This window comes from Amycolatopsis sp. NPDC048633 (assembly GCF_040650695.1).
Taxonomy (GTDB): Bacteria; Actinomycetota; Actinomycetes; order Mycobacteriales; family Pseudonocardiaceae; genus Amycolatopsis.
Window position 1 is genome coordinate 1 of the sequence record NZ_JBEZHS010000019.1, and the last position, 166,742, is coordinate 166,742.

Genomic DNA, 166,742 nt, shown 5'->3' on the forward strand with positions numbered 1-166,742 from the left:
CGTAAGCGCCCCAATGTGGCCTTCGGTGCGTTCAACGCACCGAAGGGCCCCTTGGGTGCGTCAGACGCAACCAAGGCCACATTGGGGCGCTCGGTCAGTGCGGGTCCGTCTCGTCCAGGCGGCGTTCCAGGGCGTCCAGCCGGCCCGACCAGAAGCTGCGGTAGGGCGCGAGCCACGCGTCCACCTCGGCCAAAGGCTCCGGCCGCAGCGCGTAGCACCTCCGCTGGGCCGCCACCCGCACCGTCACGAGCCCGGCCTCCCGCAGGACCCGCAGGTGCTTCGACACCGCGGGCTGGCTGAGGGAAAGCTCGTCGACCAGCTCGCCGACCGAACGCTCGCCGTCGCGCAGCAGGTCCAGGATCGTGCGGCGGCGGGGCTCGGCCAGCACCTCGAAGGTCTGCATCACCCTGGAAATGTGCTCCGCGCGGCATATTCCTGTCAAGGCATGCGAGACCGGCCATTGGGCTCTTTGAACTAACACAGTCTGGTCTGAACCATTGACCTAATGGTCTAGTCCACTTACGGTGGTGTGGTCCCCACCACTCCGGCACCGTCGCCGTGAGTAATTCTCCGGAGGGAGAAGACATGTCCCGTTTCCGCAGGAAGAGCTTCTCGGCGCTGCTGACCGTCGCAGCTGCCGCGGGCCTGGTGGCGGGCGCCGCCGCGGCCCCGGCCGCCACCGCCGCGCCCGCGTCGGCCGAAGCCTCCGTCGGCAGGGTCGTCGGCTACTTCACCGAATGGGGGGTCTACGACCGCAACTACCACGTCAAGAACGTCGAGACGTCGGGCTCGGCGAGCAAGCTGACCCACATCAACTACGCCTTCGGCAACGTGACGAACGGCGGCTGCGCGATCGGCGACGCCTACGCCGACTACCAGAAGACCTACGACGCCGCGGGCAGCGTCGACGGCGTCGCCGACACCTGGGACCAGCCCCTCGCCGGCAACTTCAACCAGCTCAAGAAGCTCAAGGCCAAGCACCCCGGCCTCAAGGTGATCTGGTCGTTCGGCGGCTGGACCTGGTCGGGCGGCTTCACCCAGGCCGCGCAGAACCCCGCCGCCTTCGCCGACTCCTGCTACAACCTCGTCAACGACCCGCGCTGGGCCGGCGTCTTCGACGGCATCGACATCGACTGGGAGTACCCCAACGCGTGCGGCCTGAGCTGCGACAGCAGTGGCGCCGACGCGTACAAGAACCTGATGTCCGCGCTGCGCGCCAAGTTCGGCTCGCAGCTGGTCACCTCGGCGATCACCGCCGACGGCACCGACGGCGGCAAGATCGACGCGGCCGACTACGCGGGCGCCGCCCAGTACGTCGACTGGTACAACGTGATGACCTACGACTACTTCGGCGCGTTCGCCGCGCAGGGCCCGACCGCCCCGCACTCGCCGCTGACGTCCTACGACGGCATCCCGACGCCGGGCTTCTACTCCGACGCCGCGATCCAGAAGCTCAAGAGCAAGGGTGTCGCGTCGGGCAAGCTGCTGCTGGGCATCGGCTTCTACGGCCGCGGCTGGACCGGCGTCACGCAGGACACCCCCGGCGGCACCGCGACCGGCCCCGCGGCGGCCACGTACGAGCCGGGCATCGAGGACTACAAGGTCCTCAAGAACAGCTGCCCGTCGACCGGCACGATCGCCGGCACCGCGTACGCGAAGTGCGGCAGCAACTGGTGGAGCTACGACACCCCGTCGACCATCGGCGGCAAGATCGGCTACGCCCAGCAGCAGGGCCTCGGCGGCGCGATGGTCTGGGACCTCTCCGGTGACACCACCGACGGCGAGCTGATCACGGCCGTCGCCAGGTAAGGGCTCCTGGTGCGGCCGGTCGTGCGCGGAACGCCGGCCGCACCGGGTTTCGACAGCGGGGGCACCGGCGCGGAAACCGTCGGTGCCCCCGATTATCGTTCCGGCCGTGAAGTTCAGCGGATTCGGCGAGTACGCCGTCGACTTCTACGACGGCCTCGTGGAAGACAACTCGAAGCCCTACTGGGACGACCACGTCGAGACTTACAAGTCCGACGTCCGGGCCCCGATGGAGGCGCTGCTCGCCGAGCTGGCGCCGGAGTTCTCCGACGGCTTCGGTGACCCCAAGGTGTTCCGCCCCTACCGCGACGTCCGCTTCGCCAAGGACAAGACGCCGTACAAAACCCACTGCGGCGCGGTGATCGAACAGGGCCGCGGCGGCGGCGCCTACTACGTCGAGGTCGGGCCGGAGGGGCTGCGCGCCGGTGGCGGCTGCTTCCACCTGGCGTCCGACCAGATCGCCCGGTTCCGCAAGGCCGTCGACACCGAACTGCACGGCGAAGCGCTCGAGAAGATCCTCAAGAAGCTCGAGAAGGCCGGCTGGGAAGTCCGGGGTGACCGGCTCAAGTCCAAGCCCCGCGGGTTCGACGCCGACCACCCCCGGCTCGACCTGCTGCGCTACCGCTCGGTGTACGCGGTCCGCGTCTGGGAGCCCGACGACGTCCTGCACGAGCGGGGCGCCCTCGAACGGGTCCGGAAGGCCTGGCGGCAGCTGCGCGAGTTCAACGAATGGGCCCGTGACCGGGTCGGACCCAGTGAGCAGCCACGCCGCTGACCCCGCAGGTTTCTGAACAGTTTCTCTGAACTTTTCGGGATCGGTACAGACGAACGCGCCGACAGGGTCTACGCTATGCGAACGTGAGCCGACGCGCGAAGATCGTTTGTACCCTGGGCCCTGCCACCGCTACGCCGGAGAAGATGCGGGCCCTCGTCGACGCTGGCATGGACGTGGCCCGGATGAACTTCAGCCACGGCAGCCACGGCGACCACAAGCAGGTCTACGACCTGATCCGGGATGCCGCGGCCGCGAGTGGCCGGGCGGTCGGCATCCTCGCCGACCTGCAGGGCCCGAAGATCCGTCTCGGCACGTTCGCCGGCGGACCGGTCGAGTGGCAGAACGGCGACATCGTCCGGATCACGGTCGAAGACGTCGCCGGCACCCACGACCGGGTCTCGACGACCTACAAGGGCCTGGCCAAGGACGCCAAGCCCGGTGACCGCCTGCTGGTCGACGACGGCAAGGTCGGCCTGGTGGTCCAGAAGGTCGAAGGCCAGGACGTGGTGTGCGAGGTCACCGAGGGTGGCCCGGTCAGCAACAACAAGGGCGTCTCGCTGCCCGGCATGGACGTCTCCGTGCCGGCGATGTCCGAGAAGGACATCGAGGACCTCGAGTTCGCGCTCGAGCTGGGCGTCGACTTCATCGCCCTCTCGTTCGTCCGCTCGCCCGCCGACATCGACCTGGTCCACCAGGTGATGGACCGGGTCGGCAAGGGCCGGCTGCCGGTCGTCGCCAAGATCGAGAAGCCCGAGGCCGTCTACAACCTCGAGGCCATCGTGCTGGCCTTCGACGCGGTGATGGTCGCCCGTGGCGACCTGGGCGTCGAGCTGCCGCTGGAGCAGGTCCCCCTGGTCCAGAAGCGCGCCATCCAGATCTGCCGCGAGAACGCGAAGCCGGTCATCGTCGCGACGCAGATGCTCGAGTCGATGATCAACAACTCCCGGCCGACCCGCGCCGAGGCCTCCGACGTCGCGAACGCGGTGCTCGACGGCGCCGACGCGCTGATGCTGTCCGGCGAGACCTCGGTCGGCCGGTACGCGATCGAGGTCGTCCAGACGATGGGCCGGATCATCGAGGCGGTCGAGACCGACTCGCCGGTCGTCCCGCCGCTGACGCACGTCCCGCGCACCAAGCGCGGCGTGATCTCCTACGCCGCCCGCGACATCGGCGAGCGGCTGAACGCGAAGGCGCTGGTCGCCTTCACCCAGTCCGGGGACACCGTGCGCCGCCTGGCCCGGCTGCACACGCGGCTCCCGCTGCTGGCGTTCACGCCCGAGGAGTGCGTGCGCAGCCAGCTCTCGATGACCTGGGGCACCAACACCCAGATCGTGCCGCGCGTGGAGTCGACCGACCAGATGATCCAGCAGGTCGACCACTCGATGCTGGAGATGGGCAAGTACCAGAAGGGCGACCTGGTCGTCATCGTCGCCGGTTCGCCCCCGGGCACCGTGGGCTCGACGAACCTGATCCACGTGCACCGCCTCGGTGAAGACGACCACGCATAAGGGACGTCTTGCCCGCGGAACACATAGGGTCTGGCCATGACTGAAATGGCCAGGACGGCCGCCACCGAACTGGAGATCCCGGGTGGCGGCCAGCCGGTGCTGGACCGCCTGATCGCGCTGCTCGACCTGGAGAAGATCGAAGAGAACATCTTCCGCGGGGTCTCGCCCGCCCACTCGCCGGTGCGGGTGTTCGGCGGGCAGGTCGCCGGCCAGGCACTGGTCGCGGCCGGGCGCACGGTCCCCGAGGAACGCCGGGTCCACTCGCTGCACGCGTACTTCATCCGCGGCGGCGACCCCAGCGTCCCGATCATCTACGAGGTCGACCGCATCCGGGACGGCCGGTCCTTCACCACCCGCCGGGTCATCGCGATCCAGCACGGCAAGGCGATCTTCTCGCTCTCCGCGTCGTTCCAAAAGGACGAACCGGGCATCGAGCACGCCGAAGAGATGCCCGAGGGTGTGCCGGCGCCCGAGACGCTGCCGACGCTGATGGAACGCGCCGAGGGCTACGCGATCGGCGCGCACAGCCGGCCGCGGCCGATCGACGTGCGGTACGTCAACGAGCCGCCGTGGGTGACCCGCCGGACGGGGGAGCGGCCCGCGCGCAACCAGGTGTGGATGCGCGCCGACGGGAAGCTGCCCGACCAGCAGCTGCTCCACGTCTGCGTGCTGACCTACGCCTCGGACATGACCCTGCTGGACTCGGTGCTCGCGCGCCACGGCGTCTACTGGGACACCGACAAGGTGCTCGGCGCGAGCCTCGACCACGCGCTCTGGTTCCACCGGCCCTTCCGGGCCGACGAGTGGTTCCTCTACGACAGCGCGTCGCCGACCGCCTCCGGCGCGCGTGGCCTCGCCACGGGCCGGTTCTTCGGCGAGGACGGCACCCTCATCGCGACGGTCGTCCAGGAAGGGCTCCTGCGCGTTCTGTGACGCCTCCGGAAATCACCCTTATGGGCGACGAATGCACGGAATAATCGTTCTGCCAATAAGGCGCCGGAACGGGGGAAGAGGGCCGGGGTCGATCGGGGGACGGCCCCGGACCTCTTCTCCCGTTGATCACGCGGCGAGCCGCGGAATCATCGTCTACGCTGATCACAGGCCCTGAACGGGGCTGGGGGAGCAAGCCCGCAGTGCCCTTGTCACGTCCTGTCTCAGTGCAGGATGCGAGCATACAGAAGCATTCTGCAAATTGCAGAGACGACGCGGGTTCGGGTCCGGTAATCGGTGCCGTGCGATTACCCGGCCGCCCCTGTTAGATACTGGCAGCGAGCGAACGGCTACGACGCCGTCACATCCGGAGGTGCGCGATGGCAAGGGGACAGAGCCCCACGGTTCGCCGCCGGAGGCTCGCGGGAGAGCTGCGCCGGCTGCGCGAAGCCGCGGACCTCACGATCGACGAAGTGGGCGAGAAGCTCGAGTGCTCGGCCTCGAAGGTCAGCCGTATCGAGACCGGCCACGTCGGGGTCACCCCGCGTGACGCGCGGGACATGCTGGCCCTCTACGGCATCACCGGCGACGAGCAGGAAGCGCTCGTCCAGCTGGCCAGGGAGGCCCGCAAGCGCGGGTGGTGGCACGCCTACAACGAGGTCTTCACCGGCACGTTCGTCGGGCTCGAGGCCGACGCCAGCTCGCTGCGCGCGTTCCAGGCGCTGCTGGTGCCCGGGCTGCTGCAGACCGAGCGCTACGCCCGCGCGGTGATCCGGGCGCTGCGGCCGGACGCCGAAGACGCCGAGATCCGCCGCCGCGTCGCCGCCCGGATGGCGCGCCAGGAGCTGCTGTCCGACACGCCGCCGCCGGAGTACTGGGCGGTGATGGACGAAGCCGTGCTGCGCCGGGTCGTCGACGGCGCCGAGGTGATGGCCGAGCAGCTCTACCGCATGGTCACGCTCGCCGAGAAGCCGAACGTGACCATCCAGGTCGTGCCGTTCGGGGCCGGCGCGCACCCGGGCATGGAAGGCCCCTTCCTGATCATGGGCTTCCCCGAGCAGGCCGACCCGGACGTCGTCTACGTCGACGACAGCACGTCCAGCGGCCTCTACCTGGAGGAACCCACAGACGTCCGGCGCTACGGGCTGATGTTCGACCATCTGCGCGCGGCCGCACTGAAGCCGGACGACTCGGTGGAGCTGATCGCCGAGGCAGCCGGGCGGTTCGCCGAACAGGCTGCCGCACCGGCTCCGGTGCACCATCCGGAACCGAGGACACAGTAAGGGAGTTGGGGAGCATGGAGAACGAGTTTTCGGAGTCACTGTCCGGGTTGCGGTGGCGCAAGAGCAGCCACAGCGGCGGCGGCAACGACTGCGTCGAGGTCGCGTTCGTCGCCGGCGGTGCCGCGCTGCGCGACTCGAAGGACCCCGAGGGTGGTGCGTTCCGCCTGCCCACATCCGGTTGGCGGGGGCTGCTGGCCGCGGTGCGGCCGGGCGGCCCCGAGCACGACTGAGGCGGTTTCGAAGACCCCTTACCCCCGCCGAGCTGGGCTCGGCCGGGAGTAAGGGGTCTTTTCACGCCCAGGGCTGCGTGATCACCCGATGCCTGAGGTGTCCCCTCAGGACGAACCTGAGTGCTACCAACCGGAGAACTCGGGGACAAAGGGGAACACGATGCACAGCGATCTGATGCTCGACGCGGTCCGGGCCGAAGCGGCCTACCGGGCCGAGGAACTGCGGAAGGCCGGGCGCAGCGTCTGGGCCGCCCGCGCCCGCCGCGCCGTCCGCCACCTGCGGGCCGCGCGGACCGACGTCGACGTGCCGGCGCAGGAGCGCCGCGAGGCGTCGCGGGAGACCGCGGCCGTCGGCGAGACCGCCCGGTAGGGGCGGGTGATGGTGTCCAAGGCGATAAGTGTGCGGAACTTGTCGGTGGGGTGAGCAACAATGCTGATCGTGCCCCGACTCGGCTCCGGAATCCCGCTCGTCGCCCGTACCCACGAGATGCGGCGGCTCCGCGCCGCCTTCGCCCGGGCTGAACGGGGCGAAGCCGGCGCGGTGCTGCTCTCGGGGGACGCCGGGGTCGGCAAGACCCGGCTGCTGACCGCGCTGGGCGAGCACGTCGAGGCGTGCGGTGGGCTGCTGCTCACCGGCCGCTGCATCGACGTCCGCGAAGGCGGTCTTCCTTATCTTCCGTTCGCCGAAGCGCTCGCCCCGCTGGGCAGCTCGGCGGACCCGGCGGTGGCCGCCGCGGTGCGGCTCCGGCCCGCGCTCGGGCGGCTGCTGCCGCAGGGCCAGGGCGTCGAGGAGCCCCGGGCGGCCGAACACCCGCCGATGACCTCGAACGACCGGGAGACCATGGTGCGTCCCCGGCCCGAGCAGGATCTCGGTCAGCTGCAGTTGTTCGACGCGGTACTGGGGGTGCTGACCGAGATCGCGGAGTCGCGCCCGGTGGTGATCCTCCTGGAGGATCTCCACTGGGCCGACGCCTCGACCCGCAACCTGCTGTCCTTCCTGCTCAGCAGGCTGCGGGCGCAGCGGCTGCTGGTCGTGGGCAGCTACCGCGAAGAGGACGTGCACCGGCGCCACCCGCTGCGGAGCCTCCTGTCGGAGCTGGTCCGGCTCGCCACCGTCGAGCGCGTCGACCTGCACCCCTTCGGCGCCGCCGACGCCCGGAAGTTCGTCGAAGCGCTGGCCGACGAGCCGATGCCGGCGGACGTCGTGGCCGACATCGTCGCCCGGTCCGAGGGCAACCCGTTCTTCGCCGAGGAGCTGCTCGCCACCCAGACCGAGTGCAACGACCTGCCTGCCGGGCTCGCCGAGGTGCTGCTGTCCCGGCTCGAGCGGCTCTCGCCGGACACCCGCCGGGTGGCCCGGGTGATTTCGGTGGCGAACGAGCCGGTGATGCACGCCGCGCTCGCCGAGGTCTCCGGGGTGGGGGAGCTGGAGCTCGACGAGGCGCTGCGCGAAGCCGTCCAGCACCACGTCCTGGTGGTGCTTTCGGACGGCTCCTACACGTTCCGGCACGCGTTGCTGCAGGAAGCGGTGTACGGCGACCTGCTGCCGGGGGAGCGGTCGCGTACCCACGCGGCGTACGCCGCCCGGATCCAGGCGCGGCCGCAGGGCCGCGGGCACGACGCGAAGCTGGCCTACCACTCGATGCAGAGCAGCGACCTGATCACCGCGCTGCCGGCGTTGCTGCGCGCGATGGACGAGGCCGAGAAGCTCGGCGCGCCCGGGTCGGCGCTGCAGCACGTCGAGCAGGCGCTGTCCATCTGGGACGCCGTCCCGGAGGCGGACCGGCCCGAGGGGTTCGACGAGCTGCGGCTGCTGCACGAAGCGTCCTACTTCGCGGGCACGTCCGGCGAGCCCGAGCGGGCCGCGGCCTTCGCGCGGTCGGCCACGCAAGCCTTGAAACCGGACACGTCGGTCGACCGCGCGGCGAAGACGTGGCGGCGGCTGGCGGAGGCGCTGCTCGCCCTGGAGGGCACCCTCGAGGAGGCGACCGCGGCCATCGACCGGGCCTGGGACCTGGTCGAGGACGCCGAGCCGAGCGGCACGCGGGCCTGGGTCCTGGCCAGCCGGGCCGGGTTCCTGCGGATCCTCGACCAGCCCGAGGCGGCGCTGGACAGCGCGCGCGCCGCGGTCGCCGACGCGCAGGCGGTCGGGGCGGCGGGCGCGGAGGCGTCGGCGCTGACCACGCTGGGGACGCTGGCCGACTCCGCGGGCGACGCCGTCGAGGCGCGGGAGTGGCTGCGCAAGGCCCAGCGGAAGGCGCAGGACGCCGGGGCCCCGAACACCGAGATCCGCGCGACGTACTTCCTCGCCCTGAGCCATGACGACCAGGCCGAGTTCGCCGAAGCGCTCGACCAGGCCGGGCGCGGCGTCGCCCGGGCCGAGGAGGCCGGGCTGAGCTGGAGCGTCTACGGGCTGGAGCTGCGGGCGCGGCAGCTGATGCTGCGGTACCTGATGGGTGACTGGCCGGACGAGAGCGCCGGCCGCGCCGGGCGCGGGGTGTCCAGCGCGGTCGCCGCGCGGATCCTGGCCATCTGGTCGCTGTTCGTCGTCGCGCGCGGGCGCTTCGACGAAGCGGCGAAGCTCGTCACCGGGCTGCGGCAGCACTGGACGGCGGACATGCAGATCCCGCTGTCGGTCGGGGACGCGGGCATCCAGCTGGCGTACTGGCGGGGCGACCACGCCGAGGCGGTGCGCCGGGCCGAGGACCTGATCGGCTGGCTGGAGCGGATCGAACCCGGCCTGCTGGCCGGGATCCGGGTCGCGGCGGTCGGCGTGACCGCCGCGGCCGCGCAGGCCGCCGACGCCCGGGTCCGCGGCGACCAGGCCACGGCCGGCGCCGCGGTGGCGGCGGGCGAGCGGATGCTGGCCCACGGCCGGATGTGCTCCGTCGTCGGGCAGCCGCGGTCGGGGACGCTCGGGCCGGAAGGCCGGGCGTGGCTGGCCCGGCTGGAAGCGGCGGCGGCGTGCCTGACCGGCCGGGGTGACGCGGAAAAGTGGGCGGCCGCGGCGGAGGCGTTCGGCTACGGCGCCGTGTACGAGCAGGCGGTCTGCCGCTGGCACGAGGCCGAAGCGCTGCTGGCCGCGGACGCCGACGCGAAGCCGGCCCTCGAAGCGGCCCACGCGGTGGCCATGCGGCTCGGCGCGATCCCGCTGCGGGACGCCGTCCGCGACCTCGGGCACCGGGCCCGCGTCGAGCTGGCCGGGGTCGAGCCGGCGGCGCCGGCCCGCACGGTGGCCAGCCCGCTGACCGACCGCGAGCGCGACGTCCTCGAGCGCGTGGCGCTGGGCCGTACGAACCGCCAGGTCGGCGAAGAGCTGTACATCAGCGAGAAGACGGTCAGCGTCCACCTGTCCCGCGTGATGGCGAAACTCGGCGCGAGCCGCCGCGCGGAAGCGGTCGCGATCGCCTACGACCGCGGCCTCCTCACGGCCCCCACCGCCGAACACGCGTGACTGGATCCGCAACTCGCGTGATTGAAGCCGGAACTCACGTGATCAGAGCCGTGACGGCTTCGATCACGCGAGATCCGGCCCGGATCACGCGAGTTACGGGTTACGTCAGCGGGGGAGGCGGCGGAGGGCCTTGAGGCCCAGCGTCATGCCCTTCGACCACAGCGAACCCGGGACTCGCTTGGGCGGGCGGAGCGCCAGCCCGCGCTGCAGCGCGATCGACTGGGACTCCGTGTACTTCAGCAGGCCTTCGGCGCCGTTGCGGCGGCCGACGCCGGAGTCCTTCATGCCGCCCATCGGGACGCCGACGCTGCCGAACGTCGCCGCGTAGCCCTCGTTGACGTTGACCGTCCCGGCCTTGAGCCGCGCCGCGACCTCCCAGCCCGCGCGGCCGTTGCGCGACCAGACGCTGGCGTTGAGCCCGAACGGCGTGTCGTTGGCGCGGTCGATGGCCTCGGTGACGTCGGTGTAGCCGTAGATCGAGACGACCGGCCCGAACGTCTCCTCCGCGAACGGCACCATGTCCGGGGTGACGCCGGAAAGGACCGTCGGCTCGTAGAACAGTGGCCCGAGGTCGGGCCGGGCGCGGCCGCCGGTGAGCACCGAAGCGCCCTTCGCGCGGGCGTCCTCGACGTGCGCCGACACTGTCGCGAGCTGTTCCTCCGACGTCAGCGACCCCATCTGGGCGTGGTAGTCCAGCGCGCCGCCGAGCTTCACCGCCGCGGTCCGCGCGACGAACGCGCGGGTGAACTCCTCGCGGACGGACTCGTGGACGTAGATCCGCTCGACCGACACGCACAGCTGGCCCGCCGAGGAGAAGCACGCGGTCACCGCGCCCGTCGCGGCCTTCGCGATGTCGGCGTCGGGCAGCACGATCATCGGGTTCTTGCCGCCGAGCTCCAGCGAATACGACGTCAGCCGCTTCGCCACCTGCCCGGCCAGCTCCTTGCCGGTCGGCGTGGACCCGGTGAAGCACAGGTAGTCCGACTCCTCGACCAGCGCGGTGCCGATCTTCGAGCCGCGGCCGAGCACGATCTGCCAGGTCCCGGCCGGCAGCCCGGCCTCCTCGGCGAGCTCGTGCAGCCACAGCGCCGAAAGCGCGGTCTGGTTGTCCGGCTTCTGCACCACGGCGTTGCCGGCCGCGAGCGCCGGGAAGACGTCCATCGCGGTGAGCGCCAGGGGGTAGTTCCACGGCGAGATGACCCCGACGACGCCCTTGGGGTGCCGGAGCTCGCCGGCGCGGGTCAGCCCGGGGATGACGCCGGCGACGCGGCGCGGGGCGAGCAGCTTGACGGCGTGCTTGCCGTAGTAGGCCGCGACCAGTGCGGTCGCGCTGACCTCGTCGAACGCGTCGAGCCGCGCCTTGCCGGCCTCGATCTGGACCAGGTCGAGCACCTCGTCCTGGCGGGCGAGCACGAGGTCGTGCAGCCGGGTGAGGACGCGGGCGCGCTCGGCGGGGGAGTGCTCGGCCCAGGCCCGCTGGGCCGTGCGCGCGCCGGCGAACACCGCCCGGACGTCGCCGTCGGTGGCTTGCGGCAGCGTCGCGATCGGCTGCCCGCTGAAGGGGGCGTGCATGCGGATGGGCGCCGAGTCCGCGCCACCGGCCACGCGGGCGACGAGCTGGGCCGCCCGCGCCGAGCCGGGCGCCCCGGCGACGCCGCCGACGGTCGGCGGCAAGGGGGTGTCTTCGACGGCGTTCGCGGGGGTGGTGCTGGTCATGACGTCTCCGTTCCGCGGCGTCCGGAGTCCGCACGACGCCGCGCAGGGGTTACCGACGAGTACACCATACCGTCGGTACGTCAGTTGTCCAGTCGGATGTGAATAAGTTTCACGTCTTGGGTGGATTCAGCGGCGGGAGCTGGTAGTTCGGTTCGGTCGGGAACGGCGGTTCCTGCTGGCTGGGATGCGTCTGGGCCTGCGTCGCGCCGCCGTAGGGGTCGTCGAGCCGCGACGACAACGCGCCGGACTGGGCGGGGAACGGCTGCGACGGCGGGTCGGCAGGCGGCCCGACCTCACCGGACTGGGCCGGGAACGGCTGCGAAACCGGCCCACCTTGCGCCGGGAACGGCTGGGAAACCGGGCCACCCTGCGCCGGGAAGGGCTGGGACGGCGGGTACGGCTGCCCGCCCGGGTACGGCTGGGCACCCGGATAGGGCTGCGAGTACTGCTGCGGCGGCCCCGGGTACGGCCTCGACTGCTGCTGGTAGGGCTGGCCGTACGGCCCCGGCGGTGGCCCGGACGGGCCGGTGGCCGGCGCCCGCCGGGCGGCGAGCGCGGCCAGGACCAGCGTCACCACGCCGAGCGCGCCGCCGCCGAGCAGGATCCAGAACCCGAGGCCGGTCGAGTAGAGAGAGGTCAGGGAGAGGTCCTCGGACTCGTAGCTCAAGGTCGCCGAGACGTCCATGCCGAGCATCCACACCGCCGCGGCGACCCCCGCGCCGCCGGCCACCAGGGCCGTCCGGGCGCTCGAACGCACCCCGGTGCCCGCCGAGCGCCGCGCGCCCGCGAACGCCAGGCCGGCCCCGGCCAGCAGCACCAGCGCGCCTGCGGAGAGCGGGATCCCGTAGCGCGCGACGTGGGTGTTCTCGTAGAACTTCCTCGCCTCGTCGCCGGGTTCGACGTCGAACGTGCGCGTCCAGGCGCTGATCGTCTGGCTGCTCTCGGTCTTGCCGTCCGAGATCTGCTCGAACTTCGTCTGTGGCAGGAACGACCCGGCCAGCACGAGCACCGCGGCGACGGCGCCGACGATCCCGGCGATCAGCCGGAAGCGCGCGCCCAAGTCGGCCGGCGGCCGCCGCGGCGGTGCCGCGGGCGGGCCATAGGGGTTCTGGTACGGGGTGGCGGTCATCGAAGCTCCCCTCTTCCCGGGGATTGGACCACGAATCCGCCTGCGGGATAAGGGGCATTCCAGCCCTTGCGGGGCCCGGTTGGTCAGCTTGGCCCAGTGGTGGCGTCCTGGTAGAGCAGGACCGCGATCCGTTTCCACTCTTCGAGCAGCTGCCGCCGCCGGTGCGGGTCGCCGCCGAGCTCGGCGTCCAGAGCCAGCCCGCGGGTCAGGTTCACGGTGAGCCAGAACAGCATCTCCGCGCGTTCGGGCGGCAGCTCGCCGGCGACCTGGGTGACGTGCTCGAGCGTGGCGCGGCCGAGCGCGCGGTCGACCGGGCGGATGGCCGCGCGCAGCTCGGGGTCGGTGCGGGCGGCGACCCACAGCTCGGTGACGGCGGTCGACAGGGTGCCGGAGTAGCCGGTCCAGAGCAGGTCGATGGCCGCGGCGACGCCGGTGCCGCCGCTGGGCAGCTCGTCCAGCGACGCCGCGAGCTGGCGGCGCAGCTTCGTCGTCAGGTGCTCGACGGCGGCCGCCATCAGCTCGGCCTTCGCGGTGAAGTGGTGCTGCACCGCGCCCTTCGAGACGCCGGCGCGGGCGCAGATCTCCTGCACCGAGGTGCGCGCGTAGCCGACGTCCACGAGGCAGTCGATGGTGGCGTCGAGCAGCGCGGTGCGGGTCTGTTCGCGCCGCTGCGCCTGGGTCCGGTGTGCCGTCGAGGTCACTTCGGCCTCCTGCTTTACCTACAGGCCGGTACGGATGTACATTCCGAAGTGAACTTACATGCTGACCGTCATGTTTTCCAGCAGGAGGTCCCGTGCCGCTGAAACTCCCGAAGAGCTCCTGGAGCACGACCGAGCTCGACGACCTCCGCGAGCTGTCGCGGTCGTTCCTGCAGAAGGAGGCCGTCCCGCACCAGGAACGCTGGGCGGCGGAGAAGAAGGTCGACCGCGAGCTGTGGACCAAGGCGGGCGACGTCGGCCTGCTCTGCCTGTCCATCCCCGAGGAGTACGGCGGGGGCGGTGGCACCTTCGCCCACGAGGCCGTGCTCTACGAAGAGCAGGCCCGCTCGGGCGACAGCGCGTGGGGCGTGACCGTCCACAACGGAATCGTCGCGCATTACCTGAGCGCGTACGCCTCCGAAGAGAGGAAGCGCGAGTGGCTGCCGAAGATGGCCAGCGGCGAACTGGTCGGCGCGATCGCGATGACCGAGCCCGGCACCGGCTCGGACCTGCAGGGCATCAAGACCCGCGCGGTGCGCGACGGCGACCACTACGTCATCAACGGCGCGAAGACCTTCATCACCAACGGGTTGCACGCCGGCCTGGTCGTCGTCGCCTGCAAGACCGACCCGGACGCGGGCGCGCAGGGCGTCTCGCTGATCGTGGTCGAGACCGACACCCCGGGCTTCCGACGCGGCCGGGTGCTCGACAAGGTCGGGCTCAAGGGCCAGGACACCGCCGAGCTGTTCTTCGACGACGTCCGCGTGCCCGCCGCCAACCTGCTGGGCGACGCCGAGGGCCAGGGCTTCATCCAGCTGATGCTGCAGCTGCCCCAGGAACGGCTGATCATCGCCGTCACCGCAGTGGCCGGGCTGGAGGCGGCGGTCGACCTCACGCTGGAGTACACGAAGGAGCGCACGGCGTTCGGCCGGCCCATCTTCTCCTTCCAGAACACCAAGTTCACCCTCGCCGAGGCGGCCACGGAAGCCGCCGTGGCGCGGGCGTTCCTCGATCAGTGCATCGAACGGCACCTCAAGGGCGAGCTCGACGTCCAGGGCGCGGCGATGGCGAAGCTGTGGACCACCGAGCGCGTCAACAAGGTGGTCGACGACTGCGTGCAGCTCTTCGGCGGCTACGGCTACATGACCGAGTACCCGATCGCGCGCGCCTGGGCCGACGTCCGGATTTCGCGGATCTTCGGTGGTACCAGCGAGATCATGAAGGAAATCATCTCCCGCTCGCTCTGAAAGGACCCGATATGAAGGCAGGTCCGCTCAGCGGCCTGAAGGTGGTGGAGCTCGCGGGTCTGGCGCCCGGGCCCTTCGCCACGATGATCCTCGCCGACCTCGGCGCCGACGTCGTCCGCGTCGACCGCGCGACCCCGGGGGAGGACGTGATCGGTCTGCAGACCGACCCGCTCGCCCGCGGCCGCCGGTCGGTCGGCATCAACACCAAGACACCCGAGGGTGTCGAGCTGGTGCTGAAGCTGTGCGACACCGCCGACGTCCTCATCGAGGGCTTCCGCCCGGGTGTCGCCGAACGGATCGGGCTCGGCCCCGACGTCGTCCACGCTCGCAACCCGCGGCTGGTCTACGGCCGGATGACCGGCTGGGGCCAGGACGGCCCGCTCGCGTCGGCGGCCGGGCACGACATCAACTACATCGGCATCGCGGGCGCGCTCGAACCGATCGGGCGCGCGGGCGAGCGGCCGGTGCCGCCGCTGAACTTCGTCGGCGACTTCGGCGGCGGTGGGCTGCTACTGGCGATGGGCATCCTCGCGGCGCTGTACGAACGGAACACCTCGGGGCGCGGCCAGGTCGTCGACGCCTCGATGGTCGACGGCGCCGCGCTGCTCACCACGAGCCTGCACGGCATGGCCGCGGCCGGGCTCTGGGGCGGCGGCCGCGGGGACAACATGCTCGACGGCGGCGCCCCGTTCTACGACACCTACGAAACCGCGGACGGCAAGTACGTCGCCGTCGGCGCGATCGAGATGCGGTTCTGGGGCGACCTGGTCAAGGTCCTCGAGCTGGACCCGGCGGAGCTGCCGCTGCACATCGACAAGACGCAGTGGCCTCGCCTCCGCGAGATCCTCGCCGCGGCGATCGGCAAGTACACCCGCGACGATCTCGTCGCGCGCGCCGAAGGCACCGACGCCTGCCTGACCCCGGTGCTTGCGCCGGGCGAAGCCGCTTCGCACCCGCACAACGCGGCGCGCGGCACGTTCGTCGAGATCGGCGGCATGGTGCAGCCCGCACCGGCACCGCGGTTCGACCGCACCCCGCCGGAGACGCCGGAAGCCCCGCGCGCCAAGGGATCCGACACCGAAGCCGTGCTCGCCGAACTGGGCGTCACGGATCTCGGCGCCCTGCGTTCGGCGGGGGCGATCGCCTAGTTCTTCGCGAGGTCGGAGCGCACGACCGAGTAGACGACGTGGTCGCGCCACTCGCCGTCACGGAAGCCGTAGCCGCGAAGGACGCCTTCGCGCGTGAAGCCGGCCTTGTCGAGCGCGCGTTGCTCGGCGCGGTTGTCGACCTCGGTCGTCGCTTCGACCCGGTTGAGCTGGGTGTGGGCGAAGAGGTACTGGGCGAGCAGGCGCTGGGCTTCGGTGCCGTAGCCATGGCCGCGCGCTTCCGGCGCCAGGACGAGGCCCACGTTCCAGCAGTAGGACGTCGGCCCGGTGCGGCTGCGGTGCCAGGAGACGAGACCGAGGACGCGGCCGCCGAGCGTCGGCACGAGCATGCCGGTCTCGGTGGTGAGCATGCCGGTTTCCTGCCAGCGGCGGCGCAGGTAGCCGGGATCGTGCCAGCCGAACCACTGGTGCTCCCCGGCGGCGACGGGATCGTTGGTCAGCCGCTCCAGGAAGTCGAGATCGCCTTCGGCCACGGGCCGGAGCACGACTCTGGGAACAACGTCGTCCATCGGGCGACCCTATCGGCCGCCTGACCGGAACCGGGCCGGCCGCACGGGATCCACCCGGTCGAGGCATCCCCCGTGACCGAGCGGGCATCCCCCGTGATTGCGGAGTCGACACGCGTGACTGAAGGGTCGACACGGCCAAACCGGCAGGCCCGGCCGTGTCGACCCCGCAATCACACGAGTCGACCCTCCAGGCACGCGAGTCGACCCTCCAAACACGTGAGCCGACTGTCCAGGTACGCGAGTCGACTCTCCAAGCACGGGAGATGCCCCTCTGATCACGGGAGATGCCTCTCCAAGCACGCGTGATGCCTCTTCGGTCACGCGAAACGGCCGTGGCGGCCCTCGCCGCCGGTGAACCGGGCCGCGCCGTCGACCGCCTCCGCCGCCAGTACTCCCGCGTCCATCGCCGCCCGGAACTCCGTCGCGAGCGCGCCCTCTTCGGACTCGCCCCACTGCTCGAGCGCCGAGAGCCGGTCGCCCCGCAGGCACGCCTGCGGGAACGCCGCGAGCTGCCGCGCCAGCTCCTGGGCCGCGGTCACCGCTTCGCCCGCCGGTACGAGCCGGTTCGCCAGGCCGATCTCCACCGCTTCGGCGGCCTCGACCGGCCGCCCCGTCAGGATCAGGTCCATCGCCCGCGACTGGCCGATCAGCCGCGGCAGCCGGACCGTGCCGCCGTCGATCAGCGGCACTCCCCAGCGGCGGCAGAACACCCCGAACACCGCCGTGGCGTCCGCGACCCGCAGGTCGCACCACAGCGCCAGCTCCAGCCCGCCCGCGACGGCGTGCCCGTGCACCGCCGCGATCACCGGCTTCCCGAGCCGCATCCGGGTCGGGCCCATCGGGCCGTCCCCGTCCGGGTGAGTGCGGTTCATCCGGTCGGTGCCGATCGCCTTGAGATCCGCGCCCGCGCAGAACGCGCCACCCGATCCGGTGAGGACCGCGACGGCGGCGCCGGGGTCCGCGTCGAACTCGCGGAAGGCGCCGGCGAGCTCGGCCGCGGTCGGCCCGTCGACGGCGTTGCGGGCGGCCGGGCGGTCGATGGTGATCGTCGTCACTTCGCCGTCCCGCTCGACCTGCACGTTCCGGGTCATCGCCGCTCCTCGGGTTCGGTCAGGGACCGGTCAGGGGCCGGTCGGGGTGATCGAGGGTTGATCGGGGTGTCTTCGGGGCACGCCTTCCCTACAGTATTGGCGTGGCCACTCCCAGGACGGGGACGGCGAGCCCGGGAGGAAGCACATGTCGAGCGGCATGAAGAAAGTTCTCATCGTCGGTGTGGTCGCGCTCGTGCTCTTCCTCCTGATCACCCAGCCCACCGAGTCCGCCGACTTCGTGCACCGCGTCCTCGGCTGGCTCAAGGACGGCGCCGAAGCGATCGTGACGTTCTTCCGGTCGCTCTTCTCCTGACCACTGGAAACCCGCTGACCGGCACCGCATCGGGCGGCGCCGGCTGTCACCCTGTGTGTTAGCGGACGGTAAATCACTGAGTGTCACCAATCCCGGAATTCGGACCGAACGCTCGACCATCCGGGTGGATTGCGGTCGAAAACGCGCAGGTCGGCGAATTCGTGCCTGCCGGGGTCTGGCGAAGGAGACCACCCCGGCCCTACGGTGCTCACATTGCGTGATCGGGTGGTTCGCCATCCCCCCGGAGAACCCCGGTACGCAGGCAGTTTCCACTCAGCAAGGTGCAGGTTGGTGCGTGCGGCACCACCGCGTGGGACAGGTGTCAGGCCTGTCCGTCGGGGACCTACAAGGAGGCAGGGATGACCGGAGATCCCGGAGTGGACGCGCTGATCCGGCAATGGGCCGCGGAGCGCGAGCAGACCCCCGAGGAGCAGGAGGTCGACCGCATCGCATCCGCGTGGCTGGCCGACGCTCCGGCGCAGGCCCCGGGCATCCCCGGCCAGCGTGCCCGGACCGGGCAGTCGCGGTTCGTCCCGGTCGAGGCGGCCGATCCCGGCTACCTCGACGCCATGCGCCGCCGCCTCCCGGAGGTGCCCGAAGAGCTTCTCACGGCCGCCGCGGGCTGGTGGCAGATGGTCGGCGGCGTCGCCGAGGCCGAAGAGTGGTGGGACGCCGGACTCAGCCCGCTCGACCAGCGGGCCCTCGACTACCGGGCGGCCGGGCTCGCGCCGTCCGACCTGAGCCGCCGGCTCGGGCCGATGACCGTCCTGCAGCACCTCCGCCGCGGCAGCGCCCCGGCCTGGTGCGTCGCGCGCCTCGCGCGGCAGCAGAAGTCCGCCTGACGAGACGCTTTCCACTCGGCCGGGTGAACCGGTGTGGTGAGACGATCGGGACGACCCGCGTAACGCTAACCTGCGCGGGCTCGTTGACACTTCGTCGACATCCCGCTGGAGGACCGGAGTTTCGTGCGCACCAGGACCGGAAAGAACGAGGACGACCCCATCGACGCGAGCGTCGAGGAAGCCGCCCCCGCCGCACCGGCACCGGCGCCGCGCTCCGCGAGTGTCGCGGTGCTCACCCGGCTGATCGTGGTTCTCGCCGTGCTGGCCGTGGCCGGCGGCGGGATCTGGCTCGTCACCCGCGCCTCGACGCCGGAGGCGAGCCCGCTCACCACCGAAATCCCCGCCCTGCAGGTCAAGGCGGCCGACGTCCGCCCGGGGTCGGTCGCACCGGCCGGCGGCGCGGTCGCGGGCGGCGCCGAGCAGCAGACCTCTCCCCAGCAGGCCCGCAGTACCGGTCCGGCGACGCTGTCCCAGTGGGCTGGCCAGGTCGCCGCGGTGACCGGGGTCCCGGCGCGGGCGCTGTCGGCCTACGGCAACGCCGAGCTGGCGATCCGCGCCGACCAGCCCCAGTGCAAGATCTCGTGGGCGACGCTCGCCGGCATCGGCCGGATCGAGTCCAACCACGGCCAGTACGCCGGCGCGGTGCTCGGCGCGGACGGCCGCCCGTCCAAGCCGATCACCGGCGTCCCGCTCGACGGCTCCGCGGGCGTCCAGGCGATCGGTGACACGGATGGCGGCCGCTACGACGGCGACGCGGGGGTGGATCGCGCGGTCGGGCCGATGCAGTTCATCCCGAGCACGTGGCGCAAGTGGGCCTCGGACGGCAACGGCGACGGCCTCGGTGACCCCCAGCAGATCGACGACGCTGCTCTGGCGGCGGCGCGTTATCTGTGCGCGGGTGGGCGGGACATGGCGAGCCCGAGCGGGTGGTGGGCGGGGATCCTGTCCTACAACAACTCGACGGAGTACGCGCAGAAGGTCTTCGGCTTGGCCGACGGGTACGCCAAGGGTGCCCAGTCGGTGCGCAAGCAAGGCTGAGCCCACCGGCCGGTAAAGGACCACCGACCTGGGCTGAGAGCGACGCCACCCGGCACACAGTCGGCCGCCGGCCCTCAGCCGCCCAGTGCTAGCGTCGATCCCGTGCCAGCTTCCCCTCCGCCGGCGGCTTCCCCCTGGGGACGCCGGCTCGCGATCGTCGCGACCAGCCTGGTGAGCCTGCTGATCTGCTGCGGGCTCGCGTGGTGGCAGTGGGACCGTTTCACCTCGGCGAACGGCACCTTCCAGAACCTCGGCTACGTCCTGCAGTGGCCGCTCTTCGGGCTGTTCCCGGCCTTCATGTTCTGGCGCATCCGCCAGCTGAAGCACAAGGCCGAAGCCCAAGCCGAAGAGCCCGTGCGCGAACAGCCCGAGGTGCCCGCCCCCCGTCCCCGGCCGGACGTGAAGCCGGCGGACGAGGACGAGGAGCTGGCCGCGTACAACAGTTACCTGCGCGAGCTGAACGCCCGCGACCAGCAGGCCGCAGAGTGAGGCCGCAGAGTGAGGACGCCCCGATGACCACCAGCACCGAAGGTGCCGCCCAGACCGCGGTGCCGCTCACCGGCCCCCTGGTGCGGTTCCGCACCGCCGCCTACGTCACCGGCGTCGGCCTGCTCGGCCTCTGCTTCGTGATGGTGCTGCGGTACGGCTTCGACAACCCCACCCCGTCGGCGGTCTACTCGCCGATCCACGGCGTGCTGTACATGATCTACCTGGTGCTGACCATCGACCTGGCGATCAAGGCCCGCTGGTCGATCAAGGGCACCGTGCTCGTGCTACTGGCCGGCTGCGTCCCGTTCGTCTCGTTCCTCGTCGAGCGCCGGGTGACGCACCGGGTCAAGGCCGGGCAGAAGCTGTAGTCCGCCGGAACGTCAGCGCCACCAGGACCGTGCCCGCCGCGAACACCGCGGCCGTGGCGAACGCGGCGGTCATCCCGTCGACCGTGAGCTGAGCTCCCGACGTACCCGCAGTGCCCGCCGAGCGGGTCGCCGAGCCGAACACCGTGATCAGGATGCCCAGCCCGAGCGTGCTGCCGACCTGCTGCATCGTCTGCAGCACGCCGCCCGCCGCGCCCGCGTCCTCGGTGGGTACGGTCGCCATCACGATCACGTTGAGCGGCGCGAACGCGAGCCCGCCGCCGAGGCCCATCAGCAGCAGCGGCCCGAACAACGCCGGGAAGTACGCGCTGTCCGTAGTGAGCTGGGCGAGCCAGAGGACGCCGGAGACCATGAGCAGCGATCCGGTGACGGCCAATGGTTTCGGGCCGTAGCGGGGGAGCAGCCGCGGCACGAGCCGGCTCATCGTGAAGATCAGCGCCGCCATCGGCAGGAACGCGAAGCCGGTGGCCAGCGCGGCGAAGTGCCGGATGTCCTGCATGAACTGGGTGAGGAAGAAGAACATCGACATCATGGCCATCGGGCCGAGGAAGAAGTTGACGTAGGCCGCGCTGCGGTTGCGGTCGGCGAACAGCCGGAGCGGGACCAGCGGCATCGCGGTGCGGGCCTCGATCGCGACGAACGCGGTCAGCAGCGCCAGGCCGCCGGCGAGCGAGCCGAGCGTCACGGCGTTGCCCCAGCCGTCGGACGCCGCGTGGGTGAAGGCGAACACGAGCGAGCCGACGCCGAGGGTGCCGGTGACCGCGCCGGGCAGGTCGAGGTGCGCGGGCCGGCGCTCCGGCTCGGGCACGAACCGCGGCGCGAGCAGCACGATCGCCAGGCCGAACGGGACGTTGATGAACAGCGCCGCGCGCCACGAAATCCACTCGGTGAGCAGGCCGCCGACGATCAGGCCGATCGCGAACCCGCCGCTGGACATGGCGGAGAACAGCGCCAGCGCCCGGACGCGGGCCTTGGTCTCGGTGAACGTCGTCGTGACCAGGGCCAAGGTGCTCGGGCCGGCCATGGCGGCGCCGACGCCCTGCAGGACGCGGGCGGCGATGAGCAGCGTGGCCGAGCCGGCGAGGCCGCCGGCCAGCGACGCGAGGGTGAACAGGGCCGTGCCCGCGACGAACATCCGGCGCCGCCCGAACAGGTCGCCGGCGCGGCCGCCGAGCAGCAGGAGACCGCCGAAGACCAGGCTGTAGGCCGTCATCACCCAGGACAGGCCGGTGGCCGAAAACCCCAGGTCGGCCTGGATGCGCGGGAGCGCGACGTTCATCACCGTCGCGTCGAGGATGAGCATGAGCTGGCAGGTCAGGATGATCGCGAGGACCAGCCCGCTGCGGCGGGCCGGGGCAGGCTCGACCGCACGATGGATCGTTTGCTGGGACAAGAGATACTCCCCCAAGGAGTACGAAGGTAAGTGGAGAACTTCTCCGCTTGGGTGCGATCCGATAATATGGAGAGCGTCTCCGGATGCGCAAGTGAATTCGGAGAATCTCTCCGGTTACGTGGCGAGGAGGCCGGGATGCCGGACACGGGGCGTCCGATGCGCGCGGACGCGAAGCGCAACTACGAGCGCATCGTCGCGACGGCGAACGAGCTCTTCACCGCGCACGGCGCCGACGTGCCGCTCGACGACGTCGCCAAGAAGGCGGGCGTCGGAGCCGGCACGCTCTACCGGCACTTCCCGACCCGCGAGACGCTGTTCGAAGCGGTCTACCGCGACGAGATCGAGGTGCTCGCCGACCGCGCATACGTGCTGCACGAGGAGCTGCCGCCGTGGGAGGCGCTCGAGGCGTGGCTGACCGAGCAGGTCACCTGGGTCGTGGAGCGGCACAAGCTGGCCACGATCCTCAAGGAGTCGATCGACTCGGGCTCGGAAACCTTCCAGTACTGCCAGAAACGCCTGCGCGCGGCGACCGGGGTCCTGGTCGACACCGCGCGGGACGCGGGCCTGATCCGCCCGGACGTCGTGGGGGCCGACGTCCTGCGCCTGGGTCACGGAGCCGGCATGGCGGTGCGCAACTGCAGCCCGGAAGACGGCAGGCGCGTGCTGAACGTGATCCTGGACGGCCTGCGCGCGTGACGCAGGCCGTCCGAATGGGTCAGCTGCCGATCCCGGTGAGGGACCGGACCTCCATCTCCGCTTGCTTCTCCGGATCCGCCTTCGGCTTGCCCAGCAGGGTGCCGACGAACCCGCAGAGGAACGAGAACGGGATCGACACCAGGCCCGGGTTCTTCAGCGGGAACCAGGCGAAGTCGATGCTCTTGAAGATCGCGTCCGGGGCGCCCGAGACGACCGGCGAGAAGAGCACCAGCAGCAGGGACGCGGCCAGGCCGCCGTAGATGCCCCACAGCGTGCCGGTCGTGTTGAACCGCTTCCAGAACAGCGAGAACAGCAGCGTCGAGAGGTTCGCCGACGCCGCCACCGCGAACGCGAGCGCCACCAGGAACGCGATGTTCTGCCCGTTCGCCAGCACGCCGCCGACGATGGCCAGCGCCCCGACCACGATCGCGGTCAGCCGCGCCACCCGGACCTCGTCCGCCGGTTCCGCCTTGCCCTGCTTGAAGATGTTCGCGTAGACGTCGTGGGCGAAGGACGCCGACGCGGTGATCGTCAGCCCGGCCACCACCGCGAGGATCGTCGCGAACGCCACCGCGGCGATGATGCCCAGCAGCAGCGTCCCGCCGACGTGCAGGGCCAGCAGCGGCGCCGCCGAGTTCTCCCCGCCGGGCGCGGCCTTGATCTCGTCCGCGCCGACCAGCGCGGCCGCGCCGAAGCCGATCACCAGCGTGCACAGGTAGAACAGGAACATGCACGCCGTCGCCCACACCACCGAGCGGCGGGCCTCACGGGAGTTCGGCACCGTGTAGAAGCGCATCAGCACGTGCGGCAGCGCCGCCGCGCCGAGCACCAGCGCCAGGGCCAGTGACACGAAGTCGAGCTTGGTGGTGCCGTTCTTGCCGTACGAGCCGCCCGGCTCGAGGAGCTTGTCGCCGAGCGGGCTGTGCTCCGCGGCCGACGAGAGCAGGTTCGAGAACGAGAAGCCGAACTTGCCGAACAGGAACACCGTGAGCAGCGCGCCGCACAGCAGCAGGATGGTCGCCTTGATGATCTGCACCCACGTGGTGCCCTTCATCCCGCCGACCAGCACGTACAGCACCATGACCAGGCCGACGACGCCGATCACCAGCGCCTGCCCCAGCTTGGAGTGGACGTTCAGCAGCAGGGCCACCAGGCCACCGGCGCCGGCCATCTGCGCCAGCATGTAGAAGAAGGAGATCACCAGCGTCGACGTCGCCGCCGCCGCGCGGACCGGGCGCTGCTTCATCCGGAAGCTCAGGACGTCGCCCATCGTGAACCGGCCGGTGTTGCGCAGCAGTTCGGCGATCAGCAGCAGGTCGACCAGCCAGGCGACGAGGAAGCCGATCGAGTAGAGGAAGCCGTCGTAGCCGTGCATCGCGATGGCGCCGGCGATGCCGAGGAACGACGCGGCCGACAGGAAGTCGCCGGAGAGCGCGATGCCGTTCTGGCGCCCGGTGAACGCGCTGCCCGCGGCGTAGTAGTCGGCCGTCGAGGAGTTCCGGCTGCTGGCCCGGTAGACGACGTAGAGCGTGATCGCCACGAACAGGGCGAACACGGCGGTGTTGACGACCGGGTTGCTGGCCGGTGTCCCTCCGTCGGCGAGCGCGGTCATCGGCGGGTCCCTTCCGGCAGGCCCGCACGGGCCCGCAGTTCGGCCACGCGCGGGTCGACGTGGCGGCGCGCGTAGCGCAAGTAGAGCCAGGTGACCAGCGCGGTGCTGGCGAACTGGCCGACGCCGAGCAGCATGCCGACGTTGACCTGGCCGAACACCTTGGTGCTCATGAAGTCGTGCGCGTAGGCGGCCAGCAGCACGTAGGTCATGTACCAGGCGAAAAAGGCGAGGCTCATCGGAAAGACGAAGGCCCGGAACCGCCGCCGCAGCGAGACGAACTCGCGGCTGGCCTGGATCGCGGGGTAGTCGGGACCCGAGGGGGGAACGGGCCGGCGGGGCTGGGCGGGCGGGCGGTCCCCGGTGAACAGCGCCGGCATCCGGCCGGTCTCTTCCATGGGGTTGCCCGCCGCGGGGCGCGCGACGTCGTACATGTGGGTTGCCTCCGGCAGAGTGCCTCCGTGGCGGCGGGGCTCCGGGAGCCTGCGGACAGGGTGCCGGGCCGCCCTTGCGGACTGCGAGTCGACATCGTAACTAGGCCGTCCGGCGGACATCGAACGTGGCTGGTGGAGTAGTGCACGGGGAAGGTGAGGTATTCGATTTCTTGTCGAAAGTGTCGAATGTGCCTTCGCTACAAGATCACGAGCCGATCACCCGTAATGATGAAAAGAATTGTGACTAGACGTTGTCGCATCCGGCCCAGGCTGCGGCGAACGGGGGAACCCGGCGAAGGAAGGGTTCGGGCTGGTCACCGGGGGTAGCCGAAGTACTCTGTGTGGTCCCGGAGAGTGTCGCCCGGGTGCGGGCGTGGCGGTGAAGATCCACTGGTCAGCAGGCAGTCCCGAAAGGAATCACCAGGTCGGGGCATGGCAGCGCGAAACGCCACAACATCGGGGGCATCTTGAGACTTGACCCACTCGATGGGGGTACTGAGTGTAGATCGTCCGAGGTACTATGCTGCCCCGCATGGGCTAATCGGGCGACGGCCGGATGCCTGGGTGAGACGCATCCGGTAACCGGAATTCCCTCTTCGGGGGCATCGAGGTCGATTGTCGGGGGCCGTTCTCGGCCCGGAAAGCACTTTTCGCAGGTCAGCACCCGAGTGGGGAACAAAATTGACCGTCCGGGCGTCGGGGGTACGATTCTTTGGCCCAGCTGACCGCAGCGATCGATTGGCACCGATAAAGTTGATCTCGACGACCGTGCAGAACGCAAGTTGCGCCGTGCACGTGCACTGTCCCTTGCACGGGACGGCGGGACCATCGGGATGGTGCCTGCCCGGCGACGCGCGCGTGGCCGGCAGGGCGGCCGGGGACGAGCGAGGCCACCGGGGACGCGGCACGGCGCGGACGGCACGACCGTCCGGCGGCCCGCCGCGAGCCGGGACGCCGCGCCGCCGACGCGGATCCATGACGCCGGACAGGGAGTCACTCACGTGACCGTTGCAGGAGAAGGTCAGGTGCCCGTGGGGGAGCTGCTCGGCCGAGCGCCCCGGCGGTCCAAGGGCAAGGACGCGTGGCGCGCCCTCGTGCGCTGGCGCGACTGGAGCCTGCCCGTCAAGCTTTCGGCCGTCACCGTCGTCCCGATCGTCCTCGCGCTGGTGCTCGGCATCACGACGATCGCCGGCCAGGTCGGCCGCGCGGACGACTACCAGCGGCTCGACCGGCTCGTCACGCTCGGCGGCCAGACGCGGGCGCTCACCGCCGCGCTGCAGCAGGAGCGCACGGTCACCGCGGCGATGCTGACCGACGGCACCGTCGGCGGCACGCCGGAGCTGGCCGCGGCCCGCAAGGCCACCGACGCCGCGGTCGGCCCGTTCACCGCGGCGCAGGCCCGCGCGTCCGAAGTGGAGCCCGGCGTGGCCGGGGCCGCCGGCGCGGCCACCGCGCAGGTCAACAACCTCGGCTTCCTCCGCCGCCAGGTCGACGGCGGCCAGCTCGACCCGGCCCAGGCCGTCAACTCCTACTCCGGGACCACCGGTTCGCTGATCGGCCTCGACACCGCGGCCACCGCGGGCGCCGGCGACGGCACCCTCGGCGGCACGCCCGCCGGGCTGCACGAGCTGCTTGTCGCGGGCGAGCAGGTGTCGGTCAGCCAGGCGCTGGTGTCCTACGGCATCGCCCGGTCCGCGCTCTCGCCGAGCGAGCTGGCCACGCTGCGCGCCGCCGAGCTGCGGCTGGCCGACCGGCTCATCGACTTCCGCTCCGCGGCGGGCGACACGCTGCAGCGCGACTTCGCGGCGATCGCCGAGGGCACGCAGGCGCAGAGCCGGGCCCGGATGGTCGAGTCCGTGCTGAACGCGCCGGGCACCGCGGTGGACGACGCCTTCCGCACCCTGTCGGCGACCGACTGGGCCACCGCCTCCTCGGCGATGCGGAAGCAGATCGGCCAGGTCGCCGACCGGCTCGGCGCGGCGGCGTCGGCCACCTCGACCCAGCTGGTCGACGAGGCCAGCAGCGGCGCGGGCCTGCTCGCGGTCCTGCTCTTCGCGGCGATGGTGCTCGCGGTCGCGGTCGTCTTCCTCATCACCCGCCAGCTGCTGCGCTCGCTGAAAGCACTGCGGCGCAGCGCCCTCGACGTCGCCGAGACCGCGCTGCCCGAAGCGGTCCGCAACATCCAGGAGGGCCGCGCGCAGGGCACGGACGTCGTGCCGGTGCCGGTGCGGACCGAAGACGAGGTCGGCGAGGTCGCCCGGGCGTTCGACAAGGTGCACCACCAGGCACTGCGGCTGGCGACCGAGCAGGCCGCGATGCGCACCGGCTTCGGCAGCGTCTTCGTCAACCTGTCGCGGCGCAGCCAGAGCCTGGTGCAGCGGCAGCTGCAGCTGATCGAGCAGCTGGAGCGGGACGAGGAGGACGCCGACCAGCTGGCCACGCTGTTCCAGCTCGACCACCTCGCCACCCGGATGCGGCGCAACAACGAGAACCTGATGGTGCTCTCCGGCGCCGAGCCGGGCCGCCGGTCCGGCAAGCCGGTCGGCACCACCGACATGCTCCGCGCCGCGGTGTCGGAGATCGAGCAGTACCAGCGGGTCCAGGTCCAGGCGCCGCCCCCGGCGCGGATCGTCGGCTACGCCGCGAGCGACCTGATGCGCCTGGTCGCCGAGCTGCTGGACAACGCGACCGCGTTCTCCGCGCCGGAGACGTCGGTGACGGTGGCATCGCGGCTGGGCGACGACGGCTCGCTGAACGTCGACATCCTCGACAAGGGCATCGGCATGAACGAGGTCGAGGTCGCCGAGGCGAACACCCGGCTGACCGAAGCCGGGTCCGTCGACCTGGCGACGTCGCGCCGGATGGGCCTGTTCGTCGTCGGCCGGCTGGCCAGCCGGCACCGGATCGGGGTGTCGCTGCACGGCGGCAAGGACATCGTCGGCGTCCGCGCCACGGTCGTCGTCCCGCCCGAGCTGGTGATGCCGGTGACCGACGGCCCGCTGACCGGCCCGATCGGCGGGCCGCGGCCGCACCCGGTGGGCAACCCGCTGCCGCGCCGTCAGGTCAACGGCAACTCCCGGCCGCGGCCGCTGGTCCCGCAGCAGCCGCCGATGGGGGAGGAGCGCTGGCCGTCGGCGAGCGACCTCGCCGGGCTGTCGAACGGCCACGGACCGGCCGGCGTCCGGCCGCCGTCGGACCTGGAGATCTCCGGGACGGAGCTGTTCGCGCCGTTGCCGAAGGACGACCAGGCCCCGCCGCAGCACCCGACGCTGCCCGCGGTCCTGCCGGTGCCGGACCCGCCCCGATCCGGTGTCCTGCCGGCGGGCAAGGACCTGTTCTCCGCCAACGAGACGACGCTCAGCGACTGGTGGAACCAGGCGACCGCGAAGCCGGCGCCGGCGCCCACCCCGGCCCCGGCCGCGGCTCCGGACCTCTCGGAGACGACGCCGATCTTCGACGAGATGCTCTCAGCGTGGTTCCGCGAGGACAAGCCCGCCGAGAAGCCGGCCGCCGCCGCGGAAGAGCCGGCCGCCACGGAAGAAGCGGCTCCGGAGAAGCCGGCCGCCGAGCCGCGGGAAGCACGCAGCTGGGACTTCGCGAGCGACGAGAACTTCCGCACGGTCCAGGCCGTCACGAAGGTGGAGCCCACGGCGTTCACCGAGGCAGGGCTGCCCCGCCGCCGCCGCGGCGAGCAGCTCATGCCGGGCAGCGCGACCCCGATCCCGGCGGCCCCCGCGACCCCGGCCCCGGCCCGCCCCGACCTGCCGGTCCGCGACCCGGCGGACGTACGCGGGCGGTTGAGCAGCTTCCAGCAGGGTGTGACCCGCGGCCGCCAGCAGGCGCGCCGGGCAGCGGCGAACCCGCAGACGCCGGGTCAGCCGGGCGCGGCCCAGCAGGGGACCGGCGGGACGTCCGCCGGGCAGCCGGGGTCCGCGTTCCAGCCGAACACCCAGCGGCAGGCTCCTGAGCCGGATGCCTCGTCGCAGGCGCCGGAGGCCGCTCCTCAGCAGCAGTCCTTCGCCCGGCGGCTCGAGCCGGACGCCCTGCGCCAGCCGGGCACGCAGCAGGCCGCGCCCGGGGCACCGGTCCAGCCGAACGGCCTGCCGCGGCGGGGACAGCAAGGAGCTGGGCCCGCGCAGCAGCCGGGCGCGTTCCAGCCGAACGGGCTGCCGCAGCCGAGCCGGCGGGACCCGCAGCCGGACATGTTCCAGCCGAACGGACCGGGGCAGGCACCCGCGGCCCCAGGACAGCCGAACCGGCTGCCGCAGCCGGGGCAAGCGCCCGCAGGCCGGCCCAACGCCCTTCACCAGCCCGGCGAGCAGGGCACCTCAGCGCAGCCCGACGCCCTGCACCAGCCTGGGCAGGATGCCCCTGCGCAGCCCAGCGCTCCGCACCAGCAGGAGCGGGAGGGGGCAGCGCAGCCCGACGCCCCGCACCAGCCCGGCGAGCCGGGCGCCTCAGGGCAACCCAATGCCGTGCACCAGCCGGGCGAAGATGCTCCGGCGCAGCCCGACGCCTTGCCCCAGCGGGAGGGGGCAGCGCAGCCCGACGCCCTGCACCAGCCGGGGCAGGAGGCAGCCGCGCAGTCCCGCGCCGCGCATCAGCTCCGCGAGCCGGATGCCCCGGCGCAGCCCGACGCCTTGCACCAGCCGGGGCAGGAGGCGGCCGCGCAGTCCCGCGCCGCGCATCAGCTCCGCGAGCCCGATGCCCCGGCGCGGCACGACGCTCTGCCCCAGCCGCGGCAGGAAGCGGCAGGGCAGCCCCACGCACCACACCAGCCCAGCGAGCAGGAAGCCCCCGAGCAGCCTGGCGACCGCCGGCCGCCGGCGTCACCGGAGCCCGGTGAGCCGGCCGCTCACCAGGAGCCCGGCCCGCTGCCGAGCCGGCAGCCACGGCCGTCGCGTCGGCCGTCGCCCGCGCCGCAGCCCAGCGCTCTGCAGCAGCCCGCACCGGAGCCGCCCGGCGAGCCGGACGACCAGCCTCCGGCCTTCCCGGGCGCGCTGGACGGCGCCGGCCGGCCCGCCGGGGCGCCGTCGGTGCTGCCGTCGCGCCGGGGCGGCTCGCCGGAAACCCCGGTCCCGCGGCGGGAAGAGAGCGCCGTCGAGGCCACCGCCGAGTGGAACTTCGGTACCGATGAGGGCTGGCGGGCGGTGCAAGCCGTGTCCCAGTCGGCACCTGCCACCTTCACTTCGGCAGGATTGCCCCGGCGCCGTCGCGGGGAGCAGCTGCTCCCGGGCAGCGCCGGACCGCCCACCGGGGCCACGGCCCCCCGACCACAACGGGACGCACACGACGTGCGCGGCCGCCTGCGAAGCTTCCAGCAGGGCATCGAGCGCGGCCGCCACCGCACCGCGCGGGCCGAGACCAACCACGAGACACTGGAGGGTGAATGACCTCGCCGAGTAGCGCACAGCCGCCGCAGAACCAGTTCGGCTGGCTGATCAACGACTTCGCGGAGCGTGTGCCCGGCGTGGCCCACGCCGTGGTCGTCTCGGCGGACGGCCTCCTGCTGAGTGCCTCGAACCGGCTGCCGCTCGACCGCGCCGACCAGCTCGCCGCGGTCGCCTCGGGCCTGGTCAGCCTCACCCAGGGCGCCGCCCGGTGCTTCGAGGCGGGGGCGGTCAACGAGACCGTCGTCGAGATGGAGCTGGGGATCATGGTGCTGATGTCGATCAGCGACGGGTCCTGCCTCGCCGTGCTCGCCGCCCCGAACTGCGACATCGGCCAGGTCGCCTACGAGATGACGATGCTCGTCGACCGGGTCGGCCAGATCCTGACCCCGGAGCTGCGCGCCCAGCTCCAGGGCTCGGGTGGGTCGCTGATCGGCGAACCGGTGGGATGATGGCGCGATGAGCACGGGGTCCGGATTCGGCGGCGAACCACCCGAGGGGCAGCGGCCCCCCGGGCGAGAGGACGACGGCACGTTCGCCGACGTCCTCAACGGGTTCACCCTGGATTCCGGCCGTGCCCGCCGGAAGCGCAAGAAGAGCAAGGAGTCCCCGCCACCCCCGGCCGCCGGTGCGCACGCGGCCGCGGAACCGCCGGCGTTCGCGCCGTCGGCCGACCATGGAGATCACGTGACCTCTTTAGTCTCTCCACCCGGCAGTACCGACGGGGACAGCCCCAGGCCAGGCGGTTTGTTCGACCCGGGCCCGCCCAGCGGCGAGTTCCTCATGCCGGCGGTGTTCGAACAGCCCCTGGCGCCCGAGGATCAGACGGCGATCGTCCGGCCGTACGCTTTGACCGGCGGCCGCACCCGGGCGAACTACGCCCTGGAGCTGGAGACACTGGTCTCCGCGAAGGACTACGCTGCCACCGGTGGCTTCCCCGAAGTCGCCGCGGAGCAGATCGAGTGCATCTCGATCATGGAAGAGTGCCGGACCCCCCGTTCGGTCGCCGAGATCGTGTCGGCCTTGCGGGTGCCTTTGGGCGTGGCCCGGGTGCTGATCAGCGACGCGGCCGACGCCGGGCTGGTCACGGTGCACAAGACGATTACGGGCAATGACGGCGCCGAGGCACATCTGGTGTTGATGGAAAGGGTTTTGAGTGGACTCCGTCGGCTTTAAGGCACCGCGGGACACCGCGCCCCCGACCATGACATCCGCCAAGATCGTGGTGGCTGGCGGTTTCGGTGCGGGGAAGACGACCTTCGTCGGGTCGGTTTCGGAGATCGTGCCGCTCACCACCGAGGCGATGATGACCGACGCGAGCGTCGGCGTCGACAACCTCGATCACACTCCGGGCAAGTCGACCACCACGGTGGCGATGGACTTCGGCCGGGTGTCGCTGGACGCGGACCTGATCCTGTACCTGTTCGGCACGCCCGGGCAGCAGCGCTTCTGGTTCATGTGGGACGACCTGGTCCGCGGCGCGATCGGCGCGGTCGTACTGGCGGACACCCGCCGGCTGGCCGACTCGTTCGCCCCGATCGACTTCTTCGAAGACCGGGGCCTGCCCTACATCGTCGGCGTCAACACGTTCGACGGCGTGCTGGAGCACGACATCAACGACGTGCGCGAGGCCCTGTCGATCGACCCGAACATCCCGATCGTCCGCTGTGACGCCCGGGACCGCGAGTCGACGAAGCAGACGCTGATCACGCTGGTCGAGTACGCGATGCGCCAGTGGATCGCGCTGCGGGCGGCCAAGAGCCGCTGAGGCCGTCAGGGCCCGGGGCAGCCCCGGGCCCGGCGACGCTCACGCGCGCCGCAGCCGCAGCAGCACGACCCGTCCGTCGAACGTGCGCGACTCGACCAGCTCCAGCCCGAGCCGCGCCGTGCCTTCGGCGAACGGGCGTTTCGTGCCGCCCAGGATCACCGGGTGGACGAACACCAGGTACTCCTCGATCAGGCCCTGCGCGGTCAGCGATGCGGCCAGCTCCGCGCCGCCCATGAGGAGCACGTCCTTGCCCGGTTCGGCCTTCAACGCCGCCACCGTCTCGGCGAGCGGCCGGCCAGAAGGCCGACATCATGTCCCAGACCTTCCGGCCGTAGGCGAACTCGCCGTACCGCGCGCTCAGCTCGCGCGAGTAGCCGGACAGCTCCGCGCCCATCACCGGCCAGTCGAACTCGCCGTCCGGGCCTTCGACGCAGCCATCGAACGATGTGTGGACCATGTGGACGATCTCGCGCATTCCGTCTCCTCCGGAAGGGTGCTGACCCTGGAGGTCGGAACCGCGGCCGCCGACCGGACACGGCCGCCGGAAAGTCCTCAGTACTCGTCGTGGCGGCGCCACCAGGAGCCCGGCGAGTCTTCGCCGCGGCTCTCCTCTTCCCACGCCTCCTGACGCCCCAGCGGCGTGACGTCGAGGTAGCGGTGGGAGGCCAGGAACATCTCGCCGCCCCGGCCGGAGGTGAAGTAGGTCCGGTGGACGTCGTCGCCGTCGCGCAGGAACACGCTCACGCCGAACCCTGTCCCGACCCCGCAGTCCTCGGTGAACCCGGTGCCGTGCGCGGACACCCACGGCACGTCCCAGCCCATCCGCGCCCGGTACCGCTCGATCTCCGGCAGGGTCGCCGGCGCGACGATCTTGAGCGTGACGTCGCGGGCGTGCAGGTGCGCCAGGTGCGGCATGTTGTCGACGAGCAGGGAACAGCCGGGGCAGCCCGCCTCGTCGCCGGGGTGCAGCATGAAGTGGTAGACGATCAGCTGACGGCGGCCCTCGAACAGGTCGAGCAGGCTGACGGTCCCCGTCGCGCTCTCGAAGGGGTACTTCGCGTCGAAGCGGACCATCGGCAGCCGGCGGCGCTCGGCGGCGAGCCGGTCGGCCGCCTTCATGTGCTCCTTCTCCTTGACCAGCAGCGCGTCGCGCGCGGCCTGCCAGTCCTCCGGCGAGACGATCTCGGGCAGGGTGGCGGTCATCGGTCGTCCTTTCCTCGGATGAAGCCGGTCAGGTCGTCGAAGCTGGAGGTCCAGCCCTCGTGGTGGCCGTCGCGTTCGGCGGCGGCCGGGAAGCCGGTCTGGGCGAAGGTCATCTCGGTCTTGCCGTCGAGGTCGGCGAAATCGATCGCCACGAGCGTCTCGAGCCCCTGGGACTCCCAGGCGAAGGTGAACGCGAGCCGGCCGGGCGCGCTGACCTCGCGGTAGACGCCGTGCATCCAGTGCTCGTCGCCTTCGGGGGAGCGGATGCAGGCCCGCCAGCGGCCGCCGGGGCGCGGGTCGAGGGTGACGGCGCAACAGGTGAAGCCGTGCGGCCCGAACCAGCTCGCCAGCTGGTCGGGCTCGCTCCAGGCGGCGAACACGAGCTCGCGGGGCGCGTCGAACACGCGCGTGATGGTGAGGTCAGGCATCGCCGGTCAAGCTCCTCAGGTGCTCTTCGAGGCGGTCGAACCCGCCGTCCCAGAAGCGGCGGTAGGTCGCGACCCAGTCGGCGACGTCTTCCAGGGGTTTCGCCTCCAGCCGGCAGGGCCGCCACTGACGGGTGCGGCCGCGGGTGATCAACCCGGCCTGTTCGAGCACCTTCAGGTGCCGCGAAACCGCGGGCAGGCTCATCGTGAACGGCTCGGCGAGCTCGTTCACCGTGGCTTCGCCGGTCGACAGCCGGGCGAGGATGGCGCGCCGGGTCGGGTCGGCGAGGGCCGAGAACGTCCGGCTCAGCTGGTCGTTTGTCATTTCAGCACCTTGTTAATTAACGGATCTGTTAAACATAGCGCCGAGCTGGCCGATGTCAAGTTCCCCCGGGCGACCCCTGAGATCCGCGTCACGGGTCCTCGGGTTTCCGATAGTAGGAAGTCAAAGTATTCTGGAGGGATGAGCAGTGAGCTGTACCGCCCCGCGCACCCCGTCCGGTTCGTCACGGCGTCGAGCCTCTTCGACGGTCACGACGCGTCGATCAACATCATGCGGCGGATCCTGCAGTCGCAGGGCGCGGAGGTCGTGCACCTCGGCCACAACCGGTCGGTCGACGAGGTGGCCACCGCGGCCATCGCCGAGGACGTCCAGGGTGTCGCCATCTCTGCTTACCAGGGCGGGCACGTCGAGTACTTCTCCTACCTGGTCGAGCTGCTGCGCGAGCGCGGCGCCGGCCACATCAAGGTCTTCGGCGGCGGGGGCGGGGTGATCGTGCGCGAGGAGATCGACCTGCTGCACTCGCGTGGCGTCGCCCGCATCTTCTCGCCCGAAGACGGCTACGAGATGGGCCTGCCGGGCATGATCAACATGATGATCAAGGCCTGCGACGTCGATCTCGCCGCCGAAGCCCCGGCGCTGGACAAGGTGCTCTCCGGCGACGTCGCCGCGCTCTCGCGCGTCATCACGCAGCTGCAGGCGGAGCAGCTGCCCGGCGACCTGCTGAGCGGGATCACCGAGGCCGCGGGCAAGCGGGAGGTACCGGTGCTGGGCATCACCGGCACCGGCGGCTCGGGCAAGTCGTCGCTCACCGACGAGCTGATCCGCCGCTTCCGCCTCGACCAGGAGGACAAGCTGCGGATCGCGGTGCTCGCCGTCGACCCGTCGCGGCGCAAGGGCGGCGGCGCGCTGCTCGGCGACCGCATCCGGATGAACTGCCTCGACGGCTCCCCGGTGTACTTCCGCTCGCTCGCGACGCGCACGACGTCCGGCGAGATCCCGGCCGGGCTGAGCGAGGCGATCCAGGCGTGCAAGGCCGCCGGGTACGACCTGGTGATCGTCGAGACGCCGGGCATCGGCCAGGGCGACGCCGGCATCGTCGACTTCGTGGACGACTCGCTGTACGTGATGACGCCGGAGTTCGGCGCCGCGTCGCAGCTGGAGAAGATCGACATGCTCGACTTCGCCGACGTCGTCGCGATCAACAAGTTCGAGCGCCGCGGCGCCGAGGACGCCCGCCGCGACGTCGCGCGCCAGCTGGTGCGCAACCGCGAGGCCTTCTCGCAGGGCCCCGAAGACATGCCGGTGTACGGCACGAGCGCGGCGAAGTTCAACGACGACGGCGTCACCGCGCTCTACCAGCACCTGCGCGGGCTGCTCACCGAGCGCGGGCTGACCGTCTCGGCCGGCACGCTGCCGCAGGTCGAGGGCAAGGTCTCGACCGACGCCTCGACGATCATCCCGGGCAACCGGTCCCGCTACCTGGCGGAGATCTCCGAGACCCTGCGCGGCTACCACGCGAAGACCGCGCAGCAGGTCGCCGCCATCCGCAAGCGCGAGGCCCTGGCACTGGCCAAGACGGAACTGTCCAAGGTGGACGCGTCGACCGACGCGCTGGACGGGCTGCTCGCCACCGCGGAGTCCGCTGTGGACGGTGAGTCGACAAAGCTCCTCGAGCGCTTCCAGGCGCTGTCGGAGGAGTATCGCCAGGACGAGCTCGTCGTCAAGATCCGCGACAAGGAGCTGCGCACGCAGCTGTGGCGCGACACGCTGTCCGGCAACCGGATCCCGCGCGTCGCCCTGCCCCGCTACGCCGAGTCCGGCGAGCTGCTGTCGTTCCTGCGCCGCGAGCACCTGCCCGGATACTTCCCTTATACGGCCGGTGTTTTCCCGTTCAAGCGCGAAGGGGAGGACCCGGCGCGGATGTTCGCCGGCGAGGGTGACGCGTTCCGCACGAACCGCCGCTTCAAGATGCTGTCGGCCGACTCGGAGGCGAAGCGGCTCTCGACCGCGTTCGACTCGGTGACGCTGTACGGCCACGACCCGCACACCCGCCCGGACATCTACGGCAAGGTCGGCACGTCCGGCGTGTCCATCGCCTCGCTCGAGGACATGAAGGTCCTCTACGACGGCTTCGACCTGACCGCGCCGAACACGTCGGTGTCGATGACGATCAACGGCCCGGCGCCGACGATCCTGGCCTTCTTCCTCAACACCGCGATCGACCAGAAGGTCACGGAGTTCCGGGCCGAGCACGACCGCGAGCCGTCCGAAGCCGAGGCCGTCGAGCTGCGCGAGTGGGCTTTGAAGAACGTGCGCGGCACGGTCCAGGCCGACATCCTCAAGGAGGACCAGGGCCAGAACACCTGCATCTTCTCCACCGAGTTCAGCCTCCGGATGATGGCCGACATCCAGGAGTGGTTCATCGAGCACGGCGTCCGCAACTTCTACTCGGTGTCCATCTCCGGCTACCACATCGCCGAGGCCGGGGCGAACCCGATCTCGCAGCTGGCTTTCACGCTGTCCAACGGCTTCACCTACGTCGAGTCGTACCTCGCGCGCGGCATGGACATCGACGACTTCGCGCCGAACCTGTCGTTCTTCTTCTCCAACGGCATGGACGCGGAGTACTCGGTGCTCGGCCGGGTGGCCCGGCGGATTTGGGCCGTGGCCATGCGCGAGCGCTACGGCGCCAACGAGCGGTCGCAGAAGCTCAAGTACCACGTGCAGACGTCCGGGCGGTCGCTGCACGCGCAGGAGATGAGCTTCAACGACATCCGCACCACGCTGCAGGCGCTCTGCGCGCTGTACGACAACGCGAACTCCTTGCACACCAACGCGTTCGACGAGGCGATCACGACGCCGTCGGAGTCGTCGGTGCGCCGCGCGATGGCCATCCAGATGATCATCAACAAGGAGTGGGGCCTGTCGAAGAACGAGAACCCGCTGCAGGGCTCGTTCGTCATCGACGAGCTGACCGAACTGGTCGAGGAGGCCGTACTGGCCGAGTTCGACCGGATCTCCGAGCGCGGCGGCGTGCTCGGCGCGATGGAGACGGGCTACCAGCGCGGCAAGATCCAGGACGAGTCGATCCTGTACGAGCGCAAGAAGCACGACGGCTCGCTGCCGATCGTCGGCGTCAACACGTTCCGCAACCCGCGCGCGGGCGAGGACGACGTCGAGGTCGAGCTGGCGCGCGCGACGGAGGACGAGAAGAAGTCCCAGCTGGACCGGCTGGCGGACTTCCAGCACCGCCACCACGAAGAGGCCCAGCAAGCACTGAAGGCGTTGCGCGAAGCGGCCACCCGCGGCGGCAACCTGTTCGGGGTGCTGATGGATGCCGCGCGGGTGTGCTCGCTGGGCCAGATCACGGAGGCGTTCTTCGAGGTCGGCGGGCAGTACCGCCGCAACGTCTAGCGGCGGCGCCAGAAGGTCGGCCGCCACCAGTAGAGCACCGTCGGGTCGGCCGGCCACGGTGCGCGGTGGGGGTGGTCCATGGACTCGAAGTCGTCGAGGTCGAGGTCGATGGGACGCCAGCCGTCGTCGAGCGGTTCATCCGGGGTCGCCATGCGCACGAGCCCGGTGAAGCGGTACTCCATCGCACCCATCTCGGCGTAGGCGCGCTGGGAGTCGACCAGCGTGAGGGAGTTCGCCCCGCCGGCCCGGTCCGGCCACCGCAGCTGGATGTCGTCGTCCTCCCAGAAGCACACCCGGCAGATATCGTGGCTGCCGGGAGGCTTCTCGAACGTGTGGTGCCCACAGCAGGGGCACGGGTAGTCGGCCGGAGTGTCCACGAGTGATCACTGTCGACGAGCGGCCGCCCCGGGTCAACTCGATTGACGCACGGCCTTGAGCTGCCAGACCGGGACGAGCACGCGGCCGTCCTCGTCGGTGCCCAGCCGGTCCAGGCCGGCCGGGTCCGCGTTCAGCATCGTCCGGACGCTCTGCTTCAGCTCTTCCGTGGTCATCGACGTCGTGTAGAGCGTCGGCTCGAGCCGCTCGATCGTCCAGTCCTTCCCGACCGTCTCCCGCAGGTTGGCCTCGGTGATCAGGTACGGCGCCGGGAAAGCGTCCGGCACTTCGGGGGAGAAGGCGAACAGGTGCAGCCGCGCGCCCGGCCGCGTCGCGCGCGTCAGGGCAGCGAGGTACTGATGCCGGTCGTCCTCGGTCAGACAGTGGTAGAGCGCGCTGTCGAGGACCGTCTCGAAGCGGCCTTCGTAGCCTTCGAGCTTCGTCGCGTCGGCCACCGCGAAGGTGACGTCCGGCGTGCGGGCGCGGGCCAGTTCGATCGCCGAGGGCGCGCCGTCCAGGCCGGTCACGCGCAGGCCGCGCGAGGCGAGGAACGCCGAGTTGTCGCCGAGGCCGCAGCCGATGTCGAGCACCTCGCCGGTGAACTCGCCGGCGTCGGCCAGTGCGACGACGACCGGCTGCGGAGCGCCGATGTCCCACGGCATCTTCCGGCCCATCGGCGTTCCGCCCTGGTACAACTCTTCGAAGTCGACGTCCTGGATGTCCATGACTACCCCCTTATTCAACAGATGATGAGATGACTCCATCCTGCACCGCCTGTCAACCTGGTGGTAGTCGTTGACTATGAAATTCGGGATCTCGACGTTCGTGACCGACGAGGGCATCCGGCCGGACGTGCTGGGCGCGGCGCTGGAGGAACGCGGCTTCGACTCGCTGTTCCTGGCCGAGCACTCGCACATCCCCGTCAGCCGGGAAAGCCCGTACCCGGGCGGGGGTGACCTGCCGGAGAAGTACAAACGCACGCTCGACCCGTTCGTGGCGCTCACCGCCGCGGCCACCGCGACGTCGGAGCTGCTGCTCGGCACCGGCATCGCGCTGCTGATCCAGCGCGACCTGATCCACACCGCCAAGGAGGTCGCGTCGCTCGACCTGGTCTCCGACGGGCGCGCGCTGTTCGGGGTCGGCGTCGGCTGGAACCGCGAGGAGATGCGCAACCACGGCACCGACCCGAAGACCCGCGGCGCGTTGATCGACGAGCAGCTGGCCGCGCTCAAGGAGATCTGGACGAAGGACGAGGCCGAGTTCCACGGCGAGCACGTCGACTTCGACCCGATCTACGCCTGGCCGAAGCCGGTGCGCAAGCCGCACCCGCCGATCTACATCGGCGGCGAGAGCGAAGCGGCGCTGAACCGTCTCGTTCGCTACGGCGACGGCTGGCTGCTTCGCGGCCACACACACTTCGACGAGGCCAAGCGCGTCCGTGGCTGGCTCGCCGACCAGGGGCGTCCGGACATCGAGTTCGCCGTCTTCGGCGGCGACACCAAGGGCAAGGTGATCGACGGCTTCCGCGAGGCGGGCGTCGAGCGCTACACGTTCCTCCTGGAGACGCTGCCCGAGGCCGAGGCGCTCAAGGCGCTGGACGAGCTGGCCGGGGTGGTCGCCGCGCACCGCTGACGGGCCACGGGCCCAGGTCCGGGAGGTCGCCGGTCAGGCCGGTGCCGGCGGCCCGCCCGGACAGCCACGCGGCGAGCTCGCGCACGGACCCGGTGACTTCGGTTCCGCCTTCGCCGGCGCCCCAGCGGAGGTCCCCGGCGCGGGCCGTCACGCCGTCCGGCAGACGATCCTGGAGGAAGTCCACGGCGTGGCCGCAGAAGCCGGCGGGCCAGTCGGCGAGGCCGATGCCGACGTCGAGGTCGACGGCGTGGATCCAGACCTCGCGCCAGCGCGCGAAGACCGTGCTGGACAGCTTGCCGTCGCGGTAGTCCACGGTCTGGTCCCAGTCCGTGACGCGGGCCCACGCGTCTTCCAGGCGCACGGAGTGCCGGAGCAGGTCCCGCCGGTGCTCCTCGGCCGTCTGGCCCGCGGTCGCCTCGATGATGCCGTCGCGGTCGTGCGTCTTCGGGTCGTAGAGCGGGACGAGCACGCCGCGCAGGGCGTTCTCGACCAGGTCGGCGAGCGCGCGCCCGGCGTCGGTGACGTGGGCCAGTACGTGCCCGCGCGTCCAGCCGGGCAGCGGCGACGGTTCGCGCACCTGCTCGTCGGTCAGCGGTTCGAGCGCGCGGTGCAGCCGGCTGTGCGCCTTGGCGACCGCCGCCGCCGGGATCACTTGTCCAGCAGTAGGTGCACCGACAGCTCGAGGCGGTTGGCGACGTCGGCCGCCGACGCGCGGCGGGTCACCCACGCCACCAGGTTCGCCATCCAGACGTCCGCGACGACGTGGAAGATGTCACGGTCGGCCTCGGCCGGGTCGGTGATGCCCATCGCCTGGGCGAACATGTTCTCCATCAGCCGGCCGACCTGCTCGACCTCGGCGGCGGCGGACGTGTCGGCGAACATGAACGCGCGGACCATCGCCTCGGTCAGGTGCGGGTCGCGCTGCATCAGCCGGGTGTTGCGGCCGAGCACGAACATCAGCCGCTCGGCCGGCGTCTCACCGGGGATGGCCTGGCGTTCCAGCTTCTCCTGGGCGCGTTCGAACTCGCGCGCGAGACCCGAGACGAGCAGGTGGATCTTCGACGGGAAGTACCGGTAGAGCGTGCCGAGGGCGACGTCCGCCTTCTCGGCGACGGCCCGCATCTGGACCGCGTCATAGCCGCCTTTCGAGGCCAGCGCGAGGGTGGCGTCGATGATCCGGCGGCGGCGGTCGCGCTGGGCGGCCGAGCCGAGCTCGTCCGCGCCGATCGCGCTCAGACCGTTCCCGCGTGCCTTCGCCGGCGCTTTGGCTTTGCCGGGCATCGGCATCCCCCCGTCCTTCGGAACTTGTTCCAGTTCACGACGTAGAGTACCTGTCCTGGCGAAACGTTCAACAAATGACCCACTGGCCGAAAAACTGTAACACGTTCTACACTCGCGAGTAGTGTCCCGCACCGCGAGGAGGGCCCATGCCGGTCGCGCTCACCGAGGAACAGGCCGCGCTGGCCGAGGCCATCCGCGCCTGGTCCGCCGCGCACCACCCGCGAGAGGCGGTGCGAGCGGCGGAAACCAGTGCTGCTGCCGGGGTTCCCGCGAGTTTCGCCGACCTGGGCTTGTTCGGCGTGGCCTTGCCCGCGGCCGTCGGCGGCGCCGACGGCACCGTCGCGGATCTGGCCGCCGGGCTGGCCGCGGCGGCTGAAGAACTCGTTCCCGGTCCGGTGCTCGGCACCGCTTTGGCGGGCCTGCTGCTCACCGAGATCCCTTCGGCGAAGGAGCTGCTCGCGGTCGTCGCGGAGGGGGAGGCCACGGTCGCGGTGCTGCTGGACCCGCTCGTCGACGGTGTCTCCGGGCCGGTGCCGGGCGCCACACCCGAGTCCTGGCTGGTGGTGCCGGTCGACGGCGGCCACGTGCTGCTCGGGCCGGGGACACCCGGGCTGACCGTGGAGCCGCTGACGCCGTTCGACTTCTCGCGCCCGCTGGCGCGTGTCCGGTACTCCGGGGTCGGGGCCGAAATCCTGACCCTGCCGCCGGTCGAGCCGCTGGCTGCGACGCTGGCCGCGGCCGAAGCGGCGGGCGTCGCGCGTCGCTGCCTGACCATCGCCGTCGACTACGCCAAGGTCCGCGAGCAGTTCGGCAAGCCCATCGGCGGGTTCCAGGCGATCAAGCACCTGTGCGCGGAGATGCTGTGTCGCGCCGAAGCGGCCGAAGCGCTGGCCTGGGACGCAGCTTCCGGGCGGCACCCGCTGTCGGTGGCGAGCGCGGCCGCCGTCGCCCTCGACGCCGCCGTCGCCAACGCGAAGGACTGCGTCCAGATCCTCGGCGGCATCGGGTTCACCTGGGAGCACGACGCGCACCTCTACCTGCGCCGGGCCGTGGCGTTGCGGCAGTGGCTCGGCGGCTCCGGGCCGTGGAGGCGTCAAGCGGCTTCGCTGGCTCTCGCCGGGACCGAACGGACCTTGGGCGTCGACGTCGGTGAGGACCCCGCCTTGCGCGCCGAGGTGGCCAGGATCGCCGCGCTGCCCGTGTCTTCGCAGCGAGTCGCTTTGGCCGACGCGGGGTTGCTGACGCCGCACTGGCCGAAGCCGTTCGGGCTCGGTGCCGACGCCGCGGAGCAGCTGCGGATCGACGGCGCGCTGGCGGCCGCCGGCGTCCGCCGCCCGGACCTGGTGATCGGCGCGTGGGCGGTGCCGACGATCCTCGAGCACGGCAGCGACGAGCAGCGCTCCCGGTTCGCGCGGCCGACGTTGCGCGGGGAGATCACGTGGTGCCAGCTGTTCAGCGAGCCGGGCGCCGGGTCCGACCTGGCGGCGCTGCGGACGGTGGCGCGGCGCGTCGACGGCGGCTGGCGGCTGACCGGGCAGAAGGTGTGGACGTCTTTGGCGCGCGAAGCCGACTGGGGCATCTGCCTCGCGCGCACCGACCCGGCCGTGCCCAAGCACAAGGGGATCACGTACTTCCTGGTGGACATGCGCGCCGCGGGCATCACGACGCGGCCGCTGCGGGAGATCACCGGGGAGGCCGTCTTCAACGAGGTGTTCCTCGACGACGTGTTCGTCCCGGACGCCGACGTCGTCGGGACGCCGGGAGGGGGCTGGCGGCTGGCGCGCACGACGCTGGCCAACGAGCGGGTGGCCCTCGGGGGCGGGTCCGCGGTGGGGGAGAGCGTGCAGTCGCTGATGTCCACTGTGGACGCTGCTTCGCTGGACGACGTGGCTTTGGACCGGCTCGGCTCGCTGGTGGCCTTCGGGATGGCGGGTTCGGTGTTGGACCTGCGGGCGGCCCTGCGCCGGCTGGAGGGGCAGGATCCGGGCGCGGAGTCGAGCGTGCGGAAGCTGCTCGGGGTGCAGCACCGGCAGGACGTCGCGGAGTTCGCCCTGGAGCTGGCGGGTGCGGGCGCACTGGTCGCCGGTGGTCCGGCTCAGCGGGAGTTCCTGCTGACGCGCTGCCTGTCCATCGCGGGCGGCACGACGCAGGTGCTGCGGTCGCTGACGGCGGAACGGCTGCTGGGGCTGCCGCGCTAGTTTCCTGTCTCAGTTGCTCGACGAGACGGTGCGAAAGGACCGTTCGTGCCGCCGGGGCCGAAACTGTCGGGGGCGTGTTCTAGCGTTGCCGTCGTGGAGTTCAGCGCAGACACCCAGGCCACGTACTTACCCGCGGATCCCCCGCGGGACGGCGTGCTGGCCTTGTGGGGCGACGACGTGGCCGGCGGGACCACGATCGAGCTCGTGCTGCCCCGGGGCGGGAAGTTCGCGCGGACGAAGGTGGACGCGGAGCTCGTCCCGCTCGAACGCGCGCTGCCCCGCCTGCTCGCGGTGGGGGAGGAGGCCAGCCCGGCCGTCGCGGCGTGGTCGGCGGCCGTCAACGCCGGGGTGAACCTCGTCGCGCGGGGGCGGCTGCGGCCGGCCGTCTCGCCGGCCGGGGCGGCGGCCTGGCGGATCGGGCCGTTGGACGCGGCCGACGAGGAGCTGCTGCGAGGACTGGCCGGCGCCCTGCCGCCCGAGGCGTACGCGCTGCCGCTGACCGGGCTGAAACGCATCCGCCTGCACTCGCCGGACTCCCTGGTCCGCGCGCTCTGGGACGCGACGGCCGACCTGCTGGCCCGCAGCCCGGCGGCGCCGGTCGGGGCGGGCGACCCGGCGTTCGCGGCACGCGAACCGGCCCTGCTCGGGCCGGACGGCGCGGCGTGGCTGGCCGAGCTGGAGGCCCGCGAACCCCGCGGCGTCCAGGTGCTCCTGCGGGTCGAGGGCCGGGACGACGACTCGTTCGCCGGGGTCCTGGCGGTGCGCAGCATGGCCGAGCCGAGCCTGGTGGTGGAGGCGTCGACGCTCTGGGACGCACCGGACGCGGTGCTGAACCGGCTCGGCGACCAGGTGGAGACCCAGCTGCTGCTCGGCCTGCGCCGCGGCGCGCGGGCGTGGGCGCCGCTGGGCGGGGTGCTGGCGCAGGCCGCGCCCGCCGAACTGCCCCTGACCGACGACGAGGTCGTCGACCTGCTCACCGACGGCAGCCGCGACCTCGGCGGCGCAGGCATCGAGGTGCTCTGGGCGAAGGGGCTGTTCGCCGGCGAGGTCAAGGCGAAGGCGAGCGCGACCCAGGCGCCGGCGAGCGTCACGGAGGCGGAGTTCGCGCTGAAGAGCCTCCTGGAGTTCCGCTGGCAGCTCAGCCTGGGCGGCGAGCAGCTGACCGAGGCGGAGGTGGCGGCCCTCGCGGAGGCGAAGCGCCCGCTGGTCCGCCTGCGCGGCCAGTGGGTGCGGGTGGACCCACAGCTGCTGGCGCGGGTCCGCGGCCGCACCCGCAAGCTCGACGCGGGCGAGGCCCTGGCGGCGGCACTGACGGGCGAGCTGGAACTGGACGGCGAACGCGTCGAGTTCGCGGCGCCCCCGGTACTGGGCGGCCTGGCCGAGCGAATCCGCGACCGCGAGGGCGCTTTGGCGGCCCCGCCGCCGGGGCTGCAGGCGACGTTGCGGCCGTACCAGCAGGCGGGGCTGGCTTGGCTGGCCACGATGACCGGTCTCGGGTTGGGCGCGTGCCTGGCCGACGACATGGGGCTGGGGAAGACGATCCAGCTGATCGCCCTGCACCTCCACCGCCGGGCGCTGGCTGCGGGTTCGCCATCCGGGGCCGGTGAGCCGGCTGGTCTTCCAGCCGGAGGTGAGCCACTCGCGGCTCAGGTGGCCGGCGGGCTGCCGCTGCCCGCCGAGCCCCGGCCCGGCAGCCATCCTGACCCGGCGGGGCTCGCGGAGCCTCGCTCCGGCGACCATCCCCGGTCGGCCGAAGCCGCCGAGGCGCTCATCGGCTCCCCGGTGGGCGACCTGCCCGACCCGGCCGAAGCCTCCGCGGCGCTCGGGTCCGGCGACCATCCTCACTTGGCGGAGCTTGCGGAGCCCCGGCCCGGCAGCCGGCCCAACCCGGCCGAAGCCGCCGAGTCCCAGCCTGCCGAACTCCAAGCTGCCTCGACCGGCGGCCCGACCCTGGTCCTCTGCCCGACCTCCCTCCTCGGCAACTGGGAACGCGAGTTCGCCCGTTTCGCCCCGGACATCCCGGTCCGTCGGTTCCACGGCGGCAGCCGTCATCTCGACGATCTCGGCCCCGACGAGGTCGTCCTCGCCACCTACGGCGTCCTCCGGCGCGACCGCGAGACCCTGTCCGAAGTGGACTGGGGGCTCGTCGCCGCCGACGAGGCGCAGCACGTCAAGAACCCGCTGTCCGCCACGGCGAAGGAACTCCGGAAGATTCCCGCCCGCGCCAAGGTCGCCCTCACCGGCACCCCGGTCGAGAACCGGCTGACCGAACTCTGGTCCATTGTGGACTGGACCACCCCCGGGCTGCTCGGCCCGCTCGACCGCTTCCGCCGCACCGTGGCGCGGCCGATCGAGCGCGACCGCGACAAGGCCGTCACCGAGCGGCTGGCCGCCACCGTCCGGCCGTTCCTGCTGCGGCGCCGCAAGTCCGACCCGGACATCGCGCCGGAGCTGCCGCCCAAGACCGAGACCGACCGGTTCGTCCCGCTCACCGCCGAGCAGACCACCCTCTACGAAGCCGTCGTCCGCGAAAATCTGGCCGAAATCCGCGAGACGCAGGGCATCAAGCGGCGCGGGCAGGTCCTGCAGCTGCTCACCGAGCTCAAGCAGATCTGCAACCACCCGGCCCAGTTCCTCAAAGAACCCCACGGCGCGCTCACCGGCCGGTCCGGCAAGCTCGCCGCGTTCGAAGAGCTCGTGGACGTCATCCTCGACGAGGGCGAAAGCGTGCTCGTCTTCAGCCAGTACGTCCAGCTCTGCCGGCTGCTCGAGCGCCGCCTCAAGGACCGGGGCCTGCCCACCGAGCTGCTCTCCGGCGCGAGCTCGCCCGCGAAGCGTCAGGACATGGTCGACCGGTTCCAGGCCGGCGAGATCCCGGTGTTCCTGCTCTCGCTCAAGGCGGGCGGCGTCGGGCTCAACCTGACCCGGGCCACCCACGTGATCCACTACGACCGCTGGTGGAACCCGGCGGTCGAGGACCAGGCCACCGACCGCGCGTACCGCATCGGCCAGGACCGGCCGGTCCAGGTCCACCGGCTGATCGCCGAGGGCACCCTCGAGGAGCGGATCGCGCAGGTGCTCGAAAAGAAGCGCGGGCTGGCCGAGTCGATCGTCGGCGCGGGGGAGGACTGGATCACCGAACTCTCCGACGACGAGCTCGCCGACCTGGTCCGGCTCGGGAGCGGGTGATGCCTCCGAGGCGGAGCTTCGGCCGGACGTGGTGGGGCCGCGCCTGGGTCGACGCGCTGGAGCAGCGCGCGAAGCTCGACCCGAACCGGCTGCCCCGCGGGCGGACGTACGCGCGCAAGGGCACGGTCAGCGAGCTGCACGTCGCCGCCGGCGACGTGCGAGCGCGGGTGCGCGGCAGCCGGCCGCAGCCGTACAAGGTGACCATCGCGATGCGCACCTTCACCGACGGCGAGTGGGACACACTGCTCGGCGTCGTCGGCACGCAGCTCGGGCACGCGGCCGCGCTGCTCGACGGCGAGCTGCCGGGCGCGCTCGCCGAGCAGGCTCGCGAGGCGGGCGCCGACCTGCTGCCCGGCCCGGGCGACCTGCGGCCGCGGTGCTCGTGCCCGGACTCGGCGAACCCGTGCAAGCACGTCGCCGCGGTGTACTACCTGGTCGCCGACGAGGTGGACCGCGACCCGTTCACGCTGTTCCTGCTGCGCGGGCGCCCACGGTCGGACATCTTGGCCGAGCTGCGGGCCCGCCGAGCCCCGGCGCGCGGCGAGCGGCCGAAGCTGCCGAAGCGCGTGGACGAGGGGCTGACCCCGCGCGCGGCCTACGCCCGCCGGCCGGGCGCGATCCCGGCTCTGCCACCGCCCCCGCGGGTGGCCGGGCCGCCGGCGGTCCTGGACCTCGACCCGCCGCCGAGCACGGGCTGGACCGCGGCGACACTGTCCGGCCTCGCGGCGGACGCGGCATCCCTGGCACGCGATCTGCTGACGGGCGGCGTGACGGCCACAGAGCTGACATTCGAGGAGGACCTCGCCCGCCGGGCGGCGGGCCGGTCCGGCGCGGAGGCGGCCGCCCTGTCCACGGCGGCCGGAGTGCCGGAACGCGACCTGGTCCGCTGGGCGGAGGCCTGGCGCGAAGCCGGCCGCGGCGGCTTGGCGGCATTGCGCGAGACGTGGCAGCCGGGCCCGGGCCCACTGGCCGAAGCACAGGTGGTCCTGGCCGAGGCGGGACTACCGGGAACACCCAAGGCCTGGCGCAACCGCCTGACCCAGGGAGAGCTGCAGCTGCGCTACGGCCGCGATTCCCGCTGGTACAGGTTCATCCGCGAGGGCACCGAGTGGCGCCTGGACGGCCCGCCTTCGGCAAGCCCGCTAGACCTCGCCTACTGACCCACCAGCCCCGCCCGGCAGTCCGGCAGCCTGGCTCCCTGACCGCGGCGAGCCCGGCAGGCCTCGCCGACCGACCGCCGGTTCGGCCGAGCCCAAACGCGCCACATCGGGTGCGTTGGACGCAACCAACGCCACATTGGGGCGCAACGCCGCCGCCACGAGCGGGTCGAGTGCCCCGGCCGCATGGCCGCTACCGGTTCTCGGCCTTCCAAGCGTTGTAGGTGAAGTCCAGGAACCGTGCCACACCTCGCACCACATGCGCACTCCGCACGGAAGTGAACACGTCGAACGCATGCTGAGCCCCGGCCAGCTCCGCATAAGCCACCGGCTGCCGCGACTTCTCCCGCAGCCGCCGCACGAACTCCCTCGCCTCGCGCACCGGGACCAGCGAGTCGTCCCGCCCATGAATCACGAAAAACGGCGGTGCCTCCGAGGAAATCCGGTCCAGCGGGGATGCCGCGATGTAGTCGTCGAGGTAGCGCACCGGATCACGATCGGCCGCGAACACCCGGCGCGCGATCAGGCTTTCCAGCCGGTACTGGCTCGCCCGAGACCCCGAAGTCGCCGCGAAGTCGTACACCCCGTAGTGCGGCACGCATGCCTGGACGCTCGTGTCCGCGTCCTCGAACTCCGGCTGCAGCGCCGGGTCGTTCTGCGACAACGCCAGCAGTGCCGACAGGTGGCCGCCTGCCGAACCGCCCGTTACCGCCACGAAGTCCGGGTCGCCGCCGTAGGAGGCAATCGAAGAACGGATCCACGCCAACGCCTGCTTCGCCGCCACGATGTGCGCCGGCCAGCGGTGGGCCGGGGACAGCGGGTAGTTGATCGCGACGCACACCCAGCCTCGGCGCGAGAGGTAGCGCATCAGCGGCCGGCCCTGCTCCTCCTTGTTGCCGATCACCCAGGCTCCGCCGTGGACCTGCAGCAGCACCGGCGCGCCGGTCACCGGGGACGAAGGCCGGTAGACGTCCAGCAGGAACCGCTTGCCACCCGGGGCGTACGCGATGTTGCGGTCGACCCGCACGTCCGGCGCGCCCATCCGGAACGGCAGCGCCAGCTCGCCCCACGGCAGGCCCAGGTCGGAGCGGCCCAGCTCGGACGCGTAGTCCTCGCCCAAAGCGTTGGTCAGCGCCTTCTCGATCTCCTCGCGGGCGCCGTGACCCGTCCGGATCAGGGCGGCGAGCCCGGCGGCGGACGCGGCGGCCATCGCCAGGCCCGCCTGCGTCGACCGGTCGCGGACGCCGTGGCGGGCCGCGTGGACCAGGGAATCCGCGGCCGTCAGGGCCAGGAACTGGGGCGCGAGCTCCCCGGTCAGCCACCCGGCGAAGAACGCCGGGATGGTCGTGGACCGGGCTCGCAACGGGCGGAGCGCGTTCGCGGTGAGGCCGAGCTGGACCGCGCGACGGATCAGGAAATTCGGCTGCACCACCGTGATGGTACCGGCGAGTAGGGTGACGCGCCGCCCGCCGGAAGTGGCTTACGCTGATCGTCATGCAGAGACTGAGCGGCCTCGACGCGAGCTTCCTCTACCTCGAGACGCCGTCCCAGGTCCTGCACGTCTGCGGCCTGCTCACCCTCGACGGCTCGACCGTCCCCGGTGGCTACACCTTCGCGAAGCTCGAAGAAAAGCTCGAAGAACGAGTCCGGGTGATTCCGGCGTTCCGCCGCAAACTGCACAATCCGCTCTGGAACATCGGGCACCCCGTGTGGGTCGAAGACGAGGACTTCGACCTCGACCACCACGTGCACCGCATCGGCGTGCCGGCCCCCGGCGACCGCGCCGAGCTGGCCGAGCTGGCCGCGCACATCGCCGGGCAGCAGCTCGACCGCGCGCGCCCGCTCTGGCAGCTGTACGTCATCGAAGGACTGGCCGACGGCCAGATCGCCGTGCTGCTGAAGATGCACCACGCGAGCGTCGACGGCGTGAGCGGCGCCAGCCTCATCACCTACCTGGCCGGGCTGGAGCCCGACGCGCCGATGCCGGAGGTCGAGGAGCCGCGCAACCCCGCGCTGCCCTCGCCGCTGGGCCTGCTCCGCTCCGGTGTCGAGAGCGTCGCGAGGCGTCCGGCCGAGCTCGCGCGGCTGCTGCCGGACCTGCTGGAGCTCGTTCCGCGGTGGCTGGGGAAAGCCTTGCGCGGCAAGGGGATGCCGATCCCGTTCACCGCGCCGCGGACGTCGCTGAACGGCACGATCACCGGGCACCGCAGCGTCGCGTTCGCCCAGCTCGACCTCGACGACGTCAAGGACGTGAAGAACGCCTACGGCGTCACGGTCAACGACGTCGTGCTCGCGCTCGTCGCCGGTGCGCTGCGGGAGTTCCTGGACGCCCGGGGCGAGCTGCCGGAAGACCCGCTGGTGGCGACCGTCCCGGTGTCGGTGCACGACCGGACCGAACGCGACCACGGCAGCAACAAGGTTTCCGCGTTCTTCGCCTCCCTGCCGACGCACCTGGCCGACCCGGCCGCGCGGGTGTTCTTCCTCGCCGAGGCCAACCGGCTGTCGAAGGACCACCACTACGACATCGACGCCGACATGCTGCAGGACTGGGCGCAGTTCTCGGCCGCGACGGCGTTCGGCCTGGCCGTGCGCGCGTATTCGACGCTGCGCCTGGCCGAGAAGCACCCGGTGGTGCACAACCTGGTCATCTCCAACGTGCCCGGCCCGCCGATGCCGCTGTACTTCCTCGGCGCGCGGGTCACCGGCCTCTACCCGCTCGGCCCGGTCTTCCACGGCGCCGGGCTGAACGTCACCGTGCTGTCCAACGCCGGCAAGGTGCACATCGGCCTGCTCGGCGCGCGCGAGCTCGTCAAGGACCTGTGGCCGCTGGCCGACGCGCTCCCGGGGGCCCTCGCCGAGCTGCTCAAGGCCGCGGGCTGAGCACCACGACCGGGATCTCCCGCTCGGTCCAGGCCTGGTACTTCGCGAAGTCGGCGTACAGCTCCACCAGCCGTGGCCACAGGTCGGCGCGTTCCGCCGGATCGGCCACGCGAGCCGTGACCTCGACGTCGCGCCGGCCCTTGAGGTGGATGCGGGTCTCGGGGTGCGCGAGCAGGTTCCGGTACCACTGCGGGTGCTTCGGCAGTCCGCCTTGGGAACCGACGATGACGACGTCCGCGCCGGACCGCAGGTAGAGCAGCGGCGTCGTGAACAGCCGGCCGGACTTGCGCCCGCGGTGCTCCAGCAGCAACGTCGGCACCGGCTTGCGGAACCCGGCCCCGATCCGCCAGGTGCTGCCGACCCGGCCGCCGGTCAGCCGGAAGACCGCCACCTGGGCCTTCGCCCCGTACTTCATGACCTTGGCCGTCACGGGCGAGTCCAGGCCGCCGGGCTTCTGGTCGGGCAGGCTGAAACGTCCCATCGTGAGCTCCTTCGTCAAAGGGAGTGGACTGCGGCGAGCAGCGCGGGCACCCAGCGGTCGGCGGCGAGCACGCACGCGGCGTGCCCGGCCACGACCTCGTAGGTCGCCGCGCCGGGGATGCGGCGGGCGAGGGACCGCTGGTGCTCGGGGGCGATGAACCGGTCCCGGGTGGTCACGACGACGGCCGCGGGCAGCCGCAGCGTGTGCAGCCACGCCGTCGAGTCGAACCGGCCGATCTCGTCGACGGCGACCGCGACCTCCCACGGCGTGGTCGACCGGAACTCCCGCAGCCCCCACCGGTGGTCCTGGACGCGTTCGCGGGCGACGGCGGCGGGCACGGCCGGCAGCTTCACGCGCTCGCGCAGCTGCCGGAGCGTCCGGCCGAACACGTCGAGCGCGACGCTCTGGCGCAGCCCGCGGCGGAAGCTGCTCGCGGTCGAGCACAGCACCAATCCGGTAACACGTTCTGGTTCGTCGCGGGCGACGAGCTGGGCGACCAGGCCGCCCATCGAGTACCCGGCGAGCGCGAACCGTCCGATGCCGAGCGCGTCCGCCACGGCGGTGACGTCTCCGGCGCAGTCGGCGAGCCGGAACTCCGGCGACCGGATGCCCCGGCCGTGCCACCGCTGGTCGAACACGACGACGCGGTGGCGGCGCGCCAGCCGGTCGAGCGCCGGGTACCAGGTCAGCAAGCCCGTGCAGGCCACCGAATGCAAGAGGATGAGGGCGGGCGCGTCCCGCGGGCCGACGTCGGTGACCACCGTCCGCCCGCGCCCGGGCAGGTCGAGGGGGACCGGGTCGGGCACGCCCGCGGTCGGCGGCACGGTGATCCGCCGGCGCCGGCCCGCGCCGCCCGGTTCCGTCACCGTCACTGGAGCTCCTCCGCTGCAGCTCGTCCGAGAGGGGTTGCCGTACCGGCGCTTTCCGGTTAAGACTAGAACAGGTTTCAGTATTGCGCCGATCCGGAGGACGGGCGTGGACTTCACCCTTGACGATACGCAGACGGAGATCGCCGCCCTCGCCGCGAAGGTGCTCGGCGCGGTCGACGATCCCTGGCGCGCGCTCGCCGACGCGGGCCTGCTGGCGCTCGCGCTGCCCCCGGACCTGGAGGGTGACGGCCTGGGCGTCGCGGAGATCGCGCAGGTCCTGACCGAGGTCGGCCGCGCCGCCGCGCCGGTGCCCGCCTACGCCGCCTTGGCGCTGGGCGTCCTGCCGGTCGAAACCCTGGGCACGCCCCACCAGCGCGCGCAGCTCCTGCCGCCGGTCGCCGCGGGGGAGGCGCTGCTCACCGCGGCCCTGCACGAGGCGTCCGCCCCGCTCGCCGCCGAGCCCGCGACGACAGCGCGCGCGGCCGACGGCCGATGGCTGCTCGACGGCGTGAAGACCGCGGTTCCATACGCGAGCGAAGCCACCCGGATCCTGACGCCGGTGACCACTCCGCACGGCACCGCCGTCTACCTGGTCGACCCGCACGCCGACGGCGTCACGCTCGTCCGCACACCCACCTCGGCCGGGACGCCGGAGTACACCGTGCGCCTGGCCGGCGTCGCCGTCGAGGAGACCGACCTCCTGTTCGACCGGGGCGCCGTCGCCGCGCTGCACCGATTCGCCCTCGCCGGCGCGCTCGCGACCGGGGACGGACTCCTGGCCGGTGCCCTGGCGTTGACGGTGAAACACGTCGGCGAGCGCGCCCAGTTCGGCCGTCCGCTCGCGACGTTCCAGGCGGTGGCCGGCCAGATCGCCGACGTCTACGTCGCCGCGCGGACCGTGCACCTGGCCGTGACGTCCGCGGTGTGGCGGCTGGCAGCCGGCCTCGACGCGGATGCCGAACTGGACATCGCCGCCTACTGGTTCGCCGTCGAGGCGCCTAAGGCGCTCGCGACGTGCCACCACCTGCACGGCGGCGTCGGGGTCGACGAAACCTATCCGCTGCACCGGTATTCGTCGGCGGTGAAGGACCTCGGCCGGGCGCTCGGCGGCGCCGCGCACCGGCTCGGCAGGCTCGGCGAACGAGTGGCGGGGTGAGCGGATGCACGTCGAACTGACCGCGGCGCAACGAGAGTTGCGCGCCGAACTGCGCGAGTACTTCGCGGGGCTGATCAGCCCCGGGGAACGCCAGGCGATGCTGCGCGAGCGGCACGGGCCGGTGTTCCGCGAGATCGTCCGCCGGATGGGGCGCGACGGCCGGCTCGGCGTCGGCTGGCCGGTCGAGTACGGCGGGCAGGGCTTCGGCGGCATCGAGCAGCACCTGTTCGTCGACGAGGCCTCGCGCGCCGACGTCCAGCTGCCGTCGGTGACGCTGCAGACCGTCGGGCCGACGCTGCAGCAGTACGGCACGGACGAGCAGAAGTCCTTCTTCCTGCCGAAGATCCTGGCCGGCGAGATCCACTTCGCGATCGGCTACACCGAGCCGGAAGCGGGGACCGACCTCGCGGCGCTGCGGACGACGGCGGTGCGCGACGGCGACGAGTACGTCGTCAACGGCCAGAAGATCTTCACCACCGGCGGCCACGACGCCGACTACATTTGGCTCGCCGTGCGGACCGCGCCGGACGCGCCGCGGCACAAGGGCATCTCGATCCTCATCATGGACACGAGCGACCCCGGCTACTCCTGGACGCCGATCATCACCTGCGACGGTGCCCACCACGTCAACGCGACGTACTATTCGGACGTTCGCGTGCCGGTGAACCGGTTGGTGGGCAAGGAGAACGAAGGCTGGCGGCTGATCACGACGCAGCTCAACCACGAGCGCGTCATGCTCGGCCCGGCCGGGCGGATCGGCGGGCTGTACGACCGGGTCCGCGCCTGGGCCGCCGCCCACGGCCTGCTGGACCTCGCCGACGTCCGGACCGTGCTGGCCGAGGCGATGGCGGTGACGCGGGTGAACGAGCTGCTGAACTGGCAGGTCGCGGTGTCCTCGACGAGCGCGCCGGTGACCGTCGGCGACGCGTCGGCGACGAAGGTGTTCAGCTCCGAGGTCATCCAGCGGATCGGCCGGAACCTCGAAGAGCTCGTCGGCCGCCACGGCGACCTGTCCGATCCGGACACCGCCGAGCTGGCGGAATGGCTGGACGTCGCCGCGAAGCGCAACATCGTGCTGACGTTCGGCGGCGGCGTCAGCGAAATCCAACGGGAGCTGATCGCGTCGATCGGCCTGGGCCTGCCGAGGGTGCCGCGATGACCATCGAAGAAACCGCCGCGGAGATCGCCGCCCGCGGCGAGTGCGCGCCCCGCTTGGCGCGCGATCCGGTGAACCAGGCCATGGTGAACAACTGGGTCGAGGCGATCGGGGACGACAACCCCGTGTACACCGACCCGGAGTTCGCCGCGGCGAGCGTCCACAAGGGACTGGTCGCGCCGCCCGCGATGGCCCAGGTGTGGACGATGGGCCGCCTGCACGCACTCCGCGGCAGCGACGACCCGCTCGGCCTGATGATGGAGCTGCTCGACGAGGCCGGGTTCACGTCCGTCGTCGCGACCAACTCCGAGCAGACCTACCACCGCTACCTGCGCCACGGCGAACAGGTCGAAGCGCGGACCGCGCTGGAAAGCGTGGTCGGCCCCAAGAAGACCGCGCTGGGCGAGGGCTGGTTCGTCACCACGCGCATGACCTGGTACGTCGAGGACGAACCGGTCGCGGAGATGATGTTCCGGGTGCTGAAGTTCCGCCCGCCTGCCCCGAAACCGCCCCCGGCGCCGGGGCTGCGGCCGGTGATCAGCAAGGACACCGAGTTCTTCTGGGACGGGCTGCGCGAGGGCGAGCTGCGCATCCAGCGCTGGGGTGAGACCTTGCGCCACCCGCCCGGCCCGATGCCCCCCGACGGCTCGCTGGACACCAAGCCGGACTACGTCGTCGCCAGCGGCCGGGGCACCGTGTTCTCGTACGTCGTGCACCACCACCCGCCCGTGCCGGGCAAGGACCTCCCGTTCGTCGTGGCCCTGGTGGAGCTGGAAGAAGGGGTCCGCGTGATGGCCGAACTGCTCGACGCGGCACCCGAGGAGGTCCACATCGGACTGCCGGTGGTGGCCGCGTTCGTCCGCGTCGACGACGACCTGACGCTGCCCGCCTGGAAGGTGGCGCGATGACCGTCACCGAAGGGACCGAGCTGCCGCCGCTGACGATCGAGGCGACCCCGACGTTCGTCGTCAGCACGGCCCTGGCCACCCGCGACTTCCAGGACGTGCACCACGACCGCGACTCGGCCGTGGCGCGCGGGTCGAAGGACATCTTCCTCAACATCCTCACCGACACCGGTCTCGTGCAGCGGTTCGTGTCGGCGTGGGCCGGGCCGGAGGCGCTGATCCGGTCGATCAAGATCCGGCTCGGCGTGCCCTGCTACGCCTACGACACGCTGACGTTCACCGGCCGGGTCGTGTCGGCCGACGGCCAGGACGTCGTCGTGTCGGTGTCCGGGATGGACTCGCTCGGCGAGCACGTCGCCGGGACCGTGGAGGTGACGCTGCCGTGACGCTCTCGGGCAAGGCGGCCATCGCCGGCATCGGCGCGACGGAGTTCTCGAAGGACTCCGGGCGCAGCGAACTGCGGCTGGCGGCCGAATGCATCTCCCACGCACTGGCCGACGCGGGCCTGTCGCCGTCCGATGTGGACGGACTGGTGTCGTTCACGATGGACGGCAACGCGGAGATCGCGGTGGCGCGGGAACTGGGCATCCCGGAACTGAAGTTCTTCAGCCGCATCCACTACGGCGGCGGCGCGGCGGCGGCGACCGTGCAGCAGGCCGCGATGGCGGTGGCGACCGGCGTCGCGGACGTCGTCGTCGCCTACCGCGCGTTCAACGAGCGCTCGGGCATGCGCTTCGGCCAGGTGTCGTCGGCCGCGGCCGGGCAGGTCAACTCGTCCGGCGTCGACAACGCGTTCCACTACCCGATGGGCATCGCGACCCCGGCGGCGACGGTGGCCATGGTCGCGCAGCGGTACCTCCACGACTACGGCGCGACGAGCGAGGACTTCGGCCGGGTCGCGGTGGTCGACCGCAAGCACGCGGCGACCAACCCGAACGCGTGGTTCCACGAGCGGCCGATCACCCTCGAGGAGCACCAGTCGTCGCGCTGGGTGGCCGAGCCGCTGCACCTGCTCGACTGCTGCCAGGAAAGCGACGGCGGGGTGGCGCTGGTCGTCACGAGCGTCGAACGGGCGCGCGAGCTGGCCCAGGCGCCCGCGGTGATCGCGGCGGCGGCGCAGGGGAGCGGGCCGGACCAGTACGTGATGACCAGCTACTACCGCGACGACCTGGCCGCGCTGCCCGAGATGGGCGTCGTGGGGCGGCAGCTGTGGGGCCAGTCCGGGCTCGGACCGTCCGATGTGGACGTCGCCGTGCTGTATGACCACTTCACGCCGTACGTGCTGATGCAGCTGGAGGAGCTGGGTTTCTGCGGTCGCGGCGAGGCGAAGGACTTCATCGCCGACGGCGCTTTGGAGCTCGACGGCGCGTTGCCGTTGAACCCGCACGGCGGCCAGCTCGGCGAGGCGTACATCCACGGCATGAACGGCATCGCGGAGGGCGTCCGGCAGATTCGCGGCACGGCCGTCAACCAGGTCGCCGGCGCGTCCCGGGTGCTGGTCACGGCGGGTACAGGCGTGCCGACCAGTGGACTCATCCTGACGGGTGACTGAGGCGTCACCTCATTGACGGCTGGTGCCCGGCCGTCGTGGGTGTCACGGTGGAGACACCACCCACGACGGAGAGTGAGGCCGACTGGCGATGGTGGTCGACTGGGCGCTCACGGCGGTGTTCGCGGCGCTGGCGCTGCCGTGCGTGCTGCGGCTGGTCCGGCTCGACTACGCGCGGCTGAGCCACGGGGTCCGCCACGGCGACCTGGCCGAACTGCTGCTGGTGGTGGCGATGGTGGCGATGCTGTCCCCGGTCGGCGGCCCGATCCCGGCGGCGGGCTGGCAGGCGGTGCTGGTGCTGACGGCGGGCTGGTTCGCGGTGGCCTGGTGGCGGGGAAGCTCGGGCTGCGCCCACCACGCGTTGTCGGCGGCGGCGATGCTGTACATGGTGACGGCGATGCCCCACGCCGGGATGACCCACGGGCCGTGGCTGACGATGTCCACAATGGACGCGCGCCTGGCGTTGCCGCTGGTCGCGGTGGCGGCAGCGGGGTACTTCGTGGTCGACGCCGCCCGGACGGGAGTGCTCGTGGTGCGCGGCCCGTCGGTGACGGCCGAGTCCGGGCACGCCTCACGCGCGGTGTGCCGGGCGGTGATGGGGGCCGGGATGGGGTACATGCTGCTGGCCTCGGCTTTGTGACCCGGGCCGGAGGCTGCGAATGACTCATTCGGGACATCCGACGCCCCGAATTAGTCATTCGCGGCACTCGGCCGGGCGCGACAGCGGGGTGTCAGCCGTGGATGCGGCGGACCTCGCCCAGTGGGCTTTCGCCGGCGTCCGGGAGCGACGCTGCCGGGTGCGCTGCCGTCCACTGGCTCGCTGCCGCGATGTCCTTCTTCAGCGCCGTGATCAGGTCCTCCGCCGAGGCGTACGCCTGCTGGTCCCGCAGGTGCGACCCCAGCCACACCACCAGCGTCTCGCCGTACAGGTCACCCGCGAAGTCCAGCAGGTGGGCCTCCAGCAGCCGGTACCCGTCCGCTCCGTAGTACGTCGGGCGGCGGCCGACCGAGATCGCCGCCGCTATGCGGGAGCCGTCGGCGCGGCCCACCCAGCCCGCCCACACCCCGTCGCCCACGGAGCCGGACTGGTCGCCCAGCGCGATGTTCGCCGTGGGAAAGCCCAGCTCACGGCCTCGCTGGTCGCCCGGCTCGACCGTTCCCCGCACCAGGAAGTATTCCGAAGTCACCCCTCCACGTTAGCGGGCGAGGGCCGGGGTGCTCTCACGAAGTGGACACCAGCACCGTGTCCGCCAGCACCGGCGCGTCGCCGCGCTCCGCCGCCGTCGTCGTGACCAGCAGCCGGCCGTCCTCGCGCCACACCCGGATCCGCAGCGTCTCGCCCGGGAACACCACCCCGGCGAACTTGGTCGCGAACGACGCCACCCGCGTGGGATCGCCGTCGAGGAGCTCGTTGACCAGCACCCGCGCGACGATCCCGTACGTGCACAGCCCGTGCAGGATCGGCCGTTCGAAGCCCGCCGCGAGAGCGAACGCCGGGTCGGCGTGCAGCGGGTTCCGGTCGCCGCACAGCCGGTACAGCAGCGCCTGCTGGGGCAACGTCGGCGTCTCGAAGACGAATTCCGGCGAGCGTGTCGGCCACTCGATCTTGTCCGATGGACCTCGCGAGCCGCCGAAACCGCCTTCACCGCGGGCGAAGATGCTCGACCGGGCCGTCCACAGTGGATCGCCGGTCGACGACGTGACGGCGACCTCCTGGACGACCACCGCGGCCTTGCCCTTGTCGAACACGTCCGCGATCCGCGACCGGGCCACGGCCTTCCCCGACGTCGGGATCGGCCGGTGCAGGGTGACCTCCTGCTTGCCGTGGAGCACCTTCGCCAGGTCGATCTCGACCCCCGGGAACGACACCGCCGGCGGGTCGAACACCCGCAGGTTCGCCGCGACCGTCGCGAACGTCGGCAGCACCACCAGGTCCTGCTCGTAGGTGTACCGCAGCTCGTCGGGGCCCGCACCCAAAGCCAGGTGGTAGAGCAGCACGTCCGACGACGTCCAGGCGAAGTTCACCTCGCCGATCTCGGCGCCGATGGCGACCGCGGGATCGATGGGCACGCGGAGACTCCTATTCATAGCTGACCGAGACGTCGTCGGTGACCGGCAGCGACTGGCAGGCCAGCACGATGCCGTCCGCCATGTCCTCGGCGTCCAGGACCTCGTTGTGCAGCATCTTCACCTCACCCGACACGATCCGGCACGCGCACGCACTGCATTGTCCCTCGCGGCACGAGTACGGCGCGTCCAGCCCCGCGTCCAGCAGGTGGTCCAGGAGCTTCCGCTGCCGCGGCCAGGGCATCGACCGCGTGGCACCGTCCAGCGTCACCGTCAGCGACGCGGGCGCTTCGTCCGATTCCGGAGCTGGCTCTTCCGCCGGCGACGACTCGAACGGGTTCCCCGTCAGCGACGTGAACTTCTCGACGTGCACGCGGTCCCGCGGCACCCCGAGCTGTCCGAGGGCCTCGCGCGCGGCCGCCATGAACGGCGCCGGACCGCAGAGGAAAGCCTCGAACGACGTGTACGCGGTCGCCACGCCCCGCAGCTGCGAGACGTCCGGGAGCCCCTGCACGCTCTCCAGCCAGTGGATGACGACCAGCCGGTCGCCGTAGCGCTTCGCCAGTGACGCCAGTTCGCCCGCGAAGATCACCGAACTTTCGTCGCGGTTCGCGTAGACCAGCACGACCCGCCCGGAACCCTGCTCCAGTGCCGTTTTCAGGATCGCCATCACCGGCGTGATGCCGCTGCCGCCGGCGAACAGCAGGAAGTCCTCGTCGACCGACGTCGGGCAGAACACGCCCGCCGGCGCGAGCACGTCCACCGTCATCCCCGGCTTCAGGGAGGAGCAGACCCAGCTCGAGCCGTAGCCGCCGTCGGTCCGCTTGACCGTCACCTGCACGCGGTTCTCGTGCGGCGCGCTCGACAGCGAGTAGCACCGCGCCACCGAACCCGTCCGGTCGCTGGGGATCCGCAAGGTCAGGAACTGTCCCGCCGAATACGAGAACGCCGACGTGTGCTCGGCCGGGATCTCGAAGACCACCGACCGCGCGTCCGGCGTCTCGACGACGACGTCGGCGACCGTCAGCGTGTAGACCCGCTCACCCATCGGCCACCGCCAGCGAGCCGTCGCGCACCGCGTCGCCGATGCTGTCCGCCAGCTTCGGGCACGTGTCGAGCAGCGCGGACGGCCCGTCGGCGTCGGCGAACACCGGGCACGTCTCCGCCGGCGGAGACGTCCACTGGATGCTCGTGTGCTGGATGCTGTTCTTCTTCACCAGCACGCACGTCCCGCAGCTGCGGCACTCGTGCGGCCGCAGCCCGCCGCTGAGGAACTCGACGGTCTCGGCGGTGGTCACACTTCCGCCTCGGTCTTCTGGCGGGCCAGGTTCTCCGCCACCTCGGCCGCCCACGCCTCGTTGGCCTTCGAAGTGTCCACTTCGAACTCGAACCGCCGGGTCATGTCCTCGGTGACCTCGGCGGCGTCGACGTAGAACTGCTGGTACCACCGGCGGAGCTGGTAGACCGGACCGTCCTCTTCGCACAGCAGCGGGTTGTCGATCTGCGTCTTGTGCTTCCAGATCTCGACGTCCTGCAGGAACCCCGCGCCGATGCCCTTCGCCAGCTTCGCCGCGATCTTGTCCGCGTGCTCGTCGGTGAGCCCGTGCTGCTTCTTGACCTTCATGCCGTACTGCAGCACGAACGCCGTGGGCGACACGGGGTAGTGGCAGTTGATGAGCACGCTCTCGATCTCGTAGCCCTGGAACGAGTTCACCAGCTTGTTGATCATGTACGACGGTCCGAAGTACGACGCCTCCGACCGCAGCAGGTTGTCCTCGCCGCCGTAGTTGGACGCCATGCCCATGTCCGGGCGGCCCTTGGTGTTGAGGTACTGCGTGGCGATGTGGCCCTCGAACACGTTCTTGAAGTACGTCGGGTACGCATAATGAATGTAGAAAAAATGCGCCATGTCGACGACGTTGTCGATGATCTCGCGGCAGTTGGAGCCGTCGATGTAGATCGAGTCCCAGGTCCAGTTGCTCCACTCGGGACTGTCGGCGGCCTCGATGTGCGGGATCGCCAGCTCGTCGGCCGGCGGGTTGCCCTCGGGGTCGTGCCAGACGAGCAGCTGCCCGTTCTGCTCCAGCGCCGTCCACGACCGCGTCCGCGCGCGCAGCGGAACCCGCTTGGCGTAGGGGATCGAGACGCACTTGCCCTTGCCGTTCCAGCGCCAGTCGTGGAACGGGCACGCGACCTCGTCGCCCTTGATCGTGCCCTGGGTGAGGTCGCCGCCCATGTGCCGGCAGTAGCCGTCGAGCACGTTCAGCGCTCCGTGAGAGTCGGCGAACACCACGAGTTTCGTGCCGAACGCCGTGACCGCGTGGGGTTTCCCGTCGCGGAAGTTCTCCGCCAGGCCGAGGCAGTGCCAGCCGCGCGCGAAGCGGGTCGGCGGCTCACCGGCGTAGATGGTGCGTACGGATTCTTGCGTCATCGCTCGCCTCCCGTGGTCCCTTGATCTTCGTGGGCCAGCCGCGTCGCCGCAAGGTAGCCGAACACCATGGCCGGGCCGATGGTCGCGCCCGGTCCGGCGTAGGTGCCGCCCATCACGGCCGCGCTGGCGTTGCCCGCGGCGTACAGCCCGGGCACCACTGTGCCGTCTTCGCGCAGGACCTGCGCGTGTTCGTCGGTGCGCAGCCCGCCCTTGGTCCCGAGGTCGCCCGGGACGATCTTCACCGCGTAGTACGGCGCTTTGTCCAGGGGGCCGAGGCTGGGGTTGGGCTTGTTGCGCGGGTCGCCGTAGTAGTGGTCGTACTTGCTGACCCCGCGGTGGAAGTCCTCGTCGACGCCCTTGTGCGCGAAGCCGTTGAAGCGCGTCACCGTGGCTTCCAGGCCCTCGGCCGGGACCTCGATCTTCGCCGCGAGCCCGGCCAGGGTCGACGACTTCGCGGCGATCCCGGCCTTGAACCAGCGGCCGGGCAGCGGCTGGCGCGGCCCGATGCCGGTGAACATGTACCGGTCCTTGTAGCGCTGGTCGAACACCAACCAGGTCGGGATGTGCTCACCCGGCCCGTCCCCGGAGCCGTACATCGCGTGCACGGCCTCGACGTACGGCGCCGACTCGTTGACGAACCGCTCGCCGCGGGCGTCGACCATGATGCACCGCGGCCGCGAACGCTCGGCGAGGGCGAACCACGGGCCGCCGGTGAGCGGCAGCGTCGGGCCCCACCAGGCGTCGTCCATCAGGTCGAGGGCCGCGCCGAGCTTGAGGCCGGCGGTGATGCCGTCGCCGGTGTTGGCGGCCGCGCCGACGGTCCAGTCGACGCCGATCGGCGCGCGCTGGTACTTCTCGCGCATCTCGAGGTTCTGCTCGAAGCCGCCACTGGCGAGGATCACGCCCCGCCGGGCCCCGACGACTCCCTGCGCGGTGACGACGCCGGTGACGCGGTCCCCGTCGACCTGCAGGTCGACCAGCGGGGTGTTCAGCCGGACGTCGACGCCGGCCCTGGTCAGGCCCACCCGCAGCCCACCCGCAAGCGCTTGCCCCATGGCCACCAGCCGCTGCCGGCGGATCCGGCCGACCAGCCACTGCGTGCCCAGCGACAGCAGCCGGACGACGCCGCGCGGGTGCCGCGCGAGGAGGCTCAGCCAGCGGTAGTCCGCCTGGGTGATCGGCACGCCGAGCGGGGGAGCGCTGTAGGGCGGTTCGAGGTGGGCCAGGTCGTCGCCGAGCAGCTTGCCGTCGAAGGCGACCGGCTCGACCGACCGGCCGCCGGGCCGCCCGCCCGGGGCTTCGGGGTGGTAGTCGCTGTAGTCGCGGACCCAGCGGAACTTCAGCGGCGTGTGGTCGCACACGAACTTCAGCACCTCGGGGCCGTGGTCGAGGAAAGTGTCGCGCCGGACGGCCGGGACGACATCACCGACGATCGAGGCCAGGTACTCGCGAGCCCGCTCGGGTGGTTCGTCGATCCCGGCGGCCTTCAGCGCGTGGTTGCCCGGCAGCCAGACTCCGCCACCGGAGCGGGCGGTCGAGCCGCCGAAGCAGGCCGCTTTCTCAAGGACCACGACGCTCAAGCCGTTGCGGGCCGCGGCCAGCGCGGCGGTCATCCCGGCGGCGCCACTGCCGACGACGACAACGTCGAACTGCTCCGTCATGCCACCTCACCTGCTGTATCGATGGTTACCGATCCGGCCGACAGCCACGGCGGAACGGCTGCCTGTGAGCGAGTCGCCGCCGGTCCGTGTCCGCCTGCTTTTCGGCCAGATCGGTAACGTGTTCCACAAGAAGAGTATCCAGTTGAGAGTCGCTTTCGGCCACCATAGACGAGAACGTGTTCCAGTTCTAGGGTGGTGCCCATGGACGAACTCGTCGCGGACGTGGTGATCGTGGGCTTCGGGGCGGCCGGCGCCTGCGCCGCCCTGGAGGCGGCCGACGCCGGTGCGGACGTCATTCTCGTCGAGCGGTTCGCCGGCGGCGGCGCCAGTGCGGTCAGCGGAGGCGTGGTCTACGCGGGCGGCGGCACCGCCCAGCAGCTCGACGCGGGCGTCGACGACTCGGTCGACGCGATGTACGCCTACCTGCGGCTCGAAGCCGGGGACGTCGTCGCCGAGGAGACCTTGCGGCGCTTCTGCGAAGGCAGCCCCGAGATGATCACCTGGCTGGAGGGCAACGGCGTGCCGTTCGAAGGCAGCCTCTGCCCGTACAAGACGTCGTATCCGAGCGACGCCCACTACCTGTACTACTCCGGCAGCGAAGCCGCGGGCGGTTTCCGTGACGCGGCGAAGCCCGCACCGCGCGGTCACCGCGTCAAGGGGCCCGGGACGTCGGGGAAGAAGCTGATGACGCGCCTCAAGGAGGCCGTCGCGAAGCGCGGGGTGCGGGTGCTGACCCAGACCACCGCGCGGAACCTGATCCTCGACGACGACGGCCGCGTCACCGGGCTCGTCGTCGACACGCTCAAGGACGCTCCCGCGGGCGTGCGCGCCCGGCATCGGCGGCTCGCGCAGTACGCCGCGAAGCCCGGGATCTACGTGCCTTCGCTGCGCAAGTCGCTGCACCGCCGCGTCGAACGGATCGAACGCGCCCACGGCCGTGAGCTGCGGATCACCGCCCGGCGCGGGGTCGTGCTCGCCGCCGGTGGGTTCATCGCCGATCGCGAGATGGTCCGCGAGCACGCGCCGGCCTACCGCGGCGGGCTCCCGCTCGGCACGTCCGCCGACAACGGCTCGGGCATCCGGCTCGGCGTCGAGGCCGGAGCGGCGACCGCGGAGCTCGGCCGGATCTCGGCGTGGCGGTTCATCACGCCACCCAGCGCGTTCCTCGGCGGCATCATCGTCGACGCCGGCGGGCGGCGGGTCATCGACGAGTCCCGGTACGGCGCCGCGGTGGGCGAAAAGCTCATCGAGGACCACGGGGGCCAGGGCTGGCTGCTCGTCGACGCGCCGATCGTGGCGGACGCCCGGCGGGACACGAAGGAGCAAAGCCAGTGGTTCCAGGGGCTCCAGCTGCGGTACCTGCTGCGTCGCGGCCGCGTCACCGGTGCGACGGTCGAGGAGGTGGCGCGCAAGGCCGGCGTCGATCCCCAGGGGCTGCGCGCGAGCGTCGACGCTTACCACGGTGCCGAAGACCCGATGGGCAAGCCCGCCGAGTTCGCGCGGCGGCTGGACAACCCGCCGTTCTCGCTCATCGACATCTCGGTGCGGCCCAACCTGGGCTATCCCACGCCGATGCTGACGCTCGGCGGCCTGGTCGTCGACGAGGACACCGGCGCGGTGCGGACCACGGCGGGGGAGCCGATCCCCGGGCTGTACGCCGCCGGGCGCACCGCGGTGGGAATCTGTTCCAGGTCGTACGTGAGCGGGCTCTCGCTGGCCGACTGCGTGTTTTCCGGCCGGAGGGCAGGGATCAACAGCGCTCTGGCGCAGGGTGTTCTCGACAAAAACGAGAACGTGTTCTAGTCTTGCGGGAGTTGAACGCGAGAGAGGACTGCGCATGAGCGAGCCGGTGATCGCCGGGGTCCGGGACCTCCTGCCGGTCCTGCGGGAACGGGCCCAGGACACGGAGGACGCGCGGTGCGTCCCGGCGGAGTCCGTCAAGGCCCTGCAGGAGACCGGGTTCTTCAAGATGCTGCAGCCGAAGTCGTTCGGCGGCCTCGAAACCGACCCGGTGAGCTTCTACACCGCGGTCAAGCTGATCGCGAGCGCGTGCGGGTCCACCGGCTGGGTCGCCTCCATCCTCGGCGTCCACCCGTGGCACGTGGCGCTGTTCGACGCGCAGGCCCAGCAGGAGGTCTGGGGTGAGGACGAGGACGTGCGGATCTCTTCGTCGTACGCCCCGATGGGCAAGGCCGAGGTCGTCGAAGGCGGCTACCGGCTCAGTGGCCGGTGGAGCTTCTCCTCCGGCTGCGACCACTGCACGTGGGTGCTGCTCGGCGGACCGGCGTTCAAGGACGGCAAGCCGGTCGACTTCTGCACCTACCTGCTGCCCATCGCGGACTACTCCATCGTGGACGTCTGGGACACGGTGGGCCTGCGTGGCACCGGTTCGAACGACATCGTCGTCGAGGACGTCTTCATCCCGCAGCACCGCGCGCTGAGCTTCATCGCGACGTCGAAGTGCAAGGTGCCGGGGCAAGCCGTGAACCCGGGGCCGCTGTACCGGTTGCCCTACGGTTCGGTGCACCCGTCCACGATCACCGCGCCGATCATCGGCATGGCGCAGGGCGCCTACGACGCGCACGTCGAGCATCAGGGCAAGCGCGTGCGGGCCGCGTACGCCGGTGAACAGTCCAAAGAGGACCCGTTCGCCAAGGTGCGGATCGCCGAGGCGGCCAGCGAGATCGACGCCGCCTGGCTGCAGCTGACCCGCAACATCGACGAGCTGTACGAACTGGCCAAGCGCGAGGAACGGCTGCCCGTGGACCTGCGCCTGCGGGTCCGGCGTGACCAGGTGCGCGGCACGGAACGCGCGATCTCCGCGATCGACCGGCTCTTCGAGAACTCCGGCGGCCGCGCGATCCAGCGCGGCACGCCGATCCAGCGCTTCTGGCGCGACGCGCACGCCGGCCGCGTCCACGCGGCCAACGACGCCGAGCGCGCGTACGTCATGTTCGGCACCGGCGCCTTCGGGCTCCCCGTCGAGAACGCGATGTACTGATGGCCGCTCCCGAAGGAAAGTACGTCCAGGCGGGCGACTTGAAGCTGCATTACCACGAGGCGGGCGCCGAGCACGCCGAGACGGTGATCCTGCTGCACGGCGGCGGGCCCGGCGCGTCCGCGTGGAGCAACTTCGGGCGCAACCTGCCGGAGTTCGCCAAGCACTACCGGACGATCGCCGTCGACCAGCCCGGCTTCGGCCGCTCCGCCAAGCCGACCGAGCACCCGCAGTACTTCCGCCACAGCGCGGACGCCGTCGTGGGTCTGATGGACGCCCTCGGCATCGAGCGCGCCCACTTCGTCGGCAACTCCCTGGGCGGCGGCGCCGCGGTCCGGCTCGCCTTGAACCACGGCAAGCGCGCGGACCGGCTGGTGCTGATGGGGCCGGGCGGGCTGAGCGTCAACCTGTTCGCGCCCGACCCGACCGAAGGCGTCAAGAACCTCGGGCGGTTCGCCGCGAAACCCAGCCGGGAGCGCATGGAAGCCTTCCTGCGCATCATGGTCCACGACCAGGCGCTGATCACCGACGAGCTGATCGACGACCGGTTCGCCGCAGCGAACACCCCCGAGTCCCTGGCCGCGATGCGGGCCATGGGGATGTCGTTCGCGCAGCCCGGCACCTACGAAGAAGGCATGCTCTGGCGCGAGGCCCACCGCCTGCGCCAGCGCGTGCTCCTGATCTGGGGCCGCGAGGACCGCGTCAACCCCCTCGACGGCGCGTTGCTGGCACTGAAAACCATCCCGCGCGCGCAGCTGCACGTGTTCGGCGGCTGCGGGCACTGGGCCCAGCTGGAGAAGTTCGACGAGTTCAACCGGCTGGCCCTCGACTTCCTCGGGAGTTCCTGATGGGCATCCGGTCACTGGGGTACCTCCGCATCGAAGCCACCGACATGGCCGCGTGGCGCGAATACGGGCTCAAGGTGCTCGGCATGGTCGAGGGCAAGGGGGAGAATCCCGACGCGCTCTACCTGCGCATGGACGACTTCCCGGCCCGGCTGGTCATCACGCCGGGTGCGTCGGACCGCCTCGACCGGACCGGCTGGGAAGCCGCCAACGCCGGCGAGCTCGCCGAGATCCGGTCGCGGTTGGACAGTGCCTCGGTGCCCTACAAGGAGGGCACGCCGGAGGAGCTGGCCGACCGGCGCGTCGACGAACTGATCAGCTTCGACGACCCGTCCGGCAACACCCAGGAGGTGTTCCACGGCGTCGCGTTGCAGCACCGCCGCGTCGTCAGCCCGTACGGCCACAAGTTCGTCACCGGTGAGCAGGGGCTGGGTCACGTCGTTTTGTCCACAAAGGACGACGAAGCGTCGCTGCGGTTCTACCGCGACGTCCTCGGCTTCCGGCTGCGCGACTCGATGCGCCTGCCGCCGCAGATGGTCGGCCGGCCCGCCGACGGCGCGCCCGCGTGGCTGCGGTTCTTCGGCTGCAACCCGCGTCACCACAGCCTGGCGTTCCTGCCGATGCCGACCCCGAGCGGGATCGTGCACCTGATGATCGAGGTCGAGCAGACCGACGACGTCGGCCTGTGCCTCGACCGCGCGATCCGGCGGAAGGTGCCGATGTCGGCCACGCTCGGCCGGCACGTCAACGACCTGATGCTGTCGTTCTACATGAAGACCCCTGGCGGCTTCGACGTCGAGTTCGGCTGCGAAGGCCGCCAGGTCGACGACGACAACTGGATCGCCCGCGAGAGCACCGCGGTCTCCTTGTGGGGCCACGACTTCTCGGTCGGCGCGCGGCCCCCGGGCGCATGACCTCGGTGGCGGTCGACCGGACCGAGTTCCGCAGCGTGCTCGGGCACTTCTGCACGGGCGTCACCGTGGTCACCGGCCGGGACGGCGACACCCTCGCCGGGTTCGCCTGCCAGTCGTTCGCGGCCTTGTCGCTCGACCCGCCGCTCGTGCTGTTCTGCCCGGCGAAGTCGTCCCGCACCTGGCCGGTGCTCGCCGCGGCGGGCCGGTTCGCGGTCAACGTGCTGGCCGAGCACCAGGAAGAGGTCAGCGCGGTGTTCGGCGCCCGCGGCCAGGACAAGTTCGCGCGGATCGGCTGGACGCCGTCGCCGTCCGGGGCGCCCTTGCTCGACGGCGCTTTGACGTGGATCGACTGCGAGCTGGAAGCGGTGCACGAGGCGGGCGACCACTACGTCGTGATCGGCCGGGTCACCGCGCTGGGCGCGCCGTCGGACGCCCGGCCGCTGCTGTTCCACCGGGGCCGGTACGCCGTCACGGAGCCGGCCCGGGACGCGCTGGCGGCACTGATGCCGTGGCCGCGCCCGGACGACTGGCTCTGAGTAACGGCCGCGCTCGCGCGGGCGACTTCCCGGGAGTCGTCGCCCGAGGAGGACCTCCGTGCAGCTGTGCGGTTTCCCGGCCGCCGAGGTCGGGTTCGACCGGGCGGGTGAGCTCGTCGGCGACCGGGGCGCGGCCGTGCGGGAGCTCGCGGCCGGGACCACCGATCTGCTCGTGCTCTGCCACGGCTGGGGTCACCGGCTGTATGCGGCGCTCGCCAAGTCGCTGCGCTCGGTGACCGACGGCGAGCCCGGCCGCGGGATCGCGCTCGCCTGCGTCCGGTGGCCGTCCTCGGAGCCACCCGGCGGTGATCTCCCGCAGCGGCTGGACCAGCTGCGCGATCTCCGGCCCGGGCACCGGCTCACCATCGACGCCGCCGCCGACCTCGTGCCGGCGCTGACGGCCCGCGCGACCGCGCGCACGGCGTTCGCGGCCGCGTTGCTCTCCGTGGCCACCCGAGGTGCCGAGGACCGCGAAGACGCGTCGGCACAGCTGTTCTCGCTGCCCGGCGGCACGGTCATGGACCGGCTCGCCAAACCGGCGGCCGAGCGTCTGCTCGACTACCTGGTGCACTACGAGCTCAAGGCCCGCGCGGGCACGGTGGGGGAGCGCGGCCTGGCCCCGCTGCTCGACGCGCTCGCCCGGCCGGACCTGCGGATCCACCTCGCCGGGCACGGTTTCGGCGGCCGGTTGGTGACGGCGGCGGCGAACGCGCGTCCGGCCGGCTCGTCGGCCACGCTGACGCTGCTGCAGGCGATGGTCTCGCGGTACGGCTTCTCCGCGGACTGGGACGACGGGCGGCCCGGTGAGTTCCGCCGCGTCCTCGACGGGCGCGTCGTCACCGGCCCGATCCTGGTCACGCACAGCGTCCACGATGCCGCCGCCGACGTCCCCTACTCGATCGCGGAAACGCTGGTGAGCGGCTCCTACGGCGGCATCGGCCGCCACGGCGCGCAGCGGACCGCCGAGGCCGTCACCGCGGAGCTGCTGCCGGTGGGCGGGAGCTACCGCTGGCGGCCGGGCGTCCCGCACAACCTCCGCGCCGACCGGTTCGTGGGCAGCCACACGGACGTCTGCGGGCCGCAGATCGCTCACGCGCTGTGGTCGGCGATCGCGGCGAGCTAGCGCGACCGGGTGGTTGTGCACGGGTTCACAGGTGGGCCGCATCCCATTTACGAGAGAAAGTCGAGCCCCCGCGCGCACACTGTTATCGAGATGACGTTTTTCTGGGAGGAGTGAGTCGCGCATGCGTGGGCCCAGCGGACGGATCACCCGCTTCCGGCGCCGGTTGCACCCGGGCCGCAATCCGCTGACCAGGTTCGGCGACCGCGTCGAGGCAGCTCTGCTGGTGCTGGTCTTCGCGGGTGCGCTCCTCGCGCTGCCGTTCGCGGCCGCGTTCGGCTCCGAGACGTACGCCGCGCAGACCGCCCGGGCCGAGCAGGAACGCACGACCCGCCACCCGGCGACGGCGGTGTCGCTGGCCGCGGCGCCCAGCCAGGCCTACAGCACCGACGGCGCCGGCGCCCCGGCCGACCAGACGACGGTCCAGGCCGCGTGGTTCGACGCCCGCGGCGCCCGCCACGTAGGCGACGTCCTCGCCGACGCGGGCAGCCCGGCGGGCACGCACGTATCGGTGTGGCTGGACCAGCGAGGCGAGCTGGTGAACGAGCCGCTGTCCCCGTCGACTTCGGTGGCCGACGGCATCTTCGCGGCGATCCTGCTGTGGGTGGCGATCACGGGCGCGCTGGCCGCGGTGTACGGCGCCGGCCGCCTCGCGGTGAGCCGTCTCCATTCGCTGGCGTGGGACCGAGCCTGGGCCGAAGCCCGCCACGACAGCCGGTTCTGATCACTTCCAGCGGAAGTGCACGAAGACCCGGCCGAAGTTGTCCTTGTCCTTCTCGATCCGGTGGTAGAGCGCTTTGATGTCCTTGCGCTCGAGGAACCGCAGGACGTGCTTCTTCAGCTGGCCCGACCCCTTGCCGGGGATGATCTCGACGAGCGGCGCCTTCTTGGCGACGGCCTCGTCGATGATCCCCTTCAGCGCCCGGTCGATCTCCCCGCCGCGGTTGTAGATGTCGTGGAGGTCCAGCTTCAGCTTCACACCCGCTCCCGCCCTCGGCGTGCTCGAGAAGCCGACACGCGTGATCGAAGGGTCGACTCGCGTGATTGAAGGGTCGACACGGCAGGGCTGAGCCGTGTCGTCGCCCTGATCACGCGTGTCGACCCTCTGGTCACAGGTGTCGGCTCGTCGATCACAGCGCCTGCCACCAGCCGTCCACCGCCGGGGGAGTGGCGACGTCGATGCGCTCGCCCGGGCGGGGGATCGCCAGCGCCAGGTCCGCCGCCTTCGCTTCGCGCCAGACCCGGTCCGCCGGCTCGCCCCACGGGTGCATCGCCAGCTGGAACGTCGCCCAGTGGACCGGGATCAGCAGCTTCGCCCGGACGTCGATCCCCGCGGCGACGCCTTCCTCCGGGGTCATGTGGATGTCCGGCCACTGCGGGGCGTACGCGCCGATCTGGATCAACGCCACGTCGAACGGGCCGTGCTCGGCGCCGATCGACGTGAACCCGTCGAAGTACCCCGTGTCGCCGCTGTAGAACACCCGGTGGGAAGGCCCCAGCAGTGCCCACGACGTCCAGAGCGTGTCGTCGTTCGTGATGCCGCGGCCCGAGAAGTGCTGGGCCGGTGTCGCGACGAAGCGGACGCCCGCCACCGTCGCTTCTTCGGTCCAGTCCAGCTCGATGATCCGCGCCGCCGGGACGTGCCAGCGCTCCAGGTGGGCGCCCACCCCGAGGGGCACCAGGAAGGGTGCCGAGGTGGAAGCCACCAGCGCCCGGACCGTCGCCAGGTCCAGGTGGTCGTAGTGGTCGTGCGAGATCACCACCGCGTCGACCCGGCCGAGCCCGGACAGCGCCACGGGTGGCTCGTGCAGCCGCCGCGGGCCCGCGAACGCCGCGGGCGAGACCCGGTCGCTCCAGACCGGGTCCAGCAGCACCCGGGCGCCGTCCAGCTCGACCAGCGCCGACGCGTGGCCGTACCACGTGACGTGCAGACCCTCGGCCGAGAGCACCGGCGCCGAGGCCACCAGCGGCACTGCCCCGTCCGGCTTGCGCAGCTCGCGGTGCTCGCCGAAGAACATCTCGCGGAAGATCGTCCGCATCGACGACGCGGTCATCGGGTGCCGCGGCGCGGCGTTGCGGAACACCTTGCCGTCGAACTGCGGGGAGGAGCGGACCCGCTCGGCCCGCGCCCCGGTGGCCTTGGCACCGAACGCTGCAGGCAGGTCCCGCAGGGCCGCGATCGTCTTCCTCATGCTCCCGAGTCTACGAACCGTTCCTGAGAGGTGCCCCAGCTTCATGCAGGTGGGTGAGGGCCTGCCGGTACGACTCGATCAGGCTCGTCTCCAGGTACGGGATGTCCAGCTCGGCGCAGTACTCCTGGACGATCGGCTGGGCCCGCCCCAGGTGCACCGACGGCATGCTCGGGAACAGGTGGTGCTCGATCTGGTAGTTGAGGCCGCCGAGGGCGACGTCGGTCACGACGCCACCGCGGACGTTGCGGGAGGTCAGCACCTGCTTGCGGAGGAAGTCGAGCTCGGGGCGGCCGGTCAGCGTCGGCATGCCCTTGTGGTTGGGCGCGAAGATCGATCCCATGTAGATGCCCCAGAGTGCCTGGTGGACCACGAAGAACAGGACCGCCTTGCCGGGGGGAAGCACGATGAGCAGCGCGCCGAGGTAGACGACGATGTGCGTGGCCAGCAGCGAGGCTTCCACCCAGCGGCGGCGCAGGCCCGGCTTGCACACCGCGCGGATCCCCGACACGTGCAGGTTGAGGCCTTCGAGCGTCAGCATCGGGAAGAACAGGAACGCCTGGTAGCGCCCGATGAACCGGGCGACGCCGCTCGCCTTCCCGGCCTGGCCCTTCGACCACACGAAGATGTCCGGGTCGACGTCGGGGTCGAGCTCCTCGTGGTTCGGGTTGGCGTGGTGGCGGGTGTGCTTGTCCATCCACCAGCCGTAGCTCATGCCGATGCCGAGGTTGCCGACCAGCATCCCGGCGATCTCGGTGGGCCGCCGGCGCCGGAAGACCTGCTTGTGCGCGAGGTCGTGCGAGAGCAGCGCGATCTGCGCGAACATCACGGCCTGGAACGCGGCGACGGCCAGCTGCCACCACGAGTTCCCGAGCAGCGCGAAGGCGACCCACCCGGCGGCGAACAGCCCGCCCACGACGGCGAACCGGGCGGTGTAGTAGCCGGGACGGCGCACCATCAGGCCGGCGGCGGAGATGCGTTGGCTCAGCCGGGCGAAGTCGCTGCCGGTGTGCACGAGGTTGTCTGTGGTCACCGCCCCGAGTCTTCCGGGTAGGGGTCGTCGCGGGAACCCGGAGCGCCCCCGGCACATTCCGGGGGCCTGCCCCACCGCCGAATCTGGTATAGGGGCGCCGGCACGCTCCACTGTGGCGTCGATCGCGCAGGTCACCTGGCCAACGCACTGCCGCGCCGCACCCGCCACGCGGGCGAAGTGGTGAACGACTCGTTCACCCCGTCCGACGCCGTGAACGAGTCGTTCACCACATCCGGACATTCCCGGCCTTCCGCCACCGGTCAGCCGACGTACTCCGCGAGGTGCTCACCGGTCAATGTGGACCGCGCGGCGACCAGCTCCGCGGGCGTGCCCTCGAACACGAGCTTGCCACCGTCGTGGCCCGCGCCCGGGCCGAGGTCGATGATCCAGTCCGCGTGGGCCATCACCGCCTGGTGGTGCTCGATGACGATCACCGACTTGCCGGAGTCCACCAGCCGGTCCAGCAGCCCCAGCAGCTGCTCGACGTCCGCCAGGTGCAGGCCCGCCGTCGGCTCGTCGAGGACGTAGACCCCGCCCTTCTCCGCCATGTGCGTCGCCAGCTTGATCCGCTGCCGCTCACCGCCGGACAGCGTCGTGAGCGGCTGGCCGAGCGTCAGGTACCCCAAGCCGACGTCCGACAGGTGCGTCAGGATCTTGTGGGCCGCCGGGAGCTTCGCCTCGCCGTCGGCGAAGAACTCCTCGGCCTCGGCCACCGACATCGTCAGCACCTCGCTGATGTCGCGGCCGCCGAAGGTGTAGTCCAGCACCTCGGCCATGAACCGCTTGCCCTCGCACACCTCGCACGGCGTGGCGGTGCCGGCCATGATCCCCAGGTCGGTGTAGATGACGCCGGCGCCGTTGCAGTTGGGGCACGCGCCTTCGGAGTTCGCGCTGAACAGGGCCGGCTTGACGCCGTTGGCCTTGGCGAAGGCCTTGCGGATCGGCTCCAGCAGCCCGGTGTAGGTCGCCGGGTTGCTCCGGCGCGAGCCGCGGATCCCGGTCTGGTCGACCGTCACCACGCCCTCGCCGCCGGACACCGAGCCGTGGATCAGCGAGCTCTTGCCCGAGCCCGCCACCCCGGTCACGACGGTCAGCACGCCGAGCGGGATGTCGACGTCGACGTCCCGCAGGTTGTGCGTCGAAGCGCCGCGGACCTCCAGGAAGCCCGCCGGGGAACGCACCGACGACTTCAGCGAAGCGCGGTCGTCCAGGTGCCGCCCGGTCAGCGTCTTGCTCTTGCGCAGGCCGGCCACCGTGCCCTCGAACACGATCTCGCCGCCGTCGGAGCCGGCCCGCGGGCCGAGGTCGACGATGTGGTCGGCGATCGCGATCGCCTCCGGCTTGTGCTCGACGACCAGCACCGTGTTGCCCTTGTCCCGCAGCTGCAGCAGCAGGTCGTTCATGCGCCGGATGTCGTGCGGGTGCAGCCCGATCGTCGGCTCGTCGAACACGTAGGTGACGTCGGTCAGCGACGACCCGAGGTGGCGGATCATCTTGGTGCGCTGGGCTTCCCCGCCCGAGAGCGTGCCCGAGGGCCGGTCGAGCGAGAGGTAGCCGAGCCCGATCTCGACGAACGAGTCGAGGGTGCGCCGCAGCGCGTCCAGCAGCGGCGCGACGGACGGCTCGGCGAGCTTCCCCGCCCAGCCGGCGAGGTCGCTGATCTGCATCGCGCACGCGTCGGCGATGCTGATCCCGTCGATCTTCGACGACCGGGCCTCCGCGGACAGCCGCGTGCCTTCGCAGTCCGGGCACGTGGTGAACGTGACGGCCCGCTCCACGAACGCGCGGATGTGCGGCTGCATCGAGTCGACGTCCTTGGCCAGCATGGACTTCTGGATCGCCGGGACCAGCCCCGAGTAGGTCAGGTTGATGCCCTCGACCTTGATCTTGGTCGGTTCCTTGTACACCAGGTCGTTGAACTGCTTCTTGGTGAACTTCTTGATCGGCTTGTCGGCGTCGAAGAAGCCGGAGCCGCGGAAGATGCGGCCGAACCAGCCCTCCATGCTGTAGCCGGGGATCGTGATCGCGCCCTCGTTGAGCGACTTGTCCTCGTCGAACAGCGCGGTCAGGTCGATGTCGTTGACCTTGCCGCGGCCCTCGCAGCGCGGGCACATGCCGCCGGTGATGCTGAAGCTGCGGCGCTCCTTGACCTGCCGCCCGGCCTTCTCGATGGTGACCGCGCCGGCGCCGCTGATCGAGGCGACGTTGAACGAGAACGCCTGCGGCGAGCCGATGTGCGGCTGCCCGAGCCGGCTGAAGAGGATCCGCAGCATCGCGTTGGCGTCGGTCGCGGTGCCGACCGTGGAGTGCGCGTTGGCGCCCATCCGCTCCTGGTCCACGATGATCGCGGTGGTGATCCCGTCGAGCACGTCGACGTCGGGCCGGGCCAGCGTCGGCATGAACCCCTGCACGAAGGTGCTGTAGGTCTCGTTGATCAGCCGCTGCGACTCCGCGGCGATCGTGCTGAACACGAGCGAGCTCTTGCCGGAGCCGGAGACACCGGTGAACACCGTCAGGCGCCGCTTCGGCAGCTCGACGCTGACGTCCTTGAGGTTGTTCACGCGCGCGCCGTGGACGCGGATCAGGTCGTGGGTGTCGGCGACGTGCGGCGCGGACTTCCTCGTGGGCTTGGTCATCGGTGTCTCCAGCGGTCAGCGCAGTTCTTGGATGCGGACGAGGTTTCCGGCGGGGTCGCGGAAGGAGCAGTCGCGGATCCCCCAGGGCTGGTCGGCCGGCTCCTGGACGACTTCGGCGTCGCCGGCCTGGATCCGTTCGAAGGCGCGGTCGAGGTCCTTTGTGGCCAGGTTGACCGCCGCGTACGTCCCCTTGGCCATCATCCCGGTGATGGTACGGCGTTCGTCGTCGGAAAGGTCCGGCGTCACGGCCGCCGGGGTCAGCACGATCGACGTGTCGGGCTGGCCCGGCGGGCCGATCGTGAGCCAGTGCTGGCCGCCGTACTCGACGTCGTTGCGCACCTCGAAGCCGAGCGTGTCGCGGTAGAAGGCCAGCGAGGCCTCGAAGTCGTTGTGGGGCAAGAAGGTCTGGTGAATGGTGAGGTCCATGCCGATCACGCTACGGCCGCTTCGGCGCCGGGTGCTTCTCGATTCCTGACCGCTCTGGCCAGCTCCTGGTAGCCGTGCGGGGAGAGGCCGTAAGCCAGCCGGAAACGCTGGACGAACCGCGTCACCGGCAGGTCGGCCATGCGCGCGAGGGCTTCGAGGTCGAGTGGCCGGTCGTGCTCCCGGTCGATGCGGTCGCGGACCCGGCGCAGCAGCGCCAGCTCGCGCAGGTGCTCCCGCGCCGCGATCTGGAGGCTCAGGCACATGTGACGTCCCTTTCCGGTGTGCGCCGCCCGAGTACCGCCCGGGCCGCGATCGGGAGCAGCAGGAGTGTCAGCACCCCGGAGAGCACGAGCCCGCCGGTGGTGCCGGCCAGCTCGATCAGCGGGCCGCCGAGGGCCAGGCCCAGCGGGGCGGCCACCGTCGAGCCGGTCGTCCACAGCGTGACGACCTGCTGTTGTTCCCCGGGGGCGAGCCCCGACTGCAGGAAGCTGTACGCGACCGGCGTGAACGGCGCGTACACGAGGCCGCCCAGGCCGAAGACGACCAGCGCGGCGGTGAGGTTGCCGACGGACGCGAGCGCGATCGGGCACAGCGCCCACAGGCCGATGATCGCGACCAGCAGCGGGCGCTGGGGCAGGTTCCGCAGCTGGTTGACGAGCGCGGCGCCGACGAACGCGCCGACCCCGAGCGCACCCCACAGCAGGCCCAGGGCGGACGCGTCCGCGTGCAGCGTCCCGCTCACGTACAGCGGGAGCGCCACTTCGATCGGCATGTACAGGAAGTTGAAGAAGAACTCGACGACGAGCAGCCGGGCGGCCACCGGGCGGCGGCGCAGGATCCGCCAGCCCGAGGTCTTCGGCTCGCGCAGCGCGTCCCGGCCCTCGGTGGCCCGGGGCACGACCAGCAGCGTGGCCGCCAGCAGGATCAGGGCACCGGCCGCGTCGAAGAAGAGGGCGTAGCCCGCGCCGGCCGTCGCCACGACCAGCCCGCCCAGCACCGGCCCGGCGATGTAGAGCGCGAACGTGCTGTTCAGCCCGAGCAGGCCGTTGACGGAGAAGCGCCCGGCTTCACCGGCGGCCGACGTCGCCAGCAGGCGGCGGCTGCTCGACCCGGCCAGCCGGAACGTCGCGCCGAACAGGAGCCCGGTGATCAGCACCGGCAGGGTGAGCTGCCCGGTCACGGACAGGACGCCGAGGGCGGCGAAGGTCAGCGACCGCAGGACGCAGTCGGCGACCAGGAGGGTGCGCGGCGGGACCCGCACCCGGCCCAGGCCGACGGCCAGCGCGAGGACGGTCGACAGGACGAACGGCGCGGCCTCCACCAGCCCGATCGCGATCGCCTTCGGGACGTTCCCGTGCAGGGACAGCGTCTGCACGGGCATCGCGACGATGATCATGCCGGTGCCGGCGTTGGCCAGGAGGTCGCCGAGCAGGAGCCCGGCCACCTGCCGGTCGCGCAGCACCTGGCGGTAGCTCCGGACGGCCGCGACCTCGGTCAGCGGAGCTCCTGGATGCGCAGCAGGTTGCCGGCGGGGTCGCGGAAGGAGCAGTCGCGGACGCCGTAGGGCTGCTCGACCGGCTCCTGGACGACCTCGGCGTTCCCCGCCTGGAGCTTGGCGAAGAGGGCGTCGAGGTCCTTGGTGGCGAGGTTGAGGCCGGCGTAGGTGCCCTTGGCCATCATCTCGTTGACGGCGCGGCGCTCGTCATCGGTCAGGCCGGGTGTCGCGGCCACCGGCGCCAGCACGATCGCGGTGTCGGGCTGGTTCGGCGGCCCGACGGTGATCCAGCTCATCTCGCCGTACTTGACGTTCATCCGGACCTCGAAGCCGAGCAGGTCGCGGTAGAAGGCGAGCGACGCTTCCGGGTCGGTGTGGGGGAGGAAGCTCGAGTGAATGGTGACGTCCATGGCGGTCACCCTAGGTGGCGGCCGGGGGCCGCGCTTCTCGATTCCTGATCGGTCTGGTGACCTGTTTGGCCACGCACGGTGGCATCCCGACGGTGGCCTCGGCCTGCTCCTCGCGGTAGACGCTCGGCGGCACGCCCACCAGCTCGGCGAACCGGGTGCTGAAGGTGCCCAGCGAAGAGAAGCCGACGGTGAAGCAGACCTCGGTGACGCTCAGCTCGCCCTTGCGCAGCAGGGCCATCGCCCGCTCGATCCGCCGCGTCATCAGGTACGAATACGGTGACTCTCCGTAGGCTTTGCGGAACTGCCGGCTGAGGTGCCCGGCGGACATGTTGACGCCGCGCGCGAGCGCCTCGACGTCGAGCGGCTGGGCGAACTCCCGGTCGATCCGGTCCCGGACCCGGCGCAGCAGCGCGAGGTCGCGCAGGTACTGAGCCGTGGCGGCGGTGCTGGTCACGCTTGAATCGTGCCATACCGGACGGCCGCTCGGAGGCCATGAACGACTCGTTCACGTCGTCGGACGCGGTGAACGACTCGTTCATGACGTCGGTGGTCAGTGGAGCGCGGCCGTGATGGTGTCGCGCAGCCAGCGTTGGGCCGGGTCCGCGTCCAGCCGCGCGTGCCAGGACAGCCGCACCTCCACCTCCGGCAGCTCGGCCGGGACCGGGAACCACCGGAGTCCCAGCGCCGGGCGGTGCTGCTCGGCCAGGCGCTGGGGGAGCAGCCCCACGTAGTCGCTGGACGAGACCACCAGCGCGGCCACCGCGGACGTCGACACGACCGCGGCCACCCGCCGCTGCAGGCCCGCCGCGGCGAGGACCTCGTCCAGCGGCCCGCGCGCCCGGCCCCGCCGGGACGCCGACACGTGCGGGTGGCGGCACAGCTGCGCCAGCGTCGGGCGGCGGTGCTTGCCCAAGGGGCTGTCCACCCGCACCGCCGCGACCAGGCGTTCGCGGTAGAGCACGGTGCTGTGGATGTCCGGCGCCGCGTGCTCGCCCACGCCGATGTCCAGGTCGATCGAGCCGTCGCGAAGCGCCTCGGCGCTCTCGGTGCCCTCCGCGACGAAGCGCAGCGTGACGCCGGGGGCGGCCGCGGCCGTCGCTTCGGCCGCCGCCGTGGCCAGGGTGGCCGCCACGCCGTCGTTGATGCGGATCGTGAACGTGCGCTCGAGGTCGGCGATCGCCACCTCGGTGCTGATCAGCGCCGAGGCCTCCTCCAGCAGCGACCGCACGCGCGGGGCTGTGCGCAGCGCGAACGGCGTCGGGGCCATGCCGCGGCCCGCGCGGACCAGGATCGGGTCGTTCATCGCCCGCCGCAGCCGGCCGAGCGCGCGGCTCGTCGCCGGGATGGACAGGTTCAGGCGCTCGGCCGCGGCCGTGACGCTCCCCTCCCGCAACAGCGCGTCGAACACGCGCAACAGGTTCAAGTCCATCGTTGCACCCTACGCAAACCTGTCTTGCCGAAGTTGCGTGGCACGACACAGGCGGCCTTTCCTACCGTCGGGCGCATGCACCTCAAGCACCGAACCGGCCTGCTCACGCTGATGTGCGCCTGCGTGGCGCTCGTCGTCGGCATGGTCGCGGCGGTCAACCTCGCCGTCCCGATGCTCGCCGCGAGCACCCTGCACCCGTCCGCGTCCGCGCTGGTCTGGATCGTCGATACCTACGTCATCGTGTTCGCCTGCCTGGTGATCCCGGGCGGCGCGGCGGGCGACCGCTTCGGCCGCAAGGGCGTCCTGCTGGCCGGGCTCGGGCTGTTCGCCGCCGGCGCGCTGCTGTCGGCGGTGGCCCCGGACGTCGTCCTCCTGCTCGCCGGCCGGGCGCTCACCGGCGCCGGGGCCGCCGCCGTGCTGCCCAACTCGCTCGCCGTCCTGCTGCACGCCGTGCCGCCGGAGAAGAAGCCCGCGACCATCGCCACCTGGGCGTCGATGACCGGCATCGGCGGCGTCCTCGGCAACGTCGGCGGCGGGCTGGTCCTGACCACCGGCTCGTGGCGCTGGCTGTTCGCCGCCGTCGTGCCGCTCGCCCTCGGCACGGCCGCCCTGGTGGCGCGGACCGCGCCGGTGTCGTCGCGCCACGACCGCGGGCTCGACCCGCTGGGCACGGTGCTGCTCGTCGGCGCGTCGGTCGCGCTGCTCGTCGGGATCGTCCAGGGCCCGGAAGCGGGCTGGGGGAGCGCGGTCGTCCTGACCGGGTTCGCCGGTGCCGCCGCGCTGTTCGCCGCGTGGACGTTCGTCGAGCTGCGAGCGGCGCACCCGCTGCTGGACCCGCGGCTGTTCCGGATCCCGGGCCTGCGCAGCGCCTGCCTCGGGATGACGACGATCTTCTTCGGCATGTTCGCGCTGTTCTACGTCAACGCGTCGTTCCTGCAGTACGCCAAGGGGTTCGGCGTGCTGGGCACCGGGCTGGGGATCATCCCGCTGACCGTCCCGATCATCCTCGGCGGCCGCCACGCCGGCGTGCTGACCCGGCGGATCGGGCTCGACGCGACCGTGGCGCTCGCCTTCGCGTTCGTCGGGGGCGGCCTGCTGGGACTGTCCACGAGCGACGCGGAAACGCCGTACGCGGGCTACGCGGCCTGGCTGGTGGTGACCGGGATCGGCGTGACACTGGCGCTGCCGACGCTGTCGGGCGTCATCGCGGGCTCGCTGCCGCCGGACCGGGCCGGCGTCGGCACCGGGCTGCAGGCCACCACCCGGGAGTTCGGCAGCGCGCTCGGCGTCGCCGTCATCGGCACGGTCATGACCGCGAAGTTCGCCGCCGCGCTTCCCCCGGACGTCCGGGACGCGCACACGGTGGCCGAAGCGCTGGCCAGGACGAGCCGCGCGCACGACGTCGTCACGGCCTTCGTCGAAGGTGCCGACGCGGGACTGCGGGTGGTCGGCATCGCGGTCCTCGTCCTCGGCGTGCTCGTCGTGGCCGAATCGAAGGTCTCCCCAGGGGCCCGGACGAGGTGAAGGCCGCCTCGAGGGTTCCCGTTTCCCTCGAGGCGGCCTCACCGGTGCAACCCCGACCCGACTTCGACCGTGACGGCCTTTCCGGCGGCATACCCTTCCGCCGGAAAGGCCGTCACGGACGTGCACGCCGCGACGGCGGTGATGCCGCCGTGGCGCTCGACCCCGGACCCCCGCCCGGTGCGCCGGAAGAAGGCCACTCCGAAGGTGTCGGGTTCCCTCGGAGTGGCCCTCTTCCGGCCCGCCGGGCGCTCGTTCCATTGACAGAGGCGAGGCGGGCAAGGGGGGACGTTTGGGGGGCCGGTCACCACACCGCCCAGCCGCGGAGGGGATGTGGTGACCGGCCAGGGACGATGGCCGCCGCGCGCAGCCACGTCCCGGCTTCTGCTACCTCCCGATCGGAATGGCCATGGTCGGCGGCGCCGCCCCGCCGGGCTGCGCGGCGAACGCCGTGGTGGGCGGGGCCGCGAGCGCGGGGAACGCCGTCGTCGGGATGTTGTTGGCGAACTCGCTCTCGAACTCGCGCTCGAAGGCCTGCTGGTCGAACCCGCTGTCGACTTCCGTCGGCACCTCGGCCGCCAGCGCGGCGAGCGCCGGCTCGACGACCGGGACGTCGGGGACCTCCGCGACGGGCGCGGGCTCCGGCTCCGGTACGAAGTCGGGTGCGGGCAGCCGGCGGTCGAGCTCGGCCATCCAGTCGAGCATCGCCCGCGGCTTGTCCCACGCGGAGACGCCGACGAGCCGGCCGTCGCGGATGAAGCCGGTGATGCCGTCCGCCAGCGTCACGGTGTCCTCGGCCAGGCCGGGCATCCCGCACATCTGCAGCCGGGTGTCGTACAGCGTCGACCAGGCCCGGGGGAGCGGGGTGAACGGCTTGGCGCCGGACTGGCCCATCAGCAGGTTGTCCGCCGCGTGCCGCGCCGACTCGACGGCGTTGATCCAGTGCTCGACCCGCCGCGGGGTCTCGTCGAACCGCAGGTTGGGCCAGCGCGCGATGTCGCCGGCGATGACGACGTCGGAGGCACCCTCGGCGAACAGCTTCGAGTCGCAGAGCACGCCGTCGCTGATGTCGAGGCCGGAGCCGCGCATCCAGTCGACCGACGGGACACTGCCGATGGCGAGCACGACGACGCTGGCGACCAGCAGCTGGTTGTTCGTCAGGTGCAGCCCGACGGTGTCCTTCGTGCTGATCCAGTGCCGCACTTCGCTCTTCATCGCGAGTTTCGCGCGGTGCTCGTGGTGCGCCTCGACGACGCCGCTCGAGACGCGGTCGCCGAAGCGGTGCAGCGGGGCCTTCGCGTGCCCGACGAGCGTGACGTCCCGGCCGATGTGCCGCATGCTCGCGGCGAACTCGTTGCCGATCAGGCCGGCGCCGATCACGACGGCCGGCTTCTTGCTGGCGTTGAGGCAGCGCCGCACCGCCATCGAGTCCTCGACCGTGCGCAGGATCCGCACGCGCGGGTCGTGCCGCGGCGCCCCGGGCAGGTGCCGCGGGTAGACGCCGGTCGCGGCGATCAGGCCGTCGTACCAGAGGGACTCGCCGCCGGGCAGGTGCACGACCCGCTCGGTGGTGTCCAGGTGCGTGACCCGCGCGCCGAGGCGCCAGTGGACGTCGAGGTCGGGAAGATAGTGCGAAAGGCCTACGTCGCTGGGCCGTTCGGTGCCCATCACCAGTGCCTTGGAGACCATCGGCCGGTGGTAGGGCCGCCGCGCCTCGTCGCCGATCAGGACGATCTCGCCGTCGAACTTCTGCTCCCGCAGCCGTTCCGCGGCCCGCAGCCCGGCGACACCCGCGCCGACGATGACGATCCGGTCGCCGTCAGCCATCGAGCTCTCCTCTCATCACGACCGCCTGCATCGGGCAGCAGCGAGCCGCCATCTTCGCCTGTTCAATGGTGGTTTCGTCCAGCAGCCGCGTGTGGAAGCGCAGGCGGCCGTCCTGACCGAGGTCGAACACGTCCGGCGCCTCCATGGCGCAGATGCCGTAGAGCTCGCACCGGTCGTTGTCGACGCTGATCCGGGGCCCGCCACCGGGGAGTCGGAAGGGCATGTCAAGCCACCTGCTCTTCCACGAGTCCGATGCGTTCGAGGGTCCGCGCGGGCATGAACCGCAGCAGCGACGTCGTGACCGCCGGGACGAGCAGCGTGATGCCGCCCAGCCAGACGACCGCGAGGTGGCCGTTGGCGATCGAACCGAACCACGCGTGCAGCGCGGTCAGCGCGACCGCCGGGTACGCGCAGCGGTGCAGCCACAGCCAGCGGCGGTAGGAGGTGAACCGCTGCAGGCCGGCGGTGAGCGCGATGGCCAGCATGACCTCGAAGCCGACGATGCCGATGCTGTGCCGGGTCTCCTGGCCCGACAGGAAGGGGAGGAACAGGTACTGCAGGCTGTACGGCTGGACCGTCAGGTAGAAGAAGCCCAGCGCGTGGATGCCGCCGAAGATGATCGTTCCGGTGGCCAGCACCATGTGGGAGCTGCGCAGCGCCTTGCGGCCGGTGACCGAGCGCACCCAGCCGGTGGCGGTGAGCACGCCCCAGGTGAGGGTCAGCATCATCGCCGCGTAGGACGCCCGGGCGGCGAAGGCCGCGAGGCCGCGGGCCGCCGGGTCGGTCTTCGGCTGGAACTGCTGCGTGAGGAAGATCGTCGCGTCGTGCCAGGTCTCAACCATGGCTACCCCCGGTTCTGACGGTGGCCGGCCGGCGCGTGGCCCGGGCGCGGCCGCGGTTGCCCTTGATCTGGCGCAGCACGTAGAAGAGGCCGCCGCCGACCAGGAGGAACAGCGCCGCCACCACGGCGATCTGGGACGTGTCGAGGCCGAGCGCGGCCCCGGCGGGTGCGGCGGTGGTGGAGACCGCCGGCGTGGGGAGGGCGTCGTAGTCGACCATGCCGCTGCTTTCGAGCATCGTCATGTGCCGCAGGACGGCCTGGTTGCCGACGGTCGCGAACGCCCGCACGTCGTCGTTGCGGGTGCCGGCGCGCAGCTGCGCGAGGACGGCGAACACCTGGCCGTGCGCCGCGCGCAGCCGGTTGGCGAAGACGCGGTCGAACGCCGGCCCGGGGGCCGCGTTCATCTCTTCGAGGAGCCAGCCGCGCTGTTCGTCGGAAGGCTGGTCGGGCACCGGCGAGTTGAGCTTCTGCGACAACGCGCGGGTCCCGACGTCGAGGCGGCCGTGGTCCATCATGATCGCGAAGCCGATCGCCTGGACCTTCGGGCTGCCCTTCTGCATCGCCATCATGCCCGAGGGCATCTCCCACAGCCCGGCCTGGCGGACCTTGGTCAGCAGGATGGCGTCTTCGGGCGAGACCGCGGTCGTCTGGGCGATCGAGGCCGGGGACACCGACGCGAGCAGGGTCAGCACCGCGACCAGCACGAACAGGATCCGGACCACCGGGCGGGAACGCTCGAGCGGGGACGGCGGGGCGAACTCGAGCCCGGCGTGCTCAGATGCCGAAAGCATTCGTCCTCCACTCGTCCTGCGTCAGCGTGATCTTCTTGCCGTCCGGCGCGATCGGGTACCAGGCCTGGTCGGCGCCCTGGCCGGACGTGTCGGCGGGCTCGCTGTCACCGGTGAAGTGGTAGAGCGGCCAGCCGGCGAGCGTGAGCTGCTGGGTGCCGTCGTCGCGGGTGATCTGCCCGATCAGCGACTGGTCGACGTCGATCGGCGCGGGACCGCCGACCTTGACCGGGATCCACTTGGCCGCGCACGCGTCGTTGCAGTTCGACTGGGACGGGTCGGTCGAATCGCGGTCGTAGCGGTAGATCGTGTATCCGGTTCCGTCGACGAGCATGAGACCCAGGTCGAAGGTCTTCGCGGCCCTGATCTGGCTCTTCATCGGGTCGTTGGGGTTCGCGGTGATGGGCTGCGGCATCGCGAGCGTCATCGGGGCCTGCATACCGGGCATCTGCTGCATACCGGCGCCGCCGTAACCGGCCGAGGTCGTGGCCGCGCCGGCGGTACAGGCGGTGAGCAGGGCGAGTGCGGTGAGGCACACGGCGGCGGGGACCACCGTTCGGGGAATGCGTATCACTGCTCCTCCGTGGGCATGACTACGCGCAGCAGCCTGGGGTGAGGCGAAAATGCGCGCGAAAGATCCACTGTGGACATGAGGTCCGGGGTGGATGTGGAGGCGTTGCGGGGGACAACGCCTTGTCGGGGGTCTTCGGTAGGGGATACGGACACGGTCCGGAAACGGTTCAAAAAAGTTTTGGCCCCCGCGTTGCGGCATTTGGTACTAGACGTACGCCGTCCGGCCCACCAGGATGTCCCGCGTGGGACGGCACACTCGAGCGCTGAGACCCGTCGAAAGTCAGGACGTCGCTGGTGAGCACAACGACGCCCATGACGATCTGGCGAAGGCGCTCTACCAGGAGTTCGGCGGGTCCCTCATGGCGTTCGCGCTCCGGCTGACCGGCCACGACCGGCAGTGGGCCGAAGACGTCGTGCAGGAGACCCTGATCAAGGCGTGGCGGAACGCGGACAAGCTCGACCGCCAGCCGGAGATGCTGCGCGCGTGGCTGTTCACGGTCGCCCGGCGCACCGTCATCGACGGCTGGCGCAGCCGGAGCGTCCGCCCCCAGGAGCTCGAGGAGATCGAATCCGACGCGATCGCGGTGTCCGACGAGTCGGACCGGACGCTCGCCGCGATGATCGTCTACGAGGCGCTGCAGGGCCTTTCGCCCGAGCAGCGGGAGGCCATCCAGCAGACCTACCTGCGCGATCGGACCGTGAACGAGGTGGCGGCGACCCTCGGCGTGCCCCCGGGCACCATCAAGTCCCGCATCCACCACGCCGTCCGCGCGCTGCGCCGGGCGCTGCGCGAGCGGGGGTGAACTGAGGGTGGCCGGGTCCGCACACACCGACGTCGCCGCGTACGTGCTCGGCGTGCTCAGCGAGGCCGAGAGCACCCAGTTCGAAGCCCACCTCATGAACTGCCCGCACTGCCAGCTCGACCTGATCGAGCTCTACCAGCTGCCGGATGTGTTGGACCTGGTGAAGCGCAGCTGGCCGGAGCCCCCGATGCCCGCGCCCAGCCCCCGCACCCTCGCGCCCGGGCCCCGCGTGCTGCGCGGCCTGATGGAAGAGGCCTCGGTCAAGCGCCGCCGCCGCAAGCGGCTCGGGATCATCGCCGCCGCCGCGGCCGCCGCGCTCGTCGTGGCCGGCCCGCTGGTGACCCTCGCGGTCCGCCCGGCCGACGCCGTCCCGCCCGCCTCGCTCTCCGCGCCGAGCAGCAAGCAGCCGCCGCCGGCCACGAGCGTCCCGGCGACATCCATGCCACCGCCGTCCACCGGCGCGCCGACCCAGCCCGGTGGCGGCCAGACCTACGGCCGCGGCAGCGGGACCGGCGGGTCCGCCGTCAGCGCCGTCGTCAAGGTGTCCCCCGTGGAGTGGGGCACCCGGGTCGACCTCGAGCTGAGCGGCATCGTCGGACCGTTGAAGTGCCAGCTCTTCGCCGTGTCGACGACCGGCGACGACCGCGTGGTATCCGGCTGGGCGGTGCCGCCCAAGGGCTTCGGCATCCCCGGCTCACCGGACCCGTTGCGGCTGCAGGGTTCCATCTCCCTGGCGATGGACCAGATCTCCCGGTTCGAGGTCCGCGGCGACGACGGCACCGTGCTCGTCGTCGTGCAGCGCTGAACCTTTCCTTCCCCCGGCCCGACGTCATGAAAGGGTCGTTCACCGCGTCCGGCGCGCTGAAAGGGTCTTTCATGACCTCCGGCGACGGCTCGAAAAGCCGAGGCGTCACTGCCGATCCACGGGAGCGGCGCCGTGCCCAACCGCCACCACGTGCTCCGCTGAGCGACACACCGGACCGATCTACCTTGCCGGGCCTCGGGTGTCCGGCGCGGTGAAAGGGTCGTTCATGTCGCCGGGCGCGCTGAAAGGGTCTTTCATGACCTCCGGCGACCACCCTCCGAACGGGACGCCGGCACTTCCGGTGTCACGGCCCGGGCCGTCCGGTTCCCTTTGAACCACGGCCCCCGTCGAGTCGTGGTTCAGGGTATGAGCGAGTCGTTCACGAAGTTGTTTTCCCGGTCGCAACGCCATGACCTGGGTGAATGCCGGCCGGTTGCGTTTCGCTTGATAACGAACAGATAACGGGCTGGTCGCTTTTGAACCTCGGGCCGCTCACGTCCGTATCCCCCAATGCATCCCCCGATGCATCCCGACAGCCGGAACCAGAGCTCCCCGCGGGTTCCGTGCGATCTCGACTTCAACCAACGGTAGTTCTTGCCCGGGCCGCCGCGCTATTCGGCGTGCCCGGAATAACGAACGAGGTGAACTAGTCTATGGCCCGGAATTCTCGGTCCCCCGTGACGGGCAAGCATCGCGTCGCCCGCCGTACGAAGATCGCCATGGGCGCGATCGGCCTGGCGATCGCCGTCGGCGCACTCGCCGTCGCGGTCAGCACGGGCCGCACGGGCGAAGCGAGCGCGGACCCCGCGGACCCGTCGTTCTTCATCGACATCAACAAGGTTCCCGCCGGCAACAACGTCAACGCGGCCTTGCAGAAGAAGGGTGCGCAAGGATCCTTCACCGTCGACTGTGGAACGAACGCGGACGGCGCGCACCACAACCCGGACAACTTCATCGCGCAGCCCGGGATCAAGAACGGCGCGCAGCACCTGCACGACTACGTCGGCAACGTGACCACCGACGCCGACTCGAGCCTCAAGAGCCTGCTCGCCGGCGACACCACCTGCAAGAACGGTGACCAGTCGGCGTACTTCTGGCCCGTGATCCGCATCGACCGCGAGGACGACGCGGCGAACGAGAACGAGAACCAGCAGGCTGAGCAAGAGCAGCAGGGCAAGACCGGCGACGTCGAGCAGGACCAGAGCGCCAAGGACGCGCAGGCCGCCGACGACGCCGGCCAGGGCCAGGACGCCCAGGACCAGGCAGCGCAGGACCAGGCAGCGCAGGACCAGGGCGCCCAGGACCAGAACGCCCAGGACCAGCAGGACCCGAACGCCCAGGACCAGAACGGGCAGCAGAAGCGCCGGAACACCGGTGGTGGCGCGACCCGCAACGGTGACCAGAGCGCCCAGCAGCAGGACAACCAGGACCAGCAGGCCCAGGACCGCCGTCGTGGCGGTAAGAACAACGGCGGCCAGAACAACGGTGGTCAGAACGGCGGCCAGAACGGTGGCCAGAACAACGGCGGCCAGAACGGCAACCAGAGCAGCTCGGCCGCCGCACCGCCGGCCGAGGAGCTCGGCGGGCCCGAGGGTGAGAACGAAGAGGTCGGCGACAACGACGGCGAGATCGTCGAGCCGGAGTCCGCGACGCTGAAGTTCATCGGCGGTGGCGCCCGGAACGTCGTCCCGATGCCGCTCGGCCTCCGCGTCCTCTACGGTGACGCCAAGCAGAGCACCAACGGCCCGGCCAACGCCCGGCCGAGCTGGACCTGCACCGGGTTCGAGGACCGGCTGACCGACCTCTACCCGATCTGCCCGGCGGGCAGCAAGGTCGAGCGCATCCACGCCTTCCCGAACTGCTGGGACGGCAAGAACACCGACAGCGCGAACCACCGCACGCACATCGTGTTCGCGAACCAGCAGGGCAAGTGCCCGCAGGGCTTCAAGAACGTGCCGCAGCTGCAGGTGACGCTGGTCTACGACGTCCCGCAGGACGTCCAGCAGAACGGCCAGTACAAAGTGGACGCTTTCGCCCAGGAGAAGCACAACCCGCGGTCCGACCACGACGACTTCGCGAACGTGATGAGCAAGAAGATCATGAACCGCCTGGTCGGCTGCATCAACTCCGGCAAGGCCTGCGCGGAATAGTCCTTCCGCACCAGTCACTCCACGCCAGGAGGGAGAACGTCCGATGAACCGTGCTCGTCCGAGTGCCGCCGCCTTGCCCGCCATCGCCGGTCTCGCGCTGGTCGCGGCCTGCGGGACCAACCCGTACGCCACGTCCGGTGCCGGCCAGCAGCTATCGCTCGGCGCACAGCAGCAGCTCTCGGCGAGCACGGTTCAGCCGGCCTCCGGGGCCGGTCGGGCCCAGCTGGTCGCGTCCACAGTGGAGGGTCTCGGCGCGGTTCTCGCCGACGCCGAAGGCCACACGCTCTACCGCTACGCCAAGGACATCGCGAATCCGCCGCAGGTGGCCTGTGTGGACACCTGCGCGGAAATGTGGCCGCCGCTGGTCTCCGACTCCCCGGCGCTCGTCGCCGGGGTGGACAAGCAGCTCGTCGGCCTGGTCACCCGGCCCGACGGCCGCAAGCAGGTGACCGTCGGCGGCCGGCCGGTCTACCGCTACGCCAAGGACACCGGCTCCGGTATCGCGCTCGGCCAGAACGTCAGCGTGGACTGGGCGGCGATCACGCCGACGGGGGAGAAGGCGGCCACGGCGGGCAAGCCCGCCGCGCCGACCACCCTCGGCACCACCGACATCGGCGGCCTCGGCCCGGTCCTGACCGACCAGGCCGGCCGCACGCTCTACCTGTTCACCAAGGACGGCAAGGACTCCGGAAAGTCCACTTGCGACGGTTCTTGCGCCCAGACCTGGCCGCCGGTGCTCGCCGGCGACCGGATCACCGTCGCCGAAGACATCGACACCGGCCTGGTCGGGCAGCTCACCCGGGCCGACGGCCGCAAGCAGGTGACGGTCGGCGGCTGGCCCGTCTACACCTACGCCAAGGACGGCGCGCCCGGCGAGGCGACCGGCCACGGCGCGGGGAACACCTGGTACGCGGTGGAACCCCGCGGCTGCAAGGTCGACCCTTCGCGCCGGCCCGACAACTCGATCACGACGGCGTCGTCCGGCGGGTACTGACCCGCCCCACGAACCCCGGCCCGGCGGACACTTCCTCCACCTCACCCCCCAGTCCGCCGGGCCGGTAGCACCACCCCGAAGTACCGCGGGACCCCCGTCCCGCGCCCCGAGCCCCGGCCCGGGTGGACGCTTCCCTCCACCTCACCCCCCATGTCCCCCCGGGCCGGGATTCCTCACCCCACACCGATCCGGCAGCGCCGGGTCAGCGAAGGAGGAAACAGGCGGGACCCCCTTCCCGCCCCGCGAGTTCCGGCCGGTGGACGTTCTTCCCTCCACCTCACCCCCCGAGTCCACCGAGCCGGAACTCCTCCCTTCCGAGATCCCCCACCAATCACGCGAGATGCCTCTCCAATCACGCGAATCACGACCTCGATCACGCGAGCCGACTCTCCAGGTACGCGAGTCGACCCTCCAGGTACGCGAGTCGACTCTCCAGACACGCGAGCCGACCCCTCAGACACACGAGTTCCGCCCACGATCACGCGAGATCCGCCTCCGATCACGTGAGTCACGACTCCGATCACGCGAGATCCGCCCCCAGACTTCCCCGGCCCGGCGCCCGCCCCTCGGTCACCGGGCCGGTTTCCCCGCTCTCCACCCCGAAGACCCCGGTCCGGTGGATGCTTCCCTCCACCTCACCCCCCTCATCCCCCGGGCCGGCCCTCGCTGCGGTCCCCGTGCTCCGGCACGGGGGCCGCGGCCCAGAAGTCCAGCGGCACGCGCCCGGTCCCGCGCCCGGCCGCGTCGAGGAGCCGGCCCATCAGCTTGACGTTCCGCAGCGTCACCGCCCGGCCGACGACCTCCAGCCACGGCAGCTTCGCGGCCAGCGCCGCTTCCAGCGCCAGCGTGTCGTGCTGCGAAGGCAGCCACACCACCAGCATCAGGTTCGCCGCCCCGGTCAGGCCCGCGCACATGCGCACCTCTGGCACCATCGCCAGCGACCGCGCGGTCGTCTCCAGCTTGTCCGGCGGCACCCGCAGCCACAGCGTCACGGTGACCGGCGCGGGCGACACCGACCGCGCGATCTCGCACCGGACGCGGATCGCGCCCCGGCCGAGCAGGGCGTCGAGCCGGCGCCGCACCGTCGTCGCGCCGACGCCGAGCTCGATCGCCAGTGCCGCCGCCGACGCCCGGGCGTCCACGCCGAGGGCCAGGATCAGGGCCCGGTCCGCGTCGTCGAACCGCAGCGGCGCCCGGTTCTTCGCCGGCTTCGGGGAGAGGGCCTCACGCTGCCCCGGAGAGATCGCCCGCACCCGCCACCGGCTGCCCTCGGTGAACATCCGCGGCGACAGCACCGTGCGCACCCGCGTCACCCCGGGCACCGCCGACACCCGGTCCAGCACGTGCGCGCCGAGCTCCCGCACCGTCGGCGCGACGACGTGCGCGAGCAGGTCGCACGGCCCGGCCACGTACTCGACGGTGACCACCTGCGCGTCCGCCGCCAGCTCCTCGGCGACCCGCAGCGCGGCGCCGGGCTCGCAGTCGATCTCGACGAAGGCCAAGGCCAGCTGCGCGGTCACCTCCCCGCCGGCGTACGCGGTGAGCCACGCGTCTCCGCGCTCGACCAGCGTGTCCCAGTGCCGGGCGGCGGTCACCGCGCCCAGGCCGAGCGCGCGGCCGAGCGTCGACCAGGACGCCCGGGGCGCCGCCTGCAGCGCGTCGACCAGTTTGAGGTCCTGCTCGGTCAACATGGCGGATTCTTCGGTCATCGGCTCTCACAGCGGTGGTTTCGGTGTTTTTCCCCGGCCATTGTGCTCGACACTTGCATGATCTGCGGATGACCCTGCGCTCGGACGCCGCCGCCCTGCTCGACGACCTGGTCGCCCTCCGCCGCGACCTGCACCGCATCCCCGAGATCGGCCTGCACCTGCCGCGCACCCAGGAGCGGGTCCTCGCGGCCCTCGACGGCCTGGACCTGGAGGTCAGCCTCGGCAAGAACCTCTCGTCGATCACGGCGGTCCTCCGCGGCGGCAAACCCGGCGGCACTGCGTCCGATGCGGTCTCAGCGGGAGGGCGTACTTCGACCGTCCTCCTGCGCGGCGACATGGACGCGCTCCCGGTGACCGAAGCCAGCGGCGAAGAATTCACCTCGACGCTCGAGGGCGCCATGCACGCCTGCGGCCACGACCTGCACATGGCAGGGCTGGTCGGCGCGGCCCGGCTGCTCGCCGCGCGGAAGGCCGAGCTGCCCGGCGACGTCGTCTTCATGTTCCAGCCCGGCGAAGAAGGCTGGGACGGCGCCGGCCACATGATCGAGGAGGGCGTGCTGACGGCGTCCGGCAAGCACGTCGACGCCGCCTACGGCCTGCACGTCTCGGCCGCCAGCTACGCGAAGGGCCAGTTCGTCGCCCGGCCCGGCACGCTGATGGCCGCCTCGGGCGCCCTCGAGGTCCGGGTGCGGGGCGACGGCGGCCACGGCTCGTCGCCGCACGACGCCCGCGACCCGATCCCGGCGGCCTGCGAGATGGTGACCGCCCTGCAGACGATGGTGACGCGCACCTTCGACGTCTTCGACCCGGTGGTGGTCACCGTCGGCTCGTTCCACGCCGGCACGCGCCGCAACATCATCCCGGACGACGCGGTGTTCGAAGCGACGCTGCGGTCGTTCTCGCCCGAGGTCGCGGCCCGGGTGGGGGAGCGCGCGGTGCAGGTGTGCCAGGGCATCGCCCAGGCGCACGGCCTCGACATCGACGTCACCTACGAGCCGGAGTACCCGGCGACGGTCAACGACGCCGCCGCGTACGACTTCGTCGCCGCCACGATCCGTGACGTCTTCGGGGAAGAGCGGTTCACCGAGATGGCCGATCCGATCACCGGTTCGGAGGACTTCTCCCGCGTGCTCGAGCGCGTGCCGGGCGCGTACCTGTTCCTCGGCGCGTGCCCGACGGACCCGGAATCCGCGCCGGACAACCATTCGCCGAGGGCCCGCTTCGACGACAGCGTGCTCGGCGACGGCGCCGCGCTGCTGGCCGAGCTCGCCGTCCGCCGGCTCGAAATCCTGGCGGGGTGACGCCGTGCGCAGCTACCACTGGCCCCCGCTGCTCCCGGTCGTCGCGCTGGTCCTGATGCCCTTCCTGCCGTTCGTCAACACCACCGGGCTGTGGCTGGGGCTGCCGCGGATGATCGTGTGGGGCGCGTTCTGGTGCCTCATGTTCACCCCGGCGCTGCTGCTGTCCGAACGCCTGATGCGCGGGCGGGAGGAGGAGCCGTGATCCTCACCTTCACCCTCGTCGGCATCGTCCTGATCGGCGTCCTCGGCTTCGTCGGCCGCCGCAAGCCCGTCGCCGACCTGGCCGAGTGGACCGTCGGCGGCCGCCGCTTCGGCGCGCTCACCATGTGGTTCCTGCAGGCGGGCGAGGTGTTCACCACCTTCACCTTCCTCGGCATGGCCGGCCTCGCGTTCTCCGGCGGCGTCGCGGCGATGTACGCGCTGCCGTACGTGCCGATCGCCTACGTCGTGCTGTTCTTCCTGGCCAAACGGCTGTGGACGATGGGGAAGGACCGCGGTTACCTCACCCAGGGCGACTTCCTCGAGGACCGGTTCTCCAGCCGGACGCTCGGCACGCTGTCCGCGGTGCTCGGCGTCATCTTCGTGCTGCCCTACCTGCAGCTGCAGATCACCGGGCTCGGCCTGATCGTCCGGCTGGTCACCGGCGACAACGCGTCCGGCACGCTCAGCATGGTCACCGGCAGCGTGCTGATCGTCGCGTTCGTGCTGTGGGCCGGGCTGCGTGGCGTCGCGGCGACGTCCTACTTCAAGGACGGCATCATGCTGGTCGCGCTGGTGGTGCTGATCATCGCCGTGCCGACGCACTTCGCGGGCGGGATCCCCGCGGTGTTCCACAAGATCGAGCAGCTGCACCCGGAGAAGCTGATCGTCCACAGTGGAGCGAACGACCACGTCTGGTTCGTCACGAGCATGCTGGTCAGCGCCATCGGCGTCGGCCTGATGACGCTGCCGCACTCGTGGCCCGCGCTGATGTCGGCGCGCGACCCGAAGGTGCTGCGGCGCAACTACGCCTGGATGCCGGTCTACGAGCTGTGCCTGCTGCTGCCGATGGTCATCGGGTTCGCCGCGATCCTCGTGGTGCCCAAGGGGAGTGACCCGAACGGCGTATTGCTGTCGCTGTCGAAGGACGCATTGCCCGGCTGGGTGACGGGGATCGTCGTGGTCGCCGCGACGGCCACCGCGATGGTCCCGGCCGCCGGGATCCTGATCGGCATCTCGTCGCTGGTGGCGCGCAACATAGTCCGCGTCCGCAGTGGCCGCAAGCAGTTCTGGATCAACCACGGCACGGTTGTGCTCGCGAGTACTCTTGCCCTCGTGCTCGGCATCTTCCGGCCGGACCTGCTGGCCAACCTGCTGTTGCTCACGTATTCCGGGTCGGTTCAGCTGGCTCCGGCCAACCTGCTGGGCTTCCTGCGGCGGGTCCCCGTCGGCAAGGGCCCGGTGTTCGCCGGGCTGATCGCCGGCGAGCTCGTGGTGATCTGGCTGACCTTTGTGGACACCCACCTGGCCGGCACGGTCAACGTGGGCCTGGTCGGGCTCGGCGTCAACGTCGTCGTCCTCGGCTTGGCCGTTGTGGTGCACCGGTTCGTGGTTTCGGCTTCGGCCAAGGAGGCGGCGTGACGCGCACGGTTTTCACGGGCGGCTCGGTGTTCGACGGCACCGGCGCGGAGCCGGCGGAGGCGGACGTCGTCGTCGAGCACGGCCGGATCGTCGACGTCGGCACCGGCCTGGACGGCGACGAGGGCGTCGACTGCTCCGGCGCGGTGCTGCTGCCCGGGCTCTTCGACTGCCACGTGCACGTCACGGTGTCGGAGATCGGGCTGCTCTCGCGGGTGCAGAAGCCGTTCTCCTACCAGTTCTACGAAGCGGCGCGGAACCTCTGGGCGACGCTTGGCCTGGGCATCACGACGGTGCGCGACGCGTCGGGCGCGGACCTCGGCATCAAGCAGGCGGTGGACGACGGGCTGATCCCGGGGCCGCGGCTGCAGATCTCGATCGGGCTGATCAGCCAGACGGGCGGGCACGGCGACAGCTGGAACCCGTCGAGCATTTGCGTGCCGCTGCTGGTGCCGCACCCGGGCCGCCCGGACGCGACGGCCGACGGCCCCGACGAGATGCGTCGCGTGGCCCGGACGCTGTTGCGTGCGGGCGCGGACGTGCTGAAGGTGTGCACGACCGGCGGAGTGCTCTCCCCGCGCGACGACCCGCGGCACTCGCAGTACACGCCGGAAGAGCTGGAGGTCCTGGTGGCCGAGGCGTCCGCGCAGGGCCGTCCGGTGATGGCGCACGCGCAGGGCTCGGCGGGCATCAAGAACGCGGTCCGCGCCGGCGTGCGCTCGATCGAACACGGCATCTACCTCGACGACGAGGCGATCGAGCTGATGCTGGGCCACGGGACGTGGCTGGTCCCGACGCTGATCGCCCCGGTGAACGTGGTCCGCGCGGCCGACGCGGGCGTCGACCTGCCGGCTTCGGTGGTGGCCAAGGCGCGCGAAGTGGTGGAGGCCCACCGGGACTCGGTCCGCCGGGCGTACGCGGCGGGGGTCCGGATCGCGATGGGGACGGACAGCGGAGTCGGCCCGCACGGCACGAACCTGGAGGAGCTGGCCCTGATGGCGGCGTGCGGCATGACCCAGGCGGACGTCCTGGAGGCGACGACGTCATCGGCGGCTCGGCTGATGGGGCTGGACGGCGAGCTGGGGCGGATCGAGCCGGGGCTGCGGGCGGATCTCGTGGTGGTGGCCGGGGATCCTTATGACTTCCCGGCTTTGGCGTCGAACATCCGGGAAGTCTGGAAGGACGGGGTCCGGGTGGTCTGACGCCGTCTGAGTCTTAGAGCTCCGGGCTGAGCAGGTCCTTCAACGCGACCGCGAACTTCGCCGGGTTCCGTTGCGGCGCCAGATGGGCTCCCGGCATCTCCGAGAACGGCAACCCCAGCTCCAGCGCCAGGATCTTCGCCGGCTGGTAGTGGTACCGCCCCCGGCTGCCCTCGCCCGCCACCGGGATGATCTCCGTGCTCGCCTTGCGCAGCGCCCGGAGGTCCGGCAAGTAGTCGAAGAACTCCGTCAGCTCGCGGTCGAACAGGCGGATCCAGTCGGCTTCGTGCGGCAGGCGGAGGTTCGGCAGATCGGGCAGCGCCGCGCCCGCGATCGCGTCGGCGAACCGGGTCACCGCCGTCAGGAGCTCACCCGAACGGGCCAGCCGGACCTGGTCCGCGGCCGCCTCGAGCCAGCCGCTCGCGTCCGGCATCAGGTGTACCGCCGGGGGTTCGTGCGCGACCAGTGTCGTCACCCGGTCCGGGAACCGGGCCACCAGGTCGAGGCCGATCAGCGCGCCCGCGCTCGTCCCGAACACCAGCGCCGGGCCGTCGGTCGCGTGGTCCAGGACCGCGCGCGCGTCGTCGGCCTGGCGGGTCACCGGGACCGGGCCCGTCGTCGTGTCCGTGCTGCCGAAGTGGCCGCGCCGGTCGTACGTGACGACGGTGTAGTCCGCGTACAGCTGCTTCGCCAGCGCGCGGTAGGAGTCACCCGCCCCGGTGCCGCCCGGGATGAGCAGCAGTGCCGGGCCCTCGCCGCCGCGGCGGACGAGGAGCTCGCCGTCCTCCACCGGGCAACGGCTCTCCGAGATCATGCCCTGAAGTCAAGCACAGCCAATGAAGTGGACGGCGCGGTGGTCGATCCCTAGCGTGCGCGGTATGGCTGAACGGCGAGCGATCCTCAGCGGGTCGACCTTCGAAGACCAGATCGGCTACGCCCGCGCGGTGGTCGACGGTGACCGCGTGTACGTCTCGGGCACGACCGGCTTCGACTACGCGACCATGACGATCTCCGACGACGTCGTCGAGCAGGCCGCGCAGTGCCTGCGCACCATCGAAGCCGCGCTGACGGAGGCGGGCTGCACATTCGCGGACGTGGTCCGCGTGCGCTACCTGCTGCCCGAGCGCGAGGACTTCGAGCCGTGCTGGCCGGTGCTGCGCAAGGCTTTCGCGGATGTCCGCCCGGCCGCGACGATGCTGCAGTGCGGCCTGGCCGACCCGCGCATGAAGATCGAGATCGAGGTGGACGCCCACCTGCCGACCTAGCGGGTCAGCCAAAGGTCCAGGTTGAGGGCGAAGTCGATGCCCGCGCGCGTCGCCCGGTCGGCCGGTGGGCGGCCCAGCCGCTCGCGCAGCCGCGCCGGGTCGAGGTAGGCCCACACCGGTGCGCCCGGGGACGCCAGCAGATCCGCTGCCTGCGCGCGGATCGCGACGTCGTAGGCCGGGTCGTGCGTCGCCGGGTACGGCGCCTTGACCCGCTGAGTGACGCTGCGCGGGAGCAGGTCGGCGACGGCCGCGCGGAGCAGGGACTTCTCCCGGCCGTCGAACGTGTGGTGCGACCACGGCGCGTTGAAGCCGTACTCGACGAGCCGGTGGTCGCAGAACGGCACCCGGACCTCCAGGCCGGTGGCCATGCTGAGCCGGTCCTTGCGGTCGAGCAGGTCCGGGAGCCAGCGGGTCAGGTGCAGGTGGAACACCTCGCGCATCCGTCGCCGCTCCGCCGTTTCCCCGGGCAGCACCGGGACTTCGGCGAGCGCCTGCCGGTAGTGCGCCTCGCGGTGGGCACCGATGCCGAGTTCGGCGGCGACGTCGTCGCGCAGCAGGGCGAGGTACGTCCCGCTGCGGCCGGTGAAGTACCGCCACGGGTAGTCCCCGGCGGGCACCTGGTGGAACCACGGGTAGCCGCCGAAGACCTCGTCGGCGCTTTCGCCGGACAGCGCCACCGTCGCGTGTTCGCGCACCGCCTTGAACAGCAGGAAGAGCGACGTGTCCAGGTCCCCGGTCGCGGGTGCGTCCCGCGCGTCCACCACGGCCCGGCGGACCGCCGGATCGGCCAGCGCCGCCGAGCCGAGGACGAGGTCGCGGTGGTCGAGGTCGCAGTGCGTCACGACGTCGCGGACGTAGGGCGCGTCCGGGGTGGCGCGCAGCGCGTCGGGCACGAACTCGCCGGTGAAGCCGACGGAGAAGGTGCGAAGCGGGCCGGACCGGCGGCCCAGCGCGGCCAGCGCACTCGAGTCGAGGCCGCCCGACAGGAGCGCGCCGAGCGGGACGTCGGCCCGCACGTGCCGGTCGGTGATGTCCTCCAGCAGCTCGCGGATCCGGTCGACGGTCGCGGGGATGCCGTCCTCGTGCGGCCGGGCCTCCAGCGACCAGTACCGGCGCTCGCGGACGCCGTCGGAGTCGACCAGGAGCATCGTGCCCGGCCGGACCTCGCGCACCCCGCGGTGGAGGGTCCCGCCGGGGGTGCGGACCGAGGCCAGGAAGTCGCGCAGGCCGTCGTCGTCGACGGCCGGGACGACCAGCCCGGAGGCGAACAGCGCCTTGGGCTCGGAGGCGAACAGCACGCCGTCGCCGTGGCGGACGTAGCAGAGCGGCTTGACCCCGAGCCGGTCGCGGACCAGCAGCAGCCGGCGTCGGGGCGCGTCCCAGACGGCGAACGCGAACATGCCGTTGAGCCGCCGCGGGGCGTCCGTGCCCCATTCCCGGCAGGCGTGCAGCACGACCTCGGTGTCGGTGTCCGTGCGGAACTTGTGTCCCAGCAGCTCCAGCTCGGCGCGCAGCTCGCGGTGGTTGAACACCTCGCCGCTGTAGGTCAGGACCGTCGTCGCCTCGTCCTGGTCGTCGTAGGTCACCATCGGCTGGCGGCCGTTCGCGGGGTCCAGCACGGCGAGCCTGCGGTGCCCGAACGCGACGTGCGCGGCCGCCCAGACGCCGGAGTCGTCCGGCCCGCGGGCGGCGAGGGTCTCGGTCATCCGGTGCACGGTGATGCCGCCGTCCGGGTGCGGGCAGCTGGGGTCGGCCCAGCCCGCGATGCCACACATGACTGGGGTTCCTCCGGGGAAAGGGGATCGCCGAGGCGATCACCCGGGCGGCACGAATGATCACATAGGGTGTGCGCGGCCGCGGGAACCCGCGCTGCCACCAACGGGTGAATCCCGGCGTCCACAGTGGACACATCCCGACAGGAGACGCATGAACGAGCCGATCGCGATCGTCGGCATGGGCTGCCGGTTCCCCGGCGCGGCCGGCCCGGACGCGCTCTGGGAACTGCTCGACGCGCGTTCGGACGTCGTTGTCGGCGCCGCCCCGCCCGGCCGGTTCGACGCGGCGGAGCTGTACGACCCGGTGCCCCGCCGCCGCGGCCGGCTCGTAAGCCTGGCCGGCGGTTTCCTCGACGAGGAGGAGTTCGACGCCGGGAGCTTCGGGGTGAGCGAGCGGGAAGCGGCGATGCTCGATCCGCAGCACCGCGTCCTGCTCACGACCACTCGTGACGCCCTGGCCGACGCCGGGCTCGCCGGGATCGAGGGGCGCGAGATCGGCGTCTTCATGGGCCAGAGCACCGGTGAGCACTGGGACGGCCTCCAGGCGACCGCCGACATGTACGCGATCGCGGGCGCGGCCGCGCGAAGCATGGCGTCCGGGCGGATCAGCTACGCGTGGGACCTGCGCGGCCCGTGCGCCACGGTCGACGCGGCCTGCTCATCGGGCACCGTCGCCGTGCACCTCGCGTGTCAGAGCCTGCGCACGGGGGAGTGCGACACGGCGGTGGCCGGCGGGGTCAGCCTGGTCCTCGGCACCGACCACACCCTCGGCTACTCGGCGGCGGGAATGCTGTCGCCCAGCGGGCGGTGCCGGTTCGGCGACGAGGAGGCCGACGGCTTCGTGCGCAGCGACGGCGCGGGTGTCGTGGTCCTCAAGCGGCTGGGCCAGGCACTCGCCGACGGCGACCGGATCCACGCGCTGGTCCTCGGCAGTGCGCAGGCGAGCAAGGGCCGGACGGCCAAGGCGATCATCGCGCCGTCGGAAGAGGGCTACCGGCAGGTGATCGGCCGGGCGTGCGCCCAGGCCGGCATCGCGCCGGCGGAGATCGGGTACGTCGAAGCGCACGGCAACGCGGCTCCGGCGGGGGACGTCGTCGAGCTGCGGGCGATCGGTGCGGCGATCGGGTCGGGCCGGGCCCCGGGGCAGCCGTGCCTGGTCGGTTCGGTGAAGTCGAACATCGGGCACCCGGAAGCGGCGGGCGGGCTCGCCGGGCTGATCAAGACCGCCTTGGTGGTCCGCCACCGGCGGGTGCCGGCGACGCTGGGGTGCCCGAACCCGACGTCGGCCGTCGACTGGGCCGGGCTGGGGATCGCCCTCGCGGCGTCCCCGGCCGACTGGCCGTACCCGGGCCGGGCGCTGGCGGGAGTCAGCACCTACGGGCTTTCCGGCACCTTCGTCCACCTGGTCGTGGGCGAGATCGACGACGTCAGAGGCGCTCGATGATCGTCGCCGTGGCGAGCGCGCCGCCCGCGCACATCGTCACCAGCGCGGTCGAGGCGTCCCGGCGCTCCAGCTCGTGCAACGCCGTCGTCAGCAGCCGGGCCCCGGTGCTCCCCACCGGGTGCCCCAGCGCGATCGCGCCGCCGTTGACGTTCACCCGGGAAGGATCGGGCGAAAGCGTTTGCTGCCACGACAGCGCCACCGAAGCGAACGCCTCGTTGACCTCGAACAGATCCGGGTCGCCGATCGTCATGCCCGCCTTCGAGAGCACCCGCTCGGTCGCGCGGATCGGGCCGTCCAGGTGGTAGTACGGCTCCGCGCCGACCAGCGCCTGCGCCACGATCCGGGCCCGCGGCCGCAGGCCCAGCGCCTCGGCCCGGTCCGAGTCCATCAGCAGCACGGCCGCCGCGCCGTCGGAGATCTGGGACGACGTCCCCGCCGTGTGGACGCCGTCCTCCACGACCGGCTTCAGCCGCGCGAGGCCTTCGACCGTCGTTTCGCGGAGGCCCTGATCGCGGCCGACCAGCCGGGTTTCCCCGGTCGCGGCCCCGGAGTCGGAGAGGACGGGGGCCTTCACCGGCACCACTTCGCGGTCGAAGTGGCCGGCCTCCCACGCGGCCGCCGCCTTCTGCTGGGACGCGGCGCCGAACGCGTCGACGTCGTCGCGGGTCAGCCCGCGCCGGACGGCGATCCGCTCCGCCGCGCCGTACTGGTTGGGCAGGTCGATGGTCCACGACGACGGTCGCGGCGAGCCGGCGGCCCGGTTCGTGCCCAGCGGCACCCGGCTCATCGCCTCGACGCCGCACGCGACGCCCACCTCGATGGCGCCCGCCGCGATGAGGCCCGCGATCAGGTGGGTCGCTTGCTGCGCCGAGCCGCACTGGGCGTCGATCGTCGTCGCGCCCGCCGTCTCCGGGAGACCCGCGTGCAGCCACGCCGTGCGCGTCACGTTGTTGGACTGCTCGCCGGCCTGCGTGACGCAGCCGCCGATCAGCTGCTCGACCAGGGTCGGGTCGATCCCGGCGCGGTCGAGGAGGGCCTGCTGCGCGGCGCCCAGCAGCTCGGCCGCGTGCAGGCCGGCCAGCAGCCCGCCGCGCTTGCCGATCGGGGTCCGCACGGCTTCGACGATGACCGGCACGCCCATGTCGTCCCTTTCGTCGGGGGTATCGCTGTCCAGTGACCCAAAAACTAGAACAAGTTATCGTTCTGTGCAAGCTCCCCCAGGATCGGCGCGATCTTGATCTTTGTCGAGTGAGCGCTCGCTCACCTGGCCTCATCGGTAAAGTTAACGGGTTTCACTGAACGGCCTTCCGCAAGTTAACACCGTATGCTCTAATCGCCGTTAGAACGTGTTTCAAGGCGAACCGTGGGAGGCAACGTGGCCGCTCCGCTCATCCCCGCCGGTTTCGACTTCACGGACCCGGACCTCTACGCCGAACGGCTGCCCCTGGCGGAGTTCGCCGAGCTCCGGCGAACGGCCCCCGTGTGGTGGAACCCTCAGAAGACCAACACCGCAGGCTTCGGCGACGACGGCTACTGGGTCGTCTCGCGCCACGAAGACGTGAAGGAGGTCTCGCGCGACAGCACGCTCTACTCGTCCAGCGAGAAGACCGCGATCATCCGCTTCGACGAGAGCATGACCGAGGACCGCCTCAACGCGAACCGCTTGGTACTGCTCAACATGGATGCCCCGCAGCACACCAAGCTGCGGCGGATCGTGTCGAAGGGCTTCACGCCGCGCTCCATCTCGAAGCTCGAGAACACGCTGCGCGAGCGCGCCGAAAAGATCGTCCACGAGGCGCGCAAGAAGGGGACCGGCGACTTCGTCACCGACGTCGCCTGCGAGCTGCCGCTGCAGGCGATCGCCGAGCTGATCGGCATCCCGCAGGAGGACCGGCTCAAGATCTTCGACTGGTCCAACCAGATGGTCGCCTACGACGACCCGGAGTACGAGGTCGAGCCGCTGGAGGCGTCCGCGCAGCTCATCGGCTACGCGTGGAACATGGCCGAGGACCGGCGCAAGTGCCCGATGGACGACATCGTCACGAAGCTGATCCAGGCCGACGTCGACGGCGAAGCGCTCGGCTCCGACGAGTTCGGGTTCTTCGTCATCCTGCTCGCGGTCGCCGGCAACGAGACCACGCGCAACGCCATCACCCACGGCATGAAGGCGTTCCTCGACCACCCGGCCCAGTGGGAGCTCTACAAGGAGCAGCGGCCGAAGACCGCGCCGGACGAGATCGTCCGCTGGGCCACCCCGGTGGTCGCGTTCCAGCGGACCGCCACCCGCGACACCGAGCTGGGCGGCGCGCACATCCGCAAGGGCGACCGCGTCGGCATGTTCTACAGCTCCGCCAACTTCGACCCGGAGGTGTTCGAGGACGCGGAGAAGTTCGACGTCCTCCGCGAAGACAACCCGCACGTCGGCTTCGGCGGCACGGGTTCGCACTACTGCATCGGCGCCAACCTGGCCCGGCTGGAGATCGACCTGATCTTCAACGCCATCGCCGACGTGATGCCGGGCATCACCGAGGCCGAGGCGCCGGTCCGGCTGCGGTCGAGCTGGCTCAACGGCATCAAGCACTACCCCGTCCGGTACGCCTGACCCCTCGGCCGTCCCGGCGCGGCTCGAACCGCGCCGGGACCGCCCGGGGTGACATCATGGGGCGATGGCCCCGCGAGCGACCGTCGACGTCGAGTTCTCCGTCCGTGTCACCGGACCCGGGCCGGCGGCGGTCTCGATCGCCGCCGCGCACGCGGACACCGAAGAGCTCAAGGTTTCCTGGCACGGTGAGAGCGAGCTCGTCGAGTTCGAGCACGGGACCCGCGCCGAGGTCTTCGAGTTCCCCGCCGGCGAGCACCGCGTCACCTACCACGCCGAACGCGTGCTGGCCGAGCCCGAACCCGAGCCCGTCACGCGCGCCGAGGCCGCCGTCTTCACCCGGCCGAGCCGGTACTGCCCGTCCGACCGGATCGCCGGGCTGGTGCCGCCGGAGCTGTTCTCCCTGAAGAGCGCCAAGAAGAAAGTCGACACCATCGTCCGGCACGTCCACGAGCGACTGTCCTATGTGGTCGGCGCCAGCCGGCCCACCGATGACGCGATCGACACGCTGCTGGCCGGGGAAGGCGTCTGCCGCGACTTCGCGCACGTCTGCATCACGCTGTGCCGGTTCCTCGACATCCCCGCGCGCTACGTCGGCGTCTACGCGCCCGGGCTGTCCCCGATGGACTTCCACGCCGTCTTCGAGGCCGGGATCGACGGCCGCTGGTACGTCTTCGACGCCACCCACCTGGCGCCGCGCCAGACCATGCTGCGCATCTCCACCGGCCGTGACGCCGCGGACACGTCGTTCCTCGCCACCCTGGGCTGCGAACTCGACTTCCTGGGCAGCACGGTGTTCGCGACGACGGACACCGCACTGCCCCAGGACGACTGGACCGAGCTGGTCGTGCTCAGCTGACGCCCCACGATGTCGGCGTCGCGCTCATCCCGAACCGCAGCACGCCGCCGCCGGTCAGGTCGCGCTGCGTCAGCATCGGCTTCGAGACCGGCTTGCCGTTCAGCGAAAGCGAAGACACGTACGGCGTCGACGCCGAGTTCTCGGGCGAGGACACGACGAGCGGCCGCCGCGCGCCGGGCAGCCGCAGCGTCACCTTCGAGAAGAACGGGCTGCCCACGGCGTAGCTGTCCGACGCCGGCGTCACCGGGTAGATCCCGATCGAGGACAGCAGGTACCACGACGACATCTGGCCGCAGTCGTCGTTGCCGGTCAGCCCGTCCGGCTTGTTCGCGTAGTTCGCCGCGGCGATCGAGCGCACCTGGGCTTGGGTCTTCCACGGCTGCCCGGCGTAGTCGTAGAGATAGCCGATGTGGTGACTCGGTTCGTTGGTGTGGTTGTTGTGGCCCTCGCCGAAGTGCCGGTCCAGCAACGCCACGAACTTGTCGCGGCCCATCAGCGAGATCAGCCCGGGCACGTCGTGCATGACGTCGAAGGTGTAGACCCACTCGTTGCCCTCGGTCCAGCCGCCGGAGGTCCAGGCGCCGTCGAAGTTCCGGGCCTGCATGAACCCGGTCGCCGGGTTGTACAGGTTCCGGTAGTTCTTGCTGCGCTCCGCGAAGAACGCGGCGTCGCCGGGCTTCCCGACGGCCGTCGCGACCTGCGCGACTGCCCAGTCCTCGTACGCGTAGTCCAACGTGCGGGACGCGGCTTCGGCGGTCCGGTCGGCGGCGACCCAGCCGTTCTGCTTGTACGTCGTCAGCCCGGCCCGCGCCTCGACCGGCGTCCCTTCTTCGCGGTCGGCGAAGCGCAGTTCGGTGTCGCGGTCCGGCGGGGTCATCGCGTCCTTGTAGACGGCTTCGTAGGCCAGCCGCCGGTCGAAGCCGGTGAAGCCCTTCGCGATGTCCTCGGCGATGATCGAGTCGGCGTTGGTACCCACCATGATGTTGGTCTCGGCCGGGTTCTTCCACATCGGCAGCCAGCCGCCTTCGCGGTAGTCGTGCAGCATCGACGTCACCATGTCGTCGATCCGCTCGGGCGCGAACAGCGTCAGGAAGGCGTTCTCGGCGCGGAAGGTGTCCCAGAGGGAGTAGCTCGTGTAGCTCACTCCAATGTGGACACGGTCGTCGTAGGCGCTGTAGTAGCGGCCGTACTCCGACATCTCCGACGGATATTGCAGGGCGTGGAACATGCTCGTGTAGAAAGTCGCCAGCTGGTCGGGCGTCGCGCCCTCGACGTCGACGCGGTCGAGCTTCTCGCTCCACGCGGCCTTGGTCTGCGCCGCGACCCGGTCGAAGCTCGTTCCGGCAGGCACCTCGCGCCGCAGGTTCTCGCGGGCCTGCTCGACCGAGATGAACGACGTCGCGATCCGCACCTGCACGGTCCGCGTCGACGACGGGAACCGCACGTACGCGCCGAGCCCGGCGTCGGTCCGGTCGCGCTCGCCGTCGTGCAGCGTCGTCCCGGTCGACGTCCCGAAGCCCGTCACCGGCGTGTCGAAGCTCGCGACGAAGTAGCCCTTGAAGCCCGGCGCCTTGAACGGCCCGAGCTTCGAGTCCTGCCGGTCCGGGTTGTAGCCGGTGATCTCGCGCCGCGCCGGGTCCACGTGCACCCCGCCGGTGATGCCCGCGCGCGTCGCGGTGAGGACGAAGTTCGGCGACGCGTCCGCCGGGAAGCTGAACCGCAGCACGCCGACGCGCGACGTCCCGGTCAGCTCGGCGCCGACCCCGGTGGACATCTTCACCGAATAGCGTGACGGCGACGCGTGCTCGTCGGCGTGCGTGAACGGCATCGAGCGCCCGACCTGGACGTCGCCGACGCCCGGCATGCCCGAGACGTAGCCGGAGTCGCCCATCCAGATCGCCGGCTGGTGCGTCCCGATGAAGCCGGTGATCGCGGGGTCGTCGTGGTGGTAGGGGAGCCGGCTGACGTGGTTCTCGCGCGTCTGCGGGGCCCACCGCGTCATCGCGAACGGCGGCGCGGTGCTCGGGATCATCCCGCCGTACTCGGCGGGATCGGTGCCCGTGGTGCCGATGAGCGGGTTCACCAGGTCGACGTTCGACCGGTGCGGGTGGGCGGCGGCGACCGGCGGGGACACCAGGGACAGGGCCAGGACGGGAGCGAGGAGCAAGCGAGCGCGCATGGAGCGGTCCTCCCAGTGGCGACATCGTTGTCGGGGTCCCCGGAGCGCGGTGGGGAACTTGCCCACATCTAGCGAGTGGGTGATCGGGTGTCAAGACCGCGTGTTGCCTGCGCGAAGAGGCCTTCCGCTGGGTAGACAGTGTCCGTGAAGAGTTCCCCGAAGGCCCCGAGCCCCTGGGCCCGGGCCCGCGCCCGGTACCGGTGGCTGGACCACATCGCCCGCGCCACCAACCGCTACATCGAGTGCGGCGGCTACCACTACGTCGCTTCGATCACCTACTTCAGCCTGCTGTCGCTGGTGCCGCTGCTGATGGTCGCCTCGTCGGTCGGCGGGTTCGTGCTGGCCAGCCAGCCGCACCTGCTCGACACGATGGTCCACGCGATCGTGTCCACGCTGCCCGGCGCGCTCGGCGACAAGGCCACCGACCTGCTCACCGGCTTCGTCGAGCAGCGGACCAGCGTCGGGCTGTTCGGTCTGGCCATCGGCCTCTACTCGGGCTGGAACTGGATGAACGCGCTGCGGGACTCGCTCACCGCGCTGTGGGGGCAGAACCGGTCGGACCAGTCGCTGGTGCGGCTCATCGCCGTCGACCTGCTCGCGCTGCTCGGCTTGAGCGCGGCGCTGGTGGTGTCGTTCACGATCACGATCTCCGGTACGGCGCTCGGTAGCTACCTGCTGCGGCTGGCCGGGCTGGACGACACGAGCTGGGGTCATCAGCTCGTGTCGGCGTCGTCCGTGCCGCTGGCGCTCGCCGCCGACTGGCTGGTGTTCCTGTGGGTGCTCACGCGGCTGCCGCGGCAGAAGGTGGGCGTGCGCAGCGCGGTGCGCGGCGCGATCGCCCTGGCCGTCGGGTTCGAGCTGCTCAAGCTGGCCGGCGGGTTCTACCTCCGGCTGATCGGCGACTCGCCGACCGGCATCGCGTTCGGCTCGGTCATCGGCCTGATCTTCTTCATCTCGCTCGTCGCCCGGCTGCTCGTCTACGTCACGGCGTGGACCGCGACCGGCTCCGACGCCCCGCCGAAGCCGATCCAGCCGCCGGCGCCGGTCGTGTTCGAGCCGGTGATCGTGGTGGACCCGCCGGTCGCGGTGCCCGCCACGGTCGGCGTCGTGACCGGGGTGGTCGGGACGCTGCTGGCGCTCAGGTGGCGACGTTCGCGAGACTGAAGAGCCGGTCGAGCTGGTGGTCGATCAGCGCGATCACCGCTTCCGGCGTGCGCTGGCCGAGGATGATGCTGGTCTGCAGGCCGTCGACGCTCGACAGGAGCAGCTCGGCTTCGGGCATCAGCTCGAGGTCCGGCGCCACCTCGCCGCGGTCGCGGCCCCACGCGAGCAGGTCCGCGGTCAGCCGTTCCAGCTCGGGCGGCGCGGCGCTGAACGCCGACGCCAGCCCGGGGTCCGAAAGGGACCGCACGAAGTAGGCGAGGTGCACCAGGTAACGCGTGCGGCGCTCGTCGCCGACCGGCAGCATCCCGACGAGCATCGCGCGCAGCACCTCGCGCGGGGTCGCGTCCTCCTCCGGGCCGATGCCCTCGCGGATGCTCTCCCCGGCGTCGGCGTTGAGGATTTCGAGCGCGCCGAGCAGCAGATCGTCCCGCGTGCCGAAGTAGTACTGGACCAGCCGCAGCGAGACGCCGGCCTCGGCCGCGACCTTGCGCAGGGACACGTCTTCGAGTCCGCGCGCGCTCGCGATCCGCCAGACGGCTTCGGCGATCTGGCGGCGGCGTTGCTCGTGGTCGGCGAGTCTCGGCATGGTGGGTCGAGCGTATCAACGTGGCTTGCCGGCGCCGACGACCCACATCGAGAAGTACTGCGACCCGCCGCCGTAGGCGTGCCCGACCGCGATGCGGGCGCCGTCCACCTGGTAGTCCCCGGCCCGGCCCATGACCTGCTTCGCGGCTTCGGAGAAGCGAAGCATGCCGGACGCGCCGATCGGGTTCGACGAGAGCACCCCGCCCGACGGGTTCACCGGCAGCTGCCCGCCGAGCGCCGTCTCGCCGGCCTCGGTGACCTTCCAGCCTTCGCCTTCGGGCGCGAACCCCAGGTTCTCCAGCCACATCGGCTCGAACCACGAGAACGGCACGTAGATCTCGGCGACGTCCACTTCGGACATCGGGTCCTTGATCCCGGCCTCGGCCCACAGCGCGGCGGCGGCGTCGCGGCCGGCTTGCGGGTTGACCTGGTCGCGGCCGGCGAACGTCGTCGGCTCGGTCCGCATCGCCGTCGCGTGGATCCACGCGGCCCCGCCTTCGACGGCGTCCCCGGCGGCCTCGTCGCCGAGCACCATCGCGCACGCGCCGTCGGACGACGGGCACGTCTCGTCGTAGCGGATCGGGTCCCACAGCATCTGCGACGCCTGCACCGACTCGACCGTGATGTCGGCCTGCTGCAAGTGCGCGTAGGGGTTCAGGGCGCCGTTGCGCCGGTCCTTGGCCGCGACGATCGCTCCGATGTGCTCGGGCGCGCCGGAGCGGCGGATGTAGGACCGGACGTGCGGCGCGAAGTAGCCGCCCGCGCCGGCGCCGACCGGCATCTGGAACGGCGGCAGGATCGACAGGCCCCACATCGCGTTCGACTCGGACTGCTTCTCGTACGCCACGGTCAGCACCCGGCGGTGCACGCCGGACTGGATGAGCGAGGCCGCGACCAGCGCCGTCGACCCGCCGACCGAACCCGCGGTGTGCACGCGCAGCAACGGTTTCCCGGTCGCGCCCAGGGAGTCGGCGAGGAAGAGCTCGGGCATCATCACGCCCTCGAACAGGTCCGGCGCCTTGCCGAGCACGACGGCGTCGATGTCGGCCCAGTCCACTTGGGCATCGGCCATCGCTCGGTCGATCGCTTCGCGCAGCAGGCCCGGCATCGAGACGTCCGTGCGCTTGGCGCGGTGGTGCGTCTGGCCGGTGCCGAGCACGGCGGTGAGCTGCTTGGTCATCGGGCCTCCAGCACGGTCACCAGGTTCTGTTGCAGGACCGGGCCGCTCGTCGCGTGCGCCACGGCCTTGCGGGATTCGCCGTTGTGGATCCGGGTCGCGGCTTCGCCGATGCGGGCGAGGCCGGCGGAGAACATCGGGTTCGCGGCCAGCGCCCCGCCGGAGGGGTTGATCCGGACGCCGTCGTCGAGCTTCAGCGCCGTCCGCAGGATCAGCTCCTGGTGCGTGAACGGCGCGTGCAGCTCGGCGAGGTCGGCGCCGTCGAGGTCCAGGGCCTGCGCCGCCGACTCGGTGGACGGGCTGCGGGTGAGGTCGCGGGCGCCGAGGACGGGGGAATCGACGCGGTGCTCGATCCCCTGGATCACGGCCGGGTGGTCGACGATGTCCCTCGCGCGTTCCACAGTGGACAGGACGATCACGGCGGCGCCGTCGGTGATCGGCGCGATGTCGTGCCGGCGCAACGGATCGGCGAAGTAGGGCGTGTCGAGCAGTTCGCTGACGTCCTGGTCCGTGCCGCGGGCGGCGACTTCGGCGAGGTCCTTTTCGGACCAGAGGCCGGCTTCCAGGCCCAGCCGCGCCTGGATCCCGGCGATCGAGACCGAGTCCGGCCACAGGGGAGTGACGACGTACGGGTCGAGCTGCAGGGCGAGCACCCGGCGCAGCTGCCCGGCGCTGGACTTGCCGAAGCCGTAGACGAGCGCGGTCTCGACCTCGCCCATTCGGATCTTCAGCCAGGCTTCGTAGAGCGCCCACGCGGCGTCCATCTCGACGTGCGACTCGTGGATCGGCGGGAACGCGCCGATCGCGTCGACGGCGGCGATGAACGAGAAGGCGCGCCCGGCCAGGTAGTCCGACGAGCCGGAGCACCAGAAGCCGATGTCCTGTTTGGACAGGCCGGTCTTTTCGAAGACCTCGGCGAAGATCGGGACGAGCATCTCCACGCCGTTGGTGGTGCCCGCGGTCTCGCGGACGTTGGGGGCCTTCGCGAAGCCCGCGATCGCGACGTCTGGCATCAGGACCTCACAGGTGGTGGGCGAAGGTTTCGTAGGCCGCGTCCGGCTCACCGGTCGGCTCGAAGTGGTCGATGTTCTCCAGCGACGTCCACCACTCGTCGCGGGGTTTCCAGGCTGCGCGCACGCGCATGCCCATCTTGACGTCCTGTGCGTCGCAGCCGAGGACGAGGTGGAGGAACGCGATGTCGGCGCCGTCGAGCAGGATGTACGCGGCGACGTACGGCGGCTTGAGCCGCTGGCCGAGGAACGGGACGTTGACGATGCAGAACGTCGTGACGATGCCGGTGTCGGGCAGTTCGACCTCTTCGGTGGTCGGCACGCCGTCGGTCGGGCAGGCGCCGCGCGGCGGGATGTAGACCTTTTGGCACGCGGGGCAGCGCTGCCCGATCAGCTTGCCCTCGGCGAGCCCGCGCAGGTAGCGGCTCTCCTCGGGGGAGGCCGAGTGCTGGTACTTCAGGTGCACGGGCGTGATGATCACGCTGACCGGCGCGCCTTCCGCACGGTCGGCGACCGGGGGAGCGGGCTCGGTCGGCGTGGTGTCCTCGGCGTCCACGGGCAGGAAGTAGGCGATGTCCCGGATGTGCCCGACGACGTCGTCGGCCCAGCGGACGCGCACCCGCTGTCCACTGTGGATGTTCTCGGGGGCGCCGGCGTCCACGGCGTGGAGCAGGGCGGTGTCGGCGCCGTCGAGCTTGACCAGGGCCCAGGCGAAGGGCCGGCTCAGCGGCTGCCCGTCGAGCGGCTCCGGGCACCAGGACCAGGAGACGACGGTGCCCTCTTCGGCCACCGGGACGAACTCGCTGAGCTGGTCGGCGGTGACGGGGTCGTACTCGACCGGCGGAACGTGCACGCGGCCGTCACTGCCCCGGATGCCTTCGATGCGGCGCTCCCGCAGCGCGTTCACGAACCGGCCGAGGACGGGCCCGGTGGAGCGCGTGTAGTCGAAGCCGACGTTGAGGGGTGCCGCCAGTGGTGTCTCGGTCACGTCCATGAGTGAAACACGTTCTCGTTCTGGCGGCAAGATTCAGTGCCTGGCGGCCTCCTGCCTGTGGAACGCGTTCTAGATCGGGCTACGTGCCCTGGCCCGCGGCGCGCTGCCGGACGAGCACCTCCACGCCGTCCAGGATCCGGTCCAGGCCGAACGTGTATCCGAGCTGCCGGTCCGCCTCGGGGGTGTCGGCCGGGTAGTCGAACGCGCCCGCGTCGATCGCCGTGCGCAGGGCGGGGAACCGCTGGGCGTCGGCGAGGCCGCCGAGCAGGGCGCTGTAGGCGGCGACCGACTCGCCCGACGCGGCCGGCCCGAGATCGGTGCTCAGCCGGGCCGTGCTGAGCAGGTAGTTGGCGACCAGCAGGACCACACCGGCCTTGTCCTGTTCGGTGAGCCCGGTTCCCCGCAACGCGCGCAGGGCGCGATCGGTCCACGTCAGCTGGTTGGGCGTCACCGGCGGCCCGGTGACGGGCAGGTGCACGACCCAGGAGTGCGCGCGCAGCATCACCCACTGCGCCCGGCACCAGCGCTGCAGGCCGAGCCGCCAGTCGTCGCCGGGTTCGTCGAGCTCGGCGGGCACCGCCGCGACCGAGTCCAGCATCAGCAGCAGCACGTCGTTCTTGCTCTTCACGTGCCGGTAGAGCGACATCGTGGTGAAGCCCAGCCGCTCGGCGATCCGGGCCATCGACACCGCGCCGAGGCCCTCGGTGTCGGCCAGCTCGACGGCGGTGCGCACGATGGCCGGCACGCTCAGCCCCGGCTTGGGTTCCGGCTCGTCGCCGCGTCCCCAGAGCAGCTCCAGCCCGGCCGGCAGCTTGTCGTTCATCGTCCCCGCATCCACTCGAGCTCTTGCCTTCCCGATGAGTGTATGCCATAAACTGCTGTTTATGGCATACACAGCGTTGGTCATCGGGGGCGGGATCGCGGGGGCGTCGAGCGCGATCGCCCTGCACAAGGCCGCGATCCCGGCGGTCGTCTACGAGGCGTACGACCGGACGGCGGACACCGCGGGCGTCTACCTGACGCTCGCGGTGAACGCCCTGGACGCCCTGCGGGCGGTCGACGTCGACCTCGGCGAACTCGGCTTCGACACCCCGCGGATCACGATCACCAGCGGCTCCGGCCGGAAGCTCGGCGAGCTGCCCTACGGCGCGGCCCTGGCGGACGGCACGGTGAGCCGGACGGTCAAGCGGGCCGACCTCTACCGCGCCCTCCGCGAGCAGGCCGTCCGGTGCGGCGTGCCCTTCGAGTACGGCAAGCGGCTCGTGGCCGCGGAAAGCACCGGCGACGGCGTGCGGGCCCGGTTCGCCGACGGCACCACGGCCGAAGGCGACCTGCTGATCGGCGCGGACGGCCTCCGCTCGCGCACGCGCGAGATCATCGCCCCCGGTGCGCCGGGCGCGCGGTACACCGGGCTGCTCAACACCGGTGGCTACGCGCGCGGCGTCGCGGCCGGTGAACCGGGCATGATGCACGCGATCTTCGGCCGCCGCTGCTTCTTCGCCCACACCGCGCACCCGAACGGCGAAGTCTGGTGGGTGGCGAACCCGGCGAGCGCCACCGAACCCACGCCGGCCGAGCTGGCCGCGATCACCCAGGACGAATGGCGGTCCCGCCTGATCGAGCTGTTCCGGCGGGACCGCGGGCCCGCCGTGGACATCATCGCGGCGACCGGGGAGATCTTCTCGGGGTGGAACACCTACGACGTCCCCGCCGTGCCGCGCTGGCACCGCGACCGGATGATCGTCATCGGGGACGCCGCGCACGCCACCGCCCCGTCGATCGGGCAGGGCGCGGCGATGGCCATCGAGGACACGGTCGTGCTGGCCCGGTGCCTGCGGGACAGCTCGAGTGTCGAGTCCGCGTTCATGGCCTACGAAGGGCTGCGGCGCGCACGGGTGGAACGCGTCGTCGAGCAGGGCAACCGCACCGGCGGCTGGAAGGCGCTCGGCCCGCTGGCCCGGGTGCCGCGCGACGTCGTGATGAGCCTGGCCATGAAACGCATGGCCCGCACCGGCGCCGACCCGAGCCGGTGGATCTACGACCACCACATCGACTGGGACGAGCCGGTCCGCGGGTGAGGGTCAGCGGCCGCGGAACTCCGGCTTCCGCTTCTCCGAGAAGGCCTTCGGCCCTTCCTTGGCATCCTCCGAAGCGAAGACCTCGATCCCGTACTGCGAGTCCAGCTTGAAGGCCTCCTCCTCGTGGAGTCCCTCGGTGTCGCGGATGGTCCGCAGGATCGCCCGCACGGCCAGCGGACCGTTGGCGTTCACCAGCGAAGCCAGCTCCAGGGCCCGGGTGAGCGCCTGGCCGTCCGGCACCACGTGACCGATCAAGCCGATCGCCAGGGCCTCGTCGGCCGTCAGGTGCCGGCCGGTCAGCAGGATGTCCGCTGCCACCGTGTACGGGATCTGCCGCGGCAACCGCACCGCCGACCCGCCCATCGGGAACAGGCCCCACCGCGCCTCCGAAACCCCGAAGCGGGCCGACGTGCCCGCCACCCGGATGTCCGTCCCCTGCAAGATCTCCGTCCCGCCCGCGATGGCCGGGCCCTCGACCGCCGCGATCAGCGGCTTGGTCAGGCGGCGGCCCTTGAGCAGGCCGGGGATGTGTGCGGGGTCGAACTTGCCTTCGTCGAACGCCTTCGACGGCGAGTTGCGGGACATCGACTTCAGGTCCGCACCCGCGCAGAACGCGCCGCCCGCGCCGGTCAGGACGCAGCTGCGGATCGTGTCGTCGGAGTCCACCCGGTCCCAGGCGCCGACCATGATCGACATCATCTCGCCGGTGATCGCGTTGCGCGCCTCGGGCCGGTTCATCGTGACGATGAGGGTCGCCCCGTCCTGTGAGACCAGCGCGTGCGGTTCACCCACGGAAACCTCCTGAAGGAGCAGTGCCATTGCCCAGAACGATAACATGTTCTACTTTGAGGGCGTGGCACTCAACATCGCGGATCTTCTGGAGCACGCCGTCGACGCCGTGCCGGAGCGCGTCGCGGTCGTGTGCGGCGACCGGCAGGTCACCTTCGCCGAACTGGAGGCGCGGGCCAACCGGCTCGCCCACCACCTCGCCGCGCACGGCGTGGGACGCGGATCCCACATCGGGGTCTACTCCCGCAACTCGATCGAGGCCTTGGAGGCGATGATCGCGGCGTACAAGCTGCGCGCGATCGCCGTCAACGTCAACTACCGCTACGTGCACGGCGAGCTCGTGTACCTCTTCAACGATGCCGATCTCGTCGCACTCGTGCACGAGAGAGGGTATGCCGACAAGGTCGCCTCGGCGCTGCCCGAGGCGCCGAAACTGAAACACGTTGTCGTGATCGACGACGGCAGCGACGGCGACTTCGGGAGCTATGGCGGCGTCGAGTACGAGGCCGCGCTCGAGGCGCAGTCGCCCGAGCGGGACTTCGGCGAGCGCAGCAACGACGACCTCTACATCCTCTACACCGGCGGCACCACCGGCTACCCGAAGGGCGTGCTCTGGCGCCACGAGGACATCTGGCGCGCGCTCGGCGGCGGGATCAACTTCGTCACCGGCGAGTACGTCCCGGACGAGTGGACGCTCGCCGAGCAGGGCAAGGCCGGGAGCCTGACGCGGCTGCCCGCCGCGCCGCTGATCCACGGCGCCGCGCAGTGGGCCGCGTTCGGCGCCCTGTTCACCGGCAGCCCGGTGGTGTTCGTGCCCCGCTTCGACGCGCACGAGATCTGGAAGGCCGTCCAGGAGCACAAGGTCCAGGTCCTCACGATCGTCGGCGACGCGATGGCCCGCCCGCTCATCGAGGCCTTCCGCGAAGGCGACTACGACGCTTCGTCGCTCGTCGCCGTGTCGAGCCACGCCGCGCTGTTCTCGCAGTCGGTGAAGCAGGAGTTCGTCGAGCTCGTGCCGAACGCCGTGATCACCGACGCGATCGGCGCGTCGGAAAGCGGCTTCACCGGGATCGGCATGGTGGCCAAGGGATCCGACCACAGCGCCGGCCCCCGGGTGAACTTCGGCAAGGACGCCATCCTGCTCGACGACGACGGCGGCCTCGTCGAGAAGAAGCCCGGCGCGGTCGGGCTGATCGGCCGCCGCGGGCACGTCCCGCTCGGCTACTACGGCGATCCCGAGAAGAGCAAGAAGATCTTCGTCGACCTCGACGGCGTCCGGTACGTCGTGCCGGGCGACTACGCCCGCTACGAGGAGGACGGCACGGTCACCCTGCTCGGCCGCGGCTCCCAGTGCGTCAACACCGGCGGCGAGAAGGTCTACCCGGAAGAGGTCGAGGGCGCGCTCAAGTCGCACCCGGACGTCTTCGACGCGCTCGTCATCGGGATCCCGGACGAGCGGACCGGCCAGCGCGTCGCCGCGGTCGTCCAGCTCCGCGAGGGCGCCGAAGCCGACCTGGCCGGGATCGAGCAGCACGTCCGGGGCGAGATCGCCGGGTACAAGGTGCCGCGCACGGTCTGGCTGGCCGTCGAGATCGGCCGCTCGCCCAGCGGCAAGCCGGACTACCCGTGGGCCCAGCGCTACGCGGCCGAGCACGACCCGGCCGCGGCCCAGCCCGTCTAGGAGGACACGACCAGTGCGGACATCCCTGTGCGACCGGCTCGGCATCGACCTGCCGATCATCGGGTTCACGCCCTCGGAGCACGTCGCCGCGGCACTCAGCCGCGCCGGCGGGCTCGGCGTGCTCGGCTGCGTCCGGTTCAACGACGCCGCCGAGCTCGACCGGGTGCTCACCTGGATGGACGAGAACACCGGCGGCAAGCCCTACGGCGTCGACATCGTCATGCCGGCGAAGATCCCGGCCGAGGGCACCCAGCTCGACCTGTCCAAGCACATCCCGGAAGGTCACCGCGCGTTCGTCGACAAGGTGCTGCGAGACCTTTCGGTGCCGCCGCTGCCGGACGACACGGATGAACGCGCGGGCGTGCTCGGCTGGCTGCACTCGGTGGCCCGGTCGCACGTCGAGGTCGCGCTCAACCACCCGATCAAGCTGATCGCCAACGCACTCGGCTCGCCGCCGGCGGACGTCATCGGCCAGTGCCACGATCGCGGGGTGCCGGTGGCGGCGCTGGCCGGGAAGGCCGAGCACGCGGTCCGGCACGTCGAGAACGGCGTCGACTTCGTGGTCGCGCAGGGCTACGAAGCCGGCGGGCACACCGGCGAGATCGCGTCCATGGTGCTGGTGCCGGAGATCGTCGACGCCGTCGACGTGCCGGTGCTCGCCGCCGGCGGGATCGGCTCGGGCCGCCAGGTGGCCGCGGCGCTCGCGCTCGGCGCGGCCGGCGTCTGGATGGGTTCGATGTGGCTCGCCACCGAGGAGTACCTGCAGACCATGGGCGAGTCCGTGGCGATGCAGCAAGCGCTGGTCGGCGCGACGTCGTCGGACACCGTCCGGACGCGGATCTACACCGGCAAGCCGGCGCGGCTGCTGAAGACCCGCTGGACCGAGGCGTGGGCCGCGGCGGACGCGCCCGAGCCGCTGCCGATGCCGCTGCAGAACCTGCTGGTTTCCCACGCCCACAACCGGATCCACGCGGCGAACGACCCGAGCGTGGTGTCGATGCCGGTCGGCCAGATCGTCGGCCGGATGAACGCGGTCCGCCCGGTCGCGGAGGTCGTCGCCGAGCTCGTCTCCGGCTATGAAGACGCACTGTCGCGTTTGGACAAGACGCGCTGAAGGGGGCCCGCCGCGGCGGGCCCCCTTCGGAGTGCTGGTGTTACAGCGAAGCGGCGGCCGCGGCGATCTTCGACGCGAACGTGCTCACCTCGGTGTAGACGCCGGGGGCGTGCGGCCGGGCGCAGCCGTCACCCCAGGAGACGATGCCGACCTGGATCCAGGCGTTGCTGTTGTCCCGGCGGAACATCGGGCCACCGGAGTCGCCCTGGCAGGTGTCGACGCCACCGGCGCTCAGGTTGCCGGCGCAGATCTCGGCGCTCGGGATCAGGTCGGGGTAGCTGCCGCCCTGGGCCTGGCAGGTGCTGTCGGCCACGAACGGGACGGTCGCCTTCAGCAGGTACCGCTGCTGCGCGCCGCCTTCGCGGGCCGCGCCCCAGCCGGCCACGGTGAACGTGCCGGTGTTGTAGGTCGACGTCGTCGCGATCGGCAGCGTCGAGAGGCCGGTGACCGGGCTCGCGAGCTTGATCAGCGCCCAGTCACCGCCGGTCGAGGTGCCGTAGGTGGGCGACTGGTAGACGTAGGTCGACTTGATCTTCTTGGCGCTCGTGCTGTTCAGGTCGACCACGCCGACGGTCGCCGTGATCGAGGTGTTGGCCCCGGTCCGGCTGACGCAGTGGGCGGCGGTCAGGACGATCTGGTTGGTGTAGAGCGCACCGCCGCAGCCCATCGACAGCCGGACCATGAACGGGAACTCGCCCTGGGCGGCCCGGGTCCCGCCGACGACGTCGGTGGAGGGCGGCTGGGCCGCGATCGCCGGGGTGGCGAACGACGCGGCCGCGGCGACCGCGGCCACGGCGGTGGTGACGTTTCTGAGCAGGGTGAACCAGCGCTTGGGAACCAAGGGGATCAGTCCTTCCAGTGTCCACAGTGGAAGCCGTTGCCGTCAGCGGCCCCATGACTACACCAGGTGCTCACATACCGGGACAACCAACTTTCTTCGGATGTTTCGGGCGGTTGGGTGATTTCTCACCGGCGGATCCGACGAAGGCCGTAGGCCGAACCGCCCAGCAACAATGCGCCGCAGCCCGCCAGCACCGAAGGCAGCGGCAGGCTGAACGCCAGCACCACGCACCCGGCCAGGCCCAGGACGGCCCGCGATTTCCCACGCAGCGAGAGCGCGGCGGCGTTGGCGATCGCGTAGTACGTCAGGACCGCGAAGGACGAGAAGCCGATCGCGTCGCGCAGGTCGATCGACGCGGCGAGCACGGCGACCACCAGCCCGACGCCGAGCTCGGCCCGGTGCGGCACGTCGTGGCGCGGGTGCACGGCGGCGAGGAACCGGGGGAGGTGGCCGTCGCGGCTCATCGCCAGCGTCGTGCGCGAGACGCCGAGGATGAGCGCGAGCAGCGAGCCGAGCGCCGCCAGCGCCGCGCCCACGCGCACGACCGGGGCGAGCCACGCCGGGACGGCGGCGGCGATCGGGTCGGGGCTCGCGGCGAGCGCGGCCGGGCCGAGCCGGACGAGCAGCAGCGCTGCCAGCGCGGCGTAGACGACGAGGGTCAGGCCGAGGGCCAGCGGGATGGCGCGGGGGATGGTCCGGGCGGGGTCGCGGACCTCTTCGCCGAGCGTCGCGAGCCGCGCGTACCCGGCGAAGGCGAAGAAGAGCAGCCCGGCCGCCTCGAGGACGCCGCCCGCGCCGGGCCACGCGACGAGCGGCCCGCCGGCGGCCGGCCCGGTGGCCATCGTCACCGCCGCGGCGGTGAGCACGAGCAGGGTGCACACCACGATCACCCGGGTCGCGAGCGCGGACCGGTGCACGCCGAAGTAATTGACGGCGGTGAGCGCGGCGACGACCGCGACGGCGGACACGCTCCGCCACGGCTGCCCGAGACCGGGCGCGGCGTAGGCGACGACGGTCAGCGTCATCGCGGCGCAGCTTGCCGTCTTCCCGGTGATGAATCCCCACCCGGCCAGGTAGCCCCAGAATTCACCGAGCCTTTCCCGGCCGTAAACGTAGGTTCCGCCGGATTGCGGATGAATCGCCGCCAATCGCGCGGAAGACGTCGCATTGCAGTACGCCACTACGGCCGCGAGGACCAGAGCGAGCAGCAGCCCGGCGCCCGCGGCCCGCGCCGCCGGGGCGAACGCGGCGAACACGCCGGCGCCGATCATCGAGCCCAGGCCCAAAAAAACGGCGTCGGCGAGGCCGAGACGGCGGGCCAGCGGTGTCGGGCGCATCCGGGTGATCCTCCGTGTGCCAACCGTGTTACGCGCCACAGCGAACCACGGCGCACCGGGAAGCGAATAGGGTCGATTCCGTGCCTGCCCCTTCGCGCCATTACCGCCTGTCCGCCGACGGTCCCGTCCTCGACGGGATTCCCGAGCACGGCCGTGTCCCGCGTTACTACGCGGTCAAGGTCGAACTGCTGGCGGTGATCGCGGAACTCGGCGAAGGATCGGTGCTGCCCACGGAACGGGAACTGTGCGAGCGTTTCGAGGTGTCGAGGGCGACCGTACGGCAGGCGGTCGGCGAGCTGGTGCTCGAGGGCAGGCTCAGCCGGCGGCAGGGGAGCGGCACGTTCGTCGCCGGCCCGAAGCTGGTGCAGCCGCTGGCCCTGGTGAGCTACACCGAAGGACTGCGGCGCCAGGGCATCCGGCCGGGCCGCACGGTGATCACGCTGGAGCGGCGCCTGGCCGGCAGCGCGCTGGCCGCCGACCTGCAGGTCACCTCGGACGCCGAGGTGATCCACCTCGAGCGGGTGCTGCTCGCCGACGAGGAGCGCGTCGGGCTGGAGTCGACATATCTCCTGGCCGAGCGGTTCCCGACGCTGATGGAGGTGTTCGACCCCGGGCAGTCGCTCTACGCGTGCCTGAGCGAGCAGCTCGGCGTGGTGTTCGACGGCGCCGAGGAGCGCGTCGAGACGGTGCTGGCGACCCCGCGCGAAGCCCTGCTGATCGGGACCAACCCGGCGCTGCCGATGCTGCTCATGCACCGCATCTCGTGGGGCCCGGACGGCGCGCCGTTCGAGCGGGTGCGCTCGCTGTACCGGGGCGACCGGCTCAGCTTCATGACCCGCCTCGGCCGCGCCTGAGGCGTCACGTTCCCCGGGCCCTCCTCGTTCCTCCCGCACCAACCGAACGGGAGGAAAGTCATGAACATCGCTTTGTGGGTCGGACAGGTTCTGCTGGCCGCGATCTTCGCCCTGTCGGGTGCGCTGAAGTCGACGATGTCGCGGCAGCGGATGCTCGAAACCGGCCAGACGGGCGCGGCGGCGTACCCGCTGCCGGTGGTGCGGTTCACCGCGATCTGCGAGTTGTTCGCCGTGGTGGGGCTGATCCTGCCGGTGTTGCTGGGCGTCGCGCCGGTGCTCACCGGCTGGGCGGCGATGGGCCTCGCGGTGGTGATGGTGGGCGCGATGGCGATGCACAGCCGGCTGGCGGTCGTGCAGCACAAGACGGCGGAGTGGCGCAACGTCGGGATCAACGGGCTGATCCTGGCCGTGTGCGTGTTCGTCGCCGTCGGCCGGCTTTGACGGGCGGTGATGCAACCGGACGGGGTCCTGCTCCGTCTGGCAGGTATGCGCACGACGGTGAAACTGCTGGGGACGGGCCTGCTGCTGCTCACGGTCACGGCCTGCGGGGCCGGTACGAGCGGAGCGGGGGCTCCGGCCACGAGCGGTTCTGAGCCTTCTTCGGTGCCTTCGCCCTCGATATCCTCGGCGTCCGCTTCGCCGCCGGTCGCCCCGCCACCGTCGCAGACGGTCGGGCGCCCGACGCAGGGCATCGCCCCGGGCGACGACGTCATCGCCGAGACCCAGGTCGACGCGCGCACGCTGCCCGAGGGCTACCCGCGCAGCCTGGTCCGGAGCCTGGACGGCAAGACGCTGACCCTGCAGGCCGAGGAGGGCGGCTGCCGCCGCATCTCGGCGCACGTCGGCGAGCAGACGGCGCAGCAGGTCGTCGTGCTGATCGCCGTCACCACGGCGAAGAAGGGCCAGATGTGCCCGGACTACATCCGGGAGATCACGATCCCCCTGGCGCTGGCCGAGCCGCTCGGGACGCGCACGGTCGTCCTCCGCCAGGGCTGAGGGGTTTCACGAACGCTGGGAGGGCCGCCCCGGGACGCCCGGGGTCGCCCTCCCAGACCACGTCCGGGCCCGCTCCCGCAGTCCTCCGCGCGTACCCGGACAGTCGCCTCGCGTACCCAGACAGTCGCCTCGCGTACCCAGACGGTCGGCTCGCGAGCCGACTCCTTGGGTACGCGAGCCGACTCTTTGGGTACGTGAGCCGACCGTCTGGGTACATGGGCCGCCCCCGAAACCTGGCCCCCACCAGGGGGCGTCCGCACGTTCCGCGACCGGATCGATCTTCCGTGCAACCCCTCGGCGCACCCGTTCCGTCTTCGGGACATGAGGTACTTAGCGAAGGTGGTCGGAACAGGCGCGATCCTGCTGATGGCGACGGCTTGCGCCGGCCAGAACGTGCCCATCAGCCAGCCCGCCGCCGGGGGGACCTCCGCGGCCCCGACCGGCAGCGTGTCGACGTCGCCGAGTGAGTCGGTGCTGCCGGCGCCGCCGGCGGCCGACCCGCCGGGCAAACCCCGGCTGACCGTGCCCGAGGGCAGTACCCCGGTGCCGCCGAACAAGGTCGACGCCGCCGCGCTGCCCGCCAATTACCCGCACGAGGTGTGGACGGCGAACGGCGGCACGATCCTCAACATCCGCGCCCAGGAAGGTGGCTGCGGTCACGCGCTCGGGGAGGCGACCGAGCAGGCGGGCGACCACGTCGTCGTCAACCTGAGCGAGACCAAGGCCCAGACCGGCCAGATGTGCACCATGGACATCCGGTACCCGGTGATCTCGGTCGCCCTGGCCTCGCCGCTGGACCAGCGCACCGTCGTGTTGAAGACGGCCAAATGATCTAGGGTCGGGTGATGGGAAGCCGCCAGGTCTCACGCACCGCGATCGTCGCCACGACCCCGGAGAAGATCTTCGGGCTCCTGGCCGATCCGGCCCAGCACCCGCTCATCGACGGATCCGGCACGGTCCGGGCCGCCCAGTCCGGCGGCCCGGACCGGCTCACGCTCGGCGCGCGCTTCGGCATGGACATGAAGATCGGCGCGTCGTACAAGGTCCTCAACACCGTCGTGGAGTTCGAAGAGGGCCGGCTGATCGCCTGGCGGCACTTCAACGGCCACCGCTGGCGCTGGCGCCTCGAACCCCTCGACGGCGACCGCACCGAGGTCACCGAGACGTTCGACTGGTCGACGGCGAAGTTCCCGCTGGCCATCAGCCTCAGCCCGTTCCCGCGCAAGAACACCGCCGGCATCGAGAAGACCCTGGCGCGCCTCGGGGAGCTGTTCCCGGCCTGACGAGGGCCTGACACCAATTAGTTGTACAGTGCTTAATATTGTCCGTGCAACTAGTTTGGGAGTGCGGTGCCGCAGCCGGTGCGGCGGCAGCTGGTCCTGGCCATCTGCTGCCTGAGCCTGTTCATCGTCGGGCTCGATAACACGATCGTGAACCTCGCGCTGCCGTCGATCCGCCGTGAGTTCGGCGCGTCGGTCTCGAGTCTGCAGTGGACGATCGACGCGTACACGCTCGTGCTGGCCAGCCTGCTCATGCTGTCCGGCTCGACCGCGGACCGGATCGGCAGGCGCCGGACGTTCCAGACCGGGCTCGCGCTGTTCAGCCTCGGCTCGCTGCTGTGCGGGCTCGCCCCGAACATCGGGCTGCTGGTCGCTTTCCGCGCGCTGCAGGCGATCGGCGGGTCGATGCTCAACCCCGTCGCGCTGTCCATCGTCGCCAACGTCTTCACCGACCCCCGCGACCGCACCCGCGCGATCGGCGTCTGGGCGGGGGTGAACGGGCTGAGCCTGGCGGTGGGGCCGGTGCTCGGCGGCGTGCTCGTCGCCTGGGCGGGCTGGCGCTCGATCTTCTGGATCAACGTCCCGGTCGGCGTGGCCGCCATCGTGCTGACGGCGCTGTTCGTCCCGGAGTCCCGCGCCCCGCGCCCGCGCCGGCTCGATCCGGTGGGCCAGCTGCTGGTGATCGTCCTGCTGGCCTCGCTGACGTACGGGATCATCGAAGGCCGCGGCTCGGGCACGCCGGTGATGGTGGGCTGCTTCGTCATCGCCGCGACGGCGCTGGCGGTGCTGCTGCCGTACGAGCGACGGCGCCGGGATCCGTTGCTGGAGCTCAGGTTCTTCCGCAGCGTGCCGTTCTCCGGCGCGACGCTCACCGCGATAGCGGGATTCGCGGCCCTGTCGGGCTTCCTGTTCCTCACCACCCTCTACCTCCAGGAGACGCGCGGCTTTTCGGTGCTGCACGCGGGGTTGCTGACCCTGCCGATGGCCGTGCTGACCGCGGTGGGCGCGCCGTTGTCGGGCCGGCTGACCGGGAAACGCGGCCCGCGGCTGCCCTTGCTGGTGGCCGGCGCCGGGATCGCCGCGGCCGGCGTCGTGCTGGCGGGGATCGACCCGGAGACGCCGATTTCGCTGCTGGTGGTGGGTTACGTGTGCTTCGGCATCGGTTACGGCCTGCTCAACGCGCCGATCACGAACGCGGCGGTGTCCGGGATGCCGCGCGAGCAGGCCGGCCTCGCGGCGGCGGTGGCGTCGACGAGCCGCCAGGTGGGGACGTCGCTGGGCGTGGCCGTGGTCGGCGCGGTCGTGGCGGGGAGCGCGGGGACGCCGCCGGGAACGGGCCGGGTCGTGTGGCTGATCGTCGCGGGCTGCGGCGTGCTGGTGTTCGCGCTGGGGCTGGTGACGACCGGACGCTGGGCGCTCGCGACCGCGGCGCGCGTGAATGGTCCGGACCATGACGACGCTCCGGTGGCCTGACCTCGTCGCGATCCCCGGCTGAGCGCCGCCCGCGTGGCAAGTGGTCCGGACCACCGCGAACCCGGCTTCATCGAAGCCGTCGAAAATTCGTCCGGATCCGGGTGAACCGCCGCTGTTACCGAGCCGTATCCATGAGTGAGGTGGTGATCAGAAAGGAGGGGCCCATGCCCCGGTTGAGCAGTGGTCGGCACCGCAAGCGGGCGACCGTCGGGCTGGCCGCGTTGCTGGGTGTTTCCGGCATCACCGCGGCCGCCATCGCGCTGAGCAGTCCCGCGGGCAACGCGGCCGAAGCGCCCAAAGAGGACTGCGGAGGGCTCGACACCGCCCTGCAGAACAACCTGACCTTCATCGCGGGCCAGCAGACGGCCCCGGACGCGCAGTCGGCCGCGCGGATCGCCAACCGGCAGGCGGTGGTCGACCTGATCCAGCAGCGGCGGCAGGTGGCGGGCTGCACGGCGAACGTCGTCGCGGACAACGGCCAGGCCGCGCAGGCCCCGGCCCAGCAGGCCCCGGCGCAGCAGGCTCCGGCCCAGCAGAACCAGATGGACCAGAACGGTGCCGCGGCCGGCGACCAGGCCGATGCGGGTGACACGGGCGCGACCGGCGACGTCGTGTGCGCCGGCTCCACCGTGACGCTCTCGGGCGAAGCCGGCGCGCCGGCGGCGTCGAGCAACCAGTTCCCGGCGGGGACGAAGCTGAAGGTGACCAACCTGGACAACTCGAAGTCCACGACGGTCGAGGTGACCTCGGTGTCGGGCAGCTGCACGCTGCTCAACAACGCGGCCTTCGAACAGGTTCGGGAACCCGGAAAGTTCCTCATCCGGCGCGCACGGATCGAGCGCGTCGGCTGAGGGAGCAGGGAAGAAAGGGGGCACCGGCGGCGGGCCGGTGTCCCCTTCCCTTGCGTGCTAACGGAAGCTGATCTGCAGCACCGGGTCGCCGGTGCTGGCGAAGAAGTCGTTGCCCTTGTCGTCGATGACGACGAACGCCGGGAAGTCCTCGACCTCGATCTTCCAGACGGCTTCCATGCCGAGCTCGGCGTACTCGAGGACGTCGACCTTCTTGATGCAGTCCTGCGCGAGCCGCGCGGCCGGGCCGCCGATCGAGCCGAGGTAGAACCCGCCGTGCGACTGGCACGCGGAGGTCACCTGCTTCGACCGGTTTCCCTTGGCCAGCATGACGAGTGAGCCGCCGGCGGCCTGGAACTGCTCGACGTAGGAGTCCATCCGCCCGGCCGTGGTGGGCCCGAACGAGCCGGACGCGTAGCCCTCCGGCGTCTTCGCCGGGCCGGCGTAGTAGACCGGGTGGTTCTTCAGGTAGTCCGGCATCTCCTCGCCGGCGTCGAGGCGCTCGGCGATCTTCGCGTGCGCGATGTCGCGGGCGACGACCAGCGGCCCGGTGAGCGAAAGCCGCGTCTTGACCGGCAGCTGCGAGAGCTGGGCGCGGATCTCCGCCATCGGCCGGTTGAGGTCGACGCTCACGACGTCCTCGGACAGGTCTTCCTCGGTGACGTCGGGGAGGAAGCGGGCCGGGTCGCGCTCGAGCTGCTCGATGAAGACGCCGTCGGCGGTGATCTTCGCCTTGGCCTGGCGGTCGGCGGAGCACGACACGGCGACGCCGACCGGACAACTGGCACCGTGCCGAGGGAGCCGGATGACGCGGACGTCGTGGCAGAAGTACTTGCCGCCGAACTGCGCGCCGATGCCGAACTGCCGGGTCATCTCGAGGACCTGCTGCTCGAGGTCCCGGTCGCGGAAGGCGTGGCCCAGCTCGGAACCCTCCGTCGGCAGGTTGTCGAGGTAGCGCGCCGAAGCGAGTTTTGCGACTTTCAAGTTGAACTCGGCGGACATGCCGCCGACGACGATCGCGAGGTGGTACGGCGGGCAGGCCGCGGTGCCGAGGCTGCGCAGCTTCTCGTCGAGGAAGCGCGCGAGCCGCTTCGGGTTCAGGACGGCTTTCGTTTCCTGGTACAGGAACGTCTTGTTGGCGCTGCCGCCGCCCTTGGCCATGAAGAGGAACTCGTAAGAAGGATCTTCGGGCTGCCCGGCTGTGTTGTCCTTGTGGTAGAGCTCGATCTGCGCGGGCAGGTTGGTGCCCGTGTTGCGCTCGTCCCAGAAGTTCACCGGCGCCATCTGCGAGTAGCGCAGGTTCAGCTGCTGGTAGGCGTCGAAGATGCCCTGCGAGAGCGCGCGCTCGTCGTCACCGCCGGTGAGGACGCCCTCGCCGCGCTTGCCGATGACGATGGCGGTCCCGGTGTCCTGGCACATGGGGAGGACGCCGCCGGCGGAGATGGCGGCGTTGCGCAGCAGGTCCATGGCGACGAAGCGGTCGTTGCCGCTGGCCTCGGGGTCGTCCACGATGGCGCGCAGCTGCTGCAGGTGTGACGTGCGCAACAGGTGCTGGATGTCTTTGATGGCGGTGCGCGCGAGGGTGGTCAGCGCGGCCGGGTCGACCGTCAGGAACTTCCGCCCGGCGGCTTCGACGGTCTCGACGCCCTCGTCGGTGACCAGCCGGTACTCGGTGGTGGTGTCCTTGCCGAGGGGGAGGACTTCGGTGTGCTGAAACGTGGTGGTGGACGGCACTGCCAGGCTCCTTTGCCAGCTCCGGGATCGGTCCACCCTACGCAGCGGGAAGGGCCACCCCGAAGAGGCATGCGATCACTGTGAAACGCCCCACCCCGGGCTTTGGGTCGGGAGGCCGGGTCCACCCCGACGGACCCGACCTCCCGGGGAAAGCGCCCGGACGCGTGCACGTCCGGTCGCGAGGCTTGACGCCGAACCCCACCGGCCTTCACCCGACAGTGGCGTGACGTAGGTCATAAGTCAATCCGGCCGAACGGGTGTCGCCGAGGGTTGCTACCCACGTCATGTTGGGGTGAAACACGATTCTGGTGGCTTATTTTCCGATCCCGCCCCTGAACTGCGGGAACGGCGGCGGATTCGGGAACGAAAACGGGGCGGGCACGCTGTGTGCGTGCCCGCCCCGTTCGAGGAGGTATCAGCTGGCGTAGGCGCGGAGCCGGTCCGCGCGCTCGCCTTGGCGGAGCTTCGACATGACTTCGCGCTCGATCTGGCGGACGCGCTCGCGGGACAGCCCGAAGTGCTTGCCGATCTGGTCGAGCGTGCGCGGCTGGCCGTCGTCGAGGCCGTAGCGGAGCCGGATGACGTGCTGCTCGCGGTCGTCCAGCGTCGAGAGCACCCGGCGCAGGTCGTCCTGGAGCAGGCTCGAGATCACGGCGCTCTCGGCGTCCGTCGCCTCGGAGTCCTCGATGAAGTCGCCCAGTGGGGCGTCCTCCTCGGTGCCGACCGGCATGTCCAGGCTCACCGGGTCACGCGAGTGGTCGAGCAGGTCCGAGATCTTGTGGGCCGGGATGCCCGACTCGGCCGCCAGCTCCTCGTGCGTCGCGTCGCGCCCGAGCTGCTGGTGCAGGTCGCGCTTGATGCGGGCCAGCTTGTTGACCTGTTCCACCAGGTGGACCGGCAGCCGGATGGTGCGTCCCTGGTCGGCCATCCCCCTGGTGATGGCCTGGCGGATCCACCAGGTCGCGTAGGTCGAGAACTTGAACCCCTTGGAGTAGTCGAACTTCTCCACCGCGCGGATCAGACCCAGGTTCCCCTCCTGGATCAGGTCGAGCAGCGGCATCCCCCGGCCGGTGTAGCGCTTGGCGAGCGAGACCACCAGGCGGAGGTTGGCCTCCAGCAGGTGGTTCTTGGCCACGTGGCCGTCGCGGACCAGGGCGGACAGCTCCTTGCGGCGCTTCGGCGTGAGGTTCTCCCCGGTGTCCAGCATGTGCTGGGCGAAGACGCCGGCTTCGATGCGCTTCGCGAGCTCGACCTCGTCGGCCGCGGACAGCAGCGCCGTCTTGCCGATGCCGTTGAGGTAGACGCGCACGAGGTCGGCGGCGGGGCTCGGGGCGTCGAGGTCGCCGTCGGCGAGCGTCCCCACGCTCACCGGCTCCTCGGACACCTGAGCCGGGATGCGCTCGCGAATCCCGCGCGACTCGCGTTCGAGAGTCTGGACTGACATTCTGCCTCCCCGGTCACGGGCTGAACGTGGTGCTGCGGTTGTCCCACCGGATGCGCACCCGCGGACCGGGGCCTGTGGAGCCCGGTACGCCGGTCCGGCCGGCTTGGCTGGACATCTGTCACAACGCTCCGGGTTCCCAAAACGTTCCCGGCTCGCCTGAAAAGGAGACGGCTGCCGGCGCTCTCCGGTTGCTCCACCATTGCTGAGCTTTTGCTGAGAACGGTCCGTGACCGGAGAACCTGAGAATCCGATGTGAATCGGGTCAGGATCTGAACCGTGCCAGAGTGGTCTAGACCTCTACGAGAACGGTGAACGGACCGTCGTTGACGCTCGAGACCGCCATCATCGCCCCGAAACGGCCCGTCGCGACGGTGGCGCCGCGGCCGCGCAGCTCGGCCACGACGGCGTCCACCAACGGCTCGGCGGCCTCGGGCCGGGCCGCCTGCGTCCACGACGGCCGGCGCCCTTTCTTCGTGTCGCCGTAGAGCGTGAACTGGCTCACCACGAGCAGCGGCGCATTCGTCGTGGCGCATGATTCCTCGTCACGCAACACGCGCAGCTCGTGCAGTTTGCGCGCCATCGTCGCGGCCTTCGTGACGTCGTCGTCCACGTGGATTCCCAGCAGTACGAGCAAACCCGGCTCGTCGATCGCCCCGACGACCTCGCCGCCGACGGTCACATCGGCCCGGGTGACGCGCGCCGCGACGGCCCTCATCGGCCCGCCGGGACGAGCATCCCGTGCCGGACGAGCTCCCGGACGACGGGCAGCGCGGCGGCCGCGAGCTCCGAAGCTTCCAGGCCCTGCGCGGCCGCCAGGAGCTCGATCAGGTCCTCCAGGGGCAACGAGCCGCGGCAGCCCGCGAGCAGCCGGGCGGCCAGCTCGTCGACCTCGTGCTGCCAGCCCGGCCCGTCCGTGCGGTGCAGCCGCCGGACGGTCGTCGCCCAGCCTTCGTCGCCGGGTTCCTCGACGCTTTCCAGCAAAACCGTGTCAGGGACCACAAAACGGACATCAAGCAACGAATCACCTGACTGGCGCAGCCATTCCACCCGGTCGAGCCAGCCGGCCGCTTCCGGGCCCAGCGGGTCGTCGTAGGCCTGCCGCAGGTCTTCGCACACCACGGTCGGTGTGCGTCCGGCCGCGCGCCGCAGCGTGACGAAGCCGAAGCCGATGCCCTGGACGTCGTTGGCGGCGAACCAGTCGAGCCACGCCGCCGCCTTCGCCCGGCCCTCCGGCGAGCGCGGGTCGAGGCCCGCGTCGCGCAGCCAGGTGCCGACGTAGAGCGCCGGGTCGGCGATGTCGCGCTGGACGAACCAGGCGTCGGTCTCGGCGGGCAGCCAGCGGCTCACCCGGTCGGCCCAGTCTTCGCGGGAGGTGTGCAGCCAGGAGGCGAGCAGCTGGCCGACGCCGCCCTCGTTGAGGAAGCCGGGCAGCTGCCGGATGACGAGCGCGCTCGCGTCGTCGCCGGCCAGCCCGGAGTCACGGTAGGTGTAGTCCACCCGGGCCGGGCCGACCACGAACGGCGGATTGCAGACGACCTGGTCGAACTTCCGCCGCGCGACCGGCGCGAACCACTCGCCGCGCGCCAGCTCGACGTCCAGCTCGTTCAGCCGGAACGTCGCCGCGGCCAGCGCGAGGGCCCGCTCGGAGACGTCCGTGGCGGTCACGCGCTGGGCGTGCCGGGTCGCGTGCAGCGCCTGGACGCCGTTGCCGGTGCCCAGGTCGAGCAGGGTGCCGACGGGCCGGCGGCTGGTCGCGCGGATCAGCGACAGCGACGCGTGGCCGACGCCGAGCACGTGGTCCTCGGGCACGGTGGTGCCCAGCACGTCGGCGTCGAGGTCGGAGACGACCCACCAGGAGCCTTCGTCGTCGCCGTGCGGCCGGATGTCGAGGGCGGCGCGGTAGCCGTCCTGGACCGCGCTCAGCACGCCCGCGGCGACCGCGTCTTCCGGCGTGAGCGGCGCGAAGGCGGCCTTGACCGCGGTCTCCGGCTCGGTCCCGCCCAGCACGAACAGCCGGATCAGCGTGCCCAGGTCACCCGCGTCGCGGCTCGCGCGCTCGGCGGGCACCGGCTCGCCGCGGCCCAGCGCCGCGTGCGCGGCCCCGCCGAGGGCGGCCACCACGCCGTCGGCGTCGTAGGAGGTGCGCCGGAAAGCCTCGCGCAACCGCGCGCAGACGTCGTCGGACAGGTCGGGCAGTACGCTTCGCGTGCTCACGGTGGGTAATGCTGCCACGATGGCCTCCGTGACCCTTGAACGCGTCCTCGCCCCGCTCGACGCGGCGCTGCCCGAGCTCGAAGCGCTGTACATCGACCTTCACCGGCACCCCGAGCTGTCCTTCGCCGAGACCCGGACGGCGGCCGAACTGGCCCGGCGGCTGGAGCGCGACGGCTACGAGGTGCACACCGGCATCGCCGGCACCGGCGTGCTGGGCGTGCTGCGCAACGGCGAGGGCCCCACGGTGCTGCTGCGCGCCGACATCGACGCGCTGCCGGTCGAGGAAAAGACCGGGCTGTCGTACGCGAGCACCGCCCGCGGCACCGACGAGCACGGCAAGGACGTCCCGGTCATGCACGCGTGCGGGCACGACATGCACGCCACCTGGCTCTCCGGCGCCGCGGCGCTGCTCGCGAAGGGCCGCGACACCTGGTCCGGCACGCTGCAGGTCGTCTTCCAGCCGGGGGAGGAGGGCGCGGGCGGCGCCGCCGCGATGGTCCGCGACGGCCTGTTCGACATCGCGGGCAAGCCCGACGTCGTGTTCGGCCAGCACCTGGTGCCCGGCCCGGCCGGCTGGGTGCTCACCCGGCCCGGCGTGATCATGGCCGCGACCGACACCCTGCGCATCACCCTGCACGGCCGCGGCGGGCACGGCTCGCGCCCGGAGACGACCGTCGATCCGGCCGTGCTGGCCGCGTCCGTGGTGCTCAAGCTGCAGACGATCGTCTCGCGCGAGATCGCCGCCACCGACTCGGCGGTGGTCACCGTCGGTTCGCTGCACGTGGGCACCGCGAGCAACGTCATCGCCGACGACGCCGTGCTCGAGGTGAACGTCCGGTCCTTCGACCAGGCCGTCCGCGAGCGCGTGCTCGCCGCGGTGGAACGGATCGTCAACGGGGAGTCCGCGACGGCCGGCGCGCCGAAGCCGCCCGAGATCGTCCGGTCGGGCTCCTACCCGATCACCGAGAACGACGAAGCCGCCAACGACGCGCTCACCGAGGTCTTCCGCGGCCACTTCGGGGCCGAGGCGGTGCTGCCGGCGCCGCTGGTCACCGGCAGCGAGGACTTCAACGAGTTCGGCCGCGCGGCCGGCGTCCCGTCGGTGTTCTGGCTGGTCGGCGGCCTCGACCCGGAGACGGTCATCACGGCGATGACCGAGGGCCGGTTCGAGCGCGACATCCCGTCCAACCACTCGCCGCGCTTCGCCCCGGTGCTGCACCCGACGGTGCGCACGGGCATCGAGACGCTCGTGACAGCGGCCCTCAGCCGGTTGTCCCACCCAGGTGACGCATGAGCGCCACAGGTGGGACGATGGATCGCGGAGGTGGTGCAGTGACCATGCCCGCCAACGACTCGGACCCGGTGCTGATCACCGGGGCGGCCCCGTCGTACGAAGAGCAGTTCAAGGCGCGCAAGCGCAAGTACGTGATCATGATGGGCTGCCGCATCCCGTGCCTGATCCTCGCCGGGCTGACCTACCACACCTGGTGGCTGGCGCTGGGCTTCCTGGCGATCTCGGTGCCGCTGCCGTGGATCGCGGTCCTGATCGCCAACGACCGCCCGCCGCGCAAGTCCGAGAACGTCTCCACGTACCAGCCCGAGGCGAAGGCGATCGAAAGCACCAGCCACCGCGTCATCGACGGCTGACGGGTCGGCTCGCATCCGGTCTCATCCCGGCTGCGGGCCCACCTTCCCGACGGCCAGCGCGCCCAGCCGCGTCCCGTGGCGCAGGATGTCCACAGTGGACTCCCCGGCCAGCCAGCCGGTGAGCACGCCCGCGTCGAACGCGTCGCCCGCGCCGGTCGAGTCGACGCAGTCGGCCCGCACCGCGGGCACGCTCGTGACGCCGCCGTCGTCGACCCAGCTGGCGCCGTCCAGGCCGGCGGTCACGACCACCGCGCCGACCGTGTGGAGCAGCTCCTTCGCCGACGCCGGGTCCGCCGAGCCGGTCAGCGCCACCAGCTCCTCGGTGTTCGGCATCAGCAGGTCGACCCCGCGGACGTCGTCGAGGAACGCGGCCGGGTCGGTGATGTGCGCGGCGGCCTGCGGGTCGACCGACGTCGTCAGCCCGGCTTCCTTCGCCGCGGCCAGCGCCGCGAGACCCGCGGCCCGCGACGGCGGGTCCAGCAGCACGTACCCGGACAGGTGCAGGTGGCTCGCCCCGGCCAGCGCCTCGGCGGTGACGTCCCCAGGGGAGAAGCGCTGGTTCGCGCCGCGGTCGGCGAGCATGCTCCGCTGCCCGGAACCGTCGACCAGCACCACGACGCAGCACGTCGGCGCCTCCGGGTCGACCGCGAACGCGCACCGCACGCCCGCGGCCTCCAGCTCGGCCTTGATCAGCCGGCCGCCCGGGTCGTCGCCGATCCGCGCGAGCAACGTCGTCTCCGCGCCGAGATGACGCAGCCACAGCGCCGTGTTGGCGCCCGAGCCACCGCCGGTGAAGCGGATCTTCGCGCGGGCGTCACCGCCGTGCGGCAGCGGCTTGTCGTGCCGGGCGATCACGTCGAGGGCCGCGTCGCCGACCACCACGATCCCGGTCATGCGAGCGCCACCGCGACCTCGGCCGCCAGCTTCGCGTTGTTGAGCACCAGCGCTTCGTTCGCGTCGATGCTGACACCGCCGCTCGCGCTGTGGAAGTGCTCCAGCAGCACCGGCGTGACGTCGGCGCCGTGCACGCCCCGCTCCGCCACCAGCGCGAGGCCTTCGGCGAGCAGCCGGTCGTGCAGTGCTTTGTCCATTTCGGACGCTTCGGGGATCGGGTTCGCCAGCAGGACACCGGAGTTCGCGTACGCGCGGTGCGCGGCGACCACGGCGGCGGCCTGCTTCGGGTCGTCGACCCGCCAGCCGACCGCGTGGCCCGACGAGCGGAGGTAGAACGCCGGGAAGTCGTCGGTGCGGTAGCCGAGCACCGGCACCGAGTTCGTCTCCAGGACCTCGAGCGTGGCCGGGATGTCGAGCACCGACTTCACCCCGGAGCAGACCACCACGGTCGGCACCTTCGCGAGCACGCCGAGGTCCGCCGAGACGTCCCACGTCTGCGCGGCGCCGACGTGCACCCCGCCGAGCCCGCCGGTGGCGAACATCCCGATGCCGGCCGCGGCGGCCAGCGCCGACGTGCTCGCGACGGTCGTCGCGCCGGAGCGGCCGAGGCCGACGGCTGGGCCGAGGTCGCGCAGCGACAGCTTGTCCAGGCCGGCGTCCGGCGCGCAGACGCGCTCGAGCTCGGCGGGGGAGAGGCCGACGACGACGCGTCCGTCGAGCACCGCGATGGTGGCCGGGACGGCACCGCCGTCGCGCACCACGCGCTCGAGGCGGCGGGCGACGTCGAGGTTGCGGCCCGGCGGCAGGCCGTGGGACAGGATGGTGCTCTCCAGCGCGACGACGGGGTGCCCGTCACGCAGCGCCGAGGCGACCTCTTCGTGCAGGTTGAGTGGGGTGGTCACGAGGAACCATCATCGGTGATCGGGTTGGTCCCGGCGCCAGTGGGTCAGCTCGGTCGTGAGGTTCTTTTCCGCGGCGGTCGCCCAGCGTGTCCGCGCGGCTTCGCTGCGGTAGAGCGTCCGGGCCAGCATGCCTTCGAGGACGGCGATGCGTCCTGCGCGCCAGACATCGTCGGGGTACTTCGCGTACTCCTCGCGCACTGCCTTGGCGTACACGGCGTACAGCTCTTTCGGCGCCCCGAGGATGGCGAGATCGGCGTCGAGGAGCGCGGTGGCGAGGAGGTCGTCCGGCGGCGCGTCGTGCTTGATCGTCGTGAGGACCAGGTCTTCGACACGCTCGATGTGCGGTTCGGGGACCCCCGCCAGCGCTTCGCGGGCCCAAGCAGCGCTCGCGCGTTCGTCTTCGCCGGGCTTCGCGTCGTAGACGACGTCGTGCGTCCAGGCCGCGACGGCGACCACCGCGCGGTCGGTCCCACCGAGGTCTTGGGCCAGCCACGCGGAGTCCCGCGCGACGGCGGCCGCGTGATCCAGCGTGTGGTACCGCCGGTGCGGCTCGCCGTACCGGGCTTCGAGCCGCGGCCAGGCGTCGGGCGTGCCGCCCAGCACGGCGATCGCTTCGGCCCACCTCACGGGAACGTCCAGCGCGTCGGCGTGCCCGTGAAGTCCTTCTCCCGCAACCCGAACGCCTTCTCCGGCCGCAGCCGCATCGAGGCATTGGCGGCGGGATCGAGGAAGCCGGCGTCGTACGACGTCTCGTACTTCGTGTTCATCGCGGCCAGGAACTCCCGCAGCGCCGCCGGATCGGTGACGATCTCGGCGGTGCCTTCGACGACGACGGGCTCGTACGGGTCGTCCGTGGCGATCGACACCGCCGACCCCGCGGCGACGTTGCGGGCCTTCACCGACCGAAGCGACGACGAGAACCACAGCACCTCGCCGGTCCACACCGCCCAGACCGGCATCAGGTGCGGGCGCCCCTCCGGTGTGACCGTGGCGAGCCAGAAGTCGTGCGACTTCCGCAGCCGTGCCTCCGCCCACGACCACGGCAGCAGCCCCGCCGGATCGGCCGTGATCCCGTAGCCGGGCATGTGCGGGCGCTCCGCGCGGGGCGTGGCCATCAGTCGAAGATGCCGCGCGGCCGGGCGACCTGGTTCAGCCAGTCGTCGAGCTGCTTTTCCCAGTTGACGTCCGGCTTCATGGTGAACAGCCCGAGGAAGTCCTGGCCGCGGCCGCCGAAGCCGCCCGACTTGCTCACCCGGACCCGCTTGGTGACCTCGAGGACGACGTCCGTGTGCTCAGACGAGGCCAGGAACGTGACCGCGAGCTGGGTGAAGACGCTCGCGAAGCGCGGCGAAGGCGCGAAGCGGATCTCCTGGAAGAAGGCGAGCTGCTGGTTCGCGCCGTTGATCCGGCCCTGCTCGAGGATCGCCTCGCGGAAGACGAAGCCGATCCGGCTCAGCGCGTCGAGGACCCGCTTCTGCGCCGGGAGCGGTTCGATCGCGACGGCGTCGGCGTCGAACGGGTCGGAGACGGCCGCCGCGAGGTCGAGCTCGGCCCGCACCCCGACCGCCATCCCGGTGAGCGGTTTGCCGAAGACGCTGGTCACCGGCGTCTCCCAGGGCAGCGGCAGTTCGAACGGCAGCCGGACCTGCTGGCCGGCGCGGATGGTCTCCGCGCCCACCAGGTGGTGCGAGCCGAAGGGGAGGTCCTCGGTCTTGTCCGCGCCGGGGACCTGGACGCGGGCCAGCAGCGTCACCGCGAGGCCCTTGATCTCCTGGTCGACCTCGCCGCCGGCCAGCAGCACCTCGCCGTGCAGGGGACGGCCGGGGGAAGCGGTCCGGTCGAGCAGGCGGGCGTCGATCTTCGCCCCGCCCGAGCCGAACGTCGCGAGCACCTTCTGGAACATGCGCCAGATCCTGCCAGGTTGAGGGTGTTCGTACGAGGTTCGACGGGACTGGGGCACAATGGCCGGGTGAGCACCGAGACGCTGACGAAGCCGGAAACCACGCCCGAGGGCACGGAGACCGCCGACGACGACACCCCGAAGATGTTCCACTACGTGAAGAAGAACAAGATCGCCGAAAGCGCGGTCATGGGCAATCACGTGGTGGCGCTCTGCGGCGAGGTCTTCCCGGTGACGAAGTCGCCGAAGCCCGGTTCGCCGGTCTGCCCGGCCTGCAAGGAGATCTTCCAGGGGCTGCGCCCGGGGGAGTGATCCGCCGCCGAACCCCGGCTGACGGTCGTCCGCCGGGGTTCGAGCATGTCCGGAATCGGACACATCGTCGAACAAACGTGAAAAACCTTCATTCGGCGGGTGTGCCGGGTGCGGCCGACCTGGTAAATCCAGCGGGCCAGGTTCCCTCACCCACCGGAGTCGCACATGCGCAGAACCGGGATCGTCGTCGCCCTAGCCGCCCTGCTCACCGTGTTCGCCCCCGCGCTGGCGCAGGCCGTCACGGGCTGGTCGGAGGTCGGTCGGGACCAAGCCCGCGCCCTCGACGAGAGCCAAGGGCTCGCCACGATCGTCCGCCCGTCGGGCACCACCATCCGCTACACCGGGCTCAGCACCATCCCGGCGGACCTTTCGACCCAGGGGTGGAACCACGTCGGCGACCCGGGGTCCGCGCAGGGCTGGTACGTCGAGCCCTACCAGCGTGACGACCGGGGCGCGAAGCTCTTCCGCGTCCAGGCCCCGGACGGGTCGTGGGCCAACTACAAGCACACCCTCGAGTCGTGGGAGGCGAACAACAACTCCTTCGCCGCGGTGTCGCCCGACGCGCGCTGGCTGGTGGCGGGGGAGTGGGGCACCATGGACCGGCTCCTGGTCCACCCGATGCCCGGGGTGGTGGCCACCGACCCGGCGCAGAACCTGCCTCTCGCGGGCACGATCCGGCTCGACCACCCGGTCCGCGACGTCCAGGGCTGCGACTTCCAGACGGCGACCCGCCTGCTCTGCGCGTCCGACGACCCGGACGGCAGCCTCTTCGGCACGACGAAGCCGCTGCTGCAGGTCGACCTCGCGGGCCCGCTGTCCGGTTCCGACGTCACGGGCCACGTGACGTCGCTGGGTCAGCTCCCGCTGCGCAGCGGCTGCAGCGGCAACTTCGAGGTCGAAGGCATCGACTTCGACGAGCGGGACGCGACCCTGCGCGTGATCGTGATGTCGCCGAGCATCTGCATCCTCTTCGACAGCATGACCTACCGCTTCCGCCAGTAGCCGTACCTCGCGTGAGCAGACCCGTGACTCGCGAGTCACGGCCCCGATCACGCGAGTTCCGCCTTCGATCACGCGAGTTCCGCGTGATCGAAGGGTCGACTCACGTGATTGCGGAGCCGACACGCGTGATCGGACGGACGACACGCCGAAGCCGGCTGAGCCTCGGCGTGTCGTCCCTTCAATCACGCGTGTCGACCCTCGGATCACGCGAGTCGGCTCCGCAATCACTGTTGCCGGTGAACGCCGAAGGCCCGGCACTCCCTCGGGAAGTGCCGGGCCTTCGTCACGCGGTCAGGCGGTGGGGGCGGGGTCCAGGGACTCCGACTCCGGGGCCTTCGCCGGGGTCCGGCGAGCCTCGCGGCGGGCGCGACGACGTTCCTTGCGGGTCTCGACCATCGTGTACAGCGTCGGGACCAGGACCAGCGTCAGCAGCGTCGAGCTGACCAGGCCGCCGATCACCACGATCGCCAGCGGCTGGCCGATGAACCCGCCCTGACCCGTGATGCCCAGCGCCATCGGGACCAGCGCGAAGATCGTCGCCGCCGCGGTCATCAGGATCGGCCGCAGCCGGCGCCGGCCGCCCTCGGTGACGGCGTCCGCGACACTCATCCCGTCGGCGCGGTACTGGTTGATCAGGTCGATCAGCACGATCGCGTTGGTCACGACGATGCCGACCAGCATCAGCATCCCGATCAGCGCCGGCAGGCCGAGCGCCGTGCCGGTGGCCAGCAGCAGCCCGATCGCGCCGGTCGCCGCGAACGGGATCGACACGAGCAGGATCAGCGGCTGGATCAGGCTGCGGAACGTCGCCACCATGATCAGGAACACGATCGCGATCGCCGCCAGCAGCGCCAGGAACAGGTTCGAGAACGCCTCCTGCTGGTCCTGGCTCACGCCACCGAGCGAGTAGGACGCGCCGCCGGCGAACGTGATGCCGTCCAGCTTGGACTGGATGTCCGCGGTCGTCTTGCTCAGGTTGTCGCCGGTGTTCTTGGCCGTGACGGTGGTGCTGAGGTCGCCGCCGGTGCGGTGCACCGACGCCGGGCCGTCCACAGTGGACACCTTGGCCACCTCGTCGAGCCGGACGACGCCGGTGGGCCCCGGGATGGGCAGGCTCTTCACCTGGTCGACCGTGGCCGGCGCGGTGCCGGCGCGCAGCACGATGTCCGTGCGCTGGCCGCCGACCGGCAGCTGCGTCACCGTGCGGCCGGCGATCGCCTGGTTGGCGACCTGGCCGATGGTGCTCGCCGACAGCCCGCGCGCGGCGGCCGCGGCGTCGTCCACCTCGACCTGCACCCGCGGCGAGCCGACGGCCAGGTCGCTGGTCACCTCGGTCAGCCCGGACACCCCTTGCAGCGCCTGCTGCACCTGGTCGGACGCGGGCTTCAGCGCGGCCTCCGACGGCGCGGTCACCGTCACCGAGACCTGGTCGGAGTTGAACCCGGACGCGTCCGCACCGATCTTGATCTCGCCCAGCTCCGGCCGGGAGGTCAGCTTCGACCGCAGCCGGTCGGACAGCGCGTCGAGGTCGGTGTCCTTCGCGACGGTGACGGAGATGCTCGTCGAGGTACCCCCGCCGCCGAAGCCGCCGAACGCCCCGCCCCCGCCGACGCTGACCTGGTAGGTCTGCACCGCGGGCTCCGCGGCCAGCGCCTGCTCGACCGCCGTCGCCGCTTTCTCCTTCGCCTCGACGCTGGTGCCCGCGGGCAGCTTCTGCGTCATGTTCAGCGTGGTGCCGCCGGACTGGTCGAGGAAGTTCGTGTTCAGCCGCGTCGCGAGCCCGACCGTGCCAGCGAAGATCAGCAGCGCCAGCAGCACGACGGTGAGCCGCCGCTTGGTCGCGAACCGGATCACCGGCAGGTACGCGCGCTGCAGGAGGCCGCGGCGCTCCTTCTCGACGGCGGCTTCCCGCGCCCGCTCGGCCTCGATGGCGTCCGCCGGGATCGCCGGCTGCTTGAGGAACCAGTACGCCAGCACGGGAACCACGGTCAGCGACACGAGCAGCGACGCCAGCAGCGCCACCGTCACGGTGATCGCGAACGGCGAGAACAGCTCGCCGACGAACCCGCCGACGAACGCGATCGGCAGGAACACCGCGACGGTCGTCAGCGTGGACGACGTCACCGCGCCGGCCACCTCGCGGACACCGTCGAGCACCGCCCGTTGCTTCTCCTCGCCATAACCCAGGTGTCGTTTGATGTTCTCCAGCACGACAATGGAGTCGTCGACCACCCGGCCGATCGCGATGGTCAGCGCGCCGAGGGTGAGCAGGTTGAGCGACAGGTCGCCGGTCCACAGCGCCAGCAGCGCGACCACCACCGACAGCGGGATCGACACCGCGGTCACCAGCGTCGAGCGCACCGACAGCAGGAACAGCAGGATCACGATGACCGCGAACGCCAGGCCCAGCAGGCCTTCGGTGGTCAGGCCGCTGATCGCGTCCTTCACCGGCGTGCCCTGGTCGAACACGACGCTCATCTCGGCGCCGGTCTTCTTCCCCAGGTCGGGCAGCTTGTCGCGGACCGCGTCGGAGATCGCGACGGCGTTCCCGTTGTCCACCATGGTGATCGAGAGGCCGAGGCTCGGCTTGCCGTTGGTGCGCGTGATCGACGTCGGCGGCGCGAACCCGCTCTGGACGTCGGCGACGTCACCCAGCTTCACCGGCCCGCGCGCCGGGGTGCCCGGCCGCGTCGCACCGGAAGCCGCGCTCGGCGTGAGGTAGAGGTTGCGGAGGGTGTCCACAGTGGTCTGCCCGCCACCGACCTGGACGGACAGCGTCTTGCCGCCCTCGGTCAGCGTGCCGGCCGGCACGGCGGCACCGGCGGTCTGCAGCGTGGTCGCGATCGACGCCGGGTCGACGCCGGCGGCGGCCAGCTTCGCGTAGTCGAGCGTGATCGTGACGCGCGGCTGCTGCACGCCCGTGACGGTCACCGTGCGGACGCCGTCGATCTTCCGCAGCTCCGGCGCGACCTGGTCGGTCAGCGCGGGCGCGAGCTGCTGCGGGTCGCCCGCGGTACCCGCGGCGACCAGCACCACCGGCAGGTCGTCGGTGCTGCCGGCGGACACGGACGGGTCCGAGTTCTGCGGAAGCCGCGGCCGGACCTGGTTCACCGCCTGCTGGATCTGCGAGACCGCCGCGTCGAGGTCGGTGCCGAACTCGAACTGCGTGACGACGCGCGAAACCCCGTCCGACGAGGTCGAGTTGATCTCTTCGAGGCCCTTGAGCCCCTGCAGTGCGCCTTCGAGGGGCTCGGTGACCTGCCGGTCGACCGCGTCCGGCGACGCGCCCGCGTACGCGGTGACGATCTGGGCCTGCGGGAACTGCAGCGACGGGAACAACTGCTGTTTGAGCTGCGGGAGCGCGAAAGCCCCGAAACCGACGACCACGAGCGCGAGCAGGCCGATCAGGCTTCGGTTGCGCAGGCTCAATCTGGCCAGCACGGACATGACTCTGGGAACCCCCTCGGGAACGACGCGGCGACCGACGCCTGCGTCAGTGACCCGCTGAGCTTCCCATGCCCGGCCTGAGGGGCGACTCAGTCCATGGGTGGATTCCGGGTCGTCCCTTGGGAGGAGACCCGACCCTGAGCAGCGCTGGGTGCCGGGTCCGGCGCGCTCGGTGACGGTTCGTCCTCATCGGACGGTGCGTCGGGCTCCTCCGGCGCGTCACCGTTGGCGGAGACCTCTTCGGGGCGCGGGCGCCGCAGCGGCGTGGTGGTGCGCTCCCACAGCTTGCGGCCCTCCTCCGAACGCAGCTGCTCGGAGGCGCGCTCCATCTCCAGCCGCCGCCACTTGCGCCGCTGCCGCCGGGTCGCCTTCGCCGGCCACAGCTCCTGGATCGCGCTGTTGAAGTAGGCCCCGCCGACCACGGCCAGGCCGATGAAGAACATCAGCAGCAGGAACGCGATCGGCGCGGCGAGCGCCCCGTAGGTGTAGCCGGTCTTGGTGATCCAGTTCAGGTAGACGCGCAGGCCGACCGAGGAGAGCAGGAACACGACCATCGCGAGCCCCGCGCCGGGCAGCCCGCGGTGCCACGGCAGCTTCCGCGGCAGGGCGAGCTTGTACAGCGTGGTCAGCGCGAGGGTGATCATCACCCCGAGGGTGGGGAAGTACAGCGTGCTCACCCACGACGTCACGGTCGGGCGCCAGTCGGTGGGGAAGAACTCCGGCAGCAGGTCGGGGCCGATCGCCAGCAGCGGCAGCCCGACCACCAGGATGACCAGGCCGCACAGGTACAGCAGCAGCGCGAAGATCCGCTGCCAGACGTCGTTGCGGACGCCGTACTGGTCGTGGGCGACGGTGATCGCGTCCACGAACGACGACATCGCCGACGAACCCGCCCACAGCGAGATCAGGAAGCCGACCGAGACGATCTCGCCCTTGCCGACGGTGAGGATGCTGTTCACGGTCGGCTCGATGATGTCGTGGACGGCGTTGGCGCTGAAGACCGTCTTGCAGAAGCCGATGATCCGGTCGTGCACCTGGGTGACGACGTCTTGGCCGAACCACTCGCCGACGAAGCCCAGGCTGCCGAGCAGGCCCAGCAGCAGTGGCGGCAGCGAGAGCGTCTGCCAGAAAGCCGCTTCGGCGGCCTCGGAGAAGATGTTGCCTTCCCAGGCCTTGCCGAGCGTGCGCGTGAGGAGGCGCCACGGCCCCTTGCGGGCCACCTTCGTCGCTCCGGACGGCTGCACCTCACCCATGACGTGTCCAGCATGGTCCATCCGTGGAGATTTGGCTCGTCACACCCCCTGCACCCGGGCGTGTCGGCCGACATCACCCGTGCCGGTGCCGGGAAGTGTCGGACCCGGCCGGTAGACTCGGTCCAGTGCCCTCACCGCAGTCGCCAGCCCGGTTGTCACAGCCGAAGTCGGTACCACAGTGAGGGTTTTCGCACGTCAAAGCACTTGAGGCACGTGAGCGAGGGGGAAGACCGGCGATGACGGAGACGCAGCTCGGAGCGCCTCCCGCGGAGAAGGATTCGACCGCGCGCCCGCTCCGGGCGTGGCAGCGGCGCGCACTCACCAAGTACCTGACGCGCAGGCCGAAGGACTTCCTCGCGGTGGCGACGCCGGGCGCCGGCAAGACGGTGTTCGGACTCCGGATCGCCGCCGAGCTACTGAGCGACCGCACGATCGAGGCGGTCACCATCGTCACCCCGACCGAGCACCTCAAGCACCAGTGGGCCTCGGCGGCGGCCGTGGCCGGCATCCAGATCGACTCGAACTTCCGCAACACCACGGGGGTGACGTCGTCGGACTACAACGGCGTCGCCTTGACCTACGCGCAGGTCGCGGCCCACCCGAACCTGCACCGGGTGCGCACGGAGAACCGCAAGACGCTGGTGATCCTCGACGAGATCCACCACGGCGGTGACGCGAAGTCGTGGGGTGACGCGATCCGCGAGGCCTTCACCCCGGCCGTGCGGCGCCTGTGCCTGACCGGGACCCCGTTCCGGTCCGACGATTCGGCCATCCCGTTCGTCACATACGAGCCGGACGCGGGCGGCTTCCAGCGCAGCAAGGCCGACCACTCGTACGGCTACGCGGACGCGCTGGCCGACGGCGTGGTCCGCCCGGTCGTCTTCCTGGCGTATTCGGGCGAGGCCTCCTGGCGCACGAGCGCGGGGGAGGAGTTCACCGCGCGGCTCGGCGAGCCGCTGACCGCGGAGCAGAACGCCCGGGCGTGGCGCACGGCGCTCGACCCGGCGGGCGAGTGGATCCCGGCGGTCCTGCACGCCGCGGACACGCGGCTGTCGCAGGTGCGCCAGAGCGTGCCCGACGCGGGCGGCCTGGTCATCGCCACCGACCAGGAGTCGGCACGCGCGTACGCGAAGATCCTGGAGCGGCTCTCGGGCGAGGCGCCGACGCTGGTGCTGTCGGACGATCCGAAGGCCTCGGGCCGGATCAAGGAGTTCTCCGAGACGAACGAGCGCTGGATAGTGGCCGTCCGGATGGTCTCCGAGGGCGTCGACGTCCCGCGGCTGGCCGTCGGCGTGTACGCCACGAGCGCGTCGACCCCGCTGTTCTTCGCCCAGGCGATCGGCCGGTACGTGCGAGCGCGGAAGAAGGGCGAGACGGCGAGCGTGTTCCTGCCGTCGGTGCCGGTGCTGCTGGAGCTGGCCAGCGAGCTGGAGGCGCAGCGCGACCACGTCCTGGGCAAGCCCCACCGGGAGCAGGAGGGCTGGGAGGACGAGCTCCTCGCCCAGGCCAACCGCACCGAGGACGAGCCGGGCGAGGAGGAGAAGGCGTTCACCTCGCTGGGCGCCTCGGCCGAGCTCGACCAGGTCATCTACGACGGCAACTCGTTCGGCACGGCGGTGTTCTCGGGGTCGGACGAGGAGCAGGAGTACCTCGGCCTGCCGGGGCTGCTCGAGCCCGACCAGGTCCGCGCGCTGCTGCGGAAGCGGCAGGAAGAGCAGATCGCGGACGACAAGCGCCGCAAGCCCGCGAAGGAGGAGCCGGCCCCGCAGGCTCGTCCGCAGTCGGTGAGCGAGCGCCTCGGCGCGCTGCGCAAGGAGCTGAACGCGCTGGTGGGCATGTACCACCACCGCACGAAGAAGCCCCACGGCGCGATCCACAACGAGCTGCGCCGGGTGTGCGGCGGCCCGGTCACCGCCATGGCGACGGTCGAGCAGCTCGAGGAGCGGATCGTCACCCTGCGGACCTGGTGAGGCGCTGACCCGCTGACCGAGGGTCGTTCGCACGGGTCGCGGGCGGTGGACCTCGCGTTGGATGCCGCGGATGGTCGCGCAGGCCGCCCCCCCCAGTGGACCTCGGGTCGGATGCTTGCGGGTTGTCGCGCGGGCCGCGGGCGTCGGATGCCGCGGGGTGGTCGGGGCGGCCGACTCGATGCCCGCGGGGCGTCGCGCAAGGCTCGGCCGAGCCCGCCCGACTACGCCGCCCGGGCCGATCCGGCCGGCGCGGGAAGCCCCGCGGCCGAGGCCGCCCAGACCTCCCCATCCAGGCCCGTCGTGTCGCCCAGGAGGCTGAACTCGCCCGTCACCGTCCGTTCCACCGGGCCGGCGCCGGACCTTCCACAACTCCGTGACGTTGCGTGCCTATTCGGTCGTCTCCCGGCTGCCCGTGCGTCCCCCGGGCTGTGGCGCATCGGGCACGATCGGCGTCGAAGTTCGCAAGTCGGCGACCAATTACCGTCCTTCGCGGTGGGTTCACCACCACTTCGCGTCGGATAGCGCTCGGTGTACACCGACGGAGTATCTTCACGTCGGCAAGAAACCTGGATGTAACACACGGTAAGTGCTGGCGATCACATCGTCAGCGGATCTACTCTTTCCGGGCGACGCTCAGCCTGTGTTGCCGAACCGTGTCCAATTGGTGTCATTTAATCGATCCAGCTATCTTCCCCGCAGCCGCTCAGCGGCATATGTTGTCGCCCACAACATATGCGCGTCGGTGCGCCGGGACCCTCCGGATCACCGCCTCGCAGGGCCCGAGACGACGTCGACGGCCCACTCGTCACCAATGCTTGGATCCGGAAGGAACGAGGATGCGCAGCAGAACCCTTACCCTCCTCGCCGCGACGGTGAGCACCGGCCTGGTGCTGACCGCTTGCGGTGCCAACAGTTCAGACAGCGGGGGCACGGGGAGCAACTCCGCCTCCTCCTCCGCGCCGGCCGCCGCCGGTGGTGCCAGCGGCAAGGTCGGCGTCATCCTCCCGGAGACCGCCACCTCGGCGCGCTGGGAAGCGTTCGACAAGCCGATGCTGCAGGCCGCACTGACGGCCCAGGGCTTCGATGTCGACGTCCAGAACGCCCAGGGCGACAACCAGAAGTTCGCCACCCTGGCCGACGGCTTCATCAGCTCCGGCGTCAAGGTCCTGATCATCGCCCCCGGTGACCCGGCCGTCGGTGCCGCGGTCGAGGCCAAGGCGAAGGCCGCGGGCATCCCGGTCATCGACTACGACCGCCCGAGCCTCGGCGGCTCCGCCGACTACTACGTCTCGTTCGACAACGAGAAGGTCGGCCAGCTGCAGGGCCAGGCCATGGCCGACGCGCTGAAGAGCAAGCCGGGCGCGAACGTCGTCCAGATCGAGGGCGCCCCGACCGACAACAACGCCACGCTGTTCACCAAGGGCCAGGACTCCGTCCTCGAGCCGCTGTTCTCGGCGGGCACGCTGAAGCGGCTCCAGAAGCAGCCGATCAACGACTGGGACAACCAGCTCGGCGGCACGACGTTCGAGCAGATCTTCACCGCCAACGGCGGCAAGGTCGACGGCGTCGTCGCGGCGAACGACGGCCTGGCCGGCGCGGTCATCACCATCCTCAAGAAGAACGGCCTCAACGGGAAGGTCCCGGTCACCGGCCAGGACGCGACCGCCGACGGCCTGATGGCGGTCATGCGCGGCGAGCAGTACATGACGGTCTTCAAGCCGATCAAGGAAGAGGCCGAGGGCACCGCCAAGCTGGCCGCCGCCCTCGCCAAGGGTGACACCGCCGGTGCGGACGCGATCGCCACGGCGAAGCTGCACGACCCGACGGGCAACCGCGACATCAAGTCCGTGCTGCTGACCCCGACGACGATCCTGGAGAAGGACGTCAAGACCGTCGTCACCCAGGGCTATGTGAAGGCGACCGAGATCTGCGGTGGCGACCTCGCCGCCAAGTGCAGCTCGCTCGGCATCTCCTGAGCCGCCCGTAGTACCCACGAACAGCCGGGCCGGGACGCGCACCCCGACGGCGCGCCCCGGCCCGGTCCCCACTCCCCGCTCGCGGGGATCGCCTGGCCCCAGCGGCGGCAAAGGGCATCGGAAATTCGGAGAACTGCCATCCATGAGTGAGCCCATCCTCGAGATCAAGGGCCTGAACAAGAGCTTCGGCCCCGTCCACGTCCTCCACGACGTGGACTTCGACGTGCGTGCGGGCGAAGTGACCGCCCTGGTCGGCGACAACGGCGCCGGCAAGTCGACCCTCGTCAAGTGCATCGCCGGTATCCACCCGTACGACTCGGGGGCCGTGCGGTTCAACGGGCAGGACGCCCACATCCGCGGTCCGAAGGACGCGGCCGACCTCGGCATCGAGGTCGTGTACCAGGACCTCGCGCTCGCCGACAACCTCGACATCGTCCAGAACATGTTCCTCGGCCGCGAGCGCGGGAATTCGTGGAAGCTCGACGAAGCCAGCATGGAGAAGGCCGCCCGCGAAACGCTGGCCTCCCTGTCGGTGCGGACCGTGAAGTCGGTCCGGACGCCGGTCTCCTCGCTGTCCGGTGGACAGCGCCAGACCGTCGCCATCGCCAAGTCGGTGCTGTGGAACAGCAAGGTCGTCGTCCTCGACGAGCCGACCGCAGCCCTCGGCGTCGCGCAGACCCGGCAGGTGCTCGACCTGGTCCGGCGGCTCGCCGAGCAGGGACTCGGGGTCGTGCTGATCAGCCACAACATGGCCGACGTGTTCGAGGTCGCCGACCGCATCTCGGTGCTCTACCTCGGCCGCCTCGTCGCCGAGGTGCACACGAAGGACGTCTCCCACGGCCAGATCGTGGAGCTGATCACCGCCGGGCGCTCCGGTGACCTCGGCCTGGCCCGGCCCGAAGCCGTGGTCCTGTGAGCGGGAAGAAAGAACCGGAAATGACTGAAACTCCTGCCAAGCCCGAGGTCGGCACGCCGGCCGCGGAAGCGCTCGCGCAGACCCAGAACCCCACCGCGGCCATCACCGACTTCGGCATCGACACGACATCGATGTCAACCGGCGAAGCCGTCCGTGACTACTTCGCCCGCCTGCGCGCCGGTGAGCTCGGCTCGCTGCCGTCGCTGTTCGGCCTGCTCGTGCTGGTCATCCTGTTCAGCGCGCTGTCGGACAACTTCTTCACGCTGGCCAACATCGCCAACGTCTTCCCGCAGGGCGCGGGCGTGATCATCATCGCGATGGGCATCGTCTTCGTGCTGCTGCTCGGCGAGATCGACCTCGCCGCCGGTGTGGCCTCCGGCACCGCCGCGTCCGTGATGGCCCTGCACTACGTCCATGCGGGCAACTTGCTGGGCTCCATGGGATCCGGCGTGTTCATCACGTTCATCGCGGTCCTCGCCGCGGCCATGCTGCTGTCGGCGTACCAGCGGATCTGGGCCGGTGCCGCGCTGTCGCTGGTCGGCCTGCTGCTCGTCGCGATCGGCGTCCCCGCCAGCGCCTGGCTGGAGATCCTGCTCGCCATCTGCGTGGGCACCGCGATCGGCTGCATCACCGGCTTCCTGGTGTCGAAGATCGGCATGCCGTCCTTCGTCGTGACGCTGGCGCTGTTCATCGTGTGGCAGGGCGTCCTGCTGCAGTTCATCGGTGAGGGCGGCACGATCGGCATCACCAACTCCGACGTCCTGTACAAGATCGCCAACGGCAACCTGAACGTCCTCGGCAGCTGGATCTTCTTCCTCGTCGCGGCCGGCGGGTTCGCGGTGATCACGCTGCTGAGCCACTTCCGGCGGCTCCAGCGCGGCCTGGTCGTCCAGCCGACGGCGCTGGTGGTCGTCAAGGTCGCCGCGCTCGTGGTGCTGTCGGGCCTGGGCACCTGGCTGCTGACGATCAACCGCTCGCCGAACAAGGCGGTCGTCACGATCCAGGGCGTCCCGTACGTCATCCCGATCATGCTGGTGCTGCTGGTGGCCGGGACCTACGTGCTCAACCGGACCAAGTACGGCCGGTACGTGTACGCGGTCGGCGGCAACAAGGAAGCCGCCCGCCGCGCCGGTATCGACGTGCCGAAGATCCGGGCGAGCGTGTTCGTCATCGGCTCGGCGGTCGCGGCCATCGGCGGCATCGTCGCCGCGTCGAAGGTGGGCTCGGTCAGCCCGCAGTCCGGTGGCCTCAACACGCTGCTGTACTCGGTCGGCGCGGCCGTCATCGGCGGCACGTCGCTGTTCGGCGGTAAGGGCCGCGTGGCCGACGCCGTCGTCGGTGGCCTGGTGATCGCCGTGGTCATCAACGGCCTGGGCCTGCTCAAGCAGCCGGCCGCGGTGGTCAACATCGTCACCGGCCTGGTCCTGTTGCTCGCCGCCACGGTCGACGCGCTGTCCCGGCGCCGCGCGGCTGCGTCCACGCGCTGAACCAGCATGGAATGATCAGGTCCGTGTCCAGCTCACCCGTCGCACGTCCGGACGAGGTGCGTCGGCACAACCGCACGACCCTGCTCCGCCTGCTGCACGTCGGCGGGCCGAGCACCCGGGCGACCCTGGCCGCCGAGCTGGGGCTCAACCGGAGCACGATCAAGACCCTCGTCGACGGGCTCGCCGAAGCCGGTGTCGTCGAGGAGAAGGTGCCGAGGCCGGGACGAGGGGCGGGCCGCCCCTCGCTCCTGGTCCTGCCCCAGCCGCACGCGGCGGTCGTGCTCGCGGTCGACCTGCAGGTCGAGCACGTCGCGATCGCCCTGGTCGGGCTGGGCGGCCAGATCCTGGGCCGCAACAGCTGGAACCTGCGCGGCCGGATGGGCCAGCCCGACGAGGTCATCACCCACGTCATCGAGTCGACGGCCGTCCTGGCCGGCGACCTCGACGTGACCCCGGTGGCGGCCGGGGTGTCGGTACCGGGCGTCGTCCGGCGGTCCGACGGGTACGTGCACGAGGCGCCGAACCTGCGCTGGACCGACGTCGCGCTCGGCGAACGGCTCGGCGGGGTGCTGCAGATCCCGATCATGGTCGGCAACGACGCCGAGTTCGGCGCGGTCGCCGAGCACCTGCGCGGCGCGGCCCGCGGGGCGTCCGACGTGGTGTACATCTCGGCGGACGTCGGGGTCGGCGGCGGCGTCATCGCCGAAGGGTCGGCGCTGCGCGGCGGCTCCGGCTACGTCGGCGAGATCGGGCACATGGTGATCCGCCCGGACGGGCGGGCCTGCTACTGCGGCAGCAGCGGCTGCTGGGAGACCGAGGTCGGAGAAGCGGCGTTGTGCCGGGCGCTCGGCCTGCCCGAGGACACGCCTCGCGGGGCGATCCTGTTCGAGCTGCGCGAGCTGGGCCGGAACCCGGAGGCGGCGCTGTCGCGGCTGGCGGAGTTCGCCGAGTGGCTGACGCTGGGGCTGATCAACGTCGTCAACCTGCTCGGGCCGCAGCTGGTGATCCTCGGCGACCTGCTGACGGTGCTGCCGGAGGCGGTGCTGCGGCACGTCGGCACGGAGGTGCGCCGGCGCAGCCTGGTGAGCCGGGCGGTCGGCGGCACCCGGATCATCAGCTCGGCGTTGGGAGCCGATGTGAAGCTGCTGGGAGCCGCCGAAGTGGCGTTCGAAGTCGTGCTGGATTCTGTCTGATTTCTTGTCCGGTTTCGTGTCCGTAATCACGGCTTTTCGCGGCCGTACCGTGATATCCGCCACGCACTTTGCAAGTTGCAGGCTGTGCAGGTTTCAAAAATGCGAAGGCGGCCGGTGCCTGTGCGCACCGGCCGCCTTCGGGCGTTTCGGGGTCGTTACCGCTGGATGTCGGCGGACAGTTCCTTGAGCTTGGCCTCGTGCTCGCGGGCGTGGTGCCCGCAGAAGAGAAGCTCGCCGCCCTTGAGGACGGCGCGTACCTGAGCTGCGGCCCCGCACCGGTCACAGCGGTCGGCGGCGGTCAGTTCGGGGCGGGTGAGCGTCGGCGTTGTCATGGGGGTCTCCCTCCGTCCCGGCACCGGTTGCCCGGTGCCATCGATCCAGCTACGCCCACATCGGACTGATGTCGGGGGCGGCGATCGCCTCCGGCTCCGCGGTGTTCGTGCTTCCACTCTTCCAGACGTTTCGCGGCCCGCAAGTGTTCCCGCGCCGGTGGGAGCTGAGTCACGTCGATTTACCCCGGATGTCGTAGCGGGATCCCGCAATGCAGGAGACGAATACCCGGAGAGTTACGTTTTCCGTGGTCAGGCACCATGAGGTAGTGAGCACGCTGACTTCGCCGAGGAGGCTTTCCGCGGTACCCGCCCCGCTGTTGTTCGTTCTCAGCGGAATTTCCATGTACGCCGGCGCGGCGATCGCGGTCGGCCTTTTCGGCCACGCGACCCCGGCCGGGGTCGCGTGGCTGCGCTGCCTCGGCGCGGCGGTGGTGCTCCTGGCCTGGCGGCGCCCGCCCCGGGCCGCCTGGCGGGGCCGCCGGCTGGTCCTGGCGATCGCGTTCGGCGTCGTGACGGCGGTCATGAACGTGCTCTTCTACGAGGCGATCGCCCGCCTCCCGCTGGGGACGGTCGTGGCGCTGGAGTTCGTGGGCCCGGTCCTGGTGGCGGCGTTCGGGTCCCGGTCCCGGCGGGACGTGCTGGCGGTGGTGCTGGTGGCCTGCGGGGTGGCGGCGATCGCGGACGTCCAGCTCGCGGGTTCGGTTTCCGGGGTGCTGTTCGCCCTGGGCGCGGCGGCGGCCTGGGCGGGCTACGTCCTCCTGGGCAAGAGGGTGGCGTCAGCCGAGGGATCGGGGATCGACAGCCTGGCGATCGGCTTCCTCGCGGCGACGGTGGGGCTGTCCCCGCTGGCTCTCGGGACCGGGGAGGTGTGGTCTTCGCCACGGATGCTGCTGCTGGGGGTCGGCGTGGGGGTGCTGTCGACGGTGGTGCCGTACGCGCTCGACCAGGTGGTGCTGCGGAGGCTCGGACAGGCCCGGTTCGCGGTCCTGCTGGCGCTGCTGCCGGTCACGGCCGGGGTGCTGGGGTTCGTGCTGCTGGGGCAGGTGCCGTCGCTACCGGAGGCACTGGGGACGCTGGCGGTGGCGGGTGGGGTGGCGTTGCGGAGCCGGGACGAGCCTGTGCGGCCGGCGCCGGAGCCGCCTGGGTGAGAACTCGCTGGGCTGGTGCCTTGCCGCGGTGAGGCCTGTCGGGCGGGTGCCTGCCGGGTTGGTGCCATGGCGGGCTGGGTGTCCTGCCGGGTCGAGGTTCGCAGGGCTGATGCCCTGCCAAGTTGAGCCTGCCAAGGTGAGGCCTGCCGGGTTGAGGCGTCGGGCGGGTGCCTGCCCGGTCCATGCCTGGCCCGGGTTGGCGTGCCGGGTCGAGGCTCTGCCGGGCCGGTGCCTTTCCTGGTTGGTGCCCTGCCAGGTTGAGGCCTGCTGGGCTGAGGCGTCGGGCGGGTGCCTGCCCGGTCCATGCCTGGCCCGGGGTTGGCGTGCCGGGTCGAGGCTCTGCCGGGCCGGTGCCTCGCCCGGTTGGGTGCCCTGCCAGGTCAGCCGGATCGCCACGCCTGGTTGATGCTCGCCGGGTCGGTGCCTCGCCGAGTTGCCCACAGGCCTGCCGTGATGTGGACAATCCGGCCCGCCGGCGCTTTCTCCGGCCATTTCGTCGGACACGCCCGATACGCTGGAGCGGGGACGTCCCCCCGGGAAGGGCGGGGGTCTGTCCGGGGCCCGAGGAGGCGGATGCCATGACCAAAGCGGCGTCAGCGGCGGCGAAGGACTTCGCCGCGGCCGGGGTGGCTGGTGTGCACCTCGCCTGGGCGGACAACAACGGCATCCCGCGCTCGCGCATCGTCCCCATCGGCGGCCTCGCCGGCGCCGCGTCGCGGGGCGTCGGGGTCACCTCGCTCTTCGCCGTTTTCGACAGCCACGACGCCATCACCTATGGGCACGCCGGCCTCGCCACGCCGTCCGGGGACATCCGGCTCCTGCCGGTCGTCGACCGGCTGCGGCGGCTCGCCGGGCAGCCCGCGCTGGCCTGGGCGCCCGTCCGGCAGGTCGCCGCCGACGGTGAGCCGTGGCCCTACTGCCAGCGCGCCGTCCTCGAAGCGCAGGTCGCCGAGGGCGCGCGGCGCGGGCTGGAGTTCCGGGCCGGCTACGAGCTCGAGTTCGCCGTCGCGCCCGCGGGCAGCACCGATGTCGTCACCACGCCCGGGCACCCCGGGCCCGCTTACAGCCCGCACGCCCTGGTCGGCCTCGACGGCTTCGTCGCCGCCCTCCTGCACGACTTCGCCGCCAACGGCCTGCGGATCGGTCAGCTGCACGCCGAGTACGGCGTGGCGCAGGTCGAGCTGTCGCTGGCTGCCACCGATCCGGTCTCCGCCGCCGACGACCAGCTGCTGGCCCGCCAGACCATCCACGCCGCCGCGCACGCGCACGGCCTCGTCGTCAGCTTCGCGCCGCTGGTCGGGCTCGGTGCGGCCGGCAACGGCTGGCACCTGCACACCTCCGTCCGACGCAAGGGCCGAAACCTCCTCGACGACGGGGATAGCGGCATCCCCGCCGCCGACGGCGCCGGCTACCTCGCCGGCCTGCTGCGCGACCTGCCGGCGCTGACCGCGATCACCGCGCCGAGCGTCCCGTCGACCCTGCGGCTGCGCCCCGGCTACTTCGCGGGCGCCTACGCCTTCTGGGGCGTCGAGAACCGGGAAGCGCCGCTGCGGTACGTCCCGGGCTCGCCGCTGCTGGGCGCCGACCACGCGAACGTCGAGCTCAAGACGTCGGACGCCTCCGCCAACCCCTACCTCGCCCTGGCCGTGGTGCTGGCCGCCGGGATGGCCGGCATCGAAGACGCGGCCGCGCTGCCCGACCCGATCGCCGAGGACCCGGGCGGCTGGACCGAAGGCGAGCGGGAGACGCGCGGGGTGCGCCGGCTGCCGGCGGACACCGCCGAGCAGGACGCCGCCCTGACGGCCTCGCCGCGGGTCGCCGGCGTGCTCGGCGACGACCTGCTCGGGGCCTTCCGCGCGGTCCGGGCGTCCGACGCGGCGTGGGCGGCCGAGCGCACGGCCGACGAGATCGTGGCCGCACACCTGTGGCGTTATTGAGGCTGGGATGATGACGTCATCGAATCCGGGAAGCCGCTGAGAGGACCGATGTCTTCGGGGATCGACGGCGGGCAGCTCGACCTGTCCGGGGTGCGGTGGCTGCCGGGCGGGGCCCGGCTGGCCGCAGTCGCCCAGGCGGAGCTGCCCCAGAAAGACGGCCTGGCCGCGGCGTTCTGCGGGCTCGCGGCGCTGCGCGCGGCCGGGCTCGACGTGCCCGACCAGGACACCGTCGCGGTGGCCGCGGGGACGGTCCGCGGGCCGGTCGTGCGCCCGCCCGGCGAGGCCGGCCGCCCGGAGTTCCGGTTGCCGGTCCCGGTCGTCGACGACCCGGCCGCCGCGGGGACGCGGGTCTCCGGGCTGGCAAGGGCCGTCGGTTCGCTGTCGGGCGGCGCCCTCGCGGCGGTGCCGGTGACGGGGGAGTGGACCACCGAGACGCTCTTCGACCTGCTGGCCGGCCTGTGGGACGTGCCGCGCGTCGCGGTGATCGCCCGGATCGACGGCGCCGAGCTAGGTGCCCACGACACCCCGGAACGCGCGCTGCTCGATTACCTCGACACCGGCGTCCCGCCATTGTGGACGTCCCTCTGGCGTCCGCCAGGTGGCCACTTCGTGCTCGTGGCGGGCGTCCGCATCGGTGCGGAAGGCACGCTGCTGTCCGTTGTGGACACCTATCCGTCGTTCGGGGACAACGGGATCCACGACCAGCCCGTCGAATGGGTCACGGCGGCGCTGGCCGGGCTCGGGGTACTGGTGGTCGTCGACGCGGACCAGGTCGCCGTGACGCACGAGGTGGCCCGCGTCGCCGGCCTCACTCCGTCGTTTTGGGACTGACCGCCTCGGCGTTCCCGGGCGCGAACCGCGAGTGGCGGCGGCCGTAGGCGAAGTAGATGACCAGGCCGAGCACCAGCCACACGGCGAACCGGATCCAGGTGAGCACGTTGAGGTTGAGCATCAGGTAGAAGCACGCCAGCGCGGCCAGAATCGGGACGACCGGCGAGAACGGCACCCTGAACGGCCGGTCCAGATCGGGCCGGCGGCGGCGCAACACCGGCACCGCGACGGCCACGATGATCATCGCCGAAAGCGCGCCGATGCTCACCATGTCGGCCAGCTCGGAGATCGGGATGAACGCGGCCAGCACGGCGATCAGCGCGGCACCGCCGATGGTCATCCGGTGCGGAGTGCCCCAGCGCGGGTGCGTGGCGCCGAGCGCCTTCGGCAGCAGGCCGTCGCGGCCCATGGCGAAGCCGATGCGCCCGATCGTGACCAGCTCGACCATCATCACCGACGTCAGCCCGGTCACCGCGCCGAGCGAGATGAGCGCGCCGACCCAGTGCTGGCCGACCCGGTCGAACGCGTCGGCCAGCGGCGCGCCGGTGTCGATGTCGGTGAACGGGATCATGCCGGTCAGCACGATCGACACACCGATGTAGAGCAGCGCGCACACGCCGAGCGCGCCGAGGATGCCGACCCGCAGGTCCTTGCGCGGGTTCAGGGTCTCCTCACCGAGGTTCGCGAGCGCTTCGAAGCCGGTGTAGGCGAAGAAGACGATGGCGGCTGCCGTGACCATCCCGGCGATGCCGTAGACCGACTGCTCCAGGCCGAGTGCGGCCTGGACGATCGGCTGCTCCAGCACCGTCGAGCCGTTCGCGGGAGCCTGGGCCGGCGGGATGAACGGCGTCAGATTGGCGCCCTTGACGAAGAACAAGCCGACCGCCAGCACCAGCACGCAGACCGCGACCTTCACGCAGACGAGCACGTTGGTCAGCCAGGCCGACTCTTTGATGCCCAGCACGGCGACGACGGTCAGCACCGCGATGATCAGCACCGCCCCGACGTTCACCTTCGCGTCCTCGCCGAACCACTCCGGCGAAAGCCCGAGCAGGTTGGCCAGGTAGCCGGACCAGCCGCGCGACACCACGGCGGCGCCGAGCGCGAACTCCAGCAGCAGGTCCCAGCCGATGATCCAGGCGAACACCTCGCCGAGGGTGGCGAAGGCGTATGTGTAAGCGCTTCCGGCCGTCGGGACGCTGGAGGCGAGCTCGGCGTAGCAGAGCGCCGCGAGCCCCGCGACGACCGCGCCGAGCACGAACGACAGCGTCACCGAGGGCCCGGCGTGCGTCTTCGCCTCGACGCCCGCGAGGGTGAAGATGCCGGTGCCGATGATGATCCCGACACCGAACCCGACCAGGTCGCGTCCGCGCAGCCGCCGCTTGAGCTCCCCGGAGTCCTGGCGCTTCAGGACATCGTCCACGTTCAACGTTCTCCGCACACCCATGAGGAGAAGTTAGAAGGTCACGGAGGTTTCCGCAGAACGGCGGACGCCGGGTTTTCCCGGGTCAGGCCATTCTCCCGGGCGAGGATCGCGGCGTGGGTGCGGGAGCGCAGGTCGAGCTTGGCCAGCACGCGCGAGACGTGCGTCTTCACCGTCGTCTCGCCGATGTAGAGCCGGGTGCCGATCTGGGTGTTCGTCAGGCCCTCGCCGAGGCAGGCGAGCACCTCACGTTCGCGCTCGGTCAGGTCCTCGAGGCCGTGGGGCGCGGGCGCGGGTTCCCGGCTGCCGGCGGCGAACGCGGTGATCACCCGCCGCGTGATCTGCGGGGCGAGCACTCCTTCACCGGCCGCGACCTGTTTCACGGCTTCGATCAGCCGCGACGCTTCGACCGATTTGAGCAGGAACCCGGCCGCACCGGCACGTAGCGCGCCATCGACGTACTCGTCGAGGTCGAAGGTGGTGAGCACGAGGACCTCGGACAGCCCTTCGGCGAGCACCTGACGGGTGGCGGTGATCCCGTCGACGCCCGGCATCCGGACGTCCATCAAGGTGACGTCCGGGCGCAGCGCCCGGGCCTGCCGGACGGCGGTGGCGCCGTCCGCGGCCTCCCCGACGACCCGGACGCCGTCGGCGTTGTTGAGGATCATGGTGAGGCCGTCCCGGATGGCTTCGTGGTCGTCCGCGATGAGGACGGTGACGGTCATCGGTCCGCCCCTTCCGCCGGGCCCACCGGCAGTTCGGCACGGACCAGCCAGCTCTCGCCGGCCGGCCCCGCGGTCAGCGTCCCGCCCACCGCGTCCGCTCGCTCGCGCATGTTCAGCAGGCCCGTGCCGGAGCCGTCGGCGCCGGTGCTCGGGTGGTGCACGTCGTTGCGGACCTCCACGGCCAGGATCCCGTCGACGTGCCGGATGTCCACGTCGACCTGGCCGCCCGGGGCGTGCTTCACCGCGTTAGTCAAGGCCTCCTGGGCGATCCGGTACGCGGTCAGGTCCACCGCGGCCGGGAGCGGGGCTTGTTTGTCCACAGTGGACTCCACGGTCACCGCCAGCCCGCTCGCCCGCGCCGATTCGACCAGTTTGGACAGCTCCGCCAGCCGGGCCGGTGCGGCGATCTCCGCGTCACCGCCCTCGGTCTTCAGCAGGCCGATCATCGTCCGCATCTCCTCCAGCGCGCTGACACTGTTCTCCCGCACCGATTTCAGCACCGTCTTCGCCAGCTTCGGGTCCTGCAAGGACAGGGCGGCCTCCGACTGGATCGCGATGGCCGAGAGGTGCCCGGCGATCACGTCGTGCAGGTCGCGCGCCATCCGCCCGCGTTCGGCGGCCACCGCCGCCCGCCGGTCCAGCTCCGCGATTTTGGCGAGTTGCCCCGCGTTCGCCCGCTCGGCGTCGGCGACGTCGCGCTGCTGCCGGACGTTCGCCGCCCACCACACCGGCATGAGGACGAACGGCAGCATGCTCACCGCGGCCAGCACCGCCGTGCGCCACTGCTGCCCCAGTACGAGGAGTGCGGCCAGCACGGACACCACCGACAGGGCGGCGACGCCGATCATCACCCGGCTCGTGCGGCGGGAGCCGTACAGCGTCGCCGCGTAGAGGAAGTCGGTGTAGATGACCACGACCGGCAGTGACGGGCTGAGCCAGATGTCGGCCGCGAGCACGGCGGTGGCGAGCAGCAGCGCGCCCGGTACCCACCGGCGGAGCAGCTCGAGGCCGCACAGCGCGGTCAGCTCCAGCAGCCGCACCCACAGCGGGGCGTGGTCGTACGCGGTGACCAGCCGGTGGATGCCGGCAGCGTAGACGAGGAAGCCGATCAGCCAGGTGGTCAGCGCGATCAGGGCGTCCTGCTGCCACACCGGGAGCGAACGCAGGCGTGGGAGGGACATGTGACCATTCGAGCACACGGGGTGACCGGGGCGCGTCCTACGAAGTGATGACCCACGGTCGTGCTTTCTGACGACGCGCTCGAGGCGGCCCGCGGGCGAGCCTGGAAGCGTGGACGAAATCGGGAAGTTCTTCGCGGAGAATCCGATGGCCGCCGTCATCGCGGGCGGCGAGATCGGGTTCTGGGTGCTGCTCGTAGCGGGCCTGGCGGTGCGGTACGCGCTGCGAGCCCGGCGGGCGTCGGTCGTGCTGCTGGCCATGGTACCGCTGATCGACGTGGTCGTGCTGGTGGCGACGGTGATCGACCTGGCCGGTGGGGCGAAGGCGAACTTCACCCACGGTCTCGCGGCGGTGTACCTGGGCTTCAGCGTCGTGTTCGGGCCGGGCATGGTGCGCTGGGCCGACGCGCGGTTCGCGCACCGGTTCGCCGGCGGGCCGCCGCCACCCCCGAAGCGGCGGGGCCGGCGCCACGAGTGGCGCGAGTTCGGCAAGTGCCTGCTGGCCTGCGGACTGTCCGCGGCGGCGCTGCTGGCGGCGATCCTCGCGATCGGCACGCCGGAGCAGGTGGCGCCGCTGTGGGGCTGGTTCCCGCGGCTGGGCACGGTGGCGACGATCTGGCTGCTCACCGGGCCGGTGTGGGAGGAGCTGTTCGGCAAGCGCGAGGAGGTGCGGTCGTGATCGAGCTGCTGGGGATCCTGCTGGTGGTCCAGGGCGCGGGCGGGTTGCTGAACCGGCTGCTGGACGCGCGGTCGCCCAGCTGGTTCGTCCAGCTGCACGTGTTGCCGCCTTCGCTGCATGTCGTGGCGAGCGTGGTGATGGCGGTGGCGGGCGCGGCGGTGCTGCTCGCGGGCCGGGGGAGGAGCCGGGAGTAAGAGGAGCTGACGGGCGGCAGGAAGGGTGAGGTCGGCAGGGCCGCCGGTGGGGTTGCGGGATGCGGGGCGGATTGGCTGTCGGCGAGGGCCGATGGCGGGTGCGCGGGGTGGCGGGAACGAGGCGGATCGGGTGGCGGGTTGGAGGGGCACGGGTCGTTCGGCTGCCCGCGGCGCCGCTGGTACGAGAGCAGGGGGATGACTGCCCGCAGGGCCGCTGCCGGCCCGGGCGCTGCCGGCCCGGGCGCTGCCGGGTTTGGCGCTGCCGGGTTGGCGGGAGCTTGGGCGGATTGGCGGGAGTTGCCGGGCTCGGCAGAGTTCACAGCTTCGCCCGGCGCGGGGGCCAGCGGCTTTGCCTGCGCTTCCGTCCGGGTAGGCGGATGTACCCGCCGGATCGGGAGCCGGTCAATCGGGAGGACGCGGAGCGCGCGAGGTTGGGAGCGGTCAGTGGTGCCATGCTTCCGCCGGGCTCCAGGATCGGCCCCCTATAGGCCACCAGCCTGCGTCCGCAAGCCGCCGCCGGGCGCCAGCTCCCAACGGGCTTCAACGCTCGCCAGCCGCCGGCTCCCGCCGGCCCTCCCCGGCGGCAGCTGGTCGCCGGCTGCCGCCGGCCCTCCCGGGCAGCGGTCGGGCGCCAGTGCTCCCTGGCTGCCGTCGGCTCCCATCGAGGTCGCGGGGCGCACTGGCCAGCCGGCGGGGGTGATGTCACCCCGTGCGGATGGCGCGATCGGCCGGGCACCGGAATGCTTGGCCCGTGCCCGACGAGATCCCCGCCCGCAGCGCCCTGCACCAGCTCGCCGACCGCTATGGCGTCGCCACCCGGTACGAGAACGCCGACCAGGTCTGGGTCGAGGTCGAAGACGATGTCGTCGTCGCCGTCCTGGGGCAGTTCGGGGTCGATGCCACCACCGACGAGGCCATCGCCCAGGCACTCGGCGTCCGCGAGACCACGACAAGGCTGCCGCCGACCATCGTCCTCAAAGAAGGGGACACCCGGGCGCTCGGCACCGAAGCCGAGATCGTGCTCGAGGACGGGAGCCGGCGGCAAACCGACGGCGAACTGCCCGCTGACCTGCCGCTCGGCTGGCACCGGCTCGTCACCGCCGAGCAGGACGTCGTGCTGGCCGTCGTGCCCGCGAAGCTGCCGGACGTCCCGCCCGCCTGGGGCTGGATGCTGCAGCTCTACGCCCTGCACTCGGCCGGTTCCTGGGGCATCGGCGACTACGCCGACCTCGCGACCTTCGCCGCCCGCTCGGCCTCCGAACTGGACGCCGGCGTGCTGCTGGTCAACCCCGTGCAGGCCTTCAGCCCCGCCCACCCCGTCGAGCGGTCGCCCTACTCGCCCGCGAGCCGGCGGTTCGCCAACCCGATCTACCTGCGCGTCACCACCACCGACACCTACGCGCAGGCCGATGCCGCGACGCAGGAGGCCGTGCAGTCCCTCGCCCCGGACCGCGACGGCGAGCTCATCGACTACGACGCCGTCTGGACGGCGAAACGGGCCGCGCTCGAGCTGCTGTGGCCGCACCGGGTCGAAGACCTGCCCGATGATCAAGACCTCGAAGAGTTTGCCCTCTTCTGCGCCCTCGCCGAACAGCACGGCGCTGACTGGCGGGACTGGCCGGAGCCGCTTCGGAACCCGGCCGGGCAGGAGGTCGAAAAGGCACGCGAAGAGCTCAAGGAGCGCGTCGGCTTCCACACCTGGCTCCAGCACCTCTGCCGGACGCAGCTGGAGAAGGCCCGGAAGGACGCGCGCGACGCCGGGATGACCGTCGGGATCGTGCACGACCTGCCCGTCGGCGTGCACCCCGGCGGGGCCGACACCTGGGCGGTGCGGGACGTCTTCGCCGCCGACGTCCGGGTCGGCGCGCCACCGGACGCCTTCAACCAGCAGGGGCAGGACTGGAACCTGCCACCGTGGCGGCCGGACAAGCTCGCCGAGGCCGGGTACGCGCCGTTCCGGGACGTCATCCGGGGCGTGCTGCGCTACGCCGACGGCATCCGCGTCGACCACATCGCCGGGCTCTGGCGGCTCTGGTGGATCCCGCCGGGCGAGCCCGCGCACCGCGGCACCTACGTCCACTACGACGCCGAGGCCATGGTCGGCGTGCTCGCGCTCGAAGCCCACCGGGCCGGCGCGGTCGTCGTGGGGGAGGACCTCGGCACCGTCGAGGACACCGTCACCGAGACCATGCACGAGCGGGGCATGCTCAGCTCGGCCGTGCTGTGGTTCGAACGCGACTGGGACGCGCCGGGCAAGCCCTTCACCCGCCCGGCCGACTGGGACCCCGAGGCGATGGCCAGCATTTCGACGCACGACCTGCCGACGGTCGCCGGCTGGCTGCAGGGCGAGCACGTGCGGGTCCGGGCCGAGCTGGGGCTGCTGGACCGGGGCGTCGAAGCCGAAGAGAATTCCGCCGCGGCGGAACGCCAAGCGCTGCGGGAACTCCTTGCCCGGGAAGGGATCCCGGCCGACGACATGGTCGTCGCGCTGCACACCCTGCTCGCGGAAGCCGCGTCCCGGCTCGTGCTGACGTCGCCGGCCGACGTGGCGGGCCAGGTACGGCAGCCGAATCTGCCCGGCACGGTCGACCAGTACCCTAACTGGCGGATTCCCCTTCCCGTCAGCGTCGACGGCTTCTTCACCGCGAAGGGAGTGCGCGCCGCGGTCGCGCCGCTCGCAGCGGCGCGTCCGTTACCCGGGTAACGGGTACCCCCTGGCGCACGACCCCCAGTGATGCGCGTCCGTGAACGCGGGCGCGCCTGGTACACCCTGCAACAGCTCGAGGAGATTTCAGTGCGGCCCTGGCCCGGAACGCCCTACCCGCTCGGCGCCACCTACGACGGAGTCGGGACGAACTTCGCCCTGTTCTCCGAGGCGGCCGAGCGGGTCGAACTGTGCCTGTTCGACGCCGAGGGCAACGAGACGCGGTACGCGCTCGAAGAGGTGGACGGCTTCGTCCACCACGGCTACCTGCTCAACGTCGGGCCCGGGCAGCGGTACGGCTTCCGCGTCCACGGCCCGTACGACCCGGCCCGCGGCCTGCGCTGCAACCCGAACAAGCTGCTCATCGACCCCTACGCGAAGGCCGTCTCGCACGGCGTGAAGTGGGACGAGTCGCTGTTCGGCTACCAGTTCGCCAACCCGGACGAGCGCAACGACGACGACTCCGCCGGTCGGGTGCCGTATTCGCTGGTGGCGAGTCCGTTCTTCGACTGGGGCAACGACCGCCAGCCGAAGCGGCCGTACAACGAGACGGTCATCTACGAAGCCCACGTCAAGGGCATGACGGTGAATCACCCGTTCGTGCCCGAGGCGCTGCGGGGCACGTACGCCGGGATGGCGCACCCCGCCGTCGTCGAGCACCTGCAGAAGCTCGGCGTGACGGCGGTGGAGCTGCTGCCGGTGCACCAGTTCGTCTCCGACCACGGCCTGGAGGAGAAGGGCCTCACGAACTACTGGGGCTACAACACGATCGGCTACTTCGCGCCGCACGACTCCTACGCCGCGATGCCCGGCGAAGGCGGCCAGGTCCAGGAGTTCAAGGGCATGGTCAAGGCCTTCCACGAGGCCGGCATCGAAGTGATCCTCGACGTGGTTTACAACCACACCGCGGAGGGCAACCACCTCGGGCCGACCCTGTCGATGCGCGGCATCGACAACGAGGCCTACTACCGGCTGGTGGAGGGGGAGCCCGAGTACTACATGGACTACACCGGCACCGGGAACTCCCTCAACGTGCGCAACCCGCACACCCTGCAGCTGATCATGGACTCGCTGCGGTACTGGGTGACGGAGATGCACGTCGACGGCTTCCGCTTCGACCTCGCCTCGGCGCTGGCGCGCGAGTTCTACGACGTCGACCGGCTGTCCACGTTCTTCGACCTGGTGCAGCAGGACCCGATCGTGAGCCAGGTGAAGCTGATCGCCGAGCCGTGGGACGTCGGTCCCGGTGGCTATCAGGTCGGCAACTTCCCGCCGTTGTGGACGGAGTGGAACGGGCAGTACCGCGACACCGTCCGCGACTTCTGGCGCGGCGAGCCCTCGACGCTGGGTGAGTTCGCGTCGCGGATCACCGGCTCGTCGGACCTCTACCAGGACGACGGCCGCCGCCCGTTCGCGTCGATCAACTTCGTCACCGCGCACGACGGCTTCACGCTGCGGGACCTGGTGTCCTACAACGAAAAGCACAACGAGGCCAACGGTGAGGACGGCCGCGACGGCGCCGACGACAACCGGTCGTGGAACTGCGGGGTCGAGGGCGACACCGACGACGCCGAGGTGAACGAGCTGCGCGCCCGCCAGCAGCGCAACATGCTGGCCACGGTGCTGCTGTCGCAGGGCGTGCCGATGATCCTGCACGGCGACGAGTTCGGCCGGACCCAGCAGGGCAACAACAACGTCTACTGCCAGGACTCCGAACTGTCCTGGATGGACTGGGCGCTGGCCACCGAGCACACCGCCCTGGTCCGCTTCACCGGCGGGCTGACCGCGTTCCGGCACCGGCACCCGGTGTTCCGCCGCCGCCGGTTCTTCCAGGGCGGCCCGGTCGGCAAGGGCGACAAGCTCGGCGACATCGCCTGGTTCACCCCGGCCGGCGAGGAGATGACCGAGCAGAACTGGGACGACGGCTTCGGCAAGGCGGTCGTCGTCTTCCTCAACGGCCAGGCGATCCCCGACCTCGACCCGCGCGGGATGCACGTCGAGGACGACTCGTTCCTGCTCGCGTTCAACGCGCACTACGAGGACATCGACGCGAAGCTGCCGGGCAACGGCTACGGCGAGGCCTGGACGGTCGTCGTCGACACCGCGACCGGCGAGGTCGAGCCCCACGACGCGAAACCCATCGAAGGCGGCGGCCAGCTCACCCTGCCCGCCCGCTCCCTGATCGTGCTGCAGCGGACGGAGCCCGAATGACGGTGCCGGAGTCGACCTACCGGGTGCAGCTGCGCCCGGAGTTCTCCTTCAGCGACGCCGCCGGTATCGCCGGCTACCTGCGTGACCTGGGCATCGGCGCGCTCTACGCGTCGCCGGTGCTCGACGCGGCGCCCGGCTCGACGCACGGCTACGACGTCGTCGACGCGGGCCGCGCGCGGCCCGCGCTGGGCGGTGAATCGGCCCGGCAGGAGCTCAGCGCACTGCTGAAGGAGCTCGGGCTCGGCCTGGTCGTCGACATCGTGCCGAACCACATGTCGGTCGAGGTGCCGAAGGTCAACCGGTGGTGGTGGGACGTGCTGGCGCACGGCCGCGACTCGGAGTTCGCGTCCTTCTTCGACGTCGACTGGGACCGCGGCCCGATCCTGCTGCCGGTGCTCGGCGACGACAGTGCCGACGGAGCCGTCGCCGAGCTGACCGTCGACGACGGCGAGCTCGCCTACTACGACCACCGCTTCCCGATCGCCCCCGGCACGGAAAGCGGGACACCCCAGGAGGTCCACGAGCGCCAGCACTACCGCCTGGTCGGCTGGCGCCGCGGCAACGCGGAGCTGACCTACCGTCGGTTCTTCGACATCACGAACCTGGCCGCGGTCCGCGTCGAGGACCCGATCGTGTTCGCCGAGACGCACGGCGAGGTCCTGCGCTGGGTCGCCGACGGCGACGTCACCGGCCTGCGCGTCGACCACCCGGACGGCCTCGCCGACCCGGGCGGGTACTTCCGGCGGCTGCGCGAGAACGCCCCGGGCGCCTGGGTCGTGGCGGAGAAGATCCTGCACCCGGGCGAGCCGCTGCCGCAGAGCTGGGCGGTCGACGGCACCACCGGCTACGACGCCCTGCGCGAGATCGCCGGCGTCTTCGTCGACCCGGGCGCCGAGCCCGACTTCACCGCGCTGGCCACGGAGCTGGGCGTGAAGACCGGCTACCACCGCGTCGAGGCCGAGGCCCGGCGCCTGGTCACCGACCACATCCTCGTGGCCGAGGTCCGGCGGATCGCGGCGCTGCTGCCCGACGTCGATTCCGAGCAGGCCCGGCAGGCCGTCGCCGAGACCATGATCGCCTTCCCCGTTTACCGCTCCTACCTCCCCGAAGGCGCGGCGCACTGGACGGCGGCGATCGAAGGCGCCCGGCAGGCCCGGCCCGACCTCGCCGACGCGCTGCTCATCCTCGACGCGTACGTGCGGAAAAACCCCGGCAGCGAGCTGGCCACCCGGATCCAGCAGACGTCCGGCATGGTCGTGGCGAAGGGCACCGAGGACACGACGTTCTACCGCTACACCCGGTTCGCCGCGCTCAACGAGGTCGGCGGGAACCCGGACCGGTTCGGCCTCGGCGTCGAGGAGTTCCACCGCCTGGCGGCCGAGCGCGAAGCCGGCTACCCGGCCTCGATGACGACGCTGACCACGCACGACACCAAGCGCTCGGAGGACACCCGGGCGCGGATGGCCGTGCTCGCGGAGGTGCCCGGCGAGTTCGCCGAGGCCGTCCGCCGGTGGACCGCGCGGCGTGGGATCGACGAGCCGTCGCTGAACCTCCTCGCGTGGCAGACGCTGGTCGCGGCCTGGCCGATCGAGCCGGCCCGGCTGCGGGACTACCTCGACAAGGCGGCCAAGGAGGCCAAGCTCCGGACCAGCTGGACCAGCCACGACGAGGCGTTCGAGGCCGACGTCGCCGCCTGGCCCGGGGACGTGATGGGCGACGCCGGTCTGGCGTCGGAGATCGAGACGTTCGTCGCGCGCATCGAAAAGCCCGGGTACGCGAACTCGCTCGGCCAGAAGCTGGTGCAGCTGACCGCGCCCGGCGTCCCGGACGTCTACCAGGGCACCGAGCTGTGGGACTTCTCGCTGGTCGACCCGGACAACCGCCGCGCGGTCGACTACGCGGTCCGGCGCGAGATCCTGGCGCGGGTCATCGACGGCGAGCTGCCGGAGATCGACGCGTCGGGCGCGGCGAAGCTGCTCGTCGTGCACAAGGCGCTGCGGCTGCGCCGCGAACACCCGGCGCTGTTCCGCGGCTACCGGCCGCTGCGGGCCGAAGGTGCGGCAGCGGAGCACGTGCTGGCCTACACGCGCAGCGCGGACCTCGCGGTGGCGGTGACCCGGCTGCCGGTCGGCCTGGAAGCCGCCGGCGGCTGGCGCGACACGGTGCTGCCGCTGCCCGCCGGCGTCTGGACCGACGTCCTGACCGGCCGCGACGCCACCGGCGACGTGGCCACCCTGTTCGAGCGGTACCCCGTGGCGTTGCTGGTGCGAGGAGACGCATGAGGTTCAGCGTGTGGGCCCCGTCGGCCCGCCGGGTCCGGGTGAGCGCCGACGCCGGCGTGCACGAGATGACCGCCGGCGACGGCGGCTGGTGGCACGCCGAGGCCGAGGGCAGCAACTACGCCTTCCTGCTCGACGACTCGGACGACCGGCTGCCGGATCCGCGGTCGCGGTGGCAGCCGCACGGCGTCCACCAGGAGTCGCGCGTCTACGACCACGCGGAGTTCGACTGGACCGACGACGCCTGGCACGGCCGTCAGCTGCCCGGCGGCGTCGTCTACGAGCTGCACGTCGGCACGTTCACCGGGGGCGGCACCTTCGACGCGGCCATCGACCGGCTCGACCACCTCGTCGACCTCGGCATCACGCACGTCGAGCTGCTGCCGGTCAACTCCTTCGACGGCACCGCGGGCTGGGGCTACGACGGCGTCCTCTGGGGCGCGGTCCACGAGCCCTACGGCGGGCCGGACGGCTTCAAGCGGTTCGTCGACGCGGCCCACGCGCGCGGCTTGGCGGTCGTGCTCGACGTCGTCTACAACCACCTCGGGCCCTCGGGCGCGTACCTCGACCGGTTCGGGCCGTACTTCGCCGGGCAGAACGACTGGGGTCCCGGCCTGAACCTCGACGGCGCCGGCTCGGACGAGGTCCGCCGGTACGTCGTGGACAACGCGCTGAGCTGGTTCCGCGACTTCCACATCGACGCGCTGCGCCTGGACGCCGTGCACGCGCTGCTCGACCGGCGGGCCGTCCACCTGCTCGAACAGCTCGCCGTCGAGGTCGAGGCGCTGTCGGCGGCGCTGAACCGGCCGCTGACGCTGATCGCCGAGTCCGACCTCAACGACCCGAAGCTGGTCACGCCCCGCGAGCGCGGTGGGTACGGCCTGCACGCCCAGTGGTCGGACGACTTCCACCACGCGCTGCACGTCAAGCTCACCGAAGAGACGTCCGGTTACTACACGGACTTCGCCGCCGAAGATGCCGTCGAGCGGGTGCTGCGCGAGGTGTTCTTCCACGCCGGGACCTGGTCGTCGTTCCGCGAGCGGACCCACGGCCGCCCGGTCGACACCCGGACCGTGCCGGGTCACCGGTTCCTCGCCTACCTGCAGAACCACGACCAGATCGGCAACCGCGCGACCGGTGACCGGCTGCCGGCGACGGTGTCGCCGGGCCGGCTGGCCTGCGGTGCGGCGATCCTGTTCTGCTCGCCGTTCACGCCGATGGTGTTCATGGGGGAGGAGTGGGCGGCGAGCACGCCGTGGCAGTTCTTCGCGTCCTTCCCGGACCCGGAGCTGGCCGACGCGGTCCGCACCGGACGCCGTCGCGAGTTCGCCCGGCACGGCTGGGGCGAGTCCGACGTCCCGGACCCGATGGACCCGGCGACCGTCGAGCGCTCGCGGCTCGACTGGGCCGAAGTGGACACGCCCGGCCACCGGGAGATGCTCGAGCTGTACCGGACGCTGATCCGGCTGCGGCGCGAACACCCCGAACTGGCCGGTCCGTGGGCGGCCGACCTGCGGATCGACGCCGCCCCGGAGGGGTCCTGGCTCGTGCTGCACCGCGGCCGGCTCCGGCTCGCCGTCAACTTCGGCACTGGCCCGGTGACGCTCCCGCTTGGCGCCACCGCGACCCTGCTGACCTGGGCCGGGGCCACCGTGGACGGGGGCGCGGCGGTTCTGCCGCCGGACAGTTTCGTTCTGGTCGAAACCCGGTAACTCCGGCGGCACGCCGCGCGCGATCCGGGCCGGATCTGGGACGATTCAGGAATGGCCACACGACCCTCGACCCAGCACGTCCGCGCCGGACGCCCGTTTCCGCTCGGCGCCCACCCGGAGGCCGGCGGCGTGCGGTTCGCGATCACGTCCGCCGTGGCGGACGCCGTGGACCTGTGCTTGATCGACGCCGACGGGTCCGAACGCCGGATCGCGCTCACCGAGCGCACGTTCGGCGTCTGGCACGGCCTGGTGCCCGGGGTGACGCCGGGGCAGCGCTACGGCTACCGGATCCACGGCCCGTACGACCCCGCCCGCGGCCTGCGCTGCAACCCGCACAAGCTGCTCCTCGACCCGTACGCCCGGCAGATCACCGGCGGGCTCACCGACCTGCGCGCGGCCCAGGGCTTCACCGGCGACCCCGAGCGCGGCCCGATGTCCACTGTGGACTCCCTGGGCAGCGTGCCGCTGTCGGTGGTGTCCTCGCCGGGCGGGCCGGACACCGGCGTCAAGCCGGAGGTCCCGTTCGAGGAGGCGGTCGTCTACGAGCTGCACGTCAAGGGGTTCACGCAGCAGCACCCGTTCATCCCGGAGGCGCTGCGCGGCACCTACCTCGGCCTGGCCCACCCGGTGGCGATCGAGTACCTGACCCGGCTCGGCGTCACGTCGGTGGAGCTGCTGCCGGTGCACTCGTTCCTCGACGAGCCGTCGCTGGTCCGGGCCGGGCGGCACAACTACTGGGGGTACTCGCCGCTCGGCTTCTTCGCGCCGCACGCCGCGTACGCCAGCGAGCCCGGCCACGAGGTCGAGGAGTTCCGGCTGATGGTGGCCGCGCTGCACGCGGCCGGCATCGAGGTGATCGTCGACGTCGTGTTCAACCACACCTGCGAGGGCGGCCCCGACGGCCCGACGCTGAGCTTCCGCGGGCTGAACGCGCCCGTGTACTACCTGCACACCGAGCGCGGCCACATGGCCGACATCACCGGCTGCGGCAACACCCTGGAGGCCGGCTCGCCGACCGTGGTCCGGCTGGTCACCGACTCGCTGCGGTACTGGACGCAGGAGCTGGGCGTCGACGGCTTCCGGTTCGACCTGGCCAGCACGCTCGGCCGGGCCCGCGGCGGCGGGTTCGACCCCGCGTCGACGCTGCTCACCGCGATCACCACCGACCCGGTGCTCACGCGCTGCAAGCTCATCGCCGAGCCGTGGGACGCCACCGGCGAGGGCTACCGCGTCGGCGGCTTCGGTGCCCAGTGGGCCGAGTGGAACGGCCGCTACCGCGACACGGTGCGCGACTTCTGGCGTGGCGCGACGGGCGTGCGCGACCTCGCCTACCGGCTGTCCGGTTCGTCGGACCTCTACGACCACAACCTTCGGCGGCCGTGGCAGTCGATCAACTTCGTCACCGCCCACGACGGCTTCACGCTGCGGGACCTGGTGTCCTACAACGAAAAGCACAACGAGGCCAACGGCGAGGACAACCGCGACGGCGGCAACGACAACCGCTCGTGGAACCACGGCGCCGAGGGCGGCACGGCCGACCCGCGGATCCGCGAGCTGCGCGCGCGGCAGGTGCGGAACATGTTCGCCACGCTGCTGCTGTCCACCGGCACCCCGATGATCACCGCGGGCGACGAGTTCTGGCGGACCCAGGGCGGCAACAACAACGCGTACTGCCTCGACGACGAGACGTCCTGGCTGGACTGGACCCCCGAGGACGCCGAAGCCGCCGAGGCCGACGCCATGTTGAGCTTCGCCCGCCGGGTCGTGCGGCTGCGGGCGAACAGCCCGGCGCTGCGGCAGCCGGAGTTCTTCGAAGGCCGGACGACCCCGACCGGCAAGCCGGACCTGGTCTGGTTCCGGCCGGACGGCGAGGAGTTCGGCGAGACCGACTGGTTCGAGGACCGGCACACGCTCGGCATGTGGGTCGACGGCTCGAACAGCCAGGCCCGCAACCGCGACGGCGAGCTGGTGCCCGACCACTCGTGGCTGATGTGGCTGCACGCGGGGGACGAGCCGGCCGAGGTGGTGCTGCCGGGCCGCGAGTACGGCGAGACGTTCAAGCCGACGCTCGACACGAGCACCGCGGACGGCAGCCCGGCCAACCCCGGTCCGCTGGAGGCCAAGAGCCGGCTGACGCTGCAGTCCCGGTCGCTGCTCCTGCTCCGCGCCCCGCGCCTGGCGGCGGGACACCCGACCGAAGGCCACTGACCAGTACCCGGAGGGTCGGCTCGCGTACCTGGAGAGTCGGCTCGCGTACCTGGAGAGTCGGCTCGCGTACTCGGACAGTCGGCTCACCGGCCGGCCAGCCACTCACAGTCGAGCGCGAGGCAGCCTCGGTCTGATGTCTCGGCGAGGCAGATCGGCCGGGAGTCTGGTCCCGCCCCG

General features: G+C 71.5%; 151 protein-coding genes. 82 read left to right on the forward strand and 69 right to left on the reverse strand.

Annotated features, from left to right (window positions below; all coding sequences use genetic code 11):
* Positions 1-94: 94 nt before the first annotated feature.
* Positions 95-406: a metalloregulator ArsR/SmtB family transcription factor gene (locus tag AB0C38_RS29040; RefSeq protein ID WP_360679130.1), complete on the reverse strand. Its 312-nt coding sequence runs from the start codon at positions 404-406 to the stop codon at positions 95-97.
* Positions 407-585: 179 nt separating this feature from the next.
* Between AB0C38_RS29040 and AB0C38_RS29045 the strand changes: the two genes are divergently transcribed.
* From AB0C38_RS29045 to AB0C38_RS29080, 8 genes are all read left to right on the forward strand, one after another.
* Positions 586-1,809, forward strand: a complete 1,224-nt coding sequence (locus AB0C38_RS29045; protein ID WP_360679132.1) for a glycoside hydrolase family 18 protein — start codon at positions 586-588, stop codon at positions 1,807-1,809.
* Between the two features lie 106 nt (positions 1,810-1,915).
* Entirely contained in the window at positions 1,916-2,581 is a 666-nt protein-coding gene (locus AB0C38_RS29050) for a DUF2461 domain-containing protein (protein ID WP_360679134.1), read from the forward strand.
* An 83-nt stretch (positions 2,582-2,664) separates the two neighbouring features.
* Positions 2,665-4,089 (forward strand): pyruvate kinase, encoded by a 1,425-nt coding sequence (pyk, locus tag AB0C38_RS29055; RefSeq protein WP_360679137.1) that lies wholly within the window; start codon positions 2,665-2,667, stop codon positions 4,087-4,089.
* A gap of 36 nt (positions 4,090-4,125) precedes the next feature.
* Positions 4,126-5,022, forward strand: coding sequence for an acyl-CoA thioesterase II (gene tesB, locus AB0C38_RS29060; protein WP_360679140.1), 897 nt, complete (start codon positions 4,126-4,128; stop codon positions 5,020-5,022).
* Between the two features lie 377 nt (positions 5,023-5,399).
* Complete coding sequence (locus AB0C38_RS29065) at positions 5,400-6,302, forward strand: helix-turn-helix transcriptional regulator (RefSeq protein WP_360679143.1); 903 nt, start codon at positions 5,400-5,402, stop codon at positions 6,300-6,302.
* Between the two features lie 14 nt (positions 6,303-6,316).
* Positions 6,317-6,532 carry a DUF397 domain-containing protein gene (locus AB0C38_RS29070; protein WP_360679146.1) on the forward strand — a complete coding sequence of 72 codons (216 nt, stop codon included), beginning with the start codon at positions 6,317-6,319 and terminating at the stop codon, positions 6,530-6,532.
* A 160-nt stretch (positions 6,533-6,692) separates the two neighbouring features.
* The gene (locus tag AB0C38_RS29075; RefSeq protein ID WP_360679149.1) at positions 6,693-6,902 is read left to right on the forward strand and encodes a hypothetical protein; all 210 of its coding nucleotides are present in this window, start codon (positions 6,693-6,695) and stop codon (positions 6,900-6,902) included.
* Positions 6,903-6,962: 60 nt separating this feature from the next.
* The gene (locus AB0C38_RS29080) at positions 6,963-9,986 is read left to right on the forward strand and encodes an AAA family ATPase (protein ID WP_360679151.1); all 3,024 of its coding nucleotides are present in this window, start codon (positions 6,963-6,965) and stop codon (positions 9,984-9,986) included.
* 105 nt (positions 9,987-10,091) lie between these two features.
* On the opposite strand, the gene AB0C38_RS29085 is transcribed toward AB0C38_RS29080, so the two are convergent.
* The 3 genes from AB0C38_RS29085 to AB0C38_RS29095 all read right to left on the reverse strand — a co-directional run bounded on the left by AB0C38_RS29085 (position 10,092) and on the right by AB0C38_RS29095 (position 13,532).
* Positions 10,092-11,702 (reverse strand): succinic semialdehyde dehydrogenase, encoded by a 1,611-nt coding sequence (locus AB0C38_RS29085; RefSeq protein WP_360679153.1) that lies wholly within the window; start codon positions 11,700-11,702, stop codon positions 10,092-10,094.
* A gap of 109 nt (positions 11,703-11,811) precedes the next feature.
* On the reverse strand, positions 11,812-12,831 hold the full coding sequence (locus tag AB0C38_RS29090) for a hypothetical protein (protein ID WP_360679156.1): 1,020 nt from the start codon (positions 12,829-12,831) through the stop codon (positions 11,812-11,814).
* Positions 12,832-12,914: 83 nt separating this feature from the next.
* Positions 12,915-13,532 carry a TetR/AcrR family transcriptional regulator gene (locus tag AB0C38_RS29095; protein WP_360679158.1) on the reverse strand — a complete coding sequence of 206 codons (618 nt, stop codon included), beginning with the start codon at positions 13,530-13,532 and terminating at the stop codon, positions 12,915-12,917.
* Positions 13,533-13,624: 92 nt separating this feature from the next.
* On the opposite strand from AB0C38_RS29095, the gene AB0C38_RS29100 reads away from it, so the two are divergent.
* Complete coding sequence (locus AB0C38_RS29100; RefSeq protein ID WP_360679161.1) at positions 13,625-14,776, forward strand: acyl-CoA dehydrogenase family protein; 1,152 nt, start codon at positions 13,625-13,627, stop codon at positions 14,774-14,776.
* An 11-nt stretch (positions 14,777-14,787) separates the two neighbouring features.
* A complete protein-coding gene (locus tag AB0C38_RS29105; protein ID WP_360679164.1) occupies positions 14,788-15,924 on the forward strand; it encodes a CaiB/BaiF CoA-transferase family protein in 1,137 nt (378 codons plus the stop codon).
* On the opposite strand, the gene AB0C38_RS29110 is transcribed toward AB0C38_RS29105, so the two are convergent.
* Together AB0C38_RS29110 and AB0C38_RS29115 are read right to left on the reverse strand one after the other, a co-directional pair.
* Entirely contained in the window at positions 15,921-16,451 is a 531-nt protein-coding gene (locus AB0C38_RS29110; protein WP_360679166.1) for a GNAT family protein, read from the reverse strand. The two genes, AB0C38_RS29105 and AB0C38_RS29110, sit on opposite strands and share 4 nt — an antisense overlap.
* A 317-nt stretch (positions 16,452-16,768) precedes the next feature.
* Positions 16,769-17,542 (reverse strand): crotonase/enoyl-CoA hydratase family protein, encoded by a 774-nt coding sequence (locus tag AB0C38_RS29115; RefSeq protein WP_360679169.1) that lies wholly within the window; start codon positions 17,540-17,542, stop codon positions 16,769-16,771.
* Positions 17,543-17,699: 157 nt separating this feature from the next.
* Here AB0C38_RS29115 and AB0C38_RS29120 point away from each other — a divergent pair, with 157 nt between their 5' ends.
* The 5 genes from AB0C38_RS29120 to AB0C38_RS29140 all read left to right on the forward strand — a co-directional run bounded on the left by AB0C38_RS29120 (position 17,700) and on the right by AB0C38_RS29140 (position 20,592).
* Positions 17,700-17,855, forward strand: coding sequence for a hypothetical protein (locus AB0C38_RS29120; protein WP_360679534.1), 156 nt, complete (start codon positions 17,700-17,702; stop codon positions 17,853-17,855).
* Between the two features lie 359 nt (positions 17,856-18,214).
* Positions 18,215-18,697 (forward strand): helix-turn-helix transcriptional regulator, encoded by a 483-nt coding sequence (locus AB0C38_RS29125; protein ID WP_360679172.1) that lies wholly within the window; start codon positions 18,215-18,217, stop codon positions 18,695-18,697.
* Between the two features lie 123 nt (positions 18,698-18,820).
* On the forward strand, positions 18,821-19,735 hold the full coding sequence (locus tag AB0C38_RS29130; protein WP_360679174.1) for a lytic murein transglycosylase: 915 nt from the start codon (positions 18,821-18,823) through the stop codon (positions 19,733-19,735).
* 153 nt (positions 19,736-19,888) lie between these two features.
* A complete protein-coding gene (locus tag AB0C38_RS29135) occupies positions 19,889-20,224 on the forward strand; it encodes a hypothetical protein (protein WP_360679519.1) in 336 nt (111 codons plus the stop codon).
* A 23-nt stretch (positions 20,225-20,247) separates the two neighbouring features.
* Positions 20,248-20,592 (forward strand): DUF3817 domain-containing protein, encoded by a 345-nt coding sequence (locus AB0C38_RS29140; RefSeq protein ID WP_360679176.1) that lies wholly within the window; start codon positions 20,248-20,250, stop codon positions 20,590-20,592.
* On the opposite strand, the gene AB0C38_RS29145 is transcribed toward AB0C38_RS29140, so the two are convergent.
* A complete protein-coding gene (locus tag AB0C38_RS29145; protein ID WP_360679178.1) occupies positions 20,570-22,003 on the reverse strand; it encodes an MFS transporter in 1,434 nt (477 codons plus the stop codon). The two genes, AB0C38_RS29140 and AB0C38_RS29145, sit on opposite strands and share 23 nt — an antisense overlap.
* A 135-nt stretch (positions 22,004-22,138) precedes the next feature.
* Between AB0C38_RS29145 and AB0C38_RS29150 the strand changes: the two genes are divergently transcribed.
* Positions 22,139-22,699, forward strand: coding sequence for a TetR/AcrR family transcriptional regulator (locus AB0C38_RS29150; RefSeq protein ID WP_360679180.1), 561 nt, complete (start codon positions 22,139-22,141; stop codon positions 22,697-22,699).
* A gap of 19 nt (positions 22,700-22,718) precedes the next feature.
* On the opposite strand, the gene AB0C38_RS29155 is transcribed toward AB0C38_RS29150, so the two are convergent.
* Both AB0C38_RS29155 and AB0C38_RS29160 read right to left on the reverse strand, forming a co-directional pair.
* Complete coding sequence (locus AB0C38_RS29155) at positions 22,719-24,311, reverse strand: cation acetate symporter (protein ID WP_360679182.1); 1,593 nt, start codon at positions 24,309-24,311, stop codon at positions 22,719-22,721.
* Complete coding sequence (locus tag AB0C38_RS29160; RefSeq protein WP_360679184.1) at positions 24,308-24,742, reverse strand: DUF485 domain-containing protein; 435 nt, start codon at positions 24,740-24,742, stop codon at positions 24,308-24,310. Before AB0C38_RS29160 ends, AB0C38_RS29155 begins: the two co-directional genes overlap by 4 nt.
* A gap of 1,025 nt (positions 24,743-25,767) precedes the next feature.
* Between AB0C38_RS29160 and AB0C38_RS29165 the strand changes: the two genes are divergently transcribed.
* Genes AB0C38_RS29165 through AB0C38_RS29180 form a run of 4 tightly spaced genes read left to right on the forward strand, consistent with a single transcriptional unit; the run spans position 25,768 to position 31,900 of the window.
* Positions 25,768-30,135 carry a nitrate- and nitrite sensing domain-containing protein gene (locus AB0C38_RS29165; RefSeq protein ID WP_360679522.1) on the forward strand — a complete coding sequence of 1,456 codons (4,368 nt, stop codon included), beginning with the start codon at positions 25,768-25,770 and terminating at the stop codon, positions 30,133-30,135.
* A complete protein-coding gene (locus AB0C38_RS29170; RefSeq protein ID WP_155542171.1) occupies positions 30,132-30,584 on the forward strand; it encodes a roadblock/LC7 domain-containing protein in 453 nt (150 codons plus the stop codon). Before AB0C38_RS29165 ends, AB0C38_RS29170 begins: the two co-directional genes overlap by 4 nt.
* A 7-nt stretch (positions 30,585-30,591) precedes the next feature.
* On the forward strand, positions 30,592-31,308 hold the full coding sequence (locus AB0C38_RS29175) for a DUF742 domain-containing protein (protein ID WP_360679187.1): 717 nt from the start codon (positions 30,592-30,594) through the stop codon (positions 31,306-31,308).
* 28 nt (positions 31,309-31,336) lie between these two features.
* Complete coding sequence (locus AB0C38_RS29180; protein ID WP_155542172.1) at positions 31,337-31,900, forward strand: ATP/GTP-binding protein; 564 nt, start codon at positions 31,337-31,339, stop codon at positions 31,898-31,900.
* A 39-nt stretch (positions 31,901-31,939) separates the two neighbouring features.
* Here the strand turns inward: AB0C38_RS29180 and AB0C38_RS29185 are convergent, their stop codons facing one another.
* From AB0C38_RS29185 to AB0C38_RS29200, 4 genes are all read right to left on the reverse strand, one after another.
* The gene (locus AB0C38_RS29185) at positions 31,940-32,167 is read right to left on the reverse strand and encodes a dihydrofolate reductase family protein (RefSeq protein ID WP_360679190.1); all 228 of its coding nucleotides are present in this window, start codon (positions 32,165-32,167) and stop codon (positions 31,940-31,942) included.
* Positions 32,168-32,452: 285 nt separating this feature from the next.
* Positions 32,453-33,103, reverse strand: a complete 651-nt coding sequence (locus tag AB0C38_RS29190; protein ID WP_360679193.1) for a DUF899 domain-containing protein — start codon at positions 33,101-33,103, stop codon at positions 32,453-32,455.
* Positions 33,100-33,531: an SRPBCC domain-containing protein gene (locus tag AB0C38_RS29195; RefSeq protein WP_360679196.1), complete on the reverse strand. Its 432-nt coding sequence runs from the start codon at positions 33,529-33,531 to the stop codon at positions 33,100-33,102. The genes AB0C38_RS29190 and AB0C38_RS29195 overlap by 4 nt, the downstream gene beginning before the upstream one ends.
* On the reverse strand, positions 33,524-33,853 hold the full coding sequence (locus tag AB0C38_RS29200) for a metalloregulator ArsR/SmtB family transcription factor (protein ID WP_360679198.1): 330 nt from the start codon (positions 33,851-33,853) through the stop codon (positions 33,524-33,526). The genes AB0C38_RS29195 and AB0C38_RS29200 overlap by 8 nt, the downstream gene beginning before the upstream one ends.
* 138 nt (positions 33,854-33,991) lie before the next feature.
* Here AB0C38_RS29200 and icmF point away from each other — a divergent pair, with 138 nt between their 5' ends.
* Positions 33,992-37,225 (forward strand): fused isobutyryl-CoA mutase/GTPase IcmF, encoded by a 3,234-nt coding sequence (gene icmF, locus AB0C38_RS29205; protein WP_360679201.1) that lies wholly within the window; start codon positions 33,992-33,994, stop codon positions 37,223-37,225.
* On the opposite strand, the gene AB0C38_RS29210 is transcribed toward icmF, so the two are convergent.
* Together AB0C38_RS29210 and AB0C38_RS29215 are read right to left on the reverse strand one after the other, a co-directional pair.
* Positions 37,222-37,602: a CPCC family cysteine-rich protein gene (locus AB0C38_RS29210; RefSeq protein WP_360679204.1), complete on the reverse strand. Its 381-nt coding sequence runs from the start codon at positions 37,600-37,602 to the stop codon at positions 37,222-37,224. The genes icmF and AB0C38_RS29210 overlap by 4 nt on opposite strands.
* 33 nt (positions 37,603-37,635) lie before the next feature.
* A complete protein-coding gene (locus tag AB0C38_RS29215) occupies positions 37,636-38,325 on the reverse strand; it encodes a class I SAM-dependent methyltransferase (protein WP_360679207.1) in 690 nt (229 codons plus the stop codon).
* A gap of 76 nt (positions 38,326-38,401) precedes the next feature.
* Here AB0C38_RS29215 and AB0C38_RS29220 point away from each other — a divergent pair, with 76 nt between their 5' ends.
* Positions 38,402-39,232, forward strand: coding sequence for an LLM class F420-dependent oxidoreductase (locus AB0C38_RS29220; RefSeq protein ID WP_360679209.1), 831 nt, complete (start codon positions 38,402-38,404; stop codon positions 39,230-39,232).
* Here the strand turns inward: AB0C38_RS29220 and AB0C38_RS29225 are convergent.
* Together AB0C38_RS29225 and kstR are read right to left on the reverse strand one after the other, a co-directional pair.
* A complete protein-coding gene (locus AB0C38_RS29225; protein WP_360679212.1) occupies positions 39,186-39,884 on the reverse strand; it encodes a maleylpyruvate isomerase family mycothiol-dependent enzyme in 699 nt (232 codons plus the stop codon). The genes AB0C38_RS29220 and AB0C38_RS29225 overlap by 47 nt on opposite strands.
* Positions 39,881-40,519: a cholesterol catabolism transcriptional regulator KstR gene (gene kstR / locus AB0C38_RS29230; RefSeq protein WP_360679215.1), complete on the reverse strand. Its 639-nt coding sequence runs from the start codon at positions 40,517-40,519 to the stop codon at positions 39,881-39,883. Before kstR ends, AB0C38_RS29225 begins: the two co-directional genes overlap by 4 nt.
* A 140-nt stretch (positions 40,520-40,659) precedes the next feature.
* On the opposite strand from kstR, the gene AB0C38_RS29235 reads away from it, so the two are divergent.
* From AB0C38_RS29235 to AB0C38_RS29245, 3 genes are all read left to right on the forward strand, one after another.
* A complete protein-coding gene (locus AB0C38_RS29235) occupies positions 40,660-42,711 on the forward strand; it encodes an acyl-CoA dehydrogenase (RefSeq protein WP_360679218.1) in 2,052 nt (683 codons plus the stop codon).
* 93 nt (positions 42,712-42,804) lie between these two features.
* Positions 42,805-45,900 (forward strand): SNF2-related protein, encoded by a 3,096-nt coding sequence (locus tag AB0C38_RS29240; protein WP_360679220.1) that lies wholly within the window; start codon positions 42,805-42,807, stop codon positions 45,898-45,900.
* Positions 45,900-47,060: an SWIM zinc finger family protein gene (locus AB0C38_RS29245; protein WP_360679223.1), complete on the forward strand. Its 1,161-nt coding sequence runs from the start codon at positions 45,900-45,902 to the stop codon at positions 47,058-47,060. Before AB0C38_RS29240 ends, AB0C38_RS29245 begins: the two co-directional genes overlap by 1 nt.
* A gap of 190 nt (positions 47,061-47,250) precedes the next feature.
* On the opposite strand, the gene AB0C38_RS29250 is transcribed toward AB0C38_RS29245, so the two are convergent.
* On the reverse strand, positions 47,251-48,486 hold the full coding sequence (locus AB0C38_RS29250) for an alpha/beta hydrolase (protein ID WP_360679226.1): 1,236 nt from the start codon (positions 48,484-48,486) through the stop codon (positions 47,251-47,253).
* 65 nt (positions 48,487-48,551) lie between these two features.
* Here AB0C38_RS29250 and AB0C38_RS29255 point away from each other — a divergent pair, with 65 nt between their 5' ends.
* On the forward strand, positions 48,552-49,937 hold the full coding sequence (locus AB0C38_RS29255) for a wax ester/triacylglycerol synthase family O-acyltransferase (protein WP_360679229.1): 1,386 nt from the start codon (positions 48,552-48,554) through the stop codon (positions 49,935-49,937).
* Here AB0C38_RS29255 and AB0C38_RS29260 read toward each other — a convergent pair.
* Together AB0C38_RS29260 and AB0C38_RS29265 are read right to left on the reverse strand one after the other, a co-directional pair.
* Entirely contained in the window at positions 49,921-50,418 is a 498-nt protein-coding gene (locus tag AB0C38_RS29260; RefSeq protein ID WP_360679232.1) for a nitroreductase family deazaflavin-dependent oxidoreductase, read from the reverse strand. The two genes, AB0C38_RS29255 and AB0C38_RS29260, sit on opposite strands and share 17 nt — an antisense overlap.
* Positions 50,419-50,432: 14 nt before the next feature.
* Positions 50,433-51,290 (reverse strand): alpha/beta hydrolase, encoded by an 858-nt coding sequence (locus tag AB0C38_RS29265; RefSeq protein ID WP_360679234.1) that lies wholly within the window; start codon positions 51,288-51,290, stop codon positions 50,433-50,435.
* A gap of 103 nt (positions 51,291-51,393) precedes the next feature.
* Here AB0C38_RS29265 and AB0C38_RS29270 point away from each other — a divergent pair, with 103 nt between their 5' ends.
* The 6 genes from AB0C38_RS29270 (at position 51,394) to AB0C38_RS29295 (ending at position 56,693) form a co-directional block, all read left to right on the forward strand.
* On the forward strand, positions 51,394-52,443 hold the full coding sequence (locus AB0C38_RS29270) for an acyl-CoA dehydrogenase family protein (RefSeq protein ID WP_360679237.1): 1,050 nt from the start codon (positions 51,394-51,396) through the stop codon (positions 52,441-52,443).
* A gap of 4 nt (positions 52,444-52,447) precedes the next feature.
* Positions 52,448-53,602 (forward strand): acyl-CoA dehydrogenase family protein, encoded by a 1,155-nt coding sequence (locus AB0C38_RS29275; protein ID WP_360679239.1) that lies wholly within the window; start codon positions 52,448-52,450, stop codon positions 53,600-53,602.
* Entirely contained in the window at positions 53,599-54,507 is a 909-nt protein-coding gene (locus AB0C38_RS29280) for an OB-fold domain-containing protein (protein WP_360679241.1), read from the forward strand. The genes AB0C38_RS29275 and AB0C38_RS29280 overlap by 4 nt, the downstream gene beginning before the upstream one ends.
* Positions 54,504-54,890, forward strand: coding sequence for a MaoC family dehydratase (locus AB0C38_RS29285; protein ID WP_360679244.1), 387 nt, complete (start codon positions 54,504-54,506; stop codon positions 54,888-54,890). Before AB0C38_RS29280 ends, AB0C38_RS29285 begins: the two co-directional genes overlap by 4 nt.
* Entirely contained in the window at positions 54,887-56,056 is a 1,170-nt protein-coding gene (locus tag AB0C38_RS29290; RefSeq protein WP_360679246.1) for a lipid-transfer protein, read from the forward strand. The genes AB0C38_RS29285 and AB0C38_RS29290 overlap by 4 nt, the downstream gene beginning before the upstream one ends.
* Before the next feature lie 88 nt (positions 56,057-56,144).
* Positions 56,145-56,693, forward strand: coding sequence for a DUF5134 domain-containing protein (locus AB0C38_RS29295; protein WP_360679249.1), 549 nt, complete (start codon positions 56,145-56,147; stop codon positions 56,691-56,693).
* A gap of 91 nt (positions 56,694-56,784) precedes the next feature.
* Here the strand turns inward: AB0C38_RS29295 and AB0C38_RS29300 are convergent, their stop codons facing one another.
* The 6 genes from AB0C38_RS29300 to kstD are packed head-to-tail and all read right to left on the reverse strand — an operon-like array spanning position 56,785 to position 62,212.
* Positions 56,785-57,240, reverse strand: a complete 456-nt coding sequence (locus AB0C38_RS29300; protein WP_360679252.1) for a riboflavin kinase — start codon at positions 57,238-57,240, stop codon at positions 56,785-56,787.
* A 34-nt stretch (positions 57,241-57,274) separates the two neighbouring features.
* Positions 57,275-58,123 carry a MaoC/PaaZ C-terminal domain-containing protein gene (locus AB0C38_RS29305; RefSeq protein ID WP_360679254.1) on the reverse strand — a complete coding sequence of 283 codons (849 nt, stop codon included), beginning with the start codon at positions 58,121-58,123 and terminating at the stop codon, positions 57,275-57,277.
* 10 nt (positions 58,124-58,133) lie between these two features.
* Positions 58,134-59,168 (reverse strand): ferredoxin--NADP reductase, encoded by a 1,035-nt coding sequence (locus AB0C38_RS29310; RefSeq protein ID WP_360679257.1) that lies wholly within the window; start codon positions 59,166-59,168, stop codon positions 58,134-58,136.
* Entirely contained in the window at positions 59,161-59,418 is a 258-nt protein-coding gene (locus tag AB0C38_RS29315; protein WP_360679260.1) for a hypothetical protein, read from the reverse strand. The genes AB0C38_RS29310 and AB0C38_RS29315 overlap by 8 nt, the downstream gene beginning before the upstream one ends.
* The gene (locus AB0C38_RS29320; RefSeq protein ID WP_360679262.1) at positions 59,415-60,551 is read right to left on the reverse strand and encodes a Rieske 2Fe-2S domain-containing protein; all 1,137 of its coding nucleotides are present in this window, start codon (positions 60,549-60,551) and stop codon (positions 59,415-59,417) included. Before AB0C38_RS29320 ends, AB0C38_RS29315 begins: the two co-directional genes overlap by 4 nt.
* Positions 60,548-62,212: a 3-oxosteroid 1-dehydrogenase gene (gene kstD, locus AB0C38_RS29325; protein WP_360679265.1), complete on the reverse strand. Its 1,665-nt coding sequence runs from the start codon at positions 62,210-62,212 to the stop codon at positions 60,548-60,550. The genes AB0C38_RS29320 and kstD overlap by 4 nt, the downstream gene beginning before the upstream one ends.
* A 201-nt stretch (positions 62,213-62,413) precedes the next feature.
* On the opposite strand from kstD, the gene AB0C38_RS29330 reads away from it, so the two are divergent.
* The 7 genes from AB0C38_RS29330 to AB0C38_RS29360 all read left to right on the forward strand — a co-directional run bounded on the left by AB0C38_RS29330 (position 62,414) and on the right by AB0C38_RS29360 (position 69,349).
* The gene (locus AB0C38_RS29330; RefSeq protein WP_360679268.1) at positions 62,414-64,015 is read left to right on the forward strand and encodes an FAD-binding protein; all 1,602 of its coding nucleotides are present in this window, start codon (positions 62,414-62,416) and stop codon (positions 64,013-64,015) included.
* A gap of 34 nt (positions 64,016-64,049) precedes the next feature.
* Complete coding sequence (gene hsaA / locus AB0C38_RS29335; protein WP_360679271.1) at positions 64,050-65,213, forward strand: 3-hydroxy-9,10-secoandrosta-1,3,5(10)-triene-9,17-dione monooxygenase oxygenase subunit; 1,164 nt, start codon at positions 64,050-64,052, stop codon at positions 65,211-65,213.
* Positions 65,213-66,058: a 4,5:9,10-diseco-3-hydroxy-5,9,17-trioxoandrosta-1(10),2-diene-4-oate hydrolase gene (gene hsaD / locus AB0C38_RS29340; protein ID WP_360679273.1), complete on the forward strand. Its 846-nt coding sequence runs from the start codon at positions 65,213-65,215 to the stop codon at positions 66,056-66,058. The genes hsaA and hsaD overlap by 1 nt, the downstream gene beginning before the upstream one ends.
* Positions 66,058-66,969: an iron-dependent extradiol dioxygenase HsaC gene (hsaC, locus tag AB0C38_RS29345; RefSeq protein WP_360679275.1), complete on the forward strand. Its 912-nt coding sequence runs from the start codon at positions 66,058-66,060 to the stop codon at positions 66,967-66,969. Before hsaD ends, hsaC begins: the two co-directional genes overlap by 1 nt.
* Entirely contained in the window at positions 66,966-67,505 is a 540-nt protein-coding gene (gene hsaB, locus AB0C38_RS29350; RefSeq protein WP_360679278.1) for a 3-hydroxy-9,10-secoandrosta-1,3,5(10)-triene-9,17-dione monooxygenase reductase subunit, read from the forward strand. Before hsaC ends, hsaB begins: the two co-directional genes overlap by 4 nt.
* A 58-nt stretch (positions 67,506-67,563) precedes the next feature.
* Positions 67,564-68,628, forward strand: a complete 1,065-nt coding sequence (locus tag AB0C38_RS29355) for a hypothetical protein (RefSeq protein ID WP_360679281.1) — start codon at positions 67,564-67,566, stop codon at positions 68,626-68,628.
* A 121-nt stretch (positions 68,629-68,749) separates the two neighbouring features.
* The gene (locus AB0C38_RS29360; RefSeq protein WP_360679284.1) at positions 68,750-69,349 is read left to right on the forward strand and encodes a hypothetical protein; all 600 of its coding nucleotides are present in this window, start codon (positions 68,750-68,752) and stop codon (positions 69,347-69,349) included.
* On the opposite strand, the gene AB0C38_RS29365 is transcribed toward AB0C38_RS29360, so the two are convergent.
* From AB0C38_RS29365 to AB0C38_RS29410, 10 genes are all read right to left on the reverse strand, one after another.
* Entirely contained in the window at positions 69,350-69,604 is a 255-nt protein-coding gene (locus AB0C38_RS29365; protein WP_360679287.1) for a Smr/MutS family protein, read from the reverse strand.
* A 151-nt stretch (positions 69,605-69,755) separates the two neighbouring features.
* Entirely contained in the window at positions 69,756-70,817 is a 1,062-nt protein-coding gene (locus AB0C38_RS29370) for an MBL fold metallo-hydrolase (protein WP_360679290.1), read from the reverse strand.
* Between the two features lie 10 nt (positions 70,818-70,827).
* Complete coding sequence (locus AB0C38_RS29375) at positions 70,828-71,847, reverse strand: acyl-CoA desaturase (protein ID WP_360679293.1); 1,020 nt, start codon at positions 71,845-71,847, stop codon at positions 70,828-70,830.
* Between the two features lie 260 nt (positions 71,848-72,107).
* Positions 72,108-74,483, reverse strand: coding sequence for an excinuclease ABC subunit UvrA (locus AB0C38_RS29380; RefSeq protein ID WP_360679296.1), 2,376 nt, complete (start codon positions 74,481-74,483; stop codon positions 72,108-72,110).
* Between the two features lie 15 nt (positions 74,484-74,498).
* A complete protein-coding gene (locus tag AB0C38_RS29385) occupies positions 74,499-74,909 on the reverse strand; it encodes a VOC family protein (protein WP_360679298.1) in 411 nt (136 codons plus the stop codon).
* A gap of 5 nt (positions 74,910-74,914) precedes the next feature.
* Entirely contained in the window at positions 74,915-75,172 is a 258-nt protein-coding gene (locus AB0C38_RS29390; RefSeq protein WP_360679301.1) for an AraC family transcriptional regulator, read from the reverse strand.
* Positions 75,163-76,371, reverse strand: a complete 1,209-nt coding sequence (locus tag AB0C38_RS29395; RefSeq protein ID WP_360679304.1) for an MFS transporter — start codon at positions 76,369-76,371, stop codon at positions 75,163-75,165. Before AB0C38_RS29395 ends, AB0C38_RS29390 begins: the two co-directional genes overlap by 10 nt.
* Positions 76,372-76,403: 32 nt before the next feature.
* Positions 76,404-76,814: a VOC family protein gene (locus AB0C38_RS29400; protein WP_360679307.1), complete on the reverse strand. Its 411-nt coding sequence runs from the start codon at positions 76,812-76,814 to the stop codon at positions 76,404-76,406.
* 10 nt (positions 76,815-76,824) lie between these two features.
* Positions 76,825-77,268, reverse strand: coding sequence for a helix-turn-helix transcriptional regulator (locus AB0C38_RS29405; RefSeq protein WP_360679310.1), 444 nt, complete (start codon positions 77,266-77,268; stop codon positions 76,825-76,827).
* 96 nt (positions 77,269-77,364) lie between these two features.
* Entirely contained in the window at positions 77,365-78,243 is an 879-nt protein-coding gene (locus tag AB0C38_RS29410; protein WP_360679313.1) for a LysR family transcriptional regulator, read from the reverse strand.
* A gap of 111 nt (positions 78,244-78,354) precedes the next feature.
* Here AB0C38_RS29410 and AB0C38_RS29415 point away from each other — a divergent pair, with 111 nt between their 5' ends.
* Positions 78,355-79,767 carry an MFS transporter gene (locus AB0C38_RS29415; RefSeq protein ID WP_360679525.1) on the forward strand — a complete coding sequence of 471 codons (1,413 nt, stop codon included), beginning with the start codon at positions 78,355-78,357 and terminating at the stop codon, positions 79,765-79,767.
* 384 nt (positions 79,768-80,151) lie between these two features.
* Here AB0C38_RS29415 and AB0C38_RS29420 read toward each other — a convergent pair whose 3' ends face one another.
* From AB0C38_RS29420 to AB0C38_RS29440, 5 genes are read right to left on the reverse strand one after another with little or no spacing between them, the layout of a single operon-like run.
* On the reverse strand, positions 80,152-81,591 hold the full coding sequence (locus tag AB0C38_RS29420; RefSeq protein ID WP_360679316.1) for an FAD-dependent oxidoreductase: 1,440 nt from the start codon (positions 81,589-81,591) through the stop codon (positions 80,152-80,154).
* Positions 81,584-81,814: a ferredoxin gene (locus AB0C38_RS29425; RefSeq protein ID WP_086675010.1), complete on the reverse strand. Its 231-nt coding sequence runs from the start codon at positions 81,812-81,814 to the stop codon at positions 81,584-81,586. The genes AB0C38_RS29420 and AB0C38_RS29425 overlap by 8 nt, the downstream gene beginning before the upstream one ends.
* Position 81,815: 1 nt before the next feature.
* On the reverse strand, positions 81,816-82,433 hold the full coding sequence (locus AB0C38_RS29430) for a ferric reductase-like transmembrane domain-containing protein (protein ID WP_360679319.1): 618 nt from the start codon (positions 82,431-82,433) through the stop codon (positions 81,816-81,818).
* The gene (locus tag AB0C38_RS29435; RefSeq protein ID WP_360679322.1) at positions 82,426-83,223 is read right to left on the reverse strand and encodes a DUF4142 domain-containing protein; all 798 of its coding nucleotides are present in this window, start codon (positions 83,221-83,223) and stop codon (positions 82,426-82,428) included. Before AB0C38_RS29435 ends, AB0C38_RS29430 begins: the two co-directional genes overlap by 8 nt.
* Positions 83,207-83,794: a hypothetical protein gene (locus tag AB0C38_RS29440; protein ID WP_360679325.1), complete on the reverse strand. Its 588-nt coding sequence runs from the start codon at positions 83,792-83,794 to the stop codon at positions 83,207-83,209. The genes AB0C38_RS29435 and AB0C38_RS29440 overlap by 17 nt, the downstream gene beginning before the upstream one ends.
* A 241-nt stretch (positions 83,795-84,035) precedes the next feature.
* Here AB0C38_RS29440 and AB0C38_RS29445 point away from each other — a divergent pair, with 241 nt between their 5' ends.
* The 4 genes from AB0C38_RS29445 to AB0C38_RS29460 all read left to right on the forward strand — a co-directional run bounded on the left by AB0C38_RS29445 (position 84,036) and on the right by AB0C38_RS29460 (position 88,545).
* Positions 84,036-84,596 carry a sigma-70 family RNA polymerase sigma factor gene (locus tag AB0C38_RS29445; protein ID WP_360679327.1) on the forward strand — a complete coding sequence of 187 codons (561 nt, stop codon included), beginning with the start codon at positions 84,036-84,038 and terminating at the stop codon, positions 84,594-84,596.
* A 7-nt stretch (positions 84,597-84,603) separates the two neighbouring features.
* Positions 84,604-85,401: a zf-HC2 domain-containing protein gene (locus AB0C38_RS29450; protein ID WP_360679330.1), complete on the forward strand. Its 798-nt coding sequence runs from the start codon at positions 84,604-84,606 to the stop codon at positions 85,399-85,401.
* A 653-nt stretch (positions 85,402-86,054) separates the two neighbouring features.
* Positions 86,055-87,551 (forward strand): DUF1996 domain-containing protein, encoded by a 1,497-nt coding sequence (locus tag AB0C38_RS29455; protein WP_360679333.1) that lies wholly within the window; start codon positions 86,055-86,057, stop codon positions 87,549-87,551.
* 43 nt (positions 87,552-87,594) lie between these two features.
* Positions 87,595-88,545, forward strand: coding sequence for an SCO0930 family lipoprotein (locus AB0C38_RS29460; protein ID WP_360679336.1), 951 nt, complete (start codon positions 87,595-87,597; stop codon positions 88,543-88,545).
* A 644-nt stretch (positions 88,546-89,189) separates the two neighbouring features.
* Here AB0C38_RS29460 and AB0C38_RS29465 read toward each other — a convergent pair.
* Positions 89,190-90,254 (reverse strand): Lrp/AsnC ligand binding domain-containing protein, encoded by a 1,065-nt coding sequence (locus AB0C38_RS29465; protein WP_360679339.1) that lies wholly within the window; start codon positions 90,252-90,254, stop codon positions 89,190-89,192.
* Between the two features lie 68 nt (positions 90,255-90,322).
* Between AB0C38_RS29465 and AB0C38_RS29470 the strand changes: the two genes are divergently transcribed.
* The 4 genes from AB0C38_RS29470 to AB0C38_RS29485 are packed head-to-tail and all read left to right on the forward strand — an operon-like array spanning position 90,323 to position 94,374.
* Positions 90,323-91,555, forward strand: coding sequence for a M20 family metallopeptidase (locus AB0C38_RS29470; protein WP_360679342.1), 1,233 nt, complete (start codon positions 90,323-90,325; stop codon positions 91,553-91,555).
* Positions 91,556-91,559: 4 nt separating this feature from the next.
* Positions 91,560-91,757: a hypothetical protein gene (locus AB0C38_RS29475; protein WP_285483272.1), complete on the forward strand. Its 198-nt coding sequence runs from the start codon at positions 91,560-91,562 to the stop codon at positions 91,755-91,757.
* The gene (locus AB0C38_RS29480) at positions 91,754-93,175 is read left to right on the forward strand and encodes a sodium:solute symporter family protein (RefSeq protein WP_360679345.1); all 1,422 of its coding nucleotides are present in this window, start codon (positions 91,754-91,756) and stop codon (positions 93,173-93,175) included. Before AB0C38_RS29475 ends, AB0C38_RS29480 begins: the two co-directional genes overlap by 4 nt.
* Positions 93,172-94,374: an amidohydrolase family protein gene (locus AB0C38_RS29485; protein ID WP_360679348.1), complete on the forward strand. Its 1,203-nt coding sequence runs from the start codon at positions 93,172-93,174 to the stop codon at positions 94,372-94,374. Before AB0C38_RS29480 ends, AB0C38_RS29485 begins: the two co-directional genes overlap by 4 nt.
* 13 nt (positions 94,375-94,387) lie before the next feature.
* Here the strand turns inward: AB0C38_RS29485 and AB0C38_RS29490 are convergent, their stop codons facing one another.
* A complete protein-coding gene (locus AB0C38_RS29490) occupies positions 94,388-95,185 on the reverse strand; it encodes an alpha/beta hydrolase (RefSeq protein ID WP_360679351.1) in 798 nt (265 codons plus the stop codon).
* Between the two features lie 64 nt (positions 95,186-95,249).
* Here AB0C38_RS29490 and AB0C38_RS29495 point away from each other — a divergent pair, with 64 nt between their 5' ends.
* On the forward strand, positions 95,250-95,636 hold the full coding sequence (locus AB0C38_RS29495; protein WP_360679354.1) for a RidA family protein: 387 nt from the start codon (positions 95,250-95,252) through the stop codon (positions 95,634-95,636).
* On the opposite strand, the gene asnB is transcribed toward AB0C38_RS29495, so the two are convergent.
* Positions 95,633-97,411: an asparagine synthase (glutamine-hydrolyzing) gene (gene asnB / locus AB0C38_RS29500; protein WP_360679357.1), complete on the reverse strand. Its 1,779-nt coding sequence runs from the start codon at positions 97,409-97,411 to the stop codon at positions 95,633-95,635. The genes AB0C38_RS29495 and asnB overlap by 4 nt on opposite strands.
* 151 nt (positions 97,412-97,562) lie before the next feature.
* On the opposite strand from asnB, the gene AB0C38_RS29505 reads away from it, so the two are divergent.
* A complete protein-coding gene (locus AB0C38_RS29505; RefSeq protein ID WP_360679360.1) occupies positions 97,563-98,855 on the forward strand; it encodes a polyketide synthase in 1,293 nt (430 codons plus the stop codon).
* On the opposite strand, the gene AB0C38_RS29510 is transcribed toward AB0C38_RS29505, so the two are convergent.
* The gene (locus tag AB0C38_RS29510) at positions 98,839-99,996 is read right to left on the reverse strand and encodes a steroid 3-ketoacyl-CoA thiolase (protein WP_360679363.1); all 1,158 of its coding nucleotides are present in this window, start codon (positions 99,994-99,996) and stop codon (positions 98,839-98,841) included. The two genes, AB0C38_RS29505 and AB0C38_RS29510, sit on opposite strands and share 17 nt — an antisense overlap.
* Positions 99,997-100,230: 234 nt before the next feature.
* Between AB0C38_RS29510 and AB0C38_RS29515 the strand changes: the two genes are divergently transcribed.
* Positions 100,231-101,457 carry a cytochrome P450 gene (locus AB0C38_RS29515; protein WP_360679366.1) on the forward strand — a complete coding sequence of 409 codons (1,227 nt, stop codon included), beginning with the start codon at positions 100,231-100,233 and terminating at the stop codon, positions 101,455-101,457.
* A gap of 64 nt (positions 101,458-101,521) precedes the next feature.
* Positions 101,522-102,313, forward strand: a complete 792-nt coding sequence (locus tag AB0C38_RS29520; protein WP_360679369.1) for a transglutaminase family protein — start codon at positions 101,522-101,524, stop codon at positions 102,311-102,313.
* On the opposite strand, the gene AB0C38_RS29525 is transcribed toward AB0C38_RS29520, so the two are convergent.
* Entirely contained in the window at positions 102,306-104,492 is a 2,187-nt protein-coding gene (locus AB0C38_RS29525) for a GH92 family glycosyl hydrolase (RefSeq protein ID WP_360679372.1), read from the reverse strand. The genes AB0C38_RS29520 and AB0C38_RS29525 overlap by 8 nt on opposite strands.
* Before the next feature lie 144 nt (positions 104,493-104,636).
* Between AB0C38_RS29525 and AB0C38_RS29530 the strand changes: the two genes are divergently transcribed.
* The gene (locus tag AB0C38_RS29530; RefSeq protein ID WP_360679375.1) at positions 104,637-105,656 is read left to right on the forward strand and encodes a YhjD/YihY/BrkB family envelope integrity protein; all 1,020 of its coding nucleotides are present in this window, start codon (positions 104,637-104,639) and stop codon (positions 105,654-105,656) included.
* Here the strand turns inward: AB0C38_RS29530 and AB0C38_RS29535 are convergent.
* The 5 genes from AB0C38_RS29535 to AB0C38_RS29555 form a co-directional block, all read right to left on the reverse strand.
* Positions 105,631-106,242, reverse strand: coding sequence for a TetR/AcrR family transcriptional regulator (locus AB0C38_RS29535; RefSeq protein ID WP_360679378.1), 612 nt, complete (start codon positions 106,240-106,242; stop codon positions 105,631-105,633). The two genes, AB0C38_RS29530 and AB0C38_RS29535, sit on opposite strands and share 26 nt — an antisense overlap.
* Positions 106,243-106,257: 15 nt before the next feature.
* Entirely contained in the window at positions 106,258-107,421 is a 1,164-nt protein-coding gene (locus tag AB0C38_RS29540; protein ID WP_360679381.1) for a thiolase domain-containing protein, read from the reverse strand.
* Positions 107,418-108,431: a thiolase domain-containing protein gene (locus AB0C38_RS29545; protein WP_360679384.1), complete on the reverse strand. Its 1,014-nt coding sequence runs from the start codon at positions 108,429-108,431 to the stop codon at positions 107,418-107,420. Before AB0C38_RS29545 ends, AB0C38_RS29540 begins: the two co-directional genes overlap by 4 nt.
* A gap of 7 nt (positions 108,432-108,438) precedes the next feature.
* Positions 108,439-109,422: an OB-fold domain-containing protein gene (locus tag AB0C38_RS29550; protein WP_360679387.1), complete on the reverse strand. Its 984-nt coding sequence runs from the start codon at positions 109,420-109,422 to the stop codon at positions 108,439-108,441.
* Positions 109,423-109,501: 79 nt separating this feature from the next.
* Positions 109,502-110,245 carry a TetR/AcrR family transcriptional regulator gene (locus AB0C38_RS29555; RefSeq protein WP_360679390.1) on the reverse strand — a complete coding sequence of 248 codons (744 nt, stop codon included), beginning with the start codon at positions 110,243-110,245 and terminating at the stop codon, positions 109,502-109,504.
* Between the two features lie 61 nt (positions 110,246-110,306).
* Here AB0C38_RS29555 and AB0C38_RS29560 point away from each other — a divergent pair, with 61 nt between their 5' ends.
* On the forward strand, positions 110,307-111,500 hold the full coding sequence (locus AB0C38_RS29560) for an FAD-dependent monooxygenase (RefSeq protein WP_360679393.1): 1,194 nt from the start codon (positions 110,307-110,309) through the stop codon (positions 111,498-111,500).
* 3 nt (positions 111,501-111,503) lie between these two features.
* Here AB0C38_RS29560 and AB0C38_RS29565 read toward each other — a convergent pair whose 3' ends face one another.
* A complete protein-coding gene (locus tag AB0C38_RS29565; RefSeq protein WP_360679396.1) occupies positions 111,504-112,292 on the reverse strand; it encodes a crotonase/enoyl-CoA hydratase family protein in 789 nt (262 codons plus the stop codon).
* A gap of 61 nt (positions 112,293-112,353) precedes the next feature.
* On the opposite strand from AB0C38_RS29565, the gene AB0C38_RS29570 reads away from it, so the two are divergent.
* Together AB0C38_RS29570 and AB0C38_RS29575 are read left to right on the forward strand one after the other, a co-directional pair.
* Positions 112,354-113,970, forward strand: a complete 1,617-nt coding sequence (locus AB0C38_RS29570; protein ID WP_360679399.1) for an acyl-CoA synthetase — start codon at positions 112,354-112,356, stop codon at positions 113,968-113,970.
* Between the two features lie 13 nt (positions 113,971-113,983).
* Positions 113,984-115,084: a nitronate monooxygenase family protein gene (locus AB0C38_RS29575; RefSeq protein ID WP_360679402.1), complete on the forward strand. Its 1,101-nt coding sequence runs from the start codon at positions 113,984-113,986 to the stop codon at positions 115,082-115,084.
* Between the two features lie 40 nt (positions 115,085-115,124).
* Here the strand turns inward: AB0C38_RS29575 and AB0C38_RS29580 are convergent, their stop codons facing one another.
* Both AB0C38_RS29580 and AB0C38_RS29585 read right to left on the reverse strand, forming a co-directional pair.
* Positions 115,125-115,925 (reverse strand): serine protease, encoded by an 801-nt coding sequence (locus AB0C38_RS29580; protein ID WP_360679405.1) that lies wholly within the window; start codon positions 115,923-115,925, stop codon positions 115,125-115,127.
* A gap of 125 nt (positions 115,926-116,050) precedes the next feature.
* Positions 116,051-117,262 (reverse strand): amino acid permease, encoded by a 1,212-nt coding sequence (locus AB0C38_RS29585; protein ID WP_360679408.1) that lies wholly within the window; start codon positions 117,260-117,262, stop codon positions 116,051-116,053.
* 80 nt (positions 117,263-117,342) lie between these two features.
* Here AB0C38_RS29585 and AB0C38_RS29590 point away from each other — a divergent pair, with 80 nt between their 5' ends.
* The 7 genes from AB0C38_RS29590 (at position 117,343) to AB0C38_RS29620 (ending at position 122,716) form a co-directional block, all read left to right on the forward strand.
* A complete protein-coding gene (locus AB0C38_RS29590) occupies positions 117,343-118,116 on the forward strand; it encodes a GntR family transcriptional regulator (RefSeq protein ID WP_360679411.1) in 774 nt (257 codons plus the stop codon).
* 60 nt (positions 118,117-118,176) lie between these two features.
* The gene (locus tag AB0C38_RS29595) at positions 118,177-118,557 is read left to right on the forward strand and encodes a DoxX family protein (protein WP_360679414.1); all 381 of its coding nucleotides are present in this window, start codon (positions 118,177-118,179) and stop codon (positions 118,555-118,557) included.
* Between the two features lie 162 nt (positions 118,558-118,719).
* Positions 118,720-119,112, forward strand: coding sequence for a hypothetical protein (locus tag AB0C38_RS29600; protein ID WP_360679417.1), 393 nt, complete (start codon positions 118,720-118,722; stop codon positions 119,110-119,112).
* A 339-nt stretch (positions 119,113-119,451) separates the two neighbouring features.
* Positions 119,452-119,943: a hypothetical protein gene (locus tag AB0C38_RS29605; RefSeq protein ID WP_360679420.1), complete on the forward strand. Its 492-nt coding sequence runs from the start codon at positions 119,452-119,454 to the stop codon at positions 119,941-119,943.
* Positions 119,944-119,957: 14 nt separating this feature from the next.
* The gene (locus AB0C38_RS29610) at positions 119,958-120,395 is read left to right on the forward strand and encodes an SRPBCC family protein (protein ID WP_360679423.1); all 438 of its coding nucleotides are present in this window, start codon (positions 119,958-119,960) and stop codon (positions 120,393-120,395) included.
* Between the two features lie 66 nt (positions 120,396-120,461).
* The gene (locus AB0C38_RS29615; RefSeq protein ID WP_360679426.1) at positions 120,462-121,865 is read left to right on the forward strand and encodes an MFS transporter; all 1,404 of its coding nucleotides are present in this window, start codon (positions 120,462-120,464) and stop codon (positions 121,863-121,865) included.
* A 164-nt stretch (positions 121,866-122,029) separates the two neighbouring features.
* Positions 122,030-122,716 carry a hypothetical protein gene (locus AB0C38_RS29620; protein WP_360679429.1) on the forward strand — a complete coding sequence of 229 codons (687 nt, stop codon included), beginning with the start codon at positions 122,030-122,032 and terminating at the stop codon, positions 122,714-122,716.
* A 57-nt stretch (positions 122,717-122,773) separates the two neighbouring features.
* On the opposite strand, the gene AB0C38_RS29625 is transcribed toward AB0C38_RS29620, so the two are convergent.
* From AB0C38_RS29625 to AB0C38_RS29640, 4 genes are all read right to left on the reverse strand, one after another.
* Positions 122,774-124,447 carry a fumarate hydratase gene (locus AB0C38_RS29625; RefSeq protein WP_360679431.1) on the reverse strand — a complete coding sequence of 558 codons (1,674 nt, stop codon included), beginning with the start codon at positions 124,445-124,447 and terminating at the stop codon, positions 122,774-122,776.
* A gap of 415 nt (positions 124,448-124,862) precedes the next feature.
* Positions 124,863-125,891 carry a sigma-70 family RNA polymerase sigma factor gene (locus tag AB0C38_RS29630; protein ID WP_360679434.1) on the reverse strand — a complete coding sequence of 343 codons (1,029 nt, stop codon included), beginning with the start codon at positions 125,889-125,891 and terminating at the stop codon, positions 124,863-124,865.
* A 289-nt stretch (positions 125,892-126,180) separates the two neighbouring features.
* Positions 126,181-126,606 carry a D-aminoacyl-tRNA deacylase gene (gene dtd, locus AB0C38_RS29635; RefSeq protein WP_360679437.1) on the reverse strand — a complete coding sequence of 142 codons (426 nt, stop codon included), beginning with the start codon at positions 126,604-126,606 and terminating at the stop codon, positions 126,181-126,183.
* Positions 126,603-128,105 (reverse strand): class I SAM-dependent methyltransferase, encoded by a 1,503-nt coding sequence (locus AB0C38_RS29640; RefSeq protein ID WP_360679440.1) that lies wholly within the window; start codon positions 128,103-128,105, stop codon positions 126,603-126,605. Before AB0C38_RS29640 ends, dtd begins: the two co-directional genes overlap by 4 nt.
* Before the next feature lie 28 nt (positions 128,106-128,133).
* On the opposite strand from AB0C38_RS29640, the gene AB0C38_RS29645 reads away from it, so the two are divergent.
* Together AB0C38_RS29645 and AB0C38_RS29650 are read left to right on the forward strand one after the other, a co-directional pair.
* Positions 128,134-129,399, forward strand: a complete 1,266-nt coding sequence (locus AB0C38_RS29645) for an amidohydrolase (protein ID WP_360679443.1) — start codon at positions 128,134-128,136, stop codon at positions 129,397-129,399.
* A 17-nt stretch (positions 129,400-129,416) separates the two neighbouring features.
* A complete protein-coding gene (locus AB0C38_RS29650) occupies positions 129,417-129,752 on the forward strand; it encodes a DUF3099 domain-containing protein (protein ID WP_360679445.1) in 336 nt (111 codons plus the stop codon).
* A gap of 21 nt (positions 129,753-129,773) precedes the next feature.
* On the opposite strand, the gene AB0C38_RS29655 is transcribed toward AB0C38_RS29650, so the two are convergent.
* From AB0C38_RS29655 to AB0C38_RS29675, 5 genes are read right to left on the reverse strand one after another with little or no spacing between them, the layout of a single operon-like run.
* Entirely contained in the window at positions 129,774-130,646 is an 873-nt protein-coding gene (locus AB0C38_RS29655; protein WP_360679448.1) for a sugar kinase, read from the reverse strand.
* Complete coding sequence (locus tag AB0C38_RS29660) at positions 130,643-131,548, reverse strand: pseudouridine-5'-phosphate glycosidase (RefSeq protein ID WP_360679450.1); 906 nt, start codon at positions 131,546-131,548, stop codon at positions 130,643-130,645. Before AB0C38_RS29660 ends, AB0C38_RS29655 begins: the two co-directional genes overlap by 4 nt.
* 9 nt (positions 131,549-131,557) lie before the next feature.
* Positions 131,558-132,175, reverse strand: a complete 618-nt coding sequence (locus AB0C38_RS29665; RefSeq protein ID WP_360679453.1) for an HD domain-containing protein — start codon at positions 132,173-132,175, stop codon at positions 131,558-131,560.
* A complete protein-coding gene (locus tag AB0C38_RS29670; protein WP_360679456.1) occupies positions 132,172-132,663 on the reverse strand; it encodes a pyridoxamine 5'-phosphate oxidase family protein in 492 nt (163 codons plus the stop codon). The genes AB0C38_RS29665 and AB0C38_RS29670 overlap by 4 nt, the downstream gene beginning before the upstream one ends.
* Complete coding sequence (locus AB0C38_RS29675) at positions 132,663-133,451, reverse strand: sporulation protein (RefSeq protein ID WP_360679459.1); 789 nt, start codon at positions 133,449-133,451, stop codon at positions 132,663-132,665. The genes AB0C38_RS29670 and AB0C38_RS29675 overlap by 1 nt, the downstream gene beginning before the upstream one ends.
* 66 nt (positions 133,452-133,517) lie before the next feature.
* On the opposite strand from AB0C38_RS29675, the gene AB0C38_RS29680 reads away from it, so the two are divergent.
* Entirely contained in the window at positions 133,518-133,760 is a 243-nt protein-coding gene (locus AB0C38_RS29680) for a DUF3039 domain-containing protein (RefSeq protein ID WP_360679462.1), read from the forward strand.
* A 165-nt stretch (positions 133,761-133,925) separates the two neighbouring features.
* Positions 133,926-134,762 (forward strand): hypothetical protein, encoded by an 837-nt coding sequence (locus AB0C38_RS29685; protein ID WP_360679465.1) that lies wholly within the window; start codon positions 133,926-133,928, stop codon positions 134,760-134,762.
* 291 nt (positions 134,763-135,053) lie between these two features.
* Here the strand turns inward: AB0C38_RS29685 and AB0C38_RS29690 are convergent, their stop codons facing one another.
* Entirely contained in the window at positions 135,054-138,209 is a 3,156-nt protein-coding gene (locus AB0C38_RS29690) for an efflux RND transporter permease subunit (protein WP_360679468.1), read from the reverse strand.
* A gap of 89 nt (positions 138,210-138,298) precedes the next feature.
* Positions 138,299-139,462, reverse strand: coding sequence for a YihY/virulence factor BrkB family protein (locus tag AB0C38_RS29695; protein ID WP_360679471.1), 1,164 nt, complete (start codon positions 139,460-139,462; stop codon positions 138,299-138,301).
* Between the two features lie 236 nt (positions 139,463-139,698).
* Here AB0C38_RS29695 and AB0C38_RS29700 point away from each other — a divergent pair, with 236 nt between their 5' ends.
* From AB0C38_RS29700 to AB0C38_RS29720, 5 genes are all read left to right on the forward strand, one after another.
* Positions 139,699-141,432, forward strand: coding sequence for a DEAD/DEAH box helicase (locus tag AB0C38_RS29700; protein ID WP_360679474.1), 1,734 nt, complete (start codon positions 139,699-139,701; stop codon positions 141,430-141,432).
* Positions 141,433-142,268: 836 nt separating this feature from the next.
* Positions 142,269-143,408: a substrate-binding domain-containing protein gene (locus AB0C38_RS29705; RefSeq protein WP_360679477.1), complete on the forward strand. Its 1,140-nt coding sequence runs from the start codon at positions 142,269-142,271 to the stop codon at positions 143,406-143,408.
* A gap of 142 nt (positions 143,409-143,550) precedes the next feature.
* A complete protein-coding gene (locus tag AB0C38_RS29710) occupies positions 143,551-144,324 on the forward strand; it encodes an ATP-binding cassette domain-containing protein (protein ID WP_247063508.1) in 774 nt (257 codons plus the stop codon).
* 20 nt (positions 144,325-144,344) lie between these two features.
* Positions 144,345-145,811 carry an ABC transporter permease gene (locus AB0C38_RS29715; protein WP_360679480.1) on the forward strand — a complete coding sequence of 489 codons (1,467 nt, stop codon included), beginning with the start codon at positions 144,345-144,347 and terminating at the stop codon, positions 145,809-145,811.
* A gap of 11 nt (positions 145,812-145,822) precedes the next feature.
* Complete coding sequence (locus AB0C38_RS29720; protein WP_360679483.1) at positions 145,823-147,004, forward strand: ROK family protein; 1,182 nt, start codon at positions 145,823-145,825, stop codon at positions 147,002-147,004.
* Positions 147,005-147,159: 155 nt separating this feature from the next.
* Here AB0C38_RS29720 and AB0C38_RS29725 read toward each other — a convergent pair whose 3' ends face one another.
* Complete coding sequence (locus AB0C38_RS29725) at positions 147,160-147,336, reverse strand: hypothetical protein (RefSeq protein WP_247011850.1); 177 nt, start codon at positions 147,334-147,336, stop codon at positions 147,160-147,162.
* Positions 147,337-147,677: 341 nt separating this feature from the next.
* On the opposite strand from AB0C38_RS29725, the gene AB0C38_RS29730 reads away from it, so the two are divergent.
* The 3 genes from AB0C38_RS29730 (at position 147,678) to AB0C38_RS29740 (ending at position 151,252) form a co-directional block, all read left to right on the forward strand.
* Positions 147,678-148,484: an EamA family transporter gene (locus AB0C38_RS29730; RefSeq protein ID WP_360679528.1), complete on the forward strand. Its 807-nt coding sequence runs from the start codon at positions 147,678-147,680 to the stop codon at positions 148,482-148,484.
* A gap of 578 nt (positions 148,485-149,062) precedes the next feature.
* Positions 149,063-150,421, forward strand: a complete 1,359-nt coding sequence (locus tag AB0C38_RS29735) for a glutamine synthetase family protein (protein WP_360679487.1) — start codon at positions 149,063-149,065, stop codon at positions 150,419-150,421.
* Positions 150,422-150,469: 48 nt separating this feature from the next.
* A complete protein-coding gene (locus tag AB0C38_RS29740; RefSeq protein WP_360679490.1) occupies positions 150,470-151,252 on the forward strand; it encodes a hypothetical protein in 783 nt (260 codons plus the stop codon).
* Here the strand turns inward: AB0C38_RS29740 and AB0C38_RS29745 are convergent.
* From AB0C38_RS29745 to AB0C38_RS29755, 3 genes are read right to left on the reverse strand one after another with little or no spacing between them, the layout of a single operon-like run.
* A complete protein-coding gene (locus AB0C38_RS29745; RefSeq protein WP_360679531.1) occupies positions 151,230-152,675 on the reverse strand; it encodes an amino acid permease in 1,446 nt (481 codons plus the stop codon). The genes AB0C38_RS29740 and AB0C38_RS29745 overlap by 23 nt on opposite strands.
* A 41-nt stretch (positions 152,676-152,716) precedes the next feature.
* Positions 152,717-153,400: a response regulator transcription factor gene (locus tag AB0C38_RS29750; protein ID WP_360679493.1), complete on the reverse strand. Its 684-nt coding sequence runs from the start codon at positions 153,398-153,400 to the stop codon at positions 152,717-152,719.
* Positions 153,397-154,581 carry a histidine kinase gene (locus tag AB0C38_RS29755; protein ID WP_360679496.1) on the reverse strand — a complete coding sequence of 395 codons (1,185 nt, stop codon included), beginning with the start codon at positions 154,579-154,581 and terminating at the stop codon, positions 153,397-153,399. The genes AB0C38_RS29750 and AB0C38_RS29755 overlap by 4 nt, the downstream gene beginning before the upstream one ends.
* Before the next feature lie 109 nt (positions 154,582-154,690).
* On the opposite strand from AB0C38_RS29755, the gene AB0C38_RS29760 reads away from it, so the two are divergent.
* The 7 genes from AB0C38_RS29760 to glgX (AB0C38_RS29790) all read left to right on the forward strand — a co-directional run bounded on the left by AB0C38_RS29760 (position 154,691) and on the right by glgX (AB0C38_RS29790) (position 166,565).
* Positions 154,691-155,257, forward strand: coding sequence for a hypothetical protein (locus tag AB0C38_RS29760; RefSeq protein WP_360679499.1), 567 nt, complete (start codon positions 154,691-154,693; stop codon positions 155,255-155,257).
* The gene (locus AB0C38_RS29765; protein WP_360679502.1) at positions 155,254-155,451 is read left to right on the forward strand and encodes a hypothetical protein; all 198 of its coding nucleotides are present in this window, start codon (positions 155,254-155,256) and stop codon (positions 155,449-155,451) included. The genes AB0C38_RS29760 and AB0C38_RS29765 overlap by 4 nt, the downstream gene beginning before the upstream one ends.
* A 751-nt stretch (positions 155,452-156,202) precedes the next feature.
* A complete protein-coding gene (malQ, locus tag AB0C38_RS29770) occupies positions 156,203-158,155 on the forward strand; it encodes a 4-alpha-glucanotransferase (RefSeq protein ID WP_360679505.1) in 1,953 nt (650 codons plus the stop codon).
* A 90-nt stretch (positions 158,156-158,245) separates the two neighbouring features.
* Positions 158,246-160,366 (forward strand): glycogen debranching protein GlgX, encoded by a 2,121-nt coding sequence (gene glgX, locus AB0C38_RS29775; protein ID WP_360679508.1) that lies wholly within the window; start codon positions 158,246-158,248, stop codon positions 160,364-160,366.
* On the forward strand, positions 160,363-162,648 hold the full coding sequence (treY, locus tag AB0C38_RS29780) for a malto-oligosyltrehalose synthase (protein WP_360679510.1): 2,286 nt from the start codon (positions 160,363-160,365) through the stop codon (positions 162,646-162,648). Before glgX (AB0C38_RS29775) ends, treY begins: the two co-directional genes overlap by 4 nt.
* Entirely contained in the window at positions 162,645-164,357 is a 1,713-nt protein-coding gene (gene treZ / locus AB0C38_RS29785) for a malto-oligosyltrehalose trehalohydrolase (protein ID WP_360679513.1), read from the forward strand. Before treY ends, treZ begins: the two co-directional genes overlap by 4 nt.
* A gap of 51 nt (positions 164,358-164,408) precedes the next feature.
* Positions 164,409-166,565, forward strand: coding sequence for a glycogen debranching protein GlgX (glgX, locus tag AB0C38_RS29790; RefSeq protein WP_360679516.1), 2,157 nt, complete (start codon positions 164,409-164,411; stop codon positions 166,563-166,565).
* The last annotated feature ends 177 nt before the right edge of the window (positions 166,566-166,742 follow it).

Excerpts from the sequence above, each read along its gene's own strand:
- AB0C38_RS29295 (WP_360679249.1), top strand. The coding sequence starts at position 56,145 with ATGGTGGTCGACTGGGCGCTCACGGCGGTGTTCGCGGCGCTGGCGCTG.
- AB0C38_RS29610 (WP_360679423.1), top strand. The coding sequence starts at position 119,958 with ATGGGAAGCCGCCAGGTCTCACGCACCGCGATCGTCGCCACGACCCCG.
- AB0C38_RS29630 (WP_360679434.1), bottom strand. The coding sequence starts at position 125,891 with ATGTCAGTCCAGACTCTCGAACGCGAGTCGCGCGGGATTCGCGAGCGC.
- AB0C38_RS29550 (WP_360679387.1), bottom strand. The coding sequence starts at position 109,422 with ATGGACGTGACCGAGACACCACTGGCGGCACCCCTCAACGTCGGCTTC.
- AB0C38_RS29490 (WP_360679351.1), bottom strand. The coding sequence starts at position 95,185 with ATGATCTCGGAGAGCCGTTGCCCGGTGGAGGACGGCGAGCTCCTCGTC.
- hsaB (WP_360679278.1), top strand. The coding sequence starts at position 66,966 with ATGACCTCGGTGGCGGTCGACCGGACCGAGTTCCGCAGCGTGCTCGGG.
- AB0C38_RS29695 (WP_360679471.1), bottom strand. The coding sequence starts at position 139,462 with ATGGGTGAGGTGCAGCCGTCCGGAGCGACGAAGGTGGCCCGCAAGGGG.
- AB0C38_RS29720 (WP_360679483.1), top strand. The coding sequence starts at position 145,823 with ATGATCAGGTCCGTGTCCAGCTCACCCGTCGCACGTCCGGACGAGGTG.
- AB0C38_RS29620 (WP_360679429.1), top strand. The coding sequence starts at position 122,030 with ATGCCCCGGTTGAGCAGTGGTCGGCACCGCAAGCGGGCGACCGTCGGG.
- AB0C38_RS29465 (WP_360679339.1), bottom strand. The coding sequence starts at position 90,254 with ATGACCGAAGAATCCGCCATGTTGACCGAGCAGGACCTCAAACTGGTC.
- AB0C38_RS29245 (WP_360679223.1), top strand. The coding sequence starts at position 45,900 with ATGCCTCCGAGGCGGAGCTTCGGCCGGACGTGGTGGGGCCGCGCCTGG.
- AB0C38_RS29505 (WP_360679360.1), top strand. The coding sequence starts at position 97,563 with ATGAACGAGCCGATCGCGATCGTCGGCATGGGCTGCCGGTTCCCCGGC.
- AB0C38_RS29675 (WP_360679459.1), bottom strand. The coding sequence starts at position 133,451 with ATGTTCCAGAAGGTGCTCGCGACGTTCGGCTCGGGCGGGGCGAAGATC.
- AB0C38_RS29085 (WP_360679153.1), bottom strand. The coding sequence starts at position 11,702 with ATGACCAGCACCACCCCCGCGAACGCCGTCGAAGACACCCCCTTGCCG.
- AB0C38_RS29380 (WP_360679296.1), bottom strand. The coding sequence starts at position 74,483 with ATGACCAAGCCCACGAGGAAGTCCGCGCCGCACGTCGCCGACACCCAC.
- tesB (WP_360679140.1), top strand. The coding sequence starts at position 4,126 with ATGACTGAAATGGCCAGGACGGCCGCCACCGAACTGGAGATCCCGGGT.
- AB0C38_RS29070 (WP_360679146.1), top strand. The coding sequence starts at position 6,317 with ATGGAGAACGAGTTTTCGGAGTCACTGTCCGGGTTGCGGTGGCGCAAG.
- AB0C38_RS29320 (WP_360679262.1), bottom strand. The coding sequence starts at position 60,551 with ATGACGCAAGAATCCGTACGCACCATCTACGCCGGTGAGCCGCCGACC.
- treZ (WP_360679513.1), top strand. The coding sequence starts at position 162,645 with ATGAGGTTCAGCGTGTGGGCCCCGTCGGCCCGCCGGGTCCGGGTGAGC.
- AB0C38_RS29170 (WP_155542171.1), top strand. The coding sequence starts at position 30,132 with ATGACCTCGCCGAGTAGCGCACAGCCGCCGCAGAACCAGTTCGGCTGG.
- AB0C38_RS29400 (WP_360679307.1), bottom strand. The coding sequence starts at position 76,814 with ATGGACGTCACCATTCACTCGAGCTTCCTCCCCCACACCGACCCGGAA.
- AB0C38_RS29175 (WP_360679187.1), top strand. The coding sequence starts at position 30,592 with ATGAGCACGGGGTCCGGATTCGGCGGCGAACCACCCGAGGGGCAGCGG.
- AB0C38_RS29525 (WP_360679372.1), bottom strand. The coding sequence starts at position 104,492 with ATGCGCGCTCGCTTGCTCCTCGCTCCCGTCCTGGCCCTGTCCCTGGTG.
- AB0C38_RS29120 (WP_360679534.1), top strand. The coding sequence starts at position 17,700 with ATGAAGAAAGTTCTCATCGTCGGTGTGGTCGCGCTCGTGCTCTTCCTC.
- AB0C38_RS29455 (WP_360679333.1), top strand. The coding sequence starts at position 86,055 with ATGGCCCGGAATTCTCGGTCCCCCGTGACGGGCAAGCATCGCGTCGCC.
- AB0C38_RS29710 (WP_247063508.1), top strand. The coding sequence starts at position 143,551 with ATGAGTGAGCCCATCCTCGAGATCAAGGGCCTGAACAAGAGCTTCGGC.
- AB0C38_RS29725 (WP_247011850.1), bottom strand. The coding sequence starts at position 147,336 with ATGACAACGCCGACGCTCACCCGCCCCGAACTGACCGCCGCCGACCGC.
- asnB (WP_360679357.1), bottom strand. The coding sequence starts at position 97,411 with ATGTGTGGCATCGCGGGCTGGGCCGACCCCAGCTGCCCGCACCCGGAC.
- AB0C38_RS29105 (WP_360679164.1), top strand. The coding sequence starts at position 14,788 with ATGAAGGCAGGTCCGCTCAGCGGCCTGAAGGTGGTGGAGCTCGCGGGT.
- AB0C38_RS29535 (WP_360679378.1), bottom strand. The coding sequence starts at position 106,242 with ATGCCGAGACTCGCCGACCACGAGCAACGCCGCCGCCAGATCGCCGAA.
- AB0C38_RS29280 (WP_360679241.1), top strand. The coding sequence starts at position 53,599 with ATGACCATCGAAGAAACCGCCGCGGAGATCGCCGCCCGCGGCGAGTGC.
- AB0C38_RS29390 (WP_360679301.1), bottom strand. The coding sequence starts at position 75,172 with ATGTGCCTGAGCCTCCAGATCGCGGCGCGGGAGCACCTGCGCGAGCTG.
- AB0C38_RS29115 (WP_360679169.1), bottom strand. The coding sequence starts at position 17,542 with ATGACCCGGAACGTGCAGGTCGAGCGGGACGGCGAAGTGACGACGATC.
- AB0C38_RS29080 (WP_360679151.1), top strand. The coding sequence starts at position 6,963 with ATGCTGATCGTGCCCCGACTCGGCTCCGGAATCCCGCTCGTCGCCCGT.
- AB0C38_RS29540 (WP_360679381.1), bottom strand. The coding sequence starts at position 107,421 with ATGACCAAGCAGCTCACCGCCGTGCTCGGCACCGGCCAGACGCACCAC.
- AB0C38_RS29735 (WP_360679487.1), top strand. The coding sequence starts at position 149,063 with ATGACCAAAGCGGCGTCAGCGGCGGCGAAGGACTTCGCCGCGGCCGGG.
- AB0C38_RS29125 (WP_360679172.1), top strand. The coding sequence starts at position 18,215 with ATGACCGGAGATCCCGGAGTGGACGCGCTGATCCGGCAATGGGCCGCG.
- AB0C38_RS29730 (WP_360679528.1), top strand. The coding sequence starts at position 147,678 with ATGTACGCCGGCGCGGCGATCGCGGTCGGCCTTTTCGGCCACGCGACC.
- AB0C38_RS29310 (WP_360679257.1), bottom strand. The coding sequence starts at position 59,168 with ATGGGTGAGCGGGTCTACACGCTGACGGTCGCCGACGTCGTCGTCGAG.
- hsaA (WP_360679271.1), top strand. The coding sequence starts at position 64,050 with ATGAGCGAGCCGGTGATCGCCGGGGTCCGGGACCTCCTGCCGGTCCTG.
- AB0C38_RS29700 (WP_360679474.1), top strand. The coding sequence starts at position 139,699 with ATGACGGAGACGCAGCTCGGAGCGCCTCCCGCGGAGAAGGATTCGACC.
- AB0C38_RS29420 (WP_360679316.1), bottom strand. The coding sequence starts at position 81,591 with ATGGCTGACGGCGACCGGATCGTCATCGTCGGCGCGGGTGTCGCCGGG.
- AB0C38_RS29275 (WP_360679239.1), top strand. The coding sequence starts at position 52,448 with ATGCACGTCGAACTGACCGCGGCGCAACGAGAGTTGCGCGCCGAACTG.
- AB0C38_RS29685 (WP_360679465.1), top strand. The coding sequence starts at position 133,926 with ATGCGCAGAACCGGGATCGTCGTCGCCCTAGCCGCCCTGCTCACCGTG.
- AB0C38_RS29555 (WP_360679390.1), bottom strand. The coding sequence starts at position 110,245 with ATGAACGACAAGCTGCCGGCCGGGCTGGAGCTGCTCTGGGGACGCGGC.
- AB0C38_RS29155 (WP_360679182.1), bottom strand. The coding sequence starts at position 24,311 with ATGACCGCGCTCGCCGACGGAGGGACACCGGCCAGCAACCCGGTCGTC.
- AB0C38_RS29370 (WP_360679290.1), bottom strand. The coding sequence starts at position 70,817 with ATGAGGAAGACGATCGCGGCCCTGCGGGACCTGCCTGCAGCGTTCGGT.
- AB0C38_RS29435 (WP_360679322.1), bottom strand. The coding sequence starts at position 83,223 with ATGCTTTCGGCATCTGAGCACGCCGGGCTCGAGTTCGCCCCGCCGTCC.
- AB0C38_RS29425 (WP_086675010.1), bottom strand. The coding sequence starts at position 81,814 with ATGCCCTTCCGACTCCCCGGTGGCGGGCCCCGGATCAGCGTCGACAAC.
- AB0C38_RS29650 (WP_360679445.1), top strand. The coding sequence starts at position 129,417 with ATGGATCGCGGAGGTGGTGCAGTGACCATGCCCGCCAACGACTCGGAC.
- AB0C38_RS29655 (WP_360679448.1), bottom strand. The coding sequence starts at position 130,646 with ATGACCGGGATCGTGGTGGTCGGCGACGCGGCCCTCGACGTGATCGCC.
- AB0C38_RS29705 (WP_360679477.1), top strand. The coding sequence starts at position 142,269 with ATGCGCAGCAGAACCCTTACCCTCCTCGCCGCGACGGTGAGCACCGGC.
- AB0C38_RS29200 (WP_360679198.1), bottom strand. The coding sequence starts at position 33,853 with ATGACAAACGACCAGCTGAGCCGGACGTTCTCGGCCCTCGCCGACCCG.
- AB0C38_RS29510 (WP_360679363.1), bottom strand. The coding sequence starts at position 99,996 with ATGGGCGTGCCGGTCATCGTCGAAGCCGTGCGGACCCCGATCGGCAAG.
- AB0C38_RS29740 (WP_360679490.1), top strand. The coding sequence starts at position 150,470 with ATGTCTTCGGGGATCGACGGCGGGCAGCTCGACCTGTCCGGGGTGCGG.
- AB0C38_RS29180 (WP_155542172.1), top strand. The coding sequence starts at position 31,337 with ATGACATCCGCCAAGATCGTGGTGGCTGGCGGTTTCGGTGCGGGGAAG.
- kstD (WP_360679265.1), bottom strand. The coding sequence starts at position 62,212 with ATGACGGAGCAGTTCGACGTTGTCGTCGTCGGCAGTGGCGCCGCCGGG.
- AB0C38_RS29470 (WP_360679342.1), top strand. The coding sequence starts at position 90,323 with ATGACCCTGCGCTCGGACGCCGCCGCCCTGCTCGACGACCTGGTCGCC.
- AB0C38_RS29585 (WP_360679408.1), bottom strand. The coding sequence starts at position 117,262 with ATGCGCCCGACACCGCTGGCCCGCCGTCTCGGCCTCGCCGACGCCGTT.
- AB0C38_RS29220 (WP_360679209.1), top strand. The coding sequence starts at position 38,402 with ATGAAATTCGGGATCTCGACGTTCGTGACCGACGAGGGCATCCGGCCG.
- AB0C38_RS29160 (WP_360679184.1), bottom strand. The coding sequence starts at position 24,742 with ATGTACGACGTCGCGCGCCCCGCGGCGGGCAACCCCATGGAAGAGACC.
- AB0C38_RS29065 (WP_360679143.1), top strand. The coding sequence starts at position 5,400 with ATGGCAAGGGGACAGAGCCCCACGGTTCGCCGCCGGAGGCTCGCGGGA.
- treY (WP_360679510.1), top strand. The coding sequence starts at position 160,363 with ATGACGGTGCCGGAGTCGACCTACCGGGTGCAGCTGCGCCCGGAGTTC.
- AB0C38_RS29430 (WP_360679319.1), bottom strand. The coding sequence starts at position 82,433 with ATGGTTGAGACCTGGCACGACGCGACGATCTTCCTCACGCAGCAGTTC.
- AB0C38_RS29460 (WP_360679336.1), top strand. The coding sequence starts at position 87,595 with ATGAACCGTGCTCGTCCGAGTGCCGCCGCCTTGCCCGCCATCGCCGGT.
- hsaD (WP_360679273.1), top strand. The coding sequence starts at position 65,213 with ATGGCCGCTCCCGAAGGAAAGTACGTCCAGGCGGGCGACTTGAAGCTG.
- AB0C38_RS29110 (WP_360679166.1), bottom strand. The coding sequence starts at position 16,451 with ATGGACGACGTTGTTCCCAGAGTCGTGCTCCGGCCCGTGGCCGAAGGC.
- kstR (WP_360679215.1), bottom strand. The coding sequence starts at position 40,519 with ATGCCGATGCCCGGCAAAGCCAAAGCGCCGGCGAAGGCACGCGGGAAC.
- AB0C38_RS29595 (WP_360679414.1), top strand. The coding sequence starts at position 118,177 with ATGAACATCGCTTTGTGGGTCGGACAGGTTCTGCTGGCCGCGATCTTC.
- AB0C38_RS29090 (WP_360679156.1), bottom strand. The coding sequence starts at position 12,831 with ATGACCGCCACCCCGTACCAGAACCCCTATGGCCCGCCCGCGGCACCG.
- AB0C38_RS29260 (WP_360679232.1), bottom strand. The coding sequence starts at position 50,418 with ATGGGACGTTTCAGCCTGCCCGACCAGAAGCCCGGCGGCCTGGACTCG.
- AB0C38_RS29360 (WP_360679284.1), top strand. The coding sequence starts at position 68,750 with ATGCGTGGGCCCAGCGGACGGATCACCCGCTTCCGGCGCCGGTTGCAC.
- AB0C38_RS29690 (WP_360679468.1), bottom strand. The coding sequence starts at position 138,209 with ATGTCCGTGCTGGCCAGATTGAGCCTGCGCAACCGAAGCCTGATCGGC.
- AB0C38_RS29520 (WP_360679369.1), top strand. The coding sequence starts at position 101,522 with ATGGCCCCGCGAGCGACCGTCGACGTCGAGTTCTCCGTCCGTGTCACC.
- AB0C38_RS29330 (WP_360679268.1), top strand. The coding sequence starts at position 62,414 with ATGGACGAACTCGTCGCGGACGTGGTGATCGTGGGCTTCGGGGCGGCC.
- AB0C38_RS29190 (WP_360679193.1), bottom strand. The coding sequence starts at position 33,103 with ATGACCGCCACCCTGCCCGAGATCGTCTCGCCGGAGGACTGGCAGGCC.
- AB0C38_RS29215 (WP_360679207.1), bottom strand. The coding sequence starts at position 38,325 with ATGGACATCCAGGACGTCGACTTCGAAGAGTTGTACCAGGGCGGAACG.
- icmF (WP_360679201.1), top strand. The coding sequence starts at position 33,992 with ATGAGCAGTGAGCTGTACCGCCCCGCGCACCCCGTCCGGTTCGTCACG.
- AB0C38_RS29385 (WP_360679298.1), bottom strand. The coding sequence starts at position 74,909 with ATGGACCTCACCATTCACCAGACCTTCTTGCCCCACAACGACTTCGAG.
- AB0C38_RS29150 (WP_360679180.1), top strand. The coding sequence starts at position 22,139 with ATGCCGGACACGGGGCGTCCGATGCGCGCGGACGCGAAGCGCAACTAC.
- AB0C38_RS29235 (WP_360679218.1), top strand. The coding sequence starts at position 40,660 with ATGCCGGTCGCGCTCACCGAGGAACAGGCCGCGCTGGCCGAGGCCATC.
- AB0C38_RS29670 (WP_360679456.1), bottom strand. The coding sequence starts at position 132,663 with ATGGCCACGCCCCGCGCGGAGCGCCCGCACATGCCCGGCTACGGGATC.
- AB0C38_RS29415 (WP_360679525.1), top strand. The coding sequence starts at position 78,355 with ATGTGCGCCTGCGTGGCGCTCGTCGTCGGCATGGTCGCGGCGGTCAAC.
- AB0C38_RS29075 (WP_360679149.1), top strand. The coding sequence starts at position 6,693 with ATGCACAGCGATCTGATGCTCGACGCGGTCCGGGCCGAAGCGGCCTAC.
- AB0C38_RS29285 (WP_360679244.1), top strand. The coding sequence starts at position 54,504 with ATGACCGTCACCGAAGGGACCGAGCTGCCGCCGCTGACGATCGAGGCG.
- dtd (WP_360679437.1), bottom strand. The coding sequence starts at position 126,606 with ATGAGGGCCGTCGCGGCGCGCGTCACCCGGGCCGATGTGACCGTCGGC.
- AB0C38_RS29255 (WP_360679229.1), top strand. The coding sequence starts at position 48,552 with ATGCAGAGACTGAGCGGCCTCGACGCGAGCTTCCTCTACCTCGAGACG.
- AB0C38_RS29750 (WP_360679493.1), bottom strand. The coding sequence starts at position 153,400 with ATGACCGTCACCGTCCTCATCGCGGACGACCACGAAGCCATCCGGGAC.
- AB0C38_RS29045 (WP_360679132.1), top strand. The coding sequence starts at position 586 with ATGTCCCGTTTCCGCAGGAAGAGCTTCTCGGCGCTGCTGACCGTCGCA.
- AB0C38_RS29560 (WP_360679393.1), top strand. The coding sequence starts at position 110,307 with ATGGCATACACAGCGTTGGTCATCGGGGGCGGGATCGCGGGGGCGTCG.
- AB0C38_RS29545 (WP_360679384.1), bottom strand. The coding sequence starts at position 108,431 with ATGCCAGACGTCGCGATCGCGGGCTTCGCGAAGGCCCCCAACGTCCGC.
- AB0C38_RS29195 (WP_360679196.1), bottom strand. The coding sequence starts at position 33,531 with ATGCCTGACCTCACCATCACGCGCGTGTTCGACGCGCCCCGCGAGCTC.
- AB0C38_RS29755 (WP_360679496.1), bottom strand. The coding sequence starts at position 154,581 with ATGTCCCTCCCACGCCTGCGTTCGCTCCCGGTGTGGCAGCAGGACGCC.
- AB0C38_RS29140 (WP_360679176.1), top strand. The coding sequence starts at position 20,248 with ATGACCACCAGCACCGAAGGTGCCGCCCAGACCGCGGTGCCGCTCACC.
- glgX (WP_360679516.1), top strand. The coding sequence starts at position 164,409 with ATGGCCACACGACCCTCGACCCAGCACGTCCGCGCCGGACGCCCGTTT.
- AB0C38_RS29715 (WP_360679480.1), top strand. The coding sequence starts at position 144,345 with ATGACTGAAACTCCTGCCAAGCCCGAGGTCGGCACGCCGGCCGCGGAA.
- AB0C38_RS29495 (WP_360679354.1), top strand. The coding sequence starts at position 95,250 with ATGGCTGAACGGCGAGCGATCCTCAGCGGGTCGACCTTCGAAGACCAG.
- hsaC (WP_360679275.1), top strand. The coding sequence starts at position 66,058 with ATGGGCATCCGGTCACTGGGGTACCTCCGCATCGAAGCCACCGACATG.
- AB0C38_RS29410 (WP_360679313.1), bottom strand. The coding sequence starts at position 78,243 with ATGGACTTGAACCTGTTGCGCGTGTTCGACGCGCTGTTGCGGGAGGGG.